Origin of the sequence: Luteimonas sp. gir (assembly GCF_037198055.1) — a bacterium.
GTDB classification, from domain to species: domain Bacteria; phylum Pseudomonadota; class Gammaproteobacteria; order Xanthomonadales; family Xanthomonadaceae; genus Luteimonas; species Luteimonas citri_A.
Map to the genome: position 1 here is coordinate 338346 of NZ_JBBAXQ010000001.1, position 229584 is coordinate 567929.

A 229584-nucleotide genomic window follows, 5' to 3' on the forward strand; every position below is an offset into this window, starting at 1 on the left:
CTCCGCGCGCTGCAACGCCGCGCGGTACGGACGTGGGTCGATGACGAACAGCAGGTCGCCCTGCTTCACTTCGTCGCCTTCCGCGTAGGCCACGCGCTCGACGTAGCCGCTGACGCGCGGCCGCAGCTCGACGCTCTCGACCGCGGCAATCCGGCCGGTGGCGTCGTTCCAGTCCTTGACCGGCTCGGCGAGCACTGCGGCGACTCCGACTTCGGGCGGGGGCGGCGGGCCGGCCGATTCGGCGCGGCTGTCGCAGCCGGCCACGGTGACGGCGATCGCGGCGGCCAGCAGCGAGCCGGCCAGGGCGCGGGTGAGGATGGGGGTCATGAGCGGAACTCCTGGGGGGATCGGGAACGGGCCGCGATGCGCTGCAGCAGCGCCTGCGCGGCGGTGTCGTGGGTCGACGCGGGGACGCACGGCGGAGGTGCGAGATCGATGTCGTCGGACAGGCCGGGCGGGCGCACCGGGCCGTCGCTCGGGAACCGCAGCAGCGCGGCGTCCGGGCGCAGGCGGCCGTCGACCATGCGCAGCGCGTAGTCGGCGATCGCATCGGCGTCCGGCCACTGGGTGCAGGCATGCGCGGCGTTGTGCGCAGTGCGCACCGGCGAGTCGATCGCCAGCATCTGCACCCGGACCGGCAGCGTCCGCGCTTCTTCGTGCAGCACGCGGGCCAGCATCTGCAACGCGGCCGCGCCGATCGAGCGGTGTCCGTAGCCCGACCAGGGCTGCTCGGCGCCGGGGCCGCCGACCAGGACATAGGCGCCGCCGGGGACCGGGGCCAGCAGCGGCAACAGATGGCGCGCGGCGGCCAGATGCGGCAGCAGGTCCTCGTCGAGCCGCCGACGCAGGAAGTCGGCCGGCGCGTCGAGCAGTCGGCGTGCCGGGGCGGCGCCGCGGATCGCTGCAACCACCGCACCGGGTCGGGGGCCGGCCAGCGCGGCGACGCGGTCCGCGAGCGCGGCGGCGTCGGCATCGCTGGACAGCGTCGCGGCCAGCGGCATCACGGTCGCGCCGTGACGCTCGCGCAGCGCGGCGAGCGCGGCGCCGTCGCGCGCCACCGCGATCGTTCGACGTCCGGCGGCTGCAGCGCGGGCGACCAGGCGCGCGCCGATCGTCCCGGTCGCGCCAAGCACCAGCAGCGGCGACATTGTCCCGGTCATGGGATTTTGTCTCCCGAAAAACAGGCTTCGACCGAGGCCGGGGCATCCTGATCGGGGGTCGACACCCCCAGCCAGGCCCACATCCGGCGCCAGTCGAAACCGCCGCCACGCACCCCGCGGGGGACTGCAAGGCGGGCGCTAGACGATTGATTCGGCGGGATTTCCAACCGACGCCGGGACGCAGCCGTGCGGCCCTGTCGGACGATGGCGTGCGGGCTGGGAACAGGGCAGTCGAGGGACACCGGCGGACTCCGGTCGGGCGAGGCTGCAAACGATAGGCGGCCATCCCGGACTTGATTAGTCCCGATTCGAGGGAATAATTGTCCCTCGAACGGGCCAATCGCGTCCGTCCCCACCGGAGCGCGCGCATGGCCCACGATCTCAACGACACGCTGATCTTCGTCAAGGTGGTCGAGCAGGGCAGCTTCATCGCTGCCGCCAACGCGCTCGGCCTGCCCAAGACCACGGTCAGTCGCAAGGTCCAGGAACTCGAGCAGCGGCTGGGCGCGCGGCTGCTGCACCGGACCACACGTCGCCTGGGGCTGACCGAGGCCGGCGCGGTCTACCACGAGCATTGCCAGCGCATCGCGCGCGGGCTCGAAGAGGCCGAGGCCGCAGTGGGCCAATTGCAGGGCGGTCCGCGCGGCTGGCTGCGTTTCACCGTGCCCTACTCGATCGGCATCACCTGGATCGCGCCGCTGCTCGGCGATTTCCAGGCCCAGTACCCGGAGATCCTGCTCGACATGCACATGGGCAACGAGAAGCTCGACCTGATCGCCGGCGAGGCTGATCTGGCGTTGCGCGTGGGCACGCTGCCCGATTCCAACTTCGTCGCGCGCAAGCTCGGCAGCCTGCGCACGCAGGTCTTTGCCAGCCCCGCCTACATCGAAAAGCACGGCGAGCCGCTGCATCCCGACGACCTGCAGCACCACCGCACACTGGTGATGCGCAAGAGCCGCAACCCGCACAACGGCCGGTTTGTGTGGTCGCTGACAGACGGTCAGGCGCTGCGCGAGTTCCCGGTCAATCCGCAGCTGGTCGGCAACGACCCGGCCGCATTGAACTGGGCGCTGATCAAGGGCGAGGGCCTGATGCTGACCGGCGACGTGATGGCCAAGGCCTTCGTCGAAGCGGGCATGGTCCAGCGCGTGCTCGCCGGCTGGACCGGTCCGGAGGTCGACTTCAACGCGGTGTTCGCCGGCGGCCGGCTGGTCTCGCCGAAGGTCCGTGCGTTCGTCGATTTCCTCATCGAGCGCCTGAACTTCGACGCCGACCACATGCAGACCCTGTGCATGGTGCAGAAGCAGGCGATGGAGGCGAAAGCCGCCGGCGAGGTTGCACTGGCGCAGTTGGAGAAGGTCTCGCGCCGGTCCGCAGCACCGGACCCCGAGCGCGTCGAGCCGGTCACCGCCGGCCGGTGACGGTCACGACAGCGACGCGGGCGATGCCCGCTGTCGCCGGCGCTCAGCGTTCCGAGTGCCCGCTGCCGCTGCCGTCGCGCCGGGCGAACAGGTCCGGGCGGATCAGCTCGACGAACGCGCGGGCCTGCGGCGAGAGCAGCTTGCCCTTGCGCACCACGACGCCGTAGCTGCGCGCAGGAAACCACTCGGAGACCGGTCGCGTCGCCAGTCGCGTCGCATCGCCCGCCTCCAGGCAGATCGCGCTGGTGATCGAGATGCCCATGCCCATCGCGACGTACTGCTTGATCACCTCCCAGCCGCCGACTTCCAGCGCGATCGTGTAGGGCACGCGCGCCTGCTGGAACACCTGGTCGACCAGCCGATAGGTCACATGCCGTTTGGGCGGCAAAATCAGGCCGTAGCGCGCGATCTCCTCCAGCGTGATCCGTCGCGCACGCGCCAGGGCGTGGTCGGGCGGCGTGAGCAGGACCGGCTCGAAGCGGTACACCGGTGCGTAGTCGAGGTCCGGCGGCACGTCGACCATCGAGCCGACCACCAGATCGACCGCGTCACTGCGCAGCAGGTCGTTGCCGTCGGCGGTGATGGCGTCATGCAGCGTCAGCCGCACATCGGGATGCTGGCGGCGGAACAGTTCGACGATCTTCGGCAGCAGGTACAGGATGGTCGAGCTGTTGGCCGCGATCGTCAGCGCACCGGCGTCCAGACCGCCGACCTCGCGGCGAAATGCCGCCGGCAAGCCGTCGATGCCCTCCACCAGCGGCATTGCCAGGTCGTAGAGCACCTCGCCGGCGCGGGTGGGCACCAGGCGCCGGCCGCTGCGTTCGAGCAACTTGACCCCGAGCTCGCGTTCGAGCGCCTGCAACTGCAGCGAGATCGCGGGCTGGCTGACATAGAGGGCCTCGGCGGCGCGCGACACCGAGCCCAAACGGGTCGTCTGACAGAACGCGCGCAGCGGCTTGAGCCGGTCGCTCTTGTACGGAAACCGTAACGGGGGCGGGGACTTGGCGGCCATTCCGGCATGCTTATTAGTCAGGCTAATAGTTCGCATTGACAGAACTCGTTTGTCAAATATCGGGCATGGAGAGACGGTCTGCTGCACCGCACCACCCCAAGGCGACCGTTGCGATGAACGCTGTCCACCGACTGCATGCGCTGCCCCCCTCCCCCGCCTGCGCCCTGCCGGCGGGCCTGCCAGCCGGGACCCCGGCCGACCTGCTCGATGACGCCGCCCTCGCCTGGCTGGCGGACCTTCACCGCGAATTCGAGCCCAGGCGCCAAGCCCTGCTCCGCGCCCGGCAGACCCGCCAGGCCGCCTTCGACGCCGGCGCCCTGCCCGATTTCCGCACCGACACCCGGACGATCCGCGAATCGGCATGGACGGTCGTCCCGGCGCCACGGGCATTGCGCGATCGCCGGGTCGAGATCACCGGGCCGGTCGATCCGAAGATGGTCATCAATGCGCTCAACTCCGGCGCGCAGTGCTACATGGCCGATTTCGAGGATTCGACGTCGCCGACCTGGGCCAATCTGCTGACCGGCCAGCGCGCGCTGCGCGAAGCAGTCGCCGGCAGCCTGACCTTCGAAGGCAACGGCAAGCGTTACACCTTGCTGCCCGAAGCGCGGCAGGCGGTGCTGATCGTGCGGCCGCGCGGCTGGCACCTGGACGAGAAGCACGTCCTGGTCGACGGCGCGCCGATGTCGGCAGCGCTGTTCGATGCCGGCCTGTTCGCGTTCCACAACGCCCACGCGCTGGCCGCGCGCGATCGCGGGCCCTACTTCTACCTGCCCAAGCTGCAGTCGATGGAAGAAGCGCAGCTGTGGGACGACGCGCTGGCCCATATCGAACGTGCGCTGGGCCTGCCGGTCGGGCAGATCCGGGTCACGGTGCTGATCGAGACCCTGCCCGCCGCGTTCGAGATGGACGAGATCCTGCACGCGTTGCGCGGGCGTATCGCCGGCCTCAACTGCGGGCGCTGGGATTACATCTTCTCCTACATCAAGACCTTTCGACGGCACCGCGACCGCGTGCTGCCCGAGCGCGGTCAGGTGACGATGGCCCAGCCCTTCCTCAAGGCCTATTCGGAACTGCTGATCCAGACCTGCCACCGCCGCGGCGCGCACGCCATGGGCGGCATGGCGGCGCAGATCCCGATCCCCGGCGACGAGGCCGCGAACGAGGCGGCAATGGACCGGGTGCGCGCCGACAAGCTGCGCGAGGTCACCGCCGGCCACGACGGCACCTGGGTCGCGCATCCGGCGCTGATCCCGATTGCGCGCCAGGTGTTCGATGCACGCATGCGTGGGCCGCACCAGCATGCGATGACGCGCGACGACGTGCTGGTCGCGCGCGACGACCTGATCGTCCCGTCCTTGGGCACGATCACCCATGCCGGCTTCGCCGGCAACGTCGAAGTCTGCGTGCGCTACCTCGCTGCCTGGCTCGACGGCAACGGCTGCGTGCCGATCCACGGCATGATGGAAGACGCTGCGACCGCCGAGATCGCACGCGCGCAGCTGTGGCAGTGGTTGCACCACGCCGATGCCGACGCCAGCGGTGCGCCCGGCACGCCGTTGCATCTCGATGACGGCACCGCGATCGACGACGCGCTGTTCGACCGGGTGCTGCTGTCGCTGCCCTCGCGCCTGGCCCGTCAGGCGGTCCCCGGCGCCGCACGCGTGGCCGAGGCCATCGCCCTGCTCGAAGCGCTGACCCGGTCCGACACGCTGGCCGACTTTCTGACGTTGCCGGCGTACGAGCGGCTGTGACACGCCCTCACCGCTGATGCGATCGCCCGCTCCGCCCAATCCCTCATCACGCATGACCCCGCCAGAGGAACGTCCCATGACCACGCGCCAGCACCAGATCGATGCCTTGCAGCAAGAATGGACCACTGACCCGCGCTGGAGCGGCATCCGCCGCACCTATACCGCGGCCGACGTCGTGCGCCTGCGCGGCAGCGTGCAGCCCGAGCACACGCTGGCCCGTCGCGGTGCGCAGCGGCTGTGGACGCTGCTCAACGGACAGGCCAAGAAGGGCTACGTCAATGCGTTCGGTGCGATCAGCGCCGGGCAGGCGATGCAGCAGGCCAAGGCGGGACTGGAGGCGGTGTACCTGTCGGGCTGGCAGGTTGCGGCCGACGGCAACACCTCCGAGACCATGTATCCCGACCAGTCGCTGTATGCCTACGACTCGGTGCCGGCGATGGTGCGCCGGATCAACAACACCTTCCAGCGTGCCGACGAGATCCAGTGGAAGAACATCGCCGACGGCAAGCTCGACGCGCGCGAGGCGATCGATTTCTTCCTGCCGATCGTCGCCGATGGCGAGGCCGGCTTCGGCGGCGTGCTCAATGCCTACGAGTTGATGAAGAACATGATCGTCGCCGGTGCGGCGGGTGTGCACTTCGAAGATCAGCTGGCCGCGGTCAAGAAGTGCGGCCATATGGGCGGCAAGGTGCTGGTGCCGACCCAGGAGGCGGTGCAGAAGCTCATCGCCGCGCGCCTGGCTGCCGATGTGCTCGGTGTGCCGTCGATCGTGCTCGCGCGCACCGATGCCGAGGCGGCCACCTTGCTGACCTCCGACTTCGATGCCAACGACGCGCCGTTCGTCACCGGCGAACGCACCGCCGAGGGCTTCTACAAGGTCCGCAACGGCCTGGAGCAGGCGATCAGCCGTGGCGTCGCCTATGCCCCCTTCGCCGACCTGGTGTGGTGCGAGACCGGCACCCCCGACCTGGGCTTTGCGCGCGAGTTCGCCCAGGCCGTCCAGGCTGCTACACCGGGCAAGCTGCTGGCCTACAACTGCTCGCCGAGCTTCAACTGGAAGAAGAATCTTGATGACCGCCAGATCGCCTCATTCCAGGACGAGCTGTCGGCGCTGGGCTACAAGTTCCAGTTCATCACCCTGGCGGGCATCCACATCAACTGGTTCAACAGCTTCCGATTCGCGCACGACTACGCGCGCGGCGAAGGCATGCGCCACTATGTCGAGCAGGTGCAGGAGCGCGAGTTCGCCGCGCGCGATCAGGGCTACACCTTCGTCTCGCACCAGCAGGAAGTCGGCGCCGGCTACTTCGACGATGTCACCACGGTGATCCAGGGCGGCGCCTCCAGCGTGACCGCACTGACCGGCTCGACCGAGGAGGCCCAGTTCTACGCCACGCGAGCCGCGTGAGGCACGGCGTCGATGGCGCGCTGCACCATCGAGGGGCTCGCATGTGACGCGCGTCGCGATTGACGACGTCGACGTGTTGAAACGCACGTCGACGTCATGCGCGGGCTTGTGGTCGTGTGGAGAAGTGCAGAGAATCGGTCGGTGTTGGCGGTCCAGGAATGCCGCACGTTGGATGATGGAACCTTGCGGTGTCGTACCGCTGGCACGTGGAAGTTCGATTCTCAACTCACCAGGAAAGGAGTCAACGTCATGAACGACATGAATTACAGCGAGTGCGAGTTCGACCAGGCAGCCGAGTGGCGCGCGTCCGCGGGTGCGGACAATCCGGCAGGGGCCCTGTTTATCAGCGGCGAGTACGCCGAAGCCGACATCGCCGGTGGCGACGTGGCGATGACCGTCTTCAACTGTACGAACTGCGCCGATTGCACGGGGTCGATCACGATCGACTGCCGTTGATCGATGACGCCTGCAACGGACGCAGGCGAGTTCGATGAAGCGCTGGGCTGCCTGATCGTCGATGCTGTCGACGGTCTTGCAGCCCAGCTTGCATCGATCGCCGATCTCGCCGAGCGCGAGCGCACGCTCATTCTTCGCGGTGCCCGGGTCACCTTACTCGCGATATTGAACGGCAAGTTGAGCCGACTGCTGCTGCTCGAGCTCAATGCCGCCCGTGTCAATGGTCAATTGGCCGGCGAGACATCGCAGCAGCGCTGGCAACAGTTCATCGCGCAGGCGTCGATGCCCGCCTTCTGGCAGGCGTTGTCGCGCCACTATCCGACCTTGCTGCCCCGCGTGGACGCCATCGTGCGCAACCGCTGTGCCAGCTTGGTCGAGTTCGCCGTCCGGTTCGCGGCCGATCGCGCCCAGCTCGACACGTTCCACGGCGCGCCACTGGGCGAACTGCGATCGCTGACGCTGAGCGCGGGCGACAGCCATCGCGGCGGCCGCGCCGTGATGCTGGCCCATTGCGCCCATGGCAGTCTGGTCTACAAGCCGCGGTCGATGGCGATCGACAACGCACTGGCGCGTTTCCTCGAGGCTGCGATGGATCGGGGCGCGATGCAGTCGCATATCCGGGTACCGCGTGTGCTCGACCGTGGCGACTACGGCTGGAGCGAGTTCGTCGCGCATCGTCATGTCGACGACGATGCGCAGCTGCCGGGCTTCTACCGTGGTATCGGCCAATGGCTCGCGCTGATGCGCCTGCTTGGCGGCTGCGACCTGCATGCCGAAAACCTGATCGCCCACGGCGCATGCCCGGTCATCATCGACTGCGAAACCTTGTTCGCACCGCGGCTCAAGCCAGTGGTGTCGGGGATGGGCGAAGCTTTCGATCTCGCATCCGAACGCATCAGCGGCAGCGTGATGAATATCGGGCTGCTGCCCAACCGTGGCGGCGGTCTGGGCTGGCGCGGTGTCGATGTCTCGGGCGTCGGCGCGTTGCCCGGACAACAGCCGCGGGTGCCGCAGTCGCGGATCGTCCAGGCGGGGTCGGACGACGCGCGCATCGGCACAGTCATGGCGGAAACGCGTCCAGCGCAGAACCACCCCAGTGAGCGCCCGTCACTGGGCGAGCACTGGTCGTCGATCCTGCAGGGCTTCGACGACACGACGGCCATGTTGCAGCGCCTGGATGCGGCTGATGCCTTGGCGCCGTTGCTGGCGCCCTTCGCGCCGTGTCCGATCCGCATCGTGCCCCGATCGACAGAGGCCTATGCGGAACTCGGGCGGATGCTCTGGCACCCAGTCTCGTTGCACAAGCCGCCGGAGGCCGAGCACCGCGCGCACGCGCTGCTTGCGAAGATGGCCGACCAAAAGGCCCTCGCGCCCAGCGACGATGCGGTGATCGCAGCCGAGATCGCGGACCTGCTCGAAGGCGACATCCCGTTCTTCGCCACCACGCCCGGCCATGGCGAGTTGCAAGCGCCCCGGGGCACGAAGTGGCTCGCCCCCCGCGATCTGGTCGCCGCGTCGCTGCAGCATTGGCGCCAGGCCGACTGGGCGCTGGAGCGCGAGATCATCAAGTCCACGCTGGTCAGCGCCTACGAGAGCGATGTCTGGTCGGCGCCGGTCGTTGGGTTGCGCGCCGAGTCGCCGCAGCTCGACGACCTCGAGCCGCGTCGCCGGCGTCAGGCGGCGCGAATGATGACGTTGCTCGGCGAAGCGAGCCTGCGCGGCGACGATGGCAGCGTCACCTGGATCGCGTCCGTGCTGGGGCAGACCGGCCGCACCGTGCAGCCATTGGGCCAGGATCTGTATGGTGGGATTTCCGGCATCGCATTGCTGGCGGCGGCGTACCAGCGGGAAATGCGCGCCGGGCGCGCAGATGACCTGCCCGGTATCGACGATCTGGTGGCGGGGCTGCTGACGACGATGCGCCTGGCCGAGACCCAGTCATTCCTGCGGCGTGCGCGCGTCCAACAACCGCGTCCGCCGGCACTGGGCGGCTACATCGGGCTCGGCTCGCAGGTCTGGACCTGGTTGATGCTCGAACGTTGGGGAGTGGTGCGGGGCGAAGGCCTGGAGCACGCCTGCAGGCTTGCGGAGCTGGTACCGGGCGCTGCAGACGCCGACGATGTCGGCGACCTGCTGACCGGCAAGGCGGGTGCGATCGTGCCGCTCATCCAGTTGGCGAGCGCCAGTGGCGATGCGCGCTATCTCGACATGGCCATCGCCCTGGGCGACCGCCTGTGTGCGGATGCGCAGTGCGAGGACGGCGTCGCCTACTGGACGCATGCCCGCTGGCCACGTGGCATGGGCGGGTTCGCTCACGGCGTCACCGGCATCGCCTGGGCCTTGTCGCGCTTGGCCGTTGCCAGCGGTCATGCGCGCTTCGAGGCGGTGGCGATGCAGGCCGATGCTTTCGAGGAGCGCCTGTACCAGCCGGAGGCGGGCAACTGGCTGGACCTGCGCATGCTCGAAGGGGCGCAGGCCCCCGCGGCCTGGTGCCACGGCGCGGTCGGCATCGGGCTGGCCTTAGCCGATCGCCAGCCTGGGCTCGACGATCCGCAGGTGCGTGCACGCGTCGTCGCCGCCGCGAAGACCGCCTGGCGGCACGGCGTCGGCCTCAACCACGGCATCTGCCATGGCGACATGGGGGCGTGGGAGCTCCTCGATCTCGCCTGCCGCGCTGGCCTGGGGCCCGACGGACTCGACGCCGAATCGTTGCTGGCCGCCGTGCTCACCAGCCTCGAAACGCACGGGCCGGTCTGCGGCCTGGCCGGTACCGCCTACGCGCCCGGCCTGATGGGGGGCCTGGCCGGCGTCGCCTACCAGTTGCTGCGCGCCCATCCGGCGCGTGCGCTGCCTTCTGTGATGGTGATGGGGGACGTGCTGGGCGCAGGTGACGCGTCGCGGTGATCCGGGTGGCGCGTGCGGGCCTGTCGTGCCTGCCCGCGCCGCCGGCGATGCACTACATTGGTGCGATGCTCGCCGCCGCCCTGCCCACTGCCGACTTCGATGCGCTGGCCACGCCCCTGGTGTGGACGGGGGCCGATGGCCGGATCCGCGACTGCAATCTGGCCTTCGCGCGCTGGCTGGGCGTGGGCCGGCGCCGGCTGCTGGAGCAGCCGCTGGCCGCGCTGGAGGTCGAGGGCGAGACCTTACGGCAGGCGCTGGGTCAGTCCGGCGACGAGAGCGATACGCCGCTGCGGCTGCGGCGCCTGGCGCTGGCCTTTCTTGGCGGTGAGCCGCGCTTTGCCGACGCCTGGGTGACGCGCGCCGCCGGCGGCGTGCTGCTCGAGGCGCACCCGGTGGACGAGTTTCCGGGCGCCGACCCGACGCTGGCGATGCCGCTGGCGCTGTCGGCGGCGCTGCGCGGGCTGGCGCACGAACTGCGCAATCCATTGGCCGGACTCAAGGGCGCGGCGCAGCTGTTGGCCCGGCGTGCCGGCGACGGCGAGACGGGCGAACTGGTCGCGCTGGTCGGCTCGGAGGTCGGCCGGCTCAGTGCGCTGGTCGACCAGTTGTTGTCACCCCAGGCGCCGCAACCGCATCGGCCGTTGAACATCCACGGTGTCCTGGAGCAGGTACTGCGGCTGGCTGAGGCCGATGCCGGTTGGGCGGTGCGGATGGTCCGTGATTACGACCCCAGTCTGCCGGAGCTGTCGGGCGATGCCGACCGGCTGACCCAGGCGATCTGGAACCTGGTGCGCAATGCGATCCAGGCGGGCGCGGCGAACGTGACCCTGCGCACCCGCGCCGCGTTGGCGGCGCGTATCGGTGACGAGGTGCATGCGATGGCCTTGCGGTTGGAGGTCGTCGACGACGGCCGCGGCGTGCCGGGCGATCTCGTCGAGCAGATCTTCCTGCCCCTGGTGTCCGGGCGCCCGGACGGCAGTGGGCTCGGGCTGGCGTTGGCCCAGCAGGTCGCGCGCGAACATCGTGGCGCGCTGGTCTACCGCTCGCGTCCGGGCCACACCGTGTTCACGCTGCAGCTGCCGTTTCCGCCGCTCGACGCCGCGCCCGCGCCGTCCGCCGACGCCTCTGCCGATGTCGGCGCCTCCGAGGATCCTGCCTCCCCATGACGTCTCCCGCTCGTCGCATCTGGGTCGTCGACGACGATCGCGCCGTCCGCTTCGTCCTTGCCACCGCGCTCAGCGAGGCGGGCTACGACGTGTCCGGCTTCGACAGCGCACAGGCCGTGCACGAGGCCTTGCTGCGGCGTGCGGCCCCCGACCTGCTGTTCACCGACGTGCGCATGCCCGGCGACAGCGGCCTGCAGTTGCTCGATGCGCTCAAGCAGGCGCATCCGCAGTTGCCGGTCGTGGTGATGTCGGCCTACACCGATGTCGCCAGCACCGCCGGAGCGTTCCGCGGCGGCGCGCAGGAGTTCCTGTCCAAGCCCTTCGATCTCGACGAGGCGGTCGCCCTGGCTGCGCGCGTACTTGGCGACCGCGAGCCTGCACCGGGCGGCCCTGACGCGCCGGCGGTCGAGGACGCAGGGGCGGGTGTGGACGATGCGCTGGTCGGCGACACGCCGCAGATGCGGCAACTGTTCCGCGCGATCGGCCGACTCGCGCAGGCGCCGGTCGCGGTGCTGGTGACCGGCGAGACCGGCACCGGCAAGGAACTGGTCGCGCGCGCGCTGCACCGCGAATCCCCGCGCGCCGGCCGGCCGTTCGTCGCCCTCAACACCGCCGCGATCCCGGCCGAACTGCTGGAAAGCGAACTGTTCGGCCACGAGGCCGGCGCGTTCACCGGCGCGGCGCGGCGCCACGTCGGCCGCTTCGAGCAGGCCGACGGCGGCACCCTATTTCTCGATGAGATCGGCGACATGCCCGCGTCGCTGCAGACCCGGCTGCTGCGCGTCCTGGCCGAGGACGAGTTCTTCCGGGTCGGCGGCCGCGAGCTGATTCGGGTCGATGTGCGGGTGATCGCCGCGACCCACCAGGATCTTGAAGCGCTGGTCGCGCAGGGGCGCTTCCGCGCCGACCTGCTGCATCGGCTGGACGTCGTGCGCCTGCGCCTGCCGCCGCTGCGCGAGCGGCGCGATGACGTGCCGCGATTGGCCGAACGCTTCCTGCAGGCCGCCGCCGCCAAGCTCGACGCGCCGGCCAAGCGACTGGGCCGCACGGCGCTGCAGCGGTTGGCGGCGTACGACTGGCCGGGCAACGTGCGCGAACTGCAGAACCTGTGCTGGCGGCTGGCGGCGCTGGCGCCATCGGAGCGCATCACCGTGCAGGATCTCGACGCGCTGTTGCCGGCGCAGTCCGGCCTCACGCGGACAAGCGAGGCCGCGCCGGGCGACGCCACGCACTGGGAGGACGCGCTGCGCGCCTGGGCCGACCTGCGGCTGCGCGCCGGCGATGCCGATCTCCATGCCCAGGCCCGCGAGCGGCTGGACCGGGTGCTGCTGGAAACCGCGCTGGCCCAGACCGGGGGACGTCGCGCCGAGGCGGCGGTGCGCCTGGGCGTCGGCCGCAACACCCTGACCCGCAAGCTCGGTGCCCGCGGCCGGCGCAGCTGAGCGGTGCCGGGGCCTTCATCCGCACTGAACTCCCGATCCATAAGGTGTCGTCCGATGCTTCGATCGTTCCGTCCCGCCCTGTCCCTGCTCGCCGCCGCGCTGGTCGTGGGCTGCGCCAGCGCGCCGCGCCCGGCGCCAGCGCCCGCCGCCGTGGCCACGCCGCCATTGGCCGGCACCGGCACCGCGAACGCTGCGGTGGCCAACCTCGCCTCGGCGTCGGGCACCCTGGTCAGTGGTCGGGTGATGCTCAGCCCGGCGCAAGGCGGCGTGCGCGTGCGTGGCGAGATCGGCGGCCTGGTCCGTAACGGCACCCACAACCTGCGCCTGCATGCCCGCGGCGACTGCAGCGCGGTCGATGCCGCCAGCGCCGGGCCCGAGTACGACGCCCAGCGCGGTGCGCCCTCGCAACTGCCCGACTCGGGCGAGCGCGGGCGGATCCTCGCCGATGCGCGCGGCGTTGCCCCGATCGACCTGCTGTTGCCCGGTGCGGTGCTGGGCGGCGGCGCACCCAATGATGTCGTCGGCCGCGCGCTGCTGGTGCTCGGTGCGACCCCCGGCGCGATCAGCGCGCGCGTCGCCTGCGGCGTCGTCCGGATCGAATGATCCACGTCTATCCATCCAGTTCTCGGCGCACTGCGCCCTTTCGACCCCGAAGGAGTACTTCCATGTCCCAGACCCGTCTCTTCGCGCCCGCCGTCGCGGTGCTCGCGCTGGCGCTCTCCGCCTGCGGTAACAGCAGCACGACCGACAACGAAGATGCCGCCGCCGAGGCCGACCGCGCCGCCGCGCCCGCGTCGGGCCAGGCATCTGCTCCTGCGGCCGAGACCGCGGCCGCAGGTGCCAGCGCCAGCGCCGACCTTGCCCCGACCCAGGGTCATGAAACCGCCGGCACCTTGCGCTTTGCGATGGTCGATGGCCGCATCCAGGTCACCGGCACGGTGACCGGCCTGCCGCCGGGCGGCACGCACGGCTTCCATGTGCACGAGCACGGCGATTGCAGCGCGCCGGACGGCACCAGCGCCGGGGGCCACTTCAATCCGGCCAGCAGCGACCACGGCCGGGTCGGCCACGGTGCGCACCATGTTGGCGACAGCGACAACATCGTCGCCGGCACCGATGGCACCGCGTCGGTCGAGGGCTGGCTGGAAGGCGCAACGCTCGGCGATGGCGCACCGACCGACATCGTCGGCAAGGCCGTCATCGTCCATGCCAATGCCGACGACTACGTCACCCAGCCGACCGGCAACGCCGGCGACCGACTGGCTTGCGGCGTGATTCGCTCCTGACGGACTGCGGGCTCTACCCGTGGGGCCTTTCGCGTCGCAGGTAGCGTTGGGCGGGGCGCAGTGAAAGTCGCCCCCACCCGATGCCTGCGGCATCGACCTCCCCCGCGCGCGGGGGAGGTGAGTTCAGATCGGCTGCGAAGTCGTGTCCATTCGATTCTGGGCGCGATGCCATAAAGCCCTCCCCCCGCATCGCGGGGGAGGGTTGGGTGGGGGCTAGAAGGTCGCGGTGGCATGCGGACGCCATTGCCCCTACGCGATGCCTGCGGCATCGGACCTCCCGGGAGATGAGTCCAGATCGGCTGCGACGTCGCGTCCATTCGATTCTGGGTGCGATGCCATAAAGCCCTCCCCAGCATCGCGGGGGAGGGTTGGGGGGGCCAGAAGGTCGCGGTGGCATGCGGACGCCATTGCCGCCACCCCGATACCTGCGGCATCGAACTCCCCACATCGCGGGGGAGATGCGTCCAGCTTGGCCGCGAAGGGCCGCATCCCGCCGACCTCCCGCGCAGGGAGGTGGCCTGCAGTGCCGACGGTTTGACGGTCAGGCCAGCGCGGTGCGCGGGTCTTGGCCTGGGGTGACGTGTACGAACTCGACCGGCACGCCGTGCGCCTGCAGCACGGCGGCGAACTGGCGCTGGCGGGCCTCGTGCATCGCCAGGCCATGGGCGAGGCGGCCTTCGTCCTGCTCGCCCGGCGCGCACCGTCGCCGCCAATCGTCGGGGCCCAGCAGTGCCATGCGCACCTCGCCCTGCGCATGTCGCAGCAGCGGTTCGGGCGGGGCGTCGAGCCAGATTTCATCGGCTGGCGCCAGCAACGCGGCCTCGAGCACGTCCCACAGCGGCTCGAGCCCCTGGTTGCGGTACTGCAGCGCGGTCATCGCCAACAGGTCGTGCAGCGTCAGGTAGCGGGCGTGTTCGATTCGCGCGCCGAACGCGTCCTGCGCCTGCAACGCGGTGTCGGCCTGCACCATGCCCAGGTCGAGCAGCATCGATTCCATGTGCGCCGAGACCGCCTCGGTCGCGGCGGGTTCGCCGACAAACAGATACGGCAGCACGCGCAGGCGACCACCGGCCAGTTCCGGGTCGGCACGGAACGGCAGCGGCGTTTCGCCCTTCTCGTCGGCACCGAAGGCGATGATCCGCGGCCCCTGCCCGGCTTGCGGCGCGCGCGCACGCAGTTCCTCCAGCCGACGGTGCACCGGCCAGCCCGGGCGCAGTAACTCGGCGGGGTCGAAATGCGCCGCGGCAAAGACCAGGTCGAGGTCGCGCACACCGGGCACCAGCACGCCCAGATCACGCCCCAGGCGTGTGGCCAGTGCACCGGCCGCCTGCTGGCCCACGGCATCGCGTGCCGGCACTGAGTCGTCGCTCAGTTCCAGGGCCAGGACGCCGCGCACGAGCGGCGCGGCATCGTGTCGGGAAATGTCGGGATCTGCGGTCATTGGCCGTCCACACGGGCAGGGATACACTCGTTCACATTATGCCCGTCCCGTGTCGTGGACAGTCTCACGCAAGCCCCTGCGAGGAAAATCCGATGCTGCTAGGTCGTCCCGTCGCCGTGCTCGGTGGCGTCCGCATCCCGTTCTGTCGCCAGAACACCGCGTACGCCGACGTCGGCAACCTCGGCATGTCGGTGCGCACGCTCGGCGCCCTGGTCGAGAAGTTCGGCCTGCATGGGCAGCAGCTGGGTGAGGTGGCGATGGGTGCGGTGATCAAGCACTCGAGCGACTGGAACCTCGGACGCGAGGCGGCGCTGTCGTCGGGGCTGTCGGCGCTGACCCCGGGCATCACGATGCAGCGCGCCTGTGGCACCTCGCTCGACACCATCGTGGCGATCGGCAACAAGATCGCGACCGGTCAGATCGAATCGGGCATCGGCGGCGGCTCGGACACCACCTCCGACGTGCCGATCGTCTACGGCCGCGCACTGCGTCGCCGGTTGCTGACGGCCAATGCCGCCAAGTCCACCAAGGACCGCATCGCGGCGTTCCGGGGCTTTCGTCCGCGCGAGCTCAAGCCCGACTTTCCGGGCGTGGCCGAGCCGCGCACCGGCAAATCGATGGGCGAGCACTGCGAAGACATGGCCAAGGAGTGGAGCATCTCGCGCGATTCGCAGGACGAGCTCGCGGTCGCCTCGCACCACAAGCTCGCTGCGGCCTACGAGCGTGGCTTCTTCGACGATCTGGTCGTGAGCTTCCGCGGCGTTGCGCGCGACAACATCCTCAGGCCAGACACCTCGATCGAGAAGCTCGCCACGCTCAAGCCCGCGTTCGACAAGGTCTCGGGCCGCGGCACGCTGACGGCCGCCAACTCCACGCCGCTCACTGACGGCGCGGCCGCGTGCCTGCTGGCCAGCGACGATTGGGCCGCCGCGCACGGGCACGAAGTGCTGTGCCACATCCGCGACGCGCATGTGGCTGCGGTCGACTTCGTCCATGGGGAAGGCCTGCTGATGGCGCCGACAGTCGCGGTCGCGCAGATGCTCGCGCGCAACGGCCTGACGCTCCAGGACTTCGATATCTACGAGATCCACGAAGCCTTCGCCGCACAGGTGCTGTGCACGCTGCGCGCGTGGGAGAGCGCGGACTACTGCCGCACGCGGCTGGGCCTGGAGGCGCCGCTGGGACGGATCGACCCGCAGAAGATCAATCCGCTGGGCTCGTCGCTGGCGACCGGCCATCCGTTCGCGGCGACCGGTGCGCGCATCGTGGCCACCACCGCCAAGCAGCTCGTCGAGCGCGGCGGCGGCCGGGCGTTGATCTCGATCTGCACCGCCGGCGGCATGGGCGTGGTCGCGATCCTCGAACGTTGACCGCACGTCCAGCCAGGGCCATATCCATGTCCGTTCTCCCTTCTCCCGCGCGCCGGCTCGGGCCGCTCGCAGCGGTCCTGCTCGTCGCGCTCGCCGCTTGCGGTGAGACTCCTGCGCCGCAGCGCGGGCCTGCGGTCATCTCTGCGCCACCCCCGCCCGAAGCGCTGCCCGATTGCGATGAGATCGCCAACGCGCTCGGCGAGCTGGTCGCCGGCCTGGAAGTGGTCGACCCTGCCGGAACCAGGCAGGACACCGCGGACGCCTTCAGCCTGAGCTGCGCCTGGCGCGGGGCGGACGATGGCGCTGCGTTGGGCGCGATCGTGATCGTCGACCAGCAGCCGCTGACCGAGGCCGACATGCGTCGGGCCGGGCTGTACGTGGACGATCCGCGGGTCGCCGCGCTCGGCGGCTTCATCGCCTATCCCGAAGGCCGCCTGGACGGCTCCGAGATCCTCGGGCCGGTCGGGCCGCAGGTGATCGTCGGTCCGGTCACGGTGACCCTGGCCGCGAACGCGCGTGGCGCAGTGGCCGATGTGACGTTGACGCAGGCCGTCGATGGCGCGGTGGCGGTCCATCGCCTGATGCGCTGACAACGGCGGGCGTTGGCCGTCTGCGGCCGCCTGTCGAGGCGACCGCGGCGCGTGACTCAGGGCCGCGGCGTGAGGTCGTCGGGATCCCGCAGGTGGGGCAGGCCGTGCTCGTCCCGCCGCTCGGCCGCCGCGATCGTCGGCGCCGATGCGTCCACGGGCAGGGCCAGGATCGGCTCGTTACGTGCCGCACGCAGGGCGTTGGCGTAGCACAGACGTGCGGTGCGCTCGTCGCCCTCGGCCGCGTAGCCGTCGCCGAGCTGGACCCAGGCCTCGCTGCCGGCGCCCTGTTCAGCCGCGCGCTGCAGCAGCGGGCGGCCGCGCGCCCAGTCGCGGCGGGCATGATGCAGCCGCGCCAGGCCTAGCATCGCCGTCGGGCTGGCCGGATACGTCTGCAGCCAGCGCTCCAGACGGCTGCGCCGATGCTCGGGGTCGCCGACATCGAGCATCGCGTAACGGGAGGCCAGTTGCTCGTCCCAACGGGCATCGAGTGCGGTTTCCAGGCTGCGCAGCGCGGCGTCGTGCCAGCCCAGCGCGAATGCGCGGTCGACATAGGCCAGCACCACTGGGGTCTCGGTGCGCAGTCCTTTGGGCAGTGCTTCCCAGCGCTCGGCGAGTACGTTGGCGTCGGCCGCTTCGTGCAGGGAAGCGGCCGCCCAGCGCACCTCGCGGGCGGCGAGCTGAACTTCAGGCAGCGCCTGCTGGCGCCGCAGCGCGCCGAGCAGTCCATAGGCTTCTGCCGCGTGTCCCGTCTGGGCCCAGGCGTCGGCACGCAACGCCAGGCCGCGCGGCGGCAGCGGCTGCGCCCCAGGGGCATCGAGTGCGGTCAGCGCATCGATCGGACGGTCTTCGAGCATGGCGATCTGCGCCAGGGCGATCGCACGCGTGGCCGGATGCCGATCGCCGAAGCCGTCCAGATGCGCACGCGCCGCGGCCGCCTCGCCGCGTGCGAACGCGGCCTGCGCGGCCGCCAGCCGGGCGGCAGGCTCGTAATGCGGATTCTCGTTGGCCGACTGGGTGAGCAGTTTCTCGGCGCGCGCATAGTGGCCCTGGTGCAAGGCGTCTAGCCCCTCGCCCAGACGGCTCTGGGCGCGCGACTCGCGATAGCGGCCCCAGCTGCGGAACGGCAGAGCGATCAGGCTCATCACCAGCCACAGCAGTACCAACGCACCCAGTGCCATCGCAATCGCGTTGACCAGCGTGGTACTGCGGTCGAGGCCGTCGTAACGGAGGATGACCAGGCCAGGGTCGCTGGACAGCAACAGCTGCGCGGCCAGTGCGCCCAGCAGGGCAATGACGATCCAGATCAGCAACGCACGAAGCAGGGACATGGGGAGGCTTCCGTAAAGGCGATGCGAAGACAGGCTACGGTGCCTGACAGCATCGTGATGGCCCCGTGGTGGGCCGGAGCGCCATTCAGGATACGTGCGCAACCGCCTGCGAGGCCGGCACCGCGGCCGCCAACAGCGATGCCGGACGGGCATCGACGGCGACCCGGACGTCGGCAAATCCCAGGTGACGCGCCAGCCCGGCCAGCCGTTCGCTGGCGGCCAGTGCCTGCGCGCGCTGCAGGCGTACACGCACCGGGTCGGGCACCTGCGCCAACAGTGCAGTCAGCGCCTCGCCGCTGCTGACCGGCAACAGCCAGGGGTCGGGCAAGGCCTGCAGGACCGCCAGCCGGCGCGCGGACGGGCGGACCGGCACGCGTGCGTAGACATCGGCGCGCCGCAGGCGGGCACCCGCGGCTTCGAGCGCGGCCGCGATCATGCCGCGGCCGCCGGGTGCGGTGATCAGACCGACGCTGCGCCCGGCCAGGTCGTTCAACGGCAGCAGCGCCAGCAGACCCTCGCTGTCCATGCGCGTCGGCGCGCGAACCGGCGCCACACCGCGGTCTGCCAGCGCCGCGGCCGTGCCGGCCCCGACGCTAAGCCAGTCCTGGTCGGCGCGGCGCAGCAGGGGCTGCAAGGCCGCGGCCGCGGCCACCGCTGGCGGACTGGAGAAGATCACGATCTCGGCATCGAGCGCGGCCCGCAGCGCGGCGTGGACCGCGTCGCCGTCGCGCTGGACGATACGCCACGGCGACAGCGCGAACGTGCGCGCACCCAGATGCGCGGCGGCGCGCCGCAATGCGACGTGGGCCCCGACCGGGCGCAGCGAGATGACGTAGTATCCCGCCAGAAGCGAGGAAGCCGGCGCGACATGCATGCGCGAAGCTTGGTGGCTGCCGGGGAACGGCGCAAGCCGGACGACTCTTCCCCCGACAGGACATCCGATGCAACACGAAGATCCGCTGCGCAGGCTCGCGGCGCACTACGCTTCCATGCCGCCCGTCGCCGCGATGCGGATCGACATCGCCGGCTTCGACGGCGAGCGCCTGCGCCTGCGCGCGCCGCTCGCCGAGCACGTCAACGACAAGGGGTCGGCATTCGGCGGCAGCCTGGTGTCGCTGATGACGCTCGCCGGCTGGGGACTGACCACGCTGCGTACCGAAGCGGCCGGCCTCGATGCCGATGTCTACGTCGCCGATTCGCAGATCCGCTATCGCGCACCGCTGTGCGATGACCTGCAGGCCGAGGCCGTGCTGTCGGACGGCGACTGGGACACGTTCGTGCGGACCCTGCGCACCCGGGGGCGCGCACGCGTGCAGCTGGCCGCGCAGGTGGTGCTGCCCGACGGCGCGGTCGCGACCGGCATGCAGGCTCGTTACGCCGCGATTCTGCGGCCCAGCGCCGAGCGTTGAGCCTTTCGGGCTGAACGCCGCGCGCAGCGCGGTGAGGGGGCCTTGCGCGGACCGCCGCCGCGGTCGAGAATCCGCGCCCCGTCTGCCTTCTGCCGCCCGGTCGCGCCATGCCGCATCCGTGTCTGACCTGTGGTGCGTGCTGCGCGCATTTCCGCATCGGTTTCCACTGGAGCGAGGCCGACCCCGAGCTCGGTGGGCAGGTGCCGCCGGCGCTGACCGAACCGCTGCGCACGCACGAGCGCGCGATGCGCGGCACGTCCTGCGCGCAGCCGCGCTGCATCGCGCTCGACGCCGACATCGGGCGCTACTCGCGCTGCACGATCCATCCCGTGCGCCCCTCGGTCTGCGCGGCGGTGCCGGCCTCGCTCGAATTCGGCGAGCGCAGCGGCCAGTGCGACCGCGCCCGGCTGGCGCACGGGCTGCCGCTGCTGACCGCTGCCGACTGGCGCTGGCGCGACGAGGCGGCCAACGACGACGAACCCGACGACAACGGGCACAGCCCGACCACGCCGACGGTGCCGCCCATTGCCGCCTGACCGGATCCCGCGTCCGCGCGGACTAGGCCGGCAGCGGGTGACGCTCGAGGAAGGCGCGGATCCGCGGTACCAATTCCGCATGCCGGTCCTCCAGCACGTAGTGGCCGGCGTCAGCGAAGGCCTCGACCTCGGCCTGCGGCAGTGCCTGGCGGAAACCGTCGAGGAAATGCCGGTCGAAGACGAAATCGCGCAGGCCCCAGCCGATGAACGCCGGGCGATCGGCGTACCCGGGGAGGGCACGGCCGGCGGCTTCGAGCAGCGGCCAGGCGCGATCGTCCTGGCCCAGCGGGATGTCCTGCATGAAGCGCACCGTGGAGATCCGGTTGCGCCAGCTGTCGTACGGGGCGACGTAGGCGCGGCGCACGTCGGCGGGCATGCGTCGCTCGACGCCCAGCCACGAGGCGCCGGCCGAAAACGCGTTGAAGCCGCGGATGATCCACTCGCCGACGGTGTAGTCGCGGCCCAGCGCGATCTGCCAGGGCATCGCCTTGACGGCCGGCATCGGGAATGCGGCGGTATTGGTGATCACCAGCCGTTGCACCTGCGCCTGGTGCGTGAGCGCCCAGCCGAAGCCGATCATGCCGCCCCAGTCGTGCACGGCGAGCGTCAGCGGGCCGTCGATGCCCAGGTGCGCGAGCAGCGTGCCGACGTCCTCGACGCGCGAGGCCAGTGTGTAGTCGTAGCGCGGCGAGGCACGCGGGCCGTCGTCGGGCTTGTCCGACAGGCCCATGCCGACGTGGTCGGGCACGATACAGCGATAGCGGTCGCGCAGTCCGCGCACCAGATGACGCCAGTAGTAGCTCCACGACGGATTGCCGTGGAGCATCAACACGACCTCGCCATCGCGCGGGCCCTCGTCGAGGTAATGCATCTCGATGCCGGGCCGCACTTCCAGACGATGGCGGGCGAAGTCGTAATCGGGAAAGTCTTGCACGTGGCGTGGATCTGGCGTGGGCGGGAAGCGCGTCATTGTAGGCGCAAGGCACCAACTGCCCGAGGTTGCAGCGATCTGCGCGCAATGTCGGAATCCAACAGAAGGCAACGATGCGGGTCGGTATGCTTTTTTCGATGAATGCGAGCGTGCACCAGCCGGCCGATCCACGGGTCGATGCCAGGCAATTCCTGCGTCGCCAGACGCGGCATCTGCACGCGCGTGTGGACGCCTTTTTCGCCGATGGGCTGCGGACCGCGGACGATTACGCGCGCTATCTGGTCGGCATGCATCGCTTTGCGGCCGACCACGAGATTGCCGTCGGTACCTTGCCGCGCCAGTCGTTCTGGCTCGCCTGCGATCTGCAGACGCTCGGCTTGGCGCCGTTGCCGCCCGGTGGCGTCTGTACGCCAGTCGCCAATGCCGACGAGCGCCTGGGCTGGGAGTACGTGATGGCCGGCAGCAGCGTCGGTGCCCGCTATCTGTTGCGGCACGCGCTCGCGCTTGGTCATGACGAGGCGGCCGGCGCGCGGTTCCTCACCCGGCATGCGGCCGATGGCGGTTGGGCCCGCGTACTCGAACGCCTTGCGACCTGCGCGCCGGAAGACGGCGCGCTGATGGCGCGGCTGCAGCGTGGCGCCTGCGATGCGTTCATCCAGGTGCAAGATTGTTTCGAACGCAGTTTTCAAACTCACCCGGCCGCCGCTCAGGAGTCCGCCGCATGAACACCGCCCTCGAGCGCGCGCTGCAGGTCTGTGCCAACGAACCGATCCACCTGTCCGGGGCGATCCAGCCGCACGGGTATCTCATCAGTTGCCACCTGCCCGATTGGACCATCCATCATGTCTCGGCCAACATCGAATCGCTGATGGGCGTGGGCCCGGAGGACATGCTGCGGCACACGCTGCGGGAGTTCTTGACCGACGACCTGATCCAGGCGGTGGCCGAGACCATCGGCTTTGGCGAATCCGGCGCGCCGCCGCAGCGCGCGGCGGTGGGCAACATCGGCCCGATGGCGCATCTGTGCGACGTCAGCGTGCACGTCGTCGACGGGCTGGTGCACCTGGAGATCGAGCCGCAGCCGCGCAGCGCGGCTGAGCGCTCGCCGACCGTGGTCGCGCAGGCGATGATCGCGCGCGTGGCCGGCAGCGACGATATCGTCGACTTTCATCAGCGGGTCGCCGAGCAGGTGCGCCTGTTGACCGGCTATGACCGGGTGATGGTCTACCGCTTCCGCCATGACGATTCGGGCGAGGTGATCGCCGAATCGCGCGATTCGGCACTGACGTCCTATCTGGGTCTGCGCTATCCCGCGTCCGACATCCCGGTACAGGCGCGCACGCTGTACCTGCGCAACCGCATCCGCGTGATCCCCGATGCGACTTACGTGCCGGTGCCGATCCTGCCCGATCGCGACGGACGCGGGGCGCCGCTGGACCTGGCGCAGATGGCGTTGCGCAGCGTCTCACCGGTGCATCTGGAATACCTCGCCAACATGGGCGTGGTCGCGTCGATGTCGATCTCGATCGTGTCTGCCGGCCGCCTGTGGGGCCTGATCGCCTGCCATCACCGCACGGTGCGGCGGGTGCCGCCGGGCGTGCGCGCGGCCGCCGATCTGTTCGGATTGTTCGTCTCGATGCGCGTGGCTGCACGCGAGCAGCAGCGGGCGCTGGCACTGGAGGAAAGCGCACGTGGTGTGCGCGAGACCCTGGCCCTGCGGCTCGACAATGCGATCGACCCGCGGCTCGCGCTGGCCACCGAGCTCGACCTGCTGGCGCGCGCGGTCGATTGCGACGGCGTCGGCTTGTTGCAGGACGGGCATTGGCACAGCGCCGGGCGTACGCCCGGCCAGGGCCAGGTGCCGGGCCTGCTGGACTGGATCCAGCGCAATGATGCGGGCACCGGTCTGGTGAGCACGGATGCCGCTGCCGATTGGAGCCGCGACCCGGACGAAGCCGACGGCATCGCCGGCGTGCTGGCGTTGCCGCTCGACCCGGGGCGCGAGGAATGGCTGTTCTTCTTCCGCTGCGAAGAAGTCCAGGACGTGCGCTGGGCCGGTCGTCCGGACGAGCCGTTCCTGATCGACGAGGATGGCGACCGGATCGGCCCGCGGGCGAGCTTCACCGCCTGGCACGAGACGGTGCGCGGCATCGGTGTGCCGTGGTCGGATGCCGACCGCCGGATCGTCGGTCGCTTGCAGGTGACGCTCCGCGAGCGCTACCGGCACAGCGTGCTGCATGCCGAAGTCGGCGACCTGCGTGCGCATCGCGCACGCATGGACGTGCGCGAGCAGCGCACCCGACTAATGCAGATGTCCGAACTGCTCGACGGTCTGGTGCACGTCAGCCCGCAGGAGGCGGCGCAACTGTCGGCACGGATCAATAGCCTGGAGGCCGAACTGCAATCGCTGATCGGGCCGGCGCACGCGACCGAGGACTGATGCGTCGTCGCGGGCCGGCAATGCCGGTCCGCGACGATGAAGGGCGTGCCAGGCGCCCGCGCGCTGCGCGGAACGCCAGGTCGATGGTTACCAGACCACCTCGGCCATCGAGCAGTTCAGGCCCGAACCGATGCCCAGCAGGGCGACCCGGTTGCCCTTCTTCAGGCGGCCCATCTCGCGCAGCTTGCTGAGCACGATCGGCACCGAGGCCGGTCCGATGTTGCCGTGCTCGCCGAAGATCGTGTGGACCTTCTTCGGGTCGATGCCGAACGCCTGCACGAACGATGCGGTGTGGACCTTGCTGACCTGGTGGATCACGAACTCGTCGAGCTCGTCGACGACCCAGCCCAGCGCCTCGCGCGCGGCGATGAAGGTCTTCTGCGCCAGCTTCATGCCTTCGAGCAGCAGCATGCGGGTGTCGGTGACCATGCGGTCGAGATTGCCGCGGCACAGGGTGTTCCACTCGGTCGCCGAGCGGGTCACGCCGCCCTTGTAGCGCGGCGCGTCGGGCACCAGATCCGCGCGCGCGAGCACCATCGCCGCCGAGCCGCAGCCCAGCGTCAGCGTAGCCAGCTCGTTGCGGAAGTCCTCTTCGGTCGCGTCAGGGTGCAGCAGACGCTCCATGGTCTTCTCGTAGGCGAGGTTGGCGGTCTCGCCGTCGACGATCAGGGCATAGTCGATCTCGCCCAGCTCGATCATGCGGCTGGCGACGTCCATGCCATTGACGAACGCCAGGCAAGCATTGGCCAGATCGTAGTTCTGGCAGGTGTCGCCGATGCCGAGGTTGCCGCCGACGATGCTCGCCGTGGACGGCTCGAGGAAATCGCGGCTGACCGAGGTGTTGACCAGCAGGCCCAGCTGCGTGGCCTCGATACCGGCATCGTCGAGCGCCTTGCGTCCGGCCAGTGTCGCCGCGTCGGACGCGAGCGTCTCGTCGTCCCACAGGTGGCGGGCATGGATGCCGGCGATGTCCTTGAGGACGTCGGTCTTGATGCCGAGGCGGTCGAGGGTCGGCTTCAGCCGGGCGTTGATGTCGTCGCTGGACAGACGGTGCGGCGCATCGACATGGGCGAGGCCGGCGATGGCGACGTTTTCAAAAAGCATGGGCTGGGCGCCGGATCTGGCAAAGGGAGCCGCATAGGGTAACCGCTTCGCCGGGGCGACGCATGTTGCGGGCGCGCTGTAGGCCGCCCGCCTATTCGAGGAATGGCCCGGCAACGTCTCCTCCCTGCGGCCGGTCCACAGAGGCTGGTGCCGCGTTCAGCGTCCGCAGCGCCAGGCGGCAAAACGCTGGCTGCCGGCAACCGGCTCGCCAAGCGGACTGATGGTGTCGGCCGCCAGGCCCGGCGCCTCGTTGCGCGCCAGCGTCTCGAGCTCCTCGCGCACGCGCAGCGCGTTGCGCTCCACGAACGCGATGCTGTGCTTGACCGAGACCTCGACCTCGCCGCGCTTCTCGCAGTTGCCCGGCGCCGCGTTGACCACACGCACCGCGCTCGCGCCGGGCGCCATGTGCACCCAGGTACAGCCGGTGGCGGACACAGACAACAGCAGGACCAACAGGGACTTGCGCATGGAGACTCCGGACGTTCGGGGAAGGGCGCGGTGCCCGCCATTGTGGCGGGCTTGGCGCGGACGCGCGATCAATGCGCTCACCGAGCCACTGGCTTGCCGTCGGCGTCGAGCACCTGGACCTCGCCCAGCCCGAGTGCGCGGACCGGCGCCTCGATCTTCGACAGGTCGCCCACCACCACCCAGGTCAACGCCGAGGGGTCGACCGTGCGCGCCACCCCGGCCAGGTCGGTCACGGTCATCGCCTCGATTTCGGCCTTGCGCTGGAAGACGTAGTCGTCCGGACGGCCGAAGCGCAGGTTGCCGCCGATCGTCGACATCACCGACCACGCCGTTTCATAGGCGCCAGGCAGGCTCAGGGTCTGGATCGCCCTGGCGCGTGCGAGCTCGGCTTCGGTGGGCGGGCGCTCGCCGTCGGCGACCTCGGCCAGCTCGCGCTGGATTTCGGCCATCGCCTCGGCGGTCTTGTCGATCTGCACCGGGGCCGAGGCCATCCAGGGGCGCTGGCCCAGCGTGCCGGTCGCCGAACTGCGTGCGCCGTACGACCAGTGTTTCTCCTCGCGCAGATTCATGTTCAAGCGCGCGGTGAAGTCGCCGCCGACGACGGTGTTGAGCATGTCGAAGCGGGTGGCGGCCGGGTCGTTGGTCGGCGGGATCACCTGGGCTGCAAAGATGTTGGCCTGCACCGCGCCCGGCTGGTCGATCAGGAACACCCGCGGCGCGCTCGGACGGGCGACCTCGGGCACGGTGATCGGAGCGGGCGCGGCCCCGGCACCGCGCCAGTCGCCGAAGTGCTTCTCCAGCAGCGGCACGATCTCCTCAAGCGTGGTGTCGCCGACCACGATCAGCGTCGCGCCCTCCGGGCGCACCCAGTCGCGATGGAAGGCCACCAGGTCCTCGCGCGTGAGCTTGGCGATCGAGGCCTCGTCGCCGCTGCCGGTGAACGGGATCGCATAGGGATGGCCGGCGCCGTAGACCAGCGGGGGCAGCACCCGCATCGCCACGCTCGACGGCCGTGCCTTCTCCTGGCCGATGCCGGCGATCCAACTGGCGCGGATGCGCTCGATCTCCTTGGGCTCGAAGTTCGGCCGACGGACCATGTCGGCGAACAGCGCCAACGACGCGTCGAGGTTTTCCTTGAGCGCGGACACGTAGGCGTTGCTGCCGTCGAGCGAAGCGCCAGCGCCCAGGCTGGCGCCCAGCGATTCGACGCGGTCGGCGAAGTCCAGCGCACCCAGGCCGCCGGCGCCTTCGTCGAGCACGCTCATCGTGAAGCTCGCAGTGCCCGGCGTACGCCCCTGGTCGGCGGTATAGCCGCCGCCGAACTCGTAGCTCAGCTGCACCACCGGGATCTCCGGGCGACGGGCAAGAATCACCTGCGTGCCGTTGGTGAGCGTGGCGCGCTGCTGCTGCGGGAACTTCAGTTCGGGGAACGACGTGGTCCGGGGCACGCCCTGGCTGCGGTCGACATCCGTGCGCGTGGTGCGGTACTTGGGATCGGGCGCCGGCGGCGTGAACGGGGCCGGTGTGACCGCCGGTTCCTCGGCCAGTGGCGTGCGTGCGCCCGGCACCACGGTGATGGTGTGGCTGCCGACATCGAGCCACTTCGCGCCGGCCGCCTTGACGTCATCGATGGTGGTTGCGGCCACGTTCGCCAGCGCTTCGCGGAAACAGCCCGGGTCGCCGTCGTAGACGGTGCATTCGGCCAGCGCGTCGGCCTTGCCGCCGAATCCGCCGATGCGCTCGATGCCGCGCACGAACCCGGCGCGGAACGAGGTCTTGGCGCGCTCGAGTTCATCGGCCGTGGGGCCCTGGGCGATCAGGCGCTGCAGTTCCTCTTCGATCGCCGCTTCCACCTTCGCCGGGTCCACGCCCTGCTTGACGGTCGCCATGACGATGAAGTTCGAGCCCAGTTGCGAGCCATAAGCCCCGGCGCTGACATTGTCGACCAGTCGGTCGTCATGCAGCAGGCGCTTGTCGAGGCGCGAGGCCTTTGCGCCGCCGAGCACGCTGGCCAGCACCTGCAGATGGTCGAGGTCGGCGGTACCGAGTTCGGCCACGTTCCACGCGCGGTAGATCCGCACCTGCGGCACCTGATCTTCCATGGTCTCGCGGGTGTCGGCGGTGCGCCGGGCCACATCCACCTGCGGCTGGGCCATCGTCGGGCCAGCGGGGATGTCGCCGAAGTAGCGCGCGACCTTCTCCTTGGCCGTCGCCACGTCGATGTCGCCGGCCAGCACCAGCACTGCGTTGTTGGGGCCGTACCAGGTGCGGAACCACTGCTTGACGTCGTCGAGCGAAGCCGCGTCGAGATCGTTCATCGAGCCGATCACGCCGTGGTGGTAAGGGTGACCTTTGGGATAGAGCGCGCGGGTGAGCTTGTCCCACACCTGGCCATAGGGCTGATTCTCGCCCTGGCGCTTCTCGTTCTGCACCACGCCGCGCTGCTCATCGAGCGCAGCCTGGTCGATCGCACCGAGCAGATGGCCCATGCGGTCGGATTCCATCCACAGCGCCATGTCCAGCGCCGTGGTCGGCACGTTCTGGAAGTAGTTCGTGCGGTCGGTGTTGGTGGTGCCGTTCTGGTCGGTCACACCGACCTGCTTGAAGGGTTCGAAGAATTCGCCGTGGTGATTCTCGCTGCCCTGGAACATCAAGTGCTCGAACAGGTGCGCAAAGCCGCTGCGGCCAGCCGGCTCGTCCTTGCTGCCGACGTGGTACCAGATGTTGACCGCGACGATCGGCGCCTTGCGGTCGGTGTGGACCACCACGCGCAGCCCATTGGGCAGGGTGAAGCTCTCAAAGGGGATGTCGACGCCCACGGCGGCCGAGGCGGGCGCTTGCGCCATGACCGACGGTGCGAGACCGGCACCGACCAGGGCGAGGCCGGTGGCCAGCGCCAACAGGGCGCGGCGGGGACGGAAGGAGGCGGGACGGGCGAGACCGACGGACATGCGCAATTCCTGAGCAACGGGCCGCACGGGGCGGACGATGCGCCCATCCTAGCCACACGCCCGCGTGCTGGCACGGGTCGCAGGTCATGCCCGGCGGCCGCGCATGCGCCGATCGCCCCGGCCGCGACGACTTCGCCCTCATCGCCGGCGGGCGAGTGTGGGGACACTGCCCTGTTGGAGTCTGCCGTCATGCCCGAGTGGACGTTGGTCACCGGCGCGAATCGCGGCCTGGGCCTGGAGTTCGTGCGTCAGCGGCTGGCGGCCGGCGCACCGGTCGTTGCGACCTGCCGGCAGCCCGGGCGCGCGACCGCGCTCAACGCACTCGCCGGTGAACACCCCGGCCACCTCAAGGTCCTGCCGCTCGATGCGATCGACCCGCGTTCGCGCGCCGAACTGGTACGCGAGCTGCCGCTGGCGATCGGCAAGGGCGGTCGCATCGACCTGCTGATCAACAACGCCGGTGTCCTGCATGGCGGCGAGCGTTTCGGACATCTGGACGGCGACACCCTCGAGCACAGCCTGCGTACGAACGCGATCGCCCCGCTGCTGCTGACCCAGGCGCTGGCGCCGTGGCTGGCCGGCGGCGCCTGCGTGGCGAATCTGTCTTCGCAACTGGGCTCGATCGGCGGTACCACCCGCTTCGGCACACCCAGCTATGCGATCAGCAAGGCTGCACTGAACATGGCGACGGTGCAGCTGGCGCATGCGCTGCGCGAGCGCGGCGTGGTCGTCGTGGCGCTGCATCCGGGCTGGGTCCGCACCGACATGGGCGGCGGCCAGGCGAGCGAGGCGCCGGACGAGTCGGTGGCAGGGCTGCTGCGGGTCATTGAGCGCCTGTCGGCCGACGACAGCGGCCAGTTCCTCGACTGGACCGGGGCACGCTTGCCCTGGTGACGGCCCGAGCGCGGACAATGGCCGCCCGCGCTCCCGGCTCGACCCATGTTCGACGTCATCCTGCACACCCCCGAGATTCCGCCCAACACCGGCAATGTGATCCGCCTGTGCGCCAACACCGGTGCGCGTCTGCATCTGGTGCGCCCGCTGGGCTTCGACCTCGACGATCGCAACCTGCGACGCGCCGGGCTCGACTACCACGAGTACGCGCCGCTGCAGGTCCACGACAGCCTCGACGCGGCGCTGGCGGCGATCGCGCCGCCTCGGCTGTTCGCATTGAGCACCCGCAACGCGGTGCGCTACGACACCCCGGCGTTCGCACCCGGCGACGCCTTTCTGTTCGGCAGCGAGACCCGGGGCTTGCCGGATGCGGTACTGGCGGCGGTGGCGGACGGCCGGCGGTTGCGGTTGCCGATGCGACCGGACAACCGCAGCCTCAACCTGTCGAACGCGGTGGCAGTGGTGGTCTTCGAGGCCTGGCGGCAGCAGGGCTTCGACGGCGGGGCATGACCGGACTGAATGGGGCGGCAAAAGTTCCTGTACTGGAAAGTTCAATATTCAGCCGGGATTTCAGCGCCCGGGCCGAAGATGCAGCTCACGGCCCGGGTGGTCGTGCTTCCCCTCCCCCTCGAAGCGCCATCCCCTCCCCGCCACCCGGGCCGCCCCTTTCGATGCGTCAGCGCATCGCGCAAGACCGACAAGACCCATAACAAGCAAGACCGGTGTCCGTGGTTCCGATTCAAAGAGAGAGAGTTGTCCCCATGAAGCGCATCCTGCCGATCGCGGCCCTCGCCGCTGTCCTTCCGTTCGCCGCGAACGCGGCCCAGGGCCTGTCCTACAACTACGTCGAAGGTGGCTACTCGGCCAGCAAGGCCGACATCGCCCCGATCAACCGCGACGTCGATTCCGACGGCTGGTCGATCCGCGGCGCCGCCGCGTTCCACCCCAACTTCCATGCCTTTGGTGACTACACCCGCGAAAGCATCGACAACGTCCACCGCGATCGTGACCAGTGGCGGTTGGGTATCGGCTACAACCACGCACTGTCGGACCGCACCGATCTGCTGACCCGCGTGGCCTACCAGAACATCGACTTCGGCCAGGGCATTGACGCCAGCGGCTACGCGGTCGAAGTGGGCGCGCGCAGCGCGCTGCTGCCGGCGCTCGAAGGCTACGCGTTGGCCGGTTACGAGCACTACGGCCGCGGCATCGACAGCGAGTTCTATGGTCGCCTCGGCGCGCAGTGGAAGTTCAACCCCAACTTCGGCGTCGCCGGCGACGTCAAGCTCATCAAGGGCGGCGACGTGCAGTGGTTCGTTGGCCCCCGGCTGAGCTGGTAAGTCCCCCGCAGCATCCGGTCCGCGCTTCCCCTGGCGCGTCCCCTCTCCCCTACTGGATGCTGCACCGACCCGGCCGGAAACGGCCGGGTTTTTTTTGTGGTTTATTACTGAAGTCGGAATGGGTCGAGGTTCTCGTCGGCCTTTTAAGCAAGCGAACTTCTGCGCCTAACCGAAGTCGGGTTGCAAGCGTGTGAGGTAGCGGACTTGCGGCCGGTGGCCGCGTCGAGCGCGCCATGGTTGAGTTCGCTACCGCTTGCGCAGCATGTCGCGCGAGTGGGCGAACGCCCGAGTCAGGACAGGGTGAGCATGGATGGCGTGCGCAGTACTGCCGCGCATCCATGCGAACGCCACGCGTGCGTCGCGTGGCCGGACCGCGAAGCGGCCTTGACCGAGGGAAGAGCGGCTTCCGGACGACAGGCTGATGCTCATCCGAAGTGTGGGCACCGAGTGTCGGCTTGGCTCACCGCAAAACAGACTAGAACAGCGCGCCGGTGTACTCGGGCTTGCGCTCGCGGGCCATCAGCCGGGCGAGCCCCTCGGCAGGGCTGATCTCGCCGTGCAGCACGGCCTGGACGTTGCTCGAGATCGGCAACTCGATCTCGTGGCGGTTTGCCAGCCGCATGACCTCATCGGCCGTCTGCACCGACTCGACCACCTGGCCGATCGCGCGCACCGCATCCTCGAGCCGTTCGCCCCGGCCCAGGGCCAGGCCCAGTCGACGATTGCGCGACAGATCGCCCGAACACGTCAGCACCAGATCGCCCAGGCCAGCCAGCCCCATCAGCGTCTCCGGGCGACCCCCGATCGCGCGGTTCAAGCGCAGCATCTCGTTGAGGCCACGGGTGATCAGGCCCGTGCGGGCGTTGAGGCCCAGTTCCATGCCGTCAGCCGCGCCCGTGGCGACCGCCAGCACGTTCTTCATCGCGCCACCGAGCTCGGCGCCGCGCATGTCGGTGCCGGTGTAGGCGCGGAAGCTCGGCCCGTGCAGCACATCGGCGACGCTGCGGGCGAAATCCTCGTCCTCGGACTGCACCGTCACCGCAGTCGGCAGCCCGGACGCGACTTCTTTGGCGAACGACGGCCCGGTGACCACGGCCAACGGCACGTCGTCGCCGACCAACGCGCCGGCGACCTCGTGCAGGAACCGGCCCGAGCCGGGTTCGAAACCCTTGGTCGCCCACGAGATGCCGACGCCGGGCGCCCGCAGCGGCGCCAGCTCGGCCAGCGTCTCGCGGAATGCATGCGAAGGCACCACGACCAGGATCAGCCCGGCGCCATCGAGCGCACGTGCCAGATCGGTGGTCGCACGCAACCGCTCCGGCAACGGAATGCCGGGCAGGTAGCGCGGGTTCTCATGGCGCTGGTCGATCGCCTCGACCGTCGCCGCGTCCCGGCCCCACAGCGTGGTGGGGTGGCCGTTGCGGGCGATCAGCGAGGCGAGCGCGGTGCCCCAGGAGCCCGCGCCCAGCACCGCGACGGCAGTCGCGCGATCGGTCACGCTCAGGCGTTGCCGATCTGGTCGGTGGTCGGCTGGCCGGCGGCCTGCTGGTTGCCGCGCTGGCGCAGGCCCTCGGCGTACAGCGCGTCGAAGTTGATCGGCTGCAGCAAGAAGGGCGGGAAGCCGCCGGCCTGGATCAGGTCGCCGATCAGCTGACGCGCGTAGGGGTAGAGCACGTTCGGGCACTGCGTGCCCAGCAGCGCGTCGAGCGTGCCGCTGTCGAACCCGGCCAGACCGAAGACGCCGGCCTGCTTGACCTCGGCGACGTAGACGGTGTTGTTGTCGTCTTCGCCGATCGTGCAGGTCAGGGTGATCGCCAGCACGACTTCATAGGCGTTGTCGCCCACGCGCTGCACGCTCTGGTTGAGGTTCATGTTGAGCTGCGGCTGGGCCTGCTCGTTGAAGATCTGCGGGGCCTTGGGCGACTCGAACGAGACGTCCTTGACGTAGATCTTCTCGACGCTGAACTGCGCGCCGGCCGGCTGTTCCGGCGCTGCGCCGTTGGCGCCGTTGTTGGCCTGTTCTTCGGACATGGGATCGACTCCAGCGATGATGGGGATGAGGCGGATCGCCGATTATGGCACCCGCGAAGGACGGTCGGCCGTCAGCCGCGGCCCTTGACCAGCGGCAGATCGGCCTGCTGCCAGCCGGCGATGCCGCCGTCGAGCACGTAGACGTTCTGGAACCCGGCCTTCTTCAGCCGCTTGGCAGCGTCGCCGGCGGTGCTGCCGGTCTTGCACACCAGCACGACCGGCAGCGCCTTGGCCGCGGCGAGCTGCTTGCTCTCCGGGTCGAACTGGCTCATCTGCACGTTCTTGGCGCCGGGGATATGGCCCTTGCCGAAGTCGGCGCTGGGACGCAGGTCGATGACCAGCGCGTTGTCGCGGTTCACAAGCGCGGTCAGCTCGGCCGGGCGCAGGGCCTTGAAGCCGCGGAACAGCCGCGAGATCTCATTGAAGACGATCGCCACCGTCAGCACGGCGAGGATCAGCGACAACATCTGGTTTCGGCCCAGGAAGGCCAGCAGTTCTTCGAAGTTCACGACACGATTCGCGCAGCGTCAGCGGGCGGCGATTGTCGCACACCGCGCCGGGCGCACCACCCGGGGCCCCGACCGGGGGCTGGGCGGCGGCCCGGGCCGGCTATTCGCCTTCCCAGAAATCCGGCAGGCCGCTGACGTTCCACCAGGTGCCGGCGTCCGGGTCCCAGCGCCAGCGTTCGGTATGGCGCAGCGTACGTTCGGCCATCGAGTGCCGGTTGACCACCCGGATCTCGACTTCGCGCAGGGCCTCGTCCTGCCCGGCCTGGCCGCCGAGGGCGCGGTAGCCGGTGACTTGTAGCTGCCCGTAGCGAGCGAACGCCAGCTCGCCCATCGGCCGCTCGGCGCGCACCTCCTGGTCGACCAGCTGCCAGGCGCCCTCGATGTCGTTCCAGCGCATCGCGCTCGCCCAGGCGTTGTGCACCCGCTCCAGTGCGCTGCGTTGCTTGCCGCTGCTGGCGCAGCCGCCGATGGTCAACGCCAGGGCGGTGAGCAGGACCAGCAGCGGCAGGGAGGAGCGGCGGATGGCACGCATCGGCAGTGTCCAGGGCAACGGGCGTTGGCGCATCGTAGCCGCAACGCCTGCCGGCCGGGCCCGGCACGCCGGTATCCTGTCGTCGATGACGCATCCTGATGCCCCCAGCCCCGCCGTCGAGGCGGTCAACATCGCGGCCGCGTTGCCGCGTCTGGCGCGCGAACGCCCCACCCAGATCGCACTGCGCTGTCCCGGCCCGGACGGGCGCTACCGCGATGCGCATGCGCTCAGCTACGCCGCGCTCGATGCGCGCAGCGACGCGATCGCCGCGGGCCTGGCCGCGCGCGGCATCGTCCGTGGCACCCGCACGGTGCTGATGGTGCGGCCCAGCCCCGAGTTCTTCCTGCTGATGTTCGCGCTGTTCAAGGCCGGCGCGGTGCCGGTGCTGGTCGATCCGGGCATCGACCGGCGCGCCCTGCGGCAGTGCCTGGACGAAGCGCAGGCGCAGGCCTTCATCGGTATTCCACTGGCGCAGGTCGCGCGCGTGCTGCTGGGCTGGGCGCGTTCGGCGAAGATCCGCATCACCACCGGCCGCCGCGCGGTGCTGGCCGACGCGACCCTGGCGCAGGTCGAGCGCGCCGGCGCGGGTGCCGGGCCGCAGCTGGCGGCCACGGCCGCCGACGAGGTCGCCGCGATCCTGTTCACCAGCGGCTCGACCGGCGTGCCCAAGGGCGTGGTCTACCGGCACCGCCATTTCGTCGCGCAGATCGCGATGCTGCGCGACGCGTTCGGCATCCCGCCCGGCGGCGTCGACCTGCCGACGTTCCCGCCGTTCGCGTTGTTCGACCCGGCGCTGGGCCTGACCTCGATCGTCCCGGACATGGACCCGACCCGTCCGGCGCGTGCCGACCCGCACAAGCTGCACGCCGCGATCGCGCGCTTTGGCGTCGACCAGTTGTTCGGCTCGCCTGCACTGATGCGGGTGCTCGCCACGCACGGCGCGCCGCTGCCGGGCGTGCGCCGGGTGACCTCGGCCGGCGCACCGGTGCCGCCGGATATCGTGGCGACGATGCTCGCGCTGCTGCCGCCCGAAGCCTCGCTGTGGACACCGTATGGCGCCACCGAATGCCTGCCTGTCGCCGTCGTCGAGGGCCGCGAATTGTTGGCACTGCGCAGCCGCACCGAGCAGGGCGCCGGCACCTGCGTCGGCCGGCCGGTCCCGCCCAACGAGGTGCGGATCATCGGCGTCGACGATGCCGCGATCGCCACGTGGTCCGATGCGCGGGAGGTGCCGCGCGGACAGATCGGCGAGATCACCGTCGCCGGACCCACCGCGACCGATACCTACTTCGGCCGTGAGGCGCAGACCCGGCTGGCGAAGATCGTCGAGACTCTGCCCGACGGCAGCACGCGCATCGTCCACCGCATGGGCGACCTGGGCTATTTCGACAGCGAGGGCCGGTTGTGGTTCTGCGGCCGCAAGGGCCATCGCGTCGTCACCGCCAGCGGCACGCTGTGCACCGAGCAAGTCGAGCCGGTGTTCAACGTCCATCCCGATGTCGCACGCACCGCCCTGGTCGGCGTGGGCCCCGCCGGCCGCCAGACCCCGGTGCTGTGCGTCGAGCCGCGAGCGGGCGTGGGCAAGGCCGAGCACGCGCGCATCGCCGACGAACTGCGTCATCTCGGTGCCGGCTTCGTGCACACCGCCGGCATCGCGACGGTGCTGTTCCACCCGCGCTTCCCGGTCGATATCCGCCACAACGCCAAGATCGGCCGCGAGACGCTAGCCGCCTGGGCCGCCGCCCGTGTCTGAGCCCGCCGCCGCGTCGCCTGCGCACTATCGTCTCGACGATCTGCGCATCGACGTGGCCCGGCAGCGAGTGGTGCGCGACGACGGCCAGGTGCTGGAAGTGGCCGGGCTCAGCTTCCGCCTGCTGCACTATCTGTTGAGGCAGGGCACGCGGGTCGTCGGCTTCGACGAACTGATCGCACAGGTCTGGGCGCCGGCGCTGGTCGGCGAGGACACGGTCACCCAGCGTGTGCGCCTGCTGCGCCAGGCGCTGGGCGACGACGGGCGCCGGGCGCGTTACCTGCGCTCGGTGCGCGGCTGCGGCTATCAGCTGTGCAGCCCGCCACATCCCGACGATGCGCTGCGCGTGCCCGGCGTCCGCGGCAGGCGGCTCGTCGCCGGCGCGGTGCTGGCGCTGCTGCCGGTGATCGCCGCGATCGGCTGGTGGTCGTGGCCGAGGCCGGCCGCGCCATCCTTATCGCCGCTGCTGCAGCGTGCCGACTACTACGCCGGCATCGGTCAGCGCGAGAACAACGCGCGTGCGCTCGCGCTGTACCGCCAGCGCCTGCACGAAGCGCCCGACGACGTGCAGGCCGCGCTGGGCCTGGCCCGTGCGCATGCCGCGCGACTGTGCCTGTATGGCGGCGAGCCCGCCGATGCCGACCGCGCGCAGGCGCTCGCCGAACACGTGCTCGCGCGCCAGCCGCGCCTGGCGGCCGCGCATGCCGCACGGGCCTATGCCTACGACTGCCGCGGCGAGGTGGCCACGGCGCTGGCCGGCTACGAACGCGCGGTGGCGCTGGACCCCGACGACGATGCCGCGCGGGCGTCGGCCGCCTACCTGTACGCGCGCCAGGGCCGGCTGGCCGATGCGCTGGCGGCCAACCTGGCCGTGCACCGTCCCGAGGACGCGCGGTTCCTGGCACTGCAGATCGCCGCCGACCTCGACCTGCTCGGCTATGCCGACGCGGCCGAAGGGCGCTACCGGCGCAGTTTCCAGCTCTACCCCGATAACGTGTTCTCCAACCTTGCCTGGCCGAGCTTCCTGCACCGCCATGGACGCGACGTCGAGGCGCAGGCGGCACTGGACGAAGCCTTGTCGCGCGGCACCGACCACGCCGGCCTGCAGCTGCTGGCCGCCGAGCTGGCCTTGCAGCGCGGCGATCTCGATGGCGCGCGGCACGCGGCGCAGCGCGCGCGTGCGCTCAAGCCGCACGCGAGCCTGCCGGCGACGGTCGCCTGGATCGTCGGGGCCGAGCCGCGGCCCGCGGCACCGGCATTGCGCGCACGCAGCGCCGCGTTGCGTACGGGGCTGGCGGCCGGTGGCGATCCGCTGGATGGACTCGATGCTGCGCTGTTGGCATCGCTGGCCGGCGATCGCGCCGCTGCACTCGAGGCGCTGGACGCCGCGGTCACGGCGGGCCACCGCGATGCGGACTACCTGCGGGTCTCGCCGCTGTTCGCCGACCTGCGCGGCGAGCCGGGCTTCGCCGCAGTGCTGGCGCGGATCGATGCCGGCATCGGGCAGGAGCGGGCGCGCGTTCGCGCCGCCGGGCGCCTGCCGGCCGACGCGGTCGCGGTCACGGCAGCGCGCTGAGCACGTAGTCCGACAGCAAGGCCCGGGTCTGCGTGTGCATGCCCGGCCGGTTGTAGTGGGTCCGGGTTACGACCACGACCAACTGCTCTTGGGGAATGACGAAGACCGCGTTGCCGCCATTGCCCGACATCGTCCAGGCCTGCCACCGCCGCGCGCCCGCGGCGACATCGAAGCGCCACAGCTGGTAGCCGTAGTCGGCGTCGAAGGGCGTGCGTGCGCGCGGTTGCAGCATCGCGTCGATCCACGTCGCCGACAGCACGCGGCGGCCTTGCCAGCGTCCGCCATCGGCGAGCAACTGGCCGAGCCGGGCGAGATCCCGGCTGCGGTATCCGGTGCCGCCGCCGCCCATGCCGGTGCCGTCGGGCGCGCGCTTCCAGGCCGCCTCCGCGATGCCCAGCGGGCGCTCCAGCGCGTCGCGCGCAAAGTCGGCCAGCGGCAGGCCACTGGCGCGCTCGACGATCGCGCCCAGCAGCAGGCTGTTGGCGGTGCAGTAGGCGAAGGCCCGCCCGTACGGACTGTCGGCCGGCCGCGCCTGCCACGGCGCGTAGCCGCGCTCGGGCAGGTCGAGCGCAAAACCGGTCCAGTCCGCGCTCACGTACATGCGTTCTTCGTGGCCGCTGGAGAACGTGTTGTTGTCGTCGCACTCCCATTGCGCGCTCATCGTCAGCAGGTCCTCGACGGTCGTCGCATCCTTGAACGCGCCGGGATGGGCCGGCCGGCGGTCGGGAAAGAAGCCCAGCACCGGGGCTCGGACGTCGGCGATCAGGCCGCGGTCGAGCGCCGCGCCCACCAGGAGCGCGGTCACGCTCTTGGTCAGCGAGCGGGTGTCGTGCAGCGTGGCGCGCTCGGCGCCGTCGAAGTAGGCCTCATGGATCAACGCGCCGCGGTGGATGACCAGCACGCTGGTGGTGTCGGGCGCCGCCGCTGCCTGGATCGCGGCATCGAGCGCCGCGAGCTTTGCGGCGTTCCAGCCCAGCCGGGCGGGGTCGGCAACTGGCCAGCCGTCGTCCAGCGCCGGGGGCGAGGCGATGGCGGTGGACAGCGGACAGGCGAGGACGGCAAGCAGAAGTAGGCGCGGCAGGATGGACATCGTCGGCACTCCGGTCGGGGAGCGGCCAGTCCACCAACGCGGTGGATGAAGTGCCCGGTCGTGGGATGAAGGTTTCTGAAGGGCTTGCGGATCAAGTGTTTGCGCGCAGCTGCGTCGCCAGCTCGGCAGACGACCGCTATCGTGTGCGTTTCTCAAGCGTGGAGCGCGACATGCAGATCCTGGTCACCGGCGGCGGCGGCTTCCTCGGGCAGGCGCTGTGCCGCGGCCTGGTTGCACGCGGCCATACGGTCGCCAGCTTCAACCGCGGTCACTATCCCGAACTCGAGGCGCTGGGCGTGCGCCAGATCCGCGGCGACCTCGGCGACCGCGATGCAGTGCTCGCGGCGGCGGCCGGCATGGAGGCGATCTTTCACAACGCCGCCAAGGCCGGTGCGTGGGGGTCTTACGACAGCTACCACCAGGCCAACGTTGTCGGCACTCAGCACGTGCTCGACGCCTGCCGGGCGCAGGGCATCGGCAGGCTGATCTACACCTCCACGCCGAGCGTCACCCATCGCGCCACGCACCCGGTCGAGGGTGGCACGGCCGACACCGTGCCCTATGGCGAGGGGTTCAAGGCGCCGTACGCGGCGACCAAGGCGATCGCCGAGCGCGCCGTACTGGCGGCCAACGGTCCGGACCTCGCCACGGTCGCTCTGCGGCCGCGGCTGATCTGGGGGCCGGGCGACCAGCAGCTGCTGCCGCGCCTGGTCGAGCGGGCCCGCGCCGGCCGCCTGCGGTTCGTCGGCGACGGCGAGAACCGCATCGATACCACCTATATCGACAATGCCGCGCAGGCGCACTTCGACGCCTTCGCGCATCTGGCGCCGGGCGCGGCCTGCGCCGGCCGTGCGTACTTCATCAGCAATGGCGAGCCGACCACGGTGCGCTGGATCATCAACGCGCTGCTCGAGGCGGCCGGTGCGCCGCCGGTGCGCAAGACGATTCCGTTCCGCGCGGCGTATGCGGCGGGCGCCGTGTGCGAAACGTTGTGGCCGCTGCTGCGACTGTCCGGCGAGCCGCCGATGACCCGCTTCCTGGCCGAACAGCTGAGCACCACGCACTGGTACGACATGGCGCCGGCGACGCGGGACTTCGGCTACCGGCCCGCAGTGTCTCTTCACGACGGACTCATCCGGCTGAAAGATTCGCTCCAAGCGCAGGCGCGCCATCACCTGATCGCGACCTGAGCGGGCATACGGTGGCCCCGCAGCCGCTACTGGCCGAATCCCACCAGGAGACCACCATGCTCAGATATGCCGTCATCTTCCTCGTCGTCGCCATCATCGCCGGTGTCCTCGGCTTCAGCGGCGTGGCCGGTGCCGCCACCAATATCGCCTGGATCCTGTTTGTGGTGTTCCTGATCCTGGCCGTGATCTCGATGCTGCGTGGCCGAGGGGTCTGACGCCCCGACCGCATCGTCGCGATGACGCAAAAGGCCCGCCACCGGCGGGCCTTTTGCGTTGCGCCGTGCGAGCGCCTTGGCCTGGGCCCGACGCTACAATCGCATCATGGCCGACCTTCCGTTCTCTCCGTTCTCCCTGCTCAAGCCGATGGCCGGCCGCGCGCTGGAGACCGCGCTCAACCGCGCGATCGCGCTCGATGCCGACACCGGCGCGGCGCTGCGCGCCCTCGACGGCCAGCAGATTGCGCTCGCGCTCAGTGCGCCGCCGCTGGCGTTGACGTTGCGCGTGGACGGCGACCGCCTGCGCGTGGGCCCGGTCGATCCCGAGGTCGAGGCCGACCTGTCGGTGCGGACCACGCTGGCCGGCGCGCTCGGCCAGCTGCCGTTCCTGCGTCGCGGCGACGCGCCGCCGATCGGCCAGGTCCGGGTCTCGGGTGATGCCGAGCTCGCGCGCCGCCTGCAGCGCCTGGCCGCGGGCTTCGATCCTGACTGGCAGCGGCCGTTCGTCGCCGTGCTCGGCGAGGTCGTCGGTGTGCAGGTCGCCAACGCCTTCGCCGCGGCGCTGCGCCAAGCGCAGGAGGTCGGCCGCAACCTGGCCGAAAGTGCGGCCGAGTACGTGACCGAGGAAACGCGCGATGTGGTGCCGCGCGCCGAACTTGAGGCCTTCTACGACGATGTCGATGGCCTGCGCGACGATATCGAGCGGCTCGCGGTGCGGGTGGCGCGGCTCAGTCGCGGGACCGCCGCATGAAGGGTCTGCTGCGCGCCTCGCGCATCGGCCGGGTGCTGCTGCGGTATCGACTCGACGACCTGCTCGACGGCACGCCGGCCGAGCGCTGGCTCCGGTTGGCGCGGCCCTTCGTGCCGCGGGCCTCGGCGACGATCGCGGCGCAGTCGCGTGGCGCCCGGCTGCGGCTGGCGTTGCAGGAGCTTGGGCCCATCTTCGTCAAGTTCGGGCAGATCCTCTCGACCCGTCGCGACATCGTGCCGCCCGACATCGTCGACGACCTGGCGCTGCTGCAGGACCGGGTCGCGCCGTTCGACGGCGCATTGGCGCAGGCGATCATCGAGCGCGAGCTGGCGATGCCGATCACGCAGGCCTTCGTCGCCTTCGATCCGGTGCCGCTGGCCTCGGCGTCGATCGCCCAGGTGCACGCGGCGATGCTGCCCGGCACTGCCGACGGCCCGCCGCGCGAGGTCGTGGTCAAGGTGCTGCGTCCGGGCATCGAGAGGCAGATCGCCGCCGACGTCGCCCTGCTGCGCAATCTCGCCGCGCTGGTCGCGCGCACCCATCCCAACGCCGACAAGATCCGCCCGCGCGAAGTCGTGGCCGAGATCGAGAACACCCTCGCCGCCGAGCTCGATCTGCAGCGCGAGGGCGCCAACGCCTCGGTGCTGCGGCGCTTCTGGGCGCAGTCGAGCGATCTCTACGTGCCGGCGCCGGTCTGGGAGCGCACTGCCCAGCGCGTGCTCACGCTCGAGCGCGTGTACGGCATTCCCAGCGACGACATCGCCGCGCTCGATGCGGCCGGCATCGACCGGTCCGCGCTGGCGGCCAAGGGCGTGCGGGTGTTCTATACCCAGGTCTTCCGCGACAACTTCTTTCACGCCGACGCGCACGCGGGCAACATCTGGGTCGATCCCGAACGCACGACCAATCCACGCTTCATCGCGCTCGACTTCGGCATCATGGGCCAGCTCTCGCGCGAGGATCAGTACTACCTCGCCGAGAACTTCATGGCGATCTTCCGCCGCGATTACCGCCGCATCGCCGAGCTGCACGTGCAGGCAGGCTGGATGCCCGCGCATCTGCGCATCGACGAGCTCGAGGCGGCGGTGCGCGCAGTCTGCGAGCCGTACTTCACCCGGCCGCTGTCGGAGATCTCGCTGGGCGAGGTGCTGGGCAAGCTGTTCCGCACCGCGCAGCGCTACGAGCTGACATTGCAGCCGCAGCTGATCCTGCTGCAGAAGACGCTGCTGAGCATCGAGGGCATCGGCCGACTGCTCGATCCGAAGCTCGATATCTGGGCCGTCGCCCGCCCGGTGCTCGAGCGCATCTTGGTCGAGCGCTACAGCCCGCCGCGGCTGCTGCGCGAGTTCCGCGATCGCCTGCCCGAACTGGTCACGCGTGCGCCGGAGATGCCGCAGCTGCTGCACGCCTGGCTCAAGCAGCAGGTCGAGGGCCGGCACGAACTGCGCATGCGTTCCGACGACTTGGCGCTGCTGACCACCACGATGCAGGGCATGCAGCGGCGCGTGGTCGCGGCAATCCTCGGCGTGGGCCTGCTGATCGTCGCGGCGGTGCTCTACGCGCTCGAGGCCGGCGGTCCGCGGGTGGCGGGCCTGCCGGTCGCGACCTGGGTTGCGGGTATCGGCGGCGTCTGGGCCTTGCTCGCGGCGTGGCCGCGGCGCGGGCGCCTGTTGCGGTAGCCATGTCGCGGGCGCGGGCGTGCGCTGCCCGGGTTACGACATCGCCGGGGGCGCCGGAAACGGCGTGTTGTCGGGAAGCGGGATGAACTCCGCATCGTCGGCGTCCGGCAGTTTCATCCGACCGGCTTTCCAGTCCGCCGCCGCTTGTGCCAGGCGCTCACGCGAGGACGAGACGAAGTTCCAGTAGATGAAGCGTTCGCCGATCGGTTCCCCGCCCAGCACCATCACGGTGGCCTGCTCGGCAGCGCGCACGCGCGAGGCCGCCGCGTCCAGCACCAGCATCGTCCCGGCGCCGTAGCGCGCGCCGTCCAGTTCCACCGTGCCGGTGGCGACATACAGGCCGCGTTCCTGGTGGCCGCCTGGAATCTCCGCGACCGCGCCGGGGGCGAGTTCGAGATGGGCGTAGAACAGGGGCGAGAGCGTCTTGGCGCCCGCGCTCAGCCCATAGGCGCTACCGGCGATGAGATGACCGGTGACGCCCGCCTCGTCCCATTGCGGCAGTTCGTGCCCGGCGTGATGCGAGAACGAGGGCGCGATCTCCTCCTGTCCATCGGGCAACGCCACCCAGGCCTGGATGCCGTGCACACGGTCGCCGTGCTGGCGCGCGTGGTCGAAGCGCTCACTGTGGGTGATGCCGCTGCCGGCGGTCATCCAGTTCACTTCGTGCGGCTTGACCGCCTGGGCGTAGCCGAGGCTGTCGCGGTGCATGATCTGGCCGGAGAACAGATAACTCACGGTCGACAGCCCGATGTGCGGATGGGGACGGACGTCGACGCTGCGATCGATGCCGGCGGGCAGGTCGACCGGCCCCATGTGGTCGAAGAACACGAAGGGCCCAATCATGCGTCGCTTGGCGAACGGCAGCACCCGGCCGACCGAGAAGCCGCCTCCCAGGTCGTGGCGGCGCTGCGGAATCATCATCTCGATCATGCGATCTGTCCTGATGGCGGAGCGGCGAGCATCGCATGCTCGCCACCCGCGGTGTTTCGCGCCGCGTGCGCAGGGGCGGGCGGTGTGCCCGGATCACCGGTATGGCGATGCCGCGCAGTCCTGTGCGATCAATCCAGACCGAAGAACGCCGCTGCCGTGGTCGTGGTGGCTGCGGCCACGGCCTCGGGCGTCTGGCCGCGGTCGCGTGCGAGTTCGGCGACGATGTGCGGCAGGAATGCCGGCTCGTTGCGGCGGTCCTTGGGCATCGGGTCGAGCGTGCGCGGCAGCAGGTACGGTGCGTCGGTCTCGACCATCAGCCGGTGTGCGGGGATGTTGGGCACCAGTTCGCGCAGGTGGCGGCCACGGCGCTCGTCGCACAGCCAGCCGGTGATGCCGATGTGCCAGTCGCGGTCGAGGCAGTCGAACAATTCGCGCCGGCCGGCGGTGAAGCAGTGCACGACCGCCGGCCCGATCCGACCCTCGAAGTCCTTCATGATCGCGATGAAGTCGTCGTGTGCGTCGCGCTGGTGCAGGAACAGCGGCTTGGGCGTGCCGGCGGCGGCGAGATCGGCCGCGATCTGCAACTGGCGCTCGAACGCGCGGCGCTGCGCCGGTCGCGGCGAAAAGTCGCGGAAGTAGTCGAGCCCGCATTCGCCCACCGCCACGACCTCGGCGTGTGCATGCAGCGCGCGCAGTTCGGCGTCGCATTCCTCGGTGTATTCGGCCGCGTGGTGCGGATGCACGCCGGCGGTCGCGTACAGCATGCCGGGGTGCTGGCGCGCGAGCTCGAGCGCTTTGGGCGAGTGCTCGCGGCTGGCGCCGGTGACGATCATCCGGTTCACGCCGGCATCGCGCGCGCGCGCCAGCACGGCGTCGCGGTCGCGGTCGAAGCTGTCGTGGGTGAGATTGGCGCCGATGTCGATCAGGGGCGGGGTCACGCGCGAGCACCTTGGGAACGGGCTGCGCATTGTAGGCCGTGCGTCGACGGCCACGTCGCGCGCCGCGCCCGGCACGTGGTGCGTGCCGGACGGGCGCAGGACTTTCAGTTCGCCAACTGGCAGCTGGCCGGCCGGCTGCTCTCGAACAAGGCGCGGGTCGCCCACTCGGGGTGGTCGACGAACGGATTGCGATTGCCCTGGAAGCTGTAGACGACCTCGTTGCGTGTGCGTTCGGCTGCATCCGGCGGGTCGGCCTGGTGCCAGGCGAGCAGCGTCGACAGCAGGCCCATGTAGGCCGGCGAGGCCGACGTGCCTACGATGCGGCTGCGGTCGTCGGTCAGTTCCAGGTCGGGCTCGGACTGGCCGGTCGACGGGTGCGTGCCGCCCTCGTAGCGGATCGCCATGTACAGCACCGCGCGCGCCATGTCGCCTTTGCGATGGCGCCAGACCTGGAAGCCGGCGTTGTCGGTCCAGTTCGAGTTGCCGGGGAACGTGCCGGTGCCGCCACCGACGCCGTGGTTGGCCTCGGTCGCGCGCTCGCTGCAGCTGGCCTGGGTGCTGCAGTCGGCGAACGGCTTGTTGCCGCGCGCGGCGTTGTGGTCGGTATCGGTGAGATAGAGCATGTGCGCGTCGGTGTGCGGCGCATTGGGCAGGCCCTTGTCGCCGGTCGCGCTTGGGAACCCCAGCGACTTGGGCCAGGTGTGTTCGCGGTTGTAGGTCAGGCCGCTGCCGGTGCCCGCGCGGCCCGACACCTTGGTGTAGCTGCGATTGCGATAGGCGTCGAGGATCCGGCCCGGGTCGTTGGGATCCTCGTCGGCGATCTCCAGGATCGTCCAGGTGTTGGTGCCGCTGCCGCTGTAGGGATATGAGGTGTGGCCGCGGATCGTGGTGTGCAGCGAGCAGCGCAGTTGTGCGGCGCTGCTGGTATTGACGCGGGCGTAGTAGTCGCCGCCGCCGGTGCTGCCGCTGGCGACGGTAAACGCGACGCTGGCATCGCTGGCCGGTTGCAGTCCATCGGCGTCGTGGATGGCCGCGGCGCTGATACTGAGCGTGCACGCCTCGCCGCCGTGCAGGGCTGTGCCGGTCGACAACGCGAAGTGCGTGCCGCTGGTCGCATGGTCGAGCGCGATCGTGCCCGACGTCGCGCATTGCAGCACAAACGCGCCCGGCGACAGCGTGACCGCTTCGTTGAAGTCCACCGACAGATCGCCGGCGGCCGGGAAATCGCCGGCACCGGCCACCGGGACGGTTGCGACCACCGCCGGCGGTGTGCTCGGGCCTGCGCCGGTACTGGCGAAGGTCTGGCCGGTGTTGCAGGCCCCGAAGGTCTGCGACGCGGACGGCGCCCAGTCGAAGTCGTCGGCGGTTGCGCCGCTGCCGGTGAGCTGCAGCGAGGTGCCGACTGGCGCCGACGCGCTCTCGGACACGGGCAGGTTGCGGCTCGAAAGACCGGCGGCCGGGCCGTTGCCGGCGACGATCGTGCCCTCGTAGCTGATGAACTGCACGACGTTGCCGGCCGCATCGACGAGCGCGATGCCGTCGTTGGGGCCGTTCTGCAGGCCGTCGCGCGGGAAGGTCACTGTCGCGATCGACACCGTCGTGCCGCAGTTGCGTGCCTGGCCGGCGGGCACCGCCACATTGCCGTAGGTCGTCGCCGCATTCGGCGTGTTGCTGCCGTTGTAGAGCCACAGCCGGTAACTGGCGAGGTCCTCGCCGGCGGTGGCGACGATCTCCACGGCCTCGCCGACATCGGCGCCGGCGTTGTCGTAGTGCAGCTCGTTGACGAATACCTCGGCATGCGCAGCCGGGGCCGCGAGCAGGGCGAGCACCCACGCCGCAGCGCGGACGGGACGGGGATGGCGAGGGGACATGGCGATTCCGGGCTCGGAGACGTGCCGACCTTAAGCGCCGCAGATGACGGTTGCCACCCGGGACAACCCTAAGCGGCCGCCGGCTCGCCACGCCTATCGCGCGGCCGACCGGCCCGCTAGCCTGTGCGCCGTGACCCCCGCCGCTGCTGCCGACGTTCCGATCGCCCCGTTGCTGCCCGAGCTGCTCGCCAGCCTGGCCGCGCACCCGCGGCTGGTGCTCGAGGCGCCGCCCGGTGCCGGCAAGACCACGCAGGTGCCGCTGGCACTGCTCGAGGCACCGTGGCTGGCCGGCCGTCGCATCGTGATGCTCGAGCCGCGCCGGGTCGCCGCGCGTTCGGCCGCGACGTTCATGGCCCGCCAACTCGGCGAGGAGGTCGGCGGCACCGTCGGCTACCGCATCCGCTTCGAGCACCGGGTGTCGGCGCGCACGCGTATCGAGGTCGTGACCGAAGGCATCCTGACCCGGATGCTGCAGGACGACCCCGAGCTCGGCGGCATGGGGCCGGCCGGCGTCGGCGCGCTGCTGTTCGACGAGTTCCACGAGCGGCACCTGGCCGGCGACCTGGGGCTGGCGCTGGCGCGCGAGGTGCAGGCGAGCCTGCGCGAAGACCTGCGCATCGTGGTGATGTCGGCCACGCTCGATGGCGCGCGCATCGCGCAGTGGCTGGATGCGCCGCGCCTGTCGAGCGCCGGACGCAGCTTCCCGGTGGAGATCTCCCACGCGCCGCCGCGTCGGGACGAAGCGCTGGCGCAGCAGGTCCGCCGCGTGCTGGTGGACGCGCTCGCCGCGTATCCGGGCGACGTGCTGGTGTTCTTGCCCGGCCAGCGCGAGATCGCGCGCGTGCAGGCGCTGCTGGAGGGCGATGTCCAGCGGCCGGACGCAAGCGGCGCTCGCGGCACGCCTGAGGTGCTCGCGCTCCACGGCGAGCTGCCGGTCGAGGCGCAGACGCATGTGCTGCAGCCGGCTGTCGATGGCCGGCGCCGGATCGTGCTGGCGACCAATGTCGCCGAGAGCAGCGTCACGTTGCCGGGCGTGCGCATCGTGATCGACAGCGGACTGGCGCGCGAACCGCGCTTCGATCCCAATAGCGGGTTCTCGCGGCTGGACGTGGTGACGATCAGTCAGGCCTCGGCCGACCAGCGCGCCGGGCGCGCCGGGCGTGTCGCGCCCGGCGTGGCGCTGCGGCTGTGGCCCGAATCGCAACGGCTCGAGCCGCAGCGTCGTCCCGAGATCGCGCAGGTCGAGCTGGCGGCGCTCGCACTCGAACTGGCGGCCTGGGGGGACAACGCGCTCGCGTTTCCCGATGCGCCGCCGGTTGGTGCACTCGCGGCCGCACGCGATCTGCTGCGCCGGCTCGACGCGCTCGATGCTGGGGACGCGATCACGCCGCTCGGCCGACGCATGCTCGCGCTGGGCACCCATCCGCGGCTGGCCGCGATGTTGCTGGCCGCCGACGCGCCGGCCGCGCGTGCATTGGCCTGCGACCTGTGCGCGCTGATCGAGGCCCGCGATCCGATGCGCGGCGGCGCGCGTTCGGACGCGCTGGCGGTGCGTTGGCAGGCGCTGGCCGCGTTCCGCGCCGGCCGCGTGCCGGCCGATGCCGCGCGCTCGGCGCTGGCGGCGATCGACGCGGCGGCCCGGCAATGGCGGCGACGCCTGCGAGTCGAGGTCGTGCCGCCAGCGAGCGTACCGGCGCATGCGCTCGGCGACCTGCTGATGCACGCCTTCCCGGACCGGATCGGCCATCGCCATGCCCGCGACGCGCGGCGTTACGGCCTGAGCAACGGACGCATGGCCCGGCTGTTCGACGACAGCGCCTTGCTCGGCGAGCCGTGGATCGTCGCCAGCGACCTGCGCTTCGAGGCGCGCGATGCCCTGCTGCTGCGCGGCGCACCGGTCGACGAAGCGCAATTGCGCCGGGCCTGGCCTGCGCGCTTCGTAGTCGCCGACGAGACCCACTGGGATACCGGCAAGCGCGCGCTGGTGGGCCTGCGCGTGCAGCGCTTCGACGGCATCGTGCTCGACGCCCGGCCCAACGGCCGGGTCGATCCGGCGCAGGCTGCGCGGGCGCTCAGCGACGCGGTCGGCGAACTCGGGCTCGATGTGCTGCCGTGGCGCGACGGACTGCGCCAGTGGCAGGCGCGTGTCGAGGGGCTGCGGGCGTGGATGCCCGAGCTGGGCCTGCCCGACCTGTCCGATGCGGCGCTGCTGGCCACCCGCGAGGACTGGCTGGCGCCAGCGTTCGCAGGCTGCACGCGGCTCGACGCGCTGGATGCTGACACCTTCGCGCAGGCCTTGCAGGGCCGACTCGACTGGACGCAGCGCCAGCAGCTCGATCGTCTGGCGCCGGTGCGGATCGCGGTGCCATCCGGTCAGGTGCGCGCGATCGAGTATGGCCTGGAAGCCGACGGCGCGCCGCGCCCACCGGTGCTCGCGGTCAAGCTGCAGGAGCTGTTCGGCCTGGGCGACACGCCGACGATCGCCGATGGCCGCGTCGCGCTGACGATCCACCTGCTGTCGCCGGCCGGTCGGCCGCTGCAGGTCACCCGCGATCTGCAGGGATTCTGGGCACGGACGTATCCCGAGGTGCGCAAGGAGATGAAGGGGCGGTATCCGAAGCATCCGTGGCCGGAGGATCCCTGGAACGCGCCCGCGACCCATCGTGCAAAGCCAAGAGGTACCTAGCGGTGTGGGGATCTGGACCCGTGGCGAAGGTGTGGCATGGCCGCGGGTGTTGGAGGTGCGCGGCGCGGAACGCGCCCGCGACCCATCGTGCAAAGCCAAAGGGGGGATCTAGCGGCGTCGGGATCCGGACCCGTGGCGACGGTGGGACTTTGTCGCGGCGGTCGGGCGTGCGTGGCGCGGCTGCACAACGGCGGTTGAACGCCTCGGCACGCCAGGCCTGCGCTCACGCTGGTTCGACGGTCGCCGACGCAGACTGGCCGCCTTTCCTCATGGCCATTCTCAGGAGCCCCCGATGAGCAAGTTCGAAGCGCTGTCCGACAAGGCCGTGTCGCTGGTCGGCCAGGCAGGCGACAGCCTGCGCCACGCGATTCCGGGCACGGCGGAAAAGTGGCTCAAGACCGGTCTGACCGTGGGCGCCGCGCGCACCGGTGCGAAGGTTGCCGGCGGGTTCCTGCGCCGCAACCCGGCGATCGTGGCGGCCAGCGCCATCGGTCTGGGCCTGGTCTGGGTCGCTGCCCGGCAGTACCGCAAGAAGCAGGCGAACGGTGCCATCCAGGGCAATTCGCGTCGCATCGAGGCCGGCAACGCTGCTGCACGCAAGCGTTCGACCACCGCGACGCGCGGACGGTCCGCGGCGGGCGAGGCGGACGAGGCCTGAGCCGATCGGCGCTCACGCGCCGCGGCTCGCGTTGACGTCTGACAGGGCGGCCGATCCCGTTGGGGTCGGCCGTTTTCGTCGTGCCAGCCCGGTCGGCGAGGAGGGCCCATGCGCCCGCACGCGTCGCGTCATGCCGCCGGTCCCTGCCCGCGCGCGGTAGGCCCCGGTATCCTCGCGCCTCGTCCCTTCGATCCCACCGCCATGCGTCCACGCCTCCCGTCGTTTTCCGTCTCGCGCCGCGCACCGTTGGCGCTCGTGTTGTGCGCTTTGACGATGCTTGCGGCCGGCTGCGGACGCGAGAACGTCAAACCCGTGCCGGCGACGCCTGCGGCGACGCCCGCGGCGCCTGCGACCAGGACGCCACCGGTCCGGATCGGCTTGGCGCTGGGCGGTGGCGCGGCCAAGGGGTTTGCGCACATCGGTGTGATCAAGATGCTCGAAGCCAATGGCATCAAGGCCGATGTCGTCGCCGGGACCAGCGCCGGCAGCGTGGTCGGCGCGCTGTACGCGAGCGGCATGGATCCGTTCCGGATGCAGGAGCGGGCAGTCGCGCTCGACGAATCGAGCATCCGTGACGTGCGGTTGTTCTCCGGCGGGCTGGTGCAGGGCGTCGCACTTCAGGACTACGTCAATCGCGAGGTCGGCAACCGCACGATCGATCGCTTGCCGATTCCGTTCGCGGCGGTTGCCACGCGCCTGGAAACCGGCGACCGCATCGTATTCGTCCGCGGCAATACCGGCCAGGCGGTGCGCGCCTCGAGCAGCGTGCCGGGGGTGTTCGAGCCGGTGAAGATCGGCGACCGCCACTATGTCGACGGCGGGGTCGTCAGCCCGGTGCCGGTGGACGCGGCCCGCCAACTCGGCGCCGACCTGGTGATCGCGGTCGACATTTCCAGCAAGGCCAGCGGCAGCACGCCGGGCAGCATGCTGGGCATCGTCAACCAGTCGATCGCGATCATGGGCCAGAACCTCGGGCGTCAGGAACTGGCGCGCGCGGATGTGGTGATCCGGCCGCAGGTCAATGACATCGGGCCGGCCAGCTTCGAACAGCGCAACGCAGCGATCCTGCAGGGCGAGCGTGCCGCGCTGGCTGCGATACCGCGCATCCGTGAGAAGCTGGCCGAACTCGAGCGCGCACGTGCGGCTGCGCGTGCGCCTGCCAAGCCGGTCGAGCCCGAGCCAGTGGACATCGACTGCGGTGACAGCTGGGTACGCCGGCTCAACCCGTTCGCCAAGGAACGCGCCTGCTGATCACGCGAGGTCGGCTGACGCCGGCCGACCTTGCTCAGCGAGGCGCCGTGACAGGCGCGCCGGTGCCTTCGTCGGCCTGCCGGCCGCGCGGTTCATCGTCGCGCACTCGCAGGAACCGGGCGAAACGTGGCAGGCCGTTGCTGGTCACGCCGTTGTGGCGGTAGGTGACCAGGCTGCCGATCGCCGGCGGGTCGATCCGTTGCGCGTCACGCAGCCCGCTGCCGATCCGGAACCGGCGCCCGTCGCGATGCTCGACCAGCAGTGCGCCGACCATCCCGGTGTACTTGCCCTTGCCCGGCAGATAGCCCACCACCCGCGCCTCGGCATCGTCGAACGGCTTGAGCTTGCGCAGTGCGGGACTGCGGCCGGCGGCGTAGCGCGCGTCGCGGTGGTGCAGCATCAATCCCTCGCCGCCGCTGGCGACGACCTCGACCAGCCGGATATCGAGTGCAGGCCGCGAGGGCAGGTGGGTCTGCGCCACGATCGCCAAGTGCGGATGCGTCATGCGCGCGGACAGCTGCCGCATTGCGGCAACGCGATCGGAGAACGGGCCGGGATGGTCGGGCAGGTCGAAGACCAGGAACCGCAGGTGCCGCCAGCGCGGATCGGTCGGGTCGGCGCCGCGCACGAGCGCGCTCGTTTCCTCGAACCGGCCGCGCCCGAGCCACAGCTCGCCGTCCATCGGCCCATCGGGCCAGCCGCGAGTGAAGCCCGCCGGGACCGAGATGCGCTGGCCGCCACGCGTCCACAGTGCCCGGCCGTCCCAGCGCCCGCGCACGCCGTCGAGTTTCTCGCTGACGTAATAGGCCTCCACATCGATCTCGCCACGCAGGTCGGTGGCCAGCATCAGCGCATCGGTGGCGGGCTGCGCAGGCACCGGCATCGGCGCAAGGCCAGTGCACAGCCACAGCAGGCAGGACAAACGGATCGGCATCGACATGACGGCACTCCGGTGAAGGTGTGCCGTCAGCGTCGATCACTGTGTCGATGCAGGGCATCGGCCGGTCGCCCGTGCCGATGTCGGACTCGGCCGCAAGCGCGGGTCGGGCGGCGCGCGGCGCGCGTCCTTGGCACCGGCCGCAGCGATCCTGCGTGGCGGGCGGTCAGTCGCCGCCGCCTGCAATACGCGCCTCAGAACGGCAGCGTCAGTTCCGGTTCGATCGCGAGCAGGCGCTCGCGAAACAGCGCCTGGATCCGCGCCAGGGCCTGCGCATCGTCGGCATCGAAGCGCAGCACCAGCACCGGCGTTGTGTTGGACGCGCGCACCAGTCCCCAGCCATCGGGCCAGTCCGCACGCAGCCCGTCGATCGTCGACAGCCGTGCGCCGTCGAATGCGGCCTGCGCGAGGAACCGGGCGACGAAGGCGTGCGGATCGCCGCCGGGCACGTCGACCTTGAGCTCGGGCGTCGAGACGCCGACCGGCAGCGCGTGGAGCGCGGCGGTGGGGTCGGCCTGCAGCGCGAGGATCTCCAACAGCCGCGCGGCGGCGTAGAGGCCGTCGTCGAAGCCGAACCAGCGCTCGGCGAAGAAGAAATGGCCGCTCATTTCGCCGGCCAGTTCGGCGCCGGTCTCGCGCATCTTGGCCTTGATCAGCGAGTGGCCGGTCTTCCACATCAACGGGCTGCCGCCGTGACGCAGCACATGGCCGGTCAAGCGTCCGGTGCATTTGACGTCGTGGACGATCAACGCGCCGGGATTGCGTTCGAGCAGGTCGGCGGCAAACAGCATCAGCAAGCGATCGGCGTCGATGATGGCGCCATCGGCGGCAACCACACCCAGCCGGTCGCCATCGCCGTCGAAGGCCACACCCAGATCGGCGTTCATGCGCTTGACCACATCGATCAGGTCGGCCAGGTTGCGCGGCTCGCTCGGATCGGGGTGGTGGTTCGGGAAGGTGCCGTCGATCTCGCAGTGCAGCGGGATCACGTCGGCGCCGATCGCCTCGAGCACGCGTGGGCCCAGTGTGCCCGCTGCGCCGTTGCCGGCATCGACGACGACCTTCAGCGGCCGTGCAATCTGGATGTCGTCGGCGATGCGCCGGACGTAGTCGTCGGCGAGATCGCGTTCGACCAGCCCACCGGGAACGGGCGCGGCATACAGGCGTTCACCTGCGATGCGCGCGTGCAGGTCGGCAATGGCGTCGCCCGCCAGCGTCTCGCCGCCGACAACGATCTTGAAGCCGTTGTATTCGGGCGGGTTGTGGCTGCCGGTGATCGACACGCAGCAACCGGTGCGCAGGTGGTAGGCGGCGAAGTAGGTCAGCGGCGTCGGCACCAAGCCAATGTCGACGACATTGCGCCCGCTCGCGCGCAGCCCGGCGACGAGGCCGGCGGCGAGGTCGGGCCCCGAGAGCCGGCCGTCGCGGCCGACCACGATCTCGTCGAGCCCCTGCTCGTGCATCAGCGAGCCGATCGCGCGTCCGATCGACTCGGCGATCGCGGCATCGAGTGTGCGCCCGACGACGCCCCGGATGTCGTAGGCGCGGAAGATCGCAGGATCGAGCCGCGCCGCTGCCGGTTTAGGGGCGGTGGCTGGTGCCGGGCGGTGCACCGGCCGGTCCACATCCGCGGTTTGCAACGACTGGGCGAGCGTGGGCTCGGCATCGGGTTCGCTGCCGGCAGGCGAGCGCCGCCGTGCGATCCGCCCCACCGCGATCGCCAGGACCAGCAGCGTCGCGGCGAGCACCCACAACGGCAATGCGGATAGTCCAAGTGGCGGGCGACCGACGTGCGGAGTCGCCGCGACGATCCGCAGTTGCGTGCCCGGCACCGGTCGGCCCAGGCGCTCGGCGACGTTCGACAGCGCCGGCTCGCCGCGCGCCATCAGGGTCTGGCTTCCCTGCCGTAGTGCGACGTAGGTCGCCGGGTCGACATCGGCAGCGGCCAGGCCGGCGGTCGCGCGCTCGAGCGGGAGCACAGCGATCGCCACCCCCACCGGTCGCGCGCCCGCATGCGCCGGGGCAGTGATCAGAACCTGCGGACCGGCGGGGCCGTGGGCCACCATCAGCACCGGCTCGCCGGCGGCGAGTGCGCTTTCGAGGGCTGCGAGCCGGCCGAAACGGCCTTGCGCCAAGGCGTTGTACTCGCTGCGCAGATCGTGCGGGACCACCATCACGCCGGTCGCGCCGGGCCAGTCGCGGCCGAGTGCGGCACCGGCGGCATCCAGGCGGCCGTCCTGCAGCGCGCGCTGCACCGGTGCGCTGGCCAGACGTTCGCGCATCCGCCGCAGCTCGGCCTGCAGCGCCTGTCCGGTCGCATCGACCGCGGCATCGCGCGCCTGCGTCACGCTGGTGCTGCGCTGCCCGGCCTGCCACTGGCGGACGCCCTGCCAGGCGCACCATAAGGCCAGCAGCGCCAGCACCACGGCGAGCACCGGTGCAACGCGTCCCAACTGCGTCATCAGTTCGCGTGTGCGATGCGGATCCTTCTCGCCCATGGCCTGTCCCCGTCAGCGTACGCCCGAGTGCCCGAATCCCCCGGCGCCACGTGCGGTGTCGACGAAAGTATCCACCACGTTGAGCGTCGCGCGCACCACCGGCAGCAGCACCAGCTGCGCGATGCGGTCGCCCGGTTCGATGGTGAAGGCGTCCTTGCCGCGGTGCCAGACGCTGATCATCAGCGGGCCCTGGTAGTCGGCGTCGATCAGGCCGGTGCCGTTGCCGAGCACGATGCCGTGCTTGTGGCCCAGCCCCGAACGCGGCAACACGACTGCGCACAGGCCCGGGTCTCCGATATGGATCGCCAGGCCCGAGGGCACCAGCGCGACGTCGCCGGGCAACAGCGCCAACGGCTCGTCGAGCGCCGCGCGCAGGTCGAGACCGGCGCTGCCTTCGGTGGCGTAAGCCGGCAGCGGCCACTGCTGGCCGAAGCGGGCATCGAGCACGCGGACGTCGAGGATGTGATTCATGGCGGCTCCGGATCGAGGCGGTGGGCGATCAGCGCGACCAGGTCGGCCGCGACCGCGGTCTTGGGGCCGGGCCCCAGCGGGTGCTGGCCGGCGGCGTCGTGCACCACCAGCAGGTTGTCGTCGCCTTCGAACCCGCTGCCGGCAACGCCGACGCGGTTGGCCGCGATCAGGTCGACGCGCTTGGCGGCGAGCTTGTGGCGGGCATTGCCATCGACATCGTCCGTCTCGGCGGCGAAGCCGACCACCAGCCGGGGCCGGCGCGGGTCGGCGGCGAGCTCGGCGAGGATGTCGCGCGTGCGCACCAATTCGAGCGTCAGGCCGACCTCGCCCACACGCTTCTTGATCTTCGAGGTGGCGACCTGGGCCGGCGTGAAGTCCGCGACCGCTGCGGCACCGACGTAGACGTCGGCGGGCAGCGCCGCGAACACCGCGGCATGCATCTGCGCGGCCGAGCGTACGTCCACGCGCGTCACGCCATCGGGTGTGGGCAGATGCACGGGGCCGGCTACCAACAGCACGTCGGCACCGGCCCGCGCGGCAGCCGCGGCGACCGCGAAGCCCATCTTGCCGCTGCTGCGGTTGCCCAGGAAGCGCACCGGATCGAGATCCTCGTAGGTCGGTCCGGCACTGACGACCATGCGACGGCCGGCCAGCGGCCCCCTCATGCCGGCAGCGCCGCGACGATCGCGGTCGGCTCGGCCAGTCGTCCGGGGCCCGATTCGCCTTCCGCCAGTGGGCCGTCCTCCGGCCCCACGATCTGCGCGCCGCGCTCGCGCAGCAGCGCGAGATTGGCTTGCGTGGCCGGGTGCAGCCACATGCGATGGTTCATCGCCGGGCACACGGTCAGCGGCGCGGTCGTCGCCAGGCACAGCGTGGTGACCAGGTTGTCGGCGAAGCCATGGGCGAGCTTGGCCAGCGTGTTCGCCGTCGCCGGCGCCACGACTACGCGCGTGGCCCAGCGCGCCAGCTCGATATGGCCCATCGCGGCCTCGGCGCCCGGGTCCCACAAGGTGGTGCGCACCGGTTCGCCCGACACCGCCTGGAAGGTCGCCGCCGAGACGAAGTGCAGCGCGCTGTCGGTCATCGCCACGCGCACCTGGGCGCCGGCATCGCGCAGACGCCGCACCAGATCGGCGGCCTTGTAGGCAGCGATGCCGCCGCATACGCACAGCAGGATGCGCTGCCCATGCAGCGAGGTCGACGCGCCAGCCATGGTCGGGGAAGCCCTACCGGAAAATCGAACGACAGCTTACCCGAAGCGGGGTGGACCGCTGGCTGCGCGCGGGCCTGCGCAGGCGCTGCAATACAGGTCCCGCCGGCATCGGCGATGCGCGTCCGACGCCCTCCCCGTCGCGTCGCGCCGGTGCCGGCTCCCCCAACGGAGGCGGCGATGCACATATCGAAATGGCCCAAGAGCGAGCGACCGCGCGAAAAGCTCTTCGCCCGGGGCGCTGGCGCGCTGTCGGATGCGGAGTTGCTGGCGATTTTCCTGGGCTCGGGACTGCGCGGCATGGATGCGGTGGCGACCGGCCGCCAGCTGCTCAAGGACCACGGCTCGCTGCGCGCGCTGCTCGAGCGCGGGCCACAGGGGCTCGCGCAGCTGCCGGGCCTGGGCATGGCGCGCGCCAGTGGCCTGAGCGCCGCACTCGAAGTGGGCAACCGGGTGCTGGCCCAGACGCTTGAACGCGGCGAGGCGATCACCGATCCAGGCGCCGCCGGTCGCTATTTCACCCAGCGCCTGCGTGGTCTTCCCCATGAAGTCTTCGCCGTGCTCTATCTCGACGCCCGGCACCGCGCGCTGGCCTTCGAGGAGGTGTTCCAGGGCACGATCGACAATGCCGAGGTGTATCCGCGCGAACTCGCACGGCGCGCGCTCGCACACAACGCCGCAGCGATCATCGTCGGCCACAACCATCCCAGCGGCAACAATTGCCCGAGCGGTGCCGACCGCACGGTGACGAGCATGATCCGCCAGGCGCTGTCGCTGGTCGACGTGCGTGTGCTCGACCACTTGGTCATCGGCGAGGGCGAGGCGGTGTCGCTGGCCGCGACGGGCTTTCTGTGAGGGCGCGTCGCTCGCGATCGCGCCACGGTGCTTGCACAATGCGCGGATGCCCGCGTCCGATCCGTCCTCCCTGACCGCCTGTCCCTGTGGCCGCCGCCTGTCGTTCGACGATTGCTGCGGTCGCATCCACGCCGGTATGCCGGCGCCCGATGCCGAGACGCTGATGCGCGCGCGTTACAGCGCCTACGCGCGCGGCGATGTCGACTACCTGCGCGCCAGCTGGCATCCGCGCACCTGCCCGCCGGATCTCGATCTGCGCGGGCCACAGCCCACGTGGCTGGGCCTGGACGTGCGCGCGTTCGACGTGCTGGACGACGATCGCGCCGAGGTCGAGTTCGTCGCGCGCTATCGCATCGGTGGCGGCAGCGTCGTGCGCATGCGCGAGCGCAGCCGCTTCGTGCACGAGGACGGTCACTGGTACTACGTCGACGGCGACGTGGCCTGAGACCGGCTCCACCTTCCGCGCGCTCCACCGTGTTTCATGCGCTGCCGCCTGAGCGGCGCGTTAAACCCGAATCCACACACGCGTCCGCTGCCGGCCCCGTGAGGCACAGTGGCGTGGCCGTTCTGCCCAGGAGTTCCATTCGATGAAGAGCCCTCTGCGTGCCGTCACCACCTTCGCACTGCTGGGCGCAGCCGGAGTGGTTGCCGCGGCCACGCCGCCGCCGCCGCCCGCCAACCCGGCAGCGTTCGCTCAGTGCTTGGTCGGTATCCGCGGTGATGCCGCCAAGCGCGGCATTCCCGGCGACGCCTTTGATCGGCTGACGTCCGACCTGCAGCCGGACATGAGCGTGTTGCCGCTGCTCGACGCGCAACCCGAATTCACCACGCCGCTGTGGGATTACCTGGCCGGGTTGGTAGACGCGCAGCGCGTCGAGGATGGGCGCGCGATGCTGGCCGAGCACCGCGACCTGCTGGCACGGGTGTCGGCGCAGTACGGTGTCGATGCCCAGACCGTCGTCGCGGTCTGGGGCGTGGAGAGCGACTACGGCCGCATCTCGGGCAAGCGGCCGCTGCGCGTGTCGCTCGCCACGCTGGCCTGCAACGGGCGCCGGCAGCCGTTCTTCCGTGGCGAGTTCCTGGCGCTGCTCGAACTCCTGCACAAGGGCGATCTGCGCGATCCGGGCTTGACTGGCTCCTGGGCCGGCGCGTTCGGCCACACGCAGTTCATGCCCAGCACCTACGCACGCATCGCGGTGGATTTCGACGGCGACGGCCGCCGCGATCTCGTCGACAGCATTCCCGACGCCCTGGCCTCGACCGCGAACTATCTCGCGCGCGCCGGCTGGCGCAGCGGCCAGCCCTGGGGCTACGAGGTTCGGCTGCCGCCGGGCTTTGCGATCGCGCAGGCCGGGCGCACGAACCGCCGGTCCGTGTCCGACTGGGCCGCGCGCGGCGTGACCCGCGTCGATGGCGGCGCGTTGCCGGCCGGCGATACCCGCGCGGCGGTGATCGCACCGACCGGGCCCTCGGGCCCGGCGTTCCTGGTGCTGCGCAACTACGATGCGATCTACTCGTACAACGCCGCCGAAAGCTACGCGCTGGCGATCGCCTTGCTCGCCGACCAGTTGCGCGGCGGGACCGGTCTGAAGACACCGTGGCCGACCGACGATCCCGGGCTGTCGCGCGCCGACCGCCGCGCATTGCAGACCCTGCTCGCTGCGCGCGGACACGACATCGGCGAGGTCGACGGGATGATCGGGACTGCGACCCGGCGTGCGATCCAGGCCGAGCAGCGCCGGCTTGGACTCACGCCCGACGACGGCCGGGCAGGACGCCGCATTCTCGAGGCCTTGCAGGCCGGCCGTTAGCGTTCGCGGCGCGCAGGTGGTCCGCCTGGGGACATGACGGGGACGTTGCGTGCCTTGCGTCGAGCCCGGTTCCTTGCGATTGTCGAACCGGTCACGTCATGGAGTCGGACACATGCGCAGCCTGTGGAGCTTGGCGGCGGCCTTGCCGCTCGCCGCCTGCGGCACGATGGACTATCGCGACACCAACGCGGCGGTCGACAACAACCCGCTGTGCGTCAGCCGGCCCGACCAGCCGGGCGAACCGGTGTCGCGCGACTGCGAGCGTTACAGCGAGGGGCGTTGGCGCAAATCCGACGCCCAGCCCGTCGAGTTCGGTAGACGCGACGAGCGCTGATCCGCCCGCCGCGCCCGCGGTGCGTCAGCCGCAGCGGAATCCAGTGATCCGGCCCTCGGCGTCGAGGTCGATGTTCAACCGGTCCTCACGGAAATCCATCGTCACCGCATCGCCGGGACGGATCACGCGATGGGTGCGGGCGCCGGCGTCCTGCCGGGCCTTGTCAAAGAGCGCGTCGCTGCCGGCCTGGCCGATCATCGCCTGCACCGCCTCGGTGTCGCAGGGCGTGGTGCCGATCGCGCCCTCGGCCGACGGCTCACTGGCCGCGGCTTCAGTCTCGATCGCGCTGCCGGCCCCGGTGTCGGCATCGGCGACGTCGGCGGCGGGCGGTTCTTCCTCGAAGCCCTCGTCATGGGCGGGCGCGCAGGCAGCCAGTGCGAACGCGGGCACCAGCAAAGCGGCCAGCATGGGCCGGGGCAGCGAAACGCGGAGGCGTCGTGACATGCAGTGCTCCTGTCGGGGGGACCATCCTCCACTGTAGCCGCTGGCAGGGGCCCGGGCCAATTGCGGCATGATGGGCAAAATTCATGCGAGGAAGACCCCGCCGATGCCACGCCGCGCCGTGCCTGTCGCTCTCCTGTCCACCGCTTTGATGGTGTCGCTGGCCGGCGTGCCGGCGTTCGCCGCTGCCGGCGCCGATCCAGGGCCCGGCCCCGCTCCGGCCGCAACCGCCGATGTACCCGGTGGCGGGATCGTCGCCGACAACCTCGCACGCCACCTGTCGGTGCTCGCCTCCGACGCCTTCGAAGGGCGCGCGCCGACGACCGAGGGCGAGCGCAAGACCATTGCCTACATTGCCGAACAATTCGCGCAGGCCGGGTTGTCGCCGGGCGGCGACGACGGCGGCTGGACCCAGGCGGTCGTGCTCGAGCGCAGTGCGATCGTCGGTCCGGTCGAGGCGCGCGTGCATGTCGGCGGGCAGACGCGCGCGCTCGCCAATGGCGACGACATCGCGGTCGAGACCCTGCGGCCGGGCGGGCGCGTGGATCTGGCCGATCTGCCGGTCGTCTTCGCCGGCTACGGCATCACGGCGCCCAAGCTCGACTGGGACGACTACGCCGGGCTCGACGTCGCCGGCAAGCTGGTCGTGGTGCTGATCAACGATCCCGATTTCGAGGCCGAGGCGCCTGGGCGCTTCGGCGGCCGGGCGCTGACCTGGTACGGCCGCTGGACCTACAAGTACGAAGAGGCGGCGCGCCGCGGCGCGGCGGGCGTGCTGATCGTCCACGAGACCGAGCCGGCGTCCTACCCGTGGGCGACGGTGCGCAACGGCCGCGCCGGGCCGCAGTACGACATCGTCCGCGCCGACGCCCAGACCCATCACCTGCCGATGCGCGGCTGGATGCAGCGCGAGGTCGCCGTGCGCTTGTTCGCCGATGCCGGGCTCGATTTCGAGGCCGAAAAGCGCCGGGCGCAGCAGCCGGGCTTTCGCGGCGGCGCGCTCGGCGATGCACGCCTGGACATCGCCTTCGACGTGCAGCGCGAGCGTGTGACCAGCCACAACGTGGTCGGCGTACTGCCGGGCGCGTCGCGTCCCGACGAGACGGTCGTGTTGTCGGGCCACTGGGACAGCTTCGGCGTCGGCGAGCCCGATGCCAGCGGCGATGCGATCATCAATGGCGCGGTCGACAACGCGACCGCGATCGCGTCGCTGATCGAACTGGCGCGGGTGTTCGCCGCCGGCCCGCGCCCGGCGCGCACGCTGCAGTTCATTGCGTTGACGGCCGAGGAGAACGGCCTGCTCGGTGCAACCTACTACGCGGCCAATCCGCTGCGTCCGCTCGAGACCACGGCCGCGGTGCTGAACATGGAAATGTGGAGCCCGGACGGCGAAACCCGCGACATCTCGTCCTGGGGCAACGGCCGCGTGTCGCTGGAGCGCGACCTGGCCGCGGCAGCGGCCGTCGATGGTCGGAGCTGGTCGCCCGATCCCAATCTCGAAGCGGGGCTGTTCTACCGTGCTGATCACTTCGCGTTCGCCCAGGCCGGCGTGCCGGCGCTGACGATCGGGCCGGGCATGGACCAGCTCGATGGCGGCGTGGCCGGCGGCAAGGCGGCGCGCGCCGATTACTTCGCGCACCGCTATCACCAGCCGGGCGACGCCTTCAACGACAGCTGGGACATGGCCGGACCGACCGCCGACACGCGTACGGTCTACCGTCTGGCGGCCGCGCTCGCCAACACGACCGACTGGCCGCAGTGGAACGACGACAGCGAGTTCCGCGCGCGCCGCATCCTCAGTGACGACGCCCGCCGCAGTCCGCCGCGCTGAGAGGCGAGGACGGCGTTGCAGCGGGCGGTGGACTATTCGACACCGTGCGTCTGCCGTGCCTGCATGACACGCAATAAAAAGCCGCCCGTGAGACACGGGCGGCAACACCGGTTGAGAGAGAGCGTCGCGCTTGTTGCGCGCCGAACCGGGCAGAGATGAACTGGATGGAGAAAAGGGCCAGCCCCGCGCGATCAAGTGCCGGTCGTGGCGTCCTGGCCGGTCGGCGGTGCTGGCGGCGTGGTGGTCGGATCGGTCGGCGGCTGCATCGTGGGATCGGTCGGCGGCGGCATGGCCGGATCGACCGGATCGTTCGGCGGCAGCGTCGGGTCGGTCGGCGGCGGCGTCATCGGATCGCTGGGAGGTGGTGTCTGCGAGTCCATCGGCGGCGGTGCGGTCGCCGGGTCGGTCGTCGGTGCAGGGCCAGTGGCGGGGGTGTCGTGGTTGTTGCACGCGGTCAGCGCGAAGGCAGCTGCAGCCGCGAGGGGAAGCACGATACGACGCATGGAAAACTCCTGGGTCGGTCGAAAGTGACGCGCCCAGTCTTTCGCGTCGTATGTCGCGAGGGTGTCGTGGTTTGGCTCAAATTGCGTGAGCTGCTCGCCCGGCGTCGCAGCTCGTTCAGGCTCGCAGCAGCCATTGAGACACTTCCCGCAGCGCCGCATGCACCTGTGGACGGCGTGCTGGCGGCGTTCGGGCCGCCGATCAAATAGTGTACTTGCGGGTTCAAATATTGCTAGGATGAACGCGTCCTGCCATCGCAGGCCCGGCTCAGACCCGCGACATGGCGCCCGATTCCCTCACCGATCCACCCTCGACGACCGCGCGCCGCCCAGCGAGGCACTGGCTCGGCACCGCCGTGGCCGCGCTGGCGGTCGTGCCCGTGGCGGTGTGGGGCGCATTCGCGCTGGGATACCAGGCGCCCGAGCCTTGGCGATGGTTGTTGATTGCGGTCTGGCTGGTCGTCGCCGTGGCCGTGTTGGTGTCCCTGCCGCCGCGGCCGCGGCAAGCGCGCGGTCGCATTGCCCCGATCATCGGCGGGATCGCGCTGCTGATGCTGCTCGGCTGGTGGCAGACCTTGCTGCCCTCGCATGCGCGGTTGTGGGCTGACGATGTCGCGCGCTTGCTCGAGGCCGATGTCGAAGGCAATCGGGTCACGCTGCGCAATGTCCGCAATTTCGACTGGCGCAGTGACGACGACTACACCGTGCGCTGGGAGACGCGGACCTACGACCTCGAGCGTCTGGTGTCGGCCGACCTGATCCTGTCGTACTGGATGGGCCCGCATATCGCCCACACGCTGGTCTCGTTCGGTTTCGACGATGGCCGCCAACTGGTGTTTTCGCTGGAAATCCGCAAGGAGCGCGACGAGTCGTTCTCGGCGGTCGGCGGCTTCTTCCGCCAGTTCGAAACGGTGCTGGTGGCCGCCGACGAATACGACATCGTGCGCGTGCGCAGCAATATCCGGGGCGAGGACGTGTATCTGTACCGGCTCGATGTGCCGCCGGCGCAACTGCGCGAGGTGTTCCTGGGCTATCTCGACGAGGCGGCCCGGCTGCAGCGCAAGCCGCGCTTCTACAACACGCTGACCAGCAACTGCACGACGATCGTGTTCGCGCTCGCGCGTCGCATCGCGCCTGCGCTGCCGCTCGATTACCGGCTGCTGCTGTCGGGGCACTTCGACGGCTATGCCTACGACCACGACGGGCTGGTGCCGGGCTATGACCTCGAGACGCTGCGCGCAGCCGGCCGCATCACCGCGCGCGCGCGCGCCTTCGACGGGCCGGCGGCCGAGTTCCCGCGTGCGATCCGCCAAGGCGTGCCCGGCGTGCCCGCCGCCACGCCATGACGGGCCGTTCGTCCACGTGGATGGGGCGGACCGTCACCGCCGCGCTGCTGGTGGCCGCGCTCGGCGGCTGCGCGATCCTGCGCGAGTTCGGGCCCTCGGTTGCGGTCACGCCGATGACGCCCGGCGAAACCATCGCGTTGCAGCGCGGCGACATCCTGACCACCGGCCGCCTCAGCGCCGCCACCGCGCAGACGATCCGCGTCGCTGGTCTCGACACCGCCGCCTGCGTGCAGCCGTCGATCGATTGCATCCGTGCCTTGTCGGGCGTGGAGGGCATTGCCGACGAGCGCCTGCAATCGGCGCTATCGGAACTGTGGTTGCAGCACGCCCTGACGCTGGCCTCGCCGGTGCCCGGAAAACCGGTCGACCCGGCGAGCGCCGATGCACGGCTGCAGGCGCTGTTGGAAGCCGCGCGTCACGCCTACGTGTACCTGTTCTACACCGCGCGTTCGCCAGGCGAGCGTGCATTCGAGGATCGCCAGACCCAGGTCCGCGACTGGTACAACCATGCCGTCCAGGCGGCCTCGACGCAGCTGTTCGACACGCGCTTGCGCAGCGCACCGGCGACCGACCGCATCGAGGTCGCCGGCTGGACGCTGCATATGGACGTGACCGGCGTGCGCCTGCCCGGCGGCACGGACATGCCGCAGGAACTGCTGCCGGCCGCGTCGCTGTCGTTCAAGGGCCTGCGCAGTATCTATCGCCGCGACGGCTTCGGCGCCGAGCTGGTGGCGGTGATGCACGACCCGGTGGCCGCCGCCGCGTCGGCCGCACCCGAAGCGCGCGCCGGCCACCGCCCGGACGTGCCGGCATGGAGCGAGATGCCGTCTCCGAGCCTGACCTTGCTGTTTCGCTTTCTGGGTGAAAATGCGGCCGAAGTCCTGGCCACGCGCGAGGTGCTGGCCAGCGCCCACGATCCCTACATCGAGGACACTGTGGTGCTGCGCGGGCAACAGGTGCCGCTGGCGGCGAACTTCAGCGCCGGCTACGGGCTGTGGCTGGCGCGCTCGGGGTTCGCCGTGCAGTCGCTGCGCACCTTGCTCGGCCGCGAGCGCGGGATCGAGCGCCCGCATCTGTACATGATGCAGCCCTACGATCCGCAGCGTCGCATCGTGCTGATGATCCATGGCCTGGCCAGCAGTCCCGAGGCCTGGGTCAACGTCGCCAACGAGATCATGGGCGATGAGGCGCTGCGCCGTAATTACCAGGTCTGGCAGGTCTACTACCCGACCAACATGCCGATCGCGCTCAACCAGGCCGCGATCCGGCGCCTGGTGATCGACGCGCTGGCGCATGTCGACCCCGGCGGGCAGGCGCCGGCCTCGCACGACATCGTGCTGGTCGGCCACAGCATGGGCGGAGTGATCGCGCGATTGCTGGTGTCCTCGTCGGGCGATGCGCTGTGGAATACGTTCGTCCAGACGCGCGAGATCGAACCGGCACGGCTGGCGCGGATCCGCCCTCGGCTCGAGCCGATGCTGCGCTTCGAGCCGCTGCCGCAGGTCGGGCGCGCCGTGTTCATCGCCGCGCCGCACCGGGGCACCGAGGTCGCGGGCACCCGGCTGGGGCGCTGGGTGTCGGGCCTGGTGCGGCTGCCGCTGACCTTGCTCGAGGGCTTCGGCGACGTGATCCAGGCCCTGGCGGGCCAAGATGAGGACCGGCGCGAGGCGCGTTTGCCTAACAGCATCGACAACCTGTCCAAGGACGATCCGTTGGTGCGCGCGGCCGCGCAGTTTCCGATCTCGCCCGCGGTGCGACTGCATTCGATCATCGCGCGCCGCAGCGCCGAGGGGGGCCTGGAGGACAGTGACGACGGCCTGGTGCCGTACCGCAGCGCGCACCTGCCGGGCGCGCTGTCGGAAAAGATCATCGTGTCCGGGCACAGCGTGCAGGAGACCGCACCGGCGGTTCTGGAGATCCGCCGGATCCTGCATGAGGACATGGCCGAGCGGACGGACACCACGCCGGCGGAGCCTGCCCGCGAGGCAGTTGCCGACCCGGGCGCATGACCCGCGGCAGGGCGGCCAGCGAACGACCCGGCTCGCGGTCGGCCAGGCAAGCGGATGTCGCCGCCGCATCGCCGCGCCGGTGCACACGAACAGGCGTGCAGATCAGGGTTGCGCGCTGCGGTACGGCGTTCAGGCAGGACTGAATTACTGTACTATTCGGTTCAGTCACTCCGCCTGTGTTCAGTTGCACTTCGCCACCCTTGACGGGTTTTTAACTTCGGCCGCTTGCGTGTCCTTCGATCCCGCCCCCGACATCGCCGTCCGCCTCGACCGGGTCCGCCTCGATCGCGGTGGCCGGACCGTGCTCGCGGACATCGACCTGACGGTGCCACGTGGCAGCGTGACCGCGGTGCTGGGGCCGTCGGGCAGTGGCAAGTCGACCCTGCTCTCGGCGCTGACCGGTGAGCTGGTGCCGGCCGCCGGCAAGGTCGAGGTGTTCGGGCGTCCGGTGCCGCAGCGCCAGCGCGCGCTGCTGGAGATGCGCAAGAGCATCGGCGTACTGCTGCAGGGAAACGGCCTGCTGACCGATCTCACCGCGGCCGAGAACATCGCGTTGCCGCTGCGCATCCACACCGACCTGCCCAAGCCGGTGATCGCGCGGCTGGTCGATATGAAGCTGCAGGCGGTGGGCCTGCGCGCGGCTGCCGACCTGTACCCGCGCGAGCTGTCGGGCGGCATGGCGCGCCGCGTCGCGCTGGCCCGCGCGCTGGCGCTCGATCCGCCGCTGATGATCTACGACGAGCCGCTGACCGGCCTGGATCCGATCGCCTCGGGCGTGATCATGAGCCTGATCGCCCGGCTCAATGCCAGCCTGGGGCTGACCAGCATCGTGGTGACCCACCATGTCCACGAAACGCTGCCGGTCGCCGATCGTGCGGTCGTGATCGCCAACGGCCGGATCGTGTTTGCCGGCACCCCGGCCGCGCTCGAGGCCTCAGAAGACCCGCTGGTGCGGCAGTTCCTGCGCGGCGAGCCCGATGGGCCGATCGCGTTCGACCGTGCCGACCTCGCCCGGACGGAGGCCGCATGACGCGTTCGATCCGCCTGCGTACGACCCGCCATCGCTGCCCGGGACGCCGCCGATGACCGCCGCCATCCGCTCGCTCGGTCGCGCCGGGCTGTTCTCGTTGTCGGTGCTGCGCGCTTCCCGCCCGACCGCCGATTTCTTCGCCGAGTTGCTGCGCGAGGTCTACAAGATCGGCGGCCGCTCGTTGCCGATCATTGCCGTGGGCGGTGCCTTCGTCGGCCTGTCGCTGACGCTGCTGGGCTATCGTGCGCTGGAGACCTACGGCGCCAGCAACCAGGTCAGCGTGCTGATCGGCCTGGGCCTGTACCGGGAACTGGCGCCGGTGCTGACCGCGCTGCTGTTCGTGGGCCGCGCCGGCAGTTCGATCGCCGCCGAGCTGGGCCTGATGCGGGCAACCGACCAGATCACCGCACTCGGCCTGATGGCGATCGATCCGGTCGCCAAGGCGGTCGCGCCGCGGTTCTGGGCGGCGGTGCTCTGCGTGCCGCTGCTGACCGCGTTCTTCTGCAGCCTGGCGCTGTCGGCGAGCTGGTTCCAGGCGGTCCAGGTGCTGGGCATCGACAACGGCATGTTCTGGCAGACGATGCAGGACGCGGTCGACTTCCGTGGTGACTTTCTGACCGCGTTCCTGAAGTCGGCAGTGTTCGGCGGCACTGCGGCGCTGGTCGCGTCCTATGTGGGCTTCCATGCCGAGCCGACGATCGAGGGCACCTCGGTCGCCACCACCCGCGCGGTGGTCAACGCCTCGCTGCTGGTGCTGATGTTCAACTTCGTGATGTCCGCCTTCCTGTTCCGTTGATGCCGATTCCGGCATCCGGTCCTCCCCTTCACCGCCAAACAGGCGGCCCGCTGCAAAGGTGACACCCATGACAAGCGCCCGTGGTCCCCGTCTCGAGTTCGCTGTCGGCGCGTTCCTGCTGCTGGCGCTCGGCTCGCTGCTGGTGCTGGCGATCGCCTCGACCAACGGCAAGTTCGGCTTCGCCCGTGGCGGCACGTACGAACTGACCGCGCGTTTCAGCAATCTCGGCCAGCTGCGCCCCAATGCCCCGGTGAAGATCGGCGGCGTGACCATCGGCCGGGTCGAGAAGATCGATCTGGACCCGGTGAAGTTCGATTCGATCGCGACCCTGGCGATCGAGAAGCGCTATGCCGAGATCCCGGCCGACACCTCGGCCGCGATCCTCACCGGCGGCTTGCTCGGCGAGAGCTACGTCGGCCTGTCGCCCGGTGGCGACGTCGAATCGCTGCAGCCCGGCGAGGAGATCGCGTTCACCTCGCCGGCGGTCGATCTGATCCAGATGGTCGGCAAATACATGTTCAGCGGTGGCGGCAATGCCGCCCCGTCGGCGGACGAACCGCCCGCCGCCGCGTCCCCCGACGCGTCCCCCCGTGACGAAGGAGTGCTCCCATGATCCGCATGCCCCTGATCCGCCGTGTGCTGCCGTTGGCCCTGGCCGCCGCTCTCGCCCTGCCGGCCGCGGCCGTGTTCGCGCAGGCCCGTCCGGCCGCCGCGCCGGCCGCTGCCGCCCAGGCCGGCTCGCCGAGTCAGCTGGTGCTGGCCAACAGCGAACGCGTGCTCAAGACCATCGAGACCCGCCGCGCCGAATTCAGCCGCGACCGCGCCGCGCTGCAGCGCTTCATCACCGGCGAGTTCGACACCATGTTCGACCGCGACTATGCCGCGCGCCAGGTGCTCGGGCGGCATGGCCGCGGCGCCTCGGACGCAGACGTCAAGGCGTTCGGCGACGCGCTGGCCGAGAACCTGATGCGTCGCTACGGCTCGTCGCTGCTGGACTTCAACACCCAGCTGCGCGTGCGCATCAAGTCCGAGGCGCCGTTGCCGCGCGGCCTGGGCGTGCGCGTGTCCAGCGAGCTGCTGCGCAGCGGCGGCGAGCCGGTGCCGGTCGATTATCTGATGCGCCAGAGCGGCGGCACCTGGAAGGTGTTCGACGTCATGGTCGAGGGCGTGTCGTTCGTGCGCACGTTCCGCGAGCAGTTCGACTCCGAGCTGCAGCGCAAGTCGATCCAGCAGGTTGCGCGCGAACTGCGCGCCGGCCAGATCCAGGCCGACGCCGGCCGATGAGCGCGCCCGCCGTCGCCTCGGTCCGGCGCGCCGGCGACGCGTTGGCGTTCGCCGGCGCGGTGTCGGCGGCCACCGTGCCGGCACTGTGGCCGCGCGTGCAGCCGCTGCGCGCCGGCGCCCGCCAGCTCGACCTGACCGCGATCACCGCGGTCGACAGTGCCGGGCTCGCGCTGCTGGCCGAACTGGCCGGCGACGGTGCGCTCGCGGTCCAGGGCGAGCCGCCTGGCCTGGCCGAGTTGCGCAGCGCCTACCGGCTGACTCCGGCCCTGGCCTACGTGCGCGCGTGAAGCGCGGCACGCAGGATGACGGCAAGACCGTCGGCGCCCCGGCGACCCACGCCCCTTGATGTTCCATCGGCACCCCCACCGGACTTCTCCGATGTCGACTCCGCTTCGTACGCTCCGCCCGATCCTGCCGCTGCTGGCCGCGGCCACGCTCGCTGCCTGCGCCGGGACCGGCGCCCCGCGCGATCGTGTCCCCTCGCCGGTCGCGATCGATGCACCCGCACCGACCGAGGTGCCCGACGCGGCCCAGGCCGAAGCGTCCGAGCAGCCGGTCGCGCCCGATCAGGCCACGGTCGTGGCGGCCTTCGACGATGCCGCGCGCATCGCCGGGGATGCCACGCCCGCGGATGGCACGCCGGTCGCCGGCGCGCCGACCCAGGCCGAACTCGACTACGCCGCCCTTTACGGCGAGCAGGTCTACGATCCGGTTGCCGACCCGACGCTGCCGGCCGCCGCGCAGATGCCACGCAGCTACGATCCGTGGGAACCGTTCAATCGCAAGATGTTCGCGTTCAACAGCGCGGTCGACCGCGGCGTCGCCAAGCCGCTGGCCAAGGCGTACGCGAAGATCGTGCCGCGGGCCGTGCGGCTGGGCGTGAGCAACTTCTTCAGCAACCTCGGCCAGCCGGTCACCGCGCTCAATGCGCTGCTGCAGGGGCGGCCGAAGGACGCCGGCCAGTCGCTGGGCCGGTTCGTGGTCAACAGCACGCTGGGCATCGGTGGCATCTTCGATCCGGCCACCGATGCGGAGATCCCGCATCGCGATGCCGATTTCGGCCAGACGCTGGGCGTGTGGGGCTGGCGCAACTCGCGCTATGTGGAGCTGCCGCTGTTCGGCCCGCGCACGTTGCGCGACGGTTTCGGCATGGTCGGCGATGCGCCGTTGTCGCCGCTGCGCCAGCTCAACGACGATCCCTGGCGCTACGGCCTGCAGGGCTTGCAACTGGTCGACCTGCGTACGCGGTTGTTCGTCGTCGACAGCATGCGCGAGGGCGCGACCGACGAGTACGCGCTGATTCGCGATGCCTGGATGCAGCGCCGCGCCTACCAGATCGAGTCGGTACGCCGGCACCGCAGCGACGACGACGATCTGCCGGATTACCTCTACGAGGACGACGCGATGCCGACCGTGCCGGTCGATGCGATTCCGGTCGTGCCGGGCATCTCCAACCCCTGAGCGAAGGCGGGGGCCGCACGCGGCCCTGCTGTCGGTCGTGTGGGCCGGATCAACCCGCTCACCCCGCCAGCGCGGCCTCGATGGCGGCGCGCAGCCGCGGATCGTCAGCGGTCACGTCCGGAGCGAAGCGGTCGACGACGCGGCCGTGGCGATCGATCAGGAACTTCTCGAAATTCCACAGCACGCCCGGCGCCGGATTGGGCGTCATGCCGTGGCCGCGCAGGCGTTCGCGCATCGGACCGTCGCCGGTCGCCTCCGGCTGCGCCGCGGTCAGCGCGGCATACAGCGGATGCGCGTTGGGCCCGGTGACGGCGATCTTGGAAAACAGCGGAAAGCCCACGTCGTAATGGAGCGTGCAGAACTGCTGGATCTCCGCGTCGCTGCCGGGCTCCTGGCCGGCGAAATCGTTGGCCGGAAAGCCGAGGATCTCCAGCCCCGCGTCGCGCTTCTCGCGATACAGCGCTTCGAGTCCGGCGTACTGCGGCGTCAGACCGCACTTGGACGCCACATTGACCACCAGCAGCGCCTTGCCGGCATAGGCACCGAGCGTCGTGGTATTGCCGTCGATGGTGGTCAGCGGGATATCGGTCAGTGCTGCGGTCATGGCGTGCGTCGGTAGGTGGGGCGCTCCGATCATGCCATCGCCGCGCGGGCATTGCCGCCGCGTTGCGTGGGCCGGTCAGTCCTGCGCGTCGACGCTGTCGTCGAGCGTATCGCCCAGCAGCGCCTGCGCGTCGGGGCCGGGCAGCGACTCGACGCCGCGCAGCTGGCGCTCGATCGCGCGCGTGCGCACGCCGGCGGCCTTGATGCTGTTCTGCACGGTGTCGAGCTGGCTGGTGGCCCGCTCGAGCACGGTCGCGAACTTGCCGAACTCGGTCTTGACCGCGCCCAGCACCTGCCACACCTCGCTCGAGCGTTTCTCGATCGCCAGCGTGCGAAAGCCCATCTGCAGGCTGTTGAGCAGCGCGGTGATCGTCGTCGGCCCGGCGACCACGATACGGTGCTCGCGCTGCAGCAGGTCGACCAGACCGGCGCGGCGTATGACCTCGGCGTAAAGCCCCTCGGTCGGCAGGAACATCACCGCGAAGTCGGTCGTGTGCGGCGGGCACACGTACTTGTCGCAGATTGATTTCGCCTGCACCCGGATCGCGCGTTCGAGCTGGGCGACCGCGGTCTTCACGGCCTCCGCGTCGCCTTGTTCCTGCGCATCGAGCAGGCGTTCGTAATCTTCGCGCGGGAACTTCGCATCGACCGGCAGCCACACGACGGCATCGGCGTCGCCGCGGCCCGGCAGGCGGATCGCAAAATCCACGATCTCCGCGCCGCCCGGCTTGACCCGCACGCCACGGCCGTACTGGTCCTGCGTCAGCGTCTGCTCGAGGATGTTGTCCAACTGCACCTCGCCCCAGCCGCCGCGATTCTTGACGTTGCTCAGCACGCGCTTGAGGTCGCCCACGCCGGTTGCCAGTTGTTGCATCTCGCCCAGTCCGCGCTGCACCTGCTCGAGCCGCTCGGACACCAGCTTGAACGACGCGCCCAGGCGCGCCTCGAGCGTGGTCTGCAGCTTCTCGTCGACCGTCGCGCGCATCTGCTCGAGCTTGGCGGTGTTGTCGGCCTGCAAGGCGCGCAGCTGCTGCTCAAGCGTGGCGCGCATCTCGCCGATGCGCTGCTCGTTGCGCTGGGTCAACTCGTTCAGGCGCGCGCCGAGCGCATCGGCGAACCGCTGCTGCTGGTCCGCGCCCTCGGTACGGGCCTTGCGCGCGTCCTCGCCCAGCGCGGCGCGCAACACGTCGAGGCGTTCGTCGGTGGTGCGGGTGAACGCATCGAGTCGCGCATCGGTGCGCACGGTGAACTCGTCCAAGCGCTGATCGGTGCGTGCGGCGACCGCCTGCAGCTGCGCGCCGAACGCGTCGATGCGCTGCGCCTGCGCCGCAGCGAAGCCATCGAGCTGCTGGCGCAACTCGGCCCGGCCCGCGCGCTGCTCCTCGCGCAGGGCCCGCTCCAGCGCGTCGCCGCCCGCGCCGGGCCGACGCAACAGCAACACCACGAGCAGGCCCGTCGCGACCGCGACGAGGACGAGGATCAAGGCAAGCAGGACGATATGCGGGTTCATCGGTGCCAAGTGTAGCCAGCCCGGTCTCATCCGGTGCGTCGCCGGCTGCCTTCGGGTAGGGTGCGCAAAGGTCGTCGGGGATGGCGCAGGGCATGGCACGCAGGCATCGAGACGTGGCACTGGGTGGGGTGTTGGCGGGGCTGCTCATGGCCTGCGCGGGCGCATACGCTGTGGACACCGCGGCCGAGCCGCGTGTGGAGACCGGCACGCTCGCGGGTGCGCCGTACCGGTTCGAGATTCCCCGCGACTGGAATGGCGAGTTGGTGCTGCTGCTGCATGGCTATGAGCCCCGCGGCGTCCCGCGCGCCGATCCCTGGCCGGCGAACGAGGCCACGCCGGTGTTCCTGGCCCGCGGTTACGCGGTCGCCGAGAGTGGCTATGCCGAGCAGGGCTGGGCGGTGGCCGCGGCCGTCGACGACAGCGAACGCCTGCGCGCACACCTCGCGACGCGCCATGCGCTGCGGCGCAGCTGGCTGGTCGGGTTCTCGATGGGTGGCCAGGCCGCGCTCGCGAGCCTGGAGCGCCATGGCGATCGCTACGATGGCGCATTGTCGTTGTGCGGCGCGAACGTGCCGGCCACACGCATGTTCGAGGACGCGCAGCGGGCGCTGGTCGCATTCGACGTCTTCTTTCCGGAAGCTGGCCTGCCCGGGCGCGGGCTGTCGGATCCAGCCGCGCCGCCGCTCGACGACCTGCCGAGCGACCAGATCGCGCTGATGCAGGCAATCGGCGCGGCGCTGGCGTCGGACACCGAGGCCGCGGCCGCGCTAGCGACGGCGCTGGAGGTGCCAACCGAAGGTCTGACCGGCACGCTCGGTCTGTACGCGCTGGTGTTGCGCGAGATGACGGCGCGCACCGGCGGGTTGCCGGTCGACAACCGCGACACGGTCTACGCCGGATTCGGCGACGATGCGGCCTTCAACGCCGCCGCGCCGCGCTATCGGGGCGACACCCGCGCGATGGCGCAGCTGGCCCGCGTGGCCGACCTGGACGGGCGCATCGAACGGCCGGTGGTGCTGCGCTACAACCAAGACGATCCGACGATCACCGCACGCCTGCAGGGCGTCTATCCAGTGCTCGTCCAGGCCGCGGGCCGCAGTCGCAACCTGACGGTGCTGCCGCCGGCCGGCGAGGGCCATTGCGGGTTTTCGCCTGCGCAGATCGACGAAGCCTTCGATGCGCTGACGAGTACGGTGCGCTGATCGGATGCGGCGACCCGTGCGCGCATCGATACTTCTGCTGGTGATGTGGCTGGCCTCGCCCGACGCTGCAGCGGTACAGGCGGCGCCGGACGCACGGGCGCTTGCGCAGCTTGATGGCTTTGCACTCGGGATGGCGTCCGCTGGCGCATTCTCGGGCGTGGTGCTCGTGGCGCAGGACGGGCGCGTCGTGTTCGAGCGCGGTTATGGGCGACGCGACGCCGAGCGGGACGATGCCGTCACGCCCGAGACGCGCTTCAACCTCGCTTCGGCCGGCAAGATGTTCACCGCCGTGGCCGTGCTGCAGCAGGTGGCTGCCGGACGCTTGTCGCTGGATACGCACGTGGCCGAGGTCCTGCCGGACTATCCCGCGCGCGCTTTCGCCGACCATGCCACCGTCAGCGAACTGCTGACCCACACCGCGGGCGCTGGAGACATCGCGCTGTTCGGCATGGAGAACGCGGACAACCGGACTCGCGTGCGCAGTGTCGCCGACATGCTGGCGTTGCACTGGATGCGCGATCCGGAATTTCCGCCAGGCAGCGCGCAGCGCTACGGCAACTTCGGGCATGTCGTGCTGGCGCGGATGGTCGAGGTGCTGACCGGCGAAGACTTCGATGCGTATCTGCAGGCGCACGTCTTCGAGCCGGCCGGCATGATGCGGACCGGCAGCATCGCATGCGCCGACGATTCGCCGGATCTCGCCGTCGGCTACGTCGAGATCGAGGGCCAGCGCCAGCGCAACTGCGCGACGCTGCCGGTGCGCGGCTTTCCCGCCGGCGGGCAGGTGTCGAGCGCGCGCGACATGCTCGCCTTCGTGCGCGCGTTGCAGGCGGGGCGCCTGTTGCCGCCGTCGCTATTCGCCGATGCAATTCGGCCGCATCGTGAATTCATGGGGTTGGGCTTCTTCGCGACCGACTACGGCGACGACATTCCGGCGCGCGATTTTCGCTGGGGGCATGGTGGCTCTGCCGACGGCATCTGTACCGATATCCGCAGCTACCCACTGACCGGTGAAACCGTCATCGTGCTGGCCAACGTGGATGCACCGCACTGCCATGCGGTCGCAGGTTTTCTGCACGCGCAGTGGACGGAGTCGCCTGGCCCCGTGGCGGACAATCGCTAGGCCGGTCACCACGTTGTGGGCATCCAGCGCGAGTTGCACGGCGTGCCGCGGGTGGAGACGCGGCCGGCGCTGATCGAGGCGGTACGCGCTCACCTGGCCGCCTCGCACTCGGCGCCGTAGCGCCGGGCGCGGGCCGCGTCAGGCCGCTGCAGGCACCGGCGCGTTCGCAGCGACGATGCCGGCGCGGCGCAGGTCGTCCCAGACGCCGTCGGGAATCGCCACCGACATCGAGGCGATGTTCTCCTGCACCTGCCGCGCGTTGCGTGCGCCGGGCACGATCGCCGAAACGACCTCGGGCGCATTGGCGAACTGCAGTGCGACGGTGCGCAGGTCGACGCCATGCGCACGCACGATCTCTTCGGCCTTTGCGCGTTTTTGCTGGGCATCGGCCGGTACCGGCTGCGACCCGTACAGGTAGCGGTCGCGCCCGGTCAGAAAGCCGGCCAGCAGCGGCGAGCCGACGATCACCGAGATGTCCTTGTCGGCGAGCTTGGGGAAGGTGTCGTCGAGTGCGCGCTGGTGGTCGAGCAACGAGTACTGGCAGGCGAGCAGGAAGATATCCGGGTCGGCGACCTCGATCGCCCGCAGCGCCGGGTCGGGCGTGTTGACGCCCATGCCCCAGGCCTTGATCAGGCCTTCTTCGCGCATCTTGGTCAGCTCGACGAAGGCACCGGTGCGGGCCTGCTCGAAGTACTCGGTCCAGCGTTCCTTCATGTCGCCGTTGTCGGGCGAGAGGTCGTGGATCAGCACGATGTCGATCGCGTCGATCCCCAGGCGCTGCAGGCTGTCCTCAATCGAACGGCGTGTGCCGGTCGCGCTGTAGTCGTAGCGGTAGTCGAACGGCGGCGGGTCCTTCCAGCCGACCTTCGGCGTGTCCTTCGTTGCGGTCAGCAGGCGGCCGACCTTGCTGGAGATGACGTATTCCGCGCGCGGCTTCTGCCCCAGCACGTGGCCGAAGCGACGCTCGGAGCGGCCAAGGCCGTACCAGGGCGAGGTGTCGAACAGGCGCATACCGCCGTCCCACGCGGCCTCCAGCGTGGCCTGCGCGTCATCCTCGGTGACGACCGCCCAGTTGTTGCCGAGCGGCGCGCCGCCGAGTCCGACGCGCGCGTTCGGGCGGTATCTGCGACCGCCTGCGGGATTTGTCGGCAGCGCAGCGGACCGGCGACGCCCCTGGGTCGGCAGGACATCGCCGGGCGAGGTCTGCGCGCTGGCAATCAGCGGCGCGGTGGCAAGGGTGGTGGCGCCGAGCGCGGCGGCGGACAGAAAGCTGCGACGTGAATGCATGGGAGTCTCCGGCGACAGGGGATGGCGACCATCGCGTCCCGACCGTTCGGCCGCCCTGCATCGATGCCCGCGACTGCACACCGTGCCGGTCACGCCGACGAGGCGACGTGAATCCGATCGGCACCGCGGCGGCCATGCGTGTCCCGCGCCGTGAACGGCCGCGTCGCCTGCGTATCATGCGTGCTCGATCCGCGGCGCTGACGACATGGGCTGGATGGGCATTTCCGATCTGCCGACCTTCGTGGTCGCGGTGCTCGTGTTCCTCGCGATTCCGGGGCCGGGGACATTCGCGCTGCTGACCGCGACTGCGCGCGGTGGTGTGCGCGGGGGCTATGCGGCGTTCTTCGGTCTGGCGCTCGGCGACCAAGTGCTGCTGTGGCTGGCCGCCGGTGGCGTGGCCGCACTGCTCGCCGCCAACCCGATGCTGTTTCGCGGCGTGCAATGGCTCGGCGCCGTGTATCTGGTGTGGATCGGTGTGCAGCTGCTGCGCAGGCGCGGCGACGGCGCGGGCAGGGTCGCGATGGGGAACGGCCACTGGTTCGGCCAGGGCGTGCTGATCACGCTGCTCAATCCCAAAGCCGTGCTGTTCTACATGGCGTTCTTTCCGCTGTTCATCGATCCGGCGCAGCACCGCGGCGTGACGACGTTCGCGGCGATGGCGGGACTGATCGGCCTGCTTGGGCTGCTGTACTGCTCGCTGCTGATCCTCGCCGGCCATGCACTACGTGCGCGCGTCGCCCGCGATCCGCGCATCAGCCGCTGGCTGCGACGGATCGCCGGCGCCTGCCTAGTCGGCTTCGGCGTGCGGCTTGCGTTCAACTGACGCAGCCGCGTCAGCACCGACTCTGCTCAGCGCAGGCTGCGATCGAGCCAGTCGATGACGCGGTGCTGCAGGTCGATCTCGTGCGCCTGTTCGTGGAACCAGTGCGGCCCGCGCGGATAGGTGACCAGTTCGACCGGCGTGTCGTTGAAGCGCAGTGCGCGCTGGAACATCTGCGCCTGCGACAGCGGTACACGTGCATCGGCTTCGCCATGCAGGATCAGCATCGGCACCTGGATGTCGCGCGCGTGGTGGACCGGCGATTGCGCGTCATAGCGCGTGCGCTCGCGCAGCGGATCGCCGAAGTAGCCTGGCAGGTAGTCGGGCACGTCGTTGGTCAGCGCGGCGGTTGCAAGGTCGAGCACGCCGGCGCCGACGATCGCGGTGCGGAACCGCTTGCTGCGCGCGACCGCCCACGCGGACAGATAGCCGCCGTAGCTCCAGCCGCCGATCGCGACGCGGTCCGGATCGGCGATGCCGTCGCGCTCGAGCAGGTCGAGCCCGTCGAGTACGTCCTGCAACGGCCCGTCGCCCCAGTCGCCGCGGGCAAGCTCGGCGAAGGCATTGCCGTGTCCTTCCGATCCGCGCGGGTTCGGCAGCAACACCGCGTAACCACGCGTGGCGAGCAACTGCGCCCATTCGTGCCACGAGCCCTGCCAGCCCGACCACCACGCCCAGGCGGGTCCACCGTGGATCTGCACCAGCGTCGGCAGCCGCGTCGTGCCGTCCCAGTCGGGCGGGGTGACCAGCAGCGCGCTGATCGAACGGCCATCGCGCGAGGCCGGCCATTCGAGTTCGCGCACCTGGCCCAGCCGCCAGCCGACGACCTGCGGATGGTGGTCGCTGCGTTGCGCCAGCTGCGCGCCGTCGAACGTCCAGACATTGCCGGGGCTGTCGTCGCGCAGGCCGAGATAGGCGGCGCGACCATTGGCGGCGACGGTGAAGCTGCGAAATGGAATCTGTGGCCGCGCGCGCTCGGTCGCGGCACCGGTCGCCGCATCCAGCTGCACGAATGCGCCGCGCATGCCGCGCTGACCTTGCCCGAGCAGCGTCGCATCGTCCTGCCAGCGCGCGAGCCACAGCGTGCCCGGCCAATGTTCGCCGAGCGCCATGCGGGTGTCGCGCTCAATGTCGTGCACGATCGGTGTGGCGACCATGCCGTGCACGCCCAGGCGCCCGTACAGCAGCCGGCGGCCGTCGGGCGACCACTGCAGCGGGTGCGCCGAGGCGTGCGGCTCCAGCGGCGCGCCGATGCGTCCGCTGGCGACATCGAGCAGCACCACCGCCGAGTCGTACCAGTAGTCGTTGAGCGTGGTGCCAGACGATGTGCGCAGTGCCAGCGTGCGGCCGTCGGGCGACCACGCCAGGTCGTGGACCTGCAGGCCGACCGGCGTGAGCGCACGCGCCGCGCCATCGGGCAGTGCACGCAGCCACACGCGCGAAAAACGCGTCGGTCGCTCGACGACGACGGCATCGTCCTTGGCCGCCAGACGTGCGGCCTCGATCGGCGACGGTGGGTCGGTCTGCAGCCAGGCGAGTTGCGCGCCATCAAACGACAGGTCGAACTCAGTCACATCGGCGACCGATTCGGTCAGTGGCATCGCCGCATCGCCGTCGGCGTCGACGCGCCAGACTTGGGTCGATCCGGTCGTGTCGGCACCCGGCCGCGGCCGGTCGGACAGGAACAGCAGCTGCCGGCCGTCGCGCGACCAGCGTGGCTGACGGTCCTGGGCCGCGTCCGGCACCGGTAGGGCGCGTGGCGCGGTGTCGCCGTCGAACGCCACGCGCCAGAGTTGCGTGCGCGGCGCTGCGCCGCCGGGCTGCGGCGTGCCGACGGTGTAGGCGATGCGACGCCCGTCGGGCGCGATCTGCGGATCGTCGACAGCAGCCAGCGAGGCGATGTCCTCGGGCGTCGGCAGGTGATTGCGCGCGGCGCCATGCGCGCAGGCCAGCATCGGCAGGAGCAGCAGGCTCAGGCTCAGGCGGCGCATCATGCGCCCGCTCCGGCAGGCGCCAGCCGCGTGCGCAGCCAGCCGGCGCCGCGCGCCAGCGCTTCGCGGGCGATGTCGGACACCGACATCGCCTCCAGGAAGCTGTGCGGCGCGCCGGCGTAGGCCTGCGTGTCGACCTCGACACCGCTCGCACGCAGGCGCGCCGCCATCGCCGCGTTCTGCGCGGCGAGCACGTCGCGTTCGCCCCACAACAGCAGCGTCGGCGGCAGGGCGTGCAGTGCGGCGTGCGCGGGCACGGCGGCGGGGTCGCGACAGCGGTCGGCCGCTGGGCCGAGGTAGGCGCGCCAGTAGTCGGCCATCTCGTCGGCGCTGAGCATGGCATCGGCGGCGCCGAGCGTCGCGGCCGAGTCGGCGTCGATCGCGGTATCGAACGCACCGTAGTGCAGCAGCAAGCCGGCCAGTCCCGTGTGCCCGTCCGCATCGCGCAACTGCAGCGCGGTGGCGAGTGCGAGGTTGGCGCCGGCCGAGTCGCCGCCGATCGCCAGCCGCGTGGCATCGAGGGCGAAGTCGTCGGCGCGCGTGCGCAAGGTACGCACCGCGTCCACGCATTGCCGCAGCGCGGTCGGATAGGGATGCTCGGGCGCGAGCGCGTAGTCGATGCCGACCACGACGATGCCCGCGCGCGCGGCGAGCTCGCGCATCAGCCGGTCGTGGGTGTCGAGGCTGAAGAGACACCAGCCGCCGCCGTGCACGTAGACCAGTGCAGGGGCCGGATGGCGCAGCCCCGCCGGGCGGTAGAGCCGCAGGTCGAAGGCGCCCGCCGCGCTGTCGATGCGATGCGTCGTGATCTGCGCCATCGTCGGCCCGCCCGCACGCCATGGCGCGCGCACGGTCTCGGCGATCGCGCGCCGCTGCGGCCAGTCGAGCGAGCGGCCGCCCGCCAGGCGTGCGCCTTCGCTGCAGATCGCGGTCACGAAGCCGCGCAGCATCGGATCCAGCGCGTCGTGCGCTGCGCTCATGCGTCGCGGTCCGCGGCGAAGTCGCGCATCCAGTCCACCAGCGCGTGTTCGCCGCCGCGGGTGAGGCCGGCCAGCAACTGCGCGAAGTCGTGCGGCGCCTCGTCCTGGCCGAGCTTGAATGTGGCGCGGGTGGCGACGATGTGGCCGCGGATTGCGGTCACGCCGCTCGCCAGGCGCGCGTAGCGCTCGCCCATCTCCTGCATCGACCAGGCGTTCGGACGGCCGGCTTCCATCGATGTCACCAGCGCATCGAGTTCGTCGGCGATGTCGGCTTCGCGATCGCTGCAGGCGACCTCCAGCGTGAACGCAGCTGCGGCGTAGTTCCAGCTCGGCGCCTGGGTGCGGTCGTCGAGCCAGCTCGGCGAGACGTAGGCGTGCGGGCCGATGACCAGCGCGTGGGCCAGCGGGTCGCGCCGCAGGCGCGCCACGTGCGGATTGCGCCGCGCCAGGTGCCCGCGCAGCGCGATCAGCTGGCCCCGGTCGTCGCATTCCACGCGCAGCGGCAGCGGGGTGAACGCCGCATCGTCGCCGCCGGGCGAGACCAGCCAGGCGAAGGGTTGCGCCTGGATCAGGCGCACGATGTCGCCGTCGTGGCGGGGCGCATAGCGGGTGTCGCGGGCATGACCCATCAGCGTGTGTCCTCATGGTTGGCCACCGATGACGGTGGCCAGCGATCTTGCCAGGGTGCGGCTGCTTCCAGTTCGTAGGCCAGCGCCAGCAGCAGCGCCTCCTGGCCGCGGTCGGCGGCGAACTGCACCCCGATCGGCAGGCCGCTCGGGCCCTGCGCCAGCGGCAGCGAGATCGCGGGCGTGCCGGCGAGGTTCTGCAGCGGTGTGTAGGCGATCCATTCGAACATCGCGGGCAACAGCGCGGCGAAGTCGCGGTCGGGCGCCAGCGTGCCCAGCGTTGGCGGCAGCGTGCGCAGGGTCGGGCACAGCAGCAGGTCGTAGTGGGCGTGGAAGCGCGAGAAGACATCGGGCAGCGCGGCCACCGTGGTCCAGGCGCGTTCGAGCTCGGCGACGCCGCAGTGCGTCTCGTGCCAGTGCGCCAGGCCCAATGTCCACGGCTCGAGTGCGCGCTGCGCGAACGCGGCGCCGCCCTGGGCGGTCGCCAGTTCGACCGCGTCCACGCCCAGCCGCGACCACAGTGTATGCAACGCCGCCCAGATCGCTTCGCCGTCCAAGGGCCAGGTCACCGCCTCGACCGCATGGCCCAGCGATGCGCACAGCTGCGCGGCCGACTGCGTCGCTGCCGCGACCTCGGGGTCGGGCGCCAGACCCGGCAGCGATTCGAGCACCAGGCCGATGCGCAGTCGCCGCGGATCCTGCGCGGTCACCGGCAGTGGCCGGTCGGGATGCGCGGTGGCGAAGGCCCAGGCGGTGTCGCGGACGCTGCGCGACATCAGGCTGTCGGCCACGATCAGGTCTTCGATCGCATGACGCCCACGTACCGGCACGCAGGCCCCGCGTCCGGGCTTGAGCCCGACGACGCCGCAGGCCGAGGCCGGAATGCGGATCGAGCCCGCGCCGTCGCTGCCGTGTGCCAGCGGCACGATGCCGGCGGCGAGTGCCGCACCGGCCCCGCCGCTGGAGCCGCCGGGCGAATGCGCCCGCGACCACGGGTTGCGCGTGACCGGGCCGAGCAGCGGCTCGGTCGAGCCCATCAGGCCGAACTCGGGCATCGCGCTCTTGCCGATCGCCACCAGGCCTGCGGCGTCGAAGCGCTGCACGAACGGCGGTGCGTCGGTCGCCGGTTCGCTGCTGCGGCTGCGCGAACCGCCGCGCGTGGGCATGCCCGGCACGCGCAGCGAATCCTTCGCCAGCCACGGCACGCCAGCCAGCGGTGCGGCCGGGTCCGGGCCCGCGGCATCGAGTGCGCGGGCGCGCTGCCGGGCCGCGTCGAAGGCTTGGTGGCTCAACGCGTCGAGCGCGGGATCGAGCAGTTGTGCGCGCACGATCGCCGCCTCGGTGAGTTCGAGCGCGGACAGCTCGCCGCTGCTGCGCAGCGCTGCCTGCGCATGCGCGTCCAGCCGGCCCAGCGCCAGCGCGTCGGCGCGTCCGGCCGGGGAATCGAATGACGTCATGGACTCGTGGATCTCCTCTCGCGCCGTCACCGGCGTTGGCCGGCGAGGCCGGCGTGGTGAACTGCGGCGTGGCGTCAGTAACGCCAGTGCACCGTCACGCCGAACGTGCGCGGCCGCACCAGGCCCTGGCCGATGCCGTTGACCTCGGACACGCTGCGGGTAATGCCGCGCACATCGCCAAGGTTGCTGCCGAACAGCGTCAGGTCAGTGGTCCCGAAGGTCATGCGGTAGCGCAGGTCGACCGTGTTGTAGTTGCCCTGGGTGTGGCGGACTGCGCCGGGCACGGCCGATGCCAGGTCGCTGATGCCGCTGCCGACGTACTGATGGGCAAGCGTGAGCGTCGGCGCAAAGCGCGTGTCGAACTGGTAATTGAGCACGTTGCTGACGGTCCAGTCGGCCGAGCCGGGCAACTGTGCGCCGGCCGGCGCGGTGCCGGCCCAGAGGATCTCAAGGTCCTCGTCCAGCCGCGCCTGTTGCCAGGTGGCGGCCAACTGCCAGTCGAAGCCGGCGACCGGTCGCCAGGTCGTCGCCAGTTCGACGCCGCGGCTGTAGGCCTGGCCGCCGTTGCTGGCGTAGTTGTAGAAATCGGGGGTCTGCAGGCGCAGCTGGATGTCCTTCCAGTCGACGTAGAACAGCGTCGCATCAACCAGCCAGCGGCCGTCGGCGAAGCTGCTGCGCGCACCGAGCTCGTAGTTGACCAGGCTGTCGCTGCGCGAGCCGGGCGGAATCGGATAGGCGCTCAGGCCGCCGGTGTTGGGCTCGCCGAAGCGGAAGCCCTCCGACACCAGCGCATAGACCATCAGATCCTGCGATGGCGTCCAGGTCAGCGACGCCTTCGGATTGAAGCCGTCCTCGTCGGTGCGCGCGCGGGTGACGATCGGGTCACCGGGCCAGGTGGAGAAACCGACCTGGGTGCTGCGCGACTCGACCCGGGTGCGGAAGAAACGACCGCCGAGCGTGGCTTTCCATTGATCGTTGAAGTGGAACGTCCCCTCGCCGAAGATCGCCAGCTCGGTGCCGTCGAGATGGCTGTAGAACGCGTTGAAGATCGCATCGTCCGGCGCGATGACCGCGCCGCTGCCGGGCCCGAACAGCGGCGACCGGTCGAACGCGCCGGCCGCGCCCTGCGCGCCGAGCGCCTCGTACGTGGCCTTGTCGGTCTCGAACACCATGCCGCCCACCAGCCATTCGAGCCGCTGGGCGCCGGACGAGGCCAGTCGCAGTTCCAGGCTGCGGCCGGTGCTCTCGCCACCGGAGGCGATGTACAGCGGAGTGTCGAGGTCGAGCCCGAGGTCGGCGTTGTAGGCGCCGCGGATCGGGGTGTAGTCGAACTGCCAATCCTGACGCTTGTCCTGCTGGGCGAGCAGCGCGGTCAGCGTGGCGAAGCCCAGGTCCTGGTCCAGCCGCAGGCTGTGCACCGCGACCTTGGTGTCGGTGAACTCGGGGATCGCGGTGCTGCGCTCGAACTCGCCGAGTCCGGCGATGCGATAGCTGTTGTCGTCGGCGTCGGTGTTCTGCCACAGGCTCAACCAGCTCAGCGTGGTGGCCTGCGACGGCGTCAGCGTGATCGACAGACGACCGCCGGCGGTGCGACTGTCATTGCTGCCGTCGCGACCCAGGCCGACGTTGTCGAGGTAGCCCGGATCCTCGCGCAGCTGCGCGACGGCCCGCACCGCGAGCACGTCCTCGGCAATCGGCAGGTTGACCATCGCCTTGGCGCCGAAGCCGACGTCGGCATTGCGGGTCTGGCTGGCAGTGAGCTCGGCGGCGGCGTCGAAACCCGAGGCGTCGGCGAGGTTGGCGACGTAGTTGATCGCCCCGCCCATCGATGCCGAACCGAACAGCGTGCCCTGCGGTCCGCGAAGCACCTCGACGCGATTGATGTCGAAGGCGTCGATGTCGGGGACGACGATCGTCCAGCCCGGCTCGGTCAGCGGCACCTCGTTGAGGAAGTAGCCGGTGGTGGTCTGCCCCTGCACATTGCCCGAACTGGTCGCGATGCCGCGCATGACCACGTGCGAGACGCCGGGCTGGTAGTTGTTGAACACCACGCCGGGCGTGCGCTGGATGTAGTCCGACAGCGACTGCGCGCCGAGGTCCTCGAGCTGCTGACCGGTGACCGCCGACACCGAGCCGGCGATCTCGCGCACCGATTCCTGGCGCTTGCCGGCGGTGACGACGATGGTGTCGAGCTCGGTGGTCGAGGGCGGGGCGCCGACGGCGGCCGGGTCCTGCGCCAGCGCCAGGCCCGAGGCCGTCATCAGCGGAAGACACAGGCAGGCCAGATGAAGCGCGCGGGCCAGACGTGAGACGGTAGGCGGCTGCATGGAAATCCCCGGTTGGCGGTGGCTGGACACGGATCGGTGTCATGGCAGCGCCGGGCGTCCCCTTCCCGGCGCGGTTGCGACGCGTTTCGAGTATTGGAAGACGCGCGCGACCGCGTCCAGCAGATTCCACGGCGGGCGGATATCGCGTAAGCCGTTGAATCCAATATGGAAGGACCAGATAGCCCCGCATATGCGGCGGAATCGGCCGCGCAATTTCGCAGGATCTGCGTTCCGTGCCCCGAAATTCGGTACGTTGTACCGTCCCTGCCGCCGCCGACCGCCATGACGATCCGTCCGCCCGACCGCACCGACCTGAGAATCCTCGACGTGCTGCAGCAGGACGCGCGCATCACCAACCAAGCGCTGGCCGAGCGCGTCGCGTTGTCGCCCAGCGCGTGTCTGGCGCGGGTGCGTGCACTGGAGCAACGCGGCCTGATCCGCAGTTACCGCGCCCAGGTCGCGGTCGACCGCATCCGCTCGGCAACGATCGTCATGGCGCAGGTCAGCTTCCGCCAGCACGCGCTCGAGGGGTTCACCGAGTTCGACCGGCGCATCCTGGCGATGCCGGAAATCGTCGAGGCCAGCCGCGTGTCCGGCCCTTACGACTACATGCTGCGGGTCATCGTCCGCGACGTGCACCACTGGAAGGACGTCGCCCGCGCGCTGCTCAGCGGCGACGACGGCGTAGAGAAGATCGTCTCGCACTTCCTGATGGACGAGGTCAAGGCCTTCGCCGGCTATCCCTTGACCGACGACGCGCCCGCGCCGCGCTGAGCAAGGCGCCGCGACGCCTCAATCCAGCCGCAGCGGCAGCTCGCGCGTGGCGGTGTTGCCGCTGGCATCGCGCACCACCGCGCGCAGCACGTAATCGCCGGCGGTCAGCGTTGCCGGGTCCCACAGCGCCGGTTCGAGGCGACCGTCGCGCACGAGGTTGTTGATCGCGTAGCGGAAGCGCGTGCGCGAGGCGCCGTGCACGGTGATGCCGCTGTCGGCCGCGTAGGCCACGCGCACCGCCTCGCGATGCGGCGGCATGCGATCGAAGTCGATCGTCATCACCGGGGTCTCGAAGCCGGGCAGCGGCGTGCCGTCGGCCGTCAGCAATTGCCAGCCCAGCGCGTGCAGGCCCAGGCGCCGGCGCGGCAGGTTGCCGTCGACCTGGTCCCAGGTCTCGACGACGATCTGCACACCGCCGCCCGCGCGCGGCACGCGCAGCCGGCCGTCTTCGCGCTCGACGATCGGTTGGTCGCTCGCGTCGAGCAGGGCGAGGTCGTCGATGCGCGGCGCGACGGTGTCAACGAAGTTGCGGAAGCGCAGCCCGATCGCGTTGCGCTGATAGCCGGGTGGGCCGACCATCAGGTGCACGTGTGCCTGCGCGTTGATCGTGCCGATCGCATCGCCCGCGCGCAGCCGCGTGCCGCGCGCGATGCGCACGCGCGCGGTGCGCCCGTCGTCTCCGGCGATCAGCTGGAAGCGCGGATCGAGCGCATCGCCGCGCGGCGTGCGGCCCACGCGCATGTGCATGTAGGTCAGCTCGTCGAGGACCAGGTGCTCGGCCTGGTCGCCGAACCCGGCGGCGGCGAACGGGCTGGCGATCTTGGCGTCGGCGATCACCAGCACGGGCGTGCCGACATCGCCGCGCACGTCGAACCCCGCATGCAGGTGATTGCGCGACTCGCCACGGAAGTTGCCGCGCACCTCGCCCAGCGTGCCGACGACTTCGTGCCAGCCGTCCTGCGGTACCAGCGGCCAGCGGCCGCGGGTATCGGGCAGCGCGATGTCCGGCGCCGGGCCGACGGCGGCATTGGCGAGGTTCTGCTTGGCGCGTTGCGGACGGACCTGCACGATGCGGTGCACACGATGGGCGGCCGCATCGGCGACCCACAGCCGGTTCCAGGCATCGAACGCGAGTCCGGCCGGTCGCGCCAGGCGCTGGGCCATGTCGCGGCCGGTCAGCACGTGCGTGCGGCCCTCGGGGTCGACCTGCAGCACGCGCCCGCGCGCGAGTTCGCCGAGGTAGAGCCGGCCCTGGGCATCGATCGCGATCGAGATCGGTGCCGACGGGGCCGCATCGGGCTCGTTGCCGTGCAGGGCCAGCGTCGCGGTGGTGCCGTCGGACGCGATGCGGCGCAGCGCATGGTTGCCGGTATCGGCGACCCAGACGAACCCGTCGGCATCGACCGCGACCCCACTGGGCGTATCGAAACGCGCCTGCGCGCCGGGGCCATCGGCGAAGCCCGGCCGGCCGTCGCCGGCCAGCGTGCGCACCTGGCCGTGCTCGATCACGCGGATGCGGTCGTTGAACCCATCGGCCACGAAGACCCGGCCGGCCGTGTCGACCGCAACGCCGGTCGGCGCATGGAAGCGTGCTTGGCTCGCCGGACCGTCGGCGAAGCCGGCCTCGCCGGTGCCGGCAAGGGTCGTCACCGTGCCGTCGGGCGCGATCGCGCGGATGGCATGGTTGCCGGTGTCGGCGACCAGCAGCGTGCCGGCGGCGTCGATCGCCAGACCCGAGGGCGTGTGGAAGCGCGCCTGCGCGCCGCGGCCGTCGGCGAAGCCCTCGGCCCCGCCGGCGAACGTATCGACACGGCCGTCGGTCGCGATGCGCCGGATGCGGTTGGACGCGCCGCCCTCGGCGACGAAGGCCGTGCCATCGGCGGCGACGACGATGCCGTAGGGGTCGTCGAACCGCGCTTGTGCCCAATCGCCATCCACCGCGCCGCGGTGGCCGTCGCCGGCCGCCGGCTCGATGCGTGCCGGCAGGCCCGCAGGCGCCGGGCCGAGCGGTGGCGGTTCGCTGTGCCGATGCTCCCACCAGACACTGCCCACGAGTGCAGCAAGCGTCAGCGCCGCCACGCCCCACAGTGCCCGGCGCGCGCCGGGCCGCAGCCGCGCGGGCACCCTAGTCGAGTACGCGGCAGAACACCGCCTTCAGATAGCGCGATTCCTGCACGTGCGCCAGGAACGGGTGGTCGGGGCCGGCGCCAGCGACCTTGAGCACCTGGATCGTGCGGCCGGCGTAGAACGCCGCGCGCCGCAGCATGTCCAGGAACTGCTCCTCGCTGACCAGTCCCGTGCACGAGAACGTCGCCAGCAGGCCGCCCGGCTTCACCACGCCGAGCGCCAGCTTGTTCATGTCCAGATACTTCTTCAGCGCCGGGATCACCTGATCGCGGTCGCGGGTCATCTTGGCCGGGTCGAGTACGACGACGTCGTAGGCGTCGCCCGCGTTCGCCGCATCGCGCAGCCACGGGAAGATGTCGGCCTGCACGAAGCGGATGCGCACATCGTTGAGGCGGGCATTGCCCTTGGCGATCTCGATCACGTCCTCGTCGATGTCGACGCCGACCACCTCGCTGGCGCCGCGCACGGCCGCGTACACGCCGAAGCCGCCGGTGTTGCAGCACAGGTCGAGCATGCGCTTGCCTGCGACCTGGCGGCTGAGCCATTCGCGGTTCTCGCGCTGGTCGGCGAAGAAGCCGGTCTTGTGCGCACCGGCCGGGTCGGCGCGGAAGCGCACGCCGTGCTCGGTGATGATCGCAGGCTCGGCCGGCGTGCTGCCGCGGAAGTCGAAGCTTTCCTGCTTCTGCACATGCTCGTCGGCGAAGCTGTGGAAGCGGCAGCCGGGGAACTGCTCGCGCAGCGCCTCGAAGATCCAGTCGCGGTGGCGGAATGCGCCGGCGCTGAAGAACTCGACCACCAGCAGGTCGCCGTAGCGATCGACGACCAGGCCGCTGATGCCGTCGCCTTCGCTGTGCACTACGCGCCAGGCGTCGGAGACCGCGTCGAGCCCGAGCACCTCGCGGCGCAGCGCGACCGCGTCGGCGATCTTGCGCGAGAACCAGCCCGCGTCGACCGGGACATCGGGGTGCGTTTCGAGGATGCGCACGGCGATGCGCGAATGGCCGTTGTAGAAGCCGCGGCCGATCCACTCGCCGTCGACGCCGACGACCTCAACGATGCTGCCGGGCTTGGGCCGCTGCGCCGGCTTGTCAACCAGGCGCTGGAAGATCCAGGGATGACTCGAACGCCAGGCGTTCTTGAGGCGGACGACGGGGTTGGGCGTGTTGGTCATCGCGGCATTCTACGCGCTCGTCGCGCAGTGGCCCGCTCGTCGAAGGGCTGCGCGACTCAGCGGCGCAGCGCGTCGGCCGGCACCACCAGCTCGGTCGACAATGCCAGGTGGTCGGAGAATGCCGCCGGCAGTGCCTGCATGTTCGTGCACTGCAGCGTGCGCGTGGCGAGGATGTGGTCGATCGCGCGCTGCGGTCGCCAACTGGGGAAGGTGTGCACCTCGCAGGCTGGCGGCTGCAGGCCGGTGCCGCGGTAGAGCACGTCCATCTCCGGGCGGTCCCAGGTGCAGTTGAAGTCTCCCATCAGCACCGCATTGGGATAGTCCTGCAGCACTTCGGAGATGAAGGCCAGCTGCGAGCGCCGCGACTGCGCACCCAGCGACAGGTGCGCGATCGCGACCACCAGGCCTTCGGTGCCTTCGCCGAACCGGCTCAGCAGCACGCCGCGTCCGCCGATCCGGCCAGGCAGGGCGTGATTGATGACCTCCACCGGTTCGAGCCGGCTCAGCAGCCCGTTGGCGCTGGAAGCGACCGCGCCGACGCGGCGGTTGGGCTGGTGACTCCAGAAATCGAAGCCGCCGCGCTCGGCGAGGTAGTGGGTCTGGTTGGTGAAGCCCGAGCGCCAGCTGCCGGGATCGGCCTCCTGCAGGCCGACGATGTCGTGGCGGCCGGCCAGTGCCGCGATCGCATCGAGCGCGGTGCGCTTGCCGGCCGGCAGTACGTGCGACCAACTGCGGGTCGCGTAGTCGCTGTAGCGGCGTGTACTCGAACCGGCCTGGATGTTGGCGCTGAGCAGCCGCAGGCGCTGCGGTGCGGGTTCGGACACTGGGGCGGGCGTGGGTTCGGGCTGCGGCATCGGCCCTAGCGTGCGGCACGCTCCGTTGCGATCAGGTGATCGGCGATGCGCAGCATGTCTTCGAGCGACTTGCGGCCGATGATGCGGTACTTGCCGGCCACGACCAGTGTCGGCGTGGAGTCGACGCCGCTGCGGCTGGCGAACTGGCGCGCCCGGCCGAGGTTCGCATTGACCGCAAAGCTCTGCATCGTGCTGCGGAAGCGCTGCGGGTCCACGCCCAGGCTGCCGTAGAACGCCACGATGCTGTCGGCATCGGCGTTCTGGCGCAGCTTGCGCTCAATGTGGATGGCGTTGAACGTCGCATCGTGGGTACGCGCCAGCGTGCCCATCGCCTCGGAGGCGAAGAACGCGCGCGGGAACTGGTCGTTCTGGTCGAACACGACCGGCACGGCGACGAAATTGACGTCGTCGGGCAGCTTGGCCTTCCAGGCGTTGACCAGCGGCTCGAACGCGGCGCAATGGCCGCACCAGTAGGCGAACACCTCGGCGACCTCGATCTTGCCGGCGGTCTGGGCGAACGGCTGGCCGTTGTCGATGACGATGTAGTCGGTGCCGGCGACCGGGTCCGGGCCCTCGGGTGCGACGATCGGATTGTGGGTGGCCGGAGCGGCCGCTTCGGCCTCGGTGCCCGCCTCGGCGGCCGGCGGCGGGGCCGCGTCGGTCGCGGGCGCCTGCTCGCCCGCGGGCGCGGGGGCCTGCGCGGTCGGCGCGGCCTCGGGCGCGGCGGCCGGATCGGGCTGCTGCCCGCAGGCGGCAAGCAGGACGGGGGCGAGCAGCACCAGCAGGGAATGGCGGATCTTCATGGACGGTCTCTCGATGTGAGCGGTCGGTACGGGGGCTGGTTGCCGACGTGGCGGCGGCGCGGCGGCTCAGGGCCGGACGCGTTCCCGGGCGATGAGCTGGTCGGCGATCGTCAGCGCATCCCCGAGGGTACCCGCCTGGACCCGGTAGCGACCATTGATGATGAGCGTCGGCGTGCCCTGCAGGCCACTGCGCCGCGCGAACGCCTGCGCCGCGTTCAGCCGCTCTTCGGTCTGTGCACTGGTCATCGCAGTCTTGAACGCCGCCTGCGACGGCGCGCCGTGCGCGGCATAGAACGCCGCCAGTGCGTCGAGGCTCGCACCGCTGCGCGGCAGCGCGCCGGCCTTGTGGACCGCGTCGAACACGGCCGTATGCGTGCGCTTGTCGATGCCGAGCGCCTTCGCGGCGAAGAACGCCCGGGCGAACGGGTCGCCCGCGGTGAACACCGCCGGCAGGTAGGTGAAGCGCACATCACGCGGCTGCCGGGCCAGCCACGCGTCGATCATCGGCTGGAAATGGAAGCAATGGATGCAGCCGTAGGAAAACACCTCGACCACCTCGACATGGCCGTCGAGCGGCTGCCACGGCGTGCCGCCCTCGATCACGACGTAGTCGACGTCCTCCACCGGCGCGGGCGATTGCGCGGCGGCGGGCAGGGCAGCCGACAGCGCGAGCAGCGCGCAGGCCAGCCAGCGGGACCAGGCGGGGACGGAGCGGGAGACGGTCATGGCAGCGTGGACTCCTGGGGCGGCACGGCGCAGGCCGGCCGGGAACACGGGGATGGACACAGGGTGGGACGGACACACGAACGCCGGCGCGGGAAGCCCGGCCGGCGTTGCGGACGATACGGGATCGGGCAGGACCGTGCATGGCTCCACCCGGTGGCGCCACTCACTCGGTCGCGGGCGCCGGCTCGGCAGGCGCGTCGGCGGCCGGGGCCGCATCGGCGGCGCCGTCGCCCTGCTGGGCCTGCTCGGCGGTCTCGTCGGTCGGCGGGACCGGCTGCTCGGCCGGCGGCGTGGCCGGTGCCGGCATCGCCGCGGCCTGGGCCTCGATCGCGGCCAGCATCTTCGGGTCGGGGCGGTGGTGCAGGCCCTGCATGTAGCTGGCCAGCGCCTCGATCTCCTGGTCGGTCAGCGGCTTGGCGACCGTGGCCATGATGTCGAACAGGTGGCGGTCGGCTTCCTGGGTCTCGCCGGCGCGGTAGGCCTGCAGGCGCGCGGCGCTGTACCAGGCCTGCTGGCCGCCGACATGCGGATACGCCGGGCCGGGGTTGCCGCTGCCGGCCGGGCCGTGGCACGCCATGCAGGCCGGAATGCCGCGCTTGGCGTCGCCGCTGCGGAACAGCGTCTGGCCGATCTCGTAGAACTTCATGCCGTCGTAGGGGCCGCCTTCGACGACCGCATCGTCGGCGATGCCCGCACCGCTCTTCTGCAGCGCGTAGTGCGCGCCCAGGTCGCGCATGTCCTGCGCGCTGAGCATCGCCGCGAACGGCTGCATGATCGGGCTCATGCGCTCGCCGCTCTTGAACAGCGCCAACTGCCGGGCGATGTAGCGCTCGCCCTGGCCGGCGATGCGCGGATAGACCGTCGGCGCAGCCTCGGCGTTGCCGTCCACGCCGTGGCAGGCGGCGCAGGTGCCGGCCAGCTGGCCGCCCTTCTGCGCATCGCCCGGACGCGCCTTGGCCAGCGCGGCGACCGCGTTGACGTCGGGATGGCTGTCCAGGTCGACGGCCTCCACTTCGGGGGCATCGGGCAGTGGCGCCACGGTGGACTGGGCGAACGCGACCGCGCCGACCACGAGGGCGGCAAGGCCGGCGATAGCAAAGACGCGAGCGTGGCGCATGGCTGGGCTCCGAGAATTCTCGACGCTGCGGCCGGCGGAATGCGGCTCGCGAGGGTTGAAATTATGTGTGGCGGACCCGAAGCGGTCAAACCGCGACCGGACGCCGCAGGGGCGGTGTGCCAAGCTATGCCGATGTCCAATCCTTTCAACCGCGCCGCGTACCTGCTCGCCGCGCATGTTCCGCGCCAGCTTCCGCCCGACGACGGCTTCGAAGTCGCGTTCGCCGGTCGCTCCAATGCCGGCAAGTCCAGCGCGCTCAATGCGCTGTGCCGGCAGAACGCGCTGGCGCGCGTGTCCAAGACCCCGGGCCGTACGCAGCAGCTGGTGTATTTCGAACTGCCGCCGCACGAGCGCCGGTTCCTGGTCGATCTGCCGGGCTACGGCTATGCCAAGGTGCCGCGCGAGCTGCAGGCCCACTGGCAGGCGTTCATCGCCGACTACTTCGCCAATCGCCAGGCGCTGCGTGGTCTGGTGGTGGTCATGGACATCCGCCACCCGCTCAAGGACTACGACCGGCAGATGATCGAGTTCGCGGTCCGCAACGGCACCCCGGCGCATGCGCTGCTGACCAAGGCCGACAAGCTCGGGCGCGGTGCGGCGGGCAACACCTTGCAGGCGGTGCGCCGCGAACTGCAGGCCCAGCACGGCGAGCAGGTCAGCGTGCAGACGTTCTCGTCGGAGTCCAAGGCCGGCGTCGACGAACTGCGCGCGGTGGTCGCGCGCTGGATGGAGATCGGCGCACCGGCTCCCGGCGCGGACTAGACGGCGCGCCCTCGTACGGCGCGCACGCCCCAGCGCGCTACTGCGGCGCGGTCGGACGTGCCACGCCGACCCGCGGCATCGCTTCGAGCTCGTCGATCACCTCGCGCGGCGCGCGCAGGCGGATCTGCACCGGGAACGATTCCTGCACCACGACGTCCTCGACGACGCCGCGCCGTTCCAGTGCCTGGACCCGCTCGAGCACCGGGTCGGGCGATTCGGCGCTGCCGGCGATGGTGGCCGCTTCGAGCGGCGCGCGCTGGGTGGATGTCGGCGTGGCGCCGCAGGCGGTCAACAGCACCGGCAGCGCGAAGGCGGCAAGCAACGATTTCATGGCGTCTCCCATGGGTCCTGGAAGGACCGCCACGGCGCCCGTGCCCGGGGCGCCATGGCGGTCGTCGGCCTGCATCGGCAACGCGCCGGTCAGGGGTTGGCGGAGATCCAGTTCTGCACCGTGTTCTGCACCGTGGCAGTGATCCGCGTCCCGCAGTTCTGGGTCGACGAGCCGGTCGTGTGTACACCGCGCACGACATAGCCGCTGTCGTAGATCCCGCTGCCGCTGTGGCCGCCGGCGGTGTCGATCGTATAGCAGAGTCGGAACGAGCCGCTGGTGTTCACCGTGCCCGAGTGCCGCCACATCGTGCCGAACGGCTTGTCGCCCGGGTAGCCGGTGATGGTGTGGGTGCCACCGCCGTAGGTGCCCCAGGCCGCGTAGCCGCCGTGCGGCGGCGCGCTGAGCACGATCAACGCATAGTCGTAGTTGGTGTTGGCACCGTTGTGATACTCGGCCGTCGTCATGACCCGGCTCCAGGACGTCGTGCCCCAGGGCTGGTAGCTGCCGTTCTGCGCCACGGTGAAGTTGAGGCTGGAGTAGAAGCTGCCCGCGCCGTTGGAGACGCAATGGCCGGCAGTGAGCACATGCTTGGGGCCGATCAGCGTGCCGGTGCAGCCGATGCCGATGCGGCCGATGTTGTAGAACGGTGCGACCGTGGTATTGGTCACCTGTACACGGTTGTCGGCGCCGATGACGACCTTGGGCGAGACCGTCGGCAGGCCGTCGGTCCGGGGCAGCGAAGGTGGCATCCCTGGGGTGGCGGCAGGCGTGCGGCCCAACACCTCCAGCGCCTCGATCGCCTGCTCGAACAGCGCGACGTCGCGCGGATCCATCGTCGCAATGTACTGGTCGCCCTCGCGCGTGGCCATGATCGTGCTCAGGCCGCCGGCCTTCTGCAGCAGGGTCGGGGGACGGTTTGCGGCGGCGGTCTCGGGCTGGACGCCGGTCACCAGATCGTCGCCGTGGATGAACCGGGCCTTCTGGCCCAGCTTCTGGAACGTCAGGGGCTCGGCGCTCGCCACGCCAGCGCTCAGTGCGCCCAGCGCGAGGGTCAACCCCAATGCGGTCACATGCTTCATCGCAGTGCTCCTTGTGTCGATGGATGGTCCTAAGCGGGAATGCGCCGGAAAGAACGTGTCGCGAACACCCGGGCCGCCCGGCGGTGCGGTCCGGCATGCGTTCGATGGCGATGGCGTCGATGCCGGGCGACGCGCAGCTGCGCGGCAAACGCGAGGCATCGATACGGCAACGACCTTGCGGGCACCTCCCTGTCCTGCGCCGCGACATGCGGCGACTGGCCTCCAGCCGATACGGCGTGCGATGGCGCGGTGCGACAGAACGACGCAGCGAGCGCGAGCGGCCACTATGCGCACAAGCCCGGGGGCGCAGCTGTGATTGGGGTCACGGATGATCGGGTGCACGTGTGCCTGCGCATATTTATCTGGACGTGAATGCGCCCGCGCCATGCGACAGGCCTTGTGCGGTCATGCGGGCACGCGTCCAGCGTCGCCTGGGCGAGCGCTGCATCGGCGGAATTCTGCGGCCCGATCCGCTCAACGATCGCCGCCGATGCAACCGGTATAGTGCGCGGATTCCGCGGCTGGCCTGCGGCTGTCCCCGCCCTTTCCGCCGAGCATCATCGCCTTGTCCAGCCCCAGCCACGTTGCCGATACGCCGATCACCGACCGCAACGCACTGGTGGACGTCCTGGCTTCGGGCGAGAAGCCGGCTGACGACTGGCGCATCGGGACCGAGCACGAGAAGTTCGGCTTCCGCCTGTCTGACCTGCGCCCGCCGACCTTCGACGGCCCGCAGGGCATCGAGGCGCTGCTGACCGGGCTCACCCGGTTTGGCTGGGCGCCGGTCGACGAGAATGGCCGCACCGTCGCCCTGCTCAAGGATGGCGCGTCGGTGACACTCGAGCCGGCCGGGCAGCTGGAGCTGTCGGGTGCGCCGCTGATCGACATCCACGCCACCTGCAGCGAGGTGCACGCGCACCTGCGTGAAGTGCGCGCGGTCGCCGAAGCGCTGGGTCTGGGCTTTCTGGGCATGGGCTTCCAGCCCAAGTGGCGGCGCGACGAGATGCCGTGGATGCCCAAGGGTCGCTACCGGATCATGCGCGACTACATGCCCAAGGTTGGCACGCTCGGCCTGGACATGATGACCCGCACCTGCACGGTGCAGGTCAACCTGGACTACGCGTCCGAAGCGGACATGGTCAAGAAGTTCCGGGTGTCGCTGGCGTTGCAGCCGGTGGCGACCGCGCTGTTCGCCGATTCGCCGTTCACCGAAGGCAAGCCGAACGGCTTTCTGAGCTACCGCTCGCACATCTGGACCGACACCGACGCCGACCGCACCGGCATGCTCGACTTCGTGTTCGAGGACGGCTTCGGCTACGAGCGCTACGTCGACTATCTGCTCGACGTGCCGATGTACTTCTCCTATCGCGATGGGGTCTACCACGACGCCAGTGGTCAGAGCTTCCGCGACTTCCTGCGGGGCGCGCTGCCGGCGTTGCCCGGCCAGCTGCCGACGCTGCGCGACTGGTCCGATCACATGACCACCGCGTTCCCCGAGGTGCGGCTCAAGAAGTACCTGGAGATGCGCGGCGCCGACGGCGGCCCCTGGGGCCGGCTGTGCGCGCTGCCCGCGTTCTGGGTCGGCCTGCTCTATGACGACACCGCGCTCGACGCGGCCTGGGATCTGGTGCGCGACCTCACGCTCACCGAGCGCAATGCACTGCGTGACGCGGTGCCGCGGCAGGCGCTCGCCACGCCGTGGCGCCACGGCACGCTGCGCGACCTCGCCATCGAGGCGCTGAAGATCTCCGCCGCCGGCCTGCAGCGCCGCGCCCGTGTCAACGGCGACGGCCAGGACGAGCGCGTGTTCCTGGAGACGCTGATCGAGATTGCCGAATCGGGCCAGACCCCGGCCGAACAGAAGCTCGCGCTGTACCACGGCCCCTGGCAGGGCGACATCGACCGCCTGTTCCGCGAGTTCGCCTACTGACGCGTCGCCGGCCGCGCGTCCGTCACCCGACACGGCCTCGGCTTGTGTAAGTTGTCGGGATGACGCCAGACGCCTCCCAAGATCCCGCCCCGCCGCTGCGCGACGTCGAGTTCGCGCGTACCGATACCCTGCTGCGTGACGATGTCCGCCGACTCGGCGCGATGGTCGGCGACATGCTCGCCGAGCAAGCCTCGCCAGCGCTGCTCGAGCGCGTCGAAGCGCTGCGGCGCGCGGCGATCGCGCGGCGCGAATCCGGTACCCCGGTCGATGCGCTGGCCGAGGGCCTGTCGCAGGTCGGCACCGACGAGGCCGAGGCGCTGGTGCGTGCATTCGCCGCCTACTTTGGCGCGGTCAATCTCGCCGAGCGCGTGCACCGCATCCGTCGACGCCGGGACTACCAGCGCGCCAGCGACGCGCCGCAGCCCGGTGGACTGGAAGCGGTAGTGCGCACGCTGCACGACGACGGCGTGAGCCTCGACGACTTGCAGGCGTGTCTGGCGCGATTGCATGTCGAACCGGTGTTCACCGCGCACCCGACCGAGGCGGTGCGCCGGGTGTTGCTGGAAAAAGAGCGCACGATCGTCGAGCGGCTGATCGCCGACATCGACCGCGAACGCACACCGACCGAGCGCCGGGCTGACGATGCCCGGATCGGACAGGCGCTCGCCTCGGCCTGGCAGACCTCCGAATCGCCGGCGCGCAAGCCCACCGTCGCCGACGAGGTCGACCACGTCGGCTTCTATCTGTCGAACGTGCTCTACCGTGTGCTGCCCGTGTTCTACGAAGCGCTCGGTGATGCGATCGAACGCGTCTACGGCACGCGGCCGACGTTGCCGCAGGTGCTGCGCTTCGGCACCTGGGTCGGCGGCGACATGGACGGCAATCCCAACGTCAACGCCGACACCATGCGCGCCGCGCTCGGCGCCCAGCGCAGCCTGGCGCTGGCGCAGTACCGCCGCGACCTGCGCGGGCTGGGCCACGTGCTGACCCAGACCCTGGGCCGGGCGACGATCGACGAGGCGGTGCTGGCGCGGGTCGACGACTACCGGCGGCGGCTGCCCGACGCCGAGGCGGTGCTCAACCCGCGGCACGCCGACATGCCTTACCGGCGGCTGCTCGACCTGATCGACGCGCGCCTGGCGGCGACCGCGGCCGAGCATCGCGCCGGCTATCCCGACGCCGCTGCGTTCATCGACGACCTGGCGTTGATCGACGCCAGTCTGCGCGCGCACCGCGGCGAGCACGCCGGGCGCTTCGCGCTCGAACGGTTGCTGTGGCGGGCGCGCACGTTCGGCTTCCATCTTGCTGCGCTCGATCTGCGCCAGGATTCGGCGGTCCACGACGAGGTGCTCGGCCGGATCGACGGCGGCGACTGGGCGGCGCGCGATGTCGCCACGCGCGTCGAACGCCTGCACGCGATGCTCGACGCGCCGCCGCGTGCACCCGCTGGCGACGACGGCGATGTCGTCGCCTCGACCCTCGGCGTGTTCCGGGCCGTGGTCGACCTGCGTCGCAGCCATGGCGAAGCCGCGACCGGCCTGTACATCATCTCGATGGCGCGCAGCGCCGCCGACGCGCTGGCGGTGCTGGCGCTGGCGCGCATTGCCGGCTGCGTCGAGGACGGCAACGTACCGCTCGATGTCGCTCCGTTGTTCGAGACGGTCGACGACCTGGAGGCGGCGCCGGCGGTCATGCGCGCGCTGTTCGACGATCCCCGCTATCGGGCGCACCTGGCCACGCGCGGTGACCGTCAGACCGTGATGCTCGGCTACTCGGACAGCGCCAAGGATGGTGGCCTGCTGGCCTCGCGCTGGGCGCTGCAGCGCACCCAGGTCGAACTGACCGCGCTGGCCCAGGCGGCCGGGGTGCGCATCGCGTTCTTCCACGGCCGCGGCGGCTCGGTCAGCCGCGGCGGCGGCAAGACCGGCCGCGCGATCCAGGCCGCGCCGCGCGGCTCGGTCGATGGCGTGCTGCGCGTGACCGAGCAGGGCGAGGTGATCCACCGCAAGTACGGCATCCGCGCGCTGGCGTTGCGCAACCTCGAACAGACCGCCGCCGCGGTGCTGCAGGCCACGCTGCGGCCGCGCCCGGCCGACCCGCGCGAGGACACTTGGCGGGACCTGGCCGGCGAGCTCGCCGGCGTCTCGCGCGCGCATTACCGCGCGCTCGTGCATGAACGCGCGGACTTCCCCGATTACTTCCGCGCCGCCACACCGATCGATGTCATCGAGCGGCTGCAGATCGGCTCGCGGCCCTCCCGTCGGCGCGAAGGCGGCATCGCCAACCTGCGCGCGATTCCCTGGGTGTTCGCCTGGGCGCAGAACCGCTCCGGCCTGACCGGCTGGTACGGCCTGGGCACCGCGCTCGCGCACGGCATCGAGCGCCACGGACGCGAGGCGATGGCCGAGATGGCGCGCGACTGGCCGTTCTTCCGCGCCGCACTCGACGATGTCGAGATGCTGCTGGCCAAGAGCGACATCGACATCTTCGAGCGCTATTCGCAGCTGGCCGGCGACGCCCATGCCGCGTTCTTCCCCGAGATCGCGGCCGAGTTCCGCCGCGTCCGCGATGCGATCCTGCTGCTCAAGGGACAGGACGCGCTGCTGGCCGACGACTACCGCCTGCAGCTGTCGATCCGTCTGCGCAACCCCTACGTCGATCCGATCAGCCTGCTGCAGGTCGAACTGTTGCGCCGCTGGCGCGCCGCCGACCGCGAGGACGACGACCTGCTGCGCGCGCTGATCTCGACCGTCAACGGCATCGCGGCGGGCATCCAGAACACCGGCTGAGCCGCGCGGTTTCGGTGCACGCAATCCAACTCGCCGCTGCGAGTAGGGCGAAGACATCGCGTGCGCATCTGAGGGATGCCCATGCGTTCGCGCCGGACCACGTGCTGGCCCATGTCCAGCGCCGCCTCGCAGGCGCGCTGGATGTTCAGGATCGCGGCATCTTGGCGCGTGTGGTCGTCACTGAACGTCGCTGGATTGTGGCGCGTACTTCGCGCGCCCTGCGGATGCAGCGCTCGATCGTCGCGCCTTGTTCAACAGCACGTCATCGGCCATGAATGCGTCCCTCCCTGCGGATGTCCGACAGCAGTCCGGCGCGCGCGCGATCCAGCTCCAGTTTCTCGCCCAGCACGGCGCATTCGAACAGGCCCGCACGAACATCCGAAGCCCACCACCGTTCGCCGCGGGTCAGCACCTGGTGCTGCATGACCGTCGACGCACGTCGCAGGTCCAACAGATCCACATCGCAACCGGCCGCCTCGGCCAGATCGCCCGCCAACTGCCACAAGGCCACCGGCTCGGCATAGCCCTCGACCAGAACGGCGAGATCCAGATCGCTGTGCGACTCAGCCTGCCCGGTGATTCGGCTACCGAAGGCATAGATGCCGAGCAGACCCGGCACGCGACGTCGAAGCGTTTCGATGATCGATTGCTTGTCCATGCTGTCGTACGGGGAGCGGGTCGCCAGTGTAAACAAGCCGGTCCACAAGGGGAGGCGCGGTGCTGGCGCCTCCGGACCATAGTCTGGGCCCGTGTCACTGCACATTGCCGGAGCGGCCGTCGCGAGGGTCATGACCTGGAAGCTGCGGATCAAAGGCGGTGCGGCCCATCGGTGCGCGGCACGAGGAGGGCTGTTGTCATCGCAGTGTGCGTACTGGGGCGAGGCCACGCCATCGGGACCAAGAAGCGCGTGTCACCAACGGTCCTGTTGGATTGCGGCTCTACAGCCACTCGGCCGTGCGCATGCGTTTGCCTTCAGGCGACGATGCCGGCGCACTGCTGCGGCACCCACCAGGATGGACGCAGCGTGCACGCCAGGCGATTTGCGCGAACGCGGTGCCTTCGCGATATACTCCACCCCAGTACCGACTCGCAGGTTGGCCATGCCGCATTCGCCCGAGGAAAAGAAGCGTGTGCTTGCCCGTGTGCGTCGCATGCGCGGCCAGCTCGACGCGCTCGAGCGCGCGCTCGAAGCCGGGGCCGATTGCGCGCCGGTGCTCCAGCAGCTCGCCGCGATCCGCGGTGCGGTCAACGGCCTGATGGCCGGCGTGCTCGAAAGTCACCTGCGCGAGGAACTCGCCGGGGCCAGCAGTGCCGATCGGCGGCAGGCCTCGATCGACGACGCCATCGCGCTGGTCCGGTCCTACCTGCGCTGAGCGGCCCGCCGCCCGCGCGTTCCTTGTCCTGTTCCCTGGAGTCATCGCCATGAAATCCCGTGCTGCCGTCGCCTTCGCCCCCGGGCAACCGCTGAAGATCGTCGAGATCGACGTCGCGCCGCCCAAGGCCGGCGAGGTGCTGGTGAAGATCACCCACACCGGCGTCTGCCACACCGATGCGTTCACGCTGTCGGGCGACGATCCGGAAGGGCTGTTTCCCGCCGTGCTCGGCCACGAGGGCGCCGGCATCGTCGTCGAGGTGGGCGAGGGCGTGACCTCGGTCAAGCCGGGCGATCACGTGATTCCGCTCTACACCGCCGAATGCGGCGAGTGCCTGTTCTGCAAGTCGGGCAAGACCAACCTGTGCGTCGCCGTGCGCGCCACCCAGGGCAAGGGCGTGATGCCCGACGGCACCACGCGCTTTTCGTACAACGGCGAGCCGATCTATCACTACATGGGCTGCTCGACCTTCAGCGAGTACACCGTCGTCGCCGAGGTCTCGCTGGCGAAGATCAATCCCGACGCCAACCCCGAGCACGTCTGCCTGCTCGGCTGCGGCGTGACCACCGGCATCGGCGCGGTGCACAACACCGCCAAGGTGCAGGCAGGCGACAGCGTGGCGGTGTTCGGTCTGGGCGGCATCGGCCTGGCGGTGATCCAGGGCGCGCGTCAGGCCAAGGCCGGGCGCATCATTGCCGTGGACACCAACCCGTCGAAGTTCGAGCTGGCGCGCGAGTTCGGTGCCACTGACTGCGTGAATCCGAAGGACTTCGAGCAGCCGATCCAGCAGGTGATCGTCGAGATGACCGGCTGGGGCGTGGACCATTCGTTCGAGTGCATCGGCAACGTCAATGTGATGCGCGCCGCGCTCGAGTGCGCCCACCGCGGCTGGGGCCAGAGCGTGATCATCGGCGTCGCCGGCGCCGGCCAGGAGATCAGCACGCGGCCGTTCCAGCTGGTCACCGGGCGCAAGTGGCTCGGCACCGCGTTCGGTGGCGTCAAGGGCCGTTCGCAGTTGCCGGGCATGGTCGAGGACGCGATGAAGGGCGAGATCGAACTGGCGCCGTTCGTCACCCACACGATGGGCCTGGATGCGATCAACGACGCCTTCGACCTGATGCACGAAGGCAAGTCGATCCGCTCGGTCGTCCATTACTGAGCCGCAGCGTGGGCTGGTTCGACGCCCTGCGCCGGCCGCGTGCGGTTGATCCGCGCGCGGCCCTGGTCGATCCGATCGAACAGGCGCTGCGCGCGTTGGGCTGGGTCGAGGGCGAGGTGGGGGCGCCGCGCGCGGTGGATTCGCCGTTCGGCATTGACGAGATATCGTTCGAGCACTGGTTGGCGCAGGTGTTCCTGCCACGCCTGCACGAGGCTCGCGCCGATGGCCAATGGCCAACGCGCAGTGACGTGGCGGTGGCCGCCTATCGCAATCTCGACGGCCAGCCTGACGCACAACCGTTGCTGCGCCTTCTCTCGCAGCTGGATGCACTGATCAATACACGGGCCGGCTAAGGCCGGCATGCAGGAGCGCCTCATGCAACGCATCGAACATCGCGCCAGCTTCGGCGGCTGGCAGGACGTCTACGAACACGCCTCGGACACGCTCGGCTGCACGATGCGGTTCGCGGTCTATCTGCCGCCGCAGGCCGAGCACGGCCCGCTGCCGGTGCTGTACTGGCTCAGCGGCCTGACCTGCAACGAGCAGAACTTCATCACCAAGGCCGGTGCGCAGCGCTATGCCGCCGAGCATGGCGTCATGCTCGTCGCGCCCGACACCAGCCCGCGCGGCGAGGGCGTGGCCGATGCCGAGGGCTACGACCTCGGCCAGGGCGCCGGCTTCTATGTCGACGCCACGCAGGCGCCGTGGTCGGCGCACTACCGCATGCACGACTACATCGCGCGCGAACTGCCCGCGCTGATCGAAGCCCAGTTCCCGACCACCGATGCGCGCGCGATCAGCGGACATTCGATGGGCGGCCACGGCGCGCTGGTGATCGCGCTCAAGCACCCCGGGCGCTACCGCAGCGTGTCGGCGTTCTCGCCGATCGTCGCGCCCAGCCAGGTGCCGTGGGGCGAGAAGGCGTTCTCGGCGTATCTCGGCGACGACCGCGCCGCCTGGCAGGTCTGGGATGCGAGCGCACTGGTGGCCACCGCGAATGAGCGGCTGCCGTTGCTGATCGACCAGGGCGATGCCGACGAGTTCCTCGATGGCCAGCTGCGCCCGCAGCTGTTGCAGGCCGCGTGCGAGGCTGCCGGCCATCCGCTCGAGCTGCGCATGCAGCCCGGCTACGACCACAGCTACTACTTCATCGCCAGTTTCATCGGCGACCACATCGCCCACCACGCTCGCGCGCTGCGCGGCTGATGCCGTAGCGTTGGGGGCTGCGCGCGAGTTGCCCCCACCCCAGCCCTCCCCCGCAAGCGGGGGAGGGAGCGGACGCCCGAGCATCACGCCAGCCAGTGGGGGGAGCGGACGCCCAAACATCACGCAGCGCGTTCCAGTCCGCCGCGCCCAATCGAGCGTTCCCCCAAACGCGCGCGCATTGCTCCCTCCCCCGCGTGCGGGGGAGGGCTGGGGTGGGGGCGGCTACCGGTCGTCGCTGACCACCAGCGAGCGGCGCAGGCGTTCGGCGTCCTCGAGGGTGGCGGTCGCCACCTGGAAGCGGTCGGAGAACGGGCCGGCGATGGTCGCGGCGAGCAGCAGCCGGTCGTTTGCGACCAGGCCCAGCGTCCGCCCCACCTGACCGTCGGTCACGGCCTCGATCCGTTTGGCGCCGGGCGCGGCGAGCGCGAACACGACCGCGGGGTGGCCGCCGACGATCTCGGCGCGGATCGAGCGGATCTCGGCGCCGGGGATCGTGTCGACGTGACGCAGATGGCGCGTGCGGCCGTCGTCGGTGGTCCAGGTGCGGACGTCGCTGCCCGACGACGCATCGCGTGCGGGTTCCAGGTGCAGTTCGATGTCGACATAGCGCTCGGACACGGCGGGCTCGTCAGGCGTCTGGCTGCAGCCGGGCAGCGCAACGAATGCGGACAGAGCGAGCAGGACTGACAGCAGGCGTGATCGGGTCATGGGCAGCGCGAGGTCGGCAGGGTCGAGCGTCCATGCTACCCGCCGCACTCACGGCACCCGCGCGCAGACCCAGGCATCGACGCGCGCGATGCCGAGGCGGCGCAAGGCGAGCGCCGCCGCATGCAGCGTCGCGCCGGTGGTCATGACGTCGTCGACCAGCGCGACGTGCGCAGGCAAAGCGCCACGTGCGGTCGCCACGAAAGCGTCGCGGACATTGCGACGCCGTGCCGGTGCATCGAGCCGGGACTGCGGCGCGGTCGCACGCTGCCGACGCAGCAGGTCGGCGCGCAGCGGCAGCGCGAGCGCACGTGACAGCGGACGCGCCAGCTCAAGCGCCTGGTCGTAGCCGCGTGTGCGCAGCCGCGCCGGGTGCAGCGGCACCGGCACCAGCGCGTCGGGCCGCGGCCGCGAGGCCAAGGCCCGCGCCATGGACGCCGACAGCAGCGCACCGGCGGCGAGGTCGCGGTGGAACTTCAGCCGCGGCAGCAGGCGGTCGACCGGAAAGCCGTAGACGAATGCCGCGTAGGTCGCGTCGAGCGGCGGCGGGCGGTGCAGGCAGCCCCCGCATAGCGCGTCGCCGGCCGCCAGTGGGACTGCGCAGCGCGCGCAGGCCGGGCCGCTCCACGGCAGCGCCGCGGCGCAGGCCGCGCACAGTGCTCGGCCATCGTCGCCGCGTTCCTCGCACACCAGACAGCGCGCCGCGAACAGGCGTCGCAGCCAGCGATGGGCACGGCGCTCGTCAACCGGCGGGCCGGGCGTCTGGTTGACAGCCTGTGTCATGCTTTCCAGACTGCCGGCCCTGTCCCGCCGCGACCGTCAGAAAACCACCATGTCCGTTGTCAGCCACGCCCGCGATATCGCCGGCCAGCCCCCCCTGCGTCACGACTGGAGCCGTTCGGAGGTCGAAGCGCTGTTCGCGCTGCCGCTGACCGAGCTGCTGTTCCGCGCCGCGCAAGTGCATCGTGAGCACGTCGATCCGGCCGAGGTCCAGGTCAGTACGCTGCTGTCGGTCAAGACCGGCGGCTGCCCGGAAGACTGCGCCTACTGCCCGCAGGCCCAGCGCTATCACACTGGGGTCGACGCGACCAAGTTGATGGCGACCGAGGCGGTGCTCGAGAAGGCGCGTCGAGCGGCGGCGGGCGGCGCAGGCAGGCGCCGCATAGCGGGTCGCCGGCCGGCAACGGGACCGCGCAGCGCGCGCAGGCCGGGCCGGCCCACGGCAGCGCCCCCGCGCAGGCCGGGCACAGCGCGCGGCCGTCGTCGCCGCGTTCCCCGCACACCAGGCAACGCGCCGCGAACTGTAGGTTAACTCAACGTCTGGGAGCGCTCGCTCATGCGGATCAGCGATTTAGCGTCGGTCGATCCAATGCCTTGGGAGCGACAACACCCAAAAGCGTGGGATTTCCCGAAGAAGAGACCCCAAAGATTGGGATCTTCCTAAACGGAGTTGCTTGAAGCCGACCACCGCAGGTGTGAATTCCAGCGAATGACGCGATTCTCCAGAGATTGGGAAGACTGGCGCACAGAACTTCCCCCTACTTGTCGGCCGTCTCACCACCGAGAGCCCCGGTACCACTTTCTACCAGCGCTGGGATTGGACTTCCGGTGCATAGCAGCGATCGATCCGTAAGCTCCCCTGTCAAGCAGACACTTCAAAAGTAGAACTTCGGGCGAGTTGATTGCGGTACTCGGCGGGCGTCAGTCCGCCGAGGGCGTTGTGGGATCGTACTTCGTTGTAGTCGATCATCCACCAGGCGGTGGATTCGCTTACGTCGTCGAGACGGACGAAGAGATTGAGGTCAAGCACTTCCTCGCGGAATGTGCGATTGAAGCGCTCAATGAGGGCGTTCTGATTCGGCTTGCCGGGCTGGATGTACTACAGCGCTACGCCGTTCGCCTTGAGCCAGTTGGTGAGCGCCTCGCCCAGGAACTCGGGACCATTGCCCGAGCGCACGACCTGCTGTAATGACCCAGTGATTTCCTGCTCAGGTGCTACCTTTTGACGGAGAGCACTATGAGTCAAGTGATGGAAGAAGAGATCAAGCGTTGGACGGCCCGGCGGAAGTCGGCGCTGGTGCTGGAGATCATTCAGGGCAAGACGACGGTGGCCGAGGCCAGCCGGCAGTTCGACCTGACCCCGTCGGAGGTCGAGAGCTGGGTTGACGACGGCAAGCGCGGCATGGAGAACGCCCTGCGGGCCAAGCCCGAGGACGTCCGCGAGCAGTACGAGCGGCAGCTCAAGGACCTGCAGGAAGCCTACGGCGAAGCCATGCTGGAGCTGCGCGCACGAAAAAAATTGGCGTCCCTGTTGGGCAAGGACGAGACCTGATGGTCTCGATCCAGCAGGGACTGCGGGCCGATGGTTTCGAGGTCTCGATGGTGAAGCTGTGCCGATGGTTTGGCGTGGCGCGGCGCACGGTGTATTACCGGCCGACCAAGGCACCGCCAAAGGTCCAGCCTGAGCTGGCGGAGCCGATCAAGGCGCTGATCGAGGCCGAGCCGTCGTTCGGCTACCGGACGGTGGCGGGCCTCCTGGACATGAACAAGAACACGGTGCAACGGATCTTCCAGCTCATGGGCTGGCAGGTCCGCAAGCGGGCCGTGGGCGCCCGTCCGCGGATCCAGGCGCTGCCGTCGGTGGCGAAGACCCCGGACGAACGTTGGGCGACGGACCTGTGCCGGCTCTGGGGCGGCCGTGATGGCTGGCTGACCCTGGCACTGGTGATCGACTGCCATACCCGGCAGCTGCTGGGTTGGCAGCTCTCGCGCAGCGGCAAGGCCAGCACCGCGGCCGCGGCACTGGAGCAGGCGCTGATCGCCCGGTTCGGGACCTTGGGAAGGGTGCAGGCACCGTTCCTGCTGCGCTCGGACAATGGTCTGGTGTTCACCAGTCGCGACTACACGCGGCTGGTGCGTAGCTACGGCCTACGGCAGGAGTTCATCACCCCGCACTGCCCGCAGCAGAACGGGATGATCGAGCGGGTGATCCGCACCTTGAAGGAGCAGTGCGCGCATCGCCACCGCTTCGAAAGCCAGCAACACGCCAGTCGTGTGATTGGCGACTGGATCCAGTTCTACAACCACCGACGCCCACACCAGGCGCTGGGCATGAAGACACCCGCCGAAGCCTATGCTTTAGCGGCCTGACCTGAGCAAAAACCGCTGGGTCATTACACTGCGGCAAACCATGATCGCGTTTGATCTTCTCGAACACACGCACCAGCCGTTGCGAGTTGATCGACGTGTCCACTTCGATCTGCAGGGCTTCTCGGCTGAAGTCGTCCACGACGTTGAACGTGCGAAAACTGTCTGCCGCAGGCGAGCGCGTCGCTCATGAAATCGACCGACCAGACTGTGTCTGGCAGCGTGGGCACATAGAGCGGCACCCGTTCGCGCTTGGGCAGGCGCCGCTTGGCGGCACGGCGCAGATTGAGCTTCATGGCCTTGTACACGCGATAGATCCGTTTGGGATTCCAGTCCGGTCGCTGCTTGCGAAGGTCGTCGCAGCTTTTCCAGAAGCCGCGGCTGGGATGCGCCTCTACGAACTGCGCCAGCGCGGCGATCAACTCGGCATCGCGCACCGTCCAATCCTTCGGCGGCGCATACCACGCCGTTCGCGACAGGCCGACGCATGCACAGGACCGGCGCAGCGGCCGCGCGTGGACCTCGAAGAGGAACCGCGCGGCCTCGCGCTTGCGCGCCGGCCCTAGAGTTATTCTGCGATCAGGTCCTTAATCGCTGCGTTGTCGAGCGCCAGCTCGGCATACATTCGTTTGAGCTTGGCGTTCTCGGATTCGAGCTCCTTGACCCGCCGAAGTTCGGAAGCCTCCAGGCCGCCATACTTGCTCTTCCACTGGTAGTACGTAGCGGTGCTGATGCCGACCTGGCGACAGATGTCTTTGACCGGCACGCCGGCGTCGGCCTGCTTGAGCGTCGCGGTGATCTGCATCTCGGTAAACTTCGATGTGCGCATGGAACCTCCTGGCTGGGAAACGATGCCAGAAAGATCTACTTATGCGGTGTCTGGGGATTGGGGGGCTTACGCGTGAGCCTGCGATTCCCTTGATCAAGACAGGGTTTCCTGTGGCGCCGCCAGAGTCAGGACCTATGTGGCCTCCTTGTACTTCGTGAGCGCCTGCCAGGCAGCAGGTCCCGTGCGGCATCTCGCTTTAGGACCGTTCCATAAGGGCGCGAGTTTTCACCGCCTTCTTCATGCTCGCGACCTTGTCTTGGCAGTTCGGCACGAAGTTCGCGGAGATTTCAGCATTGGTCGCGCTCTGTGTGCTCCTTGCCTCGTTCTGTCCGCCAGCGGATCGGGGTGAGGTGCTCGCAGCATTCGCCTGGAGCCGCAGGCCGAGACTTAGAGCGCGCGCCAGGCTCAGGCGAATCAATCGCTCGCGAGATCAGGCGCCGTATTGGGAAGTTGCGTGTGATCAGCAGCGGTGATTTCCTACGTGGCACTGCGACTTTGGCCTAGCAGAAGCCGTCAGGGTGGCGTGCATTCTCGAATCACAGCACACGCGCGCGCCGCTTCGACATGCATCGCTCCGATGTCGCTGCGATCGCCGGTTTACGCCCAGCGCATGGTGCTGTGCTTAGTGCAACGCTCCGTCGTTATCAGATGACTCAAGCGCTTGCATGAGGCGCGTGGACTCGCGGGAGTGCCAGCATAGAAGCGAATGCTGGATCGCGATTCAGCTGCAGGCGATGCGCTACTGCCCTTCGGATGCCAAGAAGATCTCCCAGGCGGCATACAGGATAAAGACTAGTTTGTGCGCGACCGTCGACAAGATGGCGGTTCTGCGGGAGCGCTTGCGAATGATCATGTAGCTCATGTTCAGTACGAAGCAGATCCAGCTCGAAACGAGGATAGAGAACCAGCCTTCGGGCCCGTGGAAGATGGGTCCGTAGGCGACTACTCCGAGTAAAGCACCTACTGCCGCGTGTTTGAAGAATCGTGCGCCAAATTCAGTGAAAGCCACCGTCCAGACGAATGCTTCGAGCACATAGACGGACACCCCTACCACCAAGAATAGCCATAGCGGCGCGCCTCCGATCTCGATCGATGCGTGCTTGATCTGGTCTGGTTCAAGGGTCGAAATCGATGCAAGGCCGCCCGTCAGCGTCAGTGCCGTGAGACAGATGATCAACCATGTCGGAATCTTGTGCATGCGGTGACTACTTGTAGCCCGTGAACATCATTGGTCAAGTGCCGGCGGATTGTTCACTCGTCGCGCAGACGAATGAAGTGGGTGCCCTAGCAGTCCCGCGCTCCGCATGTTCTAAGCTGCAGGCGCCAGTTCGCAGCGCGCCGTCCGCCCACCGCTCCGACACGCCGCGCCCTATATGACGCCTGCAAGCCAGAGCTTCAGTCGACCGAAATTCTGGGAGTGCCCGCATGCCCATGAGGTCGCTTGCAGGTCCGGGCGTTCGCACTCGAGAGGTCAGGATTTTCTGACTCTAATTTCATCTTTAGGCGCGTTGACGCGACAGAGCAAACTAGTTAGGCTCGATCCGTACACAGGAAATTGTGCTGCTTCCAAGCATCAGGTCAGGAGTCGTCAATTGAAGTGCGCACCGTCTGAAACAGCCGCCGATCTTGCCGGGCGTGATCAGAAAGGCCCGCGCGTTTGCCTCTTTAGTCGTGTGGTTCCACCGCGTTAACTGACTTATCGATTGCACGCACCGAGTGTCGCGCTGAACTACGGAGCGCATCATAGAAATGCATGAGCGCGGGAAGCTGATTCAAGGGGAAGCGCTGGGTCTTCGTGGGAGGCGCGCTCTGAAATGGGGAATGCTGCCGTCTCGGACGGAGTAGGGGATCTGGAGTAAGGGTTAACCGATCAAGGCGGCTCGGGCGCGCGAACTCGGCGCCCTCTCGGTTTGCGCGCGGCATAGCGCGCACAAGCGCGGCGTTAGCACTTCGAGCGCAGGGTGAGATCAAGTTTGCATCAACTCGGGACATTTGGAGAGGCCATAGATGGCAATTGGCGCAGTGAGAGTTCTCGGCGACGTAATCGTTGCTCCGCAACAGGCGTGGGACCAGGTGAGTCAGCGGGGACGGTGGGTGTGGCCTCTCGCGCTGCTAGCAGTTGCCACCGTCGTTGCCTGGTCTGCGTATTACAGCCGCGTCGACATTGTGTGGTTGCAGGACTACTTGCTCGCTGGCTCCGGCGACCTTCAGGGCCGGGAACTGAAATTGGCTCGCGATCTGATGGGCCCGGGCCTGCTTGCGCTCGTGACGATAATCTCTTCGCTCGTGGTCAGCGCAGTCTTCATGCTCATCACGGCGGGCTACCTCTCCTTGGTCGCGCGTATGCAGCGTGTGGAGCGCTCAGGTCCCTCCTGGATTGTATTCGCCGCGTGGCTCGCAGTGCCCGAAGCAGTTGCGCTGCTGCTGACGGCAGTTCGCCTTGCCCTTGGATCCAACCCGCAAGTGCTGCCAGAGGCGGCCAATCCAGTCGCGCTTTCGCAGCTCTTGGGCTTGGCCGGCGATAGCCCGTGGCTGTCGCTTGCCGGCGCGGTGGGCCTGCAGACACTCTGGATGATTGCGCTATGCATCATCGGCGTCTCGCGCTGGATGAAGATCAGCGCGGTGCGCGCCGCGCTCATCGTCACGGTCCCTGTACTGATGTTCTATGGCACGTGGGCGCTCATCATTCTTGCTGGTCAGGCTGCATGAATCGTCGCTTTGTGATTGCAGGTGTGGCTTTGACAATTGCGGTAGGCAGTCTGGCGCTAGCGTTCAATAGCAGCGGCACTGCGCCGCAAGTCGAGCTAGAGGTTGTTGAGAAGCGCGCGCTACGCGCGACTGTCCTCGGCTCGGGCACATTCGACTTCCAGGACACCGCTGCGCTTTCGCCCGAGGTCATTGGCCGCGTGCGAGAGGTCATGGTGAAGGAAGGTGAGGCGGTCCAGCGAGGGCAGCTTGTGATGGTGCTGGATCAAGAAACGCAGAAGGCAGAAGTAGAACAGCGTGAGTCGCTCGTTCGACAGAAGGAAGTCGATATCGAGCTCCAGACGGCGCTTCTCACGCTTCGCCAGCAGCAGGCCAGGCGAAGCACGGAGCTAGTGGCCAGTCGCTTGATCGATGTCGCCAGTCACGAGCAGGTGCAGCATGAAGCTGAGCTCGCACGCCTGCAGCTGGCAGCAAGCCGGGAGGAACTCCGCCAGTCTCGAGCAGCGCTCGCGCAGGGGCGCGAGAGTTTGTCCAAGACGGACATCCGAGCACCGATTACGGGCGTTGTTACTGCGATCGCTTTGAAGGTCGGCGAAACTGCCGTTCCCAGCTCCACTGGCATTGCTGGTTCAAGTCTGATGACCATCGCCGACGTCTCCACGATGACCGCCACGATCAAAGTCGACGAGATGGACGTAGCGAGGGTGAAGACGGGACAAATGGCAAAGGTATTCGCGGGATCAGCGGCCGAAGCGCCTATCGAAGGAAGGGTCGAACGCATCGCGCTCGCCCCGCCGCGCAGCGGCATGGAGAGCGGCAGCACTGAGCGCAGCTATGAAGTTGAGATCGCGCTTGAAGAGGGCGACCACGCATCCCTGCGCACGGGCATGAGCTGCCGCGCCGAGATCTTTGTCGACGAGGGGCGTGAACCAGTTGCGGTGCCGGTGCAGGCTGTGATGACTGAGACGATCGAAGAAGCTGACCTCCCGTCACGTGGCGACAAGCAGGCCAGGCGCAGACAGTATGTGCTGGTTGAGATTGGAGGCGCAGTACTCCGTCGCTATGTGGAGTCGGGCATGTCCGACGACACCTATGTCGAGATCGTGTCTGGGATCGCGCTGGGTGATCGGATTGTCGTCGGCCCGGCCAAGGTGATGCGCCACCTTCGGGACAACCAGGCGGTGGATGCGGTTCTGGCCGGACCCGGGCTGCCTTGATGGAAGCGATGCTCCAGGTCAGATCGCTGCACAAGCGCTACGCCATGGCGGATGAGGAACTGCACGTGCTGCGCGGTATCGATATGCAGATCCTAGGGAACGAGTATGTGGCCATCACAGGCCCCTCGGGCTCGGGCAAGTCAACGCTGATGAACATTCTCGGCTGCCTGGATCGGCCTACGGAAGGGCAGTACTTGCTGGGCGAGCAGGACGTCTCGGGCATGGACGAGCCCACGCTGGCTGCCGTGCGAAACCAACGCATCGGTTTCATCTTCCAAAGCTTCAACCTGATGCCCCGAGAGTCGGCGTTAAAGAACGTTGCGCATCCGCTGCGCTACCGCGCAATGAGTCGGAGCGAACGGCAAACGCGCGCAATGGCTGCGCTGAGCCGCGTGGGCTTGTCAGAGCGTGCCGACCACTTGCCAAACCAACTCTCGGGCGGTCAGCGTCAGCGCGTGGCCATCGCGCGGGCGCTGTGCGGTGAGCCGTCCATCCTGTTAGCTGATGAGCCGACCGGAAACCTCGACTCCGCCACAACGAAAGACATTCTGAGTCTGTTCGATTCGCTTTGGCGCGAGGGCAGCACCATCGTGATGATCACCCACGAGCCTGATGTGGCTGCACGCTGTCGACGCGTGATCCGGATCGAAGACGGCCGCATCAGCTCGGACACACAGAACGCCGTGCATGGCTGAGTTCCTACTGACCATGGAGGCGGCATTTGGGAGTATTCGCGCGCATGCACTGCGGAGTCTCCTGACGGCTCTGGGCATCGTCATTGGTGTCGCTTCTGTCATTGCCGTGGTGTCAATCTTCCAGGGCATGTCTGCATCAATCGGCGAGCAGTTCGCAGGCCTTGGCGCGAACAATCTCAGCGTGCGGGCTGAAACTTCGTTCGAAGACCAGCTGCAGGGACGGCGTAGCCGCATTGCAATCAGTGATTACCAACGTCTTCAAGACAGCGTCCAGCATCTGGCAGAGCTATCGCCGACCTTCGACGTCATGGGCGACCATGGCGGCACCGTCAGCGCAGGGCGGGTAGAGGCTTTCACCCGGGTCATTGCGAGCTCGCCCTCCTATCAGCACTCGCGGCAGATCTATCCAAAGATTGGACGGTTCATCACCGAGGCAGACACGCAGTCGCGCCGCCGAGTCTGTGTGCTGGGTGAAACGCTTCGAGAGAACTTGAACCTGCCAGAGAACCCGCTCGGACAGTACATCCGCATCGGCTCGGAGTGGTGCAAGGTCGTCGGCATCATGGAGGAGCGGGGTGAAGTATTTGGCTTTAGCCAGGACGACTTCGTGTTGATGCCGTTCGCAACCGGTCTTGCCATGGTTCGCGATGCGGCGCAGATCGACCTGCGCATAGATCTTCAGGTCCGCGATCGGAACAACCTGGAATTCCTGAAAGAGCGCGTCGAACGGGTGCTGCGTCAGTCTCGGCGGCTCGATGCAGCTGCGCCCGATGACTTCAAGGTGGAGACCGCAGACCAACTCGGAGACTCACTCAAGTCGGTCATCAATCTGGTAACGACCGTCTTTGTGGGGATTGTCGGGATTTCGCTGCTGGTGAGCGGCATCGGCATCATGAACATCATGCTGGTCTCGGTTACCGAGCGGACCCGTGAGATTGGAATCTGCAAGGCGCTGGGCGCGACGTCGCGCTCGATCATGCTGCAGTTTCTGAGTGAGGCGGTTTTGCTGAGCGCGATCGGAGGGTTGATTGGCGTCGCAATCGGTTATGCCGGCGGCGCCTTGGCATCGTCGTTGATACCCAGTCTGCCTGCTGCCGTTGTGCCTTGGTGGGCGGTGGTCATCTCAGTGGTGTTCTCCGGAATGGTGGGCGTGATCTTCGGGCTCCTTCCGGCTGCAAAAGCAGCGAGGCTCGATCCCATCGATGCGCTGCGCTACGAATAAGTGTCTCGTCTTCGTGTGCCTGGTCAGGAAGGCCAGGGTCACGCTGGTTTCGCGCGCAATGGAGTGCGCGCTCGTTGGAAAGGAGGCCAAAACCCATGCAATTCACTAATCTAAGGAATGAACCATGAAGAACGGAAACCTCGAAGCCCTGATCTCGGATCTGGAAATGCCGGTGGGCCTAAGCTGTGATGGTGGAAACATCGGTGGCTGGCGCTGTGCCGCCATCAAGGGCGCGGTGAAGCTGGTTACCGAGCTTCTCAAGTAAGTCAAAGGCCGCCCGCCGTCGGGCGGGCGGCCTTTTCACTTGGTGATCAGGGACGACTTATGACTACTCTCGAATTGCCGACGGCGGGGCCTGAGCGCCGGACGGTTGCTGGCCTAGACATCGGCACGCGTGCCGACGGCCTTACGAACATCCTGGCTGTGCTCGATTCTCGCTCGACCTTTGTTGACGACTACACGCCGCTGCTCCGGGCAGCCGCAAGCGCCGGTGAATTCCGAGGTCTCGCGGAGGTGCTACTGGAATGCATCGACGACGAGTCGCTGGTTGGAAAAGCTGCCTACCAAACCGAGGACCAAATCGAGATTTGCCGCGACGAGGCGAAGACGATCCTGTTGGTCAAGGTGCCCGAGATGGATCTTCAGCAAGGCGTCGCGATGGCGCCCGGGGGGCATCAATTTGTCCGGTCGCAACTCGACCTGCTGCCGAACGACGCCAGCTTCGTGTTCCTCGGTGATGGTGCGATGGAACTGCGAATGCTGCAGGTGGAGCCGCAGTCCTGTGGAGAGCGCTTAGAAGACCGCGGCGTCTTCAGCTTTTCGGGTGGCGACGTGATGACAGTGCGCCGGGGGCAGGGCGTCTTCGATACGATTTCAGTGAAGGGCACGGTGTGGCTGCTGCAGCTGGTGATCAACGAGCATTCGGATCTGGTGTATCACTATGATCGCCAGTCGCTCTCGCGCACCGGCGTGTCATCGGCGAACTTTCATGCCAGCCGCATGGAGTTCGTCATGGATATCCTGAGGCAGTTCCCGGTAGAAGGCTCGTTGGAAGAGCTGGAGAACATCTACGACTCGAGCCGGTTTTATTTCGTCCGCTGGAAGGCTGTGCAGACGCTCTTGAAAATGGACCTCCAGCGCGGCGCAGACGTGCTCATACGCGCCAGCTCGGACGATCACCCTCAGGTTCGCGTTGCCGCGGAGCGCACGATCCAGAATCTTCGCCGGCACGGGCATATTTAAGGAGCGCGCACATGGCATTCTCATGGGATCTCGATACCGAAGAGTCGATCACGATCGACGATCTGATCGCCTTTCTTGACGCTCAGGGCGAGCGCGTTCTAGCAGAAGACCTTGATGGCGCAGCGTTGATGCTGCGTAAGCTCTACAACAACCGCACGTTCCTGTCCGAAACATTGCTTCGGCAGATTGCGAACCCTGCGGCGTTCAACGCCATGAATCCCTATACGCCTCAGGTGTTCATGCTTCACCGCACGGAGCATTACTTCCTTCGCGCCGCGGTCTGGACGCCGCCGGCAGGACGCAAGGGCGAGGAGATCTTTTTTTATGAAGATCCTCATGATCACAACTTCTCGCTGCTGACACTTGGCTATGAGGGGCCTGGCTACGAGACCGTTCTATTTGAGTACGATCACGAGAAAGTTGTGGGCGACGTTGGGGAAGCGGTCGACGTGCGTTTCTTGGAGCGCACGCGTCTCGCGCGCGGCCGAGTGATGTTTTACCGTGACAGCAAGGATATCCACGTACAGTTCCCGTCGGAAGACTTTTCGATCTCCATCAATGTCATCGTGCCGAACATGAAGATGAACCGGCAGTACTCCTTTGACATGGACCTGTCGCCGGATAACACCCATGCGGTCATTCGTGAGAACCTGATGTTTCACACCCCAACCGTCATTAGCCGCTTGGCACATGACATGGGTGTGCCGGGCGTCTCTGCCACGCTTCAAGCCTATGTCGCGGCCAAGGGCGACCCGAACGCGCGGCGTATCGCCAACGAGTTCATCCGCGAGCTGGAGGCCAAGTCGCTAGAGGCTGCATAATGTCGATTGGCATGTGTTCCCGCGTGGGGTTGCGGCATGGATGAAGCCGTCTGGGTCGATGACCTGCATAAGGATTTTCCAGGCCACCCGAGGGCACTGTCCGGCGTCTCGCTGTCGGTGCTTCTAGGGCAGTCGGTTGCGATCGTGGGTCCGAATGGATCTGGCAAGTCCACGCTGTTCAAGACCATCGTGGGGCTGGTTGAGCCCACGGCCGGGCAGGTCCGCCTTCTAGGTCGGCCCCTGGTGGGTGCAGGGCGAGAGGGCTTGGATCGGACCGGGCTCTTGCTTGAGGGGAGGGCCAATCTTTACGAGCGGCTGAGCATCCAGGAGAACTGCGACTACGCATGCCGCGTGCGGGGCAAGCGGGTCGACCGACGCTTCGTGCAGACCTTGGCAGATCAACTTGGCTTGACTGCGCTCGGGCGGCCCGTGCGCCGGCTTTCCACTGGTAATCGCCAACGCGCCGCTCTGCTTTGCGCACTGGCGCCGCGTCCTGATCTGATCATGTTGGATGAGCCGACGCTCGGACTGGATGTCGAGAGCATCCAGGCGCTTCAAGGTCTGCTGAGGGACGAGCAGGGGCGCGGCGCGAGCGTAATTACCATATCCCATGATGCGGGCTTTGTCGCTGCGACGGCCGAGCGCGTTGTCGGCATGGAAGCTGGACGCTGGGCGTTTGAGCGCAGCGGCACTACTGCCCGAACTGCGGTGGAGAGATTTCGGCTTACGGTGGAGGCCGCACACCCCTTGCCCGAGTCCGTCATCGCGGAAATGGCGCGCGAAAATACGTTTGCCGGGCAACTCAATCAGCTCCAGTTGCTGTCGCGGATCTACCCGGATCTGCGGCATGCGACGATTGCGCCGGTAGAGCTCGAAGTGTCGCCGGTGAGCAGAGAAGCCGAGGTCGTGTCGTGAGACTTCTGCGTTTGTGCCATGCTGAGGCCGTTCTCCATCTGCATCGTCAACGCCGCTACGCATTCGAATTTGTTGCGAGCTCGCTGATCCTTCTAGCCGCATTTGCAGGGCTCGCCTATGGCCTCGGCTGGCTTCCAGATGCGGATTTCCTTCCAGGTCAGTCTTCGCTTGCGCTGGGGTTTGTGCTTTGGAGCTTCGCGAGCGCGGCTTACAGCGGCATCGCGGGTGAGACGGCGGATGAAATCCGCGGCCGTACACTTGAGCGGCTCTGCACGGTAGGGCAGCCATTGCACGTGCTCCTGATCGTGCGCTGCAGCCTTCAGGTCGCTGGCGCACTTCTTGGGACACTCGTGCTTCTGCATGTGGCGTTCTGGATCGTGGGGCGTTCGGTCGAAGTGCCCGTTGGGCCGCTCATTGTGATCTTGCTGCTCGCGGCGCCCTCGCTGGTTGGTCTCGGACTTTTCATGAGCGGGCTGAGCGTGCTGTTCAAGCAAGCAGAGTCCGTCAACGCACTGATGCTGATCGGCGTTATCGCGCTGGTCAGTCTCCCCGCTTACCCGGGTAACGTGCTTGCACTTCTACCTTTCAGCCACGCCGCAGCGTGGATCATTGCCGAGCAGGGCAGTTTGAGCCTGGCGGGGCAATTGCCTCGTCTGTTGTTCGTGGCGGGCAACTCTTCGCTTTACATCACTATCGGTCTCGCGATGTTTGGTGTCTGCCATCGCGCGGCCCGGCGACGGGGCACGTTGGGGCATAGCTGAGATCGCGCAACGACTCATCTCGAGTCGTAGTGGCCGCTCACGAGCCTCGGGCGATGTCCACACCCGACCAAGTGGAGCACCCACTTTGATCTCCTGCACGTAGCATGCTGCTTCCAAGCTTGCGCGAAGCGCTGGAAACAAGGCCGCTCGATAGCCGACGGGCGCGGTGTTGATCGCCGCGCAGTACACAGTTCTGGCGCTCAGGCGAAGAGGAGGCGCCATAGAATCTTCAAGCCAACTCTGAATCGTCCGATCCATGAACGCATCGAGCGCAGCGCAGCGTCCAGGAACTGGTGAAGCCTTGGCGGCTGCATAGATATCCCGAAGAGGGCGTAGCTCGATTGCGGCGGAGGATGCGGGAACCCAAGGCCGTCAGGAGAGTCTAGGGGCTGGAGGCGCCGAAGCCGCAAGACCAAGCGGGCGCGTCCGTAGGCCCTTTGAACGTGCTCTCTGAAAGCCTTCTTATGTGGCCGATCTACGTGTCGGCACAGGGCATTGTGGCGTGTAAGAAAACCCTGAGTGATCGAAGCTCACATCGATAAATGTTTGAACGCAAGGGGTAAATCGCATTCGAAGATGTCTAGATCGATGTCCTGAGGAGGGCAGAGGAGTGTTGACAGATTAAGCGGCGCGCCGCTATATGTAGGTCGCTGAGATCGTTCTCGGCTGCGGCAACCTTCCAATCTTGAATAATGGAGTATTCGATGAAAATGGCGCTTCCCGCTCTTGCGGTGACTGTTGTTCCGGCTGGTATGGTAGATCCGATGGTCGCCGCCCCGATCTTGGTCGCGATCGTGGCGATTGAGCTTCTGATTTACTCCCAAGAAGTCTACTAATCGCACTGGTTGCGAGGCCGCGCAGTAAGCCTGCGCGGTTTTTTTCTATGCAAGGACGCGCCTGTGATCACTAACCTAGAAGCGCTCAAAACACAGATGGACGATGTCGCCGAGTGTGGAGGCAGCATTAAAGCGCTGACATCGGCCTTCTTAAGAATGCTTGAAAGCGGTGAAAGTGAAGTTCAGTTCAACGAATTCTTCGCACGAAACCATGGGGGTCGTGGCTTCCTGAGTCTACTGTCTGGGCGCAATTTCGCGATGCATGAGAACGATCGATTCATGCTTGCATTCGGCGTGGAGCGTGAGCCCAGAAAACTTCTGGGTGAGATATCAAGCATCTCGCAAAGCATGATCTTCGGCCTTCTCACACCGGTCGAGTTCACAATTCAGATGTACAGAAAGTGTGTCGGAGACTTGGGGCACTTCGACATGACGGACCAAGTTGAACTCGTGAAGGTCGAGACGCTCAGCAGACACGACGTAGCGTTCTTCGACGCTGAATCGATTTTCGTGAATATTGCGTTTGACAGGAAATATGTCTCGCTCAATCTGAGCGAAAAGGTAGCCACAAGGTCAATAACGGAAAGGTACGATGCTGTCAGTGGTCGAGCAAAATATGCGTCTGCTGCGAACTCGGACCTCACCCGAATTGAATACGCGTGTGAAGTGCTCAAGGAGCTCGGAAATAGCGAGTCTGTGCTGCCTCTGCGAAAGCTCTGCGCCCATCCTGCGCATTTCGTGAGATGGAAGGCAGTCGAGGCGCTGATCAATGTGGACTATGGCGCGGGTGTGGACGTTATACGAGAGATGCAAACTGACGCGCATCCGCACATTCGAGTTGCGGCGAGTCAAGCGCTCAGGTCTCTTATCGTTGAGGTGGCCTGATGTCCAAGATCAATGCGGTCGCTAAGCAGTCTGTGTCCTTGGCTGATTTCTGCGAGTTTGTGGAGGCCAATCCTGAGCGCCTGCAGGCGATATCAGAGTGGCCAGAGCTTTGGGCGAAGTTCTACGCGCTCTATCTCAATCGAAATCTTCTGACGGATTTCTTCAATGAAGGTCTACTGGATACGTCGAAATTTCAATTCGGAAATAACTACTCTGGCCAGTCTTTCCTCATCGTCAAGAAGCCTGGATACTACATTCGAGCTAACGTCTGGCCTCCGGCGGTGTATCGGGGCGAGGCGGTGGCGGAGGAACAGTTCAACCGATTTTACGTATACGGCGATCGCTACGCGCACGATCACAACTTCGACTTCTTGACGATTGGCTATTATGGCCCAGGCTATGTCACGGACCTCTACACCTACGACCATCGATCCGTTCGAGGCGATGTTGGCGAAGCGGTTGATCTCCTATCGGAAGGGCGGCATGTGCTGAGCGAGGGCAGCATGCTGCTGTTTGAGAAAAGCAAGGACGTGCATGTCCAGTTCCCACCCGATCAGCTCACAATCTCCCTGAACTTCATTCCCGACCTGATTCCGACGCGTCGACAGGTGATGTTCGATGTCGAGAAAAAGCGGGTCGTGAAGACTGAGTTCCCAAGCAGCCGCCGCGTGCATATGGATGTGCTGGTGGATCTTCTTGGTAGCAAAGAAACAAAATCTGTCTACAAGAACATTGTCGCCGATTGAGACTGAGGGAAAGCAATGGTCTTGTTCTGTGCCAGCATCGCGTTTACTGCATACGCCGTGTTGTTCGGCCTCGCCTTCGCCAGGTTCCAGTCTGTTGGTAGACGCATGAGCGCTGGCATGTTCGTCCTTTACATGGGGGCCATTGCCTTGATGTTTCCCAGCGTTTCGCTACTCATTCATGTGCTCTTTTCCGAAATTTTTGGCGAAGGAGTGGTCGTCAGTTTTGGCTATAAGCCGCTGGTTCTGCTTCCGTTCCTGCTGTTCTTGCTCTACAGGCATCGCCTGCGGCTCGATCGGGAAGCGCAGCCTACGGCTGCGGCCGCAGCGGGGGCAGTTCGCGGCAAGAACTATTCTGCGGTAACGCCGGAGCACTTCGACATGCACGATGAAGCCGCCACTGGCTCCGCCGGGGACGGCGTGCGTTGAGCAGAATGACAGTAGGGGGGGCTTCTTGTCGCTCGACGCGTCGCCCCTGTCGCGAGCAAGATTCGAGGCGACGTATGGTTTCTTGGCGTTCGATGGCGACATGGGAACATGAAGCAGCTCACGGCTCTGTCGAGATCAGCGATCTCTATAAGCGGTCGCTGCCCCCGTCTCTGCGCGGCGATGCCCGCAATTGAGCCCGCGTAATGCCACACATCTGATTGACCTCCCCCCCTGTAATTCGGACCAGCCAGAAGTAGAGGAGTCGGCGACACTCCGCGCCAAGGAGGGCCCGTCGCCATGAAGAAGTCGAAGTTCACCGAAGAGCAGATCGCGTTCGCCCTGAAGCAGCCCGAGACCGGTACGACTGTAGAAGAGATCTGCCGCAAGAAGGGCATCAGCCAGGCTACGTTCTACGCGTGGCGACATCCCCCCGCTTTCAGTAGCGGGACTGTTTGGAGTCCGGCTTTATCGTAGCGGTTTCACCGCCAGCTGTTGCGCATAGGCGGCAGGCGTTAGCCCGCCAAGCGATCTCTTCGGTCGTTCTTCGTTGTATTCCCAGCGCCAGCGTTCGATCTCGGTTCGCGCGTGCAGCAGTGTCGGAAACCAGTGCTCGTTGAGGCACTCGTCGCGCAGGCGCCCGTTGAACGATTCGACGTAAGCGTTCTGGTTCGGTTTACCCGGCTGGATCAGGCGCAACGCCACGCCACGTTCGTGCGCCCAGGCCACCATGGCCTTACCGCAGAATTCCTTGCCGTTGTCGGTCCGGATCACCTTCGGCAGACCACGGCTGAGTGACAGGCGGTCCAGTACGCGGCTGACGCCGTGGCCCGAGATCGCAAGCTCGACTTCGATTGCCACGGCCTCGTGACTTGCGTCATCCACGATTACCAGGCACTTGATGACACGACCGTCGGCCGTGCGATCGAAGATGAAATCCATCGACCACACATCGTTGGCCGCAGCCGGACGGATCAGCGGTTGCCGCTCAACCACTGGTACCTTCTTGCGCTTGCGACGTCGCACCTGCAGCTTGGCCTGCTGATACAGCCGCTTCACCCGCTTGTAGTTCACAACGTGGCCGCCTTGCCGCAGCTTGAGATAGATCATCCCAACCCCGTAGCGCTTGTGCCGATGCGCCAAGGCCTGGATCTGCAACCGCAGTTCGACATTGCGATCCGGGCGGGGTACGTCGCGCAGCGCGCTCGCACTCATGCCGACCACGCGCAGAGCGCGCCGCTCGCTGAGTCCTTTGCCTGCCATATAGCGCACCTGCTCGCGTCGGGCCGGTGCGCTCACCATTTTTTCGCAGCACGTCCTTGATCACTTCGTTCTCAAGGACCTGCTCGGCCAGCAGCTTCTTCAAGCGCGCGTTCTCGGTCTCCAGTTCCTTCAGCCGTTTGGCCTCCGACACGTTCATGCCGCCGAACTTGCTGCGCCACAGGTAGTACGACGCCTCGCTGAAGCCGTGTCGACGGCATAACTCTTTGACCGGCAGCCCGGCCTCGGCCTCACGCAGGAAGCCGATGATCTGTTCTTCGCTGAAACGCTTCTTCACGTCCAATCTCCTGCTCGTTAGGGATTGGACTCCAAAGCAGCCTGCTACTCAATCGCGGGGGGACGTCGGGTGTCGGATTAAAGCTTGCGTAGATCGCCGATCAGAACATGGGAAGAAGTCCGATACCGAGAGCTTGCCTGCTTCGACATGCTGCCATCACAGCGCGTGCGCGCGCCGCGGCTCTACACCTTCCCCAGGATGTCGCCGCTCCGCCGGTCTACGCCCAGCGCACGTTGCTGTCCTGTCCTCGCACTGCTCACCAAGTTGAGAGAGATGGATTAGCCGTCAGTCAAGAACCTATCTCAATGGAACTGTTTTTAGCGCTAACGACATGAAAGGCTGTGCGTAGATCTCCCGCTCAGCCTCCGTGCTACGGAAAGATTGGAGTAGGATGGGTCACCTGATACCTCCGATCCCATGGCCACTTGGCTGCTACGCCTCGTCGTCAGGGCTAGCTGTGATCTCTCAGTAGGTTGTTCATCCGGGGCATCTCTGGAAGATGGGGGGTTACGAAGCCAACCAGCCCCCAGGAGCCCCGGATGAACCTGCATAAACATGCCCGTTTGAGTCCTCGCGGTCGAGCCCTGCTCGTGGATCGGGTCCTCGTTCACGGCCTTCGCGTGGAAGAAGCGGCGCATGCAGCGGGCGTCAGCGTGCGGACCGCCTACAAGTGGCTGAAGCGGTTCCGGGAGGAAGGGCCAGAGGGATTGACCGACCGCACTTCCCGGCCGCATGCCTGTCCCCATGCCACGCCTGCGGCCATCGTGGCCCAGGTGTTGGAACAACGCCGTTCGCGCCAGACCTACCGCCAGATCGCCCAGCAGGTGCCCGTGGCACCGAGCACCATCGCCCGGTTGTTGCGCCGTGCCGGTCTGCATCGGTTGGCCGAGTTGGAGCCGGCTGTGCCGGAGAACCGCTACGAACACGCCCGGCCCGGCCAACTGCTGCATCTGGACATCAAGAAGCTGGGGCGGATCGGCTCGCCGGGCCATCGCGTCACCGGCGACCGGTCGCACCGCCATCGCGGCATCGGCTGGGAATATGTACATCTGGCCATCGACGATCACTCGCGCGTGGCCTTCGGATCCATCGAGCCGGACGAACGCGGCAGCAGCGCCTGCAAGGCGCTGATCCGCACGGTTCGCTATTACCGCACCCTGGGCGTGCGCTTCGAGCGGCTGCTGACCGACAACGGCTCCTGCTACCGGTCCCGCCGCTTCCGCCGCCTGGTCCGCAGGCTCGGCATGCGCCACTCGCGAACGCGGCCGTATACCCCACGCACCAACGGCAAGGCCGAACGTCTGGTCCAGACCAGCCTGCGCGAATGGGCCTACGCGTGCGCCTACGACAACTCCGAGCAGCGAGCCAATGCCTTCACCCACTGGTTGCATTACTACAACTGGCATCGCCCGCATGCCAGCCTCGGTTACAGGCCACCCATCTCCCGCATCCCGCTGAACAACGTACTGGGTTTACACAGCTAGCGGATCAGTCTGGAGGCGTCCGCTGAGGGTTTGGGGCCGATCGCTACTCGTAGCGTGGCCGACGCAGCGTTGTCCTCTGAAGAGGCACGCTGAGAGGGCTGCAGGCTGCAGTGAAGGGTGCCTCGGTCCGGGCGGGAGGTCGCTATGGATCTGAGCCCTCGGGCCTTTCGCGATGGAAGTCCCAACCTTTGGGATGTCTGCTCCCACTCTTTGGGGTGAAAAATCCCGCCCGGAGTGAAACCTACACGAACAGGCGTCGCAGCCAGCGATGGGCACGGCGCTCGTCAACCGGCGGGCCGGGCGTCTGGTTGACAGCCTGTGTCATGCTTTCCAGACTGCCGGCCCTGTCCCGCCGCGACCGTCGGAAAACCACCATGTCCGTTGTCAGCTACGCCCGCGATACCGCCGGCCAGCCCCCCCTGCGTCACGACTGGAGCCGTTCGGAGGTCGAAGCGCTGTTCGCGCTGCCGCTGACCGAGCTGCTGTTCCGCGCCGCCCAGGTGCATCGTGAGCACTTCGATCCGGCCGAGGTCCAGGTCAGCACGCTGCTGTCGGTCAAGACCGGCGGCTGCCCCGAGGACTGCGCCTACTGCCCGCAGGCCCAGCGCTACCACACCGGCGTCGATGCGACGAAGCTGATGGCGACCGAGGCCGTGCTCGAGAAGGCGCGCCAGGCCAAGGCCGCCGGCGCGACCCGCTTTTGCATGGGCGCGGCGTGGCGCTCGCCCAAGGACCGCGACATCCCGAAGGTCGCGGCGATGATCCGCGAGGTCAAGGCGCTGGGCCTGGAGACCTGCGCCACGCTGGGCATGCTCAGCGGCGAGCAGGCGCGCGCGCTCAAGGACGCGGGCCTGGACTACTACAACCACAACATCGACACCGACCCCGAGTACTACGACGCGATCATCCGCACGCGTGATCTGCAGGACCGCTTCGACACCCTCGAACACGTGCGCGAGGCGGGGCTGAAGACCTGCTGCGGCGGCATCGTCGGCATGGGCGAGAGCGGCCGCCAGCGCGCCGGTCTGCTGCGCACGCTGGCCAACCTGCCGGCGCATCCCGATTCGGTGCCGATCAACCGGTTGGTGCAGGTCGAGGGCACGCCGCTGCACGGCACCGAGCAGATCGACCCGTTCGACTTCGTGCGCACGATCGCGGTCGCGCGGATCCTGATGCCGCGCTCGATGGTGCGGCTCTCGGCCGGGCGCCAGGACATGAGCGACGAGCTGCAGGCGATGTGCTTTCTGGCCGGTGCGAACTCGATCTTCTACGGCGAGCAGTTGCTGACCACCGGCAATCCCGACACCGAGCGCGACCTGGCGCTGTTCGCGCGCCTGGGCCTGCGGCCGATGCAGGTGATGGTCGATGCCGCCGATCACGACCACCCGGGCACCGTGCACGCCGACATCATCGAACTGCCGCAGCACCCGGCGAGCTGCGCGGCATGACGCCGACGCGCGCGGACGCGGGCGGCGATGGCGCCTGAGCGGCCCGATCTGCGCGAACGCGCGCGCGCGGCGCGGCTGGCGCGCGACGCCCGCCATGCCCGTCGGCGGCGGCGCACAGTCGCGCGCCGCGACGGCATGCGCTGCGAGGTCGACGGCCGTTGGCTGCTGAACTTCTGCGGCAACGACTACCTCGGCCTGGCCCAGCATCCGGACGTGGCGACGGCGCTGCGCGAGGCGGCGCTCGATGACGGCGTCGGCAGCGGCGGCTCGCACCTGGTCTGTGGTCACCACGCCCGCCATGTTGCGCTCGAACGCGAGCTTGCCGACTGGCTGCAGGTGCCGGCGGCGCTGCTGATGGGCAGTGGGTTTGCGGCCAATCTCGCGGTGCTGCAGGCGCTGCTGGGCGAGGACGATGCCTGCGTGCAGGACCGGCTCAACCACGCCAGCCTGATCGACGCCGCGCGGCTGGCCGGCTGCCGGCTGCGCCGCTATCCGCACGGAGACTCACAGGGCGCGCTGCGCCAGCTGCAGGGCCTGCCGGGCGGCGCGGCGCTGGTCGCCACCGATGGCGTCTTCAGCATGGACGGCGACATCGCCCCACTGCGCGAGTTGGCCGCGGTCGCACAGGCGCAGCAGGCGCTGCTGTATGTCGACGATGCGCACGGCATCGGCGTGTGCGGGCCCGAGGGCCGCGGCAGCGTCGCGCAGGCCGGGCTCGGCGTCGAGGCGGTGCCGCTGCAGCTGCTGACACTGGGCAAGGCGCTCGGCGGCTACGGCGCGGTGGTGGCCGGCGATGCCGACCTCGTCGCGCACCTGGCCGAAACCGCGCGGCCCTATGTCTACACCACCGCACTGCCGCCGGCGCAGGCCGCCGCGACGCTGGCCGCGGTGCGGCTGGCGCGCCACGAACACTGGCGCCGCGAGCGGCTGGGCGCGCTGGTGCAGCGCTTGCGCGAACGCGCCGCGCGCGCGGGGCTGGACCTGATGCCGTCCGACACGCCGATCCAGCCGCTGCGCTGCGGCGACAACGCGACCGCGCTCGCGTTGTCCCGGGCGCTCGATACGGCCGGCTTCTGGGTCGCGGCGATCCGCCCGCCCACCGTGCCCGAGGGCCAGGCGCGGCTGCGCATCACGCTCGCCGCGACCCACGAGGACGCGCAGATCGACGCGCTGGTTGATGCACTCGCCGCCGCGCGCGATGCGCTGGTCCCGACGTCGTCCGCGATCCCGGCATGAGCACGCAACCCCACGACAACCGCCGCGCATTGCTGGCGGTGGCGATCGCACTGGCTTCGGCGCTGTTCTTCACGCTGACCTACGTGCTCAACCGCGCCAGCGCCAGCGGCGGCGGCCATTGGGCGTGGACGGCGTGCCTGCGCTACTTCATCACCCTGCCGCTGCTGCTGCCGTTGATGCCCTGGCAGGGCGGCACCGCGCCGGTGCTGCGTGCGATCGCCGCGCATCCCTGGGCGTGGCTGCGCTGCAGCGCGATCGGCTTCTTGCTGTTCTACTGCATGCTCTCGTTCGCCGCGTCCAGCGGCCCGGCGTGGCTGGTCGCCGGCAGCTTCCAGTTCACCGTGATCGCGGGCATGTTGTGCGCGCCGCTGCTCTACCGCGACGCCCGGCGCCGGGTGCCGCCGGCCGCGCTCGCCGTCGCCGCGGCGATCCTGGTCGGCGTGCTGCTGATGCAGTTCGGCCACGGCGGTGCGGGCCTGGATGCCGCGGGCTGGATCGCGCTGGCCTGCGTGCTGACCGCGGCAATCGCCTATCCACTGGGCAATCGTCTGCTGTTGCTGCACCTGGAGCGCACCGGCGAAGACCTCACCGCGACCCAGCGCGTGTTCGGACTGACGCTGGCCAGCCAGCCGTTGTGGCTGGTCGTGGCGGCGTTCGCCTGGCACCAGGCCGGCGCGCCATCGTTGCCGCAGGTGTGGCTGGCGGCGGGCGTGGCGCTGAGCGCGGGCGTGATCGCGACCATCCTGTTCTTCCAGGCCACCGGCATGGTCCGGCACAACCCGGTCGCGCTCGGCGCGGCCGAGGCGATGCAAGCGGCCGAATTGCTGTTCGCGGCGCTGCTCGGCGCGCTGTTCCTGCACGAGGCCTGGCCGCAGGGCCGGGCACTGCTCGGTGCGCTGGTGGTGACCGGCGGCATCGTCGCGTTCGCGCTGCTGGTGGCGCGCCCGGCGGCGACCAGTCCGCGTCGCACGCGCGCGCTGCGCGGAGACAAGGGCGCATGACCGACGAAGGCACACCGACGATGCACGAGACACCGCTCGCCACCGCGCTGCCCGATGACGGCAGCGGTCTGTATATCGAGGTCTGCGGCGACGGGCCGCCGCTGGTGCTGCTGCACGGCTGGGCGATGCACGGCGGCGTGTTCGCGCCGCTGGTCGCGCGCCTGCGCGCCCATCGCACGGTCTACTGCGTGGACCTGCCGGGTCATGGACGCAGTCGCGAGGCTCCAGTGCCGCTGGCACTCGCGCCGGTGGTCGATGCGCTCGCGTCGCGGCTGCCGCCGGCGCCGTGGCTGGGCTGGTCGCTCGGCGGACTGTTCGCGCTGCAGGCCGCGGCGACTCGCCCGGCGACGGTCACCGCGTTGGCCATGCTGTGCGCGAGTCCGCGCTTCGTACGCGGCGAGGACTGGACGCACGGCATGGCGCCGGAGATCTTCCGTGACTTCGCCCGCGGCCTGCGCGACGACTACCGCGGCACGCTCGACCGCTTCATCGCCCTGGAAGCCTTCGGCTCGGAGGATGCGCGCGGCGAGTTGCGCGCGCTGCGCGCTGAGGTTTTCGCGCGCGGCGAGCCCGCCGCGCATGCGCTGGTCGACGGGCTGCAACTGCTGCGCAGCGTCGACCTGCGCGCGGCGTTGCCCGGACTCGCCGTGCCCAGCCTGTGGCTGGCCGGTCGGCGCGACCGGCTGGTGGACCCGCAGGCGATGCACGCCGCCGCCGCGCAGGCCCTAGGCGCGCAGGCGCACACGATCGCGCATGCCGGCCACGCGCCGTTCCTGACCCATGCCGATGCCGTGGCCGAACACCTGCTCGCCTTCCTGCCCCAGGCCGCGACCTGACGCGCCCCCCGCCACCGAATCGCTGACCCCATGACCGCCATCTTCGATCGCACCCACGTCCGCCGGGCGTTCTCGCGCGCCTCGTCGAGCTACGCCGGCGCCGCCGCCCTGCAGCGGCAGGTCGAGGCGCATCTGCTCGAGTCGCTGGACTATCTCGACGACCGCGTGCCGGGCTGCGTGCTCGATGTCGGCAGCGGCCCGGCGCATGCCGCGCTGGCGATGCGCGCGCGCTGGCCCAAGGCGCGCATCGTTGCAGTCGATCTGGCCTTGCCGATGCTGCAGCAGGCGCCGGTCCGCGCTGGCTGGCGCGACCGCCTCGGGCTGCAACGCCCCGTCGACCGGGTCTGCGCCGACCTGCGTGCGCTGCCGATCGCCGACGACAGCGTCGACGTGCTGTTCTGCAATCTGTCGCTGCAATGGGTCGAGGACCTGGCAGCCGCGTTCGCCGGTTTCCGCCGGGTGCTGCGTCCCGACGGCCTGCTGCTGTGTTCGACCTTCGGCCCGCAGACCCTGATCGAACTGCGCGAGGCCTTCGGCCATGCCGACGAGGTGCCGCACGTCAGCCCGTTCGCATCGATCGCCGAGTTCGGCGATGCGCTGATGCAGGCCGGCTTCCGCAACCCGGTGCTCGACCGCGAGGTCGTCGTCCACCATCACCCCGACATGACCGCGCTGATGCGCGAGCTGCGCGCGGTCGGTGCGACCAATGCGCTGGCCGGTCGCCGCCGTGCGCTGACTGGCCGCGCGCGCTTCGCCGCGGCCGCCGCCCACTACGCGCAGTTCCGTGAACCCGAGGGTCTGCCGGCGAGCTGGGAATGGATCACCGCGATGGCCTGGGCACCGCAGCCGGGCGCGCCGATCCGCGACGGCGGCGAAGAACTGGCGCGGTTCCCGGCCAGCGCGATCCCGGTCCGCCGACGGCGCGACTGACGCCGCGCCGCCGGCTTCCCGGACGTCGGTGCCTCGAAGGCCAATCCACGCAGGATGGTCGAAGCCAGGCCTGTGTCAGGGGCGCATCGCACTGACGGCAACCGCCTGCTCGCGTTATGCTGCGCCGCAACAATCACCGGATCCCCCTGTGCCTGCCGACTCCCGCCCTGGCGCGTTCGAACCCGTGCCCGACGCTGCCGAAGTGGCGGCGGCGGTGGCCGTGGCCGCCCCGGCGCCGCTGCCGCAGCGCCATACCGTCGCCGAGGATGTGCAGGGCCTGATCCTGGCCAGCCTGGTCAGCGCGCTGGGCATGTCGATCCTGGCGACCGGCGGGCTGATGGTCGGCGGCGTGGCCGGCATGGCGCTGCTGGCGCACTACGCCACCGGCGCGCATTTCGGCCTGCTGTTCGTGCTGTTCAACCTGCCGTTCTACTGGATCGCGGTGCGGCGCATGGGCTGGGAGTTCACCCTCAAGACCTTCCTCGCGGTCGGCGTGACCGGCGTCGTCGCCGACCTGATTCCGCGCATGGCGCCGTTCGAATCGATGACGCCGTTGTTCTCGGCGGTGTTCGGTGGTGCGCTGGTCGGCATGGGCATCCTGTCGTTCATCCGCCACCGCGCCAGCCTGGGCGGGGTGGGCATCGTCGTGGTGTGGCTGCAGCGCAGCCGTGGCTGGAGCGCGGGCAAGCTGCAGCTGGGCTTCGACACGGTGCTGATGCTGATCTCGCTGACCGTACTGCCGCCGTCCAAGGTGCTGTACTCGGCGCTCGGCGTGCTGGTGCTCAACCTGGTGCTGCTGTTCAACCACCGGCCCGGGCGCTACATGGGCGCCTGAGCGCGGCGTTCATCCGATGCCGCACGCCAGCGCCTAGACTCGGCGCCTCCTCCTGGCGACGTGGATACCTTGATGCGCTGGCGCCCGACTGTTGTGCTGCTGTTGACCGCGCTCTGGCTGCCGACATTGCCGGCGTCCGCGCAGCAGTACGAGATCGACCTGTCGCAGATCGATGCCGCCGCGGTGCTGTCGACCGGCGGCGATGTGCTGCGCCGCGCCGCGCCCGAGGCCATCGATGGGCTGTTCCAGGCTGTGCTGCACGCCTCGCGCGAACCCGGGGAAGCACGGGCGTTGTGCGATCTGTTCGAGCCCGACGCCGCGCGCGATCTGGCCGCATTCCAGCGCACCGTCGACCGGCTCGGCCCGGCCAGCCGCAATCGCTTCGCCAATGCCTTCACCAACCTCGCGCTGACCGGCCTGCAAGGTCAGCCGCAGGCCTTCGACCCGGCGGCCGCGCAACAGGTGCTGCGCGCGGCCGCGGTGACCGCGACGCTGCTCCACGACGGGTTCATGCTCGGACTCACCTCGACCGGTACCGACGAGGCCAGCCGGGCAGGGCGCTGCCGCGCGTTCCGGCAGATGGTCGACGTGCTCAAGGACCAGCCGCAGCCCCAGCGCGTGCTCGCGACCCGCTGGCTGCTCGCCGAGGGCCTGACCCTGGTCGCCGACGGCCAAGCTCCGGCGCGCTGAGTGCGCCGCGTCGGCTTACGACGCGAGCCGGGCGACGATCGACTCGTAGAGATCGCGGTGGAAGAAGTACACCTCGCGCAGCAGGAACTCGCGCTGGGTGCGGAAGGTGCGGAAACGCGTCGACGGCGTCGGCGAGCCGACCGCATCGATGCCCAGCCGGCGACTCGCGCGCAGTGCGCGCGCCATATGCAGCGGGTCACTGACCACGATGACCCGGTGCAGGTCGTGCTCGCGCATCAGCCGCCGCGCTTCGATCAGGTTCTCGACCGTGGTACGCGAGCGCGACTCGGTGAGGATCGCCGAGGCGGGGATATCGCGGCGCAGCGCGTAACGGCGTGCCACCTGCGCCTCGGAGAAGCGGGCCTTGGCGCCGCCGTAGCCGCCGGTGAAGATCAGCACCGGCGCATGCCCGGCGCGGTAGAGATCCAGGCCATGGTCGATACGCGCCTCGAACACCGGTGAGGGCACCGCGTCGTAGGCGGCCGCGCCCAGCACCACGATCGCATCCGCCGGCCCGGCCTCGTCGCGGCTGCCCACATGCACGATCCAGGCCGCGACGCCGGCCAGCCAGACGACCAGCAGCAGCGCGGCCCACACGCACAGGCGCAGCAGCGGACGGCGTCGACGCCGCTGACTCATGACCGCACCGCGGCGCTCACGACCGCCACGGCAGCCGGTCCGGATCGACGTTGCCGCCGCTGAGCACGATGCCGACGCGACGGCCGGCGAAGCGCGACGGCGCGCCCAGCACCGCCGCCAGCGCGATGGCCGACGAGGGCTCGACCAGTTGCTTGGTGTGCACGGCGATGCGTCGTGCGGCGGCCACCGTATCGGCATCGTCGACCGCCAGCACCTCGACCGGCGTGCCATGCGCGACGCCATGGCGCGAGAGGATCTCGAAGTTCGGCGCGCCCAGCAGCCCGCGCAGGCCGTCGCAGACCGTGTCGGGCACGAGGTCGGGCACACGCGCGCCCTGCTGCAGCGAGCGTAGGGTGTCGTCGGCGCCGCGTGGCTCGGCCAGCACCAGCCGGGTCTGCGGCGCGGCGTGCGCGATCGCCAGCGCAGTGCCGGCCGCCAGCCCGCCGCCGCCGACTGGCACCACCAGATCGTCGAGCGGGCCGGCGGCATGCAGCAGCTCGAGCGCGGCCGTGCCCTGGCCGGCGATCACCTGGTCATTGGCATAGGGGTGGACGAGTGTGGCGCCGGTCTGCGCGCGGACCTGCTCGCAGGTGCGTTCGCGGTCGGCCAGCGTCGCCGCGCAGTGGTGCAACACCGCGCCGTAGCTGGCGATCGCCGCCAGCTTGGTCGCCACCGCGCCTTCGGGCACCACGACATGGCAGGCGATGCCGCGCAGATGCGCGGCCAGCGCGAGCGCCGCGCCGTGATTGCCGGACGAGTGCGTGACCACCCCGCGCGCGGCAGTTTCCGGGTCCAGCGCCAGGACCGCATTGCAGGCGCCGCGGAACTTGAACGCACCCGCGCGCTGCAGATGTTCGGCCTTGAAGTGCAGCGCGCAACCGGCGGCTGCATCGATCACCCGGCTGCGCAACACCGGTGTGAGATGGGCGACCGGCGCGAGCCGGGCCGCCGCGGCGAGCAGGTCGTTGGCGTCGGGCAAGGGCAGGGCGGCATGCATCGCGACAGCGTAGCCGAGCCGCCTTGCGGATTCACGATCGACCATGATCGTAGTGCGAGGTCGGCCGGTGCCCTTAAGGGCCGATTCAATGGACACCGCCGAAGCTGGAGCCCTTATCGAGCGGGGGACCGCCATGATCCGCAAGGGACTGATCTTCGTCGCCTGTCTGACCCTTGCCGGTTGCGCGAGCTACGGCTACCGCGGCGGCAGTGGCGATTACTATTACGGCTCGCCCGGCACCGTGTACCGCAGCTACGGCGCCCCCTATGGCAGTGTCGGCTACGGGCGTTATTCGGGCTGGTATGGCGGCGCGGGCTATGGCGCGCCGTACTACTACAACCGGCCTTACGGCTATGGCTACGGTGGTGGCTACTATCGCCCGCCGCCGGTGATCGTGCGCCCGATCGTCGTGCCCGGTCGTCCGGGATACGGACATGGTCATGGACGGCCCGGCTACCGACCGCCGCATGGCCACGGGCCTGGCCGCCCGGGCTGGGGCGATGGCCGGCCTGGCGTCGGTCGCCCGGATCGGCCCGGCCGCCCCGATTCCGACCGCCCGGGGCGCCCGGGTGGGCACTGGGGCGGCCGCCCCGGGGGCGGTGACGGCCGTCCCGGCCACAACGGTCCGCGTCCAGGCTATCGCCCACCGTCACAGGCCCGCCCGCCGGAGCACCGGCCCCCGAGCCGTCCGCCGCAAAGCCGCCCGCCGAGCAGCGACACCCCGCGCCCGGCCCCGCGCGAGCGCGCCGGCTACCGCCGCCCCGACCAGCGCGTCCCCTGATCCGCCCGAAAACCGGGGTCAGAGTCGCTTTTCGCTCATGCATCGCTGACGACATGGCGCGATGGCTAGGCGAAAACGACTCTGACCCCGGTTTGGGTGGGGCGGCTTTCGTGAACTCCGGCCCATTCTCAGGAAGTCGAGCTGCATTGGGGCTTGCGCCGTCGACATTCCCGGGCGAAGCTTGGCCCCGCCTGACCGATTGCGTCGGTTTACGACGAAAAGGTCATACGACTGTCGATGCCCGGCGGGGGACTCTCGGATCCCCCCTGTTCCGCCCTCCTCCGGGCATCGGCTCTTCACCCTGCCGCCCAAGACGCGTGCTTGGGGTGGCGAGCCAAAAAAAAGGGGCCGGATGTCCCCCGACATCCGGCCCCGTGCTTCCCCGGGACGTACATGGCCGGCCCTGTTCCAATCTCCAGCCGCGCCCCCCTTTCAGACGCTTGCCGTCCCGGGTGCAGCCCGAACGCACGCAGAAATCGTGCCAAGCGCCCACTCGCCGGCGCCCGCCGACCTGCCCGATAATTCGCCGATGCCCAACGACTTCCACAGCTACGACGTCATCGTCGTCGGCGGCGGCCACGCCGGCACCGAAGCGGCGCTCGCGTCCGCACGCGCAGGCGCCCGCACGCTGCTGCTGACCCACAACGTCGAGACGATCGGCGTGATGAGCTGCAACCCGGCGATCGGTGGCATCGGCAAGGGCCACCTGGTGCGCGAGATCGATGCTCTGGGCGGAATCATGGCCCGCGCCGCCGATGCCGCCGGCATCCAGTGGCGGCGGCTCAACGCCTCCAAGGGCCCGGCGGTCCGCGCCACCCGCTGCCAGGCCGACCGTAATCTCTACCGCGCGTTCGTGCGCCGCGCGGTCGAGGCGCAGCCGAATCTGACGATCTTCCAGTCGGCCGTCGACGACCTCGTCATCGAGGGCGATGCGGTCCGCGGCGCGATCACCCAGACCGGCCTGCGCTTCGACGCGCCGGCCGTGGTGCTGACCGCAGGCACATTCCTCGGCGGTCGCATCCATGTCGGCGAAGCGCAGTCGGCGGGCGGCCGGGCGGGCGATCCGCCGGCGACCACGCTCGCCCAGCGCCTGCGCGAGCGCCCGTTCGTCGTCGACCGGCTCAAGACCGGCACGCCGCCGCGGATCGACGGCCGCACGCTCGACTACGCGGCGATGGCGATCCAGCCCGGCGACGATCCGCGTCCGGTGTTCTCGTTCCTCGGCTCGCAGGCCGACCACCCGCGGCAGGTGCCGTGCTGGATCACCCGCACCACCCAGCGCACCCACGAGATCATCCGCGGTGCGCTGCATCGTTCGCCGATGTACTCGGGCCAGATCGAGGGCATCGGCCCGCGCTACTGTCCGTCGATCGAGGACAAGGTGGTGCGCTTCGCCGACAAGGACAGCCACCAGATCTTCGTCGAGCCCGAAGGCCTGGACGTCGCCGAGATCTATCCCAACGGCATCTCGACGTCCTTGCCGTTCGACGTGCAACTGGCGCTGGTGCGCAGCATCGTCGGCTTCGAGCAGGCGCACATCACCCGCGCCGGCTACGCGATCGAGTACGACTTCTTCGACCCGCGCGGGCTACGGGCGTCGCTGGAGACGCGTGCGGTGGCCGGGCTGTTCTTCGCCGGGCAGATCAACGGCACCACCGGCTACGAAGAAGCCGCCGCGCAGGGCCTGATTGCCGGCCTCAACGCCGCGCGCCAAGTACGCGGCCTCGATGCCTGGACCCCGCGCCGCGACCAGGCCTACATCGGCGTGCTGATCGACGACCTGATCACGCACGGCACGAAAGAGCCGTACCGCATGTTCACCAGCCGCGCCGAGTACCGGCTGCAGCTGCGCGAGGACAATGCCGACCTGCGCCTGACCGGCATTGGCCGCGAATTGGGGCTGGTGGACGATGCACGCATGCGTCGCTTCGAGGCCCGACGCGAGGGGATCGAGCGCGAGACCGCCCGTCTGCGCGGGCTGTGGGCCTCGCCGCACAACGCGTTGGGCCGCGCGGTCGTGGAGACGCTGGGCATCGAACTGCGCCGGGAGAGCAACGCGATCGACCTGCTGCGCCGCCCCGGGCTCGATTACCCGGCGCTGATGCGCGTGGACGGCCTCGGCCCGGGCGTGGCGGATGCCGACATCGCCGAGCAGGTCGAGATCGAGGCGACGTACTCGGGCTACCTGGAACGCCAGCGGGTGGAGATCGAGCGCCAGCAGCGCCAAGAGGGGACGGCGATCCCGGATGGCTTCGACTTCGCCGGTGTGCGCGGGCTGTCGGCCGAGATCGTGCAGAAACTCGGCCAGGTGCGGCCACTGACCGTCGGCCAGGCCCAGCGCATTCCCGGCATGACCCCGGCGGCGATCTCGCTGCTGCTGGTGCACCTCGAACGCGCGCGGCGCGGGCGCATGGCCGGCGCGGCGTAACCGCGCGCGCCATTTGCTTCGCAGCGCAGATGGGCCACCTCTTCCGCCACTCATACGGGCCACCTCCTCCGCAGCGCGGGGGAGGTCGACGCCGTAGGCGTCGGGTGGGGGCAGGGCTTGCCGCGAACAGCGCCCCCACCCCAGCCCTCCCCCGCGATGCGGGGGAGGGAGACAAGCGGCGCGACCCGCGCGCGCAGCGCGGACGGGCCACTTCCCTCGCAGCGCGGACGGGCCACCTCCTCCGCAACGCAGCCGGGCTACCTCACCTCCCCCGCTTGCGGGGGCAGGTCGACGCCGCAGGCGTCGGGTGGGGGCTGGGTTTGCCGCGAACAGCGCCCCCACCCCGGCCCTCCCCCGCGATGCGGAGGAGGGAGGCAAGCGCGCGACCCGCGCGCGTAGCGCGGACGGGCCAGTACCTCGCAGCGCAGACGGGCCACCTCCTCCGCAGGGCAGACGGGTCACCTCCTCCGCAACGCGGGGGGGGCGGCGCCCGCAGATGCCGGGTTGGGGACGGCGCTTGGCGCGGGCAAGCGCGCCCTTCCCAACTTTCCACCCGTGAAGGGCGCAACGCCCCGCATGCGGGGGGAAGGAGCAAAAAGCAGGGCCGCGCGCGCGTCACCTCCCCCGCTTGCGGGGGCAGGTCGACGCCGCAGGCGTCGGGTGGGGGCTGGGCTTGCCGCGAACAGCGCCCCCACCCCAGCCCTCCCCCGCGATGCGGGGGAGGGGGACAAGCGCGCGACCCGCGCGCGCAGCGCGGACGGACCACTTCCTTCGCAGCGCAGACGGGCCACCTCCTCCGCAGGGCAGACGGGTCACCTCCTCCGCAACGCGGGGGAGGTCGATGCCGTCAGGCATCGGGTGGGGGGCTGGGCTTGCCGCGAACAGCGCCCCCACCCCAGCCCTCCCCCACGATGCGGGGGAGGGGGATAAGCGGCACAATCCGCGCGTGCAGCGGACGGGCCACCTCCTCCGCAACGCGGGGGTAGGTCGACGCAGCAGGCGTCGGGTGGGGGTTGGGCTTGCCGCGAACAGCGCCCCCACCCCAGCCCTCCCCCGCAATGCGGGGGAGGGAGACAAGCGGCGCGACCCGCGCGCGTAGCGCGGACGGGCTCCCTCCTTCGCAGCGCAGACGGGCCACCTCCTCCGCAACGCGGGGGAGGTCGATGCCGTCAGGCATCGGGTGGGGGCTGGGCTTGCCGCGAACAGCGCCCCCCACCCCAGCCCTCCCCCGCGATGCGGGGAGGGAGACAAGCGCGCGACCCGCGCGCACCGCTGCCGCGCTCGTCAGTCGCGGGCGCTGTCGCAAACGCCTGTGTCGCTTGCGTTCTCATGATCCGTCGCCACCTTGGATCGATGCATCTGGACATGCCCGAAGCGCCCGAGGACTCGCCCGCCCAGCGGGCGCGCGACCGACAGCGGCTGTCGCGCGCGCTGCAGGCCAGCATCGGCTTTGTGCTGCTGCTGGTCATCGCCTTCGGCATCCAGGCGATGGTCGACTGGCGCGCGCTGGCGGTCCGTCCCGGCGAATGGGCGGGGCTGGCGGGCCTGCTTGGCGCGCCGCTGCTGCACGGCTCGCCAGGCCACCTGATCGCCAACGCCAGCGCGCTGCTGGTGCTCGGCACGCTGGCGCTTGCGGTGTATCCCAAAGCCACGCTGCGCGGCTTGCCGCTGATGTGGCTGGGCTCGGGGCTGGGCGCCTGGCTGCTCGGCGATCCGGGCTCGCACCACCTGGGTGCCAGTGGCGTGACCCACGGCCTGATGTTCCTCATCTTCGTGCTCGGCCTGCTGCGCCGCGACCGGCCGTCGGTCGCCGCCGGCATGATCGCCTTCCTGTTCTACGGCGGCATGTTGCTGACGATCCTGCCGCAGGAGCCGGGCGTGTCGTGGCAGTCGCACCTGGGCGGCGCCGTGGGCGGCGTGCTCGCGGCGTTCTGGTTCCGCCGTGCCGACCCGCAGCTGCCGCGCCGCCGTTACAGCTGGGAGATCGAGGAAGAGGAGGCGCAGCGCGCTGCGCGCCTGCAGGCCGAGACGCTGGAGCCGCCGGCGCCACACGACGTGCCGGTGTTGTGGCAGCGCCCGCCGGCCGATGACGCGCGCGGTGTCGTGCTGCCGTTCCCGGCGCGCACCCTGCCGCGCGACCTTGACGACGACACGCCGCCTGCGTCGCGTTAAGCGCGCCCTGTTCTGCCAGCGCTCAATGATCGTTGTCGCGCGGGTCTCCGTGTTCGAGCCAATGGGCGGTCGTGTTGGGATCCGCATGTACGAAGGCGACGCGAAGCCCGAAGAGATTTCCGATGCTTTCGAGCGTCTCGACCGTCGGGTTTCCTTTGCCGCTTTCGATACGCTTGAGCGTCAGTAGACTCATGCCGCGATGTTTGGCGAACTGCACCTGGGTCAATCCGCTGATCTTGCGCATGCGTTTGACGGCTTGCGCAAGGTCGACGCGACCGTAGGCAATGTCGACCGCCAGTGCGTCTCTGAGCACGCGGACCGTCTGGCTGTCAGGGCGTCGGCGTTGCATGGTGGGCAATGGCCTGAAGCTTGGTGATCTGAAATCCGATCGCGGTCTCGCACGCCTCGACGATATCCGCATCGGCATCCCGCATGCGGAGCTCCTGGGTAAGTTTCGGCAGGTGTTGCTCGCCGAAGGTCTTGAGCGCGATGGCGACTTTCACTTTGACGTCGTCGTGCAGCGCCAGTCGCTCCAGGATCACGTTCCAATCGTCGGTGATCCCGCCCTCGGGCAAACGCCAGTCGCAGGTGCGGGTAATCAGTTCGCGATCGAGATACATCGGGCCGATGTCGTACAGCGGGGTTAGTTGCACAGTGCCGTCCGGACATTGCTGAACGGAGGTGTTGCGCACGTGGTTGTCCGGGTTGCGCAGCGCCCGGTTGAGGACGTCCCGGCACAGGAATTCCGCGACGGCCTGGGCCGGATTCGACGCCATGTCCGCCAATCGTTCGGTGAGCGCAAAGAGCGATGCGTTGCGGCCGAAGCCCGGTAACCCGGCCAGTGCCGACAGCGTCTCCTGATGGAGACGATGGACGACACCATCGGGGCCGACCTGTCGGTCGAAACGGCGAAGGAACAGCATGCCGTCCTTGAAGACGGGCGTGTCGATCGTACGCAGGCCACAGGCGCCAACGGCCTGCAGATAGATGGATTCGTGGCGCAGAATCCGCTGATCGCTCGGGTCCCGGCCTCGCGGCAGCTTGATGATCCAGTGTTCTCTCGCGCGCGCATCGGGCAGTGCTGCATCGGGATACCAACGCCCTTCTTCGTCCTGCGTCAGCAGAAACTTAGGAGCCACGCCCTGCACGCCGGGTGTGCCGGCCGCAAGCATGTTGTGCAATGCGAGCTGCGCAAGAAATGCATCGGTTCGTTCGCTGATGTCTCGCGTCTTGAAGCCCTCCGCCGGAGCGCCGCCGGTCTGACGCTGGTAGAACTCGACGGCGGTGTCGAGACGAAGACGTCCAATGGGCGCAAAGGCGCCGTGTTGGGCCAGGAAAAAATCCTGCGTGGCGTCCTGGGCGGAAACCCCTAGCAGGCCGGCCAGGTGCTCGCGGCCGCGCCCCTGCGGCACCAGATCCCACAGGAAGGCCAGAGGCGTCTGCGAAGCGCCCGACCAGGTGTGGATCTCCATGTTGACCGGGAGCGAAAGCGCCACGGGTGGCGCGTGCTCAAGGTGGCCAAAGACATAGTCGGGCAGGTACTCAAAGCGCACGGCGCGTTCGTTCACCGCGATACGGGCAGCGCAGTGCCATGTGCCGTTGATATAGAGCTCGATGGCGCTGTCCATAGGTCGATAATGGTATATCAAAGTAGACATTTCAAGTGGGGTTGGCAGGAAATGAAATATTTAAGTAGACCAAATTGATTGATTGCGCGCCTTGACGTGGCATCAATGCCTCGACCGGCCTTTCCGGCCAGCTCGCGCCTGACCGGCCAGTTGTCGGCTGCGGATGGGTCGCACCGATCGCGCCAGGTGTCGTACCCGGGTGCCTCGAAGGGGCGCGGCGCCACACCCAGCGCGCGTCCGCTCCCGACCCGCTATGAGCGCCAGTCCGAATGCGCTGCCGAGCCCCTCGCGGGGGACAGCGTCCTCAGGCGCGCGCGCTACCATGCGCAACGCCTCGAAACAGGACATCACCGATGCAGGACGCATCTTCGGACAATCTGTACGCGCCCCCCACCGCGGACGTGGTGCCGCTGCCGGCCACCGCCGCCGCCGCGCAACCGTTCTACGTCGTCTCGGCGACGAAGTTCTGCGTGCTGTTCTTCGTCACCTTCGGGCTCTACGTCCTGTATTGGTTCTACGTCCACTGGCGCCGGTGGGGACGCGCCCACAACGAGACCGTGTGGCCGGTGCCGCGCGCGGTGTTTTCGATCTTCTTCGCGCATGCGCTGGCCCGGCGCATCGACGAGCGCTTGCGTGCGCTGGGCATCGTGCGCGCCTGGTCACCGGCGCTGGCAGCGACCGTCTACGTCGTCTTCCAGATCGGAAGTACCGTGGCCTCGCGGCTGGCCGATCGCGGGATCGGCGTGCCGATCACCGACATCGTCTCGCTGCTGGCGCTGGTGCCGATCGCGCTGTCGATGTTGGCGATGCAGCGTGCCGCGAACGCCGCCTGTGGCGATCCCGACGGCGCGGGCAACCGGCGCTTCACCTGGGCCAACTGGGTGTGGATCGCGATCTTCGGCCTGATCTGGCTGTTGATCGGTGCGGTGATTCTGTTGCCAGCCTTCGGCGTGGATCTGCCGCAATGACCCCGATGCCCCGCGCGTGGCGCGCTGACGGCTGACCGACATGCACGCACCGGACGATCCGTACGCGCCGCCGCAGGCCGACGTGCGCGCAGCCGCCGACACGGGCGATGCGTTCTACGTGGTCTCGCCGCTGAAGGTGGTGGTGCTCTACGTCGCCACGTTCGGGCTCTACCAGATGTACTGGTTCTACCGGCACTGGCTGCGCTGGCAGGCGGTGCATGGCGTCAGGGTGCGCCCGGTGGTGCGGGCGGTGTTCGCATTGTTCACCGTGCACGCGCTGGCGCGCCGCATCGACGAGGCACTGCGCACGGCCGGCGTCAGGCGGCGCTGGTGGCCAATGGCGGTGGCGACCGTGTTCTTCCTGTGCGAAGCGGTGTCGTGGAGCACCGCATTCGTCGGCCCGTCGGTGGCTGCGCGCTGGCCGGCGACGACGCCGTGGATGGACTGGTTGGGGATCGCGCTGATGCCGCTGGCCTGCGCCAGCCTGGTCCGGCTGCAACTAGCCGCCAACGCCGCCTGTGGCGACCCGCAGGCGCTGCGCAACCGGCGCTTCACGGTCTACAACCTGCTCTGGATCGTGGGCAGTGTGTCGGTGGTCGCGACCGCGACCGTCATCGTCTTGCGCACGCACGCGGGCTGAGCCTCAGCGCCGCGCCGCCAGCCGCAGGCCGCGCGGCACCAGCGCGCGCTCGGCCAGTTCGAACACGCCCTGTACCGTCAGCGCCAGCAACGCAGCGGGCACCGCGCCTTCAAGGATCAAGCCCAGGTCGTCGAGCCGGATGCCGGTGAGGATCGGCTGGCCGTAGCCGCCCGCGCCGATCAGGGCACCGAGCGTCGCGGTGCCGACATTGATCACCGCCGCGGTCTTGATGCCGGCCAGGATCGTCGGCAAGGCCAGCGGCAGTTCGACCCGCAGCAGCCGCGTCGCCGGCGGCAGCCCGATCGCCGCCGCGGTCTCACGCAGCTCGCGCGCGATGCCGGTCAGCCCGGCGTGCGTATTGCGCACGATCGGCAGCAGGCTGTAGAGGAACAGCGCGGCGATCGCCGGCCCCGCGCCGATGCCGAACAGCGGAATCATGAACACGAACACCGCCAGCGACGGCAGCGTCTGCAGCACGCCGGTCAACGCCAGCACACCTTGGCCCAGCCGCGGCCGCCGCGCGGCGACCACGCCCAGCGGCAATGCGACCAGCAGCGCTGCGCCCAGCGAGATGCCGACCAGCGCCAGATGCTCGCCAGTGCGCTGGGCGATGCGCGCCGGGCGGCCGTCGCCGGCACTCGGCGCGACCCCGAGCCAATCGGCCGCGACCGTTGCCTCGCGCACGCCGTCGAGCTTCACCCGCGCGTTGAGCCGCTGCATCGTCGCCGCGTCGATCCGGCCTTCCAGCCCGCGCAGCGCAGCCAGCACCGCCGGTGCGCGCGTGCCCAGATCCGCGCGGTACAGATAGACCGCGGCGTAAGACGGGAAGTAGTGGCGGTCGTCGTCGAGCACGACCAGGTCGTAGTGCGGAATCTCGGCGTCGGTCGCGTACAGGTCGGTGGCATCGATCGCGCCGCTGGCCAGCGCCCGATACGCAAGGTCGTGGTCGAGTCCATCGGGGCGCTGCGGCAGTGCATAGGCCGTGCGCAGTCCCGGCCAACCATCGCCGCGCGACATGAACTCGTTGCTCAGGCCCAGCCGCAACTGCGGGTGCCCGGCCAGGTCCGACAGCCGCGCGATCCCCAATTGCGCGGCCTGCGCCCGGCGCATGCCGATCGCGTAGCTGTTGTCGAACCCGAGCGGCGCGGTCATCGCCAGCCCGCGTTCGGCCAATGCCGCATCCAATTCGGCGCGCTGCGCACGCGGCATGCGCAGCAGTTCGTCGGCCAGCGTGCCGGTGTACTCGGCGTAGGCGTCGATCTCGCCTTCGAGCAGCGCGCGCCACAGGATCCGGCTGCCGCCGAGCTGGCGGCGATGGGTGACCTCGGCGCCGGCCTGCCGCGCAGCCAGCGTGGCGATCTCGCCCAGCACGACGCCTTCGGTGAAGTTCTTCGAGCCGATCGTGGCGGACTGCGCGGCGGCCACGATCGGCAGCCACAGGCCGACCAGCAGCACCAGCCCCCTGCCCAGCGCGCGCCGGGCGCTCATCGCGCCGCCTCGTCGACGCTGCGCTGGGCGCGCATGAACGCCTGCACGAAATCGTCCGCCGGCGCGTCGAGCAAGCTACGCGGCGGGCCCTGCTGCACGATGCGGCCGGCACGCAACAGCACCACCGTGTCGGCGAACCACACCGCCTCGGCGATGTCGTGGGTCACCAGCACCACGGTCTTGCCCAGGCGCGCGAACAGCGCGCGCATCTGCGCCTGCAGGTCGTGGCGCACGATCGGGTCCAGCGCGCCCAGCGGTTCGTCGAGCAGCAGCACGTCGGGATCGAGCATCAGCGCACGGATCAGCCCCACGCGCTGGCGCTGCCCGCCTGACAGCTCGGCCGGATAGCGTCGCAGCGCATCGGCCGGCAGCTGGCACAGCGCGGCGAGCTCGGTCATGCGCGCCTCGATCCGCGCCCGCGACCAGCCCAGCGTGCGCGCCAGCAGTGCGACGTTGCCGGCGGCATCGAGATGCGGGAACAGCCCGCCCTCCTGGATCACGTAGCCGATCCGGCGGCGCAGCGCCGGCAAGGTGTCGCGGCGCAGCGGCGTGCCGTCGAAACGCACCTCGCCCGTGTCGGGCCATTCCAGGCCGACGAGCATCCGCAGCAGCGTCGACTTGCCCGCGCCACTGGGGCCGATCAGCGCAGTCGTCGCGCCGGGCGCGATGTGCAGGTCGACGCCAGCGAGCGCGGTGGTCGCGCCGTAGCGCCGGTGTACCTGGTCGAGGTCATACATCGCGGCAGGCTAGCAAGCCCGATGTGCAGGCCCCGCGGCTGCGCCGGTGGCCTGTGCTACGGTCCGGCCTCGCCCGCCCGGACCCGTGTCATGCCCCGTTTCGCGCTGCTCGTCTGCCTGCTCGCACTGTTGCCCGGTTGCGGACGCGAGCCGGCCCCGGCCCCGGCCGAGGCGATGCCCGCCACCGCCGCGATCGCCAACGACACGCCGGCCGGCCAGCGCATCGAGGCCGACGTGCGCACACTGGCCGACCCGCGGATGGAGGGCCGCTTCACCGGCAGCGCGGGCTATGCGCGGGCCGCCGAGCACATCGCCACCCGCTTCGCACAGATCGGCCTGGAACCGGCCGGCGACGACGGCGGCTGGCAGCAACGCGTGCCGCTGCTGCGCGCCAGCGTCGAGCGCGAGGGGGCCCGGCTGGAGGTCGAGCGTGGCGGGCGACGCATCGCGCTGCGGCCGTTCGAGCAGTTCCTGCCGCTGCCCGACTTCGCCGCGCCGCGCAGCGAGGTGACCGCGCCGGCGGTCTTCGTCGGGCAGGCGATCGACGCCCCCGAGCTCGACCACGACGACTTCCACGGCGTCGACCTGCGCGGGCGCATCGCCGTCGCCTTCGGCGGCGCACCCGCTCGTTTCCCCGGCACCCAGGCCGCGCATTACGGCAGCCTGCGCAGCAAGGTCGAGGCGGTCGCCGCACGCGGCGCGATCGCGCTGGTGCTGGTGCACACCGCCGCCGACGAGGCCGGCACGCCTTGGGCGCGCACACGCGAGCGTGGGCTGCAGCCGGCGATGCGGTTGCGCGGCGACGACGGCCGCGCCTTCGACGACGGCCCGCCGCTGCGTGCGATGGCGGTGGTGTCCGCGGCCGCCGCCGATCTGGTGTTCGCCGACGGCCCGCGCACCGCGGCCGAACTGGCGAATGCGGCGCGCGCCGGCACCGCGACGCCATTCGCGCTGCCCGGCACGCTGACGCTCGCCTCGCGCACGCGCATCGACACGCTCGAAGGCCAGAACGTTGTCGGCCGGTTGCCGGGCCGCGATCCGGCGCTGGCCGGCGAGAGCATCGTGCACACCGCGCACCTCGACCACCTGGGACCGAGCGCGGACGGCGAGGGCATCCACCACGGCGCACTCGACAACGCGCTGGGCGTGGCGATCATGCTCGAGGCCGCGCACGAACTGGCGCACAACGGCCGCCTGCCGCGGCGCTCGACCGTGTTCGCCGCGGTGACCGGCGAGGAGCAGGGCCTGCTCGGCGCCACCTGGCTGGCGCGCCGGCCGCCGCCGGCGGTGGGGCGCGCGGTCGCCAACCTCAACATCGACATGCCAATCCTCACCGCGCCCACGCGCGACATCGTGGCGATCGGCGTCGAGCATTCGAGCCTGAAGCACGCAGTCGAGCGCGCCGCTGCGGAGGTCGGTGTCGCGCTGTCGCCCGATCCGTTCCCGGAGGAAGCGACGTTCGTGCGCAGCGACCAGTACGCCTTCGTGCGCGCCGGGGTGCCGGCGCTGTACCTCGACGCCGGGGTCGCCTCGGCCAGTGCGGGCCAGGACCCACGCGTGGCGGCGACCTGGTTCCTGCGCAACTGCTACCACCGGCCCTGCGACAACGTCGACCTGCCGATCCAGTACGGCGACGCCGCGCGCCTGGCGCGGGTGAGCGCAGCGATCACGCGCCTGGTCGGCGACGACGACGCGCCGCCGCGGTGGAATGACGGCGATGTGTTCGGCACGCGGTTTGCGGCATCGCGTAGGGACGACGAATGAGGGGCTGCATCGGCGCCTGTTGCTAACGTCCTTGCTTCGGAAGGGCATCGGCTTGTAAGCCGGAAGCCCTTTGCTTCGGTCAGGGCCCCCACCCAACCCTCCCCCGCAGGCGGGGGAGGGCTCAAAGGCGCCGGTCATCGGGAATCGAAACTGCGCGATGTGCATCGCCTCCCCCGCAGGCGGGGGAGGGCTTAAAGGCGCCGGTCATCGGGAATCGAAACTGCGCGATGTGCATCGCCTCCCCCGCAGGCGGGGGAGGGCTCAAAGGCGCCGGTCATCGGGAATCGAAACTGCGCGATGTGCATCGCCTCCCGCGCAGGCGGGGAGGGCTCAAAGGCGCCGGTCATCGGGAATCGAAACTGCGCGATGTGCATCGCCTCCCCCGCAGGCGGGGGAGGGCTCAAAGGCGCCGGTCATCGGGAATCGAAACTGCGCGATGTGCATCACCTCCCCCGCAGGCGGGGGAGGGCTCAAAGGCGCCGGTCATCGGGAATCGAAACTGCGCGATGTGCATCCCCTCCCCCGCAGGCGGGGGAGGGCTCAAAGGTGCCGGTCATCGGGAGTCGAAACCGTGCGATGTGCATCACCTCCCCCGCCTGCGGGGGAGGTCGGCGCCATCGGCGCCGGGTGGGGGCAGCGCAGAATTCAGTCGTGCGTGCGCGCCGGGGCGTCGTCGTTGGCGGCGGCCGGTAGCGGGCGCTCGGTGGTCACTTCGGGCAGTTCGATGATGAAGCGGGCGCCGCCGCCTTCGCGGTCCTCGTACCAGAGCTGACCGCCGAGATTGACGATGATCTGCTTGGCCAGCGACAGCCCCAGGCCGCTGGAGCGGCCGTCGTCCTTGCCCGCGTGGGCCAGCCGCTGGAACGGCCGGAACAGCGCGTGCTGCAGATCGCGGGCGATGCCCGGCCCGCGGTCTTCGATCAGCAGTTGCCAGAACCCCGGGCCGCCGCCGCGCAACGAGATGTCGACGTTGCTCGACGGGGCGTACTTGATCGCGTTGGTGATCAGGTTCTCGGCCACCTGGCGCAGCACCAGCATGTCGATCGCGACCATCGGCGAGGCCGACGGCAGCCGCGTCTGCAACGCGACCCCGCGGTCTTCGAACTGCAGCGCGTAGCGGTCGACCAGCCAGTCGACGACCTCGCGCAGCGCGGTGACGCTGCCGGTCGCCTCGCCCTTGCGCGAGGTGTCCTGGGTCTCGAGATAGCGCCGGATGTAGCCCAGCGCGTCTTCGGCGCTGTCGTGGATCATCCGGTGATAGCGCGGCACGCGTTCGGGCTTGGTCTCGCCCTTGAGCAGCATGTCGCTGGCGAACCAGATGCTCGACAGCGGGTTCTTCAGATCGTGCGCGACCAGGTTGACCAGCTCCTGGCGCTCGCGGGCGATGCGCTCGAGCCGGTCGCGAGTCTGCTTCAGGCCGACGTGCGCATTGACGCGCGCCAGCAGCTCCTCAGGCATGAACGGCTTGGTGACGTAATCCACCGCGCCGGCGTCGAATGCCCGCAGCAGCAGATCGCGATCCTGGGCGACGGTCAGAAATACCACCGGCAGCCGCAGCAGTTCGGGAATCTGCTTGATCTCGCCCAGCAGCGCGAAGCCGTCCATGTTCGGCATCAGCATGTCGAGCAGCAGCAGGTCCGGACGCAGGTCCGACAGCAGCGCCAGCGCCTCGGCCCCGTCGGCCGCGGTCGTCACCTCGTAGCCGTGACGGCTCAGCAGCGAACTGACCACGCGCAGGTTCGCCGGCTGATCGTCGACCACGAGAATGCGGCCGCTGACTGGACTGGAGTAGGGCATGGAGCTCCGAAGGGAAGCCTGGCGGGGCATGCGGCGTGGGCCTCCACGCCAAAATCGACGCAGACGTTAACAGAAATGCACGCAATGTGAGGGACGCCGGGACAGGCGGCGCGCGCGGTTCAGTGTGCCTCGGCCCGCCAGTCGCCCGGAGGCAGCGCCCCCAGCCGCCAGGGGCCGATTGCGACCCGCACCAACCGCAACGTCGGCAAGCCGACCGCCGCGGTCATCCGCCGCACCTGCCGGTTGCGGCCTTCGCGGATCGTCAGTTCGAGCCAGGCGTCGGGCACCGACTTGCGGAAACGCACCGGCGGGTCGCGCGGCCACAGCGTGGGGGGCGGGTCGAGCAGTGCGACCTGCGCCGGCCGGGTGGGCCCGTCCTTGAGCGTCACGCCTTCCCGCAAGGCCTGCAACTGCGCGGCCGTCGGCGTGCCCTCGACCTGCACCTGGTAGGTCTTGGGCAGCTTGTGCCGGGGATCGGTGATCCGGTGCGCCAGCGGTCCGTCGTCGGTCAGCAGCAACAGCCCCTCGCTGTCATGGTCCAGGCGTCCGGCCGGGTAGACCCCGGCCGGCAACCCGAACCCGGCCAGCGTCGCCCGCGGCGGCGTGCTGCGGTCGGTGAACTGGCACAGCACGGCGAAGGGCTTGTTGAAGGCGATGAGCATGGCAACAGGATCAGAACTCGGGCGCGGGGATCGGTCAAAGCACGCGGGCAACGCGGGCAACGCGGGCAACGCGGGTCACGGGACGCGCGGTGGCGCATTCCGACTGCCGCTCCCCCAATCCCGGCCCGTCAGGGCTTCACGAACCGCAACGTCATCCGATCGCTTTCGCCGATGGCGGCGTAGCGGGCGGCATCGCCTGGCTCGTGGCGGTTGGTCGGCGGCAGGGTCCACACGCCGTTGGGGTGATCGCGGGTGTCGCGCGGGTTGGCGTTGATCTCGCTGCTGCCGTCGACCCGGAAGCCGGCCGCCTGCGCCAGCGCGATGACCTGGGCCTGGCCGACATAGCCACTGCGGTCGTCGGCGGGCACGTCGGCGGCCACGCGATGCTCGACCACGCCGAGCACGCCGCCCGGGCGCAGGACCTCGAAGAACGCCTTGAACATGCCCTCGGCCTGGCCACTGCTGCGCCAGTTGTGGACGTTGCGGAACGTCAACACGACATCGGCCGAACCGGACGGCCCCAGCCGCGGCGCCGCCGGATCGTAGGTCACGATCCGCGCCTGGTCGAAGTGCGCTGGATCGCGCGCGAACCGCGCCTGCAGGCCGTCGTGCTGGGCCTGCTGGTAATCGCGCCCGCGGCCGGCGGGCACCGCGGCCGGGTCGACCAGCGCGGCGACATAGCGCCCGCTGCCGCGCAGGTACGGCGCCAGGATCTCGCTGTACCAAGCGCCACTGCCTGGCGTGATCTCGATCACCGTTTGCCCAGGCCGCACGCCGAAGAACCGCAGCGTCTCGCGCGGGTGGCGGGCGCCGTCGCGCGCGGCGTTCTCGGGCGTGCGCCAGTCGCCGGCGATCGCCGCGTCCAGGCGCGCCACGTTGGCGGCGTCGAGGTCGGCCGAGGTATCGGCCCGGGTCTGCGGACCGCCGCAGGCAGTCAGCGCGAGCAGGGCGGCGGCGCACAACGACAAGCTGCGTTGCATGGACGGAACTCCGGTGGACAAGTGCCGCCAGCGTGCCACAAGCCGCGCCATTGCGCGCCCGCACCACGCGCACACGCGTGGCCGGAACACTGCTTTGCGGCGCGTGGACGCGCACGTCGCCGCGCGCTGCCTATGCTGGCGGCACCCTCTCTTGGATGGATGTCGACCATGGCCGAACGCGAACTCGGACACTCCGGACTGCGCATCTCGCCGCTGGCGTTCGGCGGCAATGTGTTCGGCTGGAGTGCGGACGAGGCGACCTCGTTCGCATTGCTCGACGAATGCGTCGCGTTGGGCATCGACCTGATCGACACCGCCGACGTCTATTCGGCCTGGGCCGATGGCAACACCGGCGGCGAATCGGAAACGCTGATCGGCAAATGGCTGCAGCGCAGCGGCAAGCGCCAGGCCGTGACCATCGCCACCAAGGTCGCCAAATGGGCACAGCGCCCCGGCCTGTCGCCGGCCAACATCCAGGCCGCGTGCGAGGACTCGCTGCGCCGGCTCGGCACCGACGTCATCGACCTCTACCAGGCGCACGAGGACGACCCCTCGGTGCCGCTGGAGGACACGCTCGGCGCGTTCTCGCGGCTGATCGAGCAGGGCAAGGTGCGCGCGATCGGCGCGTCCAACTACACCGCACCGCGCCTGGCCGAAGCCCTGGAGGTCGCGCGCCGGCACGGCCTGCCGCGCTACGAGACGCTGCAGCCGCACTACAACCTGGTTGATCGCGCCGGCTTTGAGCGCGAACTCGAGCCGCTGGTGCGCGAGCACGGCCTGGGCGTGATCAGCTACTACGCGCTGGCCAGCGGCTTCCTCAGCGGCAAGTACCGCAGCGAGAGCGATGCCGCCAAGTCGAGCGCGCGCGGCGCGCAGGTGGTCAAGCAGTACCTCAACCCGCGCGGCAAGCGCATCCTCGGCGCACTCGACGATGTCGCCTGCCGTCACGCGGCAACCGTCGCCCAGGTCGCACTGGCCTGGCTGATCGCGCGGCCGGGCATCACCGCGCCGATCGTCAGCGCCACCAGCCTGGCGCAACTGCGCGAACTGGCGGCCGCGCGCACGTTGCTGCTGTCCAAGGCCGACATCGCCGCACTTGACGGCGCCAGCGCCGGCTGACGCGCCGCCTCGACGGGGCGCAGCGCCCCGATGCGGTATGACATCACCCTCTCACCCAGAGGTCCGCGCCGATGAAGCCCGCCACCACCACCCGCATCGTCCTGGCCGCGCGCCCCGAAGGCGCGCCGACCGCCGCCAATTTCCGTCTCGAGCAGGCGCCGCTGCCAGCCCCGCGCAACGGCCAGGTGTTGCTGCGCAACCGCTGGCTCTCGCTCGATCCCTACATGCGCGGCCGCATGAACGCCGGCCGCTCCTATGTCGCCCCGATCGAGATCGGCGAGGTCATGGACGGCGGCACCGTCTCGGAAGTGGTCGAGTCGCTGCACCCGGCCTGGTCGCCCGGCGACCTGGTACTCGCGCACGCCGGCTGGCAGACCCACGCCGTGGTCGACGGCGAAGGGCTGCGCCGCAAGATCGACCCCGACGGGCCGGCGCCATCGCTGGCGCTGGGCGTCTACGGCATGCCCGGTTTCACCGCCTATGCCGGCCTGCGCGAGATCGGCAAGCCGGCGCATGGCGAGACCGTGGTCGTGGCCGCGGCCAGCGGCCCGGTCGGCGCGACCGTCGGGCAGATCGCCAAGCTCCAAGGCGCCCGCGTGGTCGGCATCGCCGGTGGCCCCGACAAGGTCGCGCACGTGCGCGACGACCTCGGCTTCGACGTCGCCCTCGACCACCGCGCCGACGACTTCGCCGAACAGCTGCAGGCCGCGTGCCCGGACGGCATCGACGTCTACTTCGAGAACGTCGGCGGCAAGGTGCTCGACGCCGTGCTGCCGCTGCTCAACGACTTCGCCCGCGTGCCGGTCTGCGGCGTGATCGCGTACTACAACGACCGCGGACCGCGGCCCGGCCCCGACCGCCTGCCGCAGCTGATGAGCCTGATCCTCTCGCGCCACCTGACCGTGCGCGGCTTCATCCAGCGCGACTTCATCGCGCTCTACCCCGAGTTCCTGCGCGAAATGGGCGCCTGGCTGCGCGACGGCCGCACCCGCTGGCGCGAAGACGTCGTCGAAGGCCTGGAGAACGCCCCCGAGGCCTTCATCGGCATGCTCGAAGGCCGCAACTTCGGCAAGCTCGTGGTGAAGCTCACCGACGACTGAAAGTGCGTTGTGTCCTGAATGTCCGGATACGTCTTCCTCTCCCCGCGCTGCGTCGTCCTATACCCGCACTGCACCTAAGCTCCCTCCCCCGCCTGCGGGGGAGGGCCGGGGAGGGGGCAAACGCTCGCGCTGACGCCTGCTCCCAAAAGCAGAAAAACCCAGGACGCGATGTCCTGGGTTTTCATGCGACCGAAAGCGGCCCCCACCCCAACCCTCCCCCGCACGCGGGGGAGGGAGCAACTGCAGCGCACCGCGGATTGCGGGGCGTGCGCGCACGCAGCCTCCCTGTCTTGCACTATCGCTGCCGCTGCCGCTGCCGCTGCCGCTGCCGCTGCCGCTGCCGCTGCCGCTGCCGAGACCGCCTGCGCTCGTCTCCCTCCCCCGCCTGCGGGGGAGGGCCGGGGAGGGGGCAAACGCTCGCGCTGACGCCTGTCCCAAAAACGAAAAACCCAGGACGCGATGTCCTGGGTTTCAAGCGACCGAAAGCGGCCCCACGCCAACCCTCCCCCGCACGCGGGGGAGGGAGCAATTGCAGCGCACCGCGGATTGCGGGGAGTGCGTGCACGCAGCCTCACTGCCTTGCCGCTATCGCCGCTGACACCGCCTGCGTTTCTCTCCCTCCCCCGCCTGCGGGGGAGGGCCGGGGAGGGGGCAAACGCTCGCGCTGATGCCTGTTCCCAAAACGAAAAACCCAGGACGCCATGTCCTGGGTTGTTTCATGCGGCCAAAAGCGGCCCCCCACCCCAACCCTCCCCCGTAAACGGGGGAGGGAGCAAAGAGCGGCTTACCGCAGTCCAACCAACGTGCAGCTCAGCCCTGCAACGTCGCCAGCGCGTCGTTGAAGGTCGCGCTGGGGCGCATGGCCTTGGCGATCTTTGCCAGGTCGGGGTGGTAGTAGCCACCGATCTCCACCGGCTTGCCCTGCGCGCCGTTGAGCTCGGCGACGATCTTCGCCTCGTTGTCCGACAGCGCCTTGGCGAGCGGTGCGAACGTCGCCTTCAGCTCGGCGTCGTCGTCCTGTGCCGCCAGGGCCTGCGCCCAGTACAGCGCCAAGTAGAAGTGGCTGCCGCGGTTGTCGAGCTCGCCCACCTTGCGCGCCGGCGAGCGGTTCTCGTCGAGGATGCGGCCATTGGCCGTGTCCAGCGTTGCCGCCAGCACCTTGGCCTTGGCGTTGTCGCGCGTCTGGCCCAGGTGCTCGAGCGAGGCCGCCAGGGCGAGGAACTCACCGAGCGAATCCCACCGCAGATAGTTCTCTTCGACGAACTGCTGCACGTGCTTGGGCGCCGAACCGCCGGCGCCGGTCTCGAACAGCCCGCCGCCGGCCATCAGCGGCACGATCGACAGCATCTTTGCGCTCGTGCCCAGTTCCATGATCGGGAACAGGTCGGTCAGATAGTCGCGCAGCACGTTGCCGGTCACCGAGATGGTGTCCTCGCCCTTGCGGATGCGGGCCAGCGAGAACGCCGTCGCCTCGACCGGCGGCAGGATGCGGATGTCCAGCCCGCTGGTGTCGTGATCCTTGAGATAGGTCTCGACCTTGGCGATCACCTGCGCATCGTGCGCACGCGCGCTGTCGAGCCAGAACACCGCCGGCGTCGCCGACAGGCGTGCACGGCTCACGGCCAGCTTCACCCAGTCCTGGATCGGCGCGTCCTTGGTCTGGCACATGCGCCAGATGTCGCCGCTCTCGACCGCGTGCTCGAACACCACGTTGCCGTCGGCGTCGCTCACACGCACCGTGCCGTCGGCCGGAATCTGGAACGTCTTGTCGTGCGAACCGTACTCCTCGGCCTTCTGCGCCATCAGGCCGACGTTGGGCACCGAGCCCATCGTCGCCGGGTCGAACGCGCCGTGCGTGCGGCAGTCTTCGATCACCGCCTGGTAGACGCCCGCGTAACAGCGGTCCGGGATCACCGCCTTGGCATCCTGCAGCTTGCCAGCGGCGTTCCACATGCCGCCCGAGTCGCGGATCATCGCCGGCATCGACGCATCGACGATCACGTCGCTGGGCACGTGCAGGTTGGTGATGCCCTTGTCGGAGTTGACCATCGCCAGCGCCGGGCGCTGCGTGTACAGCGCATCTATGTCGGCGCGGATCGCGTCCTGCTGGTCCTGCGGCAGCGACTGGATGCGCGCGTACAGATCGCCGATGCCGTTGTTCGGATCGAAGCCCACCTTGGCCAGCGCGTCGGCGTACTTGGTCAGCACATCGCGATAGAACTCGCCCACGACCACGCCGAACATGATCGGGTCGGAGACCTTCATCATCGTCGCCTTGAGGTGCAGCGAGAACAGCACGCCCTGCGCCTTCGCATCGGCGATCTGCGCCGCGACGAACGTCGCCAGCGCCTTGCGCGACATGACCGCCGCATCGACGATCTCGCCGGCCTGCACCTTCACCGGATCGCGCAGCGCGGTGACCGCGCCATCGGCGTCGACCAGCTCGATCTTCAGCGCACCGGCCTTGTCGATCGTCGCCGAGCGCTCGCTGCCGTAGAAATCGCCAGCGTCCATGTGCGCAACATGGGTCTTCGAATCCGACGACCACTTGCCCATGCGGTGCGGATGCTTGCGCGCGTAGGCCTTCACCGACGCCGGCGCGCGGCGATCGGAGTTGCCCTCGCGCAGCACCGGATTGACCGCGCTGCCCTTGACCCGGTCGTAGCGCGCCTTCGCGTCGCGCTCGGCATCGTCCTTGGGCGTATCGGGGTAAGCCGGCAGGTCGAAGCCCTGCGCCTGCAGTTCGGCGATCGCCGCCTTGAGCTGCGGCACCGAGGCGCTGATGTTCGGCAGCTTGATGATGTTGGCCTCGGGCGTGGTGGCCAGCGCACCGAGCTCGGCCAGGTGGTCGCCGATCTTCTGCGCGTCGGTCAGCCGCTCCGGGAACTGCGCCAGGATGCGCCCGGCCAGCGAGATGTCGCGGGTCTCGACCGCGATGCCCGCCGTGCGCGTGAACGCCTCGACGATGGGCAGCAGCGACTGCGTGGCGAGGAACGGGGCCTCGTCGGTGAGCGTGTAGAGGATCTTGGGGGTATCGACCATGTCGGGCGTGTCTCGTCGGAAGTCGTCGGGGAGAAAACGCACCATGGCCACCCGGCGCAGCCAGCGGCTGCCCCGTGGCGCTGCATCCGCAAGGGGACAAGGCCATGGCACGCGCGTCGCGAACGACGCAGCGCCCCGCATTGTCGCGTGTTTGTCGGGGGCGCGAAAGGCGACGGGGCGGGTGTGGGACATACGGGACAGGATGGGCGGCGCCGGCGCGTCTCGACGGGTGAGACACGACCGAGCGATAGTGCGCGGGACAAGGGGGGGACACCATGGACGATCTGTCGCCGTCGGATCTCAAGACGATCCTGCATTCGAAGCGCGCGAACCTGTACTACCTGGAGCATTGCCGGGTGCTGGTCAATGGGGGGCGCGTCGAGTACGTCACCGACGCGGGCAAGCGATCGCTGTACTGGAACATCCCGATCGCCAACACCACGACGATCCTGCTGGGCACGGGCACCTCGATCACCCAGGCGGCGATGCGCGAGCTGGCGAAGGCGGGCGTGCTGGTGGGCTTTTGCGGCGGGGGCGGTACGCCCCTGTTTACAGCCAACGAGATCGATGTGGACGTGGCATGGTTCTCACCGCAAAGCGAGTATCGGCCCACTGAGTACCTGCAGGCGTGGACGCGATTCTGGTTCGACGATGATCTCCGGCTATCGGCGGCCAAGGCTTTTCAGCGGGCACGGACCGAGCGACTGCGCGCCCAGTGGCAGCACCGGCATCTGCGTGAGTCGGGGTTTGCCGCCGATGCCACTCGCCTGGAAGAATTGCTCGCGCGGACCACCCGCAATATCGAACTGTCCCAGGACCATACCGCGCTGCTGACCGAGGAGGCGCGGCTGACCAAGGCGCTCTTCAAGCTGGCAGTGGATACAGTCGGCTATGGCGACTTCACCCGAGCCAAGCGCGGAGGCGGCAACGATCCGGCCAATCGGTTCCTCGACCACGGCAACTACCTGGCCTATGGGCTTGGGGCCACCGCCGCCTGGGTGCTCGGTCTTCCCCATGGTCTTGCCGTGCTGCACGGCAAGACACGCCGCGGCGGTCTGGTGTTCGATATCGCGGACCTGGTCAAGGATGCCGCCATCCTCCCGCAGGCGTTTTTGTCGGCAATGCGCGGCGATGATGAGCAACAGTTCCGTCGCAGCTGCATCGAGGCGCTGACCCGAAGCGAATCGCTGGACTTCATGATCGACACCTTGAAGCGGGTGGCGCTCGACACAGCGGCCCAGGCCCAGTCGTGAACATCCTGCTGATTTCCCAGTGCGACAAACGCGCGCTGACCGAGACCCGGCGCATCCTGGACCAGTTCGCCGAGCGACGGGGCGATCGCACGTGGCAGACCCCTGTGACGCAAGCCGGACTCGACACGCTGCGCAAACTGCTGCGTCGGACCGCGCGCAAGAACACTGCGGTGGCCTGCCACTGGATTCGGGGACTCGACCACAGCGAACTGCTGTGGATCGTCGGCGATGCCCGGAGATTCAACGCAGAAGGCGCAGTACCAACCAACACGACCGTACGCAATGTCCTGCGGCGGGAGGACGAGAATGATTGGCACACGGTCCAGGACATCCGCTTGCTGGCGCAACTGGCCGCGCTGCTGCACGACCTCGGCAAAGCCAGTGTTGCGTTCCAGCGACGGTTGCGGGGCGAGTTGCTCGAACGTAACCGCTATCGGCATGAATGGGTATCGCTGCGGATGTTCCAGGCATTCGTCGGCGAAGACAATGACGCGGGATGGCTGCAGCGCCTGGTAGAACCCGCTGCGTTTGACGAGCAAGCCTGGATCGCCGCCGGCCGTTACCAACGTGATGGTCTGGATGCGCGCAGTGCCCATCCGTTCGTCCACCTGCCCCCGCTGGCCTCGGCTGTTGCCTGGCTGATCGCCACCCATCATCGCTTGCCCGTCGTGCCTGTCGACAGGGAAGACGGTCGACAGGACTGGCTCGGGCGGCGCGCGCGTCGATTTGATCCAGCTTGGCTGGAAGCGCCGCTCACGCAAGTGGCCCACGACTGGAACGAGATTCGCCAGCCCGTCGATCCCATGGAGGTCTCACCATACTGGGCGCCTGCAGCGACGCTTCCGGTGGTCGAGCCGAAATGGCGGGCGCTTGTTGCGCGTGTGGCTCGGCACCTGCTGGAGCTGCAAGCACGCCGCACCGGCGACTGGCTCGCCAATCCCTACGTCATGCACTTGGCAAGGCTGAGTTTGATGCTGGCGGACCATCATTATTCAGGTCTGTCGGGCGATTCATATCTGCGCGTGCAGGGCGACGGCAGAACCCGGCTGTATGCCAACACCGATCGTGACGGCAACCTCAAGCAGCCCTTAGATGAACATCTGCTCGGCGTCGCCCGCGATGCGGGATTGATCGCACATGCGTTGCCGGGCTTTGCGCGGCATCTGCCAAGGCTGGTCAACCATCGTGGCCTGCGAAAGCGCAGCGCAGATCCCCGCTTCTCCTGGCAGGACAAGGCTGCCGATGCCGCCACTTCGTTGCGCGAGATTGCCCGCGAGCATGGTGCCTTCATCGTCAACATGGCGTCCACCGGCTGTGGCAAGACACTGGCCAATGCACGCATTCTCAACGCGTTGGCCGATCCACAGCGGGGAATGCGTGCGACGTACGCGCTGGGGCTGCGCACCCTGACCCTGCAGACTGGCCGCAGCTATCGTGACGACCTGCATATGGGCGAGGATGTCTTGGCCGTTCAGGTCGGTGGGTCGGCCAGTCGCGCCCTGTTCGAGTACCACGAGGCGCAGGCCGACGACCGGGGATCAGAATCGATCCAGGATCTGATCGAAGAGGACAGCCATGTGCTGTTCGAAGGCAACACGGCTGCACATCCGCTCTTGTCGCGAGCGTTGCACGATCCCGACATTCGCAAGCTTCTGTCGGCACCCATGCTCGTCTGCACAGTCGATCACATGGTGCCGGCGACGGAGTCCTTGCGCGCTGGTCGCCAGATCGCACCCGTGTTGCGCTTGATGAGCGCCGACCTGATCCTGGACGAACTCGACGATTACGATCTCAACGACTTGCCCGCGTTGACGCGTCTCGTGTACTGGGCGGGCATGCTGGGCACCCGGGTGCTGCTGTCTTCGGCGACGCTGCCGCCGGCGCTGGTGGAGGGCATGTTCCTGGCCTACCGCGCGGGCCGCGCCCACTACTGTCGAAATCGCGGCAGTGACGCCGGGCAGCGAACCGGACAGCTCGACATTCCGTGTCTGTGGACGGATGAGTTCGGGGTGCAGGTGGCGACGTGCATGGACGGCGACGCTTTCAGCAAGGCGCATGCGCAGTTCGTGGAGAAGCGTGTCGCGAAACTGGGAAAGGCCGAGCCTCTGCGAAGGGCCGATCTGCTTGTGCCGGATATCGGCCGGGGACTTGCCAAGGAGACGCTTCGTGCGGAATTCGCGCGTCACATTCATGCGGCGTGTTTAAGGCTGCACGGCGACCATGCGGAAACCGACCCTGTCAGCGGCAAGCAGATCAGCTTCGGCCTGGTGCGGATGGCCAACATCGACCCGCTGTTCGACGTGGCGCAGACGCTTTTCTCCATCGACGCACCGGCAGGCACTCGGATCCACCTGTGCGTCTACCACGCGCGCTTCCCGCTGCTGCAACGCTCAGAGATCGAGCAGCAGCTCGATGCGGCATTCAATCGGCGCGGAGATGGGCAAGGTGTCTATCACCTGCCGGCCATCCGAGCCGCGCTCGATGCGCATCCGGAAACTAACCAGGTGTTCGTCGTACTGGCATCTCCCGTCTGCGAGGTTGGCCGCGATTGGGACGCCGACTGGGCGATTGCCGAACCGTCCTCAATGCGCTCGTTGATCCAACTTGCCGGGCGTGTGCAGCGGCATCGGCGCAAGCCGCCTCAAAGCGCCAACATGCTCGTGTTCGATACCAACCTCAAAGCGCTCGAACATGACAATGCGCAACGCCCGGCCTTTGTCCGTCCGGGGTTCGAGGACGACGATCGCTTTCTGCTGGCATCGCACCGCCTGCAGACGATCTGGCCGGGTGACGCGGCGCGCAACATCGATGCGCGTCCCCGCATCCAGCCACGGCTGCCTGCCGATCGCCGGCCCCGCCAGGATTGGATCGATCTGGAACATGCCCGACTGCAAGCAGCGATGTTGCCGCGTCCCATATCGGAACCGCAGACGAGCCGCCGCCGTCGAGGGAGCGCATTGCCGACCTTGGAGCGCGAACAGGCGCCGCCATCATGGCAGCATGCGCAGGCGCAGCTGACCGGTGTGCTGCCGCAGCAGCAGCCCTTCCGCGCCGATGAGCGCCCCGATGCCACCCTAGTCTTCCTGCCGGATGAGGATGGCGACGCACTCATCCTGCATCGGGTCGAAGACGATCCAAAGCGACGTGGGGCGCAGCTCTACGTGCCGGCGTCGGAAATGCTTCGTCCACTGGAGTTGCGGCCCGCCCCGGGCATCGCCCCTTGGGCAGGGTCTGACCTCGCAGGTCTGCGGATGAGCTTGGAGGAACTGGCCGAGGCCGAGGACATCCCACTCGACAGGGCTGCCCGGAAATTTACCGTGGTCGAAGTGCCCTGCACCGAGAACGGCCAGCGCTGGCGCTGGCATCCCTGGCTGGGCTTCGGATCCGCGCGCTAAGGATGGATGTCAATGCCAAGGATCGATCAACGTGAAGCCGCATTCCTCGAAATGCCGGACATCGCGGGTCATGAAGGAAACTGCATGCGGGATCGCCAAGATCTAATCGATAACAAAGCAGGACTTCTCATATTTCCTGCTCATCATTCTTATTAGCTAAAGAGTGCAGAAAATGAGTGTCATAGGGCCATAGCCTTAAGCGTTCGCCAGCTACCCGATGTCTCAACTTGCGAGACGACGGGCCGCTAATTGATTGCAGCTGTTTTATCAGGGAGACAAGGAATGCCAGAGCTGACAGATCGGGGGGGCGATTTCCGCACCACCATCGCGTCATTCATTGAAGGGCGGCGGGAAGGGAAGCTGAAAGGCAAGGAAGACGATGCCGACATGGCATCGAAGTATGACTACACGACCTGGCTGGCCGATGCTGCCCGCCGCGTCAGCCAGATCCAGGCAGTCACGCACGTGCTCAAGGCCACACATCCCGACGCTCGCGGCAGCAGCCTACACGTCGATCCGGCCTCGTTACCTCGCCATCGTGAGATCGGCACGCACGCCCTGGGCGATGGTTATGCCGAAGACGTGGTGGGCAACGCCGCTGCATTGGATGTGTTCAAGTTCCTCAAGCTGGAGATTGAGGGCAAGCGCCTGCTTGACTGGATGCAGGCCGGTGATGCGGACCTGATGGCTGCGTTGTCGCACGATACCGAGCAGGCCAAGGCCTGGATGCAGGCCTTCGCCTCGCTGGTCCGCAAAGACAGCCAGCCTGCGACGCATCCGATGGCCAAGCAGGTCTACTGGCTCGTGGGCGAAGAGCCTCATGACGACAGCCAGTATCATTTGCTGCAACCGATGTTCGCCAGTTCGCTGACCCATGCTGTGCATACGAACATCCAGGCGGCGCGTTTCGGCGAAGACAACAAGCAAGCGCGGCAGGCTTTCAGGGCCAAGCAGGCACTCGATGCGCCGTATCGCGACTATCGCAATCTGGTCGCGCGCAAGCTCGGTGGTACCAAGCCGCAGAACATCTCCCAGCTTAACAGCGAGCGCGGCGGCATCAGCTACCTGCTGCCATCGCTGCCGCCGCCGGCATGGCGGGGAGACGGCCGCTCTGGAGTCGGGAAACGGGAGTCGGTGTTCGAGGTCTTCTTGTGGTTCGGGGACGTACGCAAGCGCACCAAAGCATTGGCGGATTACCTGCTGTCGGTGCAGGACAATGCGGGCAACATGCCCACACGCGACAAGCGCGATGACATGTTCCGGGTGATCGTCGATGAGCTGGCGCTCTTTGGCGCCACGCTTCGCGAGCGTTATCCAGTTGGCTGGACGCGCGCGGACGACTGTCGACTACCGCAATGCGAGCGCCTCTGGCTGGATCCGGAGCGGGCGGACCCAGAGCACCCAGGTTGGGTGGCCGAAGACGAGACCTTCAAGGCTGAGTACGACCGCGGCGACTGGGCGGACGAGGTGGCCACGCGCTTTGGCCTGTGGCTCAACGACCAGATGCGCAAGGCAGGACTGGTGGCCATGTCCCTGCCGGAACTGGAGCATTGGGTCAGCGGCGTCTTGATCGATGTGGCTTGGCCCGCGCCGCGACGCCGCCGCGCCGATGTGGGGGAGTTCGCATGAGCGACGACTTCCCCCGTTTCAGCCACCTAGTGATACTGCCGCGCCTGCGCATTCAGAACGCCAATGCCATCTCGAGCCCGCTGACGCACGGCTTTCCTTCGATGACCGCGTTTCTGGGCCTGCTCTGGGCGCTGGAGCGCAAGGCACGTCAGGCCGGCCTCGCGTTGGAGTTCAATGCGATCGGCGTCGCCAGCCATGACTGGCAGGAGCAGGTGAGCGCGAGTGGCTTTGTCAAATCGTTCCGCTTGACCCGAAATCCTGTGAGTAAGGATGGCAGCACCGCCGCGATCGTTGAGGAAGGTCGTATCCACCTCGAGCTGAGCCTGGTGATTGCGGTGCACGCCGAAGGATGGGAACAGCAGAGGCAAGCCGCTGACCTCGCGGCCGTCGCCGACCTGGTGGCCGGCATGCGCGTGGCTGGCGGCACGGTGTTGCCAGCTGCACGGCCGGATTCGCGGCGCCATCGGCCATGGGTGGCCGATTTCACCGGCGATAGCGCCGACCAGCGCAAGGCCTTTCGGGAAGTCTGCGTGCGCCTGCTGCCAGCCTCTGTCTTGGTGGCGCGCGATGATGTGATCGACCAGCGGCTTGCGCAAATCCAAGCCGAGCATCCGCAGCTCACTCGCCTCGACGCATGGTTGTCGTTGTCGCGGATCAACTGGCGCTACCAACCGGGTGAGAAGGAAGGCAAGGGCGAGTGGGTCCACGACCGCGGCGGCCAGGGCTGGATCGTCCCGATTCCCGTTGGCTACGGCGCACTCGGCGCGCTTCATCCGGCCGGCAGCATTGCCAATGCACGTGATGCGACCACGCCATTCCGTTTCGTCGAAAGCTTGTATTCCGTTGGCGAGTGGATCAGCCCGCACCGCCTGCGATCGCCCCAGCAACTGCTTTGGTACCCCGAAAGCCGGCCCGACGAGGGGATGTACCGCTGCCGCAACGACTACGCCCCCGCCGCTGAGGCGCCTGGGCAAACCCAGAACTTCGACTGACGTCCATCAAGACAAGGAACCCATCATGTCTAACGAACTCAAGACCGCCTCCGTCCTCGCCTTCGAGCGCAAGCTCGACCCGTCCGATGCACTGTTCTTCGCCGGCAACTGGACCGCGCGCGACGGTGACGCCGGTTGGCAGCCGGTGAAGATCCGCGAGAAGTCCGTCCGCGGCACCATCTCCAACCGGCTCAAGACCAAGGATCAGGACCCTGCCAAGCTCGATGCAGCCATCGAAAACCCCAACTTGCAGACGGTGGACGTGGCTGCCCTGCCGTTGGAGGCCGACACGCTGAAGGTGCAGTTCACCCTGCGGGTCCTGCCGGGCACCGGCAAACCGTCCGCCGCCAACAGCGCGGCGTACGAAGCCAAGCTGCGGCAGACCATCCAGGGCTACGTGCAGGCCAACGGCTTCGCGGAGCTCGCACGCCGTTATGCGATCAATTTGGCCAACGGCCGCTTTCTGTGGCGCAACCGGGTGGGCGCCGAGCAGGTGGAAATCGAGGTGGCCCACCTCATCGATGGCCGAGCTGCGGAAACGTGGACCTTCGACGCGCTGGCCTTGTCGCTACGCGGCTTCGAGGTCCCGGCCGACGCAGGCGGAGCCATCGACGCCGTCTCCACCCTGATCGCAGCTGGCCTGGCGGGCGATCGGCACGTGCTGCTGCGGGTCACGGCATTTGTCCGCGCCGGCGCAGGACAGGAAGTATTCCCCTCCCAGGAGTTGATCCTCGATCGAGGCCGTGGCGACAAGAGCAAGACGCTCTATGCCGTCGGCGAGGGCGACAAGGCCGTGGCCGCGATCCACTCCCAGAAGATTGGCAACGCACTGCGCAGCATCGATACCTGGTACCCGGGCGCCGAGGACAACGGACCGATTGCCGTCGAACCCTACGGCTCGGTCACCACCCAGGGCAAGGCGTGGCGCCAGCCGAAGGAAAAGCAAGACTTCTACACCTTGCTTGATGGTTGGATCCTCAAGGACAAGGTACCTGCACTGGAGCAGCAGCACTTCATCATCGCCACGCTGGTGCGCGGCGGTGTGTTCGGCGATGCGGGCTGATCCCATGACCACGCACTACCTCGATTTCACACTTGCCCCCGACCCGGAGACCAGCGCAACCCATCTGTTGGGTGCGCTGTACGATCGGTTCCACTTGGCGCTGGTGCAGCGGCGTATTGACACCATCGGCGTCAGCTTTCCCGGATATAGCCTCGTACCGCGCACGCTGGGCACACAGTTACGGTTGCATGGTCGTGCAGATGACCTGACGCCATTCATGCACGCCGATTGGCTTAAGGGTGTACGGGATCATGTGCACCTGTCCGACATCCTCGAAACACCCGTCAACGCCGAGCATCGTGCGGTCCAACGTCGGCAGTTCAAGACGAGTGCAGACCGCCTACGAAGGCGGCGCATGCGGCGAAAAGGCGAGACTGCCGCGCAGGCTGAGCAGGCGATCCCCGTCACCGTGGAGCGAAGGCCTGATCTTCCCTATGTGCAGTTGCGCAGTCGGAGCACCGGGCAGCCGTTCTCCCTGTTCGTCGCGTTGGGACCGTTGATGCCTATAGCCACTCCGGGCCCCTTCAATGCGTACGGACTGAGCGCAACGACGACCGTGCCCTGGTTCTGACCCTTTTTCGGAAAGGGTCACCGCGCTCTTTGAAAATCAAAAACTTACGCCCGCCTCCTTAGTAAGGGTTGGCGGGCTGCTTTTGCTTGAATTCCAGTCTATACAATGGCTTGGCGTGAAAAACCTCTAGCTCGCTGCCGCACAGGCAGCTCAGAAAACCGTGCGCGGCTGGAAGAACGGCATCGAGCCGCTCGCTGCCGCACAGGCAGCTCAGAAAACATCAGCCGGAACAGCACCGCGATCTACACGGCTCGCTGCCGCACAGGCAGCTCAGAAATGACCTACATCCAGACCGGCGCGGTATCCGGCGCTCGCTGCCGCACAGGCAGCTCAGAAACTGAAGGAAGGCGACGGCTTCGTCGACATCACCGCTCGCTGCCGCACAGGCAGCTCAGAAATTGTCAGGCACGTCGCCGAGGTTCGCCGCCCGGCTCGCTGCCGCACAGGCAGCTCAGAAATCACGCTGGCCGAGGCGCAGCGGATTGTCGGCGCTCGCTGCCGCACAGGCAGCTCAGAAAAACCACGGCAGCGAGGCCCGGCAGATCCACTAGCTCGCTGCCGCACAGGCAGCTCAGAAATCAACCCGCTGAACCCCGAGCATCGCCGGCTCGCTCGCTGCCGCACAGGCAGCTCAGAAAGCCGCGGACGGACGCAGCAGTCCCTTCAACGCGCTCGCTGCCGCACAGGCAGCTCAGAAACGCCGACAACGGCTCCCTTGGGGAACGGGAACGCTCGCTGCCGCACAGGCAGCTCAGAAAAGCCGGGGTTGGCGACGTACTTGCCCATCACCGCTCGCTGCCGCACAGGCAGCTCAGAAATTCTCGCCCTCGACCTTCGCGCGCGCCTGCGAGCTCGCTGCCGCACAGGCAGCTCAGAAAATAGGCGCGCGGCTTGATGTCGTGCGTGCGCAGCTCGCTGCCGCACAGGCAGCTCAGAAAGTCGAGGCCCAGCGCGTCGAGCTGGCGTTCAAGCTCGCTGCCGCACAGGCAGCTCAGAAAGTGGTGCACAACGCCATCGACCGCGACAACGAGCTCGCTGCCGCACAGGCAGCTCAGAAAATCCACGCGTCGAACTCGTCGACGTTGTACACGCTCGCTGCCGCACAGGCAGCTCAGAAAGCTGAGAACATGGCGTCGAAGCTGCAGGGCGAGCTCGCTGCCGCACAGGCAGCTCAGAAATTGCTTTTTGCAGCCACGATGATCGTAATCGCGCTCGCTGCCGCACAGGCAGCTCAGAAACACGCACCAGGTCACCTGCGGGGTCCACTTGCGCTCGCTGCCGCACAGGCAGCTCAGAAATCGAGCAGATCAGGCGGGCCGTACGTTGAGCAGCTCGCTGCCGCACAGGCAGCTCAGAAAGCATGGGCACATTGCAGGGGCTGGCCGGCATGGCTCGCTGCCGCACAGGCAGCTCAGAAAACTGAGATCGATTTCGAGAAGGGCGAGCCGGTGCTCGCTGCCGCACAGGCAGCTCAGAAATCGCAACCAATCAGTAAGGAGTAACGATCATGGCTCGCTGCCGCACAGGCAGCTCAGAAACCACCGTCCCTCGTGTAGCCGGCGCGCGGGACGCTCGCTGCCGCACAGGCAGCTCAGAAAGCAGCGCGGATAGCCGTAGGCGCCGCCCCACAGCTCGCTGCCGCACAGGCAGCTCAGAAAGTATCCCGTACAATCGGCCCCGGAAAAGGACAGCTCGCTGCCGCACAGGCAGTTCAGAAACGCCGTGGTGTCCGACGTACTGTCCGAAGAACGCTCGCTGCCGCACAGGCAGCTCAGAAAATAGGGCCGATTCCAGAGGTGAGCCAATTCTGGCTCGCTGCCGCACAGGCAGCTCAGAAAATGAAGGCGATCCAGACCTTCGGCGGCCAGGCGCTCGCTGCCGCACAGGCAGCTCAGAAAGAACGCGGCGACGATGTGCTCGACCATGTGCCGCTCGCTGCCGCACAGGCAGCTCAGAAATGCGACGCGGAAGGCCGCCCGCGCGCGCGCCTGCTCGCTGCCGCACAGGCAGCTCAGAAAAGCGACGCCGATGGGGTCCTCGACGCAGCCAAGCTCGCTGCCGCACAGGCAGCTCAGAAAAGCAGCGTCACCTCGCGCACGTTGAGCGTCACGCTCGCTGCCGCACAGGCAGCTCAGAAAGCTCGATCGAAGTGGAGTTGGCCGACGCAATGGCTCGCTGCCGCACAGGCAGCTCAGAAAAGTTTGCATGCGACCTGGCCAGGGCAGCGCTGGCTCGCTGCCGCACAGGCAGCTCAGAAAAACATGGCACGCCGTCCGTCCGATGGAAGAGTGCTCGCTGCCGCACAGGCAGCTCAGAAATTAGCTATATTTTGCGACGTGGACGTAAGTGCGCTCGCTGCCGCACAGGCAGCTCAGAAATTAGAGCGTTGGCGGTGGAAGCGTTGCACTTCGCTCGCTGCCGCACAGGCAGCTCAGAAAAATGCGGAACCCCGGCTGCCGTACCTGTACGCGCTCGCTGCCGCACAGGCAGCTCAGAAATGGACGCGCCGACGGCCTACGTGCCGGACGAGGCTCGCTGCCGCACAGGCAGCTCAGAAATCCAGTGCCGCGCCCAGGTCATCCGGCCGAGCGCTCGCTGCCGCACAGGCAGCTCAGAAAATGTCGCAGGTTGTCCAGGCCGTGCGACGGATGCTCGCTGCCGCACAGGCAGCTCAGAAATGTTGCCGCTCGGGCGTCCCATCGGATGGGTGGCTCGCTGCCGCACAGGCAGCTCAGAAAATATCGTTGAGTCGTTTATCAATCAACAAAATGCTCGCTGCCGCACAGGCAGCTCAGAAAGAGGTCGCCGATGCGCCGGCAGATCTCTGCTCGCTCGCTGCCGCACAGGCAGCTCAGAAAAGGATGTCGAAGCCGCCCGTCTCCGGGTAACAGCTCGCTGCCGCACAGGCAGCTCAGAAATCGCTGCGCAGTCCTGCCTGATGGCCGGCAGCGCTCGCTGCCGCACAGGCAGCTCAGAAATGACCGGGGGTGGACCGACGGGCTGAACCGGAGCTCGCTGCCGCACAGGCAGCTCAGAAAAACGAGCTGAGCGCAGCCCTGTCGCGTGGGGGGCTCGCTGCCGCACAGGCAGCTCAGAAATCGACCAGCAGATGCAGCAGGGCCTGCTCACAGCTCGCTGCCGCACAGGCAGCTCAGAAACACTCCGGCGCGCGCCTGCCCTGCGTCCCCATCGCTCGCTGCCGCACAGGCAGCTCAGAAAGTATCGGGATGTCGGCCGCGGTGCTGCGCAACGCTCGCTGCCGCACAGGCAGCTCAGAAAGCTGCATTCGCCCTCGCAGACGATCTGCGAGCGCTCGCTGCCGCACAGGCAGCTCAGAAAGGCCTCGCCTCGGCCATGAAGGCGATCCAGACGCTCGCTGCCGCACAGGCAGCTCAGAAAGTCCGGAACTGACGAGCGAGTGTACGAGATAGGCTCGCTGCCGCACAGGCAGCTCAGAAAGTGAGTACGAAGCCGATACCGTCAAAGTTTCCGCTCGCTGCCGCACAGGCAGCTCAGAAAAATCAGCTCCGCGTTGGATATCACAAGGATTCGCTCGCTGCCGCACAGGCAGCTCAGAAACGGAATACCTCCGGGCGTTGCTCGATCAAGCCGCTCGCTGCCGCACAGGCAGCTCAGAAATTGTAAGCGGACAGTTTCAGCCCGGCCTCTCGGCTCGCTGCCGCACAGGCAGCTCAGAAAAGCGGCGCCAGCTGCAGCGCGCAGCGCGTCACGCTCGCTGCCGCACAGGCAGCTCAGAAAGCGAAGGAAGCGCACAACATCCTGACGCGTGCGCTCGCTGCCGCACAGGCAGCTCAGAAAGCGGTAGCCATCGCCGTCGCGCTCAACGGCGCGCTCGCTGCCGCACAGGCAGCTCAGAAAAGGTAGTGCACGGGGCTGACATCGCCCGTGCGGCTCGCTGCCGCACAGGCAGCTCAGAAAGATCACGCCATTGGCCTTCGCCGAGCGGCCTGGCTCGCTGCCGCACAGGCAGCTCAGAAACTAGGCGCAAGGCGTCCTATCGTCTTGAGCAGGCTCGCTGCCGCACAGGCAGCTCAGAAAAGTTCCGCGGCAACGGCATGCGCGCCAACCACGCTCGCTGCCGCACAGGCAGCTCAGAAACTACACAGTCATGACACACCATTTCCGTTCATGCTCGCTGCCGCACAGGCAGCTCAGAAAAATCTCGTTCAACGTCTCGTCGAGCTATCGGCGCTCGCTGCCGCACAGGCAGCTCAGAAAAGATCGTTGGCGCGAAAGAAAACTACGACGCTGCTCGCTGCCGCACAGGCAGCTCAGAAAGGACGGATGCAGGCTGCGCGGGTGTTGATGGTGCTCGCTGCCGCACAGGCAGCTCAGAAAAGGTTGAAGACCAGGCGAGCGCCGGCGCGTTCGCTCGCTGCCGCACAGGCAGCTCAGAAATCCGCGAGGGTGGCTTCCGGCCCCATCCGCTCGCTCGCTGCCGCACAGGCAGCTCAGAAAGTACAGGAACAGCACCATGACGGCGATGCCCAGCTCGCTGCCGCACAGGCAGCTCAGAAAAGCGACGGAAGGGCCGCGAGAAATCATCCAACGCTCGCTGCCGCACAGGCAGCTCAGAAATGCACGCGCTGGCCGCAGCACATGACCAGCCGGGCTCGCTGCCGCACAGGCAGCTCAGAAAACCGCAAGCGGTCAATGTCGCCAGCCCGATCAGCTCGCTGCCGCACAGGCAGCTCAGAAACTGGAGGCAGACCCCGAGACCCTGGGACAGTTGCTCGCTGCCGCACAGGCAGCTCAGAAAGCAAGGCCATGCTCGGCGCGCAGAACGCGGCCGCTCGCTGCCGCACAGGCAGCTCAGAAATGCGCCAGGTGGCGGGTCAGGTCAGTGGTGACGCTCGCTGCCGCACAGGCAGCTCAGAAATCGACGGGGGCGCCGGCGGGTGGGGTGACGGGGCTCGCTGCCGCACAGGCAGCTCAGAAATGGTGCTGTCGTTGGCGACGCGGGGATATGGAGCTCGCTGCCGCACAGGCAGCTCAGAAAGAACACGACGGACAGGGCCGCAGACAGCACGAGCTCGCTGCCGCACAGGCAGCTCAGAAATGCTGCTCTTTGGTGCGGGCCGCCATGAACCCGCTCGCTGCCGCACAGGCAGCTCAGAAAATGACCGTGCAGAGCGCACGCCCACAGCGGTTCGCTCGCTGCCGCACAGGCAGCTCAGAAATTGGCGAAGTCCTGAAACAGCGGATCGCTCTTGCTCGCTGCCGCACAGGCAGCTCAGAAATGCACCGGGTCGAGCCGTCGGACCTGCTTGGCGCTCGCTGCCGCACAGGCAGCTCAGAAATGCGGCTCGCCGATGCCGGCGGACTGCCCCCAGCTCGCTGCCGCACAGGCAGCTCAGAAAAACGGTCTCAACGAGATTGCCGACCGCAGTACGCTCGCTGCCGCACAGGCAGCTCAGAAATGCAGATGGTCGAGCGGGCAACCGCCGGGAGTGCTCGCTGCCGCACAGGCAGCTCAGAAAACGTTCCGCGCCGCGCCTTGGGCGGACGTGCTGCTCGCTGCCGCACAGGCAGCTCAGAAATGCTCGACGTGACGCAAAGATCGTATATCTGCGCTCGCTGCCGCACAGGCAGCTCAGAAATACGTGCCGGACGAGCCGCAGGCGCCGGCGGAGCTCGCTGCCGCACAGGCAGCTCAGAAAGCCAAAGCCACCAGTTGCCCGACGACGATGCCGCTCGCTGCCGCACAGGCAGCTCAGAAAATTCCCGGCTGAAGGTTGATGCGCGCATGTGTGCTCGCTGCCGCACAGGCAGCTCAGAAATCGATCGTCGTGCTGTGCGTCGTGATCGGCGCGCTCGCTGCCGCACAGGCAGCTCAGAAAACAACGTCAAGCCCGTGCAGGCGGCGCGCACCGCTCGCTGCCGCACAGGCAGCTCAGAAAAGGGGGCCGAGCCGATCACCACGCAGATCGCCGCTCGCTGCCGCACAGGCAGCTCAGAAATTACCGCGTCGACGACCCGGACGCCCCGCGCCGCTCGCTGCCGCACAGGCAGCTCAGAAATCAATAAGCTGCAAGAGCAGTTGATGCTCAATGCTCGCTGCCGCACAGGCAGCTCAGAAAGGCAGGAATTCACCGTGAGCATTCGAAAGTTCGCTCGCTGCCGCACAGGCAGCTCAGAAAACCAGGAATCCGATTGCGCGTTGAAGCTCGTCGCTCGCTGCCGCACAGGCAGCTCAGAAATCGCCGCCTGCCGTCGTCGCGTCGCCGCGCTTGCTCGCTGCCGAACAGGCAGCTCAGAAATAAAATGGAGTAGCTAAGAGGAAAATGCGTCTGCTCGCTGCCGCACAGGCAGCTCAGAAAGATGTCCGGGCGACCGCAGCAGTGATTTCCCCGCTCGCTGCCGCACAGGCAGCTCAGAAATACTACGCCAGCAGCTTGGACAAGCGCCGGGCGCTCGCTGCCGCACAGGCAGCTCAGAAAATGAGCGACAAGGGAAATCAGGCGGAGGAAGTGCTCGCTGCTGCACAGGCAGCTCAGAAACTTCTCGAAGGTGATGCTCAACTGCTGCATCGGCTCGCTGCCGCACAGGCAGCTCAGAAATCATAGGAGGAACTCATGCAGCCGCCGGAGGTGCTCGCTGCCGCACAGGCAGCTCAGAAAGTGAGGCTGGACGCGACGAAGGCCGAGCCGTTGCTCGCTGCCGCACAGGCAGCTCAGAAAACGGCAAGCCGCGCAAGAAGGGCGCCCGTTTCGCTCGCTGCCGCACAGGCAGCTCAGAAAACCCCGTAACCCAAAGGGGCCGGCCTCCGGGCGCTCGCTGCCGCACAGGCAGCTCAGAAAGATCTAGCGCACTGTTTCCAATGCGCTAGGGCGCTCGCTGCCGCACAGGCAGCTCAGAAAAGCAAGAGAGCGGTGAGGGACATGGCGGAGGAGCTCGCTGCCGCACAGGCAGCTCAGAAAAAGAAGGCCGCGCCGGCGCGCGCCACGGTCGTGCTCGCTGCCGCACAGGCAGCTCAGAAACTGCACGCGGGCGAGGGCGGCGCGACCACGCTGCTCGCTGCCGCACAGGCAGCTCAGAAATTCTCGCAGTTGCCGAGGTCGATGCACTGCACGCTCGCTGCCGCACAGGCAGCTCAGAAAGAGCAGCGCGCCGCAGATGCACGGTCCGCGATGCTCGCTGCCGCACAGGCAGCTCAGAAAGACGTAGAGCCATGCAAGTCGGTGCGCAAAGTGCTCGCTGCCGCACAGGCAGCTCAGAAAGGTCCCCGGTTGCGTCATGGCCGACCAGGTGCGCTCGCTGCCGCACAGGCAGCTCAGAAAAGTGGGAAGGCTGGGGCACCGCCCTGAAGCCCGCTCGCTGCCGCACAGGCAGCTCAGAAAATTCGCCGGACGCCTCGCACCTGGCGAACCGCGCTCGCTGCCGCACAGGCAGCTCAGAAAACCAGGCCGTCGCGCTCGAGGCGCAGGATCGTGCTCGCTGCCGCACAGGCAGCTCAGAAAGTAAAGCTCAAATCGGCCGCCGTTGTCGAATCGCTCGCTGCCGCACAGGCAGCTCAGAAACGACGCAGAGCGACACGGGGCACGGTCACGGCGCTCGCTGCCGCACAGGCAGCTCAGAAAGGAGACGAGACGATAGACGAAACCCGGCTCTAGCTCGCTGCCGCACAGGCAGCTCAGAAAGACAAGCGGGCGGCGATCGACAGGGCGATGACGCTCGCTGCCGCACAGGCAGCTCAGAAATCGCCGCGCAGGCGGCCGGCGAGTGCAGCCAAGCTCGCTGCCGCACAGGCAGCTCAGAAACTCGAGCAGCGTGCGCGCGACGTCGCCGGCCTGCTCGCTAGAAAGCGAACGTCGAATCTGGGATGCCATGCTCGCCGCTCGCTGCCGCACAGGCAGCTCAGAAATGGGCCGGTGCCGCTGGCAACGTGGCCGCTGCGCTCGCTGCCGCACAGGCAGCTCAGAAGAAGTCCACAATGGTGGGAGATACGGCGTTGTGAGCTCGCTGCCGCACAGGCAGTTCAGAAACAAGGGCCGGTCAGTGCTCGATCACGCATACAGCTCGCTGCCGCACAGGCAGCTCAGAAATCCGGGCGTTGCTCGAACGAGCCGGCGTGTCCCGCTCGCTGCCGCACAGGCAGCTCAGAAAAGGTGGCAGATGTTCTTGGCGAGGTAGGTCATGCTCGCTGCCGCACAGGCAGCTCAGAAAGCGAGGCCCGACTTGAGCAGCGTGGCGCCGCGGCTCGCTGCCGCACAGGCAGCTCAGAAACGCACTGGCGCCCGGCCGAGCAGAAGCGGCGTGCTCGCTGCCGCACAGGCAGCTCAGAAATGTCGTATCACTCGCAGCGGTGGCTCCCGAAAGCTCGCTGCCGCACAGGCAGCTCAGAAAACGCTGCCGAAATTCCAGCTCTCGAAAAGATCCCATGCTTCCTCCAGCGCAGTGTCGCTACCGAAGGAGTAAGTAATGTGGCCGCCCTCCCGCTAGACGAACCGGTCAACGGAAGTACGACTGAGATCACGCACGCTACCTAGGCTCTCACTGCGTGGTCCCTGGCGTACCAGAATCCACTCGCTGGTAATGCGCGTCTCAGGTTTGAGCACGTTTGGTTGCGCGTTGTCGAATGGTATCCTGCACGCCAGTAAGAGCCGCCCAGCGCGGTCGCTGATGGCTCTGACCAACGTAATGGTTTGATCAATCTCAGTGACTGCCAAATCAGACCCATCTGCACGCGTGTTGGAAGGCCTCAAGCACCGGCATGCGCGGCAGACACAAGAACTCGATGCGCTTCTTCAGGCCACCAAGCGCGGCCGACGCGTTATGCGTGGGCTGCTTTCGTTCGCTTTGCTGTTGGGAGGCGGAGCCTCAATCTGGCTGCTGATTTCGCTCGGCCAGATCATCAATCAAGGGTTCGTCGTCGAATGCGCACGCATGTCGACGATCGATTGCCGACACGCTGGGCCTTCCGAAGGTGCCTTTTGGCTTGTGGTGTCCATGCGGGGCTTCATGCTCTTGCTTGTCGGTAGCGCCTCGGCATTTGCAGCGCTGATGATGCGAGCAACGCTGAAACCTGCACCCAACGTGGAGGCAGCCCGCGCTCGGTTACAGCGCCTGGAGGCGTCAATTGCGCAAGCCGAGAAGGCACAGGTGGATTCAGAAGACTGATGCCTGCTGCCCTATGACGCCGTTGACAATCCGATCTCGTCGTCCGGACCAGGGCCGGCGGCTGATTCGGTATCGGGGCACAGCGCATCGATCAAGATGCGCCGGGCCTCGTCTTCCATCGAATGGCCGTGCTGCCTTGCCAGGATGCGCAGACGCGCGAGCATGTCGTCGTCCAGGTCATGAAGGGTCAAGCTGTCCAAACCCTCGTCTCCAAGCCGAGGGTGATGTCATGGATCTCGCGGTGACGGCGCATGTCAGGTCTCCGCACCATCGGCCGTCAGCATCAACACGCCCTTGCCGGCCGTGATCCGCAGACGCGTGCCGACGTTGAAGCCCAGTGCGTCAAGCCAAAGCCCGCTCAAGCGTAGATAGGGCACCTCGTCGTCGCCCCGGTAGCGATCGTGCGTCGCGTAGTGGTGGTAGCTCACCGTGCAGCGTCGTGGTCGGCGCGGACGACGGGGCCGGGCGGGGTGGTCGTGACCGAAATGACGTGGGGTGCCCGTATCGGTAGGCGATGAGGGCGTGCCGGCTCGGGATCCGCTGACGGACATGTCGAGGGTGTCGGTTTGGCGATACATGGGAATCCTCCATGACGAACGTGCGCTCGTAACAGCGCAAAGGTAGCGAAAACGGGAGCGGGCCCGCCGCTGCGCAGCAGCGCAGCGGCGGGCCCGGCCCGTCAGCCGATCAGTGCAGAGCTTGAATCGCAGGCGATGCGGCGCCGTACGCCGGCCGATCCTCGTGCACGCCGCCATGCCGCTTGGCGCTGCGCTCGATCAACTGATCCTGCACCTGTTCGAGAATTTCCCGGACGGCATCCGCGCCCTCCGAGATCGCCAACCCCAGCGTCGGCACCGTGGCATCGGCCAGATCGTCCTCATGGCCCGATGCCAGCACGTCGCCATGCGCCATCAGCGTTTGCACCAGCCGGTCGAGGGCATCGGCTTGGTCGATGGTGACGCCGAAGACGTACGCCTCCGGGACGTCGATGGCACGCGCCGGCGAATCCGTCGTGGCGTAGGGCGTCGCATACGGCGTGGCCTCTGGATCGGCCGCAGGCTCGTCCGGTGGCGTGTCAGCGTCGTCGGTCGGCGCTGCGGCACGTCGCTTGGACGGTGCGTCCGGACGCGGCCGCCACGCCATGGCCTCCAGCACCAGTTCGGCTTGCTCGGCCAACATGGCCAGGCACGTGGCGAGTTCGCCGTGGCTGACTTCGGGCGGGTCGTCCAGTTCCTCATCTCGCGTGCGCGGCTCCGCCAGACGCGACAGAAACTCCATGTGGTCGCGCAGCTTCGCCAGCCGCGTGCGGTCATCCTCCGGCAGAAAGTAGCCAGCCCGCTCGGTGTCGTGCGTGTCGTGGTTCGACATGATGTTGCCTCCTTCAGTCCATCGAAGTGACCCGCCACCGAAGATGGCGACGGGAAGTCGGGAGGCTAGAAACCGCTACGAGCCGGCGGGCGTATTCCCCCGAAGGGTGTTGTATTAGCCGCCCTCCCGACGCAGGCAACACGTCGGTTGTGGCCGAAAGATTCGGACACAAAAAACCCACCGGTTTGTCGGAGGTGGGTACCGCTCGTAGAGGAGTTTCTAGGCTCCGTGGTCGAGTGTGCGAGGGTGTTGAGTGGTTGTCAAGCGGTTTGGCCGCTTTCGGCAAAAGCGGAAATAGGCGCTTGGGGCTAGAATCCATAACAAGCGACCTGCCCTTGAGCGCGGCTAGGCTTCCGCCGTTACTCCACGTCCCATAAAAGTCTGGCAAACTAAAGCCACCGTCCGAACGTAGTGACTGGACGGCTCTTGCGGGAACTGATCGCACGCCCGTTGATTAGTAGAGGGGAGTCAGCGCCATGGATGATCTCGGGATTGACTTCGTGGATGCGGTGCCTTGGTTCGCGCACGAGCACGACCATCCATATGTTCTCATTCGCGTAACTCCCGAGAATCTCGCGCTGCTAGCAGCACGGATTGGGGAGCCCTTACGGCGCTGCTACATTACCGACGCCGAGCTCAATGCAGCCGCACAGCGACATAACCTGCCTCGTGCCGAGGTCTGCGCATCGCGGATGCCTGATGCCGGGTCAACGATGTCCGGTGATTTCGGCGAGGTGCTTGGCTACTTCTACCAAGCGACACAAGCGCTGCCGATAGAAGCTATCGGTCCAAAGAAGTGGCGCCTCAAGCAGGATCGCACAAAGCCCGCGCCCAAGTCCGACGTCGTGCATTTCATCATGCCTAACCACCCCGAACCGAGCGATCAGGACGCCATTTTGTGTTCCGAAGTGAAAGCGAAGGCCACTCGCGGGGACACAACACCTATCGAAGGTGCAATCACTGACTGCAAGAAGGATCGCACCAGCCGTCTGGGGAGCACGTTGGTCTGGTTGCGCGAGCGTGCCATGACGACGGATCTCGGCGACGTGGACATTCCGATGCTTAATCGCTTCATTAACGCGGTAGACCATCTGCCGATGGTCAAGCGTTTTCGCGCCGTGGCGGTGATCTGCAATTCGCTGCTTGAAAACGAGTTGCTCGCTGCGCCCGCGGCCGCTGATCCGGAATTCACCCTCGTTGTTATCGCCGTGCCGGATTTGAAGGGCACTTACACGGCTGCGTTTGAAGCCGCCCACGCGTCGGCCTGACAATGCGACCGTCACTCCAGCGGTGGATCAACAACGCCGATACCGTACGACACCTACGCTACTTCCGGTTTGCCGAACTTCCGATTGACCTCGGGCCGATCGATCATCGACTGGACGACTACTACATCTCACTGGTAGGGGAATTGTTTGCCAACCTTCACCAGCCCGAGGTTGTGCCTGCGGACTGGGCACAGTTGGGGAACGCCTTCTTGCAGTTCTCGGCAGAGATGACACCGGATCAGTTGCGGGAGCGTGGCATATCAGGCGAAGACGCGGCGCTATTCGCTTCGGCCTCCTTCTACTTCGGCGACTTCCCGGCGTCGGCGTGTCTGGCAATGCGACGCTCGGAGCGGCCGGCCGATACGGCCAGCTTGCGCGCTGCGTGTTATGACTTCCTGGCACGCCCGGATGCCTTGCAGTCCGCGTTTGCACAGAACCTTCAGGAGGCAGTGAAGTCTGGAGCCATGGATCAAATTGCGGCAAGGGTTGCTGAGGCGCGTGAGCACGAGGCAGTCGCGTTGGTGGACGGGCCCGAGGCGTGGATAGTGGCCCGCCTGATGACACGATTGCTCGTACGATTCCAGCAAACCAATGTGCGTGCTGTGCTGAACGATGGCGCACATCAGTTCTGGACGCCGCTGGTTCGGTCGCTTGTGGATCGCCGCCCCTCTAGCTGGGAGTTCTTCCCCTCGCAGATTCAGGCGATCCGCGGTGGACTATTGACGAACGCTGACAGCTACGCACTGCAGATGCCGACCGGCGCAGGCAAGACGACGTTGTGCGAGACGTTGCTTTACTGGCATCTAGGCGCGCGTCCTCAGGACGTCGCCGTGTTGTTGGTGCCCCTGCGCTCCCTCGCTTCGGAACTTAAGGGAAGTCTGGTCGCACGGCTGAATGCCATGGGCGTACGCGCGCGGTGTGCGTACGGCGGAACGGTCCCGACCGGTGATGAGGCTAGCGGTCTCGACCAGATCCGCGCCATGGTGGCCACGCCGGAGACCTTGTCGGGAATCTTGACCGCCGATTCCGCCTTTGCTCAGCGCATCTCGTTGGTAATCTGCGACGAAGGCCACCTGCTGGACGGGGATGCGCGAGGAATCGGACTCGAGTTGCTGCTGGCGCGGATGAAGTCTCGCGCCGGAGCACCGCCACGATTCGTGTTCGTTTCGGCGATCGTACCGAACATCGAGGAGATCAACGCGTGGCTCGGTGGCACCGACGAGACTGTGATTCGCAGCAGCTATCGACCTGCAGTCGCCGAATTCGCCGTGCTCCAGCGACGGGGTGCCGGCGCGAATATGTCGATCAACCTAGCTATGCATCCGCATGAGGCGCCGGAGCGACGCGTCATTCTGGACGGATTTCTAAATCGCGACAGCTTTTCCTTCATCAATGCGCTAACGCTTCGCCGAAACACCTACGGGTTTGCCTCTGTAAAGACACAGGCGGTCGCGGCGGCGCGCAAAGTCCTGCCCATGGGGACTACCGCGATATTTGCCGCCAACAAGCGCGGTGACCAAGGCGCCGAGGGCCTCGCCAGAGAACTGGTCGAACAGTTGTCGCTTCCGCTGTCGTTGCCGGCACCGGCGGACTACACCAATGTCGCGCTCGTCACACCATGTCTTGCCTACCTAGAAAAGGAGTACGGCCCCGACTGGATCGGCACTCAGGCCGTGCGTCACGGCGCAGTGCTCCACCACGGCGACATCCCGCAGGAAACCCGCGAAGTTTTAGAGGCGTTGATACGCGAGGATGGGGTGCAACTGGTGATCTGCACCAGCACTCTGGCAGAGGGTGTGAATCTTCCGATTCGAACCCTGGTCCTGTACTCAGTCCAACGTCGGACCGCGGGAGGGCCGCCTGTGGCAATGCTAGAGCGAGACATCAAGAACCTGGTCGGCCGTGCCGGGCGCGCCGGCGCCAATACTAAAGGCCTCGTGATCTGCGCCAATTCGGGCCAGTGGGGATTGATATCCCCCGTCGCGCAGCACAGCCAAGGCGAGCCCGTAACCGGCTCCTTGGTGAGCCTGGTCCGAGCTTTGGCCGAATACCTGGCAGGCACCGCGATAGCGCTCAACAACGAATTCCTCGAGACCGAGGGAGCTGTCTATCCCGTCGTGGACGGCGTGGACTCCACATTGATCGATCTGATCTCAGAAGAGATCGGAGAAGATGCTTTCGTCGCGCGTGCGCGAGAGCTCGCCGAGCAGACCTTCGCGGCACGGCAGCTCGAACCCCGGCAGCGGGAATTGCTTCGTGAAGTTTTCGCACTTCGCGCCCAACGATTGATTGGCCTCAGACCGACGGGGAAATTGGCCTGGGTGCGCGATGCGGGCGCCAAGGTGCGCATGTTGGCCTCGGTCTCAGCTCGATTGTGGCCCATGCGGCCGAACTGGGTGGATCCCGTCGATACGCTCGACGACGGCTTGCGCAACGTCATCCTGGAGTGGGCGTGGACACATGCCGAGCTGCGTAGCGCGGTGGAGCAAGGGTTCCGTCTGGAGGCGGGCCAGGCAGACGCGGAGAAGGCGCGTTTCTTCGAGATCATCCGACGCTGGATGGGCGGACAGTCATTCCTCGAAATCGCGGGGGCCGTCCAGATGAACATGGACAACTTGCTGGCCGCTCACGCACGCTCGGTCTCGTTCACTCTGCAAATGCTGGTCGAACAAGGCTTGAGTCTGTTGGCGCGCCTAATGCAAGCCGATGGTCTGGAACTCGCGACCGGAGTATCGAACTTCACGCAGCAGCTGCGCTTCGGCGCACCGAATGCTGCCGCCCGATTACTCGCCGAATTTGGCGTGCGCCACCGCCGCGCCTACGTTGGATTGGGGAACGCTATTACCCAGCACGCACCGGCACCTGATCTCACGAATCTCAAGGTGACCGCCCGTCAAAGTTTGCTCCAGCATGCTGGCGGCTGGAGCGCTAACCTAGGTGAATTGGTGTACTCGAATACGCTCAACGACCTCGCCTGAAACAGAGGTATCCGCGCCCTTGCTGCAATGGCCCTACTGTAGTCGCCGTAAATCACGGGATGTTCGCTTTGGGTCGATAACGGACGTGCCCGGTCGTCCAATGGCTGAGCTGAACGGTGTAGTAGATTCTTGCGGTGATAGTACCGTGGTCCTACAGCTGCCCGCGCACATTGCAGGGCAACTACTGGCGCCGTCGAAGGTCAACGCGCCCCCGGCTGCCCTATCATCGACGCGCACATGGCGGCTCCGCCGCGCCACGCAACGAGGACCGCCATGAGAACACTCGGTCTGCTCGGCGGCATGAGCTGGGAATCCACGATTCCCTACTACCGCACAATCAACGAGACCATCAAGCAGCGGTTGGGTGGTCTGCATTCGGCCCGGATCGTGTTGTTCAGCGTCGACTTCCACGAGGTCGAGCGGTTGCAGCATGCGGGGCAGTGGGAGGCCGCGGGTGCGCTGCTGGCGGACGCGGCGCGGCGTCTGCAAGCGGCCGGTGCGGACGGCCTGGTCTTATGCACCAACACCATGCACAAGGTGGCCGGACACATCGAGTCGGCGGTCGAGATTCCATTGCTGCACATCGCCGATCCGACGGCCGAGGCGATCAAGGCGCAGGGGCTGAGCCGTGTCGGGTTGCTGGGTACGCGTTTCACGATGGAGCAGGATTTCTATCGCGCGCGACTGGAGGATCGGCATGGCTTGCAGGTGCTGACGCCGGCGCCTGACGATCGTGAGGTGGTGCATCGCGTGATCTACGACGAGTTGTGCCTGGGCCGCGTACTGGACGCATCGCGCGCGGCTTATCTCGCGATCATCGATCGCCTGGTGGCCGAGGGTGCGCAGGCCGTCATTCTCGGCTGCACCGAGATTTCGTTGCTGGTCGAACCGCAGCACGTGCCGCAGGTGCCGTTGTTCGATACGACGCATCTGCATGCGGTGCATGCCGCGACGTGGGCGTTGTCGCCGTCCTCATGACCGATGCGCTGGGCGCTGGCCGTGACTTGTGTCACTGTCAGCCGCCACGCCGGCGCCTCTAGCGTGTCGCATGCGCGCCGTCCCGGCATCGCACCTTGTGAGGGTGAGGCGATGCGACATGGTCTGTGGGCTCTTCTGCTGGTTCTGGCGGCGCTGCCTGCCGCGGCGCAGGACACTTGGCTGCTCTCCATCGACCGCTGGGGCAATGCCGAACACAAGCTGCTGACCCTGCAGTCGTCCGGCCCCGAGGTGTCCGGCGATCTGGATGGCTGGCGCGTGCGCGGCGCGCGGCACGGCATGCACCTCAACGTCTCTGCCATCGACAGCCACGATGTGGCGTATCGCTTCGAGGCGGAGGTGTCCGGCGATCGGCTGACGGGGTGGGCGGATTATCCCGATACCAGCAACCAGGGCCCGCGCGTGCGGCATGCCGTCACCGGGTTGCGGCTGGCGCTGCCGTCGGGCCCGCCCACGCGCCGGGTGTACGAGCCGACGGGCTACGCGAATGCCTTCGGTGCCGCGCGCGCCCCGGTGCTGGTGATCCAGCCCGGTGATGTGGTGGCGACCCGCACGGTCGATTCGGGCGGCGTGGACGCCGACGGCAAGGTGGTGGCGCTGTATGGCAATCCGCACACCGGCCCGTTCTTCGTCGCGGGCGCGAAAGCCGGGGACGTGCTGGCGGTGCGCATCGTGCGGCTGCGGCTCAATCGCGACACCGCCGACAGCCTGGATGGACTGACGCCACGGGCGACGTCGCTCGGCATCGCATCGCGCACGGCCGGGCTCGGCCAGCGGGTGCGCTGGCGTCTGGATCGCGAGGCGGGCACGGCGCGCCTGGACGATCCGCCTGAGCGCCTGCGGTCCTACGTCGTGCCGGTCAAGCCGATGCTCGGCGGCTTGGCGGTCGCTCCGGATTTCGGATTCGGCGCGCCGTCCACCGGCGATACCGGCCGCTGGGGCGGTAACATGGACTTCAACCGGATCGTCGAAGGCGCGACGGTCTACTTGCCGGTCTACCAGCCGGGCGCCCTGCTGTATCTGGGCGATGGCCATGCCTTGCAGGGTGATGGCGAGACGACGCAATGGGCCCTGGAGACGTCGCTCGATGTCGAGTTCAGTGTCGGGGTGTTGCCGGGCCGCGCGTTGGCGGCGCCTCGGGTGGAGGATGCGACGCACATCAGTGTGATCGGGCAGGCGTCGTCTCTGGACGAGGCCGTCCGCGCGGCCACGGCGGCCATGATCCAGTGGCTGGCGCAGGACTATGGGCTGGATGTGTCCGAGGCGTCGATGGTGTTGGGCACGGCGGCGGAGTTGCGCGTGGTCACGTTGGCCGGCCGGAACGCAGGCATCGCCCTGAGCCTGGAGAAGGCACGCCTGACCGGCCTGGAGAAAGAAGCGCAGGGCAACGACGTGCGTTAGCGACCGCACGCGGCGCGTGCGCCCGGGACAGGCGGGTGCGCGGTTGACGGGCCGTCAGCGCGCAATCCAGTATCGGCCGGCCGTCGATCGAGAGCGTCCGCGTTGATGAAGCACGCGCCACCGGGTTACGACTGCCCGTTCTGCGGCATCGCCAACACGCTGCCGTCGCCCGCATTGGCGTCGGCGGTCGTGTTGGTGGATGCACACGTGTTCGCGCTCGTGCCGACACATCACTACGCCGGGATCCAGGGCAATTGCCTGGTGATCCCGCGCGCGCACTACGAGAACGTGCTGGATATGCCGGACGCCCTGGGCGTCGACGTTTTCCGTGCCACGCGCCGGCTGGCCACCGCGATGCGCAGCGCCTTCGGCTGCGAGGGCATCTCGACGCGCCAGCACAACGGGCCGGCCGGTAATCAGGATGTGTGGCATTACCACCTGCATGTCTTTCCGCGTTACACGAACGACGAATTGCACGCAGGGCCGAAAGCCCGTTACACGCCCGAGGCCCGCATCGCGCTGGCCGCGCGTCTGCGGGCGGCGTTGCCGTGACGTCGCCCCGTAATCCGCATGATCGTGAGGATTCCATGCAAACTTCGGCGTGCTGCGAAGGAATCCTCACGAACATGAGGATTCTGAACTGGCCGCCTTGCTTGCAATGGCCTCGGATGAGGGCCGACGGGGCCAATGGCAGTGTTGGTCGGGCGCCAACATAGAAGCGCCGGACAAGCCCGGCGCTTCGTCATTCAGTCCGTAGCGGCGCTCAGCGCACCGCGAACTCCCGCGTCTCCACCACCGTGCCGTCCAGCAGCACTTCGAGCTTGTAGGTGCCGGTCGGCCAGCCATCGGGGTGCTGGATGTCGAATGCGATGACATCGGGGCCGGCCACGATGTCGGTGTCGGTGTTGCGGACCAGCTGGCCTTCGCCGTAGGTCCAGCGCGCGGTGAGCTTGGCGGCGCTCTCGCCGTCGACGCCGACCGAGGCGTAGATGGTGTCGGTCGGCGCGAACTCCGAGGCCGGCGCGGCGACGCGGTTGTCGCCGTCGACGGCATTGCCCAGTTCGACGCTGGTCACGCGCGCGGGCGCCGGCGGCTCGGGCGCGGCCGGGGCCTCGGGGGCCGGGGCCTGGGGCGCAGGCACCACGGGGGCGGTCGCGTCGCGGTTGCAGGCGGCGAGCAGCACGGTGCTCAGCATCGCGACGGTCATGGCGGCGGGAACGACGGGACGGGTCATGGGCACTCCGGTAAAGGGAAGGGCGCGGGCCGTGCTTCAGTCCGCGGGCAACTGCAGCACCTGACCGGGCTGGATGCGGTCGGGGTCGTCGAGCACGTCGCGGTTGGCGGCGTAGATCTCCTGCCAGCGGCTGGCGCGGCCGTAGACCTGTTCGGCGATGGTCGACAGCGTATCGCCCTTGCGCACGACATGGGTGCGCACGGGTGCGGGCGCGCCGGCCTGGGCGTCGTCGTCGGCCGCGCTGCGCACGCCGCCGGTGACGCGGGAGAAGTCGGGAGCATCGTGGCCCGGGGGCCTGGACGGGGACATCGCGGCAGCCTCCAAGGGCGGGAGGCCGTCAGCCTCCCATCTGCCGCGTTAAGAATCCATCGCGCGCCGGGGCTACTGGCGGGCGTCGCGCAGCCTCGTCGGCGGGGCGAGGCCGGGGGTTGCGCGCCAGGGGTTGATGTCCAGGCCGCCGCGGCGGGTGTAGCGCGCTTCGACCGACAGCTCGAGCGGGGCGCAGCGGGCGACGAGGTCCACGAAGATCCGCTCCACGCATTGCTCGTGGAACTCGGCGTGGTCGCGGAACGAGACCAAGTAGCGCAGCAGCGCGTCGCGGGCGATGCGCGGGCCGCGGTAGGCGATGTGCAGGCTGGCCCAGTCGGGCTGGCCGGTGACCGGGCAGTTGGACTTGAGCAGCGCGGAGGTCAGCCGTTCCTCGACGATCTCGTCGGCGTCTGCGTGCAGCAGCGCGGCATCGGGCGGGCCGTAGTGGGCGATCTCGATGTCCAGGACGTCGATCGAGGTGCCCTGCGCGGCGTCGTCCGCCATCGGCGGCAGGCCGAAGGCGACCGTGACCTCGGCGCCGGCGGCCTGCGACAGGTCGGCGGCGATGCGCGCACGCACCGCTTCGGGGGTGTCGAAGCGGGTGTGGTTGAGCGAGTTGAGGTAGAGCTTGAGCGACTTGGACTCCACCAGCTGCGGCGAGGCGGCCGGGACCAGAATGGTCGCGGTGGCGACGACGGGCTTGCCGCGGCCGTCGAGCCAGCTCAGTTCGTAGGCGTGCCAGCGGTCGTGGCCGGCGAACGGCAGCGCGTCGCCCAGGCCGATCTCGCGGCGGCCGAGGGTGCGTGCGATCGGGAACAGCAGGCCCGGGTCGTAGTGGCGCGGATAGGCGACCTCACGGCCGAGCGGGATGGGCGGCGCGGCCGCGGCGGGGACATCGGACATGCGCCGATTCTACCGCCGTGGGCCGCGCCGGCCGGCGCGGCGTTCAATGGCGCGTGGGTTCGCTGCGCAGTTGCAGCACCTGGCGGCCGTCGCCGTAGGCTGACGGGGCGTGCGCGACGACGATGCGTTCGTCGTCGCTTTCGCCCAGGGTGTCGCCGTCGTCGATGACCGGGCCGTGCTCGAGCAGGTAGGCGCAGATGCCGGTCAGCCGGTCGAACACGTCCTCGGCGCTGTCGTCGGTCTCGGGAATCTCGATGTCCATCAGCCCGAGCATGTCCATGCCCAAGGTGTGGCCGGTCATGGTGCCGTCGGGGCGCGCGCCGATGTTGAACGCGACCCAGGCGAGCGGCATCGGTTCGGGCAGCTGGGCCATCGCCAGTTCACGGAACAGCGCCGGCAGCACGATGTGGTTGGCGCTGCCGAAGTACACCGCGCGCACGGTGTCCAGCAGGGCGGTCGCCGAGGCCAGCACGCGGCTGAGCAGGGCGGCGCGGCCGAGGGCGTCGAGCGTCGGTGCCGCGCCTTCGGGCGGGAATTCCATCACGGTGACGATGGTGTGCGCGGCGTAGTCCTCCGGCGCGGGCTCGGCGTTCGGCCACAGCCGGCTGTGGGCGGCGATCTGCGCGATGTCGTCGCCGATCGGGGCGGCGATGGGCATCAGCAGGATCGAGACGTCGCCGTAGTCGATGCTCAGCGGGCCGTCGGGCATGTCGAAATCGCGCGGTTCGGCGCGCAGGCGTTCGGCGTCGAGGTCGGGCCAGTCGGCGCGCATCTGCGCGACCAATGCCTCGGCGGTCAGTGCGGGGTCGGGCCGGTCCTGCAGCAGCATGGCCAGGCTGGCGGTCATGCGCCGGCCTCCGCGTCGCCGTGCAGATAATCCAGGCTGACCTGCAGCAGGGCGCGCAGGCCCAGGTCGAGCGCGGATTCGTCGAGGTCGAACTCGGGCGAGTGGTTGCTCGGGGCGCGCATCGGGTCCTGGCCCTTGGGCGTGGCGCCGACGAAGAAGAACAGGCCGGGCACCTCGCGGGCGTAATAGGAGAAGTCCTCGGCGCCCATCGTCAGCGACGGGTCGACGACGTTGTCGGCGCCGGCCACGGCCTGCAGGCTGGGCAGCAGGCGGGCGGTCAGCGCGGGATCGTTGGCGGTGACCGGGTTGCCGTCCTCGGCCGGGATGCGAGTCTGGACGGTGGCGCCGTGCGCGGCGACCACGTGGGTGGCCACGTTCTGCAGGTCGGCGAAGATCGCCTTGCGCACGTCCTCGTCGAAGGTGCGGATGGTGCCGACCAGTTCGACCTTGTCGGGAATGATGTTGTAGCGGATGCCGCCGTCGATCGCGCCGAACGAGACCACTGCCGGCAGCGTGGAGATGTTGGTGCGGCGGCTGACGATGGTCTGCGCGGTGCCGATGAGGTCGGCCGCCGCGACGATCGGGTCGATGCCGCCCCAGGGCCTTGAGCCGTGGGTCTGGCGGCCGATGACGTCGATCGAGAAGCGGTCGGACGCGGCCATCAGCGGGCCGCCGCGCACGCCGATCTGCCCGGCCTGCAGGGTCGAGAACACGTGCAGTCCGAACACCGCGTCGGGGCGGAAGTCGCGGAAGATGCCCTCGGCCAGCATCATCGAAGCGCCACCTTCTTCACCCTCCGGCGCGCCTTCCTCGGCGGGCTGGAACACGAACAGCACTTCGCCGGGCAACTCGTCGCGCATCGCCACCAGCGCCTGGGCCACGCCCATCAGGATCGCGGTGTGGGCGTCGTGGCCGCAGGCGTGCATGACGCCGGTGGTCTGGCCGCGGTACTCGGCGGTCGCGGTGGAGGCGAACGGCAGGCCGGTGCGCTCGGTCACCGGCAGCGCGTCCATATCGGCGCGCAGCGCGATGCGCGGGCCGGGCCGGCCACCCTTGAGCACGGCGGTCACGCCGGTGTGGGCGATGCCGGTCTTGGGGTCGAGGCCGAGGCTGCGCAGGTGCTCGGCGACCTTGGCCGCGGTGCGGGTCTCGCGGTTGCCGAGTTCGGGATGCTGGTGGATGTCGCGCCGCCAGTCGACGACGCTGGCCTGCAGCGATGTCGCGGCCTGGGCGACTTCGGGGCGTTGCGCGGTCTGCGCGTGGGCGGCGACGGGCAGGGCGGTACAGGCGCACAGCAGCGCGGCGGCGAGTCGCGTCATCGACAGGCTCTTGGAGGCGATGGGAATCCCGATCCTAGGCGATTCTTGCAGCGGGCGGACGGAGCGGCCCCCACCCAACCCTCCCCCGCGGTGCGGGGGAGGGCTCGTCCAGGGCGCGGCGAGCAGCGCCGGCGATTCCGGCAACGCGCGGAGGGGCGGCCCCCACCCAACCCTCCCCCGCGTGCGGGGGAGGGCTCTGTCAGGGCGCCGCGAGCAGCGCCGGCGATTCCGGCAGCGGGCGGAGGGACGGCCCCCACCCAACCCTCCCCCGCGTGCGGGGGAGGGCTCGTCCAGGGTGCGGCCAGCTGCGACACGTCACGAAAACTATCGTCTGAAGATCGCAAGAGCGACTTTTGCGCTTGTCTGCATCGCGCACACTTCGGGCGGCAATCTGCGGGAGGGCCGATGCGCAGCAAACTGTTCGTGCCGGGCGTGCGTCCGGACCTGTTCGAGAAGGCCTGGGCTGGCCCCGCCGATGCGGTGTCGTTCGACCTGGAGGACGCGGTGGCGCCGTCGCGCAAGGCCGAGGCCCGCGCCGCGGTCGCTGCGTTTCTGGCCAGACAAGCGGTGCGCGACCCGGCCCGTGCGGCCTCGGCGCCGCTGGCGATCGTGCGGGTCAATGCGCCCGACACCGCCGACTTCGAGGCGGATCTGTCCGCGTTGCTGCCGGTGTCCCCGGACCTGATCAACCTGCCCAAGATCGACTCGGCCCAGGCGCTATGCGCGGCGGTTGCGCGCATCGAGGCGCAGGAAGCGGCGTTGCCGGCCGATCCGGCCCGGCGGGCGCCCGCCCTGCTGGTCAACATCGAGACGCCGCGCGCGCTGCGCAATGCGGCCGAGATCGCCGGCGCGCATCCGCGCGTGGCCGGGCTGCAATTGGGGCTGGGCGATCTGTTCGAGCCGGCGGGGATCCGGCGCGATGTGGCCGCGCACGTGCAGGCGGTGATGCTGCAGGTGGCGCTGGCCGCGGGTGAGGCGGGGGTGTTCGCCTGCGATGGCGCCTACGCCGATTTCCACGACGATGCGGGTTTCGAGCACGAGGCGACGATGGCGCAGCAGTTGGGGTTCATTGGCAAGAGCTGCATCCATCCGCGGCAGGTGCCGTTGGCGCACGCGGTGTTCTCGGTCGACGCGCAGGCGCAGGCGCAGGCCCGCCGGATCGTCGATGCGGCGGACGCGGCGCGTGCGCAGGGCTTGGCGGTCTGCGTGGTCGAGGGCCGCATGATCGATGCGCCATATCTCAGGCGCGCCGAGCGCGTGCTGGCCCAGGTGGAACGCGATGCGGCGCGCTGACCGCGTGGGCCGGCGTCCCGGGCTGCTGGCGGTGCTGCTCGCGCTGCTGGCTGCGTTCGCCGTGCTGCCGGCGCAGGCCGAAAGCCTGGCCTCGGTCGATGCGACGCCGCTGGCGGCGTTGCCCGAGGGCGCACGTGTGCAGGCGCTGCTGACGCTTGGGGAGCGTCCGCTGGCGATCGCGGGCCAACGCGCGTGGCGCTTGGACGGCGAAGGTGCGGACGGTCGCTGGCAGGCCATGGCCTTGCCGGCTGGGGTCTCGGTGACGCGCCTGCAGGCGGCGACGCCCGATGGCGCCGGGACGCATCTGTTGCTGGGCGATGGGGGCATGGCACAGGAGGCGGCGACGCTGGCGTTGGTGTCGGGGGCACTGGTCGTGCAGCCGTTGCCGGCGTTGCCCGAGCCGATCGCCCATGCCCGCCTGGCGGTGCTGGCCGGGGTGCTGTACGCCGCCGGCCTGGACGCGGACGGTCAGGCGCGGTTCTACGCGCTGTCGCGCACCACGCCCGGTGCCGGCTGGATCGCGCAGGCGCCGTGGCCGCATGGCAGCGCGCCGTCGTCGCTGGTGGCGCAGAAGTTCGCGCTGTACCTGACCGCGGTCGACGGCCGCATCCGGCAATGGACGCCCGCCGAAGGCTGGCAGGACCGCGGCACGCTGCCCGGCGCGGTGGTGGATGGTTCCGCCCAGCCGATCGGCCAGGCGCATGTGCTCTATCTGTTGCGGCCGGCGCCGGGCGCGCAGCCGGCGCTGCAGACCTTCCACACCATCACCGGGTCCTGGGCGGTGTTGCCGGCCACGCTCGACGGCGAGGCGCGCCTGGCCACCGGCTGGCGCAGCGGCCTGGTCTGGGCCTCGGCCGACGGCGGCCTGCACGCGGCGCAACTGCGCTCGGGCAAGCATCTGCTGCACTGGCTGGACTGGGTGGTGATCGTGGTCTACCTGGTCGCGATGCTCGGCATCGGCGGCTACTTCTATCTCAAGGACCAGACCGCATCGGAGTCGGACTTCTTCATGGGCGGGCGCAGCATTCCGTTCTGGGTGGCCGGCGTGAGCCTGTATGCGACCAACACCAGTTCGATCAGCTTCATCGCGATCCCGGCCAAGGCCTACGAGACCAACTGGCAGTACCTGACCAACAATCTCATCGCGGTGCTGGGCCTGATGTTCGTCGCGGTGTGGATCGTGCCGTTGCTGCGCCGGCTGGATCTGATGTCGGTGTTCTCGTATCTGGAGACGCGTTTCCATCCGGCGATCCGGATGCTGGCCAGCGCGCTGGCGATCGCGATGCAGGTCGGCAGCCGCTTGAGCGTGATCCTGTTCCTGCCGGCGCTGGCGATCGCGACGATCACCGGCATCCCGGTGGTGTGGAGCATCATGATCATGGGCGTGTTCACGATCATCTACACCGCGATGGGCGGCATGCGCGCGGTGGTGTGGACGGATTTCGTCCAGGTGTTCGTGAAGATGGGCGGCGCGATCTTCGCGATCGGCTTCATCCTGGTGTCGCTGGGCAGCGACCTGGACACGGTGCGCGAAGCGGTCGCGATCGAGCACAAGACCAAGCTGCTGGATTTCAGCTTCGACCTGACCAAGGCCACCGTCTGGGGCTTCATTTTCCTGGTCGTGTTCGACGTGGTGCTGACCTTCCCCAAGGACCAGGTGCTGATGCAGCGCACGCTGGCGACCAGTTCGGACAAGGAGGCGGGCCGCTCGATCTGGGTGTTCGCCGCGATCATGATTCCCGGCGGCTTCGTGTTCTACAGCATCGGCACCGCGCTGTGGATGTACTACCGGCAGAACCCCGAGCGGCTCGACCCGCTGCTGCCGATCGATGCGACCTTCCCGTTGTTCATTGCCGCCGAGCTGCCGGTCGGCGTGACTGGCCTGATCATCGCCGGCATCTTCGCCGCGGCGATGTCGACGCTGTCGAGCATCATCAACAGCGTCGCCACGCTGCTGTCGGTGGACTTCTATTCGCGGCTGGCCAAGGCGCCGACCGAGAAGGGCAGCGTGCGCTTCGCCGAGTGGATGACGGTGGTGGTCGGGCTGACCGGCATGGGCCTGGCGCTGGTGCTCTCGCGCTACGACATCCATTCGCTGTTCGACGTATCGATCGAGCTGGCCGGCCTGCTCGGCGGCGGCTTCGCCGGCGCCTACACGCTGGGCATGTTCACCAAACGGGCGAACTCGCCGGGGGTGGCGATCGGCATCGGCGGCAGCATCGCGCTGACCCTGCTGGCCTGGTCGTTCAACCTGGTGCACCCGTACTTCTACCTCGGCATCTCGATCATGCTGTGCATCGTGATCGGCTACGTGGCCAGCCTGTTCTTCGCCCCGCCTGCACGTTCGCTTGAGGGGCTGACCATCCATACCCGCAAGGCCGACGCCTGAATCGGCCCCTGGCGGCCGGCGCCCAGGCCCTTCGGCAGGGGCGCAGGCGGCCGCCGCGCGGGTAGGCTGGCGCGTCGCCGCCGGCGTCCCCCAGGACCGCGCCCTTGGATACCCAGTTCCTCAACACCTTCGTGCACGTGGTCGACCGCGGGTCGATGGCCGCCGCGGCGCGCTACCTCAACATCACCCCGGCCGCGGTCGCCCAGCAGATCCGCACGCTCGAGCGCGAGCTGGGCGCGCCATTGATCGCCCGCGCCGGGCGCACGGTCTGCGTGACCGAGCCGGGCGCGCGGATCCTGCAGCGTGCCCGCGACCTGCTGCGCGACGTGGCCGACCTGCGCAGCGTCGCCAACGACCGGGCGCTGTCGGGCGAGCTGCGCCTGGGCGCCTGCCCGACCGCGCTGGCCGGCATGCTGCCCGACGTGCTGGCGCGCATGGTCAATGTGCTGCCGCAGATCAACGTCTTCATCAAACCGGGCTATTCGGCCGAGCTCTACGCCGATGTCGAGCGCGGCGACCTGGACGCGGCGATCGTGCTGCAGGCGCCGTTTGCGCTGCCCAAGACCTGCGACTGGGAAGTCCTGCGCGAGGAGCCGCTGATCGTGCTCGCGCCGCAGCACCTGGCGCATCGCGATCCGCACGCGTTGCTGGCCGAGGAACCGCTGATCCGCTACGACCGCCACCAGTGGGGCGGCCGCCAGGCCGACGACTATCTGCGCCGGGTCGGGATCGTGCCGCGCGAACGCTTCGAGCTCAACGCGCTCAACGCGATCGCGGTCATGGTCGACCGCGGCCTGGGCGTGTCGCTGGTGCCCGACTGGCAGCAGCCGTGGCCGGCCGGGCTGCGGCTGGCGCGGCTGCCGTTGCCCGAACCGGCCGAGCCCCGGCGCATCGGCATCGTGTGGTCGACCGCCAGTGTGCGCAGCCGGCTGGTCGCCGCGCTGCGCGAGCAGTGCCGCACCGCCGCCCGGGCACCGACGCGCGAAGAGGGCGCGGTCTCGGAGTGAAAGAAATGTTGCGGCGCAACACATATTTGCTTGCCTCGTAAGCAATAAAAACTTCGGTTTGAACATACGTTCAGGCGGTGCATCGCGATTGCGCGGACGCCTAGTCTCTCTGGCCACCGGGGGACGCATCGCGCCGCCGGTTCCACAGCTTCCAGGCCGCTGCCGGCACGCCCGGCCGCCACGCACTCCTTCAGAGACTTCGACATGATCAAGCCGCTTTCCGCCGCGATCGCCTGCATCCTGCTGCTGCCTGCCGCCGCCTGGGCGCAGCAGGCCGACGACGCCGACGAGCGCACCCGCGACCGCGATGCCGTGAACCTGGACCGCATGGTCGTGACCGGCACGCGCGTGGCCACCTCGATCGACAAGATTCCCGGCGCGATCAGCCTGGTGTCGCAGGAGCAGGTCGCGCACACGCTGGCGCTGACCGAGGACGCGACCGCGGTGCTGGCGCGCACGGTGCCCGGCTACGCCGAGTCCTCGCAGGCGATGAGCAACTCGGGCGAGACGCTGCGCGGCCGCATCGCGCTGCGCCTGTTCGACGGCATTCCGCAGGGCTCGCCGCTGCGCGAGGGCAACCGCAACGGCACGTTCACCGACATGGGCCTGGTCGGGCGCATCGAGGTCATCAACGGGCCGTCGGCGTCGGAAGGCATCGGCGCGGCCGGCGGCATCATCAACTACATCTCCAAGGTGCCGACGGCCGAAGGCCACGAGACCACGGTGATCTCGCGCTACTCGACCCAGTCGGGCAGCGACAGCGCGGGCTGGAAGCTGGGCGTCAACCACGCCTACAAGAGCGACGACTTCGATGCGCTGCTCAGCGCCTCGTACATCGATCGCGGGATTTCCTATGACGGCAACGGCCGCCGCATCGGCATGAACACCAGCGGCTCGCTGGCCGATTCGGAATCGCGCAACCTCTACGCCAAGCTGGGCGCGAACTTCGGCGAGGGCGGCGTGCAGCGTCTGCAGCTGAGCCTGAGTGACTTCCGCATCGAGGGCAAGGGCAACTACAAGCAGGTCGAAGGCTGTCGCTACGATCCGGTCGAGTGTCCGATCCCGAGCACCAATACTTCCGAGCGCGGTTCGATCGCCGGCTCGCTGACCGAGTTCAACGACTTCCAGCAGGCCGCGCTCAACTACAGCCACGGCGACCTGTTCGGCGGCACGTTCACCGCCGACGTCTACTGGGCCGACCAGGCGATGCGCTACCTGCCCGAGGACGGCGACGACCGTCAGTTGGTGAAGGTCGACGACAACTTCGACGAGAGCCAGCGCATCTACGACCAGTCGGAGATCGTGTCCAAGAAGCGCGGCCTGCGCACCAGCTGGACCCGCGGCGAGCTGTTCGGCGTGCCGGGGCTGCAGCTGCGCACCGGCGTCGACGTGGTCGAGGACGAGGCCGCGCAGCGGCTGGCGCTGACCAACCGCGTGTGGGTGCCGCCGATGGAGTACAGCAGCGTCGCGCCGTACGCGCAGCTGACCTGGGACGTGGGTCCGGTGACGCTCAGCGGCGGCCTGCGCCGCGAGGACGGCGAGCTGCATGTCGACAGCTACACCACCACCGCGTATCGCAACAGCGTGTTCGTGCAGGGTGGCGGGCTGGAGTACACCGAGACGATGAAGAACCTCGGTGCGATCTGGCGCATCACCGACACCTGGTCGGTGTTCGCGTCCTACGGCGAAGGCTTCGGCCTGGCCAACATCGGCATCCCGTTGCGCAACATCAACGTGCCGGGTCAGTCGGTCGATCGCATTGCCGATCTGGACCCGATCATCGTCACCAACAAGGAAGTCGGCTTCAACTGGCGCGGCGACTCGGCGGCGTTCGGCGCGTCCTACTACGACTCCAAGTCGCCGTTCGGCTCGACCCTGTCGGTCGATCCGGTCAGCAACGATTTCGTGATGGCGCGTGCGCCGGTGCGCATCCGCGGCTTCGAGGCCAACGGCGAGTACCGCTTCAACCCGCAGTGGAAGGTCTCGGGCATCTACTCGCGGATCCGCGGCAAGACCGCGTTCTGGGCCGAGGCGGCCGATGGCAGCTACGGCGCCGGCGGTCTCAACAAGCCGATGGGCGTGCTCGATGCCAACCCCGACAAGCTCGCGGTCTCGGTGACCTGGAACTTCGCCCCCGATGCCGACCTGACGCTGGGCGCGACGAAGCTGTTCGACCGCCATCTGTCGGGCAGCGACGTGCGCGAGTACGACGGCCGCGCCTTCACTTACGAAGAGAACACCAAGGGCTACACCCTGGTCGATCTCGGCGTGAACTACGACACCGGCCGCTACGGCAAGCTCACGCTCGGCATCGAGAACCTGTTCGACAAGCAGTACATCCTCAGCTGGTCGCAGGTCCCCGGTTGGCAGAACTACTGGGCCGGTCGCGGGCGCATGGTGTCGCTCACCCATACGATCGCGTTCTGATCGAAACGAGGGCGGGGCGTAGGTCATGCGGGAAGTGCGGGGGCAGCGGGACACCGGGCGGCGGCCCATCGCCGGCGCGCGACGCGGTGTCGCCTGGGTGGCCGCACTGGCGCTGCTGACAGCGATTGCGCCGGTCTGGGCCGGGGGCGATGACGCCGCCCCCCAGGCCGCGCGCTGGCAGCCGCTCGACCGATTCCTCGATGCCGCCGTGGCCGATGCCGGCTACGTCGGCGTCGTGGCGACGGTGTGGCAGGACGGCCGGTCGCCGCATACCCATGTCGCCGGCCATCTGGATCTCGCGCAACGCAAGCCGATGCGCGCCGATGCGATCTTCCGCATCTACTCGATGACCAAGCCGGTGGTGTCGGTCGCGGTGCTGATGCTCTGCGACGAGGGCCGGATCGGCCTGGACGACGACATCGCCCGGCATCTGCCCGAGTTCGCCGACCTGCGCGTGCTCGCCGACGACGGCACGCGACGCGCGCCGGCGCGCGCGCTGACCGTCCGCCATCTGTTGACCCACACCAGCGGCATCGCGATCGGCGATGGTCCGGCGCTGCAGTTGCGCGAGGCGGCCGACCTGCACGGTGCGCCCGATCTGGCCGGTTATGTGCAGCGGCTGGCAGCGTTGCCGCTGCAGCACGATCCGGGCACGACGTTCGCCTACGACGGCGCGGCGACCGAGGTGCTGGCGCGGCTGGTCGAGGTGGTATCGGGGCAATCGCTGGACACGTTCCTGCGTACGCGCATCTTCGAGCCGCTGGGCATGCCCGACACCGGGTTCGCGGTGCCGGCCGATGCGCGCGCACGCGTGGTCGACATCACCACGCTGGGCGACGACGGCCGCCTGCGCCTGGCCGACGGTCCCAGTGCGACGACGCCGGGCGCATCGCTCAATCCCTATACCAGCGGCGCCGGTGGGCTGTACTCGACCGCGGCCGACTACCTGCGACTGTGCCGCATGCTGCTGGGCGGCGGCACGCTCGACGGCCGCCGCTATCTGCGCGAGGAGACGGTCGCGGCGATGCTGCGTAACCAGCTCGGCCATCTGGCGCAGCCGCATACGCAGTTCAGCCCGGCCGAAGGCTTCGGTCTGGGGCTGGCGGTGCAGCTCGACCCGGCTGCGCGCGGGCGTCTCGGCGCGCCGGGCCAGGTCGGCTGGTCGGGCGCGGCCTCGACGCAATTCGTCATCGACCCGGCGCAGCATGCGATCGCGATCCTGCTCGCCCAGCACCTGCCGCGCGAGGTCCCAGGCGACCTGCCGCGGCTGGCCACGCCGTTCTACAACCTCGTCCAGCAAGGGCTTTCGCATGAGTGAGTCGCCGGCCGCCGCTGCGGTCCTCGTCGCCGGTTCGGCCAACCTCGATTTCGTCGTGCGCGCCGCGCACATTCCGGCGCCCGGCGAGACCGTGCTCGGGCGGGATTTCCGCACCTTCCCCGGTGGCAAGGGCGCCAACCAGGCGGTCGCGGCCGCGCGCGCCGGCGGCGCGCCGACCCGGATGCTGCTGGCGCTGGGCGACGATGCGCATGCCCGCCCACTGGAAGACTCGCTGCGTGCGGCCGGCGTGTCGCTGGACATCCGTCGCCAGGCCGCGCTGCCGACCGGCGTGGCCTTCATCTGCCTGGCCGATGGCGCCGAGAACGCGATCACCGTCGCGCCGGGCGCGAACGCCGCACTCGCCCCGGACGATCTGCCCGCGCTCGACGGGGTCGGCTATCTGCTGCTGCAACTCGAGACGCCGCTCGACAGCGTGGCCGCCTACGCCGCGCGCGCGCAGGCGGCCGGCGTGCGCGTCGTGCTCAATGCCGCGCCGGCGCAGGCATTGCCGGAAGCGCTGCTGCGCCTGGTCGACGTGCTGGTCGTCAACGAGGGCGAACTGGCGACGCTGGTCGGCGATGCCGGCGACCTTGCCGCCGCGCTCGCGCGCCTGCCGGTGCCGTGCGCGGTGGTGACCTTGGGCGCCGCCGGTTGCCTGGCACGCGAGGGCGACGCGTTGCATCTGCAGTCCGCTTTCCCGGTCGAGGCGGTGGACACCACCGGCGCCGGCGACACCTTCTGCGGCGCGCTGGTCGCCGCGCTCGCCCGTGGCGACAGCTTGCCGGCCGCGCTGCGCGATGCCGCCGCCGCTTCGGCCCTGGCCTGCAGCGCGCTCGGCGCGCAATCGAGCGTACCGGCGCGCGCACAGGTGCAGGCGCTGCTGGCCGGCGACGGCGACGCGCGCGGCCGCGCCGCGTTGGCCGCACGCTGCGGCCTGGCGTCCTGATTCCCCTTTTTCGACGAGATCCCCCGATGACCGCCTCCCCCTACGAGACGCTCGACGCCACCGACAGCGCCGACCACGGCCCGGCGCCGCTGCGCAGCGAGTACAAGTTCTCGCACGTCACCACCGGCCGCTATCTGCCCACGCCGGGCAAGGCGCCGGGCTGGCCGTTCGCCGACATCGGCGGCTGGATGATCGACGCCAACGAGAGCGCGGCCGACTGGCTGGCCGAACTGCGCGACTGGCGCCGCGAGCATCTGGTGCGGATCGGCTACGACGACGCCAACTACCGCCGGCCGGAATTGCTGTGGGCGCAGCGCAATTTCGTGCACGCGCAGATGATGGTCGAGGACCGCTACTTCTATGACGCCGAGCGCGCCGAATACACGGTCGACCGCTATCTCGACGATCTGATCGCACGCTTCGGCGGCATCGATTCGGTGCTGATCTGGTACGTCTATCCCAACATCGGCATCGACGACCGTAACCAGTTCGACCTGGCGCACGACCTGCCCGGTGGGCTCGACGGTCTGCGCCGTGCAGTGCAGGCGTTCCAGGCCCGCGGCGTGCGGGTGTTCCTGCCGGCCAAGCCCTGGGATCACGGCACCCGCGATCCGGGCACCAGCCACTGGGAGGGCTTGGCGGAGATCGTCGCGGCGGTCGGCGCCGACGGCATCAACGGCGACACCTTCAACGGCGTGCCGCGCGCGTTCCTCGATGCCTGCGAGCGCCACGGCCGACCGGTCGTGCTGCAACCCGAATCGACGATCAGTTCCGAAGAGCAGCTGATCTGGAACGTGCAGAGCTGGGGCAAGAAGGCGCCCGACGGTCCGGTGCCGCCGGTGTCGAAGTGGAAGTGGCTCGAGCCGCGGCACATGGTCAACTACGAGAACCGCTGGGGCCGGGACCGCACGCACGACCTGCAGTACTGCTTCTTCAACGGCATCGGCTACAACGCCTGGGAGAACATCTGGGGCATCTGGAATCAGTTCACCCCGCGCAATGCCGAGGTGCTGCGGCGCATCGCAACGATCTACCGTGCGTTCCCCGAACTGGTGGTGAGCCTGGACTGGGCGCCGTACCAGCGCTGCCTGCAGCGCGGCGTGTTCGCCAGCCGCTTCCCGGGCGCGGACCGCACGCTGTGGACGTTGATCAATCGGCATGAGTATCCGATCGACGGCGAGCAGCTCGCGCTGCCGCACGTCGACGGCACCCGCTACTACGATCTGTGGCGCGGCCAGCCGATCGCGCCGCGCGTCATCGACGGCGAGGCGGTGATCGAGCTGCCGCTGGAGGGGCGTGGTTTCGGCGCGCTGCTGGCGCTGGCACCGGGCGCCGACGCCGAGGGCCTCGACGCGACCCTGGCCACGCTCGCCGCGCAGGCGCGCACGCCGATCGGTGCGCATTCGGCCGCCTGGCAGGCGTTGCCGCAGGCGATCGTCGACGTGGCGCCGACCGCGCCGCAGGCCACCGCGCCCGAGGGCATGGTGACGATTCCCGGTGGCGAGTTCCTGTTCCGCGTCGGCGGCGTCGAGATCGAGGGCTTCGACTGGGCGGGCCTGGACGTGCAGTACCCGTGGGAAGCGTGCCCGCGCCGGCACCATCGCCGCCGCATGACCCTGGCCACGTTCCACATCGACCGCCATCCGGTGACCAATGCGCAGTTCGCGCGGTTCCTGGCCGACAGCGGCTACGCGCCGCGTGATGCGCACAACTTCCTGCGGCACTGGGTCGACGGCGCGCCGCGCCCGGGCTGGGCGCACAAGCCGGTGACCTGGGTGTCGCTCGAGGATGCGCGCGCCTACGCGCAGTGGGCCGGCAAGCGCCTGCCGCGCGAATGGGAGTGGCAGTACGCAGCGCAAGGGCACGACGGCCGCCGCTATCCCTGGGGCGACACCTGGCACGACGCCTGCGTACCGCGGGTCAACCGCGGCCGTCGCCTGCTGCCGCCGGCCGATGTCGGCGCGCATCCGCAGGGCGCCTCGCCGTTCGGGGTCGAGGACCTGATCGGCCATGTCTGGCAATGGACCGACGAGTACATCGACACCCACACGCGTGCGGCGATCCTGCGCGGCGGCAGCAGCTACCAGCCGCAGACCTCGCACTGGTATTTCCCGCAGGCCTACCGGCTCGACCAGCATGGCAAGTACCTGCTGATGGCGCCGGGCAAGGACCGTTCGGGCACGGTGGGCTTCCGCTGCGTGGTCGATGCGGAGCGCACCGATGGCTGAGCCGCTGGACATCACCGCCCGCGACGCGCAGCGTCCGCCCGCGCCTGACCAGGTGCGCTTGCGCGGGCTGCTGGGCGAGGCACTGGACGCCAATCGTCGCGGGCGGCTGTCGCATTTCGTCACCGGGCCCGACAGCCCGGCGATCGCGATCTTCGATCCGGCGCACCGCGCCGACAACGAGGAGGGCGACTGGTACGGCGAGCACGCCGGCAAGTGGCTGGCGGCTGCGGCCAAGGCCGCCGCGCGCAGCGGCGATGACGCGCTGGAAGACAGCGTGCGCGCCGTCGCGGCGTACCTGGCCCAGGTGCAGGAAGACGACGGGTACCTCGGCACTTACGCGCCGCACCGGCGCTTCATGGTGCCGCAGCCGCCCAAGCCCGAAAGCTGGAACGGCGAGCCGGCGCTGCGCACCTGGGATGTGTGGACCCACGCCTATCTGCTGCTGGGTCTGCTCGAGGTGCACCGGCGGTTCCCGGAGGCCGGCGCGCTGGAGACCGCGCGCCGGATCGGCCTGCTGTGCTGGCGCACGTTCTGCGTCGAAGGGTTGGACATCACCACGGTCGGCAACCACCACGGCATGTCGGCGACGGTGCTGCTCGATCCGGTCATGGATCTGCACGCGGCGACCGGCGATGCGCGGTTCCTCGAACTGGCCCGGCGCATCCTCGCCCAGGCCGATGCCAATCCGCGGCTGGCATTGCTCGAGCGCGCGCTGGCCGGCGCCGATCCGTCGGAGATCGCCACCGGCAAGGCCTACCAGCTGTGCTGGAACCTGGTCGGGCTGGCGAAGCTGGCGCGGGCCAGCGGCGATCCGCGCCATCGTCACGCGCTCGATGCGCAATGGCAGGCGATCCGCGACCACCACCTGAGCCTGGGCGGCGGCCCGTTCGGCGGCATCGGCCACCGTTCTCGCGAGGTATTCAATCCTGCGTTCGTGTTCGACCCGCACGCGTACGTCGAGACCTGCTCGATCCTGGCCTGGCTGCAGCTCAACCGCGAACTGCTGGCGATCACCGGGCAGGCGCGGTATGCCGAGGAGATCGAGCGCACCGCCTACAATGACCTGCTCGGTGCGCAGGCGCCCGACGGCGAGGGCTGGTGCTACTACTCCTACGCCAACGGCCGCCGCATCCACACCAACTACTGGCGCTGCTGCAAGTCCAGCGGTGCGATGGCGATCGAGGAGCTGCCGGCGGTCGCCTACGCGACCGATGACGAGGGCCTCGTCGTCAACCTGCTGGGGCCGGGCGAGGCGACGTGCACGCTGCCCGGCGCGGGCGAGGTGACCGTCGTGCAGGACACGCGCTATCCGTTCGACGGCGACATCGGCCTGCGACTGCGCCTGGCGCAGCCGGCGCATTTCGCGCTGCGCGTGCGCATTCCCGCCTGGGCGCAGGGCGCCACGCTCACCGTCGCCGGCGCGCCGTGGCCTGAGCCCGTGGTCGCTGGCGACTACGTGCGCATCGCACGCACCTGGACCAGCGGCGACGCGGTTGCGCTGACGTTGCAGCTGCGTCCGCGCATCCACCGCCGCGTCTACCGCAACGTGCAGGAATCGCGTGCGCCCGACGGCTCGCCGGTCCGCCAGCAGGTGCTGCGCCAGGACTACATCGCTTTCAGCCGTGGCCCGCTGGTCTACGCGACCGGCTTGATCGACGGTTATCGCACCGCCGAGACCGTGCGCTTGCCCGACGACGATGCGCAGATCCGGATCGAGGAACTGCCGCCCGCAGGCGACGGCGACGCGGCCGCGGTGGGCCTGCGCCTGCACCTGGCCGAGCGCGCACCGATCGATTTCGCGCCTTATTACGGCATCGGCGAGCGCCGCGATCGCATCTGGCGCACCACCTGGCTCGGGCTGGCGCCATCGGACGACGGTGCCGACGCTGGCGATTGCGGCGCGCTCTGAACGATGCGAGCGCTGCGCAAGCAAGTTTCTGTGGCGGGAGAACATAGGCCGAGCGCATGGCTCGCGGCGCACGCGTCGCGCAGACTGCCCCGGCCCTGCGCTGTCGCGTTGAATGGATATCGGACGAGATGACAGATTCCCCCTTCGCCCATGACCGCGGCGGTGCGCCCGGCCCGCTGAGCGGCATCCGCGTGCTCGATCTGAGCGCCTACATCGCCGGCCCCTACGGCTGTGCATTGCTGGCCGACCAGGGCGCGGACGTGATCAAGGTCGAGCCGCCGGACGGCGACAACCTGCGCAACTACCCCTCCACGCTGGCCGCCGAGAGCCGGGCGTTTCTGGGCATCAATCGCAGCAAGCGCGGCGTCACCCTCAACCTCAAGGCCGAGGACGACCGCGCGGTGCTCTACCGGCTGGTGCGCGAGGCCGACGTGCTGGTGCACAACTTCCGGCCCGGCGTGCCCGAGCGGTTGGCGATCGATTTTGCGACGCTGTCGGCGATGAATCCGCGGCTGATCTACTGCGCGGTCACCGGCTACGGCGAGACCGGGCCGCTGAAGGACAAGGCCGGCTACGACCAGGTACTGCAGACGATGACCGGCATCTGCACGCTGCAGGGCAAGCGCGGCGGCCCGCCGGAGCTGGTCTACGGCTCGGTGGTGGACTACTACGCGGCCGCGCTGCTGGCGGCCGGGGTGTCGTCGGCGCTGTACGAGCGCGAGCGCAGCGGTGAAGGCCAGTTCGTCGGCGTCTCGCTGCTGCGCAGCGCGCTGGCGATGCAGTCCGCGCGCATGGTCTGGGCCGAGGGCGAGGCGCTCGACATCGGCCGCGACATGCGCTCGGGCGGGGTGACCGGGCTGCATCCCACGCGCGCGGGCTGGCTCTACATCTCGGCCAATACGCCGCGGTTCTGGCAGGCGCTGTGTGCGCTGACCGGGCTCGACGCGCTGGCCGCCGATCCGCGCTACGACACTGTGCGCAAGCGTGCCGAGCATGCGGACGACATCCTGCCGCAGTTGCACGCGGCGCTGGCCGCGCGCGATGCGCTGGACTGGGAGGCGCATTTCGGCGATGCGGTGCCGTGCGCGGCCGCCCGTGCGGTCGAGGACATGTTCGAGCACCCGCAGGTGCTGGCCGAGGGCATCGTCAGCACGATCGCGCATCCGACCCTGGGCAGCTACCGCGGCGTCGCCCAGGCGATCCGCTTCGGCCGCACGCCGGGGCCCGCCCCGTTCGCCGCGCCCACGCTGGGCCAGCACTCCGAGGCGGTCAGGGTGGCCCTGGACGCCGACGGACGCGACAATGGCGATTCCGCCTGAGCGGCGGTCCACGTCCCAATCCGAGGTGTCCATGTCCGCTGCCGCATCCAAGCTCGACCAACTGCGCACGATGTCCGTCGTCGTCGCCGACACCGGCGATGCCGACGCGATCGCGCGGCTCAAGCCGGTCGATTGCACGACCAACCCGACCCTGGTGCGCAAGGCGCTGGACCTGCCGATCTACGCCGAGCTGATCGAGCATGAGCTCGAGCGCGCGCGCGGGCTCGACGGCGACTCCGATGCCGTGGTCCGCCAGGTCGTCGACCGGCTGACGATCGGCGTCGGCCGCAAGCTCGCCGGCCTGGTGCCGGGCCGGGTGTCGACCGAGGTCGATGCCGACCTGTCGCACGACACCGAGGCCACGCTCGCCAAGGCGCGCCAGTTCATCGACATGTACGAGGACGCCGGTGTCGGCCGCGATCGCGTGCTGATCAAGATCGCCGCGACCTGGGAAGGCATCCGTGCCGCGCAGCAGCTGCAGCGCGAGGATATCGACTGCAACCTCACGCTGATCTTCAACCGCAGCCAGGCGATCGCCTGCGCCGAGGCCGGGGTGTTCCTGATCTCGCCATTCGTCGGCCGCATCCTCGACTGGCATGTCGCGCGCGGCGAGGTGCCGGCGACGATCGACGACGATCCGGGCGTGCGTTTCGTGCGCGACGTGTATGCCGAGTTCAAGCGTCGCGGCTCGCCGACGGTGGTCATGGGCGCCTCGTTCCGCTCGACCGCGCAGATCGAAGCGCTGGCCGGCTGCGACCGGCTGACGATCTCTCCCGACCTGCTCGAAGCGCTGGACGCCGAACACGGCCCGTTGGCGCGCGCGCTGACACCGGGCAAGGGCGATGGCCGGATCGACCCGCCGGTCGACGCCGAACGCTTCGCGCGTGATCTCAAGGCCGATGCGATGGCCGACGAGAAGCTGCGCGACGGCATCGCCGCGTTCGCCAAGGATCTCGTCGCGCTGCGCCAGACGATCGCCCAGCGCCTGCAGGCCGGCTGAGATGCGCGTCCGGCGCGCCGTGGGCGTGCTGGCGGCGCTGCTGGTCGCCGGCTGTGCCGGCGGCCCGCGGTCCACGGCGGCCGCGCCGGTGGTCGTGCCCGAGCATCGTCCCGGGGTGAGCATCGGCTACGTCGATGCGCCCGGCTTCGACAGCCGCGCATTGCTGCCCGCGCCGCCGGCGCCGGATTCGGCCGCGCGGGCCCTCGACGAGGCCATCGCCACCCGCGCGCTGGCCCTGCGCGAGACCCCGCGCTGGCGGCAGGCGGTGATCGACGCCGACCTCGATTTCCCCCAGGCGGCCGACCTCTACGCCTGCGCTCTTGGCGTGCCGATCGACACGACCCATACCCCGCATCTGGTGCGGCTGCTGCGGCGCAGCCTCGCCGACGCCGCGATCGACGGTCGCGCCGCCAAGCTGCACTGGCAGCGTCGCCGTCCCTTCCTGGCCAACGCCGCGCCGGTGTGTACGCCAGACGAGGTCGCGCAGCTGCGCGACAGCGGCTCGTACCCGTCGGGCCACACCGCGATCGGCTGGACCTGGGCGCTGGCGCTGACCGCCGTGGCCCCCGATCGCGCCGATCCGCTGCTGCAACGCGGGCGCAGCTTCGGCGAGAGCCGACTGGTCTGCAACGTGCACTGGTACAGCGACATCGTGCAGGGGCAGGTGGTCGGCGCCGCGACGTTCGCGCGGCTGCAGGCCGAACCGGCGTTCCTGGCCGATCTGGCGGCGGCGCGCGAGGAAGTCGCTGCGCAACGCGCGCGCGGCGCCCAGCCCGAGGGCTGCGACGCGCAGACCGCCGCGCTGCGCCTGTCGCCCTTGCCGGCCGCCGACGATCGCTGAGGCCGGCGGGCTGCGCGACAATGGCCGTGCGATGACCACCACGCCTGTCCCCGATCCCGATCCGCGGCCCGAACCGCCCGAGGCCCCGCTGCCGAGCGACTGCTGCGATAGCGGCTGCCCGATCTGCGTCTACGATCTGCACGCCGACGCGATGGCCGACTACCGTGCCCGGCTGGCGGCATGGCGTGCGCGGCATCCCGGGGCCGATTGAGTCGAAGCGTCTGCGCCGCGGGGGCGCCGGATCCTCACGTGCCATGCCTACAATTTCGACGTGTCCTTGCAGTCGCAGGGCAGACCCCTGGCAGATGGGAGCATCGGGCATGTTGAGCGGAACCATCGATCGAGCGCTTCGCTACTTTCTGTGCATTGCAGAGCTCGGCTCGCTGTCCAAGGCGTCCGAGGTGCTGGGCCAGACCCAGTCCGGGCTGAGCAAGCAGCTCGCCGCGCTCGAGGCGAAGGTGGGCGTCGCGCTGTTTGTGCGCACCGGGCGGGGTGTCGAGCTGACCGAGGTGGGCGCGCGTCTGTACAGCGCGCTCAAGTCTCCGTTCCGCGCGATCGATCAGGCGCTGGAGACCGTATCGCAGCAGGTGGCCACGCACGGCACGGTGCGCCTGGCGACCGTGCATACGCTCAGCTACTACTACGCGGCCGATGTCGTGGCCAAGTTCGTCAGCAGCCGACCGCACGCGAATCTGTCGTTGCTGGGGCGCAGTTCGCCGGAAGTGGTGGAGCTGGTCAACTCGGGCAAGGCCGACCTGGGTTTCGTCTACGACGTCGCGGTCGATGTGGGGACCCTGCATTCGCAGCCGCTGTTCGAAGACCGCATGAGCCTGATCGTGCGTCAGTCCAATCCCTTGGCCGACAGTGCGGCCGCATCGCCCGACGACCTGAAGCTGATCGGCTTTCCTCCGCATTACGCGCTCCGGCGGATGCTGCACAGCGCGGGACTGAATGCGAGCTACGTGGCTGAGGCCGAGACGATCGATGCCATGCTCAAGCTGGTCTCATCAGGCATCGGCAACTGCGTGTTGCCGTCGCGCATCCCCGCCAAGCTGCTCGAGGACTACGAGCTGCGCAGCGTCCCGATCACCCACCCGCCGTTGTCCCGGTGGGTCGTGGTGATCACGCCGGCGGACAAGCCGATGTCCGGGCTCACCAACGAGTTCCTGCGCTGCAGCCTGGAGGTGGCGAAAGGGCTTGAGACCTGACGTTCTGGAATAGCTCGTATGAGCGTCAATTCATAGCGGTCATTGATTTGAGTCAATGACAATGCGGTCACTCGGTCTGAGCACACGCCAGGCATCGCATGCTGAGGAGCACCGCATGAATACCCCGCTACGAGAAAAGTCCTACTTCGACCAGCGCGCGACGCAGGATATGGCCAAGCATCTGCACGATGCCAAGCGAAGCCGTGCCGAGACGATGGCCTATGCATGCCGCATCCTGGCGATGACCGAGCAGGAGGCCGGACTGGCTGGCCAGATCAGCGTGCGCTCCGATCGCCCAGGCGCGTACTGGACCCTGCGGTTCGGTCTGGGCTTCGACGAGGCCAAGCCCGAGGACTTCATCGAAGTCGATCGCGACCTCAACACGCTGACCGGCGACGGCATGGCCAATCCGGCCACGCGCTTCCACCTGTGGGTCTACGACGCGCGTCCCGACGTCAACGCCATCATCCATACGCATTCGCCTTGGGCATCGGCGTTGGCTGCTGCACGCCAACCGTTGGTGATTGCGCAGATGGACATGACGCCGCTGCACGATGACTGTGCCTTTCTGGGCGAATGGCCAGGTGTGCCGATTGCAGACCAGGAAGGCGTGATCATCTCCGAGGCGCTGGGCAACAAGCGCGCGATCATCCTGGCGCATCACGGCTACCTGACGGCCGGCGCCACGTGCGAGGAAGCGACCTACCTGTCGGTCTATCTCGAACGTGCCGCCAGGCTGCAGGTCCGCGCGCAGGCCTTCGGCCCGCTCACCCCGGTCGACGACACGCTGGCCAAGGAAGCGCACGACTATCTGCTCAAGAAGTCGATCGTCAACGCCACCTTCGATTACTGGTCCCGCCAAACCCACGGCGTCCCGCCGCTCGCAACGCGCTGAAATTCCGGCTTCCCCCACCTTTACCAGGAAGTCCACATGAGCAAGACAGACCACAAGGCGCCGCGTCCGCGGCGCCAGTACGTCACTGCGGGCATCGCCAGCATGATGGGGACCACGATCGAGTGGTACGACTTTTTTCTCTACGGCACTGCCGCGGCACTGATCTTCAACAAGATCTTCTTCCCCGAGTTCGATCCACTCGCCGGCACGCTCGCCGCGTTCGCGACCTACTCGGTCGGCTTCTTCGCCCGCCCACTGGGCGGCGTGATCTTCGGCCACTACGGCGACAAGATCGGCCGCAAGTCCATGTTGCTGATCACGCTGTTCCTGATGGGCGTGCCGACCATCCTGATCGGCCTGATTCCGTCCTATGAATCGATCGGGTACTGGGCGGCGGTGTTACTGGTGACCATGCGCTTTTTGCAGGGCATCGCGGTCGGCGGCGAGTGGGGCGGCGCGGTGTTGATGGCAGTGGAGCACGCACCCGAGGGCAAGAAGGGCTTCTTTGGCAGCTTGCCGCAAGCCGGTGTCGCCCCTGGCCTGATTCTGTCCTCGCTCGCGATGGGCGCGGTGGCCGCACTCCCCGAAGACCAGATGCTCAGCTGGGGCTGGCGCATTCCGTTCCTGGCCAGTGTCGTGCTTCTGCTGGTGGGGTGGTTCATTCGGGTCAAGGTCGCCGAGTCGCCGGACTTCGAACACATGAAGCGCAAGGGCGACAAGGTCGAAATGCCGGCCAAGGTCGTGCTCAGAAAGTACCCCCGTGAAGTGATGACCGTGGTGGGCGCGCGTCTGGCCGAAGTGACCTGGTTCTACACCGTCGTGACGTTCGCGCTCGCTTACGCCACCGGGACGCTGGGCGTTCCGCGCGCGGTGATGCTCGATGCCACGGTGTGGGGCGCTCTGGTGGCGCTGTTCACCATGCCCTTGTGCGGCATGCTCGGCGACCGCGTGGGTTTCAAGCGGATGTTCATGGCCGGCGCGGTGGGCATCCTGGCGTTCTCGGCGATGTTCTTCGCGATGCTCGGCACGCTGGACCCCGGCTCGATCACGCTGGCGGTGTGCATCGCGATCGGCGTGATCTACGCGGCGCTGTACGGGCCCGAAGGCAGCCTGTTCTCGGCCCAGTTCCCGCCCGAGGTGCGTTACAGCGGTATCTCGATCGCCGTCCAGGTGTCGGGTGCAATCGGCGGCGGCCTCGCGCCGATCGTCGCCACCGCCCTGCTTGCTTATGGCGATGGCGATCCGAAGTTCATTGTCTGGTACCTCAGTGCTCTGGGCGTCGTGGCGATCGTAAGCACCTACTTCATGCATGGCCCGAGCAAGTTCGCCGCGCCCGAGGTGGCGCCGGTCGGAGCACGCGGATGAGCCGGGGCGCGATCGACTACTACGTCTGGTTGAACTCGGACTGGGCCTACCTCGGCGCAGATCGGCTTGAGGCCATCGCCGGACGCCTGGATGTGCGGATCGTCTACAAGCCGGTCGATCTGCCGGATGTGTACGCGCGCACGGGCGGGGTGCTCTTGCCCCAGCGGTCGCCCGAACGTCAGGCCTATCGCATCACCGAACTCAAGCGCTGGTGCGCAAAGCTCGGGATCGACGTCAATCCGACACCCAGGTACATGTGCCCCAATGCCGATCAGGCCTCGCGGCTGGTGATCGCGGCCGATGAAATGGGCTTGGATGTGGCGTCGCTGTACAAGGCGATCCTGCGGGCGCAATGGGTCGAGGAGCGCGATGTGTCCTGCGCGCAGACCTTGCGGGAGATCCTGCAAGCGCAACGGATCGATGTCGCTGCCGTCTGGGCGCGGTCCCAGTCCGCGGACGTCGAGGCGACCTATCGACGCTTCACCGACGAGGCGGTTGCCGCTGGCGTCTTCGGCTCGCCTTCCTATGTGTACCGGGGCGAGGTGTTCTGGGGCCAGGATCGGCTCGACATGCTCGAAGAGAAGATCCGCAGCTGCGTGTGACGCCACTGCTCGCCTGCGTGTTTGAGGCGAGCGTGGGCCACGGTACGCCCACCACATACCCCGCGTGTCCTCTGGCGCTGCGGCGCTGGATCGGACGCCTGTTGCCCGCGCCACCGTGGCGCGCGCGTTGCCCCTGGGAGGGACGCCATCATGAAAAAGACAGCATTGGCCCTGCCGCCGTTAGTGCTTGCGCTGGCGGTCGCCACCTGCGTGCCGGCCGCCGCACAGGAGCTCGATGTGGCGGCGATCCATCTGCGGCTGACGCAGATGGAAGACGAGATGCAGGCATTGCGCGCACTGCTGGCCGGGCACGCCGAGGCGACTGGGACTGCGGCAGGTGCGTCCCCGCACGCCACTGCGGCGCCACCCGCAGCGCTGGCGCCGGCAACCGTCTCGACGTCGGGCGCGTCGCGGTCCGCAGTCGTGCCTGCCGCGACGCCAACTGGGGCAGGCAGCGGCCGTCCGGCTGGGACGACCTTCGAGTTCGGCGGCTTCATCAAGTTCGACGCAATGACCACCACGACCAGCGACGGCAAGATCGCCGACGGGACTCCGGGTCGTCTGTTCTACTTCCCTGGCGCAACGCCGGTCGCCGAGCCGGGCCAGGCGCGGCGCCGCACCTACAGCGACTTGCACGCACAGTTCTCGCGCTTCTCATTCGCCACCGACACCACCACCGACAACGGCAACACCATCAAGGCCTACATCGAGGCCGACATGTACGGTGGCGGCAGCCATGCATTCGCCGGCAACGAGACCATCACCAATACCTACGCGCTGACCCTGCGTCATGCGTATGTGCGCTACGGAAACTGGCTGGCGGGTCAGACCTGGTCGAACTTCCAGGACACCGCGGCGTTGCCCGACATGGTCGACTTCACCGGACCGTCCGAGGGCACGGTGTTCAACCGCCAGGCCCAGCTGCGCTACACGCAAGGGCCGTGGTCGTTCTCGGTCGAAAATCCCCAGACGACGGTGACGCCCTACCTGTCGCGGTCGGCCCGCTTCAACAGCGACGACAACCGCGTGCCCGACATCACGGCCCGTTGGCTGGCGCGCGGCGACTGGGGCCACTTCACGGTGGCGGGCCTCGCCCGACAGTTCCGCAACGGGGCCGACACGGCCGCCGGCGGCGCACTCAGTGTGTCGGGTCGCTTCAACCTCGGCCAGAACGACGACATTCGCTACATGCTCAGCGGCGGAAGCGGCATCGGCCGCTATCTGGGCTTTGCGCTCGCCAGCGATACCGTGCTCGATGCGGATGGCGATATGCACGCGCTGCGTGGTTACGGCGGCTTCGTGGCATGGCGCCATGCGTTCACGCCCAGGCTGCGAGGCAATCTCGCCTACTCGGCCGCGGCCTTCGACAACGATGCAATGCGAACCGGCGGCCTAGTGACGCGAACCTCGCAGTCGTTCCGGATCAACATGATCTATTCGCCCGCGCCCAGGTTCGATGTCGGCGGGGAGATCAGTTGGGCGCAGCGGCGCCTGGAGAACGGGCTCGAGGGCGACTTGCAGCGCATCCACACGCACGTGAAGTACAGCTTCTAGTCGTCCCGGGCGTCGCGTGATGCGGTGTCGAAGCGCGCGGCGTGGCGGGCGAGGAACGCGTCGGCCTCTGCGCGCAGCCAGGCGCCGACGGCGGCGACGGCCGGTGTGTGCGTGGTACCGGGCGCGGCCAGCAGACGGAAGTCGTGGCCGTCGAGCGCGGGGCCGAACGGGACCCGCAGCACGCCGTCTTCCAGTGCGTCGGCCACCAGGGCGACGCTCGCCAGTGCGATGCCTTGGCCGGCGATCGCGGCCTGGATGGCATGCGCTTCGTCGGAGAAGCCGAGTTCGCCGCCGTGCGTATCCGGCAGGCCGGCGGCGCGGCACCAGCGCGGCCAGTCGGGGGTGTGGGCGTCCTGCAGCCGCCAGGCGTAGCGCAGCCGCGGCACGGTCGCCAGCGCCGCCGGGCCGGCCAGCGCCAGGCCGGGGGCGCAGACCGGAATGAACCGTCCGGGCAGCAGCGGCCAGGCCTCGACCTGAGGACCCGGCGCGGGCCCGTAGCGGATCGCCAGGTCCGCGCCGCCGGCGGCCAGCCGGACCGGGTCGTCGGCCGCGTGCAGGTGCAGATCGACTTCGGGCGCGGCCGCAGCGAGCGCCGGCAGGCGCGGCAGCAGCCAGCGCGCAGCAAAGCCGCGGGTCGTGCTCAGCGTCACCGCGGGCCGGCGCGTCTGCCGTTGCAGGTCGGCGACGGCGGCGGCGATGCCGTCGAAGCCGCCGCGCACGCTCGGGTACAGGCGTTGCCCGGCTTCGGTCAGCCGCACCTGACGCACCTGTCTTGCGAACAGTGGCAGGCCCAGCCAGTCCTCGAGCTGGCGGATGCGGTGGCTGACCGCGGTGGGCGTCAGCGACAGCTCTTCGGCCGCGGCCTTGAAGCTCTGGCGTCGGGCGGCGGCCTCGAACGCGCGCAGTGCGCTTAGCGGGGGCAGGCGAGCGGGCGGAGCATGCATGAAGGAAATTCATCCATCGAACGAAAAAGCATCGTTTGTCGGGCGCTGAGCGGGCGTTAATCATGGGGCAGCGCCGCAGTGCGCATTCTCCCCCAAATTCGACAGGTGAATCATGCTCAGCTTGCTCCATCTCGACGGCAGTGCCCGCGACGGTTGTTCGGGCGAGGTCCCGCACGGCTCCCACACCCGCCGGCTCGGCGCCCGCTTCGTCGCACGCTGGCAACGCCGGCGCCCCGGCGATCGCATCGTCTATCGCGATCTTGCCCTGACACCGCCTGCGCATGTCGACGGCCGCTGGATCCATGCCGCGTTCACGCCGCCGGCGCAGCGCACGCCGTGGATGATCGAGCGGCTGGCCGAAAGCGATGCGCTGATCGAAGAACTGCTCGGCAGCCCGCTCGTGGTGATGGGGGTGCCGATGTACAACTTCGGCATGCCCGCGCCGGTCAAGGCCTGGATCGACAACATCGTGCGCGTGGGCCGCACCTTCGGTTTCGATCGCGCGCGCACCGGTGCGCCGTACTGGCCGATGCTGGCCGGTCAGGGCCGCCGCGCCGTGCTGCTGGGTGCGCGCGGCGATCACGACTACGACCCCGGTGGTCGCAACGCCGGCGACAACCTGGTCGAGCAGGGCGTGATGACGCCGCTGCGCTACATGGGCATCACCGACGTCGACCGGGTCGCGGTGGAATACGACGAGTTCGCCGATGCCCGGCTTGCGGCCTCGATCGCGCGCGCCGAGGCCGCGGTCGATGCGCTGGTCGATCGCCTGGCCGACGAGGCCGATGCGCGGGAGCGGGCCGCCGCGGCCACGCCCGCTTGACCGCCCGTGCAGCCGGGGCTACCGTGTCGCCGCCAAGGTTCATCTCTTCATGCGAATGAAGCGATGATTAAAAGGGAAGCCGGTGCGCCGCATGGCGGCAATTCCGGCGCTGCCCCGCAGCGGTAACTGGAAACGACCCCCGTCAACGCACTGGCGCCCGTCCGGGCCGGGAAGCGACGGGCAGTAGGCCCACCACCTCGCAGGTGGCCCGTCCATGAGCCCGAAGACCTGCCTTGGCCGTGCGCACCGACAGGCGCGCACGTACGACCTGGGGCCTCCGCGGGGAGGTGCACGGGCATCGCGCCGCGCTTGTCGCGGCCGGTCCCGCACGTCCGCACGCAGGCCCCGGTTCGCCCGAGGGGGCGAAGGTCGGCCGTGTGGCAGGCGGGCGCGCGCAGGCGCGGTGCACGCCATGCGGGCCCTTCGTTCCTCAATCCCACGCATTGAGGACGCATCCACCATGACCGGCATCACCAATCTCGGCTTTCCCCGCATCGGCCGCAAACGCGAGCTCAAGCGCGCCGTCGAACGTCACTGGCGCGGCGAGGCCGACGCCGCGCAGTTGCAGGCAGTGGCGCGCGAGCTGCGCCTGCGCCATTGGCGCCTGCAGCGCGAGGCCGGCGTCGCCACGCCACCGAGCAACGACTTCTCGCTCTACGACCAGGTGCTCGATGCCGCCTTCGGCGTCGACGCGATCCCCGAGCGCTACCGCGCGCTGGCCGATGCCGATCCGCTGGCCGGTTACTTCGCGCTCGCGCGGGGTCATCAACAGGACGGGGTCGACCTGCATGCGCTGGAGATGACCAAGTGGTTCGACACCAACTACCACTACCTGGTGCCCGAACTGCAGGCCGGCCAGCGCTTCGCGCTGCGCGACGACAAGCCGGTGCGCGAATATCTAGAAGCCAAGGCCGAGGGCATCGAGACCCGGCCGGTGCTGCTCGGGCCGGTCACGCTGTTGTGGCTGTCCAAGACCGTCGACGGCAGCGATCGCTTCGCGCTGCTCGATACGCTGCTGCCGGTGTACGCCGAGTTGCTGGCGCGGCTGCAGGTCGCCGGTGCGGCCTGGGTGCAGATCGACGAACCGGCGCTGGTGCTCGACCTCGACCCTGCGGTGCGTGCGGCCTACGGCCGGGCCTACGCCGCGCTCGCCCAGGGCGCGCGACCGAAGCTGCTGCTGGCGACCTACTTCGGGGCGCTGGACGACAACCTGCAGTTGGCCGCGTCCTTGCCAGTCGACGGCCTGCATGTCGATCTGGTGCGCGGGCGCGAACAACTCGATGCGGTGCTCGGCGCGCTGCCGGCCGGGCGCACGTTGTCGCTGGGGCTCGTCGACGGCCGCAACATCTGGCGCACGCGGCTGGACGATGCGCTGGTGCTGGCGCGCTATGCGATCAGCGCGCGCGGCGGCGATCCGGTGTGGCTGGCGCCGTCGTGTTCGTTGCTGCACGTGCCGGTCGACCTGGCGGACGAGACCGCGCTGGATGACGAGCTACGCAGCTGGCTGGCCTTCGCCCGGCAGAAACTCGACGAACTGCGCCTGCTGGCCGACGCCCTGGCCGACCCTGACGCCGCCGAGCCGGCACTGGCCCAGGCGCGCGACGCGATCGCCGCGCGGCGCGCCTCGCCCCGCGTCCAGCGGCCGGCGGTCGCCGCGCGGGTGGCCGCACTCGATGCGTCCGCGTCGCGTCGCGCGACGCCCTATGCCGCGCGTCGAGCCGCGCAGGATGCGTTGCGCCCGCTGCCGCTGTGGCCCACGACCACGATCGGCTCGTTCCCGCAGACGCTCGAGGTGCGGCAGGCGCGTGCGGCGCACAAGTCCGGCAAGCTGAGCCAGGCCGACTACGATGTGTTCATCGCCGACCAGATCGCGCACTGCGTGCGCGTGCAGGAAGACCTCGGGCTGGATGTGCTGGTGCACGGCGAGTTCGAGCGTAACGACATGGTCGAGTACTTCGGCGAGCAGCTCGATGGCTTCGCGTTCACCAAGAACGGCTGGGTGCAGAGCTACGGCTCGCGCTGCGTGAAGCCACCGGTGATCTACGGCGATGTCGCCCGCCCGGCGCCGATGACCGTGCGCTGGTCGCAGTACGCGCAGTCGCTGACCGCGCGGCCGATGAAGGGCATGCTGACCGGCCCGGTGACAGTGCTGCAATGGTCGTTCGTGCGCGACGACCAGTCGCGTGCCGATACCTGCCGGCAGATCGCACTGGCCTTGCGCGACGAGGTGACCGACCTGGAGGCGGCCGGCATCGGCGTGATCCAGATCGATGAGCCGGCGCTGCGCGAGGGCCTGCCGCTGCGGCGCGCCGATTGGGCGGCGTATCTGGACTGGGCGGTCGAGAGCTTCCGCATCAGCGCGTCGGGCGTGGCCGACACCACCCAGATCCACACCCACATGTGCTACTCGGAGTTCAACGACATCATCGAGGCGGTCGCGGCGATGGACGCCGACGTGATCTCGATCGAGACCTCGCGCTCGCGCATGGAACTGCTCGAGGCCTTCGTGCGGTTCCGCTATCCCAACGGCATCGGCCCGGGTGTCTACGACATCCATTCTCCGCGTGTGCCCGATATCGAGGAGATGACCGCGTTGCTGCGCCGGGCAGCCGAATCGATTCCGGTCGCCCAGCTGTGGGTCAATCCCGATTGCGGGCTCAAGACGCGCGGTTGGCCGGAAACGCGCGCGGCGCTGGCGGCGCTGGTGGCGGCCGCGCGCGCCTTGCGTGCGCAGGCGCAGCGCAGCCAGGCCGAGCCGGTTGCAGCCGTACCCGCTTAGCGCGCGGGTCGAGGTCGGGCGCCGCGCGCGTCGTCGTCAGTGCTTGGCGACGGTGCGACGCCCGGTCTGGCCGGGGGCGTGGCTCGCATGGCGGTCCGGGGCGTGACGCAGGCGCAGGCGGCCCGGCGTGCTGGCGTCGGCCACGATCGGATACGCCTCGCATAGCGCACCAACGAAGGCCAACGGCGCATCGCTGCGGAACACACCGGTCACGCGCAGTTGTGTCAGCGACGCGTCTTCGATGACGATGCGCTCGTGGCTGTAGCGGTTGAACTCGGCCACGACCTCGGCCAGCGTCGCGTCCTCGAACACCAGCCGGCCCGACAGCCAGGCCGGTGCGGCGGGCTTGCGCAGGGTGCCGATCTGCGGTGTGTCGAGATCGCGGCTGAGCCGTGCGGTCTGGCCGGCGACCAGGCCCAGCAACGGGGCGGGGCGGTCGTCGCGGCTGTCATCGAGCGGCAGCAGCACGACCTCGCCTTCGATCAGGGCGACGTCCAGCGCATCGGCGCGCCGGTTCAGTTCGAACTCGGTGCCGACCACGCGCAGTCCGCCGTGCGCGGTATGCACGGTCAGCGGCCGGCGTTCGCGGGCGACGCGGAAGAATGCGCGGCCGCGGTCAAGGACCACTGTGCGCGTGCGCGGCCCGAAGGCGACGTGCAGCCGGCTGTCGGTGTCCAGGGTGATGCGGGTGCCATCCTCGAGCGCCAGCTCGCGCCGCTCGCCGACGCCGGTGGCGTAGACACGCTCGGTCGGCGCGGCCGGCACCAGCAGCTGCCAGGCGCCGAGCAGCGCCAGGGCGAGCGTGGCCGCCAAGCCCGCGGCGACCGGCCAGCGACGACGGGGACGCGTGCGCTCGCTGCGATCGGCCGGCGCAACCGCGTCCAGGCGGCGCGCGATCTCCGGATCCGGTGCATGCGTGCCCAGCCCGGTCCACAGCCGCTCCAGGCGTTCGTAGGCGGCGCGATGGCGGGGATCGGCGTCGATCCAGTCCTGCCAGGCGCGCAGGTCGGCGCCGCTCACGTCGTCCGCGCGCAGGCGTGCGAACCACGCGGCTGCGCGGCGCCGGATCGGGTCGCCGCCTTCGATCAGCTCGAGCTCAGGCTTCATGCCTCGTCCAGGGTCGCATCCAGGTGCATCAGGGCCCGCATCATGTGCTTCTCCACCGCGCTCACGCTGATGCCAAGCCGCTTGGCGACGGCGCTGTAGGTCAGCCCATCATATCGCTGCAGCAAGAAGACCTCGCGGCAGCGCGGCGGCAAGGCATCGAGCGCCTGCAGGAACCGCTGCAGACGCGCCTTGTCTGCGTAGACGCACTCGCAGAACGGTTCCTCACTCTGCCAGGCCGCGGCGACCGCCTCGATCGACACGTGGTCGGATGCGCGGTGGCTGCGGTCGCGGCGGAAGCGGTCGCGCAGCAGGTTGGAGGCGATGCGCATCAGGAAGGCTTCGACGTTCGCCAACCCGGCCAGGCGATGGCCCGGCTGCTGGCTCAGGCGCGCCAGCGTGTCCTGGGTCAGGTCCTCGGCGTCTTCCGCGCTCGTCAGGTGCCGCGAGAAATAGCGCAGCAGCGCCGGCCGGTAGTGCTGGGCCAGACGGGTGACGTTCCGCTCGTCGGGCTGCGGCGAGGCAGCCTCGGACGCCTTGCCGGGGGCGGGCGCAGTCATCGGGTGTGGGAGGAGGGCAGACGAATGTCGTCTTCGAACCCTATGTGACCGGCCCGTGATGAGCAAGCTGAGGAATTGTTGCGGTCGTGCGTCTACATCGAGGACAGGGGCGTCATGACCATTCGTCATGGACGGGCGGGGACCGATCACGACTTTCGAGGGGATTTCATGGCAAAGGGTTTGAAGGCACGCCGCGCGCGTCGCCATTCGTTGCATCCGCTGGCGCCGGCACTGGCGATCGCGCTGGGGTGCATGGTCGGTGTCGTCGTCCCGGCGTCGGCGCAGGAGGCGCAGCGCGAGTACGCGGTGCAGAGTCAGCCGCTGGGCGCGGCGCTCAACCAATTGGCGCTCAGCGCCGAGCGCGAGATCATCGTGGCGCCGGACCTGGTCCGCGGCCTGACCGCGCCTGCGGTCTCCGGGCGCCACAGCCTGAGCGAAGCATTGGACCTGATGCTCGCCGGCACCGGGCTCACCTATCGCGAGAGCGATGGCCGGGTGATCATCGTCGCCGACGAGAACGCGCCGCGCGCGGCAGCGTCGCCGTCGGCGTCCGGTGCGCGCACGGCGGTCGGGGGGCCGTCGGGCGATGCGGTCAGCCTGGACACCGTCCGCGTGTCGGCCTCGCGTATCGACCGGCCCGATTTCGTCTCCCCGACGCCGATCCTGCCGATCAGCGCCGAAGAGTTGAACCTGGACATGCGCACCAATATTGGTGCCGCGCTCAACGACCTGCCGCAGTTCCGCGCGACCAGTTCGCCGCAGACCACCGGCTCCAACACCGGCGCCGGCAACGCCCCGGTCGACCTGCGCGGCCTGGGCATCAGCCGCACCCTGGTGCTGCTCGACGGTCGCCGCGTGTCGGGCGACAACGACCTCAACACCGTGCCTTCGGTGCTGGTGAAGTACGTGGATGTGGTGACCGGCGGTGCGTCGGCGGCCTGGGGCTCGGGTGCGGTCGGCGGTGTGGTCAACATCACCCTGGATCACGACTTCGAGGGCGTGAAGTTCGGCGCGCAGGCCGGGCGTTCGACCTATTCGGATGGCGACGAAAAGCGCTTCGAGGGCGCTTGGGGTACGCGCTTTGCGGGCGATCGCGGTCACCTGCTGGTCGGCGGCGAGTTTCTCGACAACGACGGCATCGTGCCGCGCAGTGCCCGGCCGCGAGCCGGCCGCTGGTCGACGCTGCGGATCGACGGCCAGCCGACGCTGATGCCCGACGTGGGCTTCGCCGATGCCGCGATCGGCGGCCTGATCGTTGGCGCCCGCGATGCGAGCGGCAATGCGGTGCGTGGCTTCTCGCTGACCGGCCAGGCCTTCAACCCCGACGGGTCGTTGCGCCCCTTCGATTACGGCACCGTGGTCGGCGCGCTGATGAGCGGCGGCGAAGGCCCGTCGAACGACGACTACAGCCCGCTGAGCGCGCCACAGAAGCGCTATTCGACGCTGGCCAGCGTGCGCTACGACCTCACCGACACCGTCCGGATGAGCGCCGACGTGCGTCACTCGCGCATGTACAACCACTACATCTGGTTCGGCGACCACAACCGCGGCAACCTGTCGATCGGTCTGGACAACGCGTTCCTGCCGGATGCCGTGCGCGAGGAGATGCTCGCCGCCGGTGCCAGCACGCTGACGCTGGGCCGGTTCAACAATGACATCAACTATCCGCGGATCGACTTCGAGCGCCGCACCACCCAGGCCACGCTGGCGTTCGACGGCTATGCCGGCGACTGGCGCTGGAGCACCTACTACTCGCATGGCGAGGCGGAGCAGAACTTCGACACGCCCGGCTTCGTGCTGCGGCAGGAGTGGGCGAACGCGATCGACTCGGTCATCGACCCGGTGACCGGTGCCCCGGTGTGTCGGGTGACGCTCGCCGATCCCAGCGTCGCCTGCGTGCCGATCAACGTGTTCGGCGAAGGCGCGCCGTCACAGGCGGCGGCCGACTACGTGACCGGCACGCCCAGCCAGCGCTCGACGGTCAAGCTCGACACCTTTGGTGCGAGCCTGCGCGGCGAACCGTTCCAGATGCCGGCTGGCGCCGCGTCGGTGGCGGTGGGCGTGGAAGCGCGACGCGAGTCGATCGACCAGCGCGTCGGCGCGCTCGATGCGGCGAAGGCCTTCCGCTCCTTCAGCTTCAACCCGATGCAGGGCAGCTTCACGGTCAAGGAGTTGTTCGGCGAGGTGCTGCTGCCGATCGCCAAGGACCGCGGCCTGCTGCACGACTTCGGCGTCAACGCTGCCGCGCGCGTGTCCGACTATTCCACCACCGGGGCGATCTGGTCCTGGAAGCTGGGCGCGACCAATGAGTTCTTTCCGGGCTTTCGCGGCCGCATCGCGCGCTCGCGCGACATCCGCTCGGCCAACCTGAGCGAGCTGTACACCACCAGCACCACCGGCTGGAGCACCGTGCTCGATCCGGTCACCGGCCAGACGGTGTATGCGCTGAGCAATGGCGGCGGCAATCCGGCGCTGACGCCCGAGACCGCCGACACGCTCACGGTCGGCCTGACCTGGTCGCCGCAGTCGGTCGAGGGGCTGGATCTGTCGGTGGACTACTTCGACATCCAGATCGAGGACGTCATCACCACGGTGGGCTTGCAGGACATCCTCAATCGCTGCGCGGCCGGGAACCCTGCGATGTGCGCACGCGTGGAGCGCGATGCCGGCGGCAACATCACCCGCATCGTCTCCACCTACACCAACCTGTCGCAGTACAAGACCGACGGCGTGGACATCGAGCTGGCCTACAAGCGGCCGACGACGCTGTTCGGCGTGGGCGGCACGCTGACCACGCGCACCCTGGCCAGCTGGATCAACAGCCTGACCACCGACGATGGCATCAGCAACATCGAGTATGTCGGTTCGCAGGGCTATGCGTTCGGCCTGGGCGTGCCGCGCTGGCGCGCGGTCAGCAGCCTGACGTTCAACAGCGACCGGTTCTCGGCCAACGTCCGTGCCCGTTACATCTCCTCCGGGCAGTACGACCGCAACCAGGCGATCGTCAACGGTGCGATCGGCAGCTACCTCTACTACGACCTGGGCGCGAGCACGCGCTTGGGCGAGGGCGGGCAGCTGGAGCTGTACGGCGCGATCAACAACGTCACCAACAAGCAGGCACCGATCGGCTCGACGTTCTCGCCGTACTACGACGTGATGGGCCGCTACTACACCGCCGGCGTTCGCCTGAAGTTCTGAGCGTCCCGCTCCCCGACACGAAGGTATGACTTCCATGAAGACCGCACACCAGGCGCTCTTCGGTCTCACGTTGCTGGTGGCAGCGACGGTCGCATCCGCGACCGTCGCCGTGCCCCCGGCGGTGCTGGCCGACGGCGTCCCCGAGATTCCCGACGACACCGCGACGCGCACGCGGCCCTACCTGGAGTTCCGCAGCGCGCAGTTCCTGGGCTGGAACACCGCCGATCGTTCGATGCTGATCAAGACCCGCTTCGGCAGCACCGATCAGCTGTTCGAGGTCGCCCGGCCCGACGGCGCGCGTCGGCAGATCAGCTTCGAGGCCGAGCCGACCCCGTTCGCGACCCATGCACCGGCCGGCGCGCCGGCGCTGGTGGTGCAGAAGGACGTCGGCGGCGATGAGTTCTTCCAGCTCTACCGGCTCGACGAAGGCCGGCTGACGCTGCTCACCGACGGCAAGAGCCGCAACGCGTTTGGTGCCTGGAGCCGGGACGGGCGCTGGGTCGGCTATTCGTCGACCCGCCGCAACGGCACCGATGCCGATCTGTATGTGATCGATCCGCGCGATCCGTCGACCGATCATCGGGTGGCGACGGTCACCGGCGGCGGCTGGAACATCAGCGACTTCTCCGCCGATGGCCGTAACGCCCTGGCGATCAACCGCTTGTCGATCAACCAGGCGGTGATCGCCGAGATCGACCTGCGCAGTGGCCGCATGACCTCGCTGACCGACGCGGCGCAGGCCGCCTCGTATGCGGACGCACGTTACGCGGCCGATGGCAGCATCTGGGCGCTGTCGAACCGCGATGCGGACGTGGTGCGCCTGGGCAAGCTCGATCGTCGCAGCGGCGCGTTCACGGCATTGAGCCCGGAAACGCCATGGGATGTGACCGATTACGCGGTCGCCGACGATGAGCGCTTCGTCGTCTATGCGATCAACGATGCCGGCGTGTCGCGGCTGCGCGTGCTCGATCCGGCCAGCGGACAGGTTCGCAACGTCGACGGTCTGCCCGACGGGGTGCTGCACTGGAGCTTCGGGCACCTGCTGCAGATCGCGCCCTGGGGTGAGATCGGCCTGAGTCTGTCGGCCTTCGACGTGCCGGGCGATGCGTTCTCGATCGATCCCGACACGCTCGCGGTCCGCCGCTGGACCCGCAGCGAGGCGGGTGGGCTGGATCTGGCGCGCAACCGGGCGCCCGAGCGGGTCGAGATCCGCAGCTTCGACGGCGAGGCGATGTCGGGCTTTCTGTATCGCCCGGACCCGGCGAAGTTCCCCGGCAAGCGGCCGTTGATCATCGACATCCACGGCGGCCCCGAGGGCCAGAGCCGACCGGGGTTCCTGGGCACCGACAACTACCTGGTCAACGAACTGGGCATCGCGATCTTCCTGCCCAACGTGCGCGGCTCGTCCGGCTTCGGCCGGCGGTTCCTCGATCTCGACAACGGGCCGTGGAAGCGCGAGGACTCGGTGCGCGACATCGGCGCGTTCCTCGATGCGCTTGAGCAGGACGCGGCACTGGATCCGGCGCGCTTCGCGGTCTACGGATTCTCCTACGGCGGATACATGTGCTACGCCTCGGCGGTGCATTACAGCGACCGCCTGCGCGCGGCCAGCTGTGCGGTGGCGATCTCCGATTTCGTCACGTTCCTGGAGAACACCCAGTCCTATCGCCAAGACCTGCGGCGCGTCGAGTACGGCGACGAACGCATTGCCGAACAGCGCGCCAAGCTCGCCGAGATCTCGCCGCTGCGCAACGTCGATCGCATCCGCGTGCCGCTGATGGTGGCCACTGGCGGCAATGACCCGCGCGTGCCGCCATCGGAGGCCGAACAGATCGTCGCCGCCGTGCGCGCCAACGGCGGTCGCGCCTGGCACGTCCTCGCCCGCAACGAAGGCCACGGCTTCCACAAGCGCGAAAACCGCGACTACATCTTCTGGGCCGGCGTCACCTTCTGGCAGGACACCCTGCTCGACGACTGAAACCAGGGTCAGAGTGCATTTCCCCGCACCAGAACCGGGGTCAGCGTGCAATTTCCCCACATGACGGCGAGCGGCGCCCCGATGGCGTCGCTCCCGTCGCACGGGCATCGTCGCTCGCACGCCAACGCAAGGATGCGAGCATGCCCCGACGCCCCCGGATCGACCTGCCCGATGTGGCTCAGCACATCGTCCAGCGCGGCAACGACCGCCAGCCCTGCTTCTTCGACGACACCGATCGCCTGGGCTATCTGCAGGATCTGCGCGAGATCGCGCGCCAGCACGGCTGCGCCATCCACGCCTACGTGTTGATGACCAATCACGTGCACTTGCTGGCGACCCCGACGGCCGCCGGGCAGATCGCGCGCATGATGCAGTCGCTGGGCCGGCGCTATGTGCGCTGGATCAACGCGCGTCACGGCCGCACCGGCACGCTGTGGGAGGGGCGCTACAAGGCCTGCCCGGTGATCGGCGAGGCCTATCTGCTGCGCTGCCTGCGGTACATCGAACGCAATCCGCTGCGCGCTTGCATGGTCGACGATCCGGCCGACCATCCGTGGTCCAGTCATCGCGGCAACATCGGTGCCGTGGACGATCCGCTGCTGAGTCCGCATCCGGCCTGGCAGGGCTTGGGGGCGACCGACGCGCAGCGCCACCAGAACTGGCGCGTGTTCGTCACAGACGCCGTGGACGCGAACGAGACCGAGACCGTGCGCGCGCATCTGCAGCGGCAGCGCCTGTACGGGCCCGAACACGCACGGCAGGCGGTGGAGGCAAGGCTCGGCCGGCCGGCGGGGCCGGGCAGGCGGGGGCGGCCATGTCGGCAATCGCGCGGGTGTGCGGACGCGGCGGTAGAAAATGCACTCTGACCCTGAGGTATCCCCGAATTTTCCTGAGTCAGATCAGGAAGTTGCGTTCGGGAGAGGTGGAAACAAGTGCGCGCATGGCGCAGTCTTCAAGGTGACTAAGCCAGAGAAGGACTGCGAGCCATGCGCGCCAGCGAAGTATTGCAGAGGTGTCTGGGGGATGCACTAGGACCGATGCATGCCTTGCGTGCGCGGGCGTTGTTGAAGGCGGTGGAAGCGCTGAGCTCGGGTTGGCGACTGACGCTGATGGACCTGGCGCGATGCTGGCCGGGAGCCAAGCGGGTGAGTGCCCCGCTCAAGGCAGCAGATCGGTTGTTGGGCAATCGGCATCTGCAAGCCGAATGTCTGTCGCTGCATACCGCGATGGCGCGTTGGTTGTTGCGAGGAGAGCGGCCGTTGATCGTGATCGACTGGAGCGATCTGAGGGCCGATAAATCCTGGTGTTTGCTGCGGGCCGCCGTTCCCGTCGGTGGCAGGACACTGACCTTGCTTGACCGGGTATACCCGGGCGATGAGCAAGGCTCTCCCCGCGCCGAACGGCAGTTCCTGCAACAGTTGCAGGCGCTGATTCCCGAAGGGGTACGCCCGATCCTGATCACCGATGCCGGCTTCCGCACGCCGTGGTTCCGGGCGGTGCAGGCGCAGGGCTGGAGTTGGGTTGGCCGTCTGCGTGGCACGACGTTGGTCAAGCCGGCCGAGGACAATCGACCGGCACAATGGGTGCCGTGCCGGTCCCTTTGGCAGCTTGCGCAAGGCAAGCCGCGCGAACTGGACCTGATGCACATCAATCGGAGCAATCCGCTGGTTTGCCGTCTGGTGATCCACGGCAAGACCCCTCGTGGGCGCAAGCACTACAGCCGACGCCACCCAACCCAGGTCGCACGCAACTCGCATAGCCGCAAAGCGGCGGCAGGCGTGCGAGAGCCATGGCTGATCATCGCCTCACCGGATCTGACCGAAGCCAATGCCAACCAACTGGTTGAACTGTATGCGCGTCGCATGCAAATCGAGGGCAGCTTCCGAGATCTCAAATCACACCGCTACGGCGCTGCCTTCGAGGACAGTCTGACGCGCCAAGGCCCGCGACTGAGCATCCTGCTGATGCTCAACACCTTGGCCTGCTTTGCGTGCTGGCTGGCGGGCCTGGCCGCCGAGCGCGCCGGCCAGGCCAGTTGGCTGACGCCGCGCAAGAGTATCCGCAGGCTCTACTCGACCCTGCGTCTGGGGCGGGAAGCCTTGCGCAGACGCTGGCCAATGGAACCCATCAGTCAATGGCTGGCCCGCCTACACGCACTGCCTGGGCACGTGCTGCAACAGATGCTGTTGAGCTAGAAACGTGGGGATACCTCAGACTCTGACCCCGGTTTTAGAGGGGCGGCAGGCGCAGGGGCGGGAAGGCGCGTTGGACGCAGTCGGTGCGTTCGCAGACTTTGCAGCCCGGGCCGATCGGGGTGGCGGTGGCGAGGTCGTCGAGGTCGAGGCCGCGCGAGTAGGTCAGGCGGCCGGCGTGGCGCAGGTCGCAGCCCAGGCTGACGGCGAAGGTCTTGCGCTGCCGGCCGTAGCCGGTCGGGCCGCTCTCGACCTGGCGGGCCAGCCAGAAGTGGCGGCGGCCGTCGGGCATGCGCGCGACCTGGGTCAGGATGCGGCCCGGCTGGTTGAAGGCCTCGTAGACGATCCACAGCGGGCAGGCGCCGCCGACGTGGGAGAAGTGGAAGTCCGTCGCCGAATGGCGCTTGGAGATATTGCCGGCGCGGTCGACGCGCACGAAGAAGAACGGCAGGCCCGGCCGGCCAGGGCGGGCGAGCGTGCTCAGGCGATGGCAGACGGCCTCGAAGCCGACACCGAAGCGGTGGGCGAGGCGGTCGATGTCGTAGCGCTCGGCCTGGGCGGCGTCGAGGAAGGCGCCATAGGGCATCACCAGCGCGCCGGCGTAGTAGTTCGACAGGCCAATGCGGGCCTGCGCGGCGCGTTCGGGATCGGCGAAGCCGGCCTGGGCGACCAGCGTGTCGATCAGCGCGCCGTGCTCGCGCAGCGCGAGTTCGGCCGCCATCTGGAACGCCTGCTGGCCGGGCTGCAACCAGTCCGACAGCCACAGCGTGCGGGTGTCGGGATCGAAGCGGCGCTTGTCGTCGAACCCGTCGCCCAGCGCCACGGTGATGCCGTGGGCCTCGCGCAGCCGCTGGCGCAGCCGCGGGGCGACTTGGCCGGCGACCAGCCCGTGCGCGCCGAACGCGGCTTCGGCGATGTCGTCGAGCTCGGCGACGTGATTGCGGCGGCGGTTGAAGTAATCGCGCACCGGGTCGCCGTCGGGCCCGGCGAGCTCGACCTCGCCCAGTTGCGCGGCGAGCACGTCGGCGCGTTCGCGGATCGCGCGCTGACGGCGGTGCAGGTCCAGCAGCACGCGGGCGATGCCGGGCAGGTCGCCGGCCAGGGTCTCCAGTTCCTCCGGCGTGGCCGCGGTCTCGCCGAGGTCGGCCAGCGCCTCGCGCAGTTCGCCGACCAGGGCGGCCGGGCCGGCATCGTCGAACAGTGTCGGCTGCGGGCCGAGCAGCGCTTCGAGCCGCGCTTGCACCGCAGGGGTGAGCGGGCGCTGGTCGCGCTCGATCTGGTTGAGGTAGCTCGGCGACAGCGCCAGCGCCTGGGCCAGCGCGGCCTGGGCCAGGCCGTGTTGCTGGCGCAGGCGGCGCAGGCGGGCACCGACGAAGCGCTTGGGGCGGGACATGACGATTCGCAACCTTCGCAAGAATGTGCTCGATGTTCGCACGATACGCGGTGATGAACGGGCGCCGGGCGGCGCGATCCTGCGAATAATGCGAATCCCGTCCCGCCCGCAGGCCCGTCCCATGTCGAATGCCCCGCACTCCGTCCCGTTGCTGATCGACGGCGAGTTCGTCCAGTCCCAGACCCGCGAATGGCGCGATGTGGTCAACCCGGCCACGCAGGCGGTGCTGGCGCGTGTGCCGTTCGCGACCGCGGCCGAGGTCGATGCTGCCGTCGCCGCTGCGCAGAAGGCATTCAAGACCTGGCGCAAGACCCCGATCGGCACGCGTGCGCGGATCTTTCTGAAGTACCAGCAGCTGATCCGCGAGCACATGAGCGAGCTGGCCGCGATCCTGACCAGCGAGCAGGGCAAGACCCTGCCCGACGCCGAGGGCGACGTGTTCCGCGGTCTGGAGGTGGTCGAGCACGCCGCGGCGATCGGCAACCTGCAGCTGGGCGAGCTGGCCAACAATGTCGCCAACGGCGTCGACACCTACACGCTGTTGCAGCCGCTGGGCGTGTGCGCCGGCATCACCCCGTTCAACTTCCCGGCGATGATCCCGCTGTGGATGTTCCCGATGGCGATCGCGACCGGCAACACCTTCGTGCTCAAGCCCTCCGAGCAGGACCCGCTGGTGACGATGCGCCTGGTCGAGCTCGCGCTCGAAGCCGGCATTCCCAAGGGCGTGCTCAACGTCGTCCACGGCGGCCCGGACGTGGTCAACGCGATCTGCGACCACGCCGACATCAAGGCGGTCTCGTTCGTCGGCTCGACCAAGGTCGGCACCCACGTCTACAACCGCGCCTCGCTCGCCGGCAAGCGCGTGCAATGCATGATGGGTGCGAAGAACCACGCGATCCTGCTGCCCGACGCGAACAAGGAGCAGACCCTCAACGCGATGGCCGGCGCCGCATTCGGCGCGGCCGGCCAGCGCTGCATGGCCGCCAGCACCGCGGTGCTGGTCGGCGAGGCGCAGGCCTGGATTCCCGACCTCGTCGCCAAGGCCAAGACACTGAAGGTCGGCGGCGGCACCGAGGCCGGCACCGATGTCGGCCCGGTGATCTCGTGCGCGGCGCGCGAGCGGATCGAAGCGCTGATCGCTTCGGGCATCGAGGACGGCGCGACGCTGGAACTCGACGGCCGCAACCCCAAGCTCGACGGCGACTACGCCAAGGGCAATTTCGTCGGCCCGACGATCTTCTCCGGGGTCAAGCCCGGCATGCGCATCTACGACGAAGAGATCTTCGGGCCGGTGCTGGTGATCCTGTCGGCCGAATCGCTCGACGAGGCGATCGAGATCGTCAACGCCAACCCGAATGGCAACGGCGTCGCGGTGTTCACCCAGTCGGGCGCGGCCGCGCGCAAGTTCCAGGAGGAGATCGATGTCGGCCAGGTCGGCATCAATGTGCCGATCCCGGTGCCGGTGCCACTGTTCTCGTTCACCGGCTCACGCGCGTCCAAGCTCGGTGACCTCGGTCCGTACGGCAAGCAGGTGGTGACGTTCTACACCCAGACCAAGACGGTGACCGCGCGCTGGTTCGACGACGAGACGCTGGGCCACGGCGTCAACACCACGATCAGCCTGAAGTGATGATGGCGGCCACCACCACCGCCGGCGCCGATTTCGGCCTGACCGAAGAGCAGGCTGCGTTTCGCGAGGCCGCGCGCGATTTCGCCGCCGCGCAACTCGCGCCGCAGGCCGCGCACTGGGATGCGGAGGGCATCTTTCCGCGCGAGGTGATCGCCGGTGCCGGCGCGCTCGGCTTCTGCGGCATCTACACGCCCGAGGACGCCGGCGGCATCGGCCTGTCGCGGCTGGATGCGGCGCTGATCTTCGAGGAACTGTCGGCGGCCGACCCCTCGACCGCGGCCTACATCAGCATCCACAACATGGCGACCTGGATGCTCGCGTCTTGGGCCACGCCGCGCGTGCGCGGCGAATGGGCCGCCGCGATGGCCAGCGGCGACAAGCTCGGCTCCTACTGCCTGACCGAGCCCGGCGCGGGCTCCGACGCCGCCTCGCTCAAGACCCGCGCGGTGCGCGATGGCGACGACTACGTCATCGACGGCAGCAAGGCCTTCATCTCCGGCGCCGGTGCCACCGACATGCTGATCGTCATGGCCCGCACCGGTGGCGAGGGCGCGCGCGGGATCAGCGCGTTCGCGGTGCCGGCCGACCTGCCGGGCATCGAGTACGGCAAGAAGGAAGAGAAGATGGGCTGGAACAGCCAGCCCACCCGCACGATCAGCTTCACCGGCGTGCGCGTGCCGGCCGACCATCTGCTCGGCGCGGAAGGCGAGGGCTTCAAGATCGCGATGAAGGGCCTGGACGGCGGCCGCATCAACATCGCGGCCTGCTCGCTGGGCGCCGCTCAAGGTGCGCTCGACGCCGCGCGCGGGTACCTGCGCGAGCGCAAGCAGTTCGGCAAGGTGATCGGCGAGTTCCAGGCGCTGCAGTTCAAGCTCGCCGACATGGCCACGCAGCTGGTCGCCGCCCGGCAGATGGTGCACACCGCCGCGCGCAAGCTCGATGCCGGCAGCGCCGATGCCACGGTGTGGTGCGCGATGGCCAAGCGCTTCGCCACCGATGCCGGCTTTGCCGTGTGCAACGATGCGCTGCAGTTGCACGGCGGCTACGGCTACATCCGCGAATACCCGGTCGAACGCCTGTTGCGCGACAGCCGCGTGCACCAGATCCTGGAAGGCACCAACGAGATCATGCGCGTGATCGTCGCGCGCCATCTGCTCAACACCGAGGAGGACCTGCGATGAGCCACACCGCCCACGACTACCGCAAGCGCGACTGGACCGGGCTCGGGCTGGACATCGACGGCCACACCGCGATCGTCACGCTGCGCAATCCGCCCGCCAACACCTGGACCGTGCACAGTCTGGCGGCGCTGCGTGACCTGGTCGCCGCGCTCGACGGCGACCGCGACATCTATGCGCTGGTGATCACCGGCGAGGGCGAGAAGTTCTTCTCGGCCGGCGCTGACCTCAAGCAGTTCGCGTCCGGCGACAAGGCCGCTGCGCGCGAGGCCGCGCGCCGCTTCGGCGAGGCCTTCGAGGCGCTGAGCGCGTTCCGCGGCGTGTCGATCGCCGCGATCAACGGGTATGCGATGGGCGGCGGGCTCGAGTGCGCGCTGGCCTGCGACCTGCGCATCGCCGAGGCGCAGGCGCAGCTCGCGCTGCCCGAAGCGACTGTGGGTCTGTTGCCATGCGCGGGCGGCACCCAGAACCTCACCCGCCTGGCCGGCGAGGGCTGGGCCAAGCGCATGATCCTGCTCGGCGAGCGCATCGACGCGGCGACCGCGCTGCGCATCGGTGTGGTCGAGGAGGTCGTGGAGCGCGGCGAGGCGAAGGCGCGCGCACTGGACTGGGCGGCCAAGGCCGCCAAGCAGTCGCCGACCAGCGTCGCGGCCTGCAAGCGGCTGGTGCAGACCACGCGCAGCCAGCCCGCGGTCGCCGGGCTGATCGCCGAGCGCGAACTGTTCGTCGACCTGTTCGACACCGCCGATCAGAAGGAAGGCGTCGCCGCATTCCTGGAAAAGCGCAGCCCCGTGTGGACCAACGCATGAGCGCGGCCGATCCCGCTGCGGTGCTGTTTGAAGAGCGCGCCGCCGCTGGCGGCCGCCGCGTGGGCATCGCCACGCTCAACCGGCCCAAGACCCTCAACGGTCTGTCGCTGGAGATGGCGCGGCTGCTCGATGCGCAACTGGTGGCCTGGGCGCAGGACGAGGCGATCGCCCTGGTCGTGCTGCAGGGCGCCGGCGAGAAAGCGTTCTGCGCCGGCGGCGACCTGCATGCGCTGTACGAGAGCATGACCGCCTATCGCGCAGCGGGCGCTACCGACGTGCGCGACAACGCTTACGCCGCCGAGTTCTTCGAGGTCGAGTACCGCCTCGACCACCGCATCCACACCTATCCCAAGCCCGTGCTGTGTTGGGGCCATGGCATCGTCATGGGCGGCGGCATCGGGCTGATGGCCGGCGCCAGTCACCGCGTGGTGACCGAGCGCTCGAAGCTGGCGTTCCCGGAAATCACCGTCGGTCTGTTCCCGGATGTCGGCGGCAGCTGGTTACTCGCCCGTGTGCCGGACCGCGCCGGCCTGTTTCTCGCGCTGACCGGCGCGCTGCTGGGGCCGGGCGATGCGATCCACGCGCAGTTGGCCGACGTGCATCTGGCCGAGGCCGATCGCGAGGCGGTGTACGACGCCATCGCCGCCGAGACCTGGGCGCACGACGACCGCGATAACCATGCGCGGCTGGATGCGCTGCTGCAGCGCTTCGTCGCCTCGGTCGAGGCCGGCCCGCTGCAGCGGCACGCGCAGACGGTGGCGGCGGTCTGCGCCCACGCGCGGCTGGAGGACATCGTCGAGGCGATCGCCGCACTCGACGCTGGCGACGACGCCTGGCTCGCCGCGGCGCAGAAGACGTTTGCCGCCGGTTCGCCGGGATCGGCGCGGCTGGGGTTCGAGCTGCAGCGCCGTGCGGCCGACCTGTCGCTGGCCGACGTGTTCCGCATGGAATACGTCGCCGCACTGCACTGCGCCGCGCATGGCGATTTCGCCGAGGGTATCCGTGCGCTGCTGATCGACAAGGACCGCACCCCGCGTTGGGAACCGGCGACACTGGCCGCCGCGACGCCGGCCTGGGCGCAGACCTTCCTCGTCGCACCCGATTGGCCGGGCGGCGCGCATCCGCTGGCCGACCTGGCCGCGCTACGCGCCGCGTGACCCGCCGGCCGTCGAAGACCGCACGCCCCATCCGTATCACCTGGAGAACTACATGACTCGCATCGCCTTCATCGGACTGGGCAACATGGGCGGGCCGATGGCCGCCAACCTCGCCAAGGCCGGCCACGCCGTGCGTGCCTTCGACCTCAATACGGACGCGCTTGCCCCGGTCGTGCAGGCGGGCGCGAGCGCCGCTGCCAGCGCTGCCGATGCGGTGGTCGAGGCGGAGGTCGTGATCTCGATGTTGCCGGCCAGCCGCCACGTCGAAGGCCTCTACCTGGGCGACGACGGCCTGATGGCGACGCTGCCCGACGGCGCGCTGGTCATCGACTGCAGCACGATCGCACCGGCCTCCGCGCAGAAGGTCGCCGCTGCGGCGAAGGCGCGTGGTCTGCAGATGATCGACGCCCCGGTCTCCGGCGGTACCGCCGGTGCCCAGGCCGGCACGCTGACCTTCATCGTCGGCGGCAGCGCGGACGCGCTTGAACGCGCCCGGCCGGTGCTCGAGGCGATGGGCAAGAACATCTTCCACATGGGCGATGCCGGCGCCGGTCAGGTCGCCAAGCTGTGCAACAACATGGCGCTGGGCGTGATCATGGCCGCGACCGGCGAGGCGATCGCCCTCGGCGCCGCGCATGGCCTGGACCCGAAGGTGCTGTCGCAGATGATGGCGGTCAGCACCAGCCGCAGTTGGGCGACCGAGGTCTGCAATCCGTGGCCCGGCGTGCTCGAGAATGCGCCGGCATCGCGCGGCTATACCGGCGGCTTCGGCAACGACCTGATGCTCAAGGACCTGGGCCTGGCCGCGGAGGCCGCGATGGGCACGGGCGCGGCGGTGCCGCTGGGCGAGTTGGCGCGCAACCTCTATGCGATGAACAGCCAGGCCGGTAACGGCGGGCTGGATTTCTCCAGCGTGGTGACGCTGCTGCAGCGACGCTGATCTGAACACCCGCCCGGTATCGCCGGGCGGGTGACCGTGCGGGACCGCCGCGGGCAGCGCTCGGGGGCATCGAGGGACGCGGCTGCCGTTGCGTCGGACCTGCCGTGCGTCCGCTCTCCCGGCGCCGCGCGCGCCGTGTCTGGCGAGCTGGCGGAGGCGCGGCGATCCCGCATGACTGCATGAGAATGCGACAGCGGGCACATGGGCGCAGGCTCGCGCATGACTTCCGGCGCCTGTGCGACGTTCGCCCGCCGCTTAAGCTCGCGGACTGGGTCGCCCGTGTGGCGACGCGTCTGTCTGGGGACTCCTGATGACTTCACCGTCGCTGCGCGCGCGGGCCCTGCGCCTGCGATCCTGGTGCCTGCTGCCGTTGCTCGGCCTGCTGCTGTGCGGGCCTGCGTCGGCGGTGACCGGCTATTACCGCGATCCCGCTCTGCACGGTGCGCATCTGGTGTTCGCCTCTGAAGGCGACCTGTGGCTGGCGGGCATCGACGGTGGCCAGGCCCGGCGCCTGACCAGCCATCCGGCCAACGAGACCCAGCCCTCGATCTCCGCGGACGGCACCCGGCTGGCCTATGCGGCCGACTACGACGGCGCCACCGAGGCCTATGTGATGCCGCTGGCCGGTGGCGTGCCCAAGCGCCTGAGCTTCGAGGGCGGGCGCGTGCTGGTGCAGGGCTGGACGCCGCAAGGCGAGGTGCTCTACGCCACTGACCAACGCGTGGGGCCGACCTGGTCGTGGACCTTGCATGCGGTGCATCCCGACACGCTGGCCCGGCGCGAATTGCCGCTGGCCGATGCGCGCGAGGCGACGTACGACGACCAGGGGCGGCTGTACTTCATCCGTTTCGGCCTGGCCGTAACCCAGGACAACGCGCGCGAGTACCGCGGTGGCGCCCGCGGCCAGCTGTGGCGCTTCGATCCCGGCGCCCGCGAAGCCGTGCGCCTGGCCGCCGACCACGTCGGCACGCTGGCGCGGCCGATGTGGTGGCAGGGCCGCCTGTACGTCATCAGCGATGCCGACGGCGTGCCCAATCTGTGGTCCTTCGATGCCGATGGCGGCGATCCGCGCCAGCTCACCGCGCATCGCGATTTCGAGGTGCGCGGTGCGCAACTGCGCGATGGGCGCATCGTCTACCAGCGCGGTGCCGACATCGCCCGCTACGACCTCGCCAGCGGCGACGATCGTGTGCTCGTGCTGACACTGGCGACCGACACCGCATCGCGGCGCACGCGCTGGCTGGACCGGCCGCTGGCCTTCCTCGACAGTGCGCGCGTGTCCGCAGACGGCAGCCGGGTCGCGCTGACCGCACGCGGGCGCGTGGCGCTCGCCGGCACCGGCGCGCTTCGCCGGATCGAGCCGGCGCTGCCGGAAGGCAGCCGGGCGCGCAATGCGGTTGTCAGTCCCGACGGGCGCTGGCTCTACGCCATCGGCGATGCCACCGGCGAGCACGAGATCTGGCGCTTTCCCGCCGACGGCAGCGGCCCCGGCGAGGCGCTGACCCGCGACGGCCGCACCCAGCGCTTCGATCTGGCGCCCTCGCCCGATGGCCGTTGGCTGGCCCACAGCGATTTCAGCGGTGCGCTGTGGCTGCTGGACCTGCGCAGTGGGCAGAACCGCCGGATCGACCAGAGCCCAGTGCGCGCGTACGAAGGCGTCGTCTGGGCGCCCGACAGTCGCGCGCTGGCCGTGGTGCGACCGGACACGAGCTATCAGCGCGAGCAGATCGTGCTCTACACCGTCGCCGACGGACAGCGCCATGTGCTGACCAGCGACCGCTACAACAGCCATTCGCCCGCGTTCACCGCCGACGGCCGCTGGCTGTACTTCCTGTCCGAGCGCGAGTTCCGGGCGACGCCGGGTGCGCCCTGGGGCGACCGCAACATGGGGCCGATGTTCGACCGGCGCACCCGCCTCTATGCGCTGGCGCTGCAGCCGGACAACCGCTTCGCGTTCCAGCCGCCTACCGAACTGCGCGCGGTCGATCCGGCGATCGACGCCGACACCCCCGAGCGCGAGGCCGAGAAGGCCGAGGACGCAAAAGAGGCCGCGTCCGGCGCGCTGCCGCGGATCGTCACCGCCGGGCTGTCGTCGCGGCTGTACGAGGTGCCGGTGGAGGCCGGCAACTATCGCGCGCTGGCTGCCGGCCAGAAACACCTGTTAGTGCTCGACCAGCCTTCGCAGGCCGAGGCCACGCCGGTGTTGCGCAGCATCGCCTACCGCGCCGAGCGCGCGCGCATCGAGACCTTCGCCGAGCATGTCGCCGAGTTCGGCCTGTCGGCCGACGGCAAGACGCTGTTCTACCGCACCGCCGAACGCGATGGGCCGGGGGCGATGTACCTCGTCCCGGTCGCCGACAAGCTGCCCGACGACCTCGAGCCGTACCAGGTCCGGATCGGCGACTGGCGCCTGGCGGTCGAGCCGGCGCGCGAATGGGCACAGATGTTCGACGATGCCTGGCGCATGCAACGCGACTATCTGTTCGACCCCGGTCTGCGCGGCCAGGATTGGGTGGCGATCGGCGCCAAGTACCGGCCGCTGTTGTCGCGCGTGGGCGAGCGCACCGAACTCGACGACCTGTTGCGGCAGATGGTGGCCGAACTGGGCGTGCTGCACTCGCAGGTGCGCGGTGGCGAGTACCGCCAGGACCCCGAGCGTCCGGTGCCGGCCTCGCTCGGCGGTGTGTACGAGGCCCATGCCGACGGCGTGCGCCTGCGCCATGTCTATCGCAGCGATCCCGAGTTGCCCGACGCGCGCGCGCCACTGGCCCGGCCCGGCACTGCGCTGCGCGCCGGTGACGTGATCACCGCGATCAATGGCCAGCCGGTGCGCACACCCGCCGATGTCGCGTTGCGTCTGGAACACCAGGCCGGACAGCAGGTGCGGCTCGACTATCGCCGCGACGGCGCTGCGCGCAGCACCGTCGCGGTGCCGGTGACGATGGAGCGCGATGCCCAGCTGCGTTACGACGACTGGGTGCAGTCGCGCCGCGAGCATGTCGAGCAGGCGACCGACGGCCGCATCGGCTATCTGCACCTGTACGCGATGGGCGCCAATGACATCGCCGCGTTCGCGCGCGAGTTCTACGCCAACGTCGACCGCGAAGGTCTGGTCATCGACGTGCGCCGCAACCGCGGCGGCAACATCGACAGCTGGGTGCTGGGCACGCTGTTGCGCCGCGCCTGGGCGTTCTGGGCGCCGCCGGGATCGGCGCCGTACTGGAACATGCAGCAGAGCTTCCGCGGCCACCTGGTGGTGCTGAGCGATGCGCTGACCTATTCCGACGGCGAGACCTTCTCCGCCGGCGTGCAGGCGCTGGGCCTGGGCCCGGTGATCGGCCAACGCACGGCTGGCGCCGGGGTGTGGCTGAGCGACAGCAACCGGCTGGTCGACCGCGGGGTGATGCGCGCGGCGCAGAACGCGCAGTTCGACCGTGACGGGCGCTGGCTGATCGAGGGGCGCGGCGTCGAACCGGACATTGCGGTCGACAACCTGCCGCACGCGGCGTGGCGCGGTGAGGATGCGCAGCTCGACCGCGGCATCAGCGAACTGCTGCGCCGGCTGGAGGACGCGCCGGTGCCGCGGCCGCAGCCGCAGCCGTTCCCGATCCGCGGCCGCTTCGACGACGGGCAGCTGCCCGCCGTCGATGCTGCGCCGGGCGCGGAGATGTCCACGCCGTAACGGCCCCGCGTCTTCCGACGCAGGGCCTGTCGCGCTCCACGCACGCGCGCAGCGCAGCCGCACCCTGTGCAGTCCACGCAATGCCGAGGACTGGGACGCGCGGCGGCCGCGATACGTTACTGTCGCCGATCACCCGAAGGAGACCCGCCATGCGCCTCGTCCTGGCCGCCTGCGCCGCCCTGGCCATCGCGCTGCCCGCCGCCGCCGCCGACCGCATCACCGGCCGTGCGTTCGCGACCCGCAGCGAAGTGCTCGCACCGCACGCGATGGCCGCGACCTCGCACCCGCTGGCGACCCAGATCGCACTCGATACGATGCGCGCCGGGGGTTCGGCGGTCGATGCCGCGATTGCCGCCAATGCCGCGCTCGGGTTGATGGAGCCGACCGGCAACGGCATCGGCGGCGACCTGTTCGCGATCGTCTGGGACCCGAAGACACGGCGCCTGTATGGCTACGACGGCTCCGGCCGTTCGCCGCAGTCGCTGACCCTGGCCGAGTTCGCGCGTCGCGGGCTGACCGACATCCCGTCGCACGGCCCGTTGCCGGTCACCGTGCCCGGCGCGGTCGACGGCTGGTTCGCGCTGCATGGTCGCTTCGGCCGGCGCGCGATGGCCGACAACCTCGCGCCGGCGATCCGCTACGCACGCGAGGGTCACCCCGTGCACGAGGTCATCGCCTACTACTGGGACCGGTCGGTGCCGCGGCTGTCGCAATGGCCGGGCTTCACCGA

The 229584-nt window shown here is 69.0% G+C and carries 186 protein-coding genes, 10 pseudogenes, 2 CRISPR repeat arrays and 1 riboswitch (2 of these 199 running past the window's edge); of the genes and pseudogenes, 126 read left to right on the forward strand and 70 right to left on the reverse strand.

Annotated features, from left to right (window positions below):
- Positions 1 to 327, reverse strand: partial view of an efflux RND transporter periplasmic adaptor subunit gene (locus tag WAF18_RS01555; protein ID WP_337243553.1) — the beginning only. The gene continues 843 nt to the left of window position 1, outside the view; the window shows 327 of its 1170 coding nt (coding positions 1–327); it begins with the start codon at positions 325 to 327; the stop codon falls past the left edge of the window.
- Positions 324 to 1160 carry an SDR family NAD(P)-dependent oxidoreductase gene (locus WAF18_RS01560; protein ID WP_337243554.1) on the reverse strand — a complete coding sequence of 279 codons (837 nt, stop codon included), beginning with the start codon at positions 1158 to 1160 and terminating at the stop codon, positions 324 to 326. The genes WAF18_RS01555 and WAF18_RS01560 overlap by 4 nt, the downstream gene beginning before the upstream one ends.
- 368 nt (positions 1161 to 1528) lie before the next feature.
- Between WAF18_RS01560 and WAF18_RS01565 the strand changes: the two are divergent.
- Positions 1529 to 2440, forward strand: a pseudogene (locus WAF18_RS01565) (LysR family transcriptional regulator); the annotation flags it as partial.
- A gap of 184 nt (positions 2441 to 2624) precedes the next feature.
- On the opposite strand, the gene WAF18_RS01570 reads toward WAF18_RS01565, so the two are convergent.
- Entirely contained in the window at positions 2625 to 3593 is a 969-nt protein-coding gene (locus tag WAF18_RS01570) for a LysR family transcriptional regulator (RefSeq protein ID WP_337243555.1), read from the reverse strand.
- 113 nt (positions 3594 to 3706) lie between these two features.
- Between WAF18_RS01570 and aceB the strand changes: the two genes are divergently transcribed.
- From aceB to WAF18_RS01610, 8 genes are all read left to right on the forward strand, one after another.
- The gene (gene aceB, locus WAF18_RS01575; protein WP_337243556.1) at positions 3707 to 5347 is read left to right on the forward strand and encodes a malate synthase A; all 1641 of its coding nucleotides are present in this window, start codon (positions 3707 to 3709) and stop codon (positions 5345 to 5347) included.
- 76 nt (positions 5348 to 5423) lie between these two features.
- Positions 5424 to 6755 carry an isocitrate lyase gene (aceA, locus tag WAF18_RS01580; RefSeq protein WP_337243557.1) on the forward strand — a complete coding sequence of 444 codons (1332 nt, stop codon included), beginning with the start codon at positions 5424 to 5426 and terminating at the stop codon, positions 6753 to 6755.
- A gap of 249 nt (positions 6756 to 7004) precedes the next feature.
- Positions 7005 to 7211: a DUF6229 family protein gene (locus WAF18_RS01585; protein ID WP_337243558.1), complete on the forward strand. Its 207-nt coding sequence runs from the start codon at positions 7005 to 7007 to the stop codon at positions 7209 to 7211.
- 3 nt (positions 7212 to 7214) lie between these two features.
- Positions 7215 to 10115, forward strand: a complete 2901-nt coding sequence (locus tag WAF18_RS01590; protein ID WP_337243559.1) for a type 2 lanthipeptide synthetase LanM family protein — start codon at positions 7215 to 7217, stop codon at positions 10113 to 10115.
- A 65-nt stretch (positions 10116 to 10180) separates the two neighbouring features.
- On the forward strand, positions 10181 to 11281 hold the full coding sequence (locus tag WAF18_RS01595; protein WP_337243560.1) for an ATP-binding protein: 1101 nt from the start codon (positions 10181 to 10183) through the stop codon (positions 11279 to 11281).
- Positions 11278 to 12723 (forward strand): nitrogen regulation protein NR(I), encoded by a 1446-nt coding sequence (ntrC, locus tag WAF18_RS01600; RefSeq protein WP_337243561.1) that lies wholly within the window; start codon positions 11278 to 11280, stop codon positions 12721 to 12723. Before WAF18_RS01595 ends, ntrC begins: the two co-directional genes overlap by 4 nt.
- A gap of 54 nt (positions 12724 to 12777) precedes the next feature.
- Positions 12778 to 13326: a superoxide dismutase family protein gene (locus WAF18_RS01605; protein ID WP_337243562.1), complete on the forward strand. Its 549-nt coding sequence runs from the start codon at positions 12778 to 12780 to the stop codon at positions 13324 to 13326.
- A gap of 62 nt (positions 13327 to 13388) precedes the next feature.
- Positions 13389 to 14009, forward strand: a complete 621-nt coding sequence (locus WAF18_RS01610) for a superoxide dismutase family protein (protein WP_337243563.1) — start codon at positions 13389 to 13391, stop codon at positions 14007 to 14009.
- Positions 14010 to 14550: 541 nt separating this feature from the next.
- Here WAF18_RS01610 and WAF18_RS01615 read toward each other — a convergent pair.
- Positions 14551 to 15450 carry a hypothetical protein gene (locus WAF18_RS01615; protein ID WP_337243564.1) on the reverse strand — a complete coding sequence of 300 codons (900 nt, stop codon included), beginning with the start codon at positions 15448 to 15450 and terminating at the stop codon, positions 14551 to 14553.
- A gap of 92 nt (positions 15451 to 15542) precedes the next feature.
- Here WAF18_RS01615 and WAF18_RS01620 point away from each other — a divergent pair, with 92 nt between their 5' ends.
- Together WAF18_RS01620 and WAF18_RS01625 are read left to right on the forward strand one after the other, a co-directional pair.
- Entirely contained in the window at positions 15543 to 16820 is a 1278-nt protein-coding gene (locus WAF18_RS01620; protein WP_337243565.1) for an acetyl-CoA C-acetyltransferase, read from the forward strand.
- A gap of 26 nt (positions 16821 to 16846) precedes the next feature.
- Complete coding sequence (locus tag WAF18_RS01625; protein WP_337243566.1) at positions 16847 to 17410, forward strand: hypothetical protein; 564 nt, start codon at positions 16847 to 16849, stop codon at positions 17408 to 17410.
- Positions 17411 to 17466: 56 nt separating this feature from the next.
- On the opposite strand, the gene WAF18_RS01630 is transcribed toward WAF18_RS01625, so the two are convergent.
- Both WAF18_RS01630 and WAF18_RS01635 read right to left on the reverse strand, forming a co-directional pair.
- A complete protein-coding gene (locus WAF18_RS01630) occupies positions 17467 to 18738 on the reverse strand; it encodes a heme biosynthesis HemY N-terminal domain-containing protein (RefSeq protein WP_337243567.1) in 1272 nt (423 codons plus the stop codon).
- A gap of 85 nt (positions 18739 to 18823) precedes the next feature.
- Entirely contained in the window at positions 18824 to 19612 is a 789-nt protein-coding gene (locus tag WAF18_RS01635) for a uroporphyrinogen-III synthase (RefSeq protein ID WP_337243568.1), read from the reverse strand.
- Positions 19613 to 19679: 67 nt separating this feature from the next.
- Between WAF18_RS01635 and WAF18_RS01640 the strand changes: the two genes are divergently transcribed.
- Together WAF18_RS01640 and WAF18_RS01645 are read left to right on the forward strand one after the other, a co-directional pair.
- On the forward strand, positions 19680 to 20147 hold the full coding sequence (locus WAF18_RS01640) for a YiiD C-terminal domain-containing protein (protein ID WP_241944820.1): 468 nt from the start codon (positions 19680 to 19682) through the stop codon (positions 20145 to 20147).
- Positions 20148 to 20254: 107 nt separating this feature from the next.
- Complete coding sequence (locus WAF18_RS01645; protein WP_337243569.1) at positions 20255 to 20683, forward strand: YkgJ family cysteine cluster protein; 429 nt, start codon at positions 20255 to 20257, stop codon at positions 20681 to 20683.
- Between the two features lie 22 nt (positions 20684 to 20705).
- Here the strand turns inward: WAF18_RS01645 and WAF18_RS01650 are convergent, their stop codons facing one another.
- Complete coding sequence (locus WAF18_RS01650) at positions 20706 to 21554, reverse strand: alpha/beta fold hydrolase (protein ID WP_337243933.1); 849 nt, start codon at positions 21552 to 21554, stop codon at positions 20706 to 20708.
- A gap of 185 nt (positions 21555 to 21739) precedes the next feature.
- On the opposite strand from WAF18_RS01650, the gene WAF18_RS01655 reads away from it, so the two are divergent.
- Positions 21740 to 22339, forward strand: a complete 600-nt coding sequence (locus tag WAF18_RS01655; RefSeq protein WP_337243570.1) for a biliverdin-producing heme oxygenase — start codon at positions 21740 to 21742, stop codon at positions 22337 to 22339.
- Complete coding sequence (locus WAF18_RS01660; RefSeq protein ID WP_337243571.1) at positions 22336 to 24054, forward strand: GAF domain-containing protein; 1719 nt, start codon at positions 22336 to 22338, stop codon at positions 24052 to 24054. The genes WAF18_RS01655 and WAF18_RS01660 overlap by 4 nt, the downstream gene beginning before the upstream one ends.
- Before the next feature lie 87 nt (positions 24055 to 24141).
- On the opposite strand, the gene WAF18_RS01665 is transcribed toward WAF18_RS01660, so the two are convergent.
- The 3 genes from WAF18_RS01665 to WAF18_RS01675 all read right to left on the reverse strand — a co-directional run bounded on the left by WAF18_RS01665 (position 24142) and on the right by WAF18_RS01675 (position 28472).
- The gene (locus WAF18_RS01665; RefSeq protein WP_337243572.1) at positions 24142 to 25158 is read right to left on the reverse strand and encodes a 3-oxoacyl-ACP synthase III; all 1017 of its coding nucleotides are present in this window, start codon (positions 25156 to 25158) and stop codon (positions 24142 to 24144) included.
- A 156-nt stretch (positions 25159 to 25314) separates the two neighbouring features.
- Positions 25315 to 25626: a DUF4156 domain-containing protein gene (locus WAF18_RS01670; RefSeq protein WP_183425038.1), complete on the reverse strand. Its 312-nt coding sequence runs from the start codon at positions 25624 to 25626 to the stop codon at positions 25315 to 25317.
- A 77-nt stretch (positions 25627 to 25703) separates the two neighbouring features.
- Positions 25704 to 28472, reverse strand: coding sequence for a pitrilysin family protein (locus WAF18_RS01675; protein WP_337243934.1), 2769 nt, complete (start codon positions 28470 to 28472; stop codon positions 25704 to 25706).
- A gap of 294 nt (positions 28473 to 28766) precedes the next feature.
- Between WAF18_RS01675 and WAF18_RS01680 the strand changes: the two genes are divergently transcribed.
- The 3 genes from WAF18_RS01680 to WAF18_RS01690 all read left to right on the forward strand — a co-directional run bounded on the left by WAF18_RS01680 (position 28767) and on the right by WAF18_RS01690 (position 30811).
- Positions 28767 to 29471: an SDR family oxidoreductase gene (locus WAF18_RS01680; protein WP_337243573.1), complete on the forward strand. Its 705-nt coding sequence runs from the start codon at positions 28767 to 28769 to the stop codon at positions 29469 to 29471.
- Positions 29472 to 29516: 45 nt separating this feature from the next.
- The gene (locus tag WAF18_RS01685) at positions 29517 to 29981 is read left to right on the forward strand and encodes a tRNA (cytidine(34)-2'-O)-methyltransferase (protein WP_337243574.1); all 465 of its coding nucleotides are present in this window, start codon (positions 29517 to 29519) and stop codon (positions 29979 to 29981) included.
- Between the two features lie 251 nt (positions 29982 to 30232).
- Positions 30233 to 30811, forward strand: coding sequence for a diffusible signal factor-reguated Ax21 faimly protein (locus WAF18_RS01690; RefSeq protein ID WP_337243575.1), 579 nt, complete (start codon positions 30233 to 30235; stop codon positions 30809 to 30811).
- A gap of 475 nt (positions 30812 to 31286) precedes the next feature.
- On the opposite strand, the gene WAF18_RS01695 is transcribed toward WAF18_RS01690, so the two are convergent.
- The 4 genes from WAF18_RS01695 to WAF18_RS01710 form a co-directional block, all read right to left on the reverse strand.
- The gene (locus WAF18_RS01695) at positions 31287 to 32309 is read right to left on the reverse strand and encodes an NAD(P)H-dependent glycerol-3-phosphate dehydrogenase (RefSeq protein WP_337243576.1); all 1023 of its coding nucleotides are present in this window, start codon (positions 32307 to 32309) and stop codon (positions 31287 to 31289) included.
- Positions 32310 to 32311: 2 nt separating this feature from the next.
- Entirely contained in the window at positions 32312 to 32842 is a 531-nt protein-coding gene (gene secB / locus WAF18_RS01700) for a protein-export chaperone SecB (RefSeq protein WP_183425030.1), read from the reverse strand.
- A 71-nt stretch (positions 32843 to 32913) separates the two neighbouring features.
- On the reverse strand, positions 32914 to 33351 hold the full coding sequence (locus WAF18_RS01705; RefSeq protein ID WP_337243577.1) for a rhodanese-like domain-containing protein: 438 nt from the start codon (positions 33349 to 33351) through the stop codon (positions 32914 to 32916).
- Positions 33352 to 33451: 100 nt separating this feature from the next.
- Positions 33452 to 33883 (reverse strand): hypothetical protein, encoded by a 432-nt coding sequence (locus tag WAF18_RS01710; RefSeq protein ID WP_337243578.1) that lies wholly within the window; start codon positions 33881 to 33883, stop codon positions 33452 to 33454.
- An 85-nt stretch (positions 33884 to 33968) separates the two neighbouring features.
- Here WAF18_RS01710 and oleC point away from each other — a divergent pair, with 85 nt between their 5' ends.
- The gene (oleC, locus tag WAF18_RS01715; RefSeq protein ID WP_337243579.1) at positions 33969 to 35636 is read left to right on the forward strand and encodes an olefin beta-lactone synthetase; all 1668 of its coding nucleotides are present in this window, start codon (positions 33969 to 33971) and stop codon (positions 35634 to 35636) included.
- Positions 35629 to 37209: a winged helix-turn-helix domain-containing protein gene (locus tag WAF18_RS01720; RefSeq protein WP_337243580.1), complete on the forward strand. Its 1581-nt coding sequence runs from the start codon at positions 35629 to 35631 to the stop codon at positions 37207 to 37209. The genes oleC and WAF18_RS01720 overlap by 8 nt, the downstream gene beginning before the upstream one ends.
- Here the strand turns inward: WAF18_RS01720 and WAF18_RS01725 are convergent.
- Positions 37193 to 38299, reverse strand: coding sequence for a serine hydrolase (locus WAF18_RS01725; protein ID WP_337243581.1), 1107 nt, complete (start codon positions 38297 to 38299; stop codon positions 37193 to 37195). The two genes, WAF18_RS01720 and WAF18_RS01725, sit on opposite strands and share 17 nt — an antisense overlap.
- A gap of 170 nt (positions 38300 to 38469) precedes the next feature.
- On the opposite strand from WAF18_RS01725, the gene oleD reads away from it, so the two are divergent.
- The 4 genes from oleD to ubiB all read left to right on the forward strand — a co-directional run bounded on the left by oleD (position 38470) and on the right by ubiB (position 42134).
- On the forward strand, positions 38470 to 39489 hold the full coding sequence (gene oleD, locus WAF18_RS01730; protein ID WP_337243582.1) for a 2-alkyl-3-oxoalkanoate reductase: 1020 nt from the start codon (positions 38470 to 38472) through the stop codon (positions 39487 to 39489).
- Between the two features lie 56 nt (positions 39490 to 39545).
- Complete coding sequence (locus WAF18_RS01735; protein ID WP_047137175.1) at positions 39546 to 39704, forward strand: DUF1328 domain-containing protein; 159 nt, start codon at positions 39546 to 39548, stop codon at positions 39702 to 39704.
- 106 nt (positions 39705 to 39810) lie between these two features.
- Positions 39811 to 40455: an SCP2 sterol-binding domain-containing protein gene (locus WAF18_RS01740; protein WP_337243583.1), complete on the forward strand. Its 645-nt coding sequence runs from the start codon at positions 39811 to 39813 to the stop codon at positions 40453 to 40455.
- Positions 40452 to 42134 (forward strand): ubiquinone biosynthesis regulatory protein kinase UbiB, encoded by a 1683-nt coding sequence (gene ubiB / locus WAF18_RS01745; RefSeq protein ID WP_337243584.1) that lies wholly within the window; start codon positions 40452 to 40454, stop codon positions 42132 to 42134. The genes WAF18_RS01740 and ubiB overlap by 4 nt, the downstream gene beginning before the upstream one ends.
- A gap of 33 nt (positions 42135 to 42167) precedes the next feature.
- On the opposite strand, the gene WAF18_RS01750 is transcribed toward ubiB, so the two are convergent.
- The 3 genes from WAF18_RS01750 to WAF18_RS01760 form a co-directional block, all read right to left on the reverse strand.
- On the reverse strand, positions 42168 to 43061 hold the full coding sequence (locus tag WAF18_RS01750; protein ID WP_337243935.1) for a pirin family protein: 894 nt from the start codon (positions 43059 to 43061) through the stop codon (positions 42168 to 42170).
- Positions 43062 to 43192: 131 nt separating this feature from the next.
- On the reverse strand, positions 43193 to 44002 hold the full coding sequence (locus WAF18_RS01755; protein WP_337243585.1) for a TatD family hydrolase: 810 nt from the start codon (positions 44000 to 44002) through the stop codon (positions 43193 to 43195).
- A gap of 104 nt (positions 44003 to 44106) precedes the next feature.
- Positions 44107 to 45873 carry an endonuclease gene (locus tag WAF18_RS01760; RefSeq protein WP_337243586.1) on the reverse strand — a complete coding sequence of 589 codons (1767 nt, stop codon included), beginning with the start codon at positions 45871 to 45873 and terminating at the stop codon, positions 44107 to 44109.
- A gap of 130 nt (positions 45874 to 46003) precedes the next feature.
- Here WAF18_RS01760 and hrpB point away from each other — a divergent pair, with 130 nt between their 5' ends.
- The 3 genes from hrpB (at position 46004) to WAF18_RS01775 (ending at position 50468) form a co-directional block, all read left to right on the forward strand.
- Positions 46004 to 48559: an ATP-dependent helicase HrpB gene (hrpB, locus tag WAF18_RS01765; RefSeq protein ID WP_337243587.1), complete on the forward strand. Its 2556-nt coding sequence runs from the start codon at positions 46004 to 46006 to the stop codon at positions 48557 to 48559.
- Positions 48560 to 48851: 292 nt separating this feature from the next.
- Entirely contained in the window at positions 48852 to 49217 is a 366-nt protein-coding gene (locus WAF18_RS01770; RefSeq protein WP_337243588.1) for a hypothetical protein, read from the forward strand.
- 201 nt (positions 49218 to 49418) lie between these two features.
- Positions 49419 to 50468 (forward strand): patatin-like phospholipase family protein, encoded by a 1050-nt coding sequence (locus tag WAF18_RS01775; protein WP_337243589.1) that lies wholly within the window; start codon positions 49419 to 49421, stop codon positions 50466 to 50468.
- 34 nt (positions 50469 to 50502) lie between these two features.
- Here WAF18_RS01775 and WAF18_RS01780 read toward each other — a convergent pair whose 3' ends face one another.
- The 4 genes and pseudogenes from WAF18_RS01780 to coaBC all read right to left on the reverse strand — a co-directional run bounded on the left by WAF18_RS01780 (position 50503) and on the right by coaBC (position 55587).
- Positions 50503 to 51408, reverse strand: a complete 906-nt coding sequence (locus WAF18_RS01780; protein WP_337243590.1) for a DNA ligase — start codon at positions 51406 to 51408, stop codon at positions 50503 to 50505.
- Between the two features lie 191 nt (positions 51409 to 51599).
- A complete protein-coding gene (locus tag WAF18_RS01785) occupies positions 51600 to 53903 on the reverse strand; it encodes a phosphomannomutase/phosphoglucomutase (protein ID WP_337243591.1) in 2304 nt (767 codons plus the stop codon).
- Between the two features lie 12 nt (positions 53904 to 53915).
- Positions 53916 to 54374 (reverse strand): dUTP diphosphatase, encoded by a 459-nt coding sequence (gene dut, locus WAF18_RS01790; protein WP_337243592.1) that lies wholly within the window; start codon positions 54372 to 54374, stop codon positions 53916 to 53918.
- Positions 54371 to 55587: pseudogene (gene coaBC, locus WAF18_RS01795) on the reverse strand (bifunctional phosphopantothenoylcysteine decarboxylase/phosphopantothenate--cysteine ligase CoaBC). The gene dut and the pseudogene coaBC overlap by 4 nt, the downstream one beginning before the upstream one ends.
- 177 nt (positions 55588 to 55764) lie before the next feature.
- Between coaBC and radC the strand changes: the two are divergent.
- The 4 genes from radC to WAF18_RS01815 all read left to right on the forward strand — a co-directional run bounded on the left by radC (position 55765) and on the right by WAF18_RS01815 (position 58584).
- The gene (gene radC, locus WAF18_RS01800; RefSeq protein WP_337243593.1) at positions 55765 to 56439 is read left to right on the forward strand and encodes a DNA repair protein RadC; all 675 of its coding nucleotides are present in this window, start codon (positions 55765 to 55767) and stop codon (positions 56437 to 56439) included.
- Positions 56440 to 56485: 46 nt separating this feature from the next.
- Positions 56486 to 56884: a YchJ family metal-binding protein gene (locus WAF18_RS01805; RefSeq protein ID WP_337243594.1), complete on the forward strand. Its 399-nt coding sequence runs from the start codon at positions 56486 to 56488 to the stop codon at positions 56882 to 56884.
- A gap of 142 nt (positions 56885 to 57026) precedes the next feature.
- The gene (locus WAF18_RS01810; RefSeq protein ID WP_337243595.1) at positions 57027 to 58250 is read left to right on the forward strand and encodes a lytic murein transglycosylase; all 1224 of its coding nucleotides are present in this window, start codon (positions 57027 to 57029) and stop codon (positions 58248 to 58250) included.
- Positions 58251 to 58362: 112 nt separating this feature from the next.
- Complete coding sequence (locus WAF18_RS01815; protein ID WP_337243596.1) at positions 58363 to 58584, forward strand: hypothetical protein; 222 nt, start codon at positions 58363 to 58365, stop codon at positions 58582 to 58584.
- 24 nt (positions 58585 to 58608) lie between these two features.
- Here WAF18_RS01815 and WAF18_RS01820 read toward each other — a convergent pair whose 3' ends face one another.
- Positions 58609 to 59028: an I78 family peptidase inhibitor gene (locus WAF18_RS01820; RefSeq protein ID WP_337243597.1), complete on the reverse strand. Its 420-nt coding sequence runs from the start codon at positions 59026 to 59028 to the stop codon at positions 58609 to 58611.
- A 148-nt stretch (positions 59029 to 59176) separates the two neighbouring features.
- On the opposite strand from WAF18_RS01820, the gene WAF18_RS01825 reads away from it, so the two are divergent.
- Positions 59177 to 60856: a M28 family metallopeptidase gene (locus tag WAF18_RS01825; protein WP_337243936.1), complete on the forward strand. Its 1680-nt coding sequence runs from the start codon at positions 59177 to 59179 to the stop codon at positions 60854 to 60856.
- Between the two features lie 191 nt (positions 60857 to 61047).
- Here WAF18_RS01825 and WAF18_RS01830 read toward each other — a convergent pair whose 3' ends face one another.
- On the reverse strand, positions 61048 to 61359 hold the full coding sequence (locus WAF18_RS01830; RefSeq protein ID WP_337243598.1) for a hypothetical protein: 312 nt from the start codon (positions 61357 to 61359) through the stop codon (positions 61048 to 61050).
- 278 nt (positions 61360 to 61637) lie between these two features.
- Here WAF18_RS01830 and WAF18_RS01835 point away from each other — a divergent pair, with 278 nt between their 5' ends.
- The 8 genes from WAF18_RS01835 (at position 61638) to WAF18_RS01870 (ending at position 69282) form a co-directional block, all read left to right on the forward strand.
- Positions 61638 to 62702 (forward strand): DUF4105 domain-containing protein, encoded by a 1065-nt coding sequence (locus WAF18_RS01835; protein ID WP_337243599.1) that lies wholly within the window; start codon positions 61638 to 61640, stop codon positions 62700 to 62702.
- Positions 62699 to 64711: an alpha/beta fold hydrolase gene (locus WAF18_RS01840; RefSeq protein ID WP_337243600.1), complete on the forward strand. Its 2013-nt coding sequence runs from the start codon at positions 62699 to 62701 to the stop codon at positions 64709 to 64711. The genes WAF18_RS01835 and WAF18_RS01840 overlap by 4 nt, the downstream gene beginning before the upstream one ends.
- A 253-nt stretch (positions 64712 to 64964) precedes the next feature.
- Positions 64965 to 65741 carry an ATP-binding cassette domain-containing protein gene (locus WAF18_RS01845; RefSeq protein WP_337243937.1) on the forward strand — a complete coding sequence of 259 codons (777 nt, stop codon included), beginning with the start codon at positions 64965 to 64967 and terminating at the stop codon, positions 65739 to 65741.
- A 52-nt stretch (positions 65742 to 65793) separates the two neighbouring features.
- Positions 65794 to 66537 (forward strand): MlaE family lipid ABC transporter permease subunit, encoded by a 744-nt coding sequence (locus WAF18_RS01850; RefSeq protein ID WP_337243601.1) that lies wholly within the window; start codon positions 65794 to 65796, stop codon positions 66535 to 66537.
- A gap of 67 nt (positions 66538 to 66604) precedes the next feature.
- Positions 66605 to 67150: an outer membrane lipid asymmetry maintenance protein MlaD gene (gene mlaD / locus WAF18_RS01855; protein WP_183425000.1), complete on the forward strand. Its 546-nt coding sequence runs from the start codon at positions 66605 to 66607 to the stop codon at positions 67148 to 67150.
- Between the two features lie 5 nt (positions 67151 to 67155).
- On the forward strand, positions 67156 to 67821 hold the full coding sequence (locus WAF18_RS01860) for an ABC transporter substrate-binding protein (protein WP_337243938.1): 666 nt from the start codon (positions 67156 to 67158) through the stop codon (positions 67819 to 67821).
- A complete protein-coding gene (locus WAF18_RS01865) occupies positions 67818 to 68108 on the forward strand; it encodes an STAS domain-containing protein (RefSeq protein ID WP_337243602.1) in 291 nt (96 codons plus the stop codon). The genes WAF18_RS01860 and WAF18_RS01865 overlap by 4 nt, the downstream gene beginning before the upstream one ends.
- Before the next feature lie 91 nt (positions 68109 to 68199).
- On the forward strand, positions 68200 to 69282 hold the full coding sequence (locus WAF18_RS01870; protein ID WP_337243603.1) for an MlaA family lipoprotein: 1083 nt from the start codon (positions 68200 to 68202) through the stop codon (positions 69280 to 69282).
- A gap of 58 nt (positions 69283 to 69340) precedes the next feature.
- Here WAF18_RS01870 and WAF18_RS01875 read toward each other — a convergent pair whose 3' ends face one another.
- Both WAF18_RS01875 and rmuC read right to left on the reverse strand, forming a co-directional pair.
- The gene (locus WAF18_RS01875) at positions 69341 to 69886 is read right to left on the reverse strand and encodes a glutathione peroxidase (RefSeq protein ID WP_337243604.1); all 546 of its coding nucleotides are present in this window, start codon (positions 69884 to 69886) and stop codon (positions 69341 to 69343) included.
- 75 nt (positions 69887 to 69961) lie between these two features.
- Complete coding sequence (gene rmuC / locus WAF18_RS01880) at positions 69962 to 71395, reverse strand: DNA recombination protein RmuC (RefSeq protein WP_337243605.1); 1434 nt, start codon at positions 71393 to 71395, stop codon at positions 69962 to 69964.
- Between the two features lie 92 nt (positions 71396 to 71487).
- Here rmuC and WAF18_RS01885 point away from each other — a divergent pair, with 92 nt between their 5' ends.
- Both WAF18_RS01885 and WAF18_RS01890 read left to right on the forward strand, forming a co-directional pair.
- Positions 71488 to 72597: a hypothetical protein gene (locus WAF18_RS01885; RefSeq protein WP_337243606.1), complete on the forward strand. Its 1110-nt coding sequence runs from the start codon at positions 71488 to 71490 to the stop codon at positions 72595 to 72597.
- A 16-nt stretch (positions 72598 to 72613) separates the two neighbouring features.
- Positions 72614 to 73720: a serine hydrolase domain-containing protein gene (locus tag WAF18_RS01890; protein WP_337243607.1), complete on the forward strand. Its 1107-nt coding sequence runs from the start codon at positions 72614 to 72616 to the stop codon at positions 73718 to 73720.
- A 138-nt stretch (positions 73721 to 73858) separates the two neighbouring features.
- On the opposite strand, the gene WAF18_RS01895 is transcribed toward WAF18_RS01890, so the two are convergent.
- Positions 73859 to 75007, reverse strand: a complete 1149-nt coding sequence (locus WAF18_RS01895) for an aldo/keto reductase (RefSeq protein WP_337243608.1) — start codon at positions 75005 to 75007, stop codon at positions 73859 to 73861.
- Positions 75008 to 75221: 214 nt separating this feature from the next.
- On the opposite strand from WAF18_RS01895, the gene WAF18_RS01900 reads away from it, so the two are divergent.
- On the forward strand, positions 75222 to 75830 hold the full coding sequence (locus WAF18_RS01900) for a LysE family translocator (protein ID WP_337243609.1): 609 nt from the start codon (positions 75222 to 75224) through the stop codon (positions 75828 to 75830).
- Positions 75831 to 75856: 26 nt separating this feature from the next.
- On the opposite strand, the gene WAF18_RS01905 is transcribed toward WAF18_RS01900, so the two are convergent.
- From WAF18_RS01905 to WAF18_RS01925, 5 genes are all read right to left on the reverse strand, one after another.
- Complete coding sequence (locus WAF18_RS01905) at positions 75857 to 77821, reverse strand: S9 family peptidase (protein WP_337243610.1); 1965 nt, start codon at positions 77819 to 77821, stop codon at positions 75857 to 75859.
- Positions 77818 to 78798, reverse strand: coding sequence for an alpha/beta hydrolase (locus tag WAF18_RS01910; protein WP_337243611.1), 981 nt, complete (start codon positions 78796 to 78798; stop codon positions 77818 to 77820). Before WAF18_RS01910 ends, WAF18_RS01905 begins: the two co-directional genes overlap by 4 nt.
- Entirely contained in the window at positions 78795 to 79427 is a 633-nt protein-coding gene (locus WAF18_RS01915; protein ID WP_337243612.1) for an FMN-binding negative transcriptional regulator, read from the reverse strand. Before WAF18_RS01915 ends, WAF18_RS01910 begins: the two co-directional genes overlap by 4 nt.
- Entirely contained in the window at positions 79427 to 80881 is a 1455-nt protein-coding gene (locus WAF18_RS01920) for an amidase family protein (protein WP_337243613.1), read from the reverse strand. Before WAF18_RS01920 ends, WAF18_RS01915 begins: the two co-directional genes overlap by 1 nt.
- A gap of 74 nt (positions 80882 to 80955) precedes the next feature.
- A complete protein-coding gene (locus tag WAF18_RS01925) occupies positions 80956 to 83208 on the reverse strand; it encodes a TonB-dependent receptor (RefSeq protein WP_337243614.1) in 2253 nt (750 codons plus the stop codon).
- Between the two features lie 282 nt (positions 83209 to 83490).
- Between WAF18_RS01925 and WAF18_RS01930 the strand changes: the two genes are divergently transcribed.
- On the forward strand, positions 83491 to 83982 hold the full coding sequence (locus WAF18_RS01930) for an Lrp/AsnC family transcriptional regulator (RefSeq protein ID WP_337243615.1): 492 nt from the start codon (positions 83491 to 83493) through the stop codon (positions 83980 to 83982).
- 18 nt (positions 83983 to 84000) lie between these two features.
- Here WAF18_RS01930 and WAF18_RS01935 read toward each other — a convergent pair whose 3' ends face one another.
- The 6 genes and pseudogenes from WAF18_RS01935 to WAF18_RS01960 form a co-directional block, all read right to left on the reverse strand.
- Positions 84001 to 86106 (reverse strand): NHL repeat-containing protein, encoded by a 2106-nt coding sequence (locus tag WAF18_RS01935; protein WP_337243616.1) that lies wholly within the window; start codon positions 86104 to 86106, stop codon positions 84001 to 84003.
- 1 nt (position 86107) lies between these two features.
- Positions 86108 to 87280 (reverse strand): class I SAM-dependent rRNA methyltransferase, encoded by a 1173-nt coding sequence (locus WAF18_RS01940; protein WP_183424986.1) that lies wholly within the window; start codon positions 87278 to 87280, stop codon positions 86108 to 86110.
- Positions 87281 to 87336: 56 nt separating this feature from the next.
- A complete protein-coding gene (locus tag WAF18_RS01945) occupies positions 87337 to 88104 on the reverse strand; it encodes an endonuclease/exonuclease/phosphatase family protein (protein WP_337243617.1) in 768 nt (255 codons plus the stop codon).
- A 35-nt stretch (positions 88105 to 88139) separates the two neighbouring features.
- Positions 88140 to 88937 (reverse strand): thiol:disulfide interchange protein DsbA/DsbL, encoded by a 798-nt coding sequence (locus tag WAF18_RS01950; protein WP_337243618.1) that lies wholly within the window; start codon positions 88935 to 88937, stop codon positions 88140 to 88142.
- Positions 88938 to 89003: 66 nt separating this feature from the next.
- Positions 89004 to 89663 carry a thiol:disulfide interchange protein DsbA/DsbL gene (locus tag WAF18_RS01955; RefSeq protein ID WP_337243619.1) on the reverse strand — a complete coding sequence of 220 codons (660 nt, stop codon included), beginning with the start codon at positions 89661 to 89663 and terminating at the stop codon, positions 89004 to 89006.
- Between the two features lie 346 nt (positions 89664 to 90009).
- Positions 90010 to 90780, reverse strand: a pseudogene (locus WAF18_RS01960) (cytochrome c4); the annotation flags it as partial.
- 132 nt (positions 90781 to 90912) lie between these two features.
- On the opposite strand from WAF18_RS01960, the gene yihA reads away from it, so the two are divergent.
- Positions 90913 to 91542: a ribosome biogenesis GTP-binding protein YihA/YsxC gene (gene yihA, locus WAF18_RS01965; RefSeq protein ID WP_183424981.1), complete on the forward strand. Its 630-nt coding sequence runs from the start codon at positions 90913 to 90915 to the stop codon at positions 91540 to 91542.
- A 37-nt stretch (positions 91543 to 91579) separates the two neighbouring features.
- Here the strand turns inward: yihA and WAF18_RS01970 are convergent, their stop codons facing one another.
- Positions 91580 to 91873, reverse strand: coding sequence for a hypothetical protein (locus WAF18_RS01970; protein WP_183424980.1), 294 nt, complete (start codon positions 91871 to 91873; stop codon positions 91580 to 91582).
- 89 nt (positions 91874 to 91962) lie between these two features.
- A complete protein-coding gene (locus WAF18_RS01975) occupies positions 91963 to 92952 on the reverse strand; it encodes a trypsin-like serine protease (RefSeq protein WP_337243620.1) in 990 nt (329 codons plus the stop codon).
- A 565-nt stretch (positions 92953 to 93517) separates the two neighbouring features.
- Between WAF18_RS01975 and WAF18_RS01980 the strand changes: the two genes are divergently transcribed.
- Positions 93518 to 94882: a glutamate--cysteine ligase gene (locus tag WAF18_RS01980; protein ID WP_337243621.1), complete on the forward strand. Its 1365-nt coding sequence runs from the start codon at positions 93518 to 93520 to the stop codon at positions 94880 to 94882.
- Between the two features lie 59 nt (positions 94883 to 94941).
- Positions 94942 to 97671, forward strand: a complete 2730-nt coding sequence (ppc, locus tag WAF18_RS01985; protein WP_337243622.1) for a phosphoenolpyruvate carboxylase — start codon at positions 94942 to 94944, stop codon at positions 97669 to 97671.
- Positions 97672 to 97933: 262 nt separating this feature from the next.
- On the opposite strand, the gene WAF18_RS01990 is transcribed toward ppc, so the two are convergent.
- Complete coding sequence (locus tag WAF18_RS01990; RefSeq protein WP_337243623.1) at positions 97934 to 98329, reverse strand: nucleotidyltransferase domain-containing protein; 396 nt, start codon at positions 98327 to 98329, stop codon at positions 97934 to 97936.
- Between the two features lie 442 nt (positions 98330 to 98771).
- Between WAF18_RS01990 and frmR the strand changes: the two genes are divergently transcribed.
- Genes frmR through fghA form a run of 4 tightly spaced genes read left to right on the forward strand, consistent with a single transcriptional unit; the run spans position 98772 to position 101409 of the window.
- Positions 98772 to 99044, forward strand: coding sequence for a formaldehyde-responsive transcriptional repressor FrmR (gene frmR, locus WAF18_RS01995; RefSeq protein WP_183424976.1), 273 nt, complete (start codon positions 98772 to 98774; stop codon positions 99042 to 99044).
- A gap of 49 nt (positions 99045 to 99093) precedes the next feature.
- Positions 99094 to 100203, forward strand: a complete 1110-nt coding sequence (locus WAF18_RS02000) for an S-(hydroxymethyl)glutathione dehydrogenase/class III alcohol dehydrogenase (RefSeq protein ID WP_337243624.1) — start codon at positions 99094 to 99096, stop codon at positions 100201 to 100203.
- A gap of 8 nt (positions 100204 to 100211) precedes the next feature.
- Positions 100212 to 100556 (forward strand): YqcC family protein, encoded by a 345-nt coding sequence (locus WAF18_RS02005; protein WP_337243625.1) that lies wholly within the window; start codon positions 100212 to 100214, stop codon positions 100554 to 100556.
- 22 nt (positions 100557 to 100578) lie between these two features.
- On the forward strand, positions 100579 to 101409 hold the full coding sequence (gene fghA, locus WAF18_RS02010) for an S-formylglutathione hydrolase (RefSeq protein ID WP_337243626.1): 831 nt from the start codon (positions 100579 to 100581) through the stop codon (positions 101407 to 101409).
- A 222-nt stretch (positions 101410 to 101631) separates the two neighbouring features.
- Here the strand turns inward: fghA and WAF18_RS02015 are convergent, their stop codons facing one another.
- Together WAF18_RS02015 and WAF18_RS02020 are read right to left on the reverse strand one after the other, a co-directional pair.
- Complete coding sequence (locus WAF18_RS02015; protein WP_337243627.1) at positions 101632 to 102117, reverse strand: hypothetical protein; 486 nt, start codon at positions 102115 to 102117, stop codon at positions 101632 to 101634.
- A 48-nt stretch (positions 102118 to 102165) separates the two neighbouring features.
- The gene (locus WAF18_RS02020; protein WP_337243628.1) at positions 102166 to 102897 is read right to left on the reverse strand and encodes a double zinc ribbon domain-containing protein; all 732 of its coding nucleotides are present in this window, start codon (positions 102895 to 102897) and stop codon (positions 102166 to 102168) included.
- Positions 102898 to 102946: 49 nt separating this feature from the next.
- On the opposite strand from WAF18_RS02020, the pseudogene WAF18_RS02025 reads away from it, so the two are divergent.
- Positions 102947 to 103270 (forward strand): annotated as a pseudogene (locus WAF18_RS02025) (hypothetical protein); the annotation flags it as partial.
- A gap of 52 nt (positions 103271 to 103322) precedes the next feature.
- On the opposite strand, the pseudogene WAF18_RS02030 reads toward WAF18_RS02025, so the two are convergent.
- Positions 103323 to 103397, reverse strand: a pseudogene (locus tag WAF18_RS02030) (ComF family protein); the annotation flags it as partial.
- Between the two features lie 359 nt (positions 103398 to 103756).
- Positions 103757 to 104090 (reverse strand): annotated as a pseudogene (locus WAF18_RS02035) (transposase); the annotation flags it as partial.
- A gap of 41 nt (positions 104091 to 104131) precedes the next feature.
- On the opposite strand from WAF18_RS02035, the gene WAF18_RS02040 reads away from it, so the two are divergent.
- Positions 104132 to 104446 (forward strand): DUF1153 domain-containing protein, encoded by a 315-nt coding sequence (locus tag WAF18_RS02040; protein ID WP_100323322.1) that lies wholly within the window; start codon positions 104132 to 104134, stop codon positions 104444 to 104446.
- The gene (locus tag WAF18_RS02045; protein ID WP_337243629.1) at positions 104446 to 105264 is read left to right on the forward strand and encodes an IS3 family transposase; all 819 of its coding nucleotides are present in this window, start codon (positions 104446 to 104448) and stop codon (positions 105262 to 105264) included. Before WAF18_RS02040 ends, WAF18_RS02045 begins: the two co-directional genes overlap by 1 nt.
- Positions 105265 to 105293: 29 nt before the next feature.
- On the opposite strand, the pseudogene WAF18_RS02050 reads toward WAF18_RS02045, so the two are convergent.
- Positions 105294 to 106090 (reverse strand): annotated as a pseudogene (locus tag WAF18_RS02050) (transposase); the annotation flags it as partial.
- A gap of 739 nt (positions 106091 to 106829) precedes the next feature.
- Entirely contained in the window at positions 106830 to 107288 is a 459-nt protein-coding gene (locus WAF18_RS02055) for a hypothetical protein (protein WP_337243630.1), read from the reverse strand.
- Positions 107289 to 108097: 809 nt separating this feature from the next.
- On the opposite strand from WAF18_RS02055, the gene WAF18_RS02060 reads away from it, so the two are divergent.
- The 14 genes and pseudogenes from WAF18_RS02060 to WAF18_RS02125 all read left to right on the forward strand — a co-directional run.
- Positions 108098 to 108799 carry a YIP1 family protein gene (locus tag WAF18_RS02060; RefSeq protein WP_337243631.1) on the forward strand — a complete coding sequence of 234 codons (702 nt, stop codon included), beginning with the start codon at positions 108098 to 108100 and terminating at the stop codon, positions 108797 to 108799.
- A complete protein-coding gene (locus tag WAF18_RS02065) occupies positions 108796 to 110013 on the forward strand; it encodes an efflux RND transporter periplasmic adaptor subunit (RefSeq protein WP_337243632.1) in 1218 nt (405 codons plus the stop codon). Before WAF18_RS02060 ends, WAF18_RS02065 begins: the two co-directional genes overlap by 4 nt.
- Entirely contained in the window at positions 110013 to 110708 is a 696-nt protein-coding gene (locus WAF18_RS02070) for an ABC transporter ATP-binding protein (protein ID WP_337243633.1), read from the forward strand. The genes WAF18_RS02065 and WAF18_RS02070 overlap by 1 nt, the downstream gene beginning before the upstream one ends.
- The gene (locus WAF18_RS02075) at positions 110701 to 111930 is read left to right on the forward strand and encodes an ABC transporter permease (protein ID WP_337243634.1); all 1230 of its coding nucleotides are present in this window, start codon (positions 110701 to 110703) and stop codon (positions 111928 to 111930) included. The genes WAF18_RS02070 and WAF18_RS02075 overlap by 8 nt, the downstream gene beginning before the upstream one ends.
- Positions 111931 to 112054: 124 nt before the next feature.
- Positions 112055 to 112195: a hypothetical protein gene (locus tag WAF18_RS02080; RefSeq protein ID WP_337243635.1), complete on the forward strand. Its 141-nt coding sequence runs from the start codon at positions 112055 to 112057 to the stop codon at positions 112193 to 112195.
- Between the two features lie 59 nt (positions 112196 to 112254).
- A complete protein-coding gene (locus tag WAF18_RS02085) occupies positions 112255 to 113172 on the forward strand; it encodes a HEAT repeat domain-containing protein (protein ID WP_337243636.1) in 918 nt (305 codons plus the stop codon).
- Between the two features lie 11 nt (positions 113173 to 113183).
- On the forward strand, positions 113184 to 113993 hold the full coding sequence (locus WAF18_RS02090; protein WP_337243637.1) for a hypothetical protein: 810 nt from the start codon (positions 113184 to 113186) through the stop codon (positions 113991 to 113993).
- Positions 113994 to 114029: 36 nt separating this feature from the next.
- Positions 114030 to 114908 carry an ABC transporter ATP-binding protein gene (locus tag WAF18_RS02095; protein WP_337243638.1) on the forward strand — a complete coding sequence of 293 codons (879 nt, stop codon included), beginning with the start codon at positions 114030 to 114032 and terminating at the stop codon, positions 114906 to 114908.
- On the forward strand, positions 114905 to 115669 hold the full coding sequence (locus tag WAF18_RS02100; RefSeq protein ID WP_337243639.1) for a hypothetical protein: 765 nt from the start codon (positions 114905 to 114907) through the stop codon (positions 115667 to 115669). Before WAF18_RS02095 ends, WAF18_RS02100 begins: the two co-directional genes overlap by 4 nt.
- A gap of 704 nt (positions 115670 to 116373) precedes the next feature.
- Entirely contained in the window at positions 116374 to 116505 is a 132-nt protein-coding gene (locus WAF18_RS02105; RefSeq protein ID WP_337243640.1) for a hypothetical protein, read from the forward strand.
- Between the two features lie 96 nt (positions 116506 to 116601).
- A complete protein-coding gene (locus tag WAF18_RS02110) occupies positions 116602 to 117390 on the forward strand; it encodes a HEAT repeat domain-containing protein (RefSeq protein WP_337243641.1) in 789 nt (262 codons plus the stop codon).
- Complete coding sequence (locus WAF18_RS02115; protein ID WP_337243642.1) at positions 117390 to 118136, forward strand: hypothetical protein; 747 nt, start codon at positions 117390 to 117392, stop codon at positions 118134 to 118136. Before WAF18_RS02110 ends, WAF18_RS02115 begins: the two co-directional genes overlap by 1 nt.
- 15 nt (positions 118137 to 118151) lie before the next feature.
- Entirely contained in the window at positions 118152 to 118562 is a 411-nt protein-coding gene (locus tag WAF18_RS02120) for a hypothetical protein (RefSeq protein WP_337243643.1), read from the forward strand.
- 297 nt (positions 118563 to 118859) lie between these two features.
- Positions 118860 to 118985 (forward strand): annotated as a pseudogene (locus tag WAF18_RS02125) (transposase); the annotation flags it as partial.
- A 42-nt stretch (positions 118986 to 119027) separates the two neighbouring features.
- Here the strand turns inward: WAF18_RS02125 and WAF18_RS02130 are convergent.
- Positions 119028 to 120117 (reverse strand): IS3 family transposase gene (locus WAF18_RS02130; RefSeq protein ID WP_337243644.1). Its coding sequence is split into 2 segments (ribosomal slippage): positions 119028 to 119865 and positions 119864 to 120117, totalling 1092 coding nucleotides; the frame shifts between segments, so codons are not numbered across the junction.
- A 539-nt stretch (positions 120118 to 120656) separates the two neighbouring features.
- Between WAF18_RS02130 and WAF18_RS02135 the strand changes: the two genes are divergently transcribed.
- From WAF18_RS02135 to WAF18_RS02170, 8 genes are all read left to right on the forward strand, one after another.
- A complete protein-coding gene (locus WAF18_RS02135) occupies positions 120657 to 121601 on the forward strand; it encodes an IS481 family transposase (protein WP_337243645.1) in 945 nt (314 codons plus the stop codon).
- 374 nt (positions 121602 to 121975) lie between these two features.
- Positions 121976 to 123049 (forward strand): biotin synthase BioB, encoded by a 1074-nt coding sequence (gene bioB, locus WAF18_RS02140; protein ID WP_337243646.1) that lies wholly within the window; start codon positions 121976 to 121978, stop codon positions 123047 to 123049.
- 27 nt (positions 123050 to 123076) lie between these two features.
- Positions 123077 to 124285: an 8-amino-7-oxononanoate synthase gene (gene bioF / locus WAF18_RS02145; RefSeq protein ID WP_337243647.1), complete on the forward strand. Its 1209-nt coding sequence runs from the start codon at positions 123077 to 123079 to the stop codon at positions 124283 to 124285.
- Positions 124282 to 125286 (forward strand): multidrug resistance efflux transporter family protein, encoded by a 1005-nt coding sequence (locus tag WAF18_RS02150; protein WP_337243648.1) that lies wholly within the window; start codon positions 124282 to 124284, stop codon positions 125284 to 125286. The genes bioF and WAF18_RS02150 overlap by 4 nt, the downstream gene beginning before the upstream one ends.
- Before the next feature lie 68 nt (positions 125287 to 125354).
- Positions 125355 to 126122: a pimeloyl-ACP methyl ester esterase BioH gene (gene bioH / locus WAF18_RS02155; RefSeq protein WP_337243939.1), complete on the forward strand. Its 768-nt coding sequence runs from the start codon at positions 125355 to 125357 to the stop codon at positions 126120 to 126122.
- A gap of 30 nt (positions 126123 to 126152) precedes the next feature.
- Positions 126153 to 127052, forward strand: a complete 900-nt coding sequence (gene bioC, locus WAF18_RS02160; protein ID WP_337243649.1) for a malonyl-ACP O-methyltransferase BioC — start codon at positions 126153 to 126155, stop codon at positions 127050 to 127052.
- Positions 127053 to 127254: 202 nt separating this feature from the next.
- Positions 127255 to 127887: a YitT family protein gene (locus tag WAF18_RS02165; RefSeq protein ID WP_337243940.1), complete on the forward strand. Its 633-nt coding sequence runs from the start codon at positions 127255 to 127257 to the stop codon at positions 127885 to 127887.
- Between the two features lie 72 nt (positions 127888 to 127959).
- Positions 127960 to 128577, forward strand: a complete 618-nt coding sequence (locus WAF18_RS02170) for a hypothetical protein (protein ID WP_337243650.1) — start codon at positions 127960 to 127962, stop codon at positions 128575 to 128577.
- 15 nt (positions 128578 to 128592) lie between these two features.
- Here the strand turns inward: WAF18_RS02170 and WAF18_RS02175 are convergent, their stop codons facing one another.
- The gene (locus tag WAF18_RS02175) at positions 128593 to 129216 is read right to left on the reverse strand and encodes a YdcF family protein (protein WP_337243651.1); all 624 of its coding nucleotides are present in this window, start codon (positions 129214 to 129216) and stop codon (positions 128593 to 128595) included.
- Between the two features lie 16 nt (positions 129217 to 129232).
- Positions 129233 to 130213 (reverse strand): pyridoxal-phosphate dependent enzyme, encoded by a 981-nt coding sequence (locus WAF18_RS02180; protein ID WP_337243652.1) that lies wholly within the window; start codon positions 130211 to 130213, stop codon positions 129233 to 129235.
- A 133-nt stretch (positions 130214 to 130346) separates the two neighbouring features.
- Here WAF18_RS02180 and WAF18_RS02185 point away from each other — a divergent pair, with 133 nt between their 5' ends.
- From WAF18_RS02185 to WAF18_RS02195, 3 genes are all read left to right on the forward strand, one after another.
- Positions 130347 to 130994, forward strand: a complete 648-nt coding sequence (locus WAF18_RS02185) for a hypothetical protein (RefSeq protein WP_337243653.1) — start codon at positions 130347 to 130349, stop codon at positions 130992 to 130994.
- Between the two features lie 529 nt (positions 130995 to 131523).
- Positions 131524 to 133422 carry a tRNA uridine-5-carboxymethylaminomethyl(34) synthesis enzyme MnmG gene (mnmG, locus tag WAF18_RS02190; protein ID WP_337243654.1) on the forward strand — a complete coding sequence of 633 codons (1899 nt, stop codon included), beginning with the start codon at positions 131524 to 131526 and terminating at the stop codon, positions 133420 to 133422.
- A 1365-nt stretch (positions 133423 to 134787) separates the two neighbouring features.
- Positions 134788 to 135594, forward strand: coding sequence for a rhomboid family intramembrane serine protease (locus WAF18_RS02195; RefSeq protein ID WP_337243655.1), 807 nt, complete (start codon positions 134788 to 134790; stop codon positions 135592 to 135594).
- 22 nt (positions 135595 to 135616) lie between these two features.
- Here WAF18_RS02195 and WAF18_RS02200 read toward each other — a convergent pair whose 3' ends face one another.
- Positions 135617 to 135943: a helix-turn-helix transcriptional regulator gene (locus tag WAF18_RS02200; RefSeq protein ID WP_337243656.1), complete on the reverse strand. Its 327-nt coding sequence runs from the start codon at positions 135941 to 135943 to the stop codon at positions 135617 to 135619.
- Positions 135924 to 137222, reverse strand: a complete 1299-nt coding sequence (locus WAF18_RS02205; protein WP_337243657.1) for a HipA domain-containing protein — start codon at positions 137220 to 137222, stop codon at positions 135924 to 135926. The genes WAF18_RS02200 and WAF18_RS02205 overlap by 20 nt, the downstream gene beginning before the upstream one ends.
- 353 nt (positions 137223 to 137575) lie before the next feature.
- Between WAF18_RS02205 and WAF18_RS02210 the strand changes: the two genes are divergently transcribed.
- Positions 137576 to 138190, forward strand: a complete 615-nt coding sequence (locus WAF18_RS02210; RefSeq protein WP_337243658.1) for a hypothetical protein — start codon at positions 137576 to 137578, stop codon at positions 138188 to 138190.
- A 40-nt stretch (positions 138191 to 138230) separates the two neighbouring features.
- Positions 138231 to 138830 (forward strand): hypothetical protein, encoded by a 600-nt coding sequence (locus tag WAF18_RS02215; RefSeq protein WP_337243659.1) that lies wholly within the window; start codon positions 138231 to 138233, stop codon positions 138828 to 138830.
- A 3-nt stretch (positions 138831 to 138833) separates the two neighbouring features.
- On the opposite strand, the pseudogene WAF18_RS02220 reads toward WAF18_RS02215, so the two are convergent.
- Positions 138834 to 140234: pseudogene (locus WAF18_RS02220) on the reverse strand (glycine betaine ABC transporter substrate-binding protein); the annotation flags it as partial.
- An 80-nt stretch (positions 140235 to 140314) separates the two neighbouring features.
- Complete coding sequence (locus WAF18_RS02225; protein WP_337243660.1) at positions 140315 to 141055, reverse strand: ABC transporter ATP-binding protein; 741 nt, start codon at positions 141053 to 141055, stop codon at positions 140315 to 140317.
- 90 nt (positions 141056 to 141145) lie between these two features.
- Between WAF18_RS02225 and WAF18_RS02230 the strand changes: the two genes are divergently transcribed.
- Positions 141146 to 142819 (forward strand): M28 family peptidase, encoded by a 1674-nt coding sequence (locus tag WAF18_RS02230; RefSeq protein ID WP_337243661.1) that lies wholly within the window; start codon positions 141146 to 141148, stop codon positions 142817 to 142819.
- 645 nt (positions 142820 to 143464) lie between these two features.
- Here WAF18_RS02230 and WAF18_RS02235 read toward each other — a convergent pair.
- The 3 genes from WAF18_RS02235 to WAF18_RS02245 form a co-directional block, all read right to left on the reverse strand.
- A complete protein-coding gene (locus WAF18_RS02235; RefSeq protein ID WP_337243662.1) occupies positions 143465 to 144616 on the reverse strand; it encodes a HAMP domain-containing sensor histidine kinase in 1152 nt (383 codons plus the stop codon).
- A gap of 119 nt (positions 144617 to 144735) precedes the next feature.
- Positions 144736 to 145278 carry a pseudouridine synthase gene (locus WAF18_RS02240; protein ID WP_337243663.1) on the reverse strand — a complete coding sequence of 181 codons (543 nt, stop codon included), beginning with the start codon at positions 145276 to 145278 and terminating at the stop codon, positions 144736 to 144738.
- A gap of 128 nt (positions 145279 to 145406) precedes the next feature.
- A complete protein-coding gene (locus WAF18_RS02245; protein ID WP_337243664.1) occupies positions 145407 to 146258 on the reverse strand; it encodes a methyltransferase in 852 nt (283 codons plus the stop codon).
- A gap of 168 nt (positions 146259 to 146426) precedes the next feature.
- Here WAF18_RS02245 and WAF18_RS02250 point away from each other — a divergent pair, with 168 nt between their 5' ends.
- Both WAF18_RS02250 and WAF18_RS02255 read left to right on the forward strand, forming a co-directional pair.
- Complete coding sequence (locus tag WAF18_RS02250) at positions 146427 to 147377, forward strand: aldo/keto reductase (RefSeq protein WP_337243665.1); 951 nt, start codon at positions 146427 to 146429, stop codon at positions 147375 to 147377.
- A 71-nt stretch (positions 147378 to 147448) separates the two neighbouring features.
- Positions 147449 to 148477: an NADP-dependent oxidoreductase gene (locus tag WAF18_RS02255; protein ID WP_337243666.1), complete on the forward strand. Its 1029-nt coding sequence runs from the start codon at positions 147449 to 147451 to the stop codon at positions 148475 to 148477.
- An 810-nt stretch (positions 148478 to 149287) separates the two neighbouring features.
- On the opposite strand, the gene WAF18_RS02260 is transcribed toward WAF18_RS02255, so the two are convergent.
- Positions 149288 to 151519: an NADP-dependent isocitrate dehydrogenase gene (locus tag WAF18_RS02260; RefSeq protein WP_337243667.1), complete on the reverse strand. Its 2232-nt coding sequence runs from the start codon at positions 151517 to 151519 to the stop codon at positions 149288 to 149290.
- 275 nt (positions 151520 to 151794) lie between these two features.
- On the opposite strand from WAF18_RS02260, the gene cas1f reads away from it, so the two are divergent.
- The 7 genes from cas1f (at position 151795) to WAF18_RS02295 (ending at position 169563) form a co-directional block, all read left to right on the forward strand.
- A complete protein-coding gene (gene cas1f / locus WAF18_RS02265; protein ID WP_337243668.1) occupies positions 151795 to 152772 on the forward strand; it encodes a type I-F CRISPR-associated endonuclease Cas1f in 978 nt (325 codons plus the stop codon).
- Positions 152769 to 156167: a type I-F CRISPR-associated helicase Cas3f gene (cas3f, locus tag WAF18_RS02270; RefSeq protein WP_337243669.1), complete on the forward strand. Its 3399-nt coding sequence runs from the start codon at positions 152769 to 152771 to the stop codon at positions 156165 to 156167. Before cas1f ends, cas3f begins: the two co-directional genes overlap by 4 nt.
- A 282-nt stretch (positions 156168 to 156449) precedes the next feature.
- Positions 156450 to 157796, forward strand: coding sequence for a type I-F CRISPR-associated protein Csy1 (gene csy1, locus WAF18_RS02275; RefSeq protein WP_337243670.1), 1347 nt, complete (start codon positions 156450 to 156452; stop codon positions 157794 to 157796).
- Positions 157793 to 158788: a type I-F CRISPR-associated protein Csy2 gene (csy2, locus tag WAF18_RS02280; protein WP_337243671.1), complete on the forward strand. Its 996-nt coding sequence runs from the start codon at positions 157793 to 157795 to the stop codon at positions 158786 to 158788. The genes csy1 and csy2 overlap by 4 nt, the downstream gene beginning before the upstream one ends.
- A gap of 25 nt (positions 158789 to 158813) precedes the next feature.
- Positions 158814 to 159851, forward strand: a complete 1038-nt coding sequence (csy3, locus tag WAF18_RS02285; protein ID WP_337243672.1) for a type I-F CRISPR-associated protein Csy3 — start codon at positions 158814 to 158816, stop codon at positions 159849 to 159851.
- Positions 159852 to 159855: 4 nt separating this feature from the next.
- A complete protein-coding gene (gene cas6f, locus WAF18_RS02290; RefSeq protein ID WP_337243673.1) occupies positions 159856 to 160422 on the forward strand; it encodes a type I-F CRISPR-associated endoribonuclease Cas6/Csy4 in 567 nt (188 codons plus the stop codon).
- Between the two features lie 129 nt (positions 160423 to 160551).
- A CRISPR array of direct repeats spans positions 160552 to 168203; the repeat unit is 28 nt; unit sequence GCTCGCTGCCGCACAGGCAGCTCAGAAA.
- 76 nt (positions 168204 to 168279) lie between these two features.
- Positions 168280 to 168789: direct repeats of the CRISPR family, unit length 28 nt; unit sequence GCTCGCTGCCGCACAGGCAGCTCAGAAA.
- A 345-nt stretch (positions 168790 to 169134) separates the two neighbouring features.
- Positions 169135 to 169563 carry a hypothetical protein gene (locus WAF18_RS02295; RefSeq protein WP_337243674.1) on the forward strand — a complete coding sequence of 143 codons (429 nt, stop codon included), beginning with the start codon at positions 169135 to 169137 and terminating at the stop codon, positions 169561 to 169563.
- Positions 169564 to 169574: 11 nt separating this feature from the next.
- Here the strand turns inward: WAF18_RS02295 and WAF18_RS02300 are convergent, their stop codons facing one another.
- From WAF18_RS02300 to WAF18_RS02310, 3 genes and pseudogenes are all read right to left on the reverse strand, one after another.
- Positions 169575 to 169763: a hypothetical protein gene (locus WAF18_RS02300; protein WP_337243675.1), complete on the reverse strand. Its 189-nt coding sequence runs from the start codon at positions 169761 to 169763 to the stop codon at positions 169575 to 169577.
- Positions 169764 to 169817: 54 nt separating this feature from the next.
- Positions 169818 to 170024, reverse strand: a pseudogene (locus WAF18_RS02305) (SymE family type I addiction module toxin); the annotation flags it as partial.
- A gap of 226 nt (positions 170025 to 170250) precedes the next feature.
- Entirely contained in the window at positions 170251 to 170931 is a 681-nt protein-coding gene (locus WAF18_RS02310) for a hypothetical protein (protein ID WP_337243676.1), read from the reverse strand.
- A gap of 476 nt (positions 170932 to 171407) precedes the next feature.
- On the opposite strand from WAF18_RS02310, the gene WAF18_RS02315 reads away from it, so the two are divergent.
- The 5 genes from WAF18_RS02315 (at position 171408) to WAF18_RS02335 (ending at position 178126) form a co-directional block, all read left to right on the forward strand.
- Positions 171408 to 172199: a Hachiman antiphage defense system protein HamA gene (locus tag WAF18_RS02315; protein WP_337243677.1), complete on the forward strand. Its 792-nt coding sequence runs from the start codon at positions 171408 to 171410 to the stop codon at positions 172197 to 172199.
- Positions 172200 to 172201: 2 nt separating this feature from the next.
- Positions 172202 to 175177, forward strand: coding sequence for a DEAD/DEAH box helicase (locus WAF18_RS02320; protein ID WP_337243678.1), 2976 nt, complete (start codon positions 172202 to 172204; stop codon positions 175175 to 175177).
- 273 nt (positions 175178 to 175450) lie between these two features.
- The gene (locus WAF18_RS02325) at positions 175451 to 176155 is read left to right on the forward strand and encodes an aspartate/glutamate racemase family protein (protein WP_337243679.1); all 705 of its coding nucleotides are present in this window, start codon (positions 175451 to 175453) and stop codon (positions 176153 to 176155) included.
- A 3-nt stretch (positions 176156 to 176158) separates the two neighbouring features.
- Positions 176159 to 177574 carry an acetamidase/formamidase family protein gene (locus WAF18_RS02330; protein WP_337243680.1) on the forward strand — a complete coding sequence of 472 codons (1416 nt, stop codon included), beginning with the start codon at positions 176159 to 176161 and terminating at the stop codon, positions 177572 to 177574.
- A gap of 105 nt (positions 177575 to 177679) precedes the next feature.
- On the forward strand, positions 177680 to 178126 hold the full coding sequence (locus tag WAF18_RS02335; protein WP_337243681.1) for an HIT family protein: 447 nt from the start codon (positions 177680 to 177682) through the stop codon (positions 178124 to 178126).
- Positions 178127 to 178337: 211 nt separating this feature from the next.
- On the opposite strand, the gene WAF18_RS02340 is transcribed toward WAF18_RS02335, so the two are convergent.
- The 5 genes from WAF18_RS02340 to WAF18_RS02360 all read right to left on the reverse strand — a co-directional run bounded on the left by WAF18_RS02340 (position 178338) and on the right by WAF18_RS02360 (position 182186).
- A complete protein-coding gene (locus WAF18_RS02340) occupies positions 178338 to 178808 on the reverse strand; it encodes a hypothetical protein (protein WP_337243682.1) in 471 nt (156 codons plus the stop codon).
- 36 nt (positions 178809 to 178844) lie between these two features.
- Positions 178845 to 179117: a LysM peptidoglycan-binding domain-containing protein gene (locus tag WAF18_RS02345; RefSeq protein ID WP_337243683.1), complete on the reverse strand. Its 273-nt coding sequence runs from the start codon at positions 179115 to 179117 to the stop codon at positions 178845 to 178847.
- A 72-nt stretch (positions 179118 to 179189) separates the two neighbouring features.
- Entirely contained in the window at positions 179190 to 180020 is an 831-nt protein-coding gene (queF, locus tag WAF18_RS02350) for an NADPH-dependent 7-cyano-7-deazaguanine reductase QueF (protein WP_337243684.1), read from the reverse strand.
- A 43-nt stretch (positions 180021 to 180063) separates the two neighbouring features.
- Positions 180064 to 180867 carry a DUF4261 domain-containing protein gene (locus tag WAF18_RS02355; RefSeq protein ID WP_337243685.1) on the reverse strand — a complete coding sequence of 268 codons (804 nt, stop codon included), beginning with the start codon at positions 180865 to 180867 and terminating at the stop codon, positions 180064 to 180066.
- On the reverse strand, positions 180864 to 182186 hold the full coding sequence (locus WAF18_RS02360) for an amidohydrolase (RefSeq protein WP_337243686.1): 1323 nt from the start codon (positions 182184 to 182186) through the stop codon (positions 180864 to 180866). Before WAF18_RS02360 ends, WAF18_RS02355 begins: the two co-directional genes overlap by 4 nt.
- A gap of 405 nt (positions 182187 to 182591) precedes the next feature.
- Between WAF18_RS02360 and WAF18_RS02365 the strand changes: the two genes are divergently transcribed.
- The 17 genes from WAF18_RS02365 (at position 182592) to WAF18_RS02445 (ending at position 204487) form a co-directional block, all read left to right on the forward strand.
- Positions 182592 to 183479: a CoA ester lyase gene (locus WAF18_RS02365; RefSeq protein ID WP_337243687.1), complete on the forward strand. Its 888-nt coding sequence runs from the start codon at positions 182592 to 182594 to the stop codon at positions 183477 to 183479.
- A complete protein-coding gene (locus WAF18_RS02370) occupies positions 183466 to 185868 on the forward strand; it encodes a sodium:solute symporter (RefSeq protein ID WP_337243688.1) in 2403 nt (800 codons plus the stop codon). The genes WAF18_RS02365 and WAF18_RS02370 overlap by 14 nt, the downstream gene beginning before the upstream one ends.
- Positions 185869 to 185972: 104 nt before the next feature.
- Complete coding sequence (locus tag WAF18_RS02375) at positions 185973 to 186875, forward strand: LysR family transcriptional regulator (RefSeq protein WP_337243689.1); 903 nt, start codon at positions 185973 to 185975, stop codon at positions 186873 to 186875.
- 204 nt (positions 186876 to 187079) lie between these two features.
- Complete coding sequence (locus tag WAF18_RS02380) at positions 187080 to 189302, forward strand: TonB-dependent receptor (protein WP_337243690.1); 2223 nt, start codon at positions 187080 to 187082, stop codon at positions 189300 to 189302.
- A 25-nt stretch (positions 189303 to 189327) separates the two neighbouring features.
- Positions 189328 to 190620, forward strand: coding sequence for a serine hydrolase domain-containing protein (locus WAF18_RS02385; protein WP_337243691.1), 1293 nt, complete (start codon positions 189328 to 189330; stop codon positions 190618 to 190620).
- Positions 190613 to 191566, forward strand: a complete 954-nt coding sequence (locus WAF18_RS02390; protein ID WP_337243692.1) for a PfkB family carbohydrate kinase — start codon at positions 190613 to 190615, stop codon at positions 191564 to 191566. Before WAF18_RS02385 ends, WAF18_RS02390 begins: the two co-directional genes overlap by 8 nt.
- Positions 191567 to 191592: 26 nt before the next feature.
- Complete coding sequence (locus WAF18_RS02395; RefSeq protein ID WP_337243693.1) at positions 191593 to 193794, forward strand: SUMF1/EgtB/PvdO family nonheme iron enzyme; 2202 nt, start codon at positions 191593 to 191595, stop codon at positions 193792 to 193794.
- On the forward strand, positions 193787 to 195703 hold the full coding sequence (locus WAF18_RS02400; RefSeq protein ID WP_337243694.1) for a beta-L-arabinofuranosidase domain-containing protein: 1917 nt from the start codon (positions 193787 to 193789) through the stop codon (positions 195701 to 195703). Before WAF18_RS02395 ends, WAF18_RS02400 begins: the two co-directional genes overlap by 8 nt.
- Positions 195704 to 195831: 128 nt before the next feature.
- A complete protein-coding gene (locus tag WAF18_RS02405; RefSeq protein WP_337243695.1) occupies positions 195832 to 197022 on the forward strand; it encodes a CoA transferase in 1191 nt (396 codons plus the stop codon).
- Positions 197023 to 197053: 31 nt separating this feature from the next.
- Positions 197054 to 198022 carry a transaldolase gene (locus tag WAF18_RS02410; protein WP_337243696.1) on the forward strand — a complete coding sequence of 323 codons (969 nt, stop codon included), beginning with the start codon at positions 197054 to 197056 and terminating at the stop codon, positions 198020 to 198022.
- Between the two features lies 1 nt (position 198023).
- A complete protein-coding gene (locus WAF18_RS02415) occupies positions 198024 to 198863 on the forward strand; it encodes a phosphatase PAP2 family protein (RefSeq protein WP_337243697.1) in 840 nt (279 codons plus the stop codon).
- Positions 198864 to 198894: 31 nt separating this feature from the next.
- Complete coding sequence (locus WAF18_RS02420) at positions 198895 to 199074, forward strand: oxidoreductase-like domain-containing protein (RefSeq protein WP_337243698.1); 180 nt, start codon at positions 198895 to 198897, stop codon at positions 199072 to 199074.
- Between the two features lie 109 nt (positions 199075 to 199183).
- Positions 199184 to 200071, forward strand: a complete 888-nt coding sequence (locus WAF18_RS02425) for a LysR family transcriptional regulator (protein ID WP_337243699.1) — start codon at positions 199184 to 199186, stop codon at positions 200069 to 200071.
- A gap of 115 nt (positions 200072 to 200186) precedes the next feature.
- Positions 200187 to 200966: an aldolase gene (locus tag WAF18_RS02430; RefSeq protein WP_337243700.1), complete on the forward strand. Its 780-nt coding sequence runs from the start codon at positions 200187 to 200189 to the stop codon at positions 200964 to 200966.
- A gap of 36 nt (positions 200967 to 201002) precedes the next feature.
- The gene (locus WAF18_RS02435; RefSeq protein ID WP_337243701.1) at positions 201003 to 202331 is read left to right on the forward strand and encodes an MFS transporter; all 1329 of its coding nucleotides are present in this window, start codon (positions 201003 to 201005) and stop codon (positions 202329 to 202331) included.
- Complete coding sequence (locus WAF18_RS02440; protein ID WP_337243702.1) at positions 202328 to 202933, forward strand: 2-hydroxychromene-2-carboxylate isomerase; 606 nt, start codon at positions 202328 to 202330, stop codon at positions 202931 to 202933. The genes WAF18_RS02435 and WAF18_RS02440 overlap by 4 nt, the downstream gene beginning before the upstream one ends.
- 150 nt (positions 202934 to 203083) lie before the next feature.
- Positions 203084 to 204487 (forward strand): DcaP family trimeric outer membrane transporter, encoded by a 1404-nt coding sequence (locus tag WAF18_RS02445; RefSeq protein ID WP_337243703.1) that lies wholly within the window; start codon positions 203084 to 203086, stop codon positions 204485 to 204487.
- Here the strand turns inward: WAF18_RS02445 and WAF18_RS02450 are convergent.
- Positions 204484 to 205431 carry a LysR substrate-binding domain-containing protein gene (locus WAF18_RS02450; RefSeq protein WP_337243704.1) on the reverse strand — a complete coding sequence of 316 codons (948 nt, stop codon included), beginning with the start codon at positions 205429 to 205431 and terminating at the stop codon, positions 204484 to 204486. The two genes, WAF18_RS02445 and WAF18_RS02450, sit on opposite strands and share 4 nt — an antisense overlap.
- 112 nt (positions 205432 to 205543) lie before the next feature.
- On the opposite strand from WAF18_RS02450, the gene WAF18_RS02455 reads away from it, so the two are divergent.
- Both WAF18_RS02455 and metE read left to right on the forward strand, forming a co-directional pair.
- Positions 205544 to 206254 carry an NAD(P)H-dependent oxidoreductase gene (locus WAF18_RS02455; protein WP_337243705.1) on the forward strand — a complete coding sequence of 237 codons (711 nt, stop codon included), beginning with the start codon at positions 205544 to 205546 and terminating at the stop codon, positions 206252 to 206254.
- 18 nt (positions 206255 to 206272) lie between these two features.
- Positions 206273 to 206505, forward strand: a riboswitch (cobalamin riboswitch).
- 209 nt (positions 206506 to 206714) lie between these two features.
- Positions 206715 to 209033: a 5-methyltetrahydropteroyltriglutamate--homocysteine S-methyltransferase gene (metE, locus tag WAF18_RS02460; RefSeq protein WP_337243706.1), complete on the forward strand. Its 2319-nt coding sequence runs from the start codon at positions 206715 to 206717 to the stop codon at positions 209031 to 209033.
- 36 nt (positions 209034 to 209069) lie between these two features.
- Here the strand turns inward: metE and WAF18_RS02465 are convergent, their stop codons facing one another.
- Together WAF18_RS02465 and WAF18_RS02470 are read right to left on the reverse strand one after the other, a co-directional pair.
- Entirely contained in the window at positions 209070 to 210140 is a 1071-nt protein-coding gene (locus WAF18_RS02465) for a FecR domain-containing protein (protein ID WP_337243707.1), read from the reverse strand.
- Positions 210137 to 210697, reverse strand: coding sequence for an RNA polymerase sigma factor (locus WAF18_RS02470; RefSeq protein WP_337243708.1), 561 nt, complete (start codon positions 210695 to 210697; stop codon positions 210137 to 210139). Before WAF18_RS02470 ends, WAF18_RS02465 begins: the two co-directional genes overlap by 4 nt.
- Positions 210698 to 210865: 168 nt before the next feature.
- Here WAF18_RS02470 and WAF18_RS02475 point away from each other — a divergent pair, with 168 nt between their 5' ends.
- From WAF18_RS02475 to WAF18_RS02490, 4 genes are all read left to right on the forward strand, one after another.
- A complete protein-coding gene (locus WAF18_RS02475; RefSeq protein WP_337243709.1) occupies positions 210866 to 213895 on the forward strand; it encodes a TonB-dependent receptor in 3030 nt (1009 codons plus the stop codon).
- A 34-nt stretch (positions 213896 to 213929) separates the two neighbouring features.
- Positions 213930 to 215873 carry a prolyl oligopeptidase family serine peptidase gene (locus tag WAF18_RS02480; protein WP_337243710.1) on the forward strand — a complete coding sequence of 648 codons (1944 nt, stop codon included), beginning with the start codon at positions 213930 to 213932 and terminating at the stop codon, positions 215871 to 215873.
- Between the two features lie 140 nt (positions 215874 to 216013).
- Positions 216014 to 216739: a transposase gene (locus WAF18_RS02485; protein WP_337243711.1), complete on the forward strand. Its 726-nt coding sequence runs from the start codon at positions 216014 to 216016 to the stop codon at positions 216737 to 216739.
- Between the two features lie 120 nt (positions 216740 to 216859).
- Complete coding sequence (locus WAF18_RS02490; protein ID WP_337243712.1) at positions 216860 to 218068, forward strand: IS4 family transposase; 1209 nt, start codon at positions 216860 to 216862, stop codon at positions 218066 to 218068.
- A 34-nt stretch (positions 218069 to 218102) separates the two neighbouring features.
- On the opposite strand, the gene WAF18_RS02495 is transcribed toward WAF18_RS02490, so the two are convergent.
- Positions 218103 to 219458, reverse strand: coding sequence for a short-chain fatty acyl-CoA regulator family protein (locus WAF18_RS02495; protein ID WP_337243713.1), 1356 nt, complete (start codon positions 219456 to 219458; stop codon positions 218103 to 218105).
- Positions 219459 to 219579: 121 nt separating this feature from the next.
- Between WAF18_RS02495 and WAF18_RS02500 the strand changes: the two genes are divergently transcribed.
- The 7 genes from WAF18_RS02500 to ggt form a co-directional block, all read left to right on the forward strand.
- Positions 219580 to 221088, forward strand: coding sequence for a CoA-acylating methylmalonate-semialdehyde dehydrogenase (locus tag WAF18_RS02500; RefSeq protein ID WP_337243714.1), 1509 nt, complete (start codon positions 219580 to 219582; stop codon positions 221086 to 221088).
- 2 nt (positions 221089 to 221090) lie between these two features.
- Positions 221091 to 222269, forward strand: a complete 1179-nt coding sequence (locus WAF18_RS02505; protein ID WP_337243715.1) for an acyl-CoA dehydrogenase family protein — start codon at positions 221091 to 221093, stop codon at positions 222267 to 222269.
- The gene (locus WAF18_RS02510) at positions 222266 to 223075 is read left to right on the forward strand and encodes an enoyl-CoA hydratase (RefSeq protein ID WP_337243716.1); all 810 of its coding nucleotides are present in this window, start codon (positions 222266 to 222268) and stop codon (positions 223073 to 223075) included. Before WAF18_RS02505 ends, WAF18_RS02510 begins: the two co-directional genes overlap by 4 nt.
- Complete coding sequence (locus WAF18_RS02515; RefSeq protein ID WP_337243717.1) at positions 223072 to 224232, forward strand: enoyl-CoA hydratase/isomerase family protein; 1161 nt, start codon at positions 223072 to 223074, stop codon at positions 224230 to 224232. Before WAF18_RS02510 ends, WAF18_RS02515 begins: the two co-directional genes overlap by 4 nt.
- Before the next feature lie 40 nt (positions 224233 to 224272).
- Positions 224273 to 225172 carry a 3-hydroxyisobutyrate dehydrogenase gene (gene mmsB, locus WAF18_RS02520; RefSeq protein ID WP_337243941.1) on the forward strand — a complete coding sequence of 300 codons (900 nt, stop codon included), beginning with the start codon at positions 224273 to 224275 and terminating at the stop codon, positions 225170 to 225172.
- A 310-nt stretch (positions 225173 to 225482) separates the two neighbouring features.
- Positions 225483 to 228854: a S41 family peptidase gene (locus tag WAF18_RS02525; RefSeq protein WP_337243718.1), complete on the forward strand. Its 3372-nt coding sequence runs from the start codon at positions 225483 to 225485 to the stop codon at positions 228852 to 228854.
- Positions 228855 to 229003: 149 nt separating this feature from the next.
- On the forward strand, positions 229004 to 229584 hold the 5' end (the start) of the coding sequence (gene ggt / locus WAF18_RS02530; protein WP_337243719.1) for a gamma-glutamyltransferase. The gene runs 1120 nt beyond the window's last position; the window shows 581 of its 1701 coding nt (coding positions 1–581); the start codon lies at positions 229004 to 229006; its stop codon lies beyond the right edge, outside the window.

What these genes read in the sequence shown, in the direction of transcription:
- WAF18_RS01560 (WP_337243554.1), bottom strand. Translation starts at nt 1,160, where the DNA reads ATGACCGGGACAATGTCGCCGCTGCTGGTGCTTGGCGCGACCGGGACG.
- WAF18_RS01570 (WP_337243555.1), bottom strand. Translation starts at nt 3,593, where the DNA reads ATGGCCGCCAAGTCCCCGCCCCCGTTACGGTTTCCGTACAAGAGCGAC.
- aceB (WP_337243556.1), top strand. Translation starts at nt 3,707, where the DNA reads ATGAACGCTGTCCACCGACTGCATGCGCTGCCCCCCTCCCCCGCCTGC.
- aceA (WP_337243557.1), top strand. Translation starts at nt 5,424, where the DNA reads ATGACCACGCGCCAGCACCAGATCGATGCCTTGCAGCAAGAATGGACC.
- WAF18_RS01585 (WP_337243558.1), top strand. Translation starts at nt 7,005, where the DNA reads ATGAACGACATGAATTACAGCGAGTGCGAGTTCGACCAGGCAGCCGAG.
- WAF18_RS01590 (WP_337243559.1), top strand. Translation starts at nt 7,215, where the DNA reads ATGACGCCTGCAACGGACGCAGGCGAGTTCGATGAAGCGCTGGGCTGC.
- WAF18_RS01595 (WP_337243560.1), top strand. Translation starts at nt 10,181, where the DNA reads ATGCTCGCCGCCGCCCTGCCCACTGCCGACTTCGATGCGCTGGCCACG.
- ntrC (WP_337243561.1), top strand. Translation starts at nt 11,278, where the DNA reads ATGACGTCTCCCGCTCGTCGCATCTGGGTCGTCGACGACGATCGCGCC.
- WAF18_RS01605 (WP_337243562.1), top strand. Translation starts at nt 12,778, where the DNA reads ATGCTTCGATCGTTCCGTCCCGCCCTGTCCCTGCTCGCCGCCGCGCTG.
- WAF18_RS01610 (WP_337243563.1), top strand. Translation starts at nt 13,389, where the DNA reads ATGTCCCAGACCCGTCTCTTCGCGCCCGCCGTCGCGGTGCTCGCGCTG.
- WAF18_RS01615 (WP_337243564.1), bottom strand. Translation starts at nt 15,450, where the DNA reads ATGACCGCAGATCCCGACATTTCCCGACACGATGCCGCGCCGCTCGTG.
- WAF18_RS01620 (WP_337243565.1), top strand. Translation starts at nt 15,543, where the DNA reads ATGCTGCTAGGTCGTCCCGTCGCCGTGCTCGGTGGCGTCCGCATCCCG.
- WAF18_RS01625 (WP_337243566.1), top strand. Translation starts at nt 16,847, where the DNA reads ATGTCCGTTCTCCCTTCTCCCGCGCGCCGGCTCGGGCCGCTCGCAGCG.
- WAF18_RS01630 (WP_337243567.1), bottom strand. Translation starts at nt 18,738, where the DNA reads ATGTCCCTGCTTCGTGCGTTGCTGATCTGGATCGTCATTGCCCTGCTG.
- WAF18_RS01635 (WP_337243568.1), bottom strand. Translation starts at nt 19,612, where the DNA reads ATGCATGTCGCGCCGGCTTCCTCGCTTCTGGCGGGATACTACGTCATC.
- WAF18_RS01640 (WP_241944820.1), top strand. Translation starts at nt 19,680, where the DNA reads ATGCAACACGAAGATCCGCTGCGCAGGCTCGCGGCGCACTACGCTTCC.
- WAF18_RS01645 (WP_337243569.1), top strand. Translation starts at nt 20,255, where the DNA reads ATGCCGCATCCGTGTCTGACCTGTGGTGCGTGCTGCGCGCATTTCCGC.
- WAF18_RS01650 (WP_337243933.1), bottom strand. Translation starts at nt 21,554, where the DNA reads ATGCATTACCTCGACGAGGGCCCGCGCGATGGCGAGGTCGTGTTGATG.
- WAF18_RS01655 (WP_337243570.1), top strand. Translation starts at nt 21,740, where the DNA reads ATGCTTTTTTCGATGAATGCGAGCGTGCACCAGCCGGCCGATCCACGG.
- WAF18_RS01660 (WP_337243571.1), top strand. Translation starts at nt 22,336, where the DNA reads ATGAACACCGCCCTCGAGCGCGCGCTGCAGGTCTGTGCCAACGAACCG.
- WAF18_RS01665 (WP_337243572.1), bottom strand. Translation starts at nt 25,158, where the DNA reads ATGCTTTTTGAAAACGTCGCCATCGCCGGCCTCGCCCATGTCGATGCG.
- WAF18_RS01670 (WP_183425038.1), bottom strand. Translation starts at nt 25,626, where the DNA reads ATGCGCAAGTCCCTGTTGGTCCTGCTGTTGTCTGTGTCCGCCACCGGC.
- WAF18_RS01675 (WP_337243934.1), bottom strand. Translation starts at nt 28,472, where the DNA reads ATGGCGCAAGCGCCCGCCTCGGCCGCCGTGGGCGTCGACATCCCCTTT.
- WAF18_RS01680 (WP_337243573.1), top strand. Translation starts at nt 28,767, where the DNA reads ATGCCCGAGTGGACGTTGGTCACCGGCGCGAATCGCGGCCTGGGCCTG.
- WAF18_RS01685 (WP_337243574.1), top strand. Translation starts at nt 29,517, where the DNA reads ATGTTCGACGTCATCCTGCACACCCCCGAGATTCCGCCCAACACCGGC.
- WAF18_RS01690 (WP_337243575.1), top strand. Translation starts at nt 30,233, where the DNA reads ATGAAGCGCATCCTGCCGATCGCGGCCCTCGCCGCTGTCCTTCCGTTC.
- secB (WP_183425030.1), bottom strand. Translation starts at nt 32,842, where the DNA reads ATGTCCGAAGAACAGGCCAACAACGGCGCCAACGGCGCAGCGCCGGAA.
- WAF18_RS01710 (WP_337243578.1), bottom strand. Translation starts at nt 33,883, where the DNA reads ATGCGTGCCATCCGCCGCTCCTCCCTGCCGCTGCTGGTCCTGCTCACC.
- oleC (WP_337243579.1), top strand. Translation starts at nt 33,969, where the DNA reads ATGACGCATCCTGATGCCCCCAGCCCCGCCGTCGAGGCGGTCAACATC.
- WAF18_RS01725 (WP_337243581.1), bottom strand. Translation starts at nt 38,299, where the DNA reads ATGTCCATCCTGCCGCGCCTACTTCTGCTTGCCGTCCTCGCCTGTCCG.
- oleD (WP_337243582.1), top strand. Translation starts at nt 38,470, where the DNA reads ATGCAGATCCTGGTCACCGGCGGCGGCGGCTTCCTCGGGCAGGCGCTG.
- WAF18_RS01735 (WP_047137175.1), top strand. Translation starts at nt 39,546, where the DNA reads ATGCTCAGATATGCCGTCATCTTCCTCGTCGTCGCCATCATCGCCGGT.
- WAF18_RS01740 (WP_337243583.1), top strand. Translation starts at nt 39,811, where the DNA reads ATGGCCGACCTTCCGTTCTCTCCGTTCTCCCTGCTCAAGCCGATGGCC.
- ubiB (WP_337243584.1), top strand. Translation starts at nt 40,452, where the DNA reads ATGAAGGGTCTGCTGCGCGCCTCGCGCATCGGCCGGGTGCTGCTGCGG.
- WAF18_RS01760 (WP_337243586.1), bottom strand. Translation starts at nt 45,873, where the DNA reads ATGTCCCCTCGCCATCCCCGTCCCGTCCGCGCTGCGGCGTGGGTGCTC.
- WAF18_RS01770 (WP_337243588.1), top strand. Translation starts at nt 48,852, where the DNA reads ATGAGCAAGTTCGAAGCGCTGTCCGACAAGGCCGTGTCGCTGGTCGGC.
- WAF18_RS01775 (WP_337243589.1), top strand. Translation starts at nt 49,419, where the DNA reads ATGCGTCCACGCCTCCCGTCGTTTTCCGTCTCGCGCCGCGCACCGTTG.
- WAF18_RS01780 (WP_337243590.1), bottom strand. Translation starts at nt 51,408, where the DNA reads ATGTCGATGCCGATCCGTTTGTCCTGCCTGCTGTGGCTGTGCACTGGC.
- WAF18_RS01785 (WP_337243591.1), bottom strand. Translation starts at nt 53,903, where the DNA reads ATGGGCGAGAAGGATCCGCATCGCACACGCGAACTGATGACGCAGTTG.
- dut (WP_337243592.1), bottom strand. Translation starts at nt 54,374, where the DNA reads ATGAATCACATCCTCGACGTCCGCGTGCTCGATGCCCGCTTCGGCCAG.
- radC (WP_337243593.1), top strand. Translation starts at nt 55,765, where the DNA reads ATGCACATATCGAAATGGCCCAAGAGCGAGCGACCGCGCGAAAAGCTC.
- WAF18_RS01805 (WP_337243594.1), top strand. Translation starts at nt 56,486, where the DNA reads ATGCCCGCGTCCGATCCGTCCTCCCTGACCGCCTGTCCCTGTGGCCGC.
- WAF18_RS01810 (WP_337243595.1), top strand. Translation starts at nt 57,027, where the DNA reads ATGAAGAGCCCTCTGCGTGCCGTCACCACCTTCGCACTGCTGGGCGCA.
- WAF18_RS01815 (WP_337243596.1), top strand. Translation starts at nt 58,363, where the DNA reads ATGCGCAGCCTGTGGAGCTTGGCGGCGGCCTTGCCGCTCGCCGCCTGC.
- WAF18_RS01820 (WP_337243597.1), bottom strand. Translation starts at nt 59,028, where the DNA reads ATGTCACGACGCCTCCGCGTTTCGCTGCCCCGGCCCATGCTGGCCGCT.
- WAF18_RS01825 (WP_337243936.1), top strand. Translation starts at nt 59,177, where the DNA reads ATGGTGTCGCTGGCCGGCGTGCCGGCGTTCGCCGCTGCCGGCGCCGAT.
- WAF18_RS01830 (WP_337243598.1), bottom strand. Translation starts at nt 61,359, where the DNA reads ATGCGTCGTATCGTGCTTCCCCTCGCGGCTGCAGCTGCCTTCGCGCTG.
- WAF18_RS01835 (WP_337243599.1), top strand. Translation starts at nt 61,638, where the DNA reads ATGGCGCCCGATTCCCTCACCGATCCACCCTCGACGACCGCGCGCCGC.
- WAF18_RS01840 (WP_337243600.1), top strand. Translation starts at nt 62,699, where the DNA reads ATGACGGGCCGTTCGTCCACGTGGATGGGGCGGACCGTCACCGCCGCG.
- WAF18_RS01850 (WP_337243601.1), top strand. Translation starts at nt 65,794, where the DNA reads ATGACCGCCGCCATCCGCTCGCTCGGTCGCGCCGGGCTGTTCTCGTTG.
- mlaD (WP_183425000.1), top strand. Translation starts at nt 66,605, where the DNA reads ATGACAAGCGCCCGTGGTCCCCGTCTCGAGTTCGCTGTCGGCGCGTTC.
- WAF18_RS01860 (WP_337243938.1), top strand. Translation starts at nt 67,156, where the DNA reads ATGCCCCTGATCCGCCGTGTGCTGCCGTTGGCCCTGGCCGCCGCTCTC.
- WAF18_RS01865 (WP_337243602.1), top strand. Translation starts at nt 67,818, where the DNA reads ATGAGCGCGCCCGCCGTCGCCTCGGTCCGGCGCGCCGGCGACGCGTTG.
- WAF18_RS01870 (WP_337243603.1), top strand. Translation starts at nt 68,200, where the DNA reads ATGTCGACTCCGCTTCGTACGCTCCGCCCGATCCTGCCGCTGCTGGCC.
- WAF18_RS01875 (WP_337243604.1), bottom strand. Translation starts at nt 69,886, where the DNA reads ATGACCGCAGCACTGACCGATATCCCGCTGACCACCATCGACGGCAAT.
- rmuC (WP_337243605.1), bottom strand. Translation starts at nt 71,395, where the DNA reads ATGAACCCGCATATCGTCCTGCTTGCCTTGATCCTCGTCCTCGTCGCG.
- WAF18_RS01885 (WP_337243606.1), top strand. Translation starts at nt 71,488, where the DNA reads ATGGCACGCAGGCATCGAGACGTGGCACTGGGTGGGGTGTTGGCGGGG.
- WAF18_RS01895 (WP_337243608.1), bottom strand. Translation starts at nt 75,007, where the DNA reads ATGCATTCACGTCGCAGCTTTCTGTCCGCCGCCGCGCTCGGCGCCACC.
- WAF18_RS01900 (WP_337243609.1), top strand. Translation starts at nt 75,222, where the DNA reads ATGGGCATTTCCGATCTGCCGACCTTCGTGGTCGCGGTGCTCGTGTTC.
- WAF18_RS01905 (WP_337243610.1), bottom strand. Translation starts at nt 77,821, where the DNA reads ATGATGCGCCGCCTGAGCCTGAGCCTGCTGCTCCTGCCGATGCTGGCC.
- WAF18_RS01910 (WP_337243611.1), bottom strand. Translation starts at nt 78,798, where the DNA reads ATGAGCGCAGCGCACGACGCGCTGGATCCGATGCTGCGCGGCTTCGTG.
- WAF18_RS01915 (WP_337243612.1), bottom strand. Translation starts at nt 79,427, where the DNA reads ATGGGTCATGCCCGCGACACCCGCTATGCGCCCCGCCACGACGGCGAC.
- WAF18_RS01920 (WP_337243613.1), bottom strand. Translation starts at nt 80,881, where the DNA reads ATGACGTCATTCGATTCCCCGGCCGGACGCGCCGACGCGCTGGCGCTG.
- WAF18_RS01925 (WP_337243614.1), bottom strand. Translation starts at nt 83,208, where the DNA reads ATGCAGCCGCCTACCGTCTCACGTCTGGCCCGCGCGCTTCATCTGGCC.
- WAF18_RS01930 (WP_337243615.1), top strand. Translation starts at nt 83,491, where the DNA reads ATGACGATCCGTCCGCCCGACCGCACCGACCTGAGAATCCTCGACGTG.
- WAF18_RS01940 (WP_183424986.1), bottom strand. Translation starts at nt 87,280, where the DNA reads ATGACCAACACGCCCAACCCCGTCGTCCGCCTCAAGAACGCCTGGCGT.
- WAF18_RS01950 (WP_337243618.1), bottom strand. Translation starts at nt 88,937, where the DNA reads ATGAAGATCCGCCATTCCCTGCTGGTGCTGCTCGCCCCCGTCCTGCTT.
- WAF18_RS01955 (WP_337243619.1), bottom strand. Translation starts at nt 89,663, where the DNA reads ATGACCGTCTCCCGCTCCGTCCCCGCCTGGTCCCGCTGGCTGGCCTGC.
- yihA (WP_183424981.1), top strand. Translation starts at nt 90,913, where the DNA reads ATGTCCAATCCTTTCAACCGCGCCGCGTACCTGCTCGCCGCGCATGTT.
- WAF18_RS01970 (WP_183424980.1), bottom strand. Translation starts at nt 91,873, where the DNA reads ATGAAATCGTTGCTTGCCGCCTTCGCGCTGCCGGTGCTGTTGACCGCC.
- WAF18_RS01975 (WP_337243620.1), bottom strand. Translation starts at nt 92,952, where the DNA reads ATGAAGCATGTGACCGCATTGGGGTTGACCCTCGCGCTGGGCGCACTG.
- ppc (WP_337243622.1), top strand. Translation starts at nt 94,942, where the DNA reads ATGACGCCAGACGCCTCCCAAGATCCCGCCCCGCCGCTGCGCGACGTC.
- WAF18_RS01990 (WP_337243623.1), bottom strand. Translation starts at nt 98,329, where the DNA reads ATGGACAAGCAATCGATCATCGAAACGCTTCGACGTCGCGTGCCGGGT.
- frmR (WP_183424976.1), top strand. Translation starts at nt 98,772, where the DNA reads ATGCCGCATTCGCCCGAGGAAAAGAAGCGTGTGCTTGCCCGTGTGCGT.
- WAF18_RS02000 (WP_337243624.1), top strand. Translation starts at nt 99,094, where the DNA reads ATGAAATCCCGTGCTGCCGTCGCCTTCGCCCCCGGGCAACCGCTGAAG.
- fghA (WP_337243626.1), top strand. Translation starts at nt 100,579, where the DNA reads ATGCAACGCATCGAACATCGCGCCAGCTTCGGCGGCTGGCAGGACGTC.
- WAF18_RS02015 (WP_337243627.1), bottom strand. Translation starts at nt 102,117, where the DNA reads ATGACCCGATCACGCCTGCTGTCAGTCCTGCTCGCTCTGTCCGCATTC.
- WAF18_RS02020 (WP_337243628.1), bottom strand. Translation starts at nt 102,897, where the DNA reads ATGACACAGGCTGTCAACCAGACGCCCGGCCCGCCGGTTGACGAGCGC.
- WAF18_RS02040 (WP_100323322.1), top strand. Translation starts at nt 104,132, where the DNA reads ATGAGTCAAGTGATGGAAGAAGAGATCAAGCGTTGGACGGCCCGGCGG.
- WAF18_RS02045 (WP_337243629.1), top strand. Translation starts at nt 104,446, where the DNA reads ATGGTCTCGATCCAGCAGGGACTGCGGGCCGATGGTTTCGAGGTCTCG.
- WAF18_RS02055 (WP_337243630.1), bottom strand. Translation starts at nt 107,288, where the DNA reads ATGCACAAGATTCCGACATGGTTGATCATCTGTCTCACGGCACTGACG.
- WAF18_RS02060 (WP_337243631.1), top strand. Translation starts at nt 108,098, where the DNA reads ATGGCAATTGGCGCAGTGAGAGTTCTCGGCGACGTAATCGTTGCTCCG.
- WAF18_RS02065 (WP_337243632.1), top strand. Translation starts at nt 108,796, where the DNA reads ATGAATCGTCGCTTTGTGATTGCAGGTGTGGCTTTGACAATTGCGGTA.
- WAF18_RS02070 (WP_337243633.1), top strand. Translation starts at nt 110,013, where the DNA reads ATGGAAGCGATGCTCCAGGTCAGATCGCTGCACAAGCGCTACGCCATG.
- WAF18_RS02075 (WP_337243634.1), top strand. Translation starts at nt 110,701, where the DNA reads ATGGCTGAGTTCCTACTGACCATGGAGGCGGCATTTGGGAGTATTCGC.
- WAF18_RS02080 (WP_337243635.1), top strand. Translation starts at nt 112,055, where the DNA reads ATGAAGAACGGAAACCTCGAAGCCCTGATCTCGGATCTGGAAATGCCG.
- WAF18_RS02085 (WP_337243636.1), top strand. Translation starts at nt 112,255, where the DNA reads ATGACTACTCTCGAATTGCCGACGGCGGGGCCTGAGCGCCGGACGGTT.
- WAF18_RS02090 (WP_337243637.1), top strand. Translation starts at nt 113,184, where the DNA reads ATGGCATTCTCATGGGATCTCGATACCGAAGAGTCGATCACGATCGAC.
- WAF18_RS02095 (WP_337243638.1), top strand. Translation starts at nt 114,030, where the DNA reads ATGGATGAAGCCGTCTGGGTCGATGACCTGCATAAGGATTTTCCAGGC.
- WAF18_RS02105 (WP_337243640.1), top strand. Translation starts at nt 116,374, where the DNA reads ATGAAAATGGCGCTTCCCGCTCTTGCGGTGACTGTTGTTCCGGCTGGT.
- WAF18_RS02110 (WP_337243641.1), top strand. Translation starts at nt 116,602, where the DNA reads ATGGACGATGTCGCCGAGTGTGGAGGCAGCATTAAAGCGCTGACATCG.
- WAF18_RS02115 (WP_337243642.1), top strand. Translation starts at nt 117,390, where the DNA reads ATGTCCAAGATCAATGCGGTCGCTAAGCAGTCTGTGTCCTTGGCTGAT.
- WAF18_RS02120 (WP_337243643.1), top strand. Translation starts at nt 118,152, where the DNA reads ATGGTCTTGTTCTGTGCCAGCATCGCGTTTACTGCATACGCCGTGTTG.
- WAF18_RS02135 (WP_337243645.1), top strand. Translation starts at nt 120,657, where the DNA reads ATGAACCTGCATAAACATGCCCGTTTGAGTCCTCGCGGTCGAGCCCTG.
- bioB (WP_337243646.1), top strand. Translation starts at nt 121,976, where the DNA reads ATGTCCGTTGTCAGCTACGCCCGCGATACCGCCGGCCAGCCCCCCCTG.
- bioF (WP_337243647.1), top strand. Translation starts at nt 123,077, where the DNA reads ATGGCGCCTGAGCGGCCCGATCTGCGCGAACGCGCGCGCGCGGCGCGG.
- WAF18_RS02150 (WP_337243648.1), top strand. Translation starts at nt 124,282, where the DNA reads ATGAGCACGCAACCCCACGACAACCGCCGCGCATTGCTGGCGGTGGCG.
- bioC (WP_337243649.1), top strand. Translation starts at nt 126,153, where the DNA reads ATGACCGCCATCTTCGATCGCACCCACGTCCGCCGGGCGTTCTCGCGC.
- WAF18_RS02170 (WP_337243650.1), top strand. Translation starts at nt 127,960, where the DNA reads ATGCGCTGGCGCCCGACTGTTGTGCTGCTGTTGACCGCGCTCTGGCTG.
- WAF18_RS02175 (WP_337243651.1), bottom strand. Translation starts at nt 129,216, where the DNA reads ATGAGTCAGCGGCGTCGACGCCGTCCGCTGCTGCGCCTGTGCGTGTGG.
- WAF18_RS02180 (WP_337243652.1), bottom strand. Translation starts at nt 130,213, where the DNA reads ATGCATGCCGCCCTGCCCTTGCCCGACGCCAACGACCTGCTCGCCGCG.
- WAF18_RS02185 (WP_337243653.1), top strand. Translation starts at nt 130,347, where the DNA reads ATGATCCGCAAGGGACTGATCTTCGTCGCCTGTCTGACCCTTGCCGGT.
- mnmG (WP_337243654.1), top strand. Translation starts at nt 131,524, where the DNA reads ATGCCCAACGACTTCCACAGCTACGACGTCATCGTCGTCGGCGGCGGC.
- WAF18_RS02195 (WP_337243655.1), top strand. Translation starts at nt 134,788, where the DNA reads ATGCCCGAAGCGCCCGAGGACTCGCCCGCCCAGCGGGCGCGCGACCGA.
- WAF18_RS02200 (WP_337243656.1), bottom strand. Translation starts at nt 135,943, where the DNA reads ATGCAACGCCGACGCCCTGACAGCCAGACGGTCCGCGTGCTCAGAGAC.
- WAF18_RS02205 (WP_337243657.1), bottom strand. Translation starts at nt 137,222, where the DNA reads ATGGACAGCGCCATCGAGCTCTATATCAACGGCACATGGCACTGCGCT.
- WAF18_RS02210 (WP_337243658.1), top strand. Translation starts at nt 137,576, where the DNA reads ATGCAGGACGCATCTTCGGACAATCTGTACGCGCCCCCCACCGCGGAC.
- WAF18_RS02215 (WP_337243659.1), top strand. Translation starts at nt 138,231, where the DNA reads ATGCACGCACCGGACGATCCGTACGCGCCGCCGCAGGCCGACGTGCGC.
- WAF18_RS02225 (WP_337243660.1), bottom strand. Translation starts at nt 141,055, where the DNA reads ATGTATGACCTCGACCAGGTACACCGGCGCTACGGCGCGACCACCGCG.
- WAF18_RS02230 (WP_337243661.1), top strand. Translation starts at nt 141,146, where the DNA reads ATGCCCCGTTTCGCGCTGCTCGTCTGCCTGCTCGCACTGTTGCCCGGT.
- WAF18_RS02235 (WP_337243662.1), bottom strand. Translation starts at nt 144,616, where the DNA reads ATGCCCTACTCCAGTCCAGTCAGCGGCCGCATTCTCGTGGTCGACGAT.
- WAF18_RS02240 (WP_337243663.1), bottom strand. Translation starts at nt 145,278, where the DNA reads ATGCTCATCGCCTTCAACAAGCCCTTCGCCGTGCTGTGCCAGTTCACC.
- WAF18_RS02245 (WP_337243664.1), bottom strand. Translation starts at nt 146,258, where the DNA reads ATGCAACGCAGCTTGTCGTTGTGCGCCGCCGCCCTGCTCGCGCTGACT.
- WAF18_RS02250 (WP_337243665.1), top strand. Translation starts at nt 146,427, where the DNA reads ATGGCCGAACGCGAACTCGGACACTCCGGACTGCGCATCTCGCCGCTG.
- WAF18_RS02255 (WP_337243666.1), top strand. Translation starts at nt 147,449, where the DNA reads ATGAAGCCCGCCACCACCACCCGCATCGTCCTGGCCGCGCGCCCCGAA.
- WAF18_RS02260 (WP_337243667.1), bottom strand. Translation starts at nt 151,519, where the DNA reads ATGGTCGATACCCCCAAGATCCTCTACACGCTCACCGACGAGGCCCCG.
- cas1f (WP_337243668.1), top strand. Translation starts at nt 151,795, where the DNA reads ATGGACGATCTGTCGCCGTCGGATCTCAAGACGATCCTGCATTCGAAG.
- csy1 (WP_337243670.1), top strand. Translation starts at nt 156,450, where the DNA reads ATGCCAGAGCTGACAGATCGGGGGGGCGATTTCCGCACCACCATCGCG.
- csy2 (WP_337243671.1), top strand. Translation starts at nt 157,793, where the DNA reads ATGAGCGACGACTTCCCCCGTTTCAGCCACCTAGTGATACTGCCGCGC.
- csy3 (WP_337243672.1), top strand. Translation starts at nt 158,814, where the DNA reads ATGTCTAACGAACTCAAGACCGCCTCCGTCCTCGCCTTCGAGCGCAAG.
- cas6f (WP_337243673.1), top strand. Translation starts at nt 159,856, where the DNA reads ATGACCACGCACTACCTCGATTTCACACTTGCCCCCGACCCGGAGACC.
- WAF18_RS02310 (WP_337243676.1), bottom strand. Translation starts at nt 170,931, where the DNA reads ATGTCGAACCACGACACGCACGACACCGAGCGGGCTGGCTACTTTCTG.
- WAF18_RS02315 (WP_337243677.1), top strand. Translation starts at nt 171,408, where the DNA reads ATGGATGATCTCGGGATTGACTTCGTGGATGCGGTGCCTTGGTTCGCG.
- WAF18_RS02320 (WP_337243678.1), top strand. Translation starts at nt 172,202, where the DNA reads ATGCGACCGTCACTCCAGCGGTGGATCAACAACGCCGATACCGTACGA.
- WAF18_RS02325 (WP_337243679.1), top strand. Translation starts at nt 175,451, where the DNA reads ATGAGAACACTCGGTCTGCTCGGCGGCATGAGCTGGGAATCCACGATT.
- WAF18_RS02330 (WP_337243680.1), top strand. Translation starts at nt 176,159, where the DNA reads ATGCGCTGGGCGCTGGCCGTGACTTGTGTCACTGTCAGCCGCCACGCC.
- WAF18_RS02335 (WP_337243681.1), top strand. Translation starts at nt 177,680, where the DNA reads ATGAAGCACGCGCCACCGGGTTACGACTGCCCGTTCTGCGGCATCGCC.
- WAF18_RS02340 (WP_337243682.1), bottom strand. Translation starts at nt 178,808, where the DNA reads ATGACCCGTCCCGTCGTTCCCGCCGCCATGACCGTCGCGATGCTGAGC.
- WAF18_RS02345 (WP_337243683.1), bottom strand. Translation starts at nt 179,117, where the DNA reads ATGTCCCCGTCCAGGCCCCCGGGCCACGATGCTCCCGACTTCTCCCGC.
- queF (WP_337243684.1), bottom strand. Translation starts at nt 180,020, where the DNA reads ATGTCCGATGTCCCCGCCGCGGCCGCGCCGCCCATCCCGCTCGGCCGT.
- WAF18_RS02355 (WP_337243685.1), bottom strand. Translation starts at nt 180,867, where the DNA reads ATGACCGCCAGCCTGGCCATGCTGCTGCAGGACCGGCCCGACCCCGCA.
- WAF18_RS02360 (WP_337243686.1), bottom strand. Translation starts at nt 182,186, where the DNA reads ATGACGCGACTCGCCGCCGCGCTGCTGTGCGCCTGTACCGCCCTGCCC.
- WAF18_RS02365 (WP_337243687.1), top strand. Translation starts at nt 182,592, where the DNA reads ATGCGCAGCAAACTGTTCGTGCCGGGCGTGCGTCCGGACCTGTTCGAG.
- WAF18_RS02370 (WP_337243688.1), top strand. Translation starts at nt 183,466, where the DNA reads ATGCGGCGCGCTGACCGCGTGGGCCGGCGTCCCGGGCTGCTGGCGGTG.
- WAF18_RS02380 (WP_337243690.1), top strand. Translation starts at nt 187,080, where the DNA reads ATGATCAAGCCGCTTTCCGCCGCGATCGCCTGCATCCTGCTGCTGCCT.
- WAF18_RS02385 (WP_337243691.1), top strand. Translation starts at nt 189,328, where the DNA reads ATGCGGGAAGTGCGGGGGCAGCGGGACACCGGGCGGCGGCCCATCGCC.
- WAF18_RS02390 (WP_337243692.1), top strand. Translation starts at nt 190,613, where the DNA reads ATGAGTGAGTCGCCGGCCGCCGCTGCGGTCCTCGTCGCCGGTTCGGCC.
- WAF18_RS02395 (WP_337243693.1), top strand. Translation starts at nt 191,593, where the DNA reads ATGACCGCCTCCCCCTACGAGACGCTCGACGCCACCGACAGCGCCGAC.
- WAF18_RS02400 (WP_337243694.1), top strand. Translation starts at nt 193,787, where the DNA reads ATGGCTGAGCCGCTGGACATCACCGCCCGCGACGCGCAGCGTCCGCCC.
- WAF18_RS02405 (WP_337243695.1), top strand. Translation starts at nt 195,832, where the DNA reads ATGACAGATTCCCCCTTCGCCCATGACCGCGGCGGTGCGCCCGGCCCG.
- WAF18_RS02410 (WP_337243696.1), top strand. Translation starts at nt 197,054, where the DNA reads ATGTCCGCTGCCGCATCCAAGCTCGACCAACTGCGCACGATGTCCGTC.
- WAF18_RS02415 (WP_337243697.1), top strand. Translation starts at nt 198,024, where the DNA reads ATGCGCGTCCGGCGCGCCGTGGGCGTGCTGGCGGCGCTGCTGGTCGCC.
- WAF18_RS02420 (WP_337243698.1), top strand. Translation starts at nt 198,895, where the DNA reads ATGACCACCACGCCTGTCCCCGATCCCGATCCGCGGCCCGAACCGCCC.
- WAF18_RS02425 (WP_337243699.1), top strand. Translation starts at nt 199,184, where the DNA reads ATGTTGAGCGGAACCATCGATCGAGCGCTTCGCTACTTTCTGTGCATT.
- WAF18_RS02430 (WP_337243700.1), top strand. Translation starts at nt 200,187, where the DNA reads ATGAATACCCCGCTACGAGAAAAGTCCTACTTCGACCAGCGCGCGACG.
- WAF18_RS02435 (WP_337243701.1), top strand. Translation starts at nt 201,003, where the DNA reads ATGAGCAAGACAGACCACAAGGCGCCGCGTCCGCGGCGCCAGTACGTC.
- WAF18_RS02440 (WP_337243702.1), top strand. Translation starts at nt 202,328, where the DNA reads ATGAGCCGGGGCGCGATCGACTACTACGTCTGGTTGAACTCGGACTGG.
- WAF18_RS02445 (WP_337243703.1), top strand. Translation starts at nt 203,084, where the DNA reads ATGAAAAAGACAGCATTGGCCCTGCCGCCGTTAGTGCTTGCGCTGGCG.
- WAF18_RS02450 (WP_337243704.1), bottom strand. Translation starts at nt 205,431, where the DNA reads ATGCATGCTCCGCCCGCTCGCCTGCCCCCGCTAAGCGCACTGCGCGCG.
- WAF18_RS02455 (WP_337243705.1), top strand. Translation starts at nt 205,544, where the DNA reads ATGCTCAGCTTGCTCCATCTCGACGGCAGTGCCCGCGACGGTTGTTCG.
- metE (WP_337243706.1), top strand. Translation starts at nt 206,715, where the DNA reads ATGACCGGCATCACCAATCTCGGCTTTCCCCGCATCGGCCGCAAACGC.
- WAF18_RS02465 (WP_337243707.1), bottom strand. Translation starts at nt 210,140, where the DNA reads ATGAAGCCTGAGCTCGAGCTGATCGAAGGCGGCGACCCGATCCGGCGC.
- WAF18_RS02470 (WP_337243708.1), bottom strand. Translation starts at nt 210,697, where the DNA reads ATGACTGCGCCCGCCCCCGGCAAGGCGTCCGAGGCTGCCTCGCCGCAG.
- WAF18_RS02475 (WP_337243709.1), top strand. Translation starts at nt 210,866, where the DNA reads ATGGCAAAGGGTTTGAAGGCACGCCGCGCGCGTCGCCATTCGTTGCAT.
- WAF18_RS02480 (WP_337243710.1), top strand. Translation starts at nt 213,930, where the DNA reads ATGAAGACCGCACACCAGGCGCTCTTCGGTCTCACGTTGCTGGTGGCA.
- WAF18_RS02485 (WP_337243711.1), top strand. Translation starts at nt 216,014, where the DNA reads ATGCCCCGACGCCCCCGGATCGACCTGCCCGATGTGGCTCAGCACATC.
- WAF18_RS02490 (WP_337243712.1), top strand. Translation starts at nt 216,860, where the DNA reads ATGCGCGCCAGCGAAGTATTGCAGAGGTGTCTGGGGGATGCACTAGGA.
- WAF18_RS02495 (WP_337243713.1), bottom strand. Translation starts at nt 219,458, where the DNA reads ATGTCCCGCCCCAAGCGCTTCGTCGGTGCCCGCCTGCGCCGCCTGCGC.
- WAF18_RS02500 (WP_337243714.1), top strand. Translation starts at nt 219,580, where the DNA reads ATGTCGAATGCCCCGCACTCCGTCCCGTTGCTGATCGACGGCGAGTTC.
- WAF18_RS02505 (WP_337243715.1), top strand. Translation starts at nt 221,091, where the DNA reads ATGGCGGCCACCACCACCGCCGGCGCCGATTTCGGCCTGACCGAAGAG.
- WAF18_RS02510 (WP_337243716.1), top strand. Translation starts at nt 222,266, where the DNA reads ATGAGCCACACCGCCCACGACTACCGCAAGCGCGACTGGACCGGGCTC.
- WAF18_RS02515 (WP_337243717.1), top strand. Translation starts at nt 223,072, where the DNA reads ATGAGCGCGGCCGATCCCGCTGCGGTGCTGTTTGAAGAGCGCGCCGCC.
- WAF18_RS02525 (WP_337243718.1), top strand. Translation starts at nt 225,483, where the DNA reads ATGACTTCACCGTCGCTGCGCGCGCGGGCCCTGCGCCTGCGATCCTGG.